The sequence below is a fragment of the Streptomyces sp. A2-16 genome (genome assembly GCF_018128905.1).
Lineage (GTDB): Bacteria > Actinomycetota > Actinomycetes > Streptomycetales > Streptomycetaceae > Streptomyces.
This window is the reverse complement of sequence record NZ_CP063808.1, coordinates 57672-282094: the sequence shown is the minus strand read 5'-3', so window position 1 is coordinate 282094 and position 224423 is coordinate 57672. Positions and strand designations below refer to the sequence as shown.

Sequence of the window (224423 nt, the reverse complement as noted above, 5' to 3'; positions counted from 1 at the left end):
TCCCGCGACGGAGGAGTCGAGCTGGGACAGTGCCGAGGCGGGAACGCCGCTGGGCACCAGGTGGGTGTTCTGCTTGGCGTCGACATACGCGATCAGGCCGGTGTACGGGTCGACGTCCCAGGGCTCCCCGCCTGAGAGGGTGGCCACCGAGTGCGTCACCGGCGTGGCACCGCGGACGTCGGTCACCTTCAGCTCGCCGTCGGCGCTGGTGACGACGAAACCGTCGCCGAGCTTGGCGGTCTCCCAAGCGCCCTGAGTGAGGGTGGTCTTGGTCTGGGTGACGGTGTCGTAGACGCCCTGGCTCTCGCCCGAGCCGACGCACGACCACAGCAGCCATCGTCCCACGGCCTGGAGGTCCTCCAGCAGGCACTTCGAGCCGAACCACACCGTGTCGCCGCGCTTGCCGGTGCGGACGTCGACCGGCGCGGCGCCGTCGTTGCCGTCCGCCACCCACAGGGTGGTGCCCCACAGCGCCTTGCCGTGCGTCGCCGAGGTGAGCACCGTGGAACCGGTGTCGAGGTCGACCACCCGCGTCTGCGAACCGGTCGCCTCCGTGTACTCGGTGGCCATCGCGACGTGTCGGCCCTTGGCGTCCCACACCCGTACATAGCTGTGCTGGGGGTCGATCGCCGTGCCGGGCAGCGTGCCCGTCGGCTGGACGACCCGGGGGACGCGGTCGTCGCCCGAGAGATACGAGTTCCAGACGACCGTACGGCCGTCCCCGGTGCCCACGAGGTAGGGCGCGGAGGCGGTGACGAGGCCCTGGGAGGCGCGGGGGCCGACCGTGACGGTGTCGCCGGTGCTGCCGATCGTCCGGCTGTACATGGAGGTACGGCCGGTCTCGCGGTCCCGTTCCGTCACTGTCAACCGGCCGTTGTCCAGGGTGAGTTGGGGTACCGGGTCGGTCACCGGGTTCAGCACGGAGGCGGCGACCTTCTCGGCGACGGGGGTGCCGTCGGTGCCCGCGCGAACCAGGTTCACCCCGAAGTCGGCGGTGTCGGCGCCGCCGCCGGGCACGAGGAGCCCGCCGTCGGGGGTGGGGACGGCGAGGGCGAGGCTCTCCGAGCGGGCCAGTACGGCCTTGGTCGTCGAGCCGTCGGGGGCGAGCGCGTCGACCCGCCAGACGGGCAGGCCGCCGTCCTTGGCGCCCAGCGAGGAGTCGTAGCGGGAGACCAGGAGCTGGTCGCCGACCATGCCCAGCAGGTGGGTCGCGCCGTCGTTCTCCAACGGCACGGTACGGACGGCCGTGGTCAGGTCGGCGCGGGAGTAGACGGAGACGGTGTCGACGCCGTCCCACGACAGCAGGTGGGTGGGGGTGAGGACCACACGCCCGGTCGTGGTGATGGTCGGGTTGTACGGCAGCTCGACGAACGTGCCCTTGTCGGCGTCGATCCAGCCGCTGCGGGTCGTGCTGCCCGTCCAGTACTGCACCACCGTGCCGTGGGCGTCGGCCACGGGTGAGTTGCCGCTGTTCACCATGGAGACGTCGGCCGGGACGCCCGACACCGCGCGGTCGCCCACGGTGCCGTCGTCCTGGAGGTCGAGCAGGTGCCAGGTCAGCCGGTCGACCGTCCAGGCGGTCGTGACGACGGTCCGCCCGAGCGTCCCCCGGTAGGTGTGGCCCTGAGGGAGCGCGATCGTCGTGACCGCGCCCCCGGCCCCCATGTCTCGCAGCGTCACGGTCCGCGCGCTGTCGTCGTAGCGGGCGACCACGTCCGAGCCGGCGCCGAACTCCGGCATGCCCCAGACCTCGTCGGCCGAGGCGTCCACCACCGTGTCCTCGCCTGTGTAGGTGGTCCACACATGGCCACGGCCTGGTTCATAGCGCAGGAACCCCGAGGGTCCGGCGCTGAACAGCGCGGTCTGCGGCAGCAGGGATGTCTGCGCCGGGATGACCACCTCGGAGGCGGCGGCCGCGTGGACGTCGGCTGTCAGCGGACCGAGGCTCATGGCCAGGGTCAGCGCGGTGGCGGCCAAACCACTACGAATGAGGGCATGTCTGCCCACTTGATTCCTCCACGGGAGTGGAAAGCGAGAACACTTGCGCGATCAAGACTCACCAACGGACGACAAGGTTGTGGTCGGGGAAGGTCGGGAGGACGTCAGCTCCACGTCGCCCTGGAGTTCGCCGCGTAGCCGCAGGGGCTCACTCTGCTGCACCGCGACCGGGACTTCGAGTGCATCGCCGCGGTCACCGGCCAGGCACTGCAGTGGTACGGCCCTGACGCCGGCAAGTGAGCCAGGTGCCGGCGGGACGCTTCGCCGAATGGCTCCGCACTCGCGAAACGCTCCCCGAGCCGAACATGCGAGCCGACCAAGCCGGGCACGGATCCCGTCCACTCCGGCGCTCGGGCCGCCGCGCTCCCGAACCGTGCCCACGGCGTGCCCGTAAGAGCGGGCAGCCACGGTCGACAGCGGTGCGAACCAGCTCTCGCGAGGCGGCCGCCAAGCCGCATCAGCGCAGGTCAACGATCACATGACCTTCCAAGCGCCGTCGCTTCCCGAGCTGAGAGTGCGAGTTCGATCCTCGTCACCCGCTCCATGACAAAGGCCCAGGTCAGCGACCCGGGCCTTTTTGCTGTCGTCGTCGATTACTCGCCTCGTGCCAGATTCGTGCCAGACCGTTGATCGTCGAGGCCGGCGGTCTCCGGTTCCGGCACGGCAGCAGCTTCCTGTACTTCCTGGCGGGCCTTGCGCACGGTCGCATCGAGCAGTGAATTCGAGTCACGCAGTCTCCACTGCCACCCTCCACGGAGCACCGAGGGACACACGGCCCCTTGCGGCGCGGCGCGGCCCGAGACACAGACTGGATGACGAGAGGCACAGCCGTTCTCACAGTCCGGAAGCGGGTTCAGCACATGGACGGGCAGATCGCGGGTTCGACCGAGGAAACGCGGGTGCTGGTCGTGGAGGACGACCGCAGCATCGCAGAGTCCCTGGTCCGTGGCCTGCGGCAGGCGGGATACACGGTCGAGGGGGTTCGTACCGGCCGGGCCGCCCTGAGCGCCGCGGTCCCCGATGTCGTGCTGCTCGATCTGGGCCTGCCCGACATCGACGGGGTCAAGGTGTGCCGGATGCTGCGCGCGCGGTCGGATGCCGCGATCATCGCGGTGACCGCGCGCGGTGAGGAAGCGGACCGGGTGGTGGCCCTGGACGAGGGCGCTGACGACTACCTCGTCAAACCGTTCGGGCTGGCCGAGTTGCTGGCGCGGGTCCGGGCCGTACTGCGCCGCAGACGCCCCGCCGGTCCGGAGATCCTGCGGCACGGGCCGCTGGGGCTCGACCTGCGCACCCGACAGGTCTCGGTGGACGGTCGGCCGATCGCGTTGACGCCGAAGGAGTTCGGGATCCTGGAGTGTCTGGCCGCCGACCCGGGCAGGGTGGTGAGCCGGCAGCAGATCCTGGAGCGGGCCTGGGACGCCCACTGGTACGGCCCCACCAAGGTCCTGGACGTGCACATCGCGGCACTGCGCCGCAAGCTCGGCGTGCCGGGACTGATCGAGACGGTCTACGGGCACGGCTTCCGGCTCGGTACGGTCGAAGGGCTCGATACGGCCGAAGGGGTGCGGGAGCAGCCGTGACCCGCCGGATCGCCTGGACGCTGCTCGCCCTGACCTCGGTGCTGCTGGTACTGGCAGTGGTACCTCTGGCCGTGGTGATGACGGCACGCGAGCGGGTCGCCTTCCGCGACGATCAGCGGGCGGCCACCCGCGTGATCGCCGCGACGGCCGAGGAGCACCTCTCCGACCACAAGCCGCCGACCGGCATGCGCCGGGAACTGGAGACCGCGGCGCGGGCCGGGGACTGCGCCGCCGTGTACGACGCCTCCGCGCGACTGGTGGCGAGTACGCCCTGTACCGCCGCCCGGGGCGAGGAGGCGGAGGAACTGGTGGAGGACGTGCTGGCCGGGCACGAGCCGGAGCCGCCGGAGGACGAGGGCCGACTACTGGCCGCGGAACCGGCCGGTGAGGTCCGCCAGCCCGCCGGCGCCGTCGTCCTGGCCCGCTCCGCGGACCCGCTCGACACCCGGATCGCCGCGACGTGGGGATGGTCCGCCGCGATCGGCACCGGGGGGCTCGCCGCGTCCGTGCTGCTGTCCGTCCGCCTGGCCCGCTGGGTGAGCAGGCCACTGTCGGCGCTGGACGTCAGCGCCCGGAGGCTGGGCGAAGGTGCCCTGGACGAGCGGGCCGACGTCGGCGGCGGTCCACCGGAAGTACGCCGTCTGGCCGCGACGTTCAACACCATGGCGGCCCGTACGGAGGCTCTGGTGCACGGTCACCGGGCCGTGATCGCCGACGTGTCCCATCAGCTGCGCACCCCGCTGGCCGCGCTGCGGCTACGGCTCGACGTCCTGCGTACCGATGCCGAGGGCGACACCGCGGCAGAACTGGATGCGGCTCAGGAAGAGATCGCACGGCTGTCACGGCTGGTCGACGGGCTGCTCGCGGTGGCCCGCGCCGAGCAGGCGACACCCCGGCCGGCCGCGGTCCGGATCCGTGAGGTGATCGGGGAACGGGTGGCCGCGTGGTCACCGGTGGCCGAGGAGCGCGGCGTGCGTCTGAGCGCTTCGGAGGGGCCCGCTCCGACCGCCGCGCTGGGCAGCGGCCACTTGGAGCAGATCCTCGACAATCTGATCGCCAACGCCCTGGACGCCGTTCCCGACGAAGGGAACGTGACAGTCGGCTGCCGGCCCGTGCGGGATTCGGCCCGGGTGTGGGTGAGGGACGACGGCCCCGGGATGCCCGCCGCGGCCAAGGCGGTCGCCTTCCGCCGGTTCGGCAATCCCGAAGCCAGAGGCACGGGTCTGGGGCTGGCCATCGTCCACCGGCTGGTCACCGTCAACGGGGGCAGAGCGCGGTTGGAGGACACGCCGGGCGGCGGGCTGACCGTCGTCATGGACCTGCCTCTGTGGGCGGGAGAACCCTGAGATCTTCCCTGGTTCTGAGATCTTTACCGGTTCTGAAGAAGACGTGAGCAGGTTCCCGGGTGCCGTGAGCACAGCCTGGAGGTGCACGCGGCCGATTCCGGGCCGCCGATCCATCAGGAGCCGCTGCCATGTCCCCCTCGCTCGACGATTTCGACCAGTCCCCGGCCGAGCCGGCACTCGCACGTGACCGCGGACTGCGGCGGAGTCGCCGTCTCACCCGCTGGATCTCCGTCGCCGCCGTGACCTGTGCGGCGGCCCTGGGCAGCCTCTACACCCATCTGCTCCCCGGGAGTTCGGTCTCGTCCGCACCGTCGAGCCCGCCCCTCCAGAGCCCTCCGGCGTCCTCCACCGCCGCCCCGAACACCGGCGCCGACGAGCAGCGTGGCTCCTCGGCCCGGCACGAGAACGACGACGGTGACGACCAGGACGAGCACGAGGACGAGCACGAGGACGAGCACGAGGACGAGGACGGCGACGCAGGGGCGGCCCGCACATCGCAGCAGGCACCGCGGCCCCCGGCGCAGCCACCCGCTCCCACCCGGCAGCAGCCCCACACCACGACGGGGGCGTCATGACCACTCACGTTCCCGCACCCTGCCCCGCCGAGGCCGTGTTCCCGGCGCTCGGCACCACGGCCGTGCTGCTCGTGACCGACCCGGACGCCCTGCCGGCCGCGGAGGCCGTCCTGCGCTCCGAGCTTGCCGACGTCGACCTCACGTGCAGCCGTTTCCGGCCGGACTCCGAACTCACCCGCGTCAACCTGAACGCGGGAAACCCGACAAAGGTCGGCGAACGCTTCGCCGAGGCCCTCCAGGCCGCTCTCCGTGCCGCCCGCCTCACCGCCGGAGCCGTCGACCCGACCGTAGGACGCGCCATGACCGCCCTCGGCTACGACCGCACCTTCGCCTCCCTTCGGCCCGAGGACTCCCGCCCCCTGCCACCTGCGCTCCCCGCCCCCGGATGGCGGCGGATCGACTTCGACCCGCACTCCCGGCGGCTGCGCCTGCCCCCGCACACCCGCCTCGACCTGGGCGCGACCGCGAAGGCCCTCACCGCCGACCGCGCCGCCCTCCGCGCCGCCACGGCCACCGGCTGCGGTGTCCTGGTCAGCCTCGGCGGCGACCTGGCGGTGGCCGGCCCCGCACCGGACGGGGGCTGGCGCATCGCCCTCGCCGACGACCACACCCGGCCCACCACCGGCGAGGGCCCCGCCGTCGCGGTGACCGGCGGGGCCCTCGCGACCTCCGGCATCCGGGTACGCACCTGGCACCGCGCCGGACGCATCCTGCATCACATCGTCGACCCGGCCACCGGCGAGCCCGCCGCCCCCGTCTGGCGCACCGTGACCGTCGCGGCCGCCACCTGCGTGGACGCCAACACCGCCAGTACGGCGGCGATCGTGCTGGGCGACCGGGCGGTCGACTGGCTGCGCGGCACCGCCCTGCCCGCCCGGCTGGTCGCCCCGGACGGCCGCGTCGTACGTCTCGGCGGCTGGCCACCCGACTCCTCCCCCGCCACCATCCCCGGAGCCGCCCCTGGAGATCCGCGATGACGACCCTGGCCCTGACCGGAAGCCCCCTGTGGTACGCCAGCCGCGCGGGCGGAACCATCGCCCTGCTGTTGCTCACCGCCACCGTGGTGCTCGGCATCAGCTCCGGCGGACGAGCCCGGCCGAGCCGGATCGCCCGCTTCGAGCTCGGCGTGCTGCACCGCAACCTGTCCCTGCTCACCCTGGTGTTCCTCGTCCTGCACGTGGTGACGGCGGTACTCGATCCGTTCGTCCACCTGGGGTGGGCGGTGTCCGTGGTGCCGTTCGGAGCCTCGTATCGACCACTGTGGCTCGGACTGGGCACGGCCGCGCTGGATCTGCTGCTGGCCGTCGCGGTCACCAGCGGGCTGCGCCGACGCCTGGGCGTGCGCCGCTGGAAGGCCGTGCACTGGCTGGCGTACGCGGCCTGGCCGCTCGCCCTCTTCCACGGGGTGGGCACCGGCACCGACACCCGGCTCCCCCTCCAGTTGTGGCTGTACGCGGGGTGCGTCGGCGCGGTGGTCGCGGCCGTGTGGTGGCGGCTGGTGAAGGCTGCCCCGGGGCGGGTCGCCGGGCGCCTGACGGCCGCCCTCGCCGCTGCCGCCGTACCTGTGGTGCTCACGGCGTTCCTCGCCACCGGGCCGCTGCGGCCCGGCTGGTCCCAACGCGCCGCCTCGACAGTGATCCTTCTCGGGGGTGGACGATGACGTCGTCGGCCGCGGCACGACTCGCGCCCCACCACCACGCCCCCGGACCAGAAGATCCGGCCGCCGCCCGGCTGCTGGCAGGGTGGTACGCCACAGGCCGGCCGGCCGCACTGACCGATCACCTGAGGCACTACGGGCCACCCCCCACCGGCGACCGCACCCCCCTGCAACTGGTGGAGGCCGTGGCAGCGGCCGGGCTCACCGGGCGCGGCGGCGCCGGGTTCCCCACCGCTCGCAAGCTGGACGCGATCGCCGCACGGCATGGCCGCCGCGTCGTCGTCGTCAACGCCATGGAGAGCGAACCGGCCAGCCGCAAGGACCAGTTCCTCATCGCCGTCGCGCCCCACCTCGTCCTCGACGGCGCCGAACTGGCCGCCGTGGCAGTCGGCGCGGACACCGTGCACGTGTGCCTGCCCCGCGACCGCGCTGCCCAGTACCGGCAGTTCGGCGCCGCCGTGGACGAGCGCCGACGCGCCCGCCCGAACCGGGTACGACTGCGTCTGCACGCCCTTCCGCACTCCTACGTCTCCAGCGAGTCGACCTCTCTGGTGCGCTGGCTCAACGGCGGCCCGGCCCGGCCCCAGGGTGGCACGCCACGCACGCACGAGCGGGGAGTCGGCCGACGCCCCACGCTGGTCCAGAACGCCGAGACCCTCGCTCATCTGGCCCTGGTCGCCCGCTACGGACCGGCCTGGTTCCGGCAGGCCGGCACGCCGGACGAGCCCGGCACCCTGCTCGTCACCGTCTCCGGAGCCGTCCGCGCCCCCGCCGTGCTGGAGGTGGCGCTGGGCACTCCGCTCGCCACGGTCCTCGACCAGGCCGACGGCGCCACGCAGCCGCTGCGGGCGGTCCTGCTCGGCGGGTTCGCCGGCACCTGGCTCCCCGCCGCGCATCTGCGCACTCCGCTCACCCGGCACGATCTGGCCCCGTTGGGCGCCACACCCGGCGCCGGCGTACTCGTCGCGCTGCCCGAGTCGTCCTGCGGCCTGGCCGAGACGGCCCGCGTCCTCACCTACCTGGCCGCGCACAGTGCCCGCCAGTGCGGCCCCTGCCGTCTCGGGCTGCCCGCCGTGGCCGAGGACTTCACCGCCCTGGCCACCGGACGGGCGGACTCTGCCCTGCTGTCCCGTCTGCGCCACCGTGTCGGCCTGCTGCCGGACCGGGGCGCCTGCCGCCATCCCGACGGCGCCGCCCGCCTCGCGGCCTCCGCACTGCACGCGTTCGCCGACGATGTCGACCACCACCTCGCCCACGGCACCTGCCCAGCCGCCCATCAGCCGCCCCGGCTCCCCGTGCCACCCGCCACCGCCACGGAGACCTGGCGATGAGCCGCACCCGCACCCTGCGCATCGACCGCATCGCCTGCACGGGACAGGGCCTGTGTGCCGAACTCCTCCCCGAGCTGATCGGCCTGGACGAATGGGGATACCCCGTCGTCAGCGACAAGACCGTCCCGGACCGACTGCGTGCCCACGCCCGCCGGGCCGTCGCCGCCTGCCCGCTCCTCGCCCTGCACACGGACGACGACCGGACCTGACCGGCGGGCGTCGGCACCGGCGCACGGCCCGGCCGACGGGGGGCCGTTCGTCCCCAGCCGCGAGTGCCGGCCGGGAACCGAAGCGAAGGTCGCCGCCGTCCTCGGCCTCGACGACGTGGCTGAGTTCCTCATACCTGCGGGCCGACACACCTTGCCGGTCTTCAACCGCCCTGCCGCTGCCATGCCCAGCACCTCCGGACGACTCACTCCGGAAGGGGGGCAGGAAGCGACGAGGCGGGTCGCGCACCACAACCGCACCACTGCACCTCGCCGCACCGGCCCGCCAGCTGACCGGCGGCAGCGTCGGAGGCTCACCGTCTGCCCGGGTGGACGCGGCAGTTGTCGGGTTCGTGCCTCGTCAGCGGCGCGCCAGTTGCCGCTCGCCGGCCGCACCGGCCTGGTAGGGCAGTCCGTAGTGCTTGAAGATCGCTTCCTCCTGATCGGCGGGAAGGACGTCGTCGGTGCCGATCGAAGGGGACTGCTTCACCAACGTTCCGACATAGCCGACCTTGACGTAGTCGGGCCCGGCGATCGCGTCCTGGAGAGGGACGAAAACGAGGCGGTGCCGGGTGGGCAGTCCGATCCGTACCGTGGCCATGGCCGGTTCGTCGGTGGTGGTGTCCACGTAGACCGCCTCCAGGACACCGATCTTGTGCGACTCGTTGTCGACGACGTCGCGGTTGCGCCATTCCCGGACGTCGGCTGCGTGAATCATGGCCTCTCCCTACCTGGACCGCTCGTCGGCCGGGGATGAGCCGCGCCGTCGGTCTTCCGCGTAGAACTTGCGCATCGCCCGCTGCAGCGCCCGCTGCGTCCGCTCCGGGAGCGGCTTGCCCTCCCAGGCGGCGACCATGGACGTGGCCACCTCGGCAAGTTTGGTGTGGCACTGCCGCGAGATGTCGACCAGGAGGTCCCTGGCCGTTCCGCGGCCTCAGGGGGTCAGGACCATCATCATGCCGCGGGCCTGGTCGATGACGGCACGTCCGGCCAGCGCCCGCCGCAGCTGAGCGTTCTCGTCGCGCAGTGCGCCGAGATCGTCTCCAGCGGCCGCGTTCCCCCACGTGGCCTCGGCCCGCAGCTTCCAGAAGTCCTCATGTAACAGGGTCGTGCGATGCATGACATGCACCTCTCAAGGAGTTCGACGTGTCCGGCCCGGCTGAAGCCGTCCGGAACACATGACTGCCAGGTCGCTCCACGAGTCACCGGTGTTCGTGGTCCCGGCGGTCCTGGCGCCTCCAGCGCGCCCGGTTCTGGCGGCTGTAGCGGCGGTCCCAGCGGTCCTGACGATTGCGACGATCCCGGTAGTCCCGGTAGTCCCCGAGATCGGAACCGCCGCTGTAGCTCTGGCCTCCGCCACGATCGCGGCCGTGGTGGGCCGCGCCGTAGACCAGCAGCGCTGCGGCCACCCACCAGATCGGGTGCAGGAAGCCGAGGCCGAACAGGGCGGCGATGAGGATGAGGAGCGGGACGAACACGGTAGGCCTCCCCGGGAGTTGGACAGTGCGTCGATACCGGGGACTGGGGCCTCACATCAGAGCGTAGTCCTGCACAACGGTTGTGGATACCGTGCGAGGTCAGCGCGTCCGCCCGGCGTGGATGGCTGCTTGACACCTGTCGGGGAACCGCTGTGAGGGGTAGCGTGCGGCATGCCGCCCCTGCCCCCGGCAGCGTCGATCACCTCTCGCGCTCCTTCCGAGGGCGCACCCTGCGCATCGGTGCCGGGACCCGCCGCGTCACGAGCGAGTCCGTTCCCGCACACGCTCGGCGTCACGCGATCCCGGCGCCCCCGATGCGCCTCAAGCGGGCAACGATCTGCTGCCCGCCGCGTCGCACGCATCCCAGACCTGGCGGCACGCATGTACGCCTTGATCGTTCCGGCTTCGACTCCCTTTGTCCTGCTCGCCGTTGTGATGGCACTGTCCTGGTGGGAGGACCGCATCCTGCCGACGTCGCCGACCGAGCCGGCCGAACCACCCGCCGAGGCTCCGTTCATCCCGGCGGCCCCTGCCCAGCTCCCACAACTCCTCGGTGTCGAGAGCACGTTGACGAATGCCACTCCGGATCATGACCGGCTTCCATGAGCCGTCGGCCAGGGTCGTCAGGCCATGAGTCCGGGGAGGGGTTCGGACTCGTCGATGAAGGCGCGGGCCACGTCGGACAGTCGCCGGTTGTGCGCGCGGGCGTAACCGCGCAGGGCGGTGAAGGCCCGTTCCATGTCGATGCCCTGGCGTTCGGCGAGTTTGCCCTTGGCCTGTTCGATCAGTACGCGACTGTTCAGCGCGGTCTGCAGCTGTTCGTTGAGCACGGTGCTGCGCTGGGCGGACCGTTGCTGCAGGAGGCTGATCGTGGCGACGTCGGCCAGGGCCTGCGCGATGAGTGTGGCGGGCGGGTCGAAGGGGCCGGGGGCGGCACGGAAGAGGTTCAGGGCGCCGACGGTCTCGTCCCGCAGACGCATGGGCAGGGCCTGGACGGCACCGAACCCGCTGCGGTGGGCCGCCGTGACGAAGCGCGGCCAGCGGTCGACCTCGCGGGTCAGGTCGGGGACGATCACCGGTGCGCCGGTACTGAAGCACTCCAGGCAGGGGCCCTGGTCGTTCTGGAGCTGGAAGAGCTCCAGCAGACGCACCTGTTCGTCGGAGGCGGCCATCACGCGCAGTTTGCCGTCCCGGTCGGCGAGCAGCACCCCGGCGGCGCTCGCGTCGAGCATGCTCACGCAGCGGTCGGTCAGCAGGCGCAGGAAATCGATGAGGTCGAAGTCGGCGACCAGGTTGTCCGCCAGCTCGACGAAGGTCTTGGCCAAGAGCTGCTGATTCATCGTGATGTCCTCGATGTGAGACTGGTCCCGCCGGGAAGGGCGGGAGGCGCAGCGCGTTCGTCGGCCTGAGCCGATGGGTCAGTTGCCGTTGTCGGTCCGTTCCGGTTCGCTGTCCGGGGAGAACCGGAGCCGGTGGGCCACCACGTCGGCGGCCACGTCGGCGAGCCGGCGCCCTTGCATGTAGGCGTGGGCGCGGAGCCGGACGAAGGCTTCGTCGATACCGACCCCGAGCTGGACGGTGAGGATGCCGGTGGCCTGGTCGATCTCCGCCCGGTACCCGCCCAGATCCTCGAAGCCGTGGTCCGGTGACGACGCACCGGCCCGCGCACCCGACGCGCCGGCCCGCGCGCCCGTCTCATCGATCCGCGCGTCGAGCAGGAGCAGCGTCGCGAGATCGGCGAAGGCCAGCGCGTCGGCCAGCTCCTCCGGGTCCAGCACGGTCGGCACGTCGGCGTACAGGTCCAGGACTCCCGGGCTGATCGCCCCGATCTGCAGGGGGAGCGCGAAGACCGCCCGTGCCCCGGCTTCCAGGGCCGCGTCGGCGAACACGGGCCAGCGGTCCTGCAGCGCGCCGGTCAGCAGATCGGGGGACAGGACGGCCGAGCCGTGGGTGAAGGCGTCCAGGCAGGGGCCCTCGCCCAGGGTGAGCTGGAGCTCCTCCAACTGCTCGCTGATGTCGTCGCTGCCGCACAGCGGATGGCTCGCGGTGTTCCCGGACATCGCCGACACCCCGGCTCCGCCGACCGGCAATGCGGCCACGGCGGCGGTGCACACGTCCACCACACCGACCGGGGCGCCGCGTCGGGCCGCCTGCTCGGCGACCAGCACCTGGATCCGGGACGACCGGCTGTCGTTCCTCATCCGGGCCACCGCGTCCAGGCATCGTGGGCCAGGCCGTCAAGCCGCGCCGTGGTTCGTTCCCCGAGGGGGAACACCAGCGCATGCAACGCTGTCGGGCCCGCGGGCCGCCACACCTCTCCCAGGTCCAGCCATCCCCAGGAGCGGAGCGACGCGAGGGTCTGGAGATCGCCCGGATCCACCAAGGTGGCTCCGAGGGACGCCTGATGGCCGCTCAGCAGCCGTTCCTGCAGACGGCGCGCCACCTCCCGGTCCCGCGGGCGCGGCCGGACCAGGATGCCGGTGATCGCGAAGACGCCACCGGACAGGGTGAGTTGCTCGATGCTCCGCGGCAGTGCTCCGTCGAACCCGCGCCACCAGAAGCCGTCACCGGCCACCGGGAACCCGAAGGCGCACCCCACCAGGTGGTCCGTCTCCGCGATCACCATGGCGAACCCCGGCCGTCGGATGTCGCCGGCGAGACGGTTCAGGAAGTCCTGGCGACTGCGGGTGCGGTACGCCTCGGCGGCGGACGTCTGTCGGGAGTCGACGTACAGATCCGCCAGCTCCCCGCTCAGGTCCTGCGCCAGCCAGCGGTTCACGCGGCGCAACCGCACCGCGTCCGAGGTGGACGGCTCGCCCGCATGCGGCTCGCGCGGCCGGCCCTGCCCGGCCTGGGCCGTCACCGCACACCGCCGGTGAGGACAGGCACCGGCGGAGCACTCCGGTGCGGCAGGGCGGGAGCGGCCGGGGCAGGGACGTACCCGAGAGCCGGTGGCAGATGCCCGAGCGGACGGCCCGGAAGCGGGAACCCCGAGCCGGTGAGGTCGAGGATCCGCCCCGGTGCGTGTGGCGGGTTGTGCGGTCGTACGATCCCGTCGGCTTCCTCGGCCTGCTGCGATGTGCAGAGGAAGGCGTTGAGGCCGCTGCGGTCGCGGAAGGCCACAGGGGTGGGGCCGCCGGCATCGACGACGCGGATGCCGTCGCTCGGGCATCGCGCCGGTGCTGCGCACACCTGCGGTGCCGATTCAAGGTCGATCGCACCGGCCAGGGTGATCAGTGCCCGTTTCCGTCGGTCATGACGGTGGACGGTGAGCCGTGGGAGGGGCATGACGCCTCGTTCCGAAGACCGTCCGGCAGCGAGACGGGGACGGCCGGAGTCCCGGCTCCTCCTGGCGCGCAGTCGGCAGGGACGTATGTGCGGTGGAGGCGGAACGACGGACGGCCGGAGGGCCTGCGCAACAGGACATGGGGTCCGCCCGGTTCTCTCCAGGGATGCGTCGGGTGACGGACGGAAGGTCCGCTCCACGCAGCCATCTGTGTCGTCGAACGACAAGCCGCCGGGGTCTGGGACGCTTGTACAACATGGTAGTCCGGCGCAGTGCGACAAAGGGCCCGAAGACTCCTCGTCTCAGGATGCGGACGATGTCGAGGTGGGCCGGCGCGTCCAAGTCCGTTGCTCTGCACGGCACTTGGCCCCAATGACACTCAGCGACACAGCCGTCCCCGCGCAGGCGGGGACGCCGCTCAGTGGGCCGGGCGCCGGGTGGAACGCCAGATGGAGCGGGTCGCCAGGTAGAGCAGATCGACGATCAGCAGCAGGACGCCGATGGACATCAGATAGAGCACGTCGTCGAGTGCCGCGCCTATGGCGACCAGGGCGATTCCGGCGATGAGCAGCGTCAGGAACAGGAACATGACGGGATGCCTCCTGTAAAGGAGCCGTACGGGATCCGCGAGGTCTCTCGGCCGGGAAGCGGTACGCGACGGCCCGGCGCGCAAGGCCGCGACAGGAATCACGGGCGCCTCGGGGCGCCTCACGCCGATACTCCCACGAGGCGTGGCCCTGGGGGTCCTAGGTGGCGCGTCTGGCGCGGTGGCGGGCTTCCCGGAGCCGGACCTTCGAGGGCAGGTGGTCCAGGCCGGTCGAGTCCCGCGCGTGCGCGAGGGTTTCCCGGCTCAGTCGTCCGACAGCCCGCGCCGGATCGGCGTGCGGCTCCAGCAGCAGCCGCACACGTGCGGTCGGAGCGGTGCGGCGGCCCGTCAGCCGGACATGCGCCCGCGAGACCCCGTCCAGGGCCTGTGCCTCTTCCTCGATGACCGTCTCCAGCGCGCGGCCGTCGAGGCGGGCCGGCACGCCGTCCTCGCTGTCGACGAGGACACGGTCCAGGCGGTGCCTGCGTTGCGCGAGGAGCCACCACAGCAGCAGGGCCAGCAGCACGACGAGCACCGCGATCACGGTCGGCCACCACCAGCCCTCGTCCCGCCACCGGGTGCGTCCCCAGGTGCCCAGCAGCACATCGTCCGGCCCCCGGAAGGGCCACCAGCCCGGCATGTCGAAATCCCAGTGGCGCTGCAGGTCCAGTGCGCCCAGCAGCACGCCGCCGCCCAGGGCGAACAGTCCGAGGCCGAGCAGCCCGAGCAGTATCCGGTTCACCGTCCTGAGCACGAGGATCACCTCAGCCCTTCTTGGGGCGCCGGACGCGCACGGCCAGTGCGGGTCGCCGGGCCAGGCCCAAGGACGTCACGGCTTCGCCCAGCTCGGTGTCCAGGTCCCCGCGGACCTCGTCGAGATCGCGGAAATGCGCCTGGGCCCGGGCTTTGACCTTGCGGCGGCCGACATCGATCCGTGCCGACCGGACACCGGGCACCTGCATGGCCCGGTCGCGCAGAACCAGGGCGGCCGCGCGGCGGTCGAGCCCGGTGCGGACGTCCTCCGCCCCGGGGTGACCGGTCGGCCGCCGCATGGGCAGCAGCCGACGCAGCCCCGGCGTCACCGCCAGCACGAAGAGCCACAGGCCGAGGGCCATCGCGACCGCGGCCCCGACGATCATCCAGACGTCGTCCAGCGGCCGGGTGGCCAGTTCCTCGGCGAGCCGCCGCCGCCAGCGCATCGCATCCCGGCCCGCCCGCACCGCGACCACGTCGTACAGGAGAAAGCCGACGGCCACGGCGGACAGCAGGGCTGCCACGGCCGCGGGAATCCGCCGCGACGACCAGAAGCGGCGTGTCGACCGGCCCGTTCCGTCGATCACCTCGGTAGCGCCCTCGGCCGCCCCTGGGGTGCCGTCGGCGGACGGAGCCGCCTGTCCCGGACCGGAGGAGAGGTCGCTGCCACCGGTCGGCTGTTGCGAGGTGTTCGCGCTCATCTCACCCGCTCCCGATCCGTGTGCCGCGAATGCGCCGAGTGCAGTTGCCCGACCGATACCGCGAGGTAGGACACCTCCACGCCGGCCCACGCCCTGACCCGCTCGGTGACCTCCCGGCGCACCGCGGCGCACTGCGCCCCGATGTCGGAGGGATAGCCGAGATCGACGGTGATGTGCATCCGTGCCTCGCCGAGTGCCGCCTGCCGTCCGGAGGCGGAATCGGCGTCCCGTCCCGCGCCGGTCCGTTCCCGCGCCCGCCGTACGGTTGTGCTCACGTGCGGCGTACGGCGGCCGGGCGGTACGTGGGCGACCGGCTCGGCGAACCTGCTCAGCGCCTCGCGCGCCACCCGGGCCGCAATCTTCGCGACGACCCGCTCGGTGACGGCGGTCGCCCCGCGCTCCCCGCGAGGGACGCCCGGACGCCGGTCGGCTTCCCCGCTCACCGCCGCCAGTCTCCTCGAGACTGTCGCCGGTCGTCGCTCATCCGATCCTCCTGGTCCCGGCGGCGGACGAAGTCGCCCGGTTCGAGATCACCGTCCAGGAACCGCCCGACGACGAGACCGACGAGGCCCAGCACCAACACCAGCAGGAAAGCCCAGAAGTCACCGAAATACGCGGCGAAACCCAGCGCCATTCCGGCCATCAAGCCCACCACGGCCCTGCTCATTTCGCGCTCCCTCACTCACGCCGGCTGCCACCCCGGCTACTGGATCCGCTGCCGCTCCTCCCCTTCGTCCTCCTCGTCGGGCAGCTTCACGTCGCTGACCGTGATGTTGACTTCCACGACTTCCCGGCCCGCCATCCGCTCCACCGCGGAGATCACGTCCTCCCGCACCGCAGCGGCCACGTCCGGGATCGCGACGCCGTATTCGACGACGAGCTCCAGATCGATGGCGGCCTGCAGCTCGCCGACCTCGACGCTGACCCCGCGCGCGGCGGACTTGCCGCTGCCGGCGCCGGGCATCCGCTCCCGCATGGATCCCATCGAGCGGGCGAATCCGCTGCCCAGGGCATGGACGCCGGGTACGTCCCGTGCCGCCATTCCGGCGATCTTCTCCACCACCACATCGGCGATGGTCGTGCGGCCGCGAGAACCGGGCGCCGTGCCGAGCCTGCCGCTGGTGTTCTCAGTCATCGGGATGTTCCTCCCTCGTGAGGCACAGAGCACTGACTACTAGGATCATAGTCTTTTTAGTACCTTTTGCCTGGCTGCACGGCGTGAGACGAGATGGTCCGACGAGTGGTCCGAGGCCCCAGCCCCGAGCTCTCGCGGACACTCGGGCAGAGCGCCGCGTGACAGGAACCGCGGCTGCGGAAGAGGGGTGAGAGGCCAGTGACCGAGGCGTGGACGCAGGCAGCGCGAAGCCGGCCCGGCCTGGGCCGACTGCTCCCGCTCGGCGGGCCCCGCGACGGGACGTGGATCACCGAGCAAGCGGCCGTCCAGGTTCTCGGGCGCACCGCCGCCGAGGTCCCCGGTGTCCGGCTGGAGTCCCTGCGCATCGGGTCGGCGCCGCTCCAACCCGTGTCCGAGCCGGCCGTCCGTCCGCCGGCCGGCGCGCTGCCGCCCGGCCCGCTCACCATCGAGGCCGCCTTCACCGCGTCCCTCGTGCGGCCGCTGCCGGAGACCGCCGACGAGTTGAGGACCACACTGCTGGGCGCTGCCGCTGAACGGCTCGGGCTGGACACGGTGACGGCTGACATGCGCGTGACGGATGTCGGTGAGGCCCCGGAGGCAGGCGCGACGTCCGGGACCGCGGCGACGGACATGCGGCCCACGCCGGAAGCCGAAGCCGCGCGGAACTCGCTTCCGGTGACCGGAACAGGGCCCGTGCGGGGCCTCGCCGGGGAGTTGGCGGCCGTCGCCGCGGGTGTGCCGGGCGTCGCCCGCCTCACGGCCGTACTGGGCAGCCGTCCGGTCAGGGTGGAGGACCACGATGATCCACCCGGCCGGCACATCGAGGTTCACCTCGCGATCGGCCCCGGACACCATCCGCTGAAAGTCGCCCGCGCCGTCCGGGAGGCGGTGGCCGAGGCGGCCGGCACCGACACCCCGGGCCCGGCCACCGTCGCCGTGCTCATCACGGAGACCGCGGCCTGACCCTCGCCCAGCGCCGTGCCTACTGCCCACGCCCAGCGCCGTGCCGACTGCCCTCGCCCAGCGCCGTGCTGACTGCCCATCACCGTGCCGAGTGCCCCCTCGGCGATCAGTGGTGCCCTCCTTCCCCAGCCGTCCCCGGTCCTTCCCCGACGTGCGCGGACCGCCGCACCGGCCCTGATCTGCCGCAGTGTGAGACCCGCCTGGCAGGGAACTCGCCTGTGGACAGAGAACCTGCGCTGCCGCCGACAGACGAGACAGACCTCGTTCTTGCTCCGCGGTCGCGCTTTGTGCATCCGCAACGGCGGAAGCACGTACCTGCCGTGGCCCGGTCTCAGCAACTCCCGAGGCGGCGCCTGCCCATCTGCCTCCTTCGGAGAGAGCTTGAGCGACATGACCACCAACACCACGGTCCGCCCCCCGCCCTCGGAGACGTCCGGCAGTGACTTCGCCCGACTGTCGAGAAAGATCGCCGATGCCGGCCTGATGGAGCGCCGTCCCGGCTATTACGCAGTGCGGATCACCGTAGTGGCCGCGCTCTACGTCGGTGGGTGGGCCGCCGTCGCGCTCGTCGGCGACAGCTGGTGGACCCTGGCCGCCGCCGGCTTCCTGGCCGTCGTCTTCGGCCAGGTCGCCCTGCTCGCCCATGACGCGGCCCACCGCCAGGTGTTCCGCCGGCGCCGGGCCAGCGAGGCATCCGGCCGGATCGCCGGCACCGGCGTCGGGATGAGCTACGGATGGTGGCAGGACAAGCACACCCGCCACCACGCCAACCCCAACCACGAGGAGCTCGACCCCGACCTCGACCCCGACCTGCTGGTCTGGTCCCAGGACCAGGCCCGGGCCGCCAAGGGGCTCCCCCGTCTGATCGGCCGCTGGCAGGCATTCCTGTTCTTCCCGCTCCTCACCCTGGAGGGCTTCAACCTGCACGTGTCGAGCGTGAAGGCGCTGGGCAATCGCTCGCTCAAGCACCGGGCGCTCGACGGCGCCCTGCTGTTCGGGCACTTCGCGCTCTATCTGACCTTCCTGCTCTGGCTGCTGCCGCCCGGCATGGCGATCGCCTTCGTCGCCGTCCACCAGAGCCTGTTCGGCGTCTACCTCGGCTCCCTCTTCGCGCCCAATCACAAGGGCATGCCGATCCTGACGGGCGAGGACCGACCGGACTTCCTCCGCCGCCAGGTACTCACCTCACGCAACGTGCGCGGCGGCCGGTTCACCGACCTCGCACTGGGTGGGCTGAACCACCAGATCGAGCACCACCTGTTCCCGAGCATGCCCAGCCCCAACCTGCGCAAGGCCCGGACCATCGTCCGCCGCTACTGCGAGGAACTGGGCGTGGACTACGTCGAGACCGGGCTGATCGCCTCCTACCGGCTGGCTCTCATCAGCCTCCACCAGGCGGGAGCACCGCTCAGGCACCCCGGTGTCCCCGCCTAGGGAGGCGCTGCCGCAGCCGTCCCCCGCACCGACCTCGTTTCACCCGCGTGCCCCGTCCGTCCGCTCGGCGAGCAGGTGCCATCACTTCCCCGGTTGGAGAGCGCGAGTTCGATTGTCATCAGCCGCGGTTCTTGAAGCCCCAGGCCAGCACTCGGGCATGTGCGGCACACACTCGGCCACAATGCCTTCAGTTGCTCGACGGTACGGACTGCGACGGCACGAGTGGCGGCCCTCCGACCGACGGAGCCCCAGTGCTCCAAGCGCCTGGCCGCCCGCTGGTGCGCCGCCACAGACGGCCCAGTGACCGGTAGAAGCGGTCCGGCAGGAACACGGCATCCGCGATGATCATCGCGCCGGAGAAGAGGGGCAGCCCCATGATGACGGCGATGCCCAGGTGCATGCCCAACAACATGGTCAGGACCGGGTACTTGAGCCGTCCGAACAGGACGAACGGGAACGCGACCTGCAGGAGCACCGTCAGGTAGCAGGCGATGCTGATCATTACGTCGTGCTCGTCCACCATGAGCGAGAGCTCGGGCCAGGGGCGGAACAGGTCAAGGTTCAGGACGTAGTGGAGGGCGGTGCCGTTGCCCCACGAGTTGCCCTGCACCTTGTAGAGACCGGCGGATCCGTAGAGGAAGCAGACCTGGGCCGCGATGACGAACATGCCGCAGTTGTGGAGTACCGCCGTCAACGTCTCGCGAAATCGCCAGAGTTCCTCTGCGCCCAGGGCCATCGGTGTGCGCGGCGTTGTGCCCGCGGAGGCCCGAAGGCAGGTTCTGCGCGCATCCAGCGACCAGCGCCTGCCGCATGCGGTGAAGACGAGGTACAGGGCCATGAGGAGGATCAGGTTGTCTCCCCCGTCGGTCATGAAGATCGCTCTGGCGTGGAACGAGGCCACCACGACAGCGAACAGCACGGACACCGCTCTGGTCCGCCAGCCCAGCATGAACAGCGCGGACGTGACGAGGGCCAACGCGTAGCAGACCTCGAAGTACGCCCGGCTGTCGGACAGGGTGAGGATGCTGGCCCACCCCGTCTGGTCGAACAGCTGCCTCGCCAGCTCGGGCGTCCACGGCGACCCGGGGCCCCAGATCTCGTCGCGGTGCGGAAACTCACGCAACAGGAAGACGAGGTAGAGAAGTCCGTAACCGATACGCAGGACGGCCGCGGCGTAGAGGGAGACCGGCCGCTCGGTCAGGCCGGTGAGAAACGCAACGATCCGGTGTGGTGCGCGTACCTGCTCAGTTTCCATGGGAGGTCACCTTCCACCAGGGCAGATACCGCGTTTCGGCAGACTTCGGTGCGGCGGCGGCCATATCTGGCCCGCCCGCGGCAGGCGCGGCGATGGGCACCGTGATCACCCGCAGCTGGACCGACTCGAAGTCACCGCCCCGACGGCCGGAGATGCGTTCTGCGGCGATGTTGGTCAGGTACTGCTGGATCATCAGCGCCCGCTCCGAGTGAGAGTGATCGTCACCACCGTGGGTTTCCAAGTACGAACTCCAAGCCCGCCGCAGCGTGTTCTGTGCCGTGTGGCTCGGGAACGCGTTGTGCTCCACCGCCGAGTTGTCGACGGCCGTCAGATCGACCCAGCCGCTCACCTGGACAGTGCCGTCCGGGCCGGTGTGCATGGTCCTCGCCGAGATCTCCCGGTTGACCGACTCGGGATCCGGCGCGAAGAGCCGCCAGTTCTGCTCGAACAGCGGGAAGACCCATGCATTGATCTGGCGGCTGTACTGCCGGGAGAGGGGATTCGGTGGGGCCACGTGCAGAAATACGAGGAGAACATGGGCCAGGGCCGTCGCCAGGCAAAGGATCACCACAGCGCTCGTCACCGCTCTCAGGAGAACGGGCGAAGGCTTGGCAGGCGGGTGGTGGTGCGCAGGGGTTCTCCCACCCCGATCTCTCTGTTCCGTCGGCTCAACTCTGGTCCTGGCTTCTCTCATCGCTTCTCCTGAGAATTCGCCAACGGCGCGCGACGGAATCGACAACGATCCGCCGCGCGCCGCTCGTTCTGCTCGCTCACATGGAGTCAGGCAGTCTTCTTGTCGTGGCCTTCGTAGTCGCTGTCATAGCCGCCGGGCTTCCCGCCGTGGCCGCCCGGCTTCCCACCGTGATCGTGGTCCTGGGGCTTCCCGCCGTGGCCGCCGGGCTTCCCACCGTGATCGTGGTCCTGGGGCTTCCCACCGTGGCCGCCGGGCTTCCCACCGTGGCCGCCCGGCTTCCCACCGTGATCGTGGTCTTGGGGCTTCCCGCCGTGGTCATGCTCGTTGCCACCGGTCGCACCGCCGGTGCCACCGCCCGTGACACTGCCCGTGGTGCCGGCGACGAGGCCGCCCAGGGCGCCACCGGTGGTTCCGCCCGTCGTCAGGACGCCGCCGAGAAGACCGCCCAGGCCGCCGCCGGTTCCGCCACCCGTCGGCACGCCGCCGATGATGCCGCCTGTAGTACCGCCCGTCGCGGTGCCGCCCGTCGCGGTGCCGCCCGTCGTGGTGCCGCCCGTCGTGGTGCCGGCGATCACTCCACCCGTGATCACGCCACCGGTGGTCCCACCCGTGCCCCCGGCCGCGCACGGCCCCAGGAAGATCCTGTTGGTGTCCAGCGTCACGGCGCCGTCACCGGTACCGCCCGCATCGGCCAGCAGTCGGCCGTTGATGGTCGCCCCCGTGGTGGCGCTGATCGAGGCGTTGGCCAGGATGGTGCCCACGAACGAGGTGTGGGTACCGAGCGTGGCCGAACTGCCCACCTGCCAGAACACATTGCACGGCGAGGCGCCGTTGACCAAGCTCACCGTGCTGTTCTCGGCCGCCGTCGTCAGAGTCGAACCGATCTGGAACACCCAGACGGCATTGGGGTTGCCCTGGGCGTCCAGGGTGAGTGTGCCGGTGATCTGTGCGCTGCTGTTCGCCCTGTAGAGGCCCGGCGTCAGCACCTGACCGCCGAACTCGTGGGGAGCGTCGTTGTACACCGCGTCCGTCAGCGCCTGTCCGGCAGCCTGGTTGTACGCCGTGGTCAGCTCGACCTTGGCCTGGCCCGCGTGGGCGTCGGCCGCGTGCAGAGTCCCGGGCGGGGTCACAACGCCGGGCGGGAACCCGGTGATGGCTGTACCGGGGCTCACACCGACGTTGAGGCCATCGACCACCGTGAGGCCGGTGTTGGTGACCGTCGCACCGCCCAGCACTCCGTAGGTGGCCAGCGTCGTACCGATGGGCACGGGGGTGGCAATGGCACTTGCGCGCGTCGGCGTCAGAGCGAGGACAACGGCGGCGATCACCACAGCCGCCACCGCCGTGATCCACACCGACATGGTGCGCCGTAGCGGCGCACCAGGAATGTTCAGTGAAATCGAGGAGCCAACTCCTTGGTAAGGATGAAATCTTGGCAGATCCCGGTTGCACAGAATCGCCTGCTTCTGGCGTTGGCATATTACTGAGGAGAATGCCCGCCGATGACTTCATGCGAGCGGGCTCTTCGGAATTGCCGAATCAACCTCGAAATACATAGGGATACTTAATGGACTGGATGGCTCTTAAATCTGAACTGCCGCAAGAGACGGCCCCATACGGCACGATCGGCGGAGCGGGGACCACCGCCACGAGATCACATGTGTCCCATGCGGGCCGTCGACCCTACCGACATCACCCGAGACGAGACGACTTAATGATCTTGGTATCGTGACGAGAATCTGGCCCATTGCCTGGGACTATCCGATGAGTGAGGGTCTGGTCGCCGCCGTCAGCCACGGGCGATTCACGCAGCACGCTCCACCGGCACACCGGGCATCCGGCGCCTGGCAGGCCGCGGGAAGAGCACGACCGAGGCACCGCTCGAGACATTTCCGAGCCGCACTGTCCGCAGTACTATTGACTGTGGGGTGGTTCACTCTCACGTGCAACCCCCTGAAAGGGCGGCTCCGGCGTGTTACGCCGGAGCCGTTGTCACTGCCGTCGGCAATAAAGCCCGGAGAAATCGACGTAGGACCGGTCAAGCACCGTCACTTCCCAAGCTGGGAGCGCGAGTTCGATTCTCGTCACCCGTTCTTATGGAAACCCCGGTCAGCGGTCTGGGGCTTGTTTCGTGCGCGCACCTTGAGGGGGGCGCCCCGATCGCTTCGAAGCGTGGCGCTGACCTGAACCTTCACCTGGATGAGCCGGAGGTGAGCCCTGAGCCCCCGTTCCCGGGCGACGGGCGGGGCACCCACCCTGCGTGTGCTTCGCGACCAGGAGACAGCTGTCAGCGAGGGTGCAGCGGGATCAACCGTTCCAGGGACGGAGAGCCCTGGCCCTGCCAGGCGTTCCGGCCGACTCCGAGCCGGGCCCGTGCCGCACGACCCCGATGTGCGGGCCGTCGTCCACGGGCCCATCGTGCCGACCGGGAGCTGCGGCAAGACCATGCACGGGAACCTGCCGCGCCTCGGACTCGGTTGCCGTACGGCAGGAGTCGGCGGCCCCCTCACGACCCACTCGGGCGCCGAGAATCTGCCCCGACGCCCTCGACCGGAGAGACCGGGGGTGCGACAGCCGACGGATCGCCGCGGCCCGCCGGGCGGTTCAGCCGGTGGGCCGAGCGGTCGTCTCCCCTGCGGCGGCCCGCGCGCGGGCGCACCCCGACCTCGGTACGCGCCCTGCGCCACCTGGCGACCGCGCCTGCCGTACGGCAGGAGTCGGCAGCCCCCTCCCGCCTCACGGCCCACGCGGACGCCGAGAATCTGCCCCGACGACCGCGGTTCAGCCGGTGGGCCCGAGCGGTCGTCCCCCTGCGGCGGCCCGCGGCGGAGCGGGGGCGTCACGGCGCCTCGCCCACCGCGGCGCGGACCCCACTGCGTGGTGACCTGACGACGTGCGGTTCGTGGAGCAGGAAGCCGGAGCCGGTGATCTCGATGACACGGACCATGACCGGCGGCGGATAGTGCAGCTGGAGGACCCTTCGGGCATGGGTGGAGTGCTGGAACGCCGCGAGGAAGACGTTGAGCCCGAAAGCGTCGCAGAAGGTGACCGCCGTGAGGTCGACGTCGACGGTGCGGATGCCGTCGCGCGCGCATGCGTCCAGCGCGGCGCGCACGAGCGGGGCGGTGGCCAGGTCGATCTCTCCCGCGAGGGTGATCAGGGTGCGGTCGGCATGGTCGTGCCGGTAGACATGCAGCTGAGGTAGGGGCATGACTCCTCGTTTCGGGGTGCCCGTCGCGGCGTACCGCCAACACGGGGGGTGTGCTGAGGGGGTGAACGGCGGTGGTGGGTCGGCCGTCCGGGGATGCGCCTCGGGATCGGACGGAGGGTCCGCACCCGGCGGGCATCGTGTCCTGAAGGGGGACCGCCGGGGCCCGGACGGCCGTGTCGGGAGCCCGGTCGGCTCGGAACGGGACAGGACACGCGAAGACCCCGGCCTGTCCTGATCAGTGCTGCGGCCGGGGTCACGGGCTGCGGTGGTACGCGTCAGTTGTTCGGATCAGTTCGTTCGGTCACGGATCGGTGACGGACAGGGAGTGCCTGCTACCCGTCGGCCGATACGGCATCGCGGGCGTCACGGCCGGAGTCCGGGACGGACCGGGCCGTGTGCCCTCCTTCGGAGTCCCAGACCGCTTCCACGGCCCGGTCGGCCACGGACACCGCCCGCAGGCGTGCCGCCTCCTCCACCAGCCGGCTCGCGGTCGACGTGCCCAGCGGGTCGCTCGCGGCGGTCATCAGCCAGGCGGCCGAGACGGGGTCCGTACGGGGCGGGATCACGAGGAGGTTCCAGCGGCCGACGTGGTACGAGAGCAACAGCAGTTCGTGCGCGTCCTGCTCGGCCAGGAAGGAGCCCACCTTCACCAGGTGCCCGGCGACGGGCACCTTGCGCGGGACGACCGGCCAGTGGGTGGGATTCACGGTGACCCGGGTGATCCGCCCCCACAGCCGGTCCAGCACGGCGGTCAGAGAGGGGAGTTCCGCCGTCAGATCGCGGGATCGGGGCCACCAGGCGCCGTCCAGCAGCGCCGGTGCGGGACCGGCGGGCGACAGCGACAGACGGAGTGGGGACGACGAGGAACGGTCTTCGGCTTCGGCTGCCGTCGGGAGGGAGATGGTCGCAGTCATGACGCGAACCCTGCCCCGGGCCGGCCGCGAACCGGCCCGGCGTATTCGATCGCCGAAAACGACACAGACATGGAAGCCGGTGCGCGAAATATCCTCGGTGACTCCAGGGTACTCCTCGAAGAGGCCGCAAGGGCCGTACGGGCGGCGGAGGAACCGCTTCGCACGCACCCGCGTTTCGACACGGCCGCATCGGGTCAGTCGTACAGCCCGGGGAAGCACCCCAGACGACAGGGAGCGCCCATGATCCGTGCAGCCGACATCCGTGAGTGGCGCAACCATGACGTGGTCGACCCCAGACAGCGCAGGATCGGCATGCTCGAAGCGGTCTATGTGGACACGGTCACCGACGAACCGGCCATGGCCACCGTCAGGACCGGGCTGCCCACCCGCCACCGCCTGGTCTTCGTACCCCTCGACGACGCGGTCCTCGGGCCCGGATACGTCAAGGTCTCCTACGACCGGGGGCAGGTGCGCAAGGCCCCGTCGATCGGGACGGACGACGTGCTGCCGGCCGAGCAGGAGGAGGAGATCTTCCGGCACTACGACCTGACGTACCGGCCGGGAGCAAGGGGCGAACGTCAACTCGCGCGCCGTTGACCGGTTGCTTCGCACGGAGGAGGTGTTCGCGTTGATGGCGCTGTTTCTTCTGCTCGTCCTCGTGGCCGTCGTGCTGGGAATCATCGGCACGGCGGCGAGCGGCCTGGGCTATCTTCTGGCCATCGGTGTCGCGATCTTCGTCGCCGACATGATCTTCTTCGCGGTACGGCTGTCCTTGCGCGCCAGACGGCGTCCTGTCCGCTGACGGCCGCCACGACTGGAGGGCGGCATGGCCGAGGACGCGGGCGGTGAACGGCGGTCGGGTCCGACGGCCGGTCCGGACCTCTGGTCGCGGGTCGTCGAGCAGCTGGGCACGGCGCTGATGGTGGTGGACCCGGCCGGGCGCATCCTCGCCGCCAACCCGGCCGCCGAACGGCTGCTGGGCCGGGCCGCCCGCGCGATGCGCGGGCTGGACGCCCACGACCTGCTGCACCGGGACACGGACGGAAGCACGCTCCCGCGGAGGCAGTGCCCGCTGCTCCAGGCGCTGGACGAGCGGGCCGCCGCGCACGGGGAGGGCGACGGCTTTCTGCGGGGTGACGGTCGCCTGGTCACGATCTCCTGGTCCGCCTCTCCCCTGGAGGCCGACGGCTCCCTCCAGGGCATGGCCGTGCTCTTCACCGACGTCACGGGCGACCACGGCGCCCGCCGTGAACGCGCGGCCTACACGAGCGCGCTGGAGGACCTCAACGAGCGGCTGACGCTGGTCGCGGAGATCACCGACGTGCTGGGCCAGACCCTGGAGACGGACGAGGCACTGGCCCGGCTGGGCCGCCTGCTGGTCCCGCGCCTCGCCGACTGGGCGGCGGTGGACCTCCGCTCCGGTTCCGGGCAGGTCCACCGGGTGAGCGTGACCGGTCCGGCGGGCCGGGAGGCCGAGCTGGAGGGCGGGCGCGAGCACCTGCCCGAGACCGCGGAGCAGGACCGGTCGCCTCTCGTCCAGGTACTGAACGGCGGTCCTCCCGTGCTGCGGCAACAGGAGGAGGAAGCAAGGGCGGCGGGCGCGGAGGGCTCCCCCCTGGCCGCCCTCCACAGCGACTTCCTGCGCGCGGCGCGAGCAATGTCGGTCATCACGGTGCCGCTGGGCTCCAAGCGGCAGATCACCGGTGCGCTGACGCTGGTGCGCACCGATCCCGCGCACCCGTTCGACACCGCGGACCTGGACGTGGTCAGCGACATCGGCCGCCGGGTCGGCCTGGTCGTCGACAACGCCCGCCGCTACGGCCGCCAGCGCGCCGTCGCCGAGGCCATGCAGCGCAACCTGCTCGCCCCGCTCCCCCAGCCGGGCCTCCTGCAACTGGCCGCCCGCTATCAGCCCGCCCCGGTCGGCTCCCAGGTCGGCGGCGACTGGTACGACGCGTTCGAGCTGAAGGACGGCGCGCTCGCGCTGGTCATCGGGGACGTCGTGGGCCACGACCTGACCGCGGCGGGCGGGATGGCCCAACTCCACGGCATCCTGCGGTCCCTGGCCTGGGACCACACCGAACCGCCCGGCGCCGTCGTCGACCGCCTCGACGACGCCATGCCCGCCATCACCACCGTCCCGATGGCCACCCTCGTCCTCGCCCGGATCGAGGGCGACCCGCACACCGGTCCCTGGACACTGCGGTGGACCAGCGCCGGACATCCGCCGCCGCTGCTCCTGACGCCCGACGGACAGGCGCGGTACCTCGAAGCCGGACAGGGACTCGTCCTCGGCGCCTCCTGGGCCACCGGAGCGAGCCGGCCCGACGCCACGCTGTCCCTGCCGCCGGGCTCCACCCTCCTCCTCTACACCGACGGCCTGATCGAGATCCCCGGCAGCGACCTCGACTCCGGCCTGGTCCGGCTGCGCCGCCACGCCCTCGCGCTCGCCCACGCACCGCTGGACACACTGTGCGACGAGCTGCTCGCGCGCATGCCGCCCGGCAGTACGGACGACGTGGCCCTCCTGGCCCTGCGGCTGCCGACACCGTGACGTCCCCGGTCCGCACCGCCCTGCGCCGCGCGTGTGCGCGGCAGTACGCTGGGTACACGGCCGCCCGTGACCCCGGCCCTCTCCGTGCAGCACCACTCCGCGCAACAGAGGCCCTGCGCACAGCTGAAGCCACTGCCCCGCCAAGGAGCTGAGCGCGGATGAGCCCGTATCCCGATCTGTTCGAGGAGTGCCGTGTGGTCCGGGCCGGCGGCGAGCTGGACGTGACGACCGCGTCGGCCTTCGCCGACGACCTGGAGGCCGCCCGGTGCGACGGCGGCCCGCCGTTCCTCATCGTCGACCTGCGCGACGTGACCTTCATGGACGGCAGCGTCCTGGATCCGCTGTGCGCGGCGTGGCACGCCAGCCGTCGGCGGGGTGGCTGGGTGCGTGTCGTCCACGTCCGGCCGGGCACGACCATGCTGTTCCGGTCCTGCGGCCTGCTGACCCGGTTCCCCCGGTACGCCAGCCCCCGGGAGGCCTGGCAGGGCAGGCCCGCCGGGCGCCCGGCACCGGACCGCACGGCCTGCGGCGATGCCCGTTCCGTGCCGCGCGGTGCGGAGTCCCGCCCGTGGCAGAATCGGGCACCGTGATCAGCGACGGCATGTCCGAGGTGCTGCGCCGACTGCACTTGGACGGGCCCGGTGATCCGGCGCCGGCCTGGGCGCGGGTCCTCGGCGCCGAGGGCGTCGCGCTGACCCTTCTCGTCGGCGCCGAGCGGACGCCGGAGCCCCTGTGGTGTCACCCCGGGCTGAGCGCGCGCTTCGAGGAGCTCCAGTTCACGCTGGGCGAGGGCCCGGGGCCGGAAGCGGTCCGTACCGGCTCGCCCGTCCTGGAGCCGGACCTGGAGCGGGTACGCTCCGAGCGCTGGCCCGCGCTGATTCCCGCCGCCGCGAAGCTGGGGGTGCACGGTGTCTGCTGCTTCCCGCTCGGCATCGGCGCCATCCGGGTCGGCGTACTGACCGTGCTGTGTGCCAGGGAACCGCGGATGGGCGCACAGCAGTACGCGGACGCCGCCGCCCTGGCGGCGGCGCTGACCGGCGCGCTCCTGGGCGGGGACCTGCGTCGCAACGGGGACGGTTCGCCGCCCGGCGTTCCGGAGCCGCCGTCGGGACTGCACCGCCCAGCCGTGCACCAGGCCACCGGAATGATCAGCGTCCAGCTCGGCGTGTCCATGCAGGAAGCGCTGCTGCGTCTGCGGGCCCACGCCTACGGCAGCGAGCGCCCCCTCGGTGAAGTGGCCCAGGACGTGGTCGCCCGCAGACTCCGTTTCCGCGACGACCACACCGGCGACTTCACCGACGACTTCGACGACGATGGAAGCGGGCCGAATTCGCCCGACGGAGGAAAGGGATGATCGGCATGGCCCGCGAACGACGTCTGGCCGAGATCTTCGTGGAGGTCGCGGATTCCCTCGTAGACGACTTCGACGTGATCGACCTGCTGCAACGGCTGTCCACGCGCTGCGTCGAGCTGCTCGACGTGTCGGCGGCCGGCATCCTGCTGGCGGACGCACACGGCGAACTGCAGATCATCGCCGCGTCGGACGAACACACCCGGCTGCTGGAGCTGTTCGCGCTCCAGCACGACCAGGGCCCGTGCGTGGAGTGCTACCGCACCGGCAATCCCCGCACCAACATCGACCTGACACGGCCGGAGACGACCGTGGCCTGGCCGCGCTTCGCCGTCCGCGCCCGCGAGACCGGGTACGTGGCCACGCACGCCATCCCCCTGCGCCTGCGCAGCCGGGTCGTCGGCGCGCTCAACCTCTTCCAGACCAACACGCACCACCTCGGCGACGACGACATCGCGCTCGCCCGCGCCCTCGCCGACGTGGCCACCATCGCGATCCTCCAGCAGCGCACGCTGGAGCAGTCGCACGTCGAGAACAGCCAGCTGGAGACCGCGCTGAGCAACCGCATCCTGATCGAACAGGTCAAGGGCGTGCTGGCGGAGCGCTGGGAGTCCTCCGTCGACGACGCCTTCGCCGCGTTCCGCTCGTACGCCCGCAGCCGTCACCTGCGTCTGTCGGAGTTCGCCACACAGATCATCTCGGGCGGCTTCGACACCGCGGACATCCCACCCCCGGTACCGGACCGGGCCGGCGACCGCCAGGGCTGACCGCCGCCCGGGGCTTCGGGTGCACGGCGTCCGGCGGGAGCGGGGTCGGCCGCGGGGAGTCCCGGCCGTTGCTCACGGTCCCGTGGGGGCGCCCACCGCCTCCGCCATGAGCGACTGCGCCGCCCGCTCGCCGGTGTCCGGGGGCACGACCACCAGGTCCCAGCGTCCCTTGCCGGGGGCCAGCAGGACGACGGTGTGCGGGGCGGCCGCCGTCAGGTTCCTGTGCAGCCGTACGACCTGGTCGGCCACGAGCATGCGGCGGGGCGACTCGGACCACGTCGTCCCGTCGACCGTGACACTGGTGACATGACCCCACTCCCGTGGCAACCCGGCCAGCAGGCGCGGTAGTTCGGCGAGGAGGTCGTAGGAGCGCGGCCACCACGCCCCGTCGATGGGCCGGGGCAGACCGGCGCGGGGTGCCAGGCGCAGGCGCAGAAGGGGGTGCGGGGGAGGCGGGGGCGGCGCGGTGGTCATGGGCGGGGCTCCTGTCGACTGCCGTGCGTGGGTGGGTCGTTGACGTCAGGCGCGACGGGCCGCGACCCGGTCCGGCGTCGGCCAGCGCACGTCGTGCACCCAGCCGAGACGTTCGAGGAGGCGGATGAAGGCGGCCGACGGGTCGATCTGACCGCGGTCGACGCCGTGCCGGGCGCTGGTGGGGTCGGCGTGGTGGAGGTTGTGCCAGCTCTCGCCGAACGAGAGCAGCGCGAGGGGCCACAGGTTGGTGGCCCGGTCGTGGCGACGGGTGCGGAAGGGGCGGTCACCGATGAGATGGCACAGGGAGTTGACGCTCCAGGTGACGTGGTGGAGCAGGGCGATGCGGACAAGTCCCGCCCACAGCAGGGCGGTCACGCCGTACAGCCAGCTGCCGCCGATGGCCCAGCCCAGCCCGAACGGCAGCGCGAGCGTGACGAGGCACAGCAGCGGGAAGGCGCGGGAGACCGCGCGGATGTCGGGGTCGGCGAGCAGGTCGGGGGCGTAACGCTCGGGCGGCGTACGGTCGTTGCGGAACAGCCAGCCGACGTGCGCGTGCAGCAGCCCGCGCAACTGGCCGCGCAGGTGCGTGCCGTAGCGGTACGGCGAGTGCGGGTCACCGGGGCGGTCGGTGAAGGCGTGGTGGCGGCGGTGGGTGGCGACCCACCCGATGACGTCGCCCTGGAAACTCATGGAACCGGCCACCACGAGCGCGATCCGCACGGGACGGATTGCCTGGTAGCTGCCGTGGGTGAGACCCCGGTGGAAACCGACCGTGACGCCCAGCCCCGTGATCGTGTAGAGGACGGCGGCGAGCACGACGTCGGTGGGGTGGATCAGGCGGCCCCACAGCAGCCAGCCGGCGAGGCCGAGGGCCACGAAGGGCAGGACGACGATCGCCGCCGTCACGGCCACGTAGAGCCGGTCCCCGCCCTCGCGCGCGGGCGCCGGGGCGTCCGGCGGGAAGGGGGAGGTGCCGTCATAGGTCTGCGGCGGCGGGGCGGTGTCCGGCGGGGGCGCCGTGACAGCCGTGACGGGCGTGACGGGACTGGGTGACATGGACGGGGCTCCTGCCCTCGATGCGGCCGCTCTGCTGACGGTGCGGCCGGGGTCACGGGCTGCCCCTGGGGCGGGTGGTGTGCTGTCGACGACCTGACCGGTGGGCACGACACACCCTCGTTCTCCCCACCGTACTCCTCGTGCCGGAAACGCCGGGACATCGCTGGTCGGCGCCCTTCGGCAGGTGCGTCCCGGCCGTCGGCGCGTTGACACCCACCGTCGCCGGACGTTGACTGGCACCACGGCGCAGGGCCGGGAAGGACGGACCAGGTCTCCGGAAGCCCGCGGCAGACCGTCGAGAAGACGAACGGCGTCTTCGGACGGTGCCCCCCATTCCCAGGGAAGCGGTACACACGACGATGTACGACCAGACACGCGCCCAGCAGCCGGCGGACCGGCCCTCGGCTCCGGACGGACGCCGCGCCACGGGCCCGGAGCCGCTGCTCCCCCCGGACGGGCGGGAGGAGATCACGCGCCGCCTCGGACATGCCGTCAACACCTTCGCGGACAGCCCGCGCGAGGCGCTGGAGGAGGCCGAGGGCGCGTTCGACGCGGCCACCGCCCAGTTGGTGGACGCCCTCGCCGAGCGGCGGCGGTTGCTGCGTGAGGGCTGGGCGGACCTCGACCCCGCGACGCAGTCCACCGAGCTGCGGTTCGCGCTGCGGGAGTACCGGGAACTCACCGGACGGCTGCTGCGCGCATAGGCGGCCGGGACGGCGGTGGGCGCTGCCGCGGCGGCCGCCGCCGGTCACCCGGACCTGGGCGGCGGCCGTCGGGTGCTCCCCACGCGGCCCTTCCCCCCTTCGGGGCGCGCGATTCGGGAGCGAGTGCCCCGCGTCGGACCGGGATAGGGCACCGCAGAAGGTGACCGCTCCGGTCTCGCGACGAAGGGAGGCGACGGGGTGAGCACGGGGACGGCCGGCCCGGTGGGAGAGCCGACTGCCCTGAGGGGGGCGGGAATCGGTGCTTGCCCGGGGTCATGGGGCACGGGCAGCCGTCAGGGCTGCCGAACGATGTGCGTTCTCGCCGCGGAGTCCGCGGGCGGCCGAATGCCGTAACCCTACGTGCACCCGCCCCGGGAGAGAACCCCCTCCCGCGCACCCCGTTCAACGGTTCGCGGGGCGGAGTAGCGTGGAGCGCACCGGGATTCGCCCATCCGTCGGCCCTCCGCCGGCGTCGCTCCCGGCGCACCACGACACCGGGCCGCCGCACGGCGCCCCGGGGACAGGGACCGCGACATGAACGCGCCCACCCCCCAACGTGCCTCGCCGGACCGGGAATCCTCCTCGTTCCGTCCCCCCGCCCGACTCGCCCTGCGTCCGCCGACTTTCCCGCCCGGCCCGGTGAACGGCGCGTGGTGGCCCCGCTCCGACGACCTGGCCGCCGAACTTCCCGCACTCATCGAGGCGTTCGACAGGTCGTGGGGCCGTGTGACGCGGATGACCGCACACCGCGACACCTGGCGCCACGCGTCGTGCGACCTGCCCGTGTCCGGTCACACCGTGCGGGCCGCCTGGCTCGCCTCAGGGTTCGACCCGCATGCCGTACGGCTCTTCGCCTACGGCCTCGGACGCCGGGACCTGCTGGTCGTACCGCCCGAGACCGCGCACGCCACGGCACACCGGCTGATGGACGCCGCGGCCGATCCCGCGCACCGCCTCACCGCGAGCGCGCTGCTCGCCCTGTGACACCCCGCCGTCCTGCTCCTCGCGCAGCACGACGGTGATCGAGCACGCCGTGCTACTGTCGCGTCACGTTGCGGTTGCGGTTTTCCATGCGGGTTCCTTTTCCGACGGGTTGATCATCGCGCAGGACGGCAGGACCCGCCGATCTCCTCGCGCGCCACTCGAACATCGAGGCACTGAGCTTCCGCAAGCTGTTGCACAGGGGAATTCGCCCTGTGGTCCCTGTTGTCTTCGGCTTTCCCGCGATTCGCCACGTCCGCCCGTCCGTACCGCAGGAGGCAGCAGTGACACCGCTTCAGACACGTCGAAACCCGAGTACGACCGATCTGCGCGTCGGTGACGACATGACCGTCGAGGTCGCGCTGTCCGTCATGGCCGGTGCCGGGGTGGAGTACCTGCTCCTGTGCGACGAGGACGACGAGCGCACCGGCTCGGTGACCAGGGCCGAACTCGTCGTGCACCGCGACAGCTTCGCCTACACGGACCGCGTCCGCCTGCGGGACGTCCTCCGCGTCCCGTGCCGGGCCGCGGCCTGAAACGGACACGGCTCTGCCGCCCGCGTTCCGAGCCGGACGGCAGAGCGGGCGGACGAATGGAATGCCGGCTCCCTTCCGAACCCACACACGAGACGACCTCCGCCCATCGAGTCCCACACCTCGATCGAACGGAAACATCCGTCGCCGGGACGACGGGAAGCGCCGTCCGCATGTGATCGACGAGGTTCAGGTCCGCAGGCACCTCTCCAGTGCCTTCAGGAGCGAGGCGAGTTCGACGAGTTGGTTCTTCCCCATGCTCTGGACGGTCTCCTGCAGGTGGCTGCTCAGATCGAGGCCGACGGCCTGGACGCAACGCCGGCCGGCGGGGGTGAGCCGGATGTGGAGTCTGCGGCGGTCGCGGGGCACGGAGAGCCGCTGGATCAGCCCCGCCGCCTCGAGCCGGTCGAGCCGGGGAGTGAGCGCGCCGGTGGTGATCGCCAGCCGCCGGGCCAGTTCGGTGGGCGCCAGGACCTGTGTGGGGCGGTGGCGGGCTAGGGCGTCGAGGACGGGGTAGTCGGCGCGGTGGATGCCGTGGCGGTGGTAGATGGGGTTCGTTCGGGCGTCCACCGCCGAGTTGATCAGCTGCAGGCTGCTGAACAGCCGTCCGGCGATCGGTCGCTCGCCCGTGAGTGCGTACGGTTCGTCGCCGTCCTGAGCCAGACCGTGCACGGTTGTCGTCCTTTCCGGGCGGTGTCGACGGGGTCGTTCGGCGCATGCCCCGGGTGTCAGTGCTCGCGGTACGGCGGACCGGGAACGCCGCCCCCTGCCGGTGCGGCCGAGCGCGCTCCCATGAACACCTGCAGGATGCGGGCCACGGGGTCCGTCGCCACGTCCTGCGAGGGCGGCGCCGTGCCGTCTGCTTCTCGTGGGTGGAACTCTGCGGCGGGTCGGAGTGCTCGGCCGTGGCCGTGTGTCACGCGCATGGCGGGATCCCCCTAGAGGTGCGGAACGGAGAGCCGGCTGTTTCCGCTCCGCAGTTCGACGACGGTGATGTCGGGTGGTGCGCCGACCCGGACCGGCGGTCCCCAGAAGCCCGTGCCGCGGCTGACGTAGAGCTGAGTGCCGTCGATCTCGTGCAGCCCGGCGATCGCGGGTTGCTGCAGGGAGGCGAGGAGGCCGAGAGGGGCCAACTGGCCCCCGTGGGTGTGCCCCGAGAGTTGCAGGTCGACCCCGCGGCGGGCTGCTTCGTGGACCATCACCGGCTGGTGCGCGAGGAGGACCACCGCACGCTCCGGGTCGCGGTCGGACAGCGCCGCCTCGTAGTCCGAGCCGTCGCCGTGCTCGGCACCGGTGAGGTCGTTGACGCCCGCGAGGTCGAAGGCCGGAAGTTCCACCCGCTCGTTGCGCAGGACGCGGACGCCGAGGTCGCTGATCTCCTCGATCCACGGTTCGGCGCCGGACTTGTACTCGTGGTTGCCCGTGACGAAGTAGCTGCCGTAACGGCTCTTCAGGTGCCGCAACGGGGCCGCGGCCCGCCCCAGGTGTCCGACGCTGCCGTCCACGAGGTCGCCCACGATCGCCACGGCATCCGGGGCGGCGCGGTTGACGATCTCGACGATCCGCTGCGTGTGCCGCTCGCCGAGGATCGGACCGAGATGGATGTCGCTGACGACGGCGACACGGAAACCGTCGGCCCGGCGGCCGAGCCGTGCGAGAGGAACGCGTACGTGTGCGAGGCGGGGCGGCCCGAGCGCGGTGCGCATGCCGTGGCCGACCAGTGAGGTGGCAGCGGCTCCCGCGGTGACGGCGGTGGCCCGGGCCAGCACCGCACGCCGTGTCGGCCGGGCCGGCCCGGCGGTCGGCGCGCGGCCTTCCGCCGGGTGTTCCCGCTCGTCGCCCGGCATGTCACCCGGCACGTCATCGTGCGGTGTCCCGCGCCCGGGCTCCGTCACACCCGCGAGGACCTTCTGCGTGCGTGCTTCGGTACGGGCACCGTCGGCGGTACGGCCGGACGTGCCGCCCCGCCCGATCAGGAGCCGAAGCGGTTCGGCGAGGAGCAGGGTGATCGTCACGTACATCAGCAGCGCGAGCCACACATAGCCCGGCCAGGCGATCCAGCGTCCGATGTGCTGCGGCAGATCCCTGGTGGTGGCCATGGCGAGCGGCGGCAGCACGGCCAGTACGGCCAGGGCGCGGGCGCAGCCCCGGGCGGTGCGCGCCCCGAGGGCGGTGTCGTGGACCAGCCGCCGCCACAGGTACCAGTGCACGAGGGCACTGGCACCTGTGTACAGCGCGAACGTCAGGAGCGCCGTGACCATGGTTCAGCCGCGCTTCGGCAGCCGGAACGCGCCGGTGAGCGTGAGCAGACCGATGACCGCCAGGGTGACGAACGCGGCCTGGTAGGAGCCGCCGCCCGTCTCCGTTCCCGTGCCCCGGTCCGCGGCGATCAGCTGCACGGTGGCGACGAGGTTGACGCCGAGGGCCGCGCCGATGTTGCGGCACAGGGTGATGCCGGCCGTGTAGGCGCCGATCCACTGGGCCGGGGACGTGTTCTGGATGTGCACCAGGCCCGTGGTGGCGACGAAACCGGTGCCGAGACCCGCCAGCGCCTCGCCGACGACGGCGAGGACGAGCGATTCGCTGCCGCCGAGCACGAGGACGCACGGACCGGCCGTCAGCAGCAGGCCGCCGATCAGGGCCGCGCCGCGGGCGCCGAAGCGCTTGAGCAGGCCGGCGCAGACCGCCGAACCCACCACCCAGCCCAGTGCGCCGGCCATGACGAAGAGACCGCTCGCCGTGTCGCCGGCCGTGCCGTGGGAGGCCAGGGCGAGCGGCAGAAGGGTGACGGAGGCGTACAGGACGGCGGCCGCTCCGACGGTGAGCAGGGCGGCGATGCGCTGTTCGCCGCCGGTCGCGAAGGCGACCGGCACCACGGCCGCCTGCGGCTTGCGCCGCACCTGGACGACATGGCCGACGATGCCGACAACGGTGACCACCGCCAGGGCGACGACGACGAGGGCGGGGAAGTCCAGGGCGGGGGCTTCGAGGAGCATCAGCGCTCCGCCCAGGGCGAGGGCGAACGACAGCAGGGCCCAGCCACTGATGGTGCGGGAGCTCTGGGACTGGGCCGCCGGCACGCGCCGTACCAGGAAGGCGGCCAGCGCGGCCAGGGGCAGATTGATCACGAACACCCACCGCCAGCCGACGGTGGCCTCGGCGGCCGTGCCGAGGGCGGGACCGGCCACGGCGGCCAGGCCCCACACGGCGGAGAGCATCGCCTGCATGCGGGCGCGCTCGTCGGGGCCGAACGCCTGGCCGATGACGACATAGGTCAGCCCGGCCACCGCGCCCGCCCCGATGCCCTGCGCCGCACGCGCGGCGATGAGCAGCGGCATCGTGCCGGCCGCGGCCACCGCCCCGGAGGTGGCCGCGAAGACGAGCAGCGCGGCGAGCATCGTGGTGCGGCCGCCCCAGCGGTCGGCGGCGAACCCCGCCAGCGGCGTGACCAGCACGCTGGTGAGCAGGAACGCGGAGATCAGCCAGGGGTACAGGTCGGGCTGGCCCAACTGGTTCGCCATGGTGGGCAGCAGCGAGCCCACCACGGTGGAGTCGGCGGCGGCCAGGAACAGCGCGAGCAGCACGCCGGCGAGGAGAGGAGTGCGGTTGCTTCGGGCATCGTCCGACCGGCTCCGGGCCGGTGTGCCGGTGGCGCCGATGCCGCTGGACAGCGAGGTCTCGGACATGAGCGGTTCGTCTTCCGATCGTGAGTTCCGGTGGTGGACGTCCGTGATGGGTGGAGGGGCCGGCGGGGCGAGGGGTGGTGCCTCCGCCGGCCTCCGGGCCCACCGGCGGCCCGGGGGGCGCCGCCGGTGGGAGACGAAGACCATCGGGCCGGCCGGGTGAGGGGCCCCACCGTCGTGCGGGAGTGGTCGGTCCGCACGGCGGTGTCGGTCTGCGCGGTCAGGACGGGGTACTGCGTGGCCGTGGTGATCGCCGGGCGGGCGCGGCTCGTGAGCGCGCCCGCCCGCCGGTCACCAGTCGGCGCGCATCGGGGAGTGGCTGAGCTTCAGCACGAGCCAGGACGGCAGCCGGTACTGGCGCCGGATCAGCCGCGTGATGCCGTCCGTGAGCCGCCGGGGCCTCCGGTCCAGCCAGGTCATGGTGGCCTCCAGCGCCGCGAGGACCCGGTCGATCTCCTCGGCGGTGATGGTCAGCGGTGGATAGAAGCGCAGGACCGGATGGTCTATCTGCTCGTTCAGCGAATGGCCGGTGTGAATGCCGTGCCGGGCCATCACCATGGAGATCAGCAGCTCCACCGAGGGATTGCGGGTCCGCAGCCCGGCCATGAAGCCGATCCCGGGGGCGCCCAGCAGGTGCTTCGGGTGCCGCCGTGCCACCTCGGCCAGCCCCTCGGTCAGGCGCGGGCCGAGCGTGGCGGCCCGCCGGGGCAGGTCCTTGGCGAGGACCTCCCGGACGGCGGCCGTCGCGGCGCTCACGGACAGGGCCGAGATGCTGCTGGAGCCGGCGAGGAGCGAGGGGTGCCACAGCGGGTGCCGCTCGGCCCGCGCGACCACGTCGGAACTGAGCGCGCACACACCGACCGGGACGAAGCCGCCGGTGAGCGCCTTGGAGAAGAGCAGGATGTCCGGTACGACGTCGTCGTGCTCGACGGCGAACATCCTGCCCGTGCGCCCGAGGCAGGACTGGATCTCGTCCGCGACGAACAGGGTGCCGGTGGCACGGCAGGCGGTCGCGACCTCCTCGATGTACCCCTCGGGCGGGACGGTGAGGTGGGCGCCGCCGAGGACGGGCTCCAGGAAGACCGCCGCCACGCTCCGGTCGGCGAGCGCCTCGCGTACGGCCGCCGCGTCGCCGTAGGGGACCGTGATCAGTTCGCTGCCGAGCGGCTCGAACGGCTCGCGGTGGTTGGGCTGGCCCAGCACCGTCAGGGCTCCGAGGGTCTTGCCGTGGTAGCCGCCCTCCGCGATCAGGATCTTGCGCCGCTCGGGCCGGGCGAGGTGGACGGCGCGCAGCGCGGTCTCACTGATCTCCGCGCCCGAGCAGCCGAGGACGAAGCGGTCCAGGCCGGCCGGGAGGATCGTGGTGAGCAGTTCGAACAGCTCGGCGGTCGCCGGGTGCACGGCACCGGGCGGCACGGTCGGCGCGGAGTGCAGGGTGTCGAGCACCGCGTCGCGCACCTGCGGGTTTCCGTGGCCGACCAGGAAGACGCCGTAGCTGCCGGCGAGGTCAAGGAAGCGGTCGCCCTGCTCGGAGACGACCTCGGTGCCGCGCGCGCTCTGCTCGACGGGCCGGGAGGCGGCGGCGAGCATCAGGGCCGCGGTCGGGTTCCAGTGCCGCCCGAGCGAGTCGAGTACGTCCTGCCGTTGCCGGAGGACGGCCTGGGGTACGGCGTTCATGCGGCGACCTCCCGCACGGTGAGGATCTCCTCGGCGACCGCGCGCACAGTGGCGTGGATCTGCTCCAGGTCTGCGGGGTCGGCGGTGAGCGGCGGCAGGACCGCGACCACGTCGCCGTCCGGGCCGAAGGGCGGGCGGACCAGGATCCTGGCCTCACCCAGTGCCGCGGTCAGGGCCTGGGCCTGCTCGGCGGAGGCGAGGCGCAGCCACACCAGGCCGCCGTCCGCACAGAACTCGGTCACCGCGCCGAACGAGGTGATGTCGCCCAGGACCCGCCGGGCGCTGTCCTCGGCCCGGCGCTGCCGGTCGGCCAGCCCGTCGGCCGCCACGACCGCGAGGACCGCGCGAACGGCGGCCGCCGAGAGCGGGTTGGCACCGAACGTGGAGCCGTGCAGGCTCGGGTTCTTCCCGGCGTACACCCGGTCGTACGCCGCCCTGCTGGTCACCATGACACCGACGGGCACGGCGTCCGCGCCCAGGGCCTCCCCGAGGATCAGCGCGTCGGGGACGATGCCGAGCGCCTGGGTGGCGAGGTCCCAGCCCAGGCGGGCCGGAGCGGTGAGCCGCTCGTCCAGGATCAGCAGGACGTCGTGCTGGGTGCAGCGGTCGCGCAGGGCCCGCCACCACTGCGGGGAGAGCCGCTCCAGCGGGCGGCCGGGGGCGGCGGGTGCGAGAACCACGGCCGCCAGGGTGGCGTCGACCTGTTCCAGCAGGGACTCGGGCCGGTCGCCCGAGACCGTCACGGGCATCAGGGGCAGGACGGGCACCGGTGTGGCGCCGGTGCTGAGGCCCTGGCCGTGGGTGAGGGTGCCGAAGTTCTCCCCGGCGATGCCGAGCACGCGGGAGCGGTCGGGGTGGGTGCCCTTGGCCAGCTTCAGCGCCGAGTCGAGGGCTTCACCCCCGCTGTTGCACAGGTAGGAGACGGTGAGCGGGTCCGGGCAGAAGGCGTCCAGTGCCTCGACGGCCTCGGCCAGCGGCCGGCTGAGCAGGATGCGGCTGGACAGGGCCACTCGGCCTGCCTGTTCGGCGACGGCGGCGGTGACTTCAGGGTGTCCGGCGCCGAAGCCGCCGGTCGACGCGTCGAACCAGTGGCCGCCGTCGGCCGTCTCCATCCGCGCCCCGGTCATGCCGGTGACGACGGGAGCGTGGGGATCGATGGTGCCTATGGAGTGCCGCCGGACGACGGCACCGGGGTCACGCGAACTCATCTGCTGCTCCAAGGGCTTGGGTGGGGCGTGCATCAGGGGTGGACGCGGTCGGTGCCGGCGAACTCGTCCAGCAGCTTGCGGGTCTCGTCGTCCATCCGCTCGTCCACGGGGGACGGCGGCCAGGTCGCGGTCATGGCCTGGCGGAAGACCGCCGTCAGCCGCTGCTGCACGTCCCAGGCGGGGTTGTCGACGGTGTGGTCGACGCCGAAGACGTCCACGACCAACTGCTTGAAGCGGCCCGCCAGTTCGGCGTTGAGCTCCTCGGTTCCGGAGAAGATCTCGAAGGCGCGCCGCCGTTCGGCCTCGCTGAAGGACGGCATGATGCACTCGAGCACCACATGGTCGACCTGCACGTGCCGGGCCTCGTCCATTCCGTGCGCCCACAGCAGCTTGGTGAGGAAGTGCTCGCGCGCCGGGTCGAGATGGGCGGTGCGCTTCTCGAACACCGTGATGACGGACTCACCGATGTACGCGGCCATGCACATCGCCGCGAGCTTCACGTACGGGGAGTCGTCGCCCTGGTAGAGGGCGAGGCGCTCGGTGAAGAGGGAGTCGGCGAGCTTGATGTCCGAGCCCGCCAGCTCCCGTACGTAGCGGTAGAAGAAGTCGGCGTGCAGATACTCCTCGGCGGCGAAGCAGCTGAGCGCGTGGTGCAGGTCGTACCCGGCGCTGATCGGCGAGGTGTCCGCACCGAGCTGGGCGGTGATGATCCCGAAGACGGCCGACAGGTGCCGCTCGATCTCGGCCAGCTGCGCCAGTTCCTTGACCAGGTAGGCGCAGCCCTCGCGGGCCATGCCGGGACGGCCGTGGACCACGTGGGAGATGAAGTCCAGCTCCCGTTCGTCCGGACGGCCGGGCCAGCCCAGGGCGTTGGGGTGCAGGGTCTGCTCGTGCGCCGCGGCGTAGATGTCGCGCAGCCGGGCGCGGGTTCCGGCGTGGTCGGCCGGCGGGTCAGTGTGCGTCGTCACCGTCACCGTGCACCTCCTCCTCGAACTGGCGGTAGCCGTCGGCCATGCCGACGTGGATCACGTTGATCTGCGCGTAGCCGTCCGCGAACAGCGGCGAGTCCCGCAGCTCCTCGACGAAGAAGTAGTAGGCGCGCAGGTCTTCGGTCGTGACGAAGGCGAAGTCCGTGGGCTGCGCGGAGAACGCCTCGGCGTCGTAGTGCTGGACGGTGACCCGGTCGGCGTACTTGGCGATGAGCGGCGCGATGTGCTCCTGCTGGAACTGCTCCCGCTCCTTGCCGGACTTCCGCAGCCAGGCCGGGGTGAAGGTGTAGCCGATGAAGATGCCGTACTTCATGATCAGTTCCTCGCGTAGCTCTGGGAGTTGAGGATGGTGCGGTGGGTGTCGGTGATGGCGCGGCGGCCGTGCATGACGCGGGAGTTGTCGATGAGGACGATGTCGCCGTCCTGCCAGGCGATCTCCTCGGTCACCCGCTCGGTGACCTCGACGTACTCGGCGGTGACCTCGTCGGGAATCCGGCTGCCGTCGGCGAACCGGATGTCCGGGGCCTCGTAGTTGTACGAGGGGCCCAGCAGGCTGTTGGCCCAGGCGGTGCGCGTGGACCACTTGGTGGGGTGCGCGGCGAACACCTGGTAGTGGTAGAAGAGGCTGCCGTCCGGGCGTTCGGTGAACTCGACCTTGGCGCCCGGGTTGGCCTGGTCGTACAGGTCGGCGACGGTGACCTCGTCCGGGCCGCGCCCGTCGCCCGCGAGGAACGCGGCCAGTTTGCGCCACAGCGCGGCCGGGACGGTGCGCTCGTAGCTGATGGGCTGGGCGGCGAAGAGGTCCCTGGCCCGCTCGGACAGGGCGTCCCAGACGCGGAAGCCGTCGCACACCGTGGTCTGCGAACCGGACGAGGCGGCCTTCACGCAGTGGAACCAGAGCAGCTCCGGAGCATACGGGGTCGCGCCGTTCTCCAGGTGCAGGCCGATCGCGTCCGTGCCGGAGTCGACCTTCTGGGCGGCGTCGCCGTGGAAGACCCGGGCCGGGTCCAGCGTGGTGCGCGAACTGTACTGACGGACCAGCGCGTTGAAGTCGTCGACCGAGGGCTCGAAGCCACGTATCAGCAAGTGCCCCGCGTCGGCGAGGAGTTCGTCCAGTCCGGCCTCGTACAGATCGGTGAACTCGGCGCTGCCGTCGCGCGGGGTGACCAGCAGGCCGTCACCGTCTCCGAGAGCGGTCAGTTGCAGCTTGTTCTGGGTGTTCTGGGCGTGCGTCATCGTTTCCCCCATGCCACGAGTGCGATGAATCTGATGAAGCGGTGCGTTGTGAGTGATGTCGTCCACGGGATCAGGCGGCCGGTGCGAGCGCGGGGCGCACGATCTCGTCGAAGATGAGCCCGCGGCGCGGGCGGCCGGTGACGGTGAAGTACCGTTCCCGCAGGTCCGCGCCGTCCGGCAGGACGATGTACCGCTCGGGGCGGTCGGTCTCGGCCAGCGCGCGCTCGGCGTACGTGCGTGCCTCGCGCTCCACCGCGGGGCCGGCGTCGCCGTCCCGCGACGAGGAGACGAGGACGGCGACGAGGTGCTCCATGCCTTCGCCGAAGAGGACCGCGTCGGCCACGTCACGGCACGAACGCAGCCGCCCTTCCACCCACTCGGGCGAGACGTTCCGTCCGTGGCCGGTGATGATGACGTTCTTCAGACGGCCCAGGATGCGGATGAAGCCGTCCTCGTCGATGAGCGCCCGGTCTCCCGTGTGGAGCCAGCCCTCGTCGTCCACCGGCCGGCTGGTCGGGTCCTCCACGGTGTATCCCGCGAACAGGGAGGTGGACCGCACCAACAGCTCGCCCTGATCGGAGAGTTTGACCGAGCAGTGCGGAAGCGGCCGTCCTACCGTGCCCGGGCGCCAGTGGCTCGCGGTGTTCCACGAGACCACGGAGCCGTTCTCCGACAGTCCGTACCCTTCGTGGACCCGCAGGCCGGCCGCGTCCAGGCGCTTCAGGGCCTCGGCGTCCACGGGGGCGCCTCCGGCCATGAGGAAGGGAGACCGCCCGGCGGGGAAGAGCTCGTCGCCGTCGCTGTCCCGCACCGCCTTGTCCAGGGCGCTGACCAGCGCGGGTGGCAGGACGGCCGCCGAGGGGGCCGCCTTCCGCAACCAGTCGAGCGCCTCCTCGGCCCGCGATCCTGCCGTGCCCAGCAGCGGCACGGCACCGGGCAGCAGAACCATGCGGCCACCGCGGAGGATCGGCAGGTACACCGCCGTGACCTGCTCGACGAGGAGGCTGAACGGAACCAGCGAGAGGTACCGGTCGTAGACCCCCGACGGGGAGACCTCGTCCAGCGAGGAGAGCAGGGCTCCGAGACCGGCCGCCCGGATCTTGACGCCCTTGGGAGCGCCGGTGGTCCCCGACGTATGAATGATCTTGATGATCCGGTCGGGGTCGACCGCGTCCGGGAGGACTTCCCGCGCCGGGGCGGGGACGCCGGGTTCACGGGACCGCTCGACCAGGACCGGCTCGGCCGAGCCCGACAGGCCCCATGCCTCCAGCTTGGCCGCGCCCGCGGCGTCCACCACGCAGACGTGCACGTCGCGCAGCAGTGATGCCGCCTGCTCGGCGGAGAAGGCCAGCGGAACCGGAACCTCGGTGTACCCGTCGATCAGCAGCGCCAGGTCGGCGGCCACCCACTCCGGGCTGTTGTCCGCCACGAGCCCGACCCGTGCGCCCGGCGCGAGACCGCGGGCCCGCAGCGCCGCCCGCACCTCGTCGGCCCAGGCCGTCATCTGCCCGTAGGTGTAGGTCCGTTCGGGGGTACCGGTGTCGCCCAGGCACTCCACGAGAACCAGCTCTTCATGGCCCGGGGCCCGCAGGGCGGCGACGACGTCCTTCATCGCGCACCCGCCAGCGCGCTCTCCGCGGCCGTCCGCCCCCACGTCACGGCGAGGTGCGGGCCGGAGTCGCCGCGCACGCTCAGCTGGGCCGCGAAGTGCCGGAGGTCCACGTAGCCGGCGAGCGGCTCCGTCGCGTAGTACGACCCCCAGCGGCCCTGCTGCTCGGCCGGCAGGGACTCCTCGCGCGCCGGGGCCAGGGCGGTGAACTCGATGCCCACGCGGGCCAGAGTGCGGGCCAGGGCGCGGGTCACGGTGCACATCAGGAACTCGGCTCCGTTGCACCAGGTCAGGGCCGGCACCATCCGGATGAGCGCCAGACCGGCTCCGGCCTCGCGTGAGGCCAGCGGCCCGATCTCGATCAGGCTGCTCGGCTCGCAGTGCGTCGCCGTACGCTCGGCGATCGCCTCGGCGGCCGGACGGCCCAGGTAGCTGTCGACGAGCAGACCGTGCGCGCTGCCGAACGTCATTCCCGCGCAGGCCGTCGGAACTTCCACGCCGTTCTCCACGGCGCACAGCGCGATGAAACTGTCCGGAGCCGCGGTGATGTCCGCCCCGTAGTCGCGCCGGTACCGCTCCTGCGCGAGATCCGAGCACGCGGACCACAGCGCGGTGTCTCTGCGCGCGATGTTGATCTGCATTTCTCCCCCATTTCCAATCGCCGTTCTCGACCGTCCCGGCCACCTGGGGTCTCCAGCCGGCCGGGCAAGCGGCAACCGGACCACGAGGGTCCGTGCTGCCGGGGATTGGTGCTGTGCCGCCGGGCCCGCCGGCGACGCGACAGACATTACGACCGTCCGTCGATTTTTGACAACTAGTTCAAACAGCGAGGGGGAAGCAGCCCGAGGAGGGCTCTCGGAGGGAGCGCAGTCGCGCCAGTTGGCTACATTGCGCAACAGGGCGCCGGTCCAGTGTGCGAACAGCAAAGAAGGCGGAAGCGCCCCCTCCGGGGCGTCCGCCTTCGTCGACGACCGGTCCGTCCGGTCAGCCGTGGACCAGCCGCTCTCCCCCGGCCTTCTCCTCCGCCGCGGGAATGAGGTCGTCCACGACCCGCTGCACCGCGGACGCGGCGCTCGCCTCGACCCGCGGCCAGCCCAGGCCGTGCATCATCGACGCGGCCACGACCAGGCGATTCCCGTCGGTCGCGGCGGCACCCCACTGGAAGCGGCGGGACAGCAGGTGGGTGACGGTGTATCCGAGGACCGCCGACCGCAGGGCATCGAGGGCCGCCGCCGGTGGCAGCACCGGATGCTCGAACGCCCCCTCGCGCTCGGTCCTCTCCACGACGGCGCCGATCACCTGGCCCATCTGGCGGTCGACCACGTCCCTGCGCTCCAGACGCTCCGGGGACGCCAGGGCTCCCACCGCGTTGGCGAGGGCCGCCATGCTCGACTCGAACAGCTCGGGAGCGGTCTCCGCGTGCCGCATGTAGGCGAGCATCAGTCCGTAGAGCGCCCGCACCCCGTCCCAGGGCAGATCGGCGATGGCCTGGTAGTACCTGATCTGGCGCTTCGCACTGTCCGTCGAGAGCGCGACCAGCAGATCTTCACGGCACGTGAAGTGGTTGTAGATGGTTCCCTTCGAGTAGCCGGCCTCGGTCGCCAGCCGTGCCAGGGTGAGGTTGTGCAAGCCGTCCCGCGCCACCACCTCCAGTGCTGTCCGAAGAAGCCTTTGCTCACGCTCTGCAACTTCCTGTGCTTTCCGCTGCGCAGTTCTCATGCCTCCAGGATGCCCGACCGTTGGTCAAAGTTCGACCCCCAGTCAAAAGACTGTGTCCGGAAGTTGAGCTTAAGTAAGGCTCAAGTAGCTTGACAGTCAGCGATCGACCTTCCCTCGGAGATCGTCCGGCCGCGGCGCGACCCTGAACCCTCCACCGCCACCGAGGCGTCACCGCAGGTCGATCCGGACCGGCGCGCCCCCTTGGCCGGCCGCAACCGACACCGACGCCCTCCAAGAGCCGGCGTCCCCAACGCAGTTGTGGCGGCCGCGGACCTCGCCCGCCTGCGGGAAGCAAAAGCTTTCAGCCGTTCTCCGTGAAGAAGCTTCTCGTCGAGACCGCTCGGCCGGGCAGCGGGGCGAGCCGAGCCCGGCGCTTCGGCATCCGCTCCATGAGGAAACCCCAGGTCGATGACCTGGGGTTTGTCAGTCGCTCAGTCCGATGCCCGCCGTCCGGCTCTTGGCGTGCGCTCAGGTCTGCTTCGAGCCGCTGCTGTAGAGGGACTTGGACCAGAGGTAGCCGAGTGCCGCGAGGCCGAGGCACCAGGCGACGGCGAGCCAGCCGTTGGCGCCGATCTCCGTGCCGAGGAGCAGGCCCCGCAGGGTTTCGATGGCCGGGGTGAAGGGCTGGTACTCGGCGATCGGCTGGAACCAGCCCGGCATCGCGTCGACCGGCACGAAGGCGCTGGAGAGCAGGGGCAGGATCATCAGTGGCATGGCGTTGTTGCTGGCCGCCTCGGGGTTCGGGCCGGACAGGCCCATGCCGACCGCGATCCAGGTCAGTGCCAGGGCGACCAGGGCCAGCAGTCCGAGCGCCAGGATCCACTCCCAGACGGTGGCGTTCGTGGAGCGGAACCCGATCGCCACGGCGACGGCCCCGACGAGGACCACGCTCGCCAGGCACTGCAGCACGCTGCCGACGACGTGCCCGATGAGCACGGAACCGCGGTGGATCGCCATGGTGCGGAAGCGGGCGATGATCCCCTCGGTCATGTCCATGGACACGGACACCGCGGTGCCGATCGTGGTGCCGCCGATGGTCAGCATCAGGATGCCCGGCACCAGATACGCGAGGTACTCGGACCTGCCGCCACCGCCGTCCCCGAGGCCCGCGCTCATGGTGCCGCCGAAGATGTAGACGAAGAGCAGCAACAGCATGACCGGCGTGAGCAGCAGGTTCAGCGTCATGGACGGATAGCGCCGGGCGTGCAGGAGGTTGCGGCGCAGCATCGTGGACGAGTCGCGCACGGCGGAGGAGAGGTGGCTCATCGGGCAGACTCCCTGGTCTGGTCGGTGCCGCCGGTCAGGGCGAAGAAGACGTCGTCGAGGTCGGGGGTGTGGACGGTCAGCTCGTCGGCCTCGACTCCGGCCGCGTCCAGCCAGTCGAGGATCGAGCGCAGTTCGCGTTGGCTGCCGTCGCTGGGGAGTTGGAGGGTGAGCGCCTCGTCGTCGCCGACGGCCTCGCCCAGGGCGGAGGCGGCGCTGCGGTAGGCGGCCGGGTCGGTGAAGCGGAGCCGGACATGACCGCCGGGGATGAGCCGCTTCAGTTCCTCGGCGCTGCCCTCGGCGACGATCCTGCCGTCGTTCAGCACCGCGATACGGTCCGCGAGTTCGTCCGCCTCCTCCAGGTACTGGGTGGTCAGGAAGACGGTCACCCCGTCGGAGACCAGCTCGCGGATGATCTGCCACATGTTGTGGCGGGCCCGCGGGTCCAGACCGGTGGTCGGCTCGTCGAGGAAGATGATCCGCGGACCGCCCACCAGCGTCATGGCGATGTCCAGACGGCGCTTCATCCCGCCCGAGTAGGTGGAGGCCGGCTTCTTCGCCGCGTCCGTCAGGTCGAAGCGCTCCAGCAGTTCGGCCGCCACCCGACGCCCCTCGCTCCTGGGCAGATGGTGCAGGTCCGCCATCAGGAGCATGTTCTCCTCACCGGTGATCAGCCCGTCCACCGCCGAGAACTGGCCGGTGACCCCGATCGCGGCCCGCACGGCCTGCGGATCGCCTGCCAGATCGTGTCCCGCGACCTGGGCCCGACCGCCGTCGGCACCGATCAGCGTGGACAGAATCTTCACGGCGGTCGTCTTGCCCGCCCCGTTCGGCCCGAGCAGGGCGAACACCGACCCGGCCGGGATGCGCAGATCGATGCCGTCGAGAACGGTCTTGTCGCCGTACGACTTGCGCAGACCGAGGGCGGAGACGGCCGTCGCGGAGTTGCTCGTGATGGATGTGGACATGACAGATGAAGGCATGGTGCCCTCCCGTTCGAAGGCTGAGGTGACTGAGGGGTCGGGCGCGGGGCCGAGGTGCCTGGGGGGCGAGGCCGCGGTGCCTGGGGGGCGGGGCCGAGGTGCCTGGGGGATGGGGCGCAGAGCGCTCAGGCCTTGGCGCGGAAGACGTCGATGTTGCCCCAGTTGGTCCGGGCTCGGACCTTGACCGTGTCCTCGGTCTGCTCCGGGGCCTCGGAGGCGGTGAGGGCGTTGCGCACCAGTCCGCGCTGGGAGCTGACGTCGAGCCAGGCCGCGGTGCCCTCGCGGACGCCGATCTCGATGGAGCCGTTGGAGGTCTCCAACTGGACCTCGCCGCGGACGACTTCGGCGACGCGGAGGACGCCGTTGGTGGCGGTGCCGGTGACCGAGCCCTCGGCGCACGCGATGTCGATGGCACCGTTGGCGCCGCTCACCCGCAGCTCGCCGGAGACCGCGCCGACGTTCGTGTTGCCGTTCGAGTTCTTCAGGACGGCGGGGCCGTCGACGGTGCCGACGCGCAGGTTGCCGGAGCTGGTGGTGATGACGGCCCTGCCCTCGATCCGGTCGACGACGACCGAGCCGTGGGAGGCGGTCAGCTCGACCGGTCCGGTGGTGTCGAGGCGGACGTCACCGACGGAGGTCTTCACCCGGACCTCGCCGAGCCGGCCCTCGCCGAGCACCTGGGCCCAGGCTCCGGTCACCTCGACCCGTGAGCCGGTGGGCAGTTCGACCGTCACGTCGGCGACGCCGGAGGGCCCGATCATGCGGCGCTCCTTCGTCCTGACGGTCAGGACGCCGCCGGCGAAGGTGACCTCGGTCTGCTCGGCGGCCCTTACGTCCTTGTCCCGCTCCGGGTCGCGGGGGCGCACCTCGACGACGGTGTCGCGGCGCTCGCCCGCGGCGAGCCGGAGGGAGCCGGCGGCCACGTGGGCGTTGACGGAGATCGGTTCGGGGGTGTCGAAAGAAGGCATGGCTGTCCCGTCCTCGTGAGTCGTGGGAGCGTCCCCGCTGGTGGGACGTGGTGAGGGTGAAGTGCCTTTTCGTGGGCCTGGTGGCTAGCGCACCCAGCCCGTGAAGCTCTGTCCGACGTTCTGGACCTTGCCCGGGGTGCGCGGCCTGGTTCCGCCGTCCACCGCGGCGGACACGGCACGCACCAGCCACGCGTTGACCGACAGGCCCTCGTGGCTCGCGGCCTCCTCGGCGCGCGTCTTGAGATGGGCCGGCAGTCGGAGGTTGACGCGTGCGGTGCCGCCCTCGTCCGCGTCGGCGACCGGGGTCCTGACCGGTTCGAGGGGTGCGGCCGGCTCCACCGGGGCGGCGTCCTCGGTGGACGGCAGGGTCACCACGAAGTCGGGGTCGAGTCCGCGCAGTCGTACGTCGACCGAGCCGGGGGCGAGTTCGCGGGTGATCTCGTCCATCGCCGCGGAGAGCACGTTGAGCATGACCAGCCGGGTCGCCGACTCCAGGGGAGCGGTCAGCCTGTCGGCCAGCTCACGGGCTTCGTCGCCTCCGGCCTCGGCAGCCACCGCGAGTTCGCGGCGGAGGTTGTCGACATACGGGGTGAGGTCCATGACGCCATCATGGCACCACATTGGCACTACGCGCAAGCTTCGAGGGTACTGGAGAGAGACGAGGGAGACCTACAGGCGCCTCACCTGCGAAAACATGCTCCGACGCAGGATGGCACCACATGGCGCCAATCGGCGCCACGTGGCGCCATGCGACGCCAGACGATGTGCCGTTCACATCTCGAACCGATACCCCATGCCCGGCTCGGTGACGAGGTGGCGGGGGCGGGAGGGGTCGGCCTCCAGCTTGCGGCGCAGCTGTGCCATGTAGACCCGCAGGTAGTTGGTCTTGCCGCTCCCGGTGACCCCCCAGACCTCCTCGAGGAGGTGGTTCTGGGTGATCAGCCGTCCCGGGCTGGTCACCAGGATCTCCAGCAGGTGCCATTCGGTGGGCGTGAGGCGTACGTCGCGGCCGTCCCGGTGCAGCTTCTTGGCCAGCAGGTCGATGGTGAAGTCCGCCGTCTCGACGAACGTCGTCCCCGTGGCGAGCGGTGTGTCCTCGGTGCGCCGGACGGCGGCCCGCAGCCGGGCGAGGAGTTCGTCCATGCTGAACGGCTTGGTCACGTAGTCGTCGGCGCCGGCGTCGAGCGCGGCGACCTTCTCGTCGGAGCCCTGGCGGGCGGACAGCACCAGGATGGGCACCCGGGTCCAGCCGCGCAGGCCCTTGATCACCTCGACGCCGTCCATGTCGGGCAGGCCGAGGTCGAGCATCACGACATCGGGTTGCCGGGCGGCCGCGAGCCGCAGCGCGGTGGCTCCGTCGGGGGCCGCGTCGACCCCGTACCGGCGTGCCTGGAGATTGATGACGAGGGCCCGTACGAGCTGCGGGTCGTCCTCCACCACCAGCACCCGTGTCATCGGCGTGCGCCTTCCTGTCGTACGTCGTGAGGACGTACCTGCTTCATGACGGCGGGAGCCGGCGCACCCGGGTCGCGTCCGGGCCGCCGACTCCCCCGCGGGTCGGGTAACGCCATCAGCCCTTGGCCACGAGGGACTTGAGCGCGATGTTGAGCTCGAGGACGTTCACCCGGGGCTCGCCGATGAAGCCGAGGGTGCGGCGCTCGGTGTGTGCGTCGACCAGCTTCTGCACCTGGGCGACGGTCAGGCCGTTGCGGGCGGCGACCCGGTGGACCTGGAGGTCCGCGTACTGCGGGGAGATGTCCGGGTCGAGGCCGGAGCCGGAGGAGGTGACCGCGTCGGCGGGGACCTCGGAGGGCCTGACGGTGTAGCCGGGCACCGAGTTGTCCTTGACGACCTTCGCCTTGGCGTCCTCGACCTGCTTGACCAGATCCTTGTTGTCCGCGGAGAGGTTGGTGGCACCGGACAGAATCAGCTTGTACCGGGTGTTGACCGAGTTCTCCCCCAGCCCGTTCGCCGGGCGGGGCTGGAAGTAGTCGAGCCCGTACCCCTGTTGGCCGATGAGCGAGGATCCGACGACCTTCCCGTCGTACGTGATCTCCGAGCCGTTCGCCTTGCCGTGGAACAGCGTCTGCGCGACACCGGTGACGGCCAGCGGGTAGACGACGCCGGTCACCAGGGTCAGCACCAGCAGGGCGCGCAGGCCCGCCCACAGCAATCGGGCGGTGGTCGATACGGAGTTGTTCATGGCGTTCAGCCGATCCCGGGGATGAGGGAGATGAGCAGGTCGATGAGCTTGATGCCGATGAAGGGGGCGATCAGTCCGCCGATGCCGTAGATCGTGAGGTTGCGGCGCAGCATCCTGTCGGCGCTGACCGGCCGGTACTGCACGCCCCGCAGGGACAGCGGGACCAGCGCGATGATGATCAGTGCGTTGAAGACGACCGCCGAGAGGATCGCGGAGTCCGGTGAGGACAGGCCCATGATGTTGAGCTTGTCGAGGCCCGGGTAGACGGCCGCGAACAGCGCCGGGATGATCGCGAAGTACTTCGCGACGTCGTTGGCGATGGAGAACGTGGTCAACGCACCCCGGGTGATCAGGAGTTGCTTGCCGATCTCGACGATCTCGATGAGCTTGGTCGGGTTGGAGTCGAGGTCGACCATGTTGCCGGCCTCCTTGGCGGCCGACGTACCCGTGTTCATGGCGACGCCGACGTCCGCCTGCGCGAGGGCCGGCGCGTCGTTGGTGCCGTCACCGGTCATCGCGACGAGCTTGCCGCCCGCCTGCTCCCGCTTGATGAGGGCCATCTTGTCCTCGGGGGTGGCCTCGGCGAGGAAGTCGTCGACGCCCGCCTCCTCGGCGATCGCCTTGGCGGTCAGCGGGTTGTCGCCCGTGATCATGACGGTCTTGATGCCCATGCGGCGCAGCTCGTCGAACCGCTCGCGCATGCCCTCCTTGACGACGTCCTTGAGGTGGATGACGCCCAGCACCCGGGCGCCCTCGGCGTCCTCGGCCGCGACCAGCAGCGGGGTGCCACCGGCCTCGGAGATACGGTCGGTCAACTTCCTCGCGTCAGAGGCGACTTCACCTCCCTGCTCCTCGACCCAGGCGATGACCGAACCGGCCGCGCCCTTGCGGATCCTGCGCCCGTCCACGTCCACGCCCGACATCCGGGTCTGCGCGGTGAAGGCGATCCACTCGGCACCGGCCAGCTCGCCCTGGTGGCGCTCGCGCAGCCCGTACTTCTCCTTCGCCAGGACGACGACGGAGCGGCCCTCCGGCGTCTCGTCGGCCAGCGACGACAGCTGGGCGGCGTCCGCGACCTCGGCCTCCGTCACCCCGCTCACCGGCACGAACACGGACGCCTGACGGTTGCCCAGGGTGATCGTGCCGGTCTTGTCGAGCAGCAGCGTCGAGACGTCACCGGCAGCCTCGACTGCCCGGCCGGACATGGCGAGCACGTTGCGCTGGACGAGGCGGTCCATGCCCGCGATGCCGATCGCGGAGAGCAGCGCGCCGATGGTGGTCGGGATCAGGCAGACCAGCAGGGCGACCAGCACCACCATCGTCAGGTGCGTGCCCGCGTAGTCCGCGAACGGCGGCAGGGTCGCCACCGCGAGCAGGAAGACGATGGTCAGCGAGGCGAGCAGGATGTTCAGCGCGATCTCGTTGGGCGTCTTCTGCCGGGCCGCGCCCTCGACCAGGTTGATCATCCGGTCGATGAAGGTCTCACCGGGCTTCGTCGTGATCTTGATGACGATCCGGTCGGAGAGCACCTTCGTCCCCCCGGTGACGGCCGAGCGGTCTCCGCCGGACTCCCGGATGACCGGGGCGGACTCGCCGGTGATGGCCGACTCGTCGACGCTCGCCACGCCCTCGACGACATCCCCGTCGCCGGGAATGACGTCGCCGGCCTCGCAGACGACCAGATCACCGATCCGCAGCTCGGTGCCGGGGACCTCGGTGCCGTCGACCCGGCGGGCCACCGTGTCGGTCTTGGCCTTGCGCAGGGTGTCGGCCTGGGCCTTGCCCCGTCCTTCGGCGACCGCTTCGGCCAGGTTGGCGAAGACGACCGTCAGCCACAGCCAGGCGCTGATGGTCCAGCCGAACCAGTCGCCGGGGTCCTTGAAGGAGAACACGGTGGTCAGCACGGACCCGATCCACACCACGAACATCACGGGGGACTTGACCATCACCCGCGGGTCGAGCTTGCGGAAGGCGTCCGGCAGCGACTTCACCAGCTGCTGGGGGTCGAAGAGGCCCGCTCCGACACGGCCCTCGGGAGGCTTGTGCCCGGTGGGGGCGTCCTGGTGCGGCGCGAGGGTGGGAGTGGACATCTCGTTGCTTTCCGTGCGGGTGGTCATGACGCCAGCCCCTCGGCCAGCGGTCCCAGTGCCAGGGCGGGGAAGTACGTCAGACCGGTGATGATGAGGATCGCGCCCACCAGCAGCCCGGTGAACAGCGGCTTTTCCGTGCGCAGGGTGCCCGCGGTGACCGGCACCGGCCTCTGTTCGCCGAGCGAACCGGCCAGCGCGAGGACGAACACCATCGGCAGGAAGCGGCCGAGGAGCATCGCCACGCCGAGCATGGTGTTGAACCAGTCGGTGTTCGCGTTCAGGCCGGCGAAGGCGGAGCCGTTGTTGTTGGCGGCCGAGGTGAACGCGTACAGCACCTCGGAGAAGCCGTGCGCACCGGAGTTGAGCATCGAGTGCGGCGGGGTCGGCAGCGCCATGGAGATCGCGGCGAGCACCAGCACCAGTGCGGGCGTGACGAGGATGTAGCAGGCGGCGAGCTTGATCTCGCGGGTGCCGATCTTCTTGCCCAGGTACTCGGGCGTACGGCCGACCATCAGCCCGGCGATGAACACCGCGATGACCGCCATGATCAGCATGCCGTAGAGGCCGGAGCCGGTGCCGCCGGGCGCGATCTCGCCCAGCATCATGCCGAGCATGGTGATCCCGCCGCCGAGCCCGGTGAACGAGGAGTGGAAGGAGTCCACCGCGCCGGTCGAGGTCAGGGTCGTGGACACCGCGAAGATGGACGAGGAGCCGACGCCGAAGCGCACCTCCTTGCCCTCCATCGCACCGCCGGCGATCTGCAGGGCGGGGCCGTGATGGGCGAACTCGCTCCACATCATCAGGACGGTGAAGCCGACCCAGATGGTGGCCATGGTCGCGAGGATCGCGTACCCCTGCTTGACCGAACCGACCATGACCCCGAAGGTCCGGGTCAGGGAGAACGGGATCACCAGCAGCAGGAAGATCTCGAAGAGGTTGGTGAACGGCGTCGGATTCTCGAAGGGATGGGCGGAGTTGGCGTTGAAGTAGCCGCCGCCGTTGGTGCCGAACTCCTTGATGGCCTCCTGCGAGGCCACGGCGCCGCCGTTCCACTGCTGCGAGCCGCCCATGAACTGCCCGACCTCGTGGATCCCGGAGAAGTTCTGGATCGCGCCGCAGGCCACGAGCACGATCGCGGCGATCGCGGCGCCGGGCACCAGGATCCGGAAGGTGCCGCGCACCAGGTCGGCCCAGAAGTTGCCGAGCTCACCGGTGCGCGAGCGGGCGAACCCTCGTACGAGGGCCACCGCGACGGCGATGCCGACGGCGGCGGAGACGAAGTTCTGCACCGCGAGCCCGGCCGTCTGCACGACGTGGCCCATGGTCTGCTCGCCGTAGTACGACTGCCAGTTGGTGTTGGTCACGAAGGACACGGCGGTGTTGAACGACTGCGCCGGGTTCACCGAGTCGAAGCCGAGCGAGCCGGGCAGCACGCCCTGCAGCCGCTGGAGCAGATAGAGGAAGAGGACACCGACCACGGAGAAGGCGAGGACCCCGCGCAGATACGCGGTCCAGGTCATCTCGGTGTCGGGGTCGGCTCCGACGGCCCGGTAGGTCCACCTCTCGACGCGCCAGTGCTTGTCGGAGGAGTAGACCCTGGCCATGTAGGTGCCGAGGGGGATGTAGGCGAGAGCCAGCGCTCCGATGAGGGCGAGCAGCTGGAGAACGCCCGCGAGTACGGGACCCATGTCTGTCTCAGAACCTCTCCGGGAAGATCAGGGCGAGGACGAGATAGCCCAGCAGGGCGACGGCCACGACGAGGCCGACGATGTTCTCGGCGGTCACAGCTTCGTCACCCCCTTGGCGACAAGGGCCACGAGCGCGAAGAGCGCGATCGTGGTGACGACGAAGGCCAGATCGGCCATCGCGAACTCCTGTAAGAGGTTCGGAAGAGACGGACAGCTAGAGGAAACCCCTGCTCGGGCCGGATACGGCCCTCCGTTGACGACTCCCTTACGGCGTCCCCCGCACCTTTGACGGACCTCTTACGGCCCCGCCCCCCGCCCGCATACGACGAGAAGGGCCCCGTACGTGACGTACGGGGCCCTTCTCGTCGTATGGCCCTACCGGGAACGGGCGGGACGCCCGATGCCTGCCCGACCGGCCTTCTCGATGCGCTCCGGTCCGGCGCCGCTGCGGTCCTCGTCCCGCGCGGCCCAGTCCCTGGGCTGCAGGAAGAGCAGTTCACCGCTGCCCGGCACGAGGATCGCGCCGCCGAAGGGCTCGTCGCCCGCGAACCAGACGCCGTCCGTGATGGCGGGCGGCCATCCGCCGCGGATGACGGTCCTGGCGCGCTGGGTGAAGGGGCTGCCGGCCTGGTCCCCGAGGCGCAGGTAGAGGGTGCTGCCCCCCTCCCGGCCGATCTTCTCCACCGGGGCGCGGAAGGCGAGCGGGTAGGTCCGGAACACCCGCGAGCACTTGCGGACCAGTTGCAGGCGGCCGGCGAACAGGAACAGCGTCCACAGGACACCGACCATGCCGATGACGGCCACCGGCAGCAGATACCCGATCTGCGTCACGAAGATCTGGCCCCACAGCACCAGGAACACCGGGAAGTACAGGAGGAATCTCTTCACCACGACGCCGTAGTGGTGTCTCACCGCGTCCCGGGTGTCCGGCGCCGCGTCTCCCTCGGGCTTCCTTGCCGTCGTCATCCGAACGGATTCCCTTCCTCTGTCCCGGAGCCGGATCCCGAGAACGGTCCGGTCGCACCGCGCGCCTCGGCCGCAGCCGGTGCTGCCGGGTCCGCGAACGTGAGCGTGCGGGCGACGCCGAGCAGCACGCCGCGGTAGTCGTCGGCCAGCTCCAGTGACGGGGTGACCAGCTGCACGGTGATGATCGACGAGGTGCGGGGAACCGGGATCCCCACGGTGCCCTGCCAGACGGTCCCCTCCGCGGGCTCGTCCTGGCCCTCGGGGGGAGCGGTGGGCGCCACCGTGGTCCGTACCGTCTCCCACACGTATCCGGTGCCGACGGGCAGCTCCACGGGCACGATGCCGTCGTCCGGCCCCGTCCCGCCGTCCCCCAGCATCTGCAGCAGCACGGCCTCGGGGTGCGCTCCCGAGGTCGGGACGGTGGAGACCGTGAGGACGGACAGCGTGGGTTCCCCGCTCTCGTCCGGGTGCATGCCGAGCGCGCACCCCATCACGTCCTGGCTCCGCAGCAGCGTCAGGACGACGGAGTAGAGACGGAACACCTGGTCGGCCCGGTCCCGGACGTCCTCGGGCAGTGCGGCCAGCTGACGGGCCACCTCCTGGATGCCCTCGGGGGTCGGCCGGAGGTCCAGCTGGAGGTACCCGTAGGGCAGCCCGTACCAGAACTCCGGCTTCGGCCCGGACTCCACCGTGTCAAGGAATCCACTCACAGCCGGATGCCGCCCATCAGTTCGCCGATGTCCTTCGCGATCGCCGTCACGCCGCCCTTGAGGCCGGTCGACGCGGCCGCGCCCTTCGTGATCTCGGACGCGTCATGTCCGGGGCCGTCCTTCGGGAACACACCCAGACTTTCCAGGGACGAGGCCATGTTCGCCGCCACGTTGACGCCGTTGATGCCGTACTGGAGCACTCCGGTCGCGGGGTCGGTCGCCACGTCGAGCGCCTTGAAGTTGAACGCGGGCACGATCTCCCTGCCGAACGTGCCCAGCTTCGAGCCCAACGACAGGGCCTCGCCGCCCTCTCGTGCGACCGCCGCCGCGAGACCCGCCTCGCTGCCGGCCCTGGCGAGAGCGCCGACGCCGGGCACCATGCCGAGGCTGTCACCGACCATGGACGCCCAGGCGAACGCGCCTTCCTTGAAGCCGTACTTGCCCATCAGCGAGTCCCTGAAGTCCTCGCTGGCAAGGTTCTTGGCCATGGAGACCGCGCTCGCCGCGACCGCGATACCGGCGAAGACCGGCGCCAGCGGGGTCGGCAGCAGGGCCAGCAGACCCGCGATGGCCCCGATGGTTCCGGCGTGCTCCACGAGGAACTCGCCGACCGCCTTGAGGCCCTCGCCGATCGCGGTGAGGGCCTTGTCGAACCACCCCGGCTCCTTGGGGGCCAGCTTGTCGTCGGCCTCGTCGAGGCTGCGGGCGACGGCCTCGGCCGCGTCGCTGTGGGTGCCCTCCAGCTCCTTCGCCTTGGTGATGACGTCGTTGTAGGCGGCGTTGGCGTTGTTGAGGTGGGTGGTGGCCTCGTTCAGTTCGCGCTCGGCCGTCCGCAGACGCTCCGTCGCGGCATCCGCCTCCGCCTGGCTGGGGTACTCCTTGCCGCCGAGCTTGAGGTCCGGGTTCCCCTTGGCCTGGTCGTAGCGGCTCTGGGCCTTGTCGGCGTCGGCCTTGTTCTCGCGCGCGGCGTCGTCGTACTTCTTGGCCAGGTCGCGGTGGGAGGTCAGGTCGCCCTGCCAGGTGCTCAGCGCCGCGGCGGCCTTGTCGAGCGAATGACCGGCGTTCATCATCGCGGTCTTGAGATCGCCGTCCAGGGTGTCCCGGAAAGCGCTCGCCGCGTCGCCGTGCCAGCTGGAGCTCGCCCCGAGCAGATACTCGATCTGACGGTGGCAGTTGTTGAGCGTGTCGGCCGCGGACTTCACCTTGCGATGCAGCGAGGTGACCTGCTCGGGAATTCCGGGTACCGGGTTCCAGCCGAGGCTCGGATACGGGTTGGCAGCCACGGGTTACTTCCCCCCGGCATTCGCGGTGTGCGTCTCTTCCATCTTTTTGAGGGCCTTCGAGAGGTTCTCCTCGAACTGCTGGTAGCTCTGCGCGGTCTTTTCCACGCCCTCGTCCACCGCTTTGATCATGTCCTTCAGCTGGCCGGTCCCGTACTTCCATTTGTTCTGGAAGGTTTCGCACGCCTCGTCCAGCCGAGGGGTCCCGATCTGGTCGGCGCTGACGGCGGAGAGCGCGCTGCGCGCCTCCTCCAGATCCGTGACGGACTGCTTCAGCACTCGCCCGAAGGAGTGCAACTGGCCCAGGTCGACCTTGAATTCATCCGCCATGAGGCGCCCCCTGTTTTTCGACTTCAGCACGATGGCGCCGGCCGCACGGAGAGCGGACGGACGCCGCCCCCGAGCCGTCGGCGCCACCAGACTAAAGGACGAGCAAAAGCGCACCCACAGGTCCGCCAACTCGTGGAGCGACCTGCGGGCCGGTGTTCACATCTCCCCCTTCGCATCTCCGCGAATCGCCGACGAACCGGCCCCGACCGTCTCGCGCCAGGCCGCTCCGGACGCGACGGCCTGCCGCCACTGCCGGAGCAGCTTGGGCGGCACCCCCACCGCGAGGGCACCGCTGACGCGGTCGCCGGTGCGGTACGCGGCGACGAACCGGCGACTGGCCAAGTCGCCCTCCACCACGGCGACCTGGTCGTGACCGCGCAGGTATCCGTACGCCTGGACCTTCATGTCGTACTGATCGGACCAGAAGTACGGCACCGGCTCGAACGGCTTGCGGGCCTGCGGGGCGGCGAGCAGGTTGCGGGCGGCCGCCATGCCACAGCGGACGCACATGCTCTTGCTCGGCTAAACAGTTGTCGATCTTCTGGCAAGCAAAAGGCGGCCAGGGTCGGCCGCCCGCCGGCCCCTCGAACCGTCCGTCAGGACGTCAGCTGGGCGATGCTCCGGCTCACCAGGAACAGACCGGCCACCAGGGCCACGGCCACGAGTGCCTGCTCCTGGTGGGACTCGATCCAGGTACGCAGTCTCCCGAGGCGCACCCGCGCCGAGGCCGGGGCGAACGTCGTGTAGATCTCCATGGCCAGGAGACTGCTCGTGGCCAGGAGGCAGTACCCGAACAGGGCCAGGTACGAGGAGGCGTGGGACAGGTCGGCGTCGACCACCGTCGCCGCGCCCGCCGCCACGAGCCCCCACGGCTGGAGCAGCGGGCCCAGCCCCGCCGCCTGCCACAGGGACAGCCGGTCGAGGCGCGCCATCAGTCCGCCGGAGGACTTGTGTATGCGGCCCGTGCGCCCGGCGTTCCGGTGCCGGGAACGGTACTTGTACCAGCCGTAGCCGAGCAGCCCCACGCCGATGGCCAGCTTGACCGCGGACGCGGCGGTGGACGGCGGGGACTTGGGTGCCGGGGGCTCGCCGCCGGTGGTGAGCAGCACGGCGGCCAGCACGGCCACGAAGCAGGCGAGCCAGGCCAGGATGAAGGCCAGGCCCTTCAGGGTTCCCCCACGAACCGACAGCACCAGGACGAACGCGGTCACCGACAGCGGGAACACGGCGATCGCGAGGCCGATGATCACCAGGTCAAGCACCATCGCAGCCCCCGCGCGGTTCCGCGCACCCGGTCACGGGGCGCATCTCGCTCATGGTCCCAGTGTCACCGCTGCACCCGCGCCTCACCACGCGTTCACCCTTTCGGTCCCGAGTCGGCTCCTGCCGGGGGCCGGACGGGCGCAGTGGCGGCAGGCTGGCACCATGCAGCCAGGGACCGGGGGCGGAGCGGGCCGCGAGCGCCGCCTCTCACGCCGGGCAACACGGCGGCGACGGTGGCGCGGGCGGGGCGCCTCGATGACGTCGCGCCTCAAGGAGCTGCGGTCCCGGGCCGAGACCCGGTTCCCGGTGATCACGCATCTGCTGTCGCATCTGATCTCGGTGAACGTGCTCGACTCGGCGACCCGGCTGGCCGCCCAGACGTTCCTGACGGCCGTGCCCCTGCTGTTCGTGGTGGCCTCCATCGCCCCGCAGGCGGTGCGCGACCAGCTCGTCAACTCCGTGCACGACGCCTTCGGGCTGTCCGGAAGCGCGGACGCCGAGCTGAACAAGGCCGTCCAGGGCAGCGGCAAGCCGTCCGACGAACTGCGGCAGACCACCGGTGTGGTGGGCGGGCTGATGGTGCTCATCTCGGCCACCGCGTGCAGCCGTGCCATGCAGCGGTTGTGCGAGCGCGCCTGGAGCCTGCCCAAGGCGGGCGCACGGGTGGCCGCCTGGCGCTGGATCGCCTGGCTCGCCGCCTGGCTGGTCATGTTCGCCATACAGGGGAGCCTGCGCAACGGCTTCGGCCTCGGCCTGTGGCTCGGCGTACCCCTGCTGCTCATCGCGGACACGTGCATCTGGTGGTGGACACAGCATCTGCTGCTGGCCGCTCGCCTGCCATGGCTGCCGCTGCTGCCGGGCGCGCTGCTGACCGGCACCGCCCTGAGCATCCTCACGTCCTCGGCGCCGCTGTACGTGCCCAGGGTCCTCAACCACAGCCTGGAGAAGTACGGCTCGCTGGGCGCGGTCTTCACCCTGTTGTCCTGGCTCATCACGCTCTGTGTGGTCGCGGCCCTGTGCATCACCGCCGGCGCGGTCGTCGCCCGTGAACCCTGGATGGCCCGCCGTCTGGGCACGCCCGGACCGTCGGTTCCGCCGCACGGGGACGCGCACGGGGACACGGCGGCCCTCGGCGGTACCGCGCCGAAATGACCTGCCTCCCGACGTCATGCCCGCCGTCGGTCACGGCCGTGGCGGAACCGGCCCGGCGGGCCGACCGCCGGCCCGATCGGTCGCCGCGTCGGCCGCACCCTCGCCGACCGCGGGGATCGGCGGCCCCTGCGGCAGCCGCTGGGTGAGGACGAAGGACCCGACCGCGGCCAGGACGACCAGGGCCACCGTGTCCACGTTGCCCAGCAGGAGGACGACCAGGATGACGCTGCTCACGGGCAGCCGCAGCGCCGCGGTCACCGAGGCCGCCATCCCGGCCGCCATCGCCGGCACGAGTCCCAGACCGGGCAGCGGTGCCAGCAGCACACCGGCTGCCCCGCCCAGGAACAGGGCGGGGAAGACGGGGCCACCGCGCAGGCTGCCCAGACACAGCGTGTACGCCACGGTCTTGAAGGCCAGGACCGCGATCAGCGCCCCGACCGACCAGGCGTGCGGGTCCCGTGCCAGGGCGGACAGGGTCGACTCCCCCGACAGAGCGGCCTCGGCCGGCGAACGGTCCGTGACGACCGCGTAGAGGCTGACGCAGACCGCCGCGCCCAGCGCGCACAGGATGGTGTTCCGCACCGTGCGCGTCGCCACGAAGCGGGCCGCGAACCGCCCGCCCACGAAGGCCCAGTGGACGACGAACGCGACGGCGGGTGCCAGCACCAGCACCCACAGCACGTCCGCCAGGTCGAGCGGCGGCGGCTTGGGCAGCCCGATGTCCAGGCTCCCCGTCTCCAAGCCGGTCCAGTTGACGAATCCGGTGAAGATCAGATCTCCCACTCCGCTGGCCAGGAGGGCAGGCAGCATCACCGCGAACAGCTGCGGCCCGCCCACCCCGGCCACCTCCATCAGCAGCACCGCGCCCACGATCGGGTTTCCGAACAGCGCTGATACGGCGGCCGCCGCCCCCGCGGCCCCGAGCAGCGCCGTGCTCGCCTCGGTCGCGGGCGCCCGCGCCAGTCGCGCGAACAGCAGGGCCAGTCCGCCGCCCAACGCGATCAGCGGTGCCTCGGGGCCCAGCACGGCGCCGAGCGGCAGACCCGCGAGCGCGGCGATCAGGACGCCCGGCAGTGCCTTGGCGGTGATGCCGCCCGAGTGCAGGCCCCCGGCCGGGACATGTCCGCCCCGGCCCGGCAGCCGCGCGGCCACCAGGCCCACGAGGAGACCGGCCAGCGTCAGCAGGGGGAGCGCCCACCACCAGGGGGCCTGCTTCCAGCCCAGGTCCTTCGGCCAGTCCGTCCAGATCAGCCGTTCCAGCTGATGGACCGCCACCAGGAACCAGAACGCGATCAGCGCCACCGGCACCCCGATCAGCCCGCTGAACACCAGGGCCTTGCGGTACTCCGGCCGGCCCAGCATGGTCCTCAGGAGGTCGGCTTCGGGAGGCTGGTTGGGTGCCGCCGCTCCGGAGCCGTTCTGCGACGTCGTTGCGGTGATGGGGTCCTCCCGAGTCCGGCGCCGCGCCGGCTGGGCGCGTCGGTTCGAACGCCTGGGCTGGATGCCTCCTCAGGCGGCCTCGGCGGGCAGCTTTCCGGCGCTGATGGCGTCGACGAGTGCCCGGTGGTCCCGCTCGTTCTGGTCGGCGTAGCGCTCGGCGAACGTCACCAGTGCGCGGTCGAAGGAGTCGCTGCCCCCCAGGTACGCGGCGATGGCGATGCGGTCGCCGGACCGGGCATGGGCGCGGGCCAGTGTCGTACCGCAGAGGGCTCCGAAGGTCCGCATGCCCCGCGGCACCATGTCCTCGGCCACGGCGACCCACTTCCAGTCCCGCAACTGCCGTACGTAGAAGTCCCGGCGGCGGCCGTCGATCCCCTCGACCCGCTCCCAGCCCAGGAAGATGTCACTGGTGGCCTGCATCAGCCGCTGCCCGCACACGACCCGCTCGCCCTGGGTCGCATACGTGCTGGCCCCGACGTGGGGCGCGAGCACCGACTCGTCGGCCTCCTTCGCCTGGAGGAACAGCGGGTCCTCGTCGTCCCGGCCCAGCAGGAGCACGATCCAGCAGCGGGTGCCGACGCTGCCGACCCCGACGACCTTGCGCGCCATGTCGGCCACCCGGTACTGCTCCAGCAGGTACCGCCGGTCCGCCTGGAGGGTCTTGCCGTAATGCTCGAGCAGCCGGCCGATCTGCCGCTGCAGCCGGTCGCGGTCGTCGGACAGCAGGTCCTCGAGGCGGGTGATGAGCGGCGGGTCGGAGGCGATGAGGCGCTTGCCGTCGACGACATGGGTGAGCTTGTCGAAGACCTGGAGGGTGTCGTGCGAACGGGCCTTCGCCACCGCCTGCCCCCAGCGTTCGCGGCCCCGCGCGGACAGGTCCTCCCCGAACCGGCCCTCCACCCACTTCACGTCGAACTGGGCATACCAGACGTCCAGGTTGCCGAGGCCGGCGAAGGTGCGCATGCTCTCGCGGTACGACTGCACGGCGGCGCTTACGATCTTGGCCCGCTCCTTGGTGCTGAAGCCGTTCGCCCGGCCGGCGATGACGAGGCTGGCGGCGAGCCGCTTGACGTCCCACTCCCACGGGCCCGGCAACGTCTCGTCGAAGTCGTTGATGTCGAACATCAGCCGGCGCTCCGGCGAGGCCAGCAGCCGGAAGTTCAGCATGTGTGCGTCACCGCAGAGTTGGGCCCTGAACCCCGTCCTCGGCGTCTCCGCGAGGTCCGACGCCATGATGGCGGCGGCCCCCCGGTAGAACCGGAACGGCGACTCGGACATCCGCCCGTAGCGGATCGGCACGAGCTCGGGCACGCGCGTCGCCGACTGCTTCCCGATGATCTCCAGCGGGTCGGGCCGCTTGGAGCCCGGCGCGAACTCGGCGTGGCTGGAACGGGGCACGGCGGCACGGGCCGCCTTCCCGAGCGCGGCCCTCTCCTGCGGGGTGCGGTGCCGCAACTGGCGGCCGTCCAGGTGGTTCTCGGTCATGACAGCGGCTCCCGGGGATGGTCGCCTCCGCTCGCACCGGTGGCGACGGGCCGTCGGCGGTGGATGACGCTCCGGATCGCCCACGGGCCGCGGGCCGGGTCGCGGTCGTCGCCGCTTCCGGCGCGATCGGGCGCCGGTACCGGAGCGTGTTCCGCCCTCACCGTGATCCGGGGCCCGGGAGTACGGGACGGCGGCTCACAGGCTTCCTCACCCAACGTAGACCCGGACAAGGCGCCCGGCGAGCCGAATCAGTGAGCCGCGGCGGTACCGGCGGCGGAACCGTCGTGCGGGGTGGCGCCGTCGTCGTCGAGGAACTCACGGATCGCGAAGGCCGCCAGGACGACCACCGCCGTCCACACCACGACCGCGGTGGTGGGGTACGTCCAGGTGAACAGGACGACCGCCGCGACCACCAGGATGGCCACCCCGATCCAGTGCTTGAAGCGGTGGACGAACCGCCCGACCGCGCCGAGACGCAGGCCCGCCGACGTCGTCACCTCGCGCAGCGCGCCGATGCCTCTGCGGCAGCCGGTGCGCGTGACGACGGCGATCCGGGACGGGCCCGCGAGGAAGGCGGCAAGGGCGGTGAAGAGGGCGACCGCGGCGAGGGCCCGCACTCCGGCCCGCAGGAACTTGACCAGGGCGTCGTACACGGCTCCCGCGGCGGATTGGGACGCGCCGGCGGGCAGGTGGTTCAGGTAGACGTCGCGGGCGACGGTGAGACCGATGCCGAGCACCAGCATGGCGAGGAACACGGCCAGCGCGGCTCCGATCAGCGCGTGCCGGCGGTTGAACGCCACGTACACCCCGGCGGCCGCGACCAGCAGCGTGATGAGGGGCAGCCAGCCGCCGAGGATCTCCAGCACCCTCACATAGGACCTGATCTCGCCGATGTCCTTCGACGCGAACACCACGAAGTCCGTGTGCACGGCCGGGATCTTCGCGGCTGGCGAGAAGCCCGCGTCGACCAGTTGGCTCTTGACCTCGGCGACGATCGGCCCCAGGTCGACGACGACCTGGTTGTCCTTCAGTTCGACGGTGCCACTGGCGTCGCCGGTCAGGGCCTTGTCCAGCGCCGAGTGCGCCCTGCGGTTGGCGTTCACCCAGACCGTCTCGAAGGCACTGCTGGTGACCACCCGCTCCACCGTGCTGCTGACCACCTGCTTGAGCCCGTTCTCGATCGGGCCGTCCAGGTTGCCCAGCAGCTTGGCCGCCTGCGGCGGCACCCCCTTCGCGGAGGCCGCGTCCGTGAGTTGCTGGACCAGGACGTCCACGTCGACCTGCGCCAGCACGGCGTCGGTGACCCGGTTGGTGACCGCCTTCTGCACATCGGGATCGCTCGCCAGCGGTCCGACAGTGCCGACATAACGGTCCGTGTCCTGCACGATGCTGTTCGCCCACACCGCGACGACGGACAGCAGCGCCAGCAGCGCGGCGAACAGGATCAGCAGGACCGAACCGAGCGTGCGGAGCGGATGGTGCCGCCCCTGCTGTGGCGGCCCGGCACTCTCCAGGGCGTGAACCCGCCGCCGTAGTTCGGCCAGTTCGCCGCGCTCGCCGGCCGAGAGCTGTTCGTCGCCACTGTCGCTCATGGTCACCAAGCAGAACTGTCCGGCGCAGGGTCCGCGACCTGGGCGAACCAGGTGGGTGAACGGTCCACCGAGGTGCGGGGGCCACGCTCCGGTGATGGAATTGGGGCAGGGGGCCGGGGCGGAACGACAGCCACGAGCACCAGAGGTGACGCCGTGAGCGACGAATTCGAAGAAGTGGGTCCGATCGACTACCTGGTCGTGGAGTTCCCCGGCAACCGGATGACCGGCGAGGGCTTCCCGATCCTCGTCGATCTCGTGGACCGCGGGCTCATCCGGATCCTGGACCTGGTGTTCGTCAGGAAGGACGCCGACGGATCCGTGACCGGCATGGAGATCGCCGACCTCACCGGCGACGGCGAGCTCGACCTGGCCGTCTTCGAGGGAGCGTCGTCCGGGCTCCTGGGCCAGGACGACATCGACGACGCGGCCGGCGCCCTGGAGCCCGGCAGCTCCGCCGGCATCCTCGTCTACGAGAACCGGTGGGCCGCGCCCTTCGCCGCCGCCCTGAGGCGCGGCGGGGCCCGGATGGTCGCCTCCGGGCGCATTCCGGTGAACGCGCTCGTCGCCGCCCTCGACGCGACCGAGACCGCTCACTGAGCAAGGTCCCGCAGTGCTGCGGGACCGCTGAGGGCAGAAGGGAAACAGCCATGCCAGGTCTCCTCCGCGGGGTGGCCCGCACCGCCGTCGTCGCAGGAACGGCGACCGCCGTGTCCAACCGGGTCTCCCGCAGGCAGCAGGGCCGGTGGGCGGCCCAGCAGGAACAGCAGGCGCCCCCGCCCGCATCCGCCCCACCGCAGGCCGCTCCGCCGGTCCCCGACATGACCAGCAAGATCGAACAGCTGAAGCAGCTCGGCGAGCTGAAGGCCCAGGGCGTGCTCACCGAGGCCGAGTTCGAGGAGCAGAAGCGCAGGCTCCTCGCCGCGTGACCGGCCGGACCGCCGGAGGCGGAACCTCCGAGGTCAGCCGTTCGGTCTGCTCACCGCCGACCGGCTGGACGTACTCCTGCGGCCCGAGAACCTCACCGGCCCCGGCGCCCGGCCCGCGCCGGCGCAGTGAGCCGGGGACCCACTGTCCTCGTGCTCACCTGCGCGTCCTGGCCGTGGGCGTGGGCTCCGGGCCCTCGGCCTGCAGGGGGGTGCCACCGGACTTCGGCGGGGTGCCGTCGGTCTTCGGGGGGTCGGCGACGACCGTCCCCTTCTTGTGGTGGCGGGGGACGACGTCCTGAGGAAACGTCAGCTGCTGGTTCATCCACTTCAGGGCCGGGGGCATCTCCTGCACCCAGGTCGGGAAGTTGTGGCTGCCGTGCTCGGGCAGGATCGACGCGACCCGCATCGGCGCCTTGACGGCCCTGATGAACGCCTGCGTCTGCGGATAGCCGCGCTCACCGTGCTTGCTCTCGGCCACCAGGACGGAGACCTGGGGGGCGGGCAGGTGCTTGAGCCGCCACATCAGGTCGTGCCCGTTGATCCGGTCGGCGCGGTCCGGGCCGTTGCCGAAGAGGTTGCCGGTCGTCGCGTCGTCCTTGACCTTGTAGTCGGGCGACAGGGCGGCGGCCGTCGTGTACACGTGCGGATCGCGCATCGTCAGTTGCAGGGCGCAGCTGCCACCGGAGGAGTAGCCCATGACCCCCCAGGCGCTGGCGTCATGGCCCACCCGGTAGGCGGACTTCAGGGCGTCGGGGAGATCCTTGGCCAGGAAGGTCTCGGTCTGCGGGCCGCCCGGCACGTCCACGCACTCGGTGTCGCGCGGCGGGGCGATCGTCGGCCGGATCATCACCATGATGGTCGGCTGCATCTGACCGCTGCGCTGCAGTGCTCCGGCGGTCTGCGACACCCGCAGATGCTGGGCGAGGTTGAAGATGGAGCCCGGGTAGCCGCTGAGCGCGACGATCACCGGGAAGCGCTGCCGCTGGTACGCCTTCTGGAAGTACTGCGGCGGCAGGTAGACGAACGCCGGGTCGACCACGCCGGTGCGGCGGCCGATGACCTTCACGGACTCCACGCGCCCGTTCACCGCGGCGGGGCCGGTGGGCAGTCCGCTGACCCGGCTCAGTTGCTCGTCGGTGGCGGGCTGCACCAGTGCCCCCTTCACGGCGACGCCGTTCACCGTGCCGGTGCCGCCCACGTCGCCCGCCTGGGTCACCCCGACGGGAGCGGTCTCCACACGGCCGAAGAGTTCACCCCACGATCCGAAGAACTGGTACGACGAGTTCACCCAGCACGCGAACGCCGCGATGATCACCACCTGGGTGGTGCCCAGGGCCACCAGTCTTCCGAGTACCTGCAGCACTCCCTGCCGGGCGAAGCGTGGCCACCACCAGACCAGCAGTGCCACACACACGGCGGCGAGCGCCACCATCAGATACACGGTCGTCTCGCTGGTCAGACCCATGCCGGTTGATCCCCGATTTCCCTACCTGTGCGGTTTCCTTCACCCAGGAGGAGGGCTGTGGAATCCTCCGCGTTCCCCAATCAGTGCAAAAGGGGTGTGCGAACGGCCACACGGGGGACGGCACGGGCCCGGGCACCAACCGGGGCGGGGTCGCTGCCGATCCTGTTCCTCAGCGGTCGAAGTAGCTGAGATCCCCCACGGTCCAGGCGCTGACGTCCTTGATCGCGACCCGGTACATGCCCCCCGTCTCGGGGATGCCGAGGTTGCCCTGGAGGATGCGGGCGAGGTGGAAGTGGAGATGGGTGGGCGCCTCGGTACCGCCGGGCCGGTCGCCTCGCGGGGCGCCGGCGAAGACGTCGGAGAACGGGCCCAGGCGGTCCGAGTCCTTCAGGACCTCCGCCACCCGTTCCCGCCACACGGCCTCGGGAGCCAGCCGGCCGGTGATGACGGCACCTCCGACGACCACGGTCAACGACATCTGATTGCTTCGCTCGGACTCCACCGCGGCGCAGAGTGCGACGAGCAGCTCGTCAGGGTTCGACATGAGAGCAGATCCTATGCAGTCCCGGCCGGATTCCCCTCGGGACCCTGGTGCCGTACGGCTTCGGGGCCGCCGCGGCGCCGGTCTCAGGCCACCCCGAGAAAGCGCAGCACGGCGAGCACCCGGCGATGGTCCGCGTCGGCCTTCGGCAGGTCGAGCTTGGCGAGGATGCTGTTGATGTGCTTGGCCACCGCGCTCTCGCTGACCACGAGCTGCCCGGCGATCCCGGCGTTGGACCGCCCGCCCGCCATCAGCTCCAGGACCTCGCGTTCGCGTGGGGTGAGCCGGTCCAGGGGGTCGCTGTGGCGGCGCACCAGCAGCTGCGCGACGACCTGCGGGTCCAGCGCGGTGCCGCCGGCGGCCACCCGCCGCAGTGCCTCGGCGAACTCCTCGACGTCCGCGACCCGTTGCTTGAGCAGGTAGCCGATCCCCGACGTGTGCGCGGACAGCAGATCGGCCGCGTACCGCTCCTCCACGTACTGGGAGAGCAGCAGTACGGCCGTCGCGGGCCACTGCCGTCTGATGACCAGGGCGGCCCGCACGCCCTCGTCCCGGAAGCCGGGCGGCATCCGGACGTCCACCACCGCGATGTCCGGCCGGTGTTCCGCCACCGCCGCCAACAACGCCTCGGCGTCGCCCGCTTCGGCGACCACCTCGAACCCGGCCATCTCCAGGACCTTGACCACGCCGACCCGGAGCAGCACGGAATCCTCGGCGATCACGGCACGCACGGCAGCTCCACGGTCATGACGGTCGGTCCCCCGACGGGACTGTCGACCGACAGCGTGCCATCGACCGACGCGACCCGTCCCGCCAACCCCGTGAGCCCGGTGCCGCCGGCTGGGTCGGCGCCGCCGACGCCGTCGTCGCTGACCACGACGAGCAGGGTGGCCCCGAAGCGTTCCACCGTGACCTCGGCCCGGGACGCCTCGGCGTGCTTGACCACGTTCGTCAGCGCCTCGGCGACGACGAAGTAGGCGACGGCCTCGATCGTGGCCGACGGCCGCGACGGCAGGTCGACCCTGACGCCCACAGGGAGGGGAGCCCGGGCCGCGATGCCGGAGATCGCGGCGTCGAGACCGCGGTCCTCCAGAACGGCCGGATGCAGCCCGCGCACCAGGCCGTTCAGCTCCTCTATCGCCTCCTTCGCCTCCCGGTGCGCCTCGTCGAGCACGCGCCGGACGTCCTCGGGCAGATCGCCGAGCGTCGCCCTGGCCAGTCCGAGGTTGACCGCGAGGGAGACCAGCCGCTGCTGGGCGCCGTCGTGCAGGTCCCGTTCGATGCGCCGCCGTTCGGCGTCGACCGCGTCCACCAGGCCCGCCCGGCTCTCGGCCAGGTCCTCGACCCGGCGCGTCAGCAGCTCCTCACGGCTGGGCCCGAGCCGGGCCGTGGCCGTGCGCAGGTCGAGCCGGGTGAGGGCCCCGGTCAGCCGGGACGCCGCGCAGAGCAGGGCGGCCCCGGCCACGGTGACGTACGCCCCGCCGGGGGTGTAGCCGAGGTCGCCGAGGGGCCGGTCCGGCGGGACCAGCCAGATCCACCCGTAGAGGGAGGCGGCCGCCGCGGCGGCGGCCCACGTCAGGAGGACGAGGACCGCCGCGACGGCCAGCAGCGGCCCGTACAGCAGGTGGTACGTGAGCTGCCGCCGCCCGGCCGGGGACCGCAGCCACCCGGCCGGCGAGGGACGCGGCCCCTCGTGGGGCGCGGGGATGTCCGCTCCGAGACGGGCACGGAAGCGGCCGCGCTGCGCCTCGGTCAGCCAAGGGCCGGCCAGCACGACCACCGCCGCCGCCACGAGGACCGCCGGGAGGATCGCCGCCATCGTCTCCGGGACGAAGAGAATCCACGGCACGGCCAGGACGAGCAGGACGCCGAGCTGGACCAGGATTCCCGCGGCGAGGAACGCGGCCGGTCGGCCGGCTCCCCGGAACGGCCACAGGATCACGTGCCGCAGGCGGGCGGTGATGTGCATGGGGGAACGGTAGGTGCCGAGGTCAGGGCCGGTCCATGGCACAGGGTTCCGTCCCGGGGGTGCAACTGGTGCCACCCCGGGACGGACCTCTGTGTTACTGACTGTGACCGCCGTGCGGATGAGGCTGGACACCATGAAGGAGAGCCCGGAACGCGAGGAGTCCGATCCGATGAGCATGCTGATCACCCGTCAGACCGCCGCTGCCGAGCCCGTGTCGGCGGTGCGGCGGGTGCGCCGCCGGTACCGGGTGGAACACGTCCTGGTCGGCTGCGGGCTGGTCCTGCTGCCCTGGCTCTTCCTGCTGGCGGGCACCCTGCCCGAGACGGCCGTCGCCGCGAACTGGCGCACCGTCTGGATCGGCCTGGACGCCTCGGAGGCACTGGGCCTGATCACCACGGGGCTGCTGGCCCTGCGCCGCCACCACCTGCACCCGCTCACCGCGACCGCCACCGCCACGCTGCTGGTGGTCGACGCCTGGTTCGACACGATGACGGCGGCCCCGGGCGCGGACCGGCTCGCGGCGGCGGCGATGGCCCTCGGCGCGGAACTGCCGCTGGCGGTGGTGTGCGTCGTCCTGGCGACGAGGGGGCACGTCCGCCGCCCCGTCTGACCGCCGACTCGGGGAACCGGGCGTGTTGAGCGGGTGAAGCCTGTGCCCGCGTTCGTGTCGCGGGGCATCCATGAGGCTTTCCGCCGTATTCGCACGAGTCGGCGGACCCGACACGCTGGAGGCGAATGATGAACCAAAGAGCGGGCCAAGCCGACCACCCGACGAACCGGGTCCCGGTCCTCATCGTCGGCGGTTCCCTCGTCGGCCTGTCGACCTCGGTGTTCCTGGGCCGGTTGGGCGTACGGCACACACTGGTGGAACGGCATGCCGGCACCTCGATCCACCCCCGCGGCCGCGGAAACAACGTCCGCACGATGGAGCTGTTCCGCACGGCCGGCGTCGAGCCGATGATCCGTCAGGCCGCCGCCACGCTGGCCGGAAACCACGGGATCCTGCAGACCCCGACCCTGGTCGGCGACGCGGGCGAGTGGCTCTTCCGGGAGATCGACCCGGGCGGCGGACTGGCCCGGTTCAGCCCCGCCTCCTGGTGCCTGTGCAGCCAGAACGACCTGGAGCCGGTACTGCTCGACCATGCCGAGCGGCTCGGCGCGGACCTGCGGTACGGCACCGAACTGCTGTCGTTCGACACCGGGCCCTCGGGTGTCACCGCGATCGTCAAGAGCCGGGAGACCGGCGAGCACACCACCTACCTCGCGGACTACCTGGTCGCCGCGGACGGCCCCCGCAGCCCCGTCCGCGAGCAGCTCGGCATCGGCCAGAGCGGTCCCGGCGACCTGTTCAGCAACGTCAGCATCACCTTCCGCTCCCGCCGCCTCGCCGAGGTCGTCGGCGAGCGCCGGTTCATCGTCTGCTACCTGACCGACCCGGAGGCCGACGGCGCCCTGCTGCCCGTGGACAACCGGGAGAACTGGGTCTTCCACGCCCCCTGGCACCCCGAACGCGGCGAGACGCTGGAGGAGTTCACCGACGAGCGGTGCATCGCACACATCCGCCGCGCGGTCGGCGTCGCCGATCTCGACGTGGAGATCACCGGGCGCGCCCCCTGGCACGCGGCCCAGCGGGTCGCCCGGCGCTACCGGTCCGGGCGGGTCTTCCTGGCCGGCGACTCGGCCCACGAGATGTCCCCCACCGGGGCGTTCGGCTCCAACACCGGCATCCAGGACGCGCACAACCTCGCCTGGAAGCTCGCCGCGGTCCTCGGCGGCTGGGCCGGGGAGCCGCTGCTGGACTCGTACGACGCGGAGCGCCGACCGGTGGCGGAGGCGACCAGTGCCCGCGCCGCCGTCCGGTCGGCCGAGCACAGCCACCCCGGCTACGCACCGCCGCCCGGCACCGGCGGCGGACCGCAGCGCGGCATCCTCAACGTGGCCCTCGGCTACCGCTATCCGCAGGGCGCCGTCGTCGGCGCCGACCCCGAGACGCCGGTCGTCCCGGACCGCCTCGACCTGTCCGGCGCGCCCGGCAGCAGGGCACCGCACCTGACGGTGCGACACCAGGGCGACCAGATCTCGACGCTGGACCTCTACGAGAGGTCGTTCGTCCTGCTCAGCGGTGTCGGGGCGGAGAGCGGCTGGCACGAGGCCGCCGTCCGTCTCGCCGAGCAGACGTCCGTCCCGCTGGTCTCGTACCGGCTGGGCGGCGGATCCGGTGCGGAGCTGACCATCGAGGGCGACACGGACTGGGCGGCCGCGCACGGCACGACGCCCGAAGGGGCCGTACTCGTGCGCCCCGACGGGTTCGTGGCCTGGCGGTCGGCGGGGCCGGTCCCCGATGCCGAACAGGCACTCCGTCAGGTCCTGAGCACCCTGCTCGGGACGGTCTGACAGCCGCCCGATCCGGGCGGGTTCACCCGGGTGACCGCCTTGAGTGGTGGTCAGCGCCCGGCTGGCTGACGGTGGATCACGTCGGGGGCGGGCCACCTCAGCTGACGAAGCACCAGCTGCCCGGCCGCCGACGGAAGGAACGACACATGCACTCCGCTCGCATGATCCTGGCCACCGCGGCGGCCTCGGCCGTCCTCGCTCTCGGCGCTCCCGGTGCCTACGCCGCGGCCGGCGACGACTGGGACCAGTCGGACTCCTCCTACAGCAAGGAGCAGAACCCCAAGCACGACCCGGAGACCTACAAGGACAAGGACAGCGAGCAGGGCGGCGGCCGGGAGTCCGGTGGCGGCAAGCACGAAGGCGGCTCCTGGAGCGGCGACCACGAGAAGCCCAGCGGTGGAATGCACACCGGTGGCGGCGGGCTCGCCTCCCCGGCGGTCACCGCGGGCGGGCTCGCGGTGCTGGCGGTCGCCGGAACCGGCCTGTACGCGGCACGCCGTAAGAAGCTCGCCGGAAGCATGGCCTGACCCATGCCGGACGCGATAGCCACCGTGGCCGCCACGCGTGCGCGCCGCGTGGCGGCCCGGCCGGCCCTTCCCGTGCCCCGTTCATCCGATTCGCTGCCGTCCCCTGGTGAGGTGGTCTCCGATGGCAGTCCGTCCCCCGACACCCGCAGCCGACCCGGGCCCTGACCGGCCCGCCCCGACCGGGCAGGGGTCCCACACCAAGCTGATGCTGGGCGCCGCGGCGGCCCTGGTGCTGACCGTGGTCCTGTTCGGCGGAAACGACGGGTCGTCCTCCGACGCTCCCCCGCCGTCCTCGGCCGTCCCGGCCTCGGTCCCCGCCTCCGTGTCCGCCGCACCGCCCCGGCAGGCGGCCGGGCAGCCGGCCGGCCGGACCCTGCCGCGGTCGAGACCCGTGCGCCTGCTCATCCCGAAGATCTCCGTCGACGCCCCCTTCACGGACCTCGCCATCGGTCCCACGGGCCGTCTCGAACCTCCCCCCGGCTACGACACCAACCTCGTCGGCTGGCACGCCAAGGGCGTCTCCCCCGGAGAGGCGGGCACCGCGATCATCGCCGGGCACGTCGACACGGCCACGTCGGCTGCCGTGTTCGTGGAACTCGGCGAGCTGCGCAAGGGGGACCTCTTCCACGTCGACCGGGCCGACGGGCGCCGGGCGTCCTTCAGGGTCGACAGCGTGGAGACCTTCGACAAGGACCGCTTCCCCAGCCGCCGTGTGTACGCCGACACGGACCGGGCCGAGGTGCGGCTCATCACCTGCGCGGGCGACTACGACCGTACGGCCAAGGACTACACGGACAACCTCGTGGTCTTCGCCCACCTCGTCTGATCCCGCCCCGACCGGCCGGTCACCCCCACGGTGCATACGAGTCGCGCGCTTCCCGGGGCGGCCTGACGATCGAGGAACGCCGACGTCATCCCCCGTGACCGGCGTTCGTCCGCCTCTGCCCCCGAAGGAGATGTGCGCAGGATGACCACCACGTCCGACCGTATTTCACAAGCGCCCACGCACCAGGTGTCACAGCGGGTCTCACAGTCCGTGTTCGACGGCTCCAGGCTCCGTGTCGTCCTGCTGGTGGACGTCTACGACGGGGCCCAGCAGCAGTTCCTCGAGGCGTACGAGAGTCTGTGCAGCCAGGTCGCCTCCGTCCCGGGACACGTCAGCGACCAGCTGTGCCAGTCCATCGAGAACCCCTCCCAATGGCTCATCACCAGTGAGTGGGAGAGCGCCCCGCCGTTCCTCACCTGGGTCAACAGCGAGGAGCACGTGCGGATGGTGGAGCCGCTGCACAGCTGTGTCCGGGACACCCGGTCGCTGCGCTTCCACATCGTCCGCGAGACCGGCGGCCCGGCGGTGCAGAGCGGTCCCGAGGAACGCCGGCTCCAGGCGGCACCGAGGATCGGCGACGGGCTGATCCGCCACGCCCTCACCTTCACGGTCAAGCCGGGCAGCGAGGCCACCGTCGCGAAGATCCTCGCCGGCTACACCTCTCCGGAGCCGCGGGTCGACGACACCACCCGGCTGTGCCGCACCTCCCTGTTCATGCACGGCAACCGGGTCGTGCGGGCCATCGAGGTGCGCGGCGACCTGCTGGCCGCGCTGCGCCACGTCGCCCGGCAGCCCGAGGTGCGGGCCGTCGAGGAGGCCATCAACCCCTATCTGGAGCAGGACCGGGACCTGGACGACCCCGAGTCCGCCCGGGTCTTCTTCACCCGCGCGGCGCTGCCCGCCGTCCACCATGTGACGGCCGGTCAGGAGAGCCCGGAGGCGGTGCGGCACGCGTTGTACTACCCGGCCCGCGAGGGGTTCGGCATGCAGCTGGCCGAACTGCTCGCCCGGCAGGACGAGGCGGCGGCGGACGATCCGCGCGGACCGGTGCTGCGCAGCACGATCTTCCAGCGCGACGACGTCGTGATGCGGCTGGTCGACGTGCGGGGCGCCCTCGACAGCGACCCCGCTCCCGTGCTCGGTCTCACCGATCACGGGCGTGCCGCCGAGCTGACGGCACTCCTGGACGGCGAGGCCCTCGGCGTGGACGGACCGGCGCTCAGGGACATCACCCCCGCCCAGCTCCTCGCCCTCTCCCGCATGGACCTCGTCACCGACCGCCGCGCGCCCGGCGCCTGACCCACCGGGTCCCCGGGCCGAGTCCGGCCACGCCCTCATGTCGATGCAGCACCTGTTCGGAGGAACGTCGTGATCAAACGTCATCCCGGAGTAGTGGATCTCAGCGAGGTCGCGCCCAACACCCGGCGCGGTGGCGATCTGCGCGCCATGCTCACCCCGGCCACGGTCGGCTCCACCAGCGGTTTCATGGGCGTGGCCATCGTGCAGCCCGGCGACCGCATCGCCGAGCACTACCACCCGTACTCCGAGGAGTTCATCTACGTGGTGTGCGGGCAGCTGGAGGTCGACCTGGACGGGGAGCCGCACGAACTGCAGCCCGAGCAGGGGCTGCTGATCCCGTCCCACATGCGGCACCGCTTCCGCAACGTCGGCAACGTGGAGGCCCGCATGGTCTTCCACCTCGGCCCGCTGGCCCCGAGTCCGCCGCTCGGGCACGTCGACACCGAGGACGCCGACGGCGTGCCGATCCCGGTGGAAGCCGTCCACGCGGGTGCGGGCGGGGCGGCCGAGCGATCACGGCCGCTCTCATGAACAGGCGTGTGGCGGTCACCGGCATAGGAATCGTCGCCCCGGGCGGCATCGGGGTCCCGGCGTTCTGGGACCTGCTGACCAGCGGCCGTACGGCGACCCGCGGCATCACGTTCTTCGACCCGTCCGGGCTGCGTTCGCAGATCGCCGCCGAGTGCGACTTCGACCCGGCGGCGCTCGGACTGGACGCGGAGCAGATCGCCCGGAGCGACCGGTACCTGCAGTTCGCCCTGGTCGCCGGGGAGGAGGCGGTACGGGACTCCGGTCTCGACCTCGCCGCGGAGAACCCCTGGCGGGTCGGGGTCTCCCTGGGCACCGCGGTCGGCGGCACCACCCGGCTGGAGCACGACTACGTCCTGGTCAGCCATGGCGGGCAGCGCTGGGACGTGGACCACAAGGAGGCCGGTGCGCATCTGCACCGGGCGTTCGCGCCCAGCACCCTCGCCTCAGCGGTCGCGGAGCGGTTCGAGGCACGCGGCCCGGTGCAGACCGTCTCCACCGGCTGCACCTCGGGACTCGACGCCGTCGGGTACGCCTTCCACGCCGTCGAGGAGGGCCGGGCCGACGTGTGCATCGCCGGCGCCTCGGACTCGCCGATCTCCCCGATCACCATGGCCTGCTTCGACGCCATCAAGGCCACCTCCCCGAGCAACGACGACCCCGCCCACGCATCGCGCCCCTTCGACGCCGACCGCAACGGGTTCGTCATGGGCGAGGGCGGCGCGGTGCTGGTCCTGGAGGAACTGGAACACGCCCGGGCCCGCGGCGCGCACGTGTACTGCGAGATCGGCGGCTACGCCACCTTCGGCAACGCCTACCACATGACCGGTCTGACCGGTGAGGGCCTGGAGATGGCCCGGGCCATCGAGGACTGCCTCGGCCAGGCCCGGATCGACCCCACGGCGATCGACTACGTCAACGCCCACGGGTCGGGCACCCTGCAGAACGACCGGCACGAGACGGCTGCGGTCAAACGGGCCCTGGGCGCACACGCCTACGACACGCCCATGAGCTCCATCAAGTCCATGGTGGGCCACTCCCTCGGCGCGATCGGAGCGATCGAGGTCGTCGCCTGCGCACTGGCCCTGGCCCACCAGGTGGTCCCGCCCACCGCGAACTACGAGACCCCGGACCCCGAGTGCGACCTGGACTACGTCCCGCGCGTCGCCCGTGAGCGCAGGCTGCGCAACGTGCTCTCGGTGGGCAGCGGGTTCGGCGGCTTCCAGTCCGCGGTGATCATGAACCTGCCGAGGGAGAAGACCGAATGAGCGCACCGCATCCCCGGCGCGCGGCCGTCACCGGAATCGGCGTGGTCGCGCCCAACGGAACCAGCACCGAGGCCTTCTGGAAGGCCACCCGGGAGGGCGTCGCCGTCCTGGACCGGATCACCCGTGACGGGTGCGAGCACCTGCCGCTGCGGGTGGCCGGCCAGGTCCGGGACTTCGATCCGCCGTCGGCGATCGAGGAGCGCTTCCTCGTCCAGACCGACCGGTTCACCCACTTCGCGATGGCCGCGGCGGACCTGGCGCTGGAGGACGCCGGGCTCGGCCGGCCCGACACCGACGCAGCGCCCTTCTCCGTGGGCGTGGTCACCGCGGCCGGTTCCGGCGGCGGCGAGTTCGGTCAGCGCGAGCTGCAGCAACTGTGGGGCAAGGGAAGCCGCTTCGTCGGGCCGTACCAGTCCATCGCCTGGTTCTACGCCGCGAGCACCGGCCAGATCTCCATCCGGCGCGGCTTCAAGGGCCCCTGCGGGGTCGTCGCCTCCGACGAGGCCGGCGGTCTGGACGCGCTGGCCCACGCGGCGCGGGCGGTGCGGCGCGGCACCGACGTGATGGTGGCCGGGGCGACCGAGGCTCCGCTGGCCCCCTACTCGATGGTCTGCCAGCTCGGTTACGAGGAGCTGAGCACCGTCGCCGAACCGGACCGCGCCTACCGCCCGTTCACCACCGCGGCCTGCGGGTTCGTGCCCGCGGAGGGCGGTGCCATGGTCGTCGTGGAGGCCGAGGAGTCGGCCCGGGAGCGGGGCGTGCCCGTGCGGGCGACCCTGGCGGGACACGCGGCGACCTTCACCGGTGCCTCCCGCTGGGAGGAGTCCCGCCAGGGGCTGGCCCAGGCGATCCGGGGTGCCCTGGACGAGGCCGGGTGCGCACCCGAGGAGATCGACGTGGTCTTCGCCGACGCCCTCGGGGTCCCGGAGGCCGACCGTGCCGAAGCGCTGGCGATCGCGGACGCCCTGGGCCCGCACGGCACGCGCGTGCCCGTCACGGCGCCGAAGACCGCCGTCGGCCGGGCCTACGGCGCGGCACCCGTGCTGGATGTCGCCGCGGCGGTGCTCGCGATGGAGCACGGGGTGATCCCACCCACCCCCAACGTCTTCGACATCTGCCACGACCTCGACCTCGTCACCGCCCGCGCGCGGGCCACCGAGGTGCGCACGGCGCTGGTCCTCAGCCGAGGGCTCATGGGGTCGAACGCGGCGCTGGTGCTCCGGCGCGGTGCCGCCCACGCCTCGTAGCGAGGCTTCGCACACCCCTCACGAAGCAAGGAGTGAAACCGTATGAGTGACCGCATCACCGTGGAAGAGCTGGCCGAGCTCATGAAGAAGGCCGCCGGAATCACCGTCGCCCCCGAGGAGCTCGAGCAGCGCCGGGACTCCGGCTTCGACACCTTCGGTCTCGACTCGCTCGGTCTGCTCGGCATCGTGGGCGAGCTGGAGAACCGGTACGGGACACCGATGCCGCCCGACGCGGAGAAGAGCAAGAGCCCCCGGCAGTTCCTCGAGCTCGTCAACAGCACGCTTCTGACGGGAGCCTGACATGACCGGACACACGCAGAACGAGATCACCATCGCGGCCCCGATGGACCTGGTCTGGGACATGACCAACGACGTCGAGAGCTGGCCCCGGCTGTTCAGCGAGTACGCCTCCGCCGAGATCCTGTCCCGGGAGGGCAACCGGACCACGTTCCGGCTGACCATGCACCCCGACAAGGACGGCAAGGTGTGGAGCTGGGTCTCGGAGCGGGAGCCGGACCGCGACACGCTCACCGTGCGGGCCCGCCGGGTCGAGACCGGGCCCTTCGCCTACATGAACATCGTCTGGCAGTACGAGAAGGTGCTCGAGGGCACCCGGATGGTGTGGACGCAGGACTTCGCGATGCGGCCGGACGCCCCCGTCGACGACGAGTGGATGACGGACAACATCAACCGGAACTCCAAGGTCCAGATGGCGCTGATCCGGGACCGCATCGAGAAGGCCGCCAAAGAGCGCCGGCCCGTGCCGATGCTCTCCGACTGAGCGGGCGGAGGACATGACGATGCACCAGTCCCTGATCGTCGCCCGCATGGCCCCGGAATCGGCCCTGGACATCGCCAAGGTGTTCGAGGAGTCGGACCGCGGAGAGCTGCCGCACCTCGTCGGGGTCGCCCGGCGCAGCCTCTTCCAGTTCGACGACGTGTACCTGCACCTCATCGAGTCCGAGCAGGACCCCGGGCCCGCCATCGCGAAGGCGGCCGGGCACCCCGAGTTCCGGGACATCAGCGAGCGCCTGTCGGCGTACGTCACCGCGTACGACCCGGCGACCTGGCGTTCGCCGAAGGACGCGATGGCGCGCTGCTTCTACCGCTGGGAGCGGGACGCCGTCTCCTGAACCGCCCCCGTTCGCCGGGCACGCTCTGGTGGCGTGCCCGGCGAACGGCGTGCACGGACCCGTGACCGTGCCGGTTCAGCGCGGGACGGTGCAGTCGAAGGCGTGCAGGTAGGGGTTGACGGGACGGATGTCGTCGATGACCAGGCCCGCCTCGGTCAGCCTGCCGGTCAGGGACTCGGTGGTGTGCTTGGCACCTCCGACGTTGAGGAGCAGCAGCAGGTCCATGGCGGTGCTGAAGCGCAGCGAGGGCGAGTCGTCGACGAGGTTCTCGATGACGACGACCCGTGCTCCCGGCCCGCCCGCCTCGATGACGTTGCGCAGGGTGCGGGTCGTGCTGTCGTCGTCCCACTCCAGGATGTTCTTGATGATGTAGACGTCCGCCCGGACGGGGACGGCCTCCCGGCAGTCACCGGGCACCAGCCGCATCCGGTCCGCGAGGGCGCCTCCCTCGCGCAGCCGCGGGTCGGCGTTGGCCACCACGCGCGGCAGGTCGAGCAGGGTGCCGTGCAGCGAGGGGTGCTTCTCCAGCAGGCTCGCCACCACATGCCCCTGGCCGCCGCCGATGTCGGCGACCGACGTGCTCCCCGACAGGTCGAGCAACTGCGCCACGTCCCGCGCGGACTGCACGCTGGAGGTCGTCATGGCGCGGTTGAAGACGTCGGCGGACTCCGGGGCGTCCTCGTTGAGGTAGGTGAAGAACTCCTTGCCGAACAGGTCCTTCACCACGCTGCGGCCCGAGCGCACGGCCTCGTCGAGCAGCGGCCACGCCTGCCAGGTCCACGGTTCGGTGCACCACAGCGCGATGGCGCGCAGGCTGTGCGGATCGTCCTCGCGCAGCAGCCGGGACATGTCGGTGTGCGCGAACCTGCCGTCCGGCTGCTCGGCGAAGATGCCGTAGCAGGACAGCGCGCGCAGCAGCCGTCGCAGCGTCTTCGGTTCGGTCTTCACCTCCGCCGCGAGGTCCTCGACGGCCAGGGGGCTGTCGTCGAGGGCATCGGCGACGCCCAGGCGGGCCGCGGCGCGCAGGGCGGCCGCGCAGGCGGCCCCGAACACGAGCTCCCGGAGCCGCATGGACGGGGGCGCGGCGGTCTGTACGGCCGTCATGGGCCGTCCTCCTTCTTCGAGTTCTCGGATGGCCACGGGCCGGTCAGCACAGTCCGGCGGGCCGGGAGGCCCGGCACGAGTTGTGCTCGAAGGTGTTGCTCCCGGCGGTGTCCGTGTTGACGAGGTCCGCCGGGGCGTTGCCCTCCAGCTGGTTGTCGGTGATCCGGTTCCGCTCGCTGGTGGTGCCCACGAAGCTCTTGAACAGGACGATGCCGCCCGACATCGAGGAGGTGCCCACGTTGCCGATGACGCGGTTGTGCGTCACCAGGGTGTCCTCGGCGCCGGTCAGCACGATTCCGGAACCCTGCAGCGCCTCCAGCCGCTCGGTCTTCGGGCAGGACTTGTTGTTCTTCGCGATGGTGTTGTCGCGCACGGTCAGCGCGCCCGCCCTCGGCTTGTTCTCGTCGCCCACCACGAAGACGCCCGCGCAGTTGCCGGTGAGGTGGTTGCCCGCGACGGTGAGGTTCCTGAGGCGCCGGACGGTGACGCCGATCCGGTTGCCCTCCAGTCGGTTGTGCTCGACGACGGTCCCCCCGGAGTCCGCGGCGCCCGCCTCTTCCTTGATCGTGTTCGCGAGGAACAGGCCGGCGTCGCCGTTGTCCTTGGCGGTGTTCTTCCGGAACACCCCGTGCACCGAACGCTCCTGGGCGATCCCCCAGACCCCGTTCTTCACCGCGGTCACGTTCCGCACGGTCAGGCCGTCGGTCGCCATGGCGAACACGCCGGTCCTGGTGAAGCCGGTGACGGTGAGGGAGGCGATGGTGACGCCCTCGACGTCCTGGGCCTTCGTCCCGACCACGCAGATGCCGTTGCCGCCCTCGGCACAGCTGTTGGCGGCCTTCTCGGTGCCCGGCTCGATGACGGTGCTGCGGCCCATGCCGCGCAGGGTGAGGCCGGGCGTGCTCACCTTGACGCTCTCGCGGTAGGTGCCGGGGGTCAGCAGCACGGTGTCGCCGGGCTCGGCGGTGTCCACCGCCCGCTGGATCGACTGTCCGGGAAAGACCACGTGGGTCATCTGGTCGGCGTGGGTCACCGGGTCGGCGGCGACGGGCGGGGCGGCCCCGAACACCGTCCCGACGATCGCCACGGTGCATGCCAGCAGGGAGATATGAAATCTCATCATATTCGGTACGATATGACCCGAAAGGTCGTGAATGGCCTGGATAGACCATCCGGCGGCGTGTCCCGGAAGCGACCCGAGGTGCGCTACGGCCGTGTCGCGGGCGCGCCCTCGGCGGTGGCCCTCAGATCGCGCAGCCAGGCTTCGAGTCCGGCGCCGAGGGCCGCGGTCGCGGTGGGGACGTCCGCCTCGACCTGGGCGCCGGTCCAGGTCTCCTCGGTGTGGACGCGCACACCGCCCGGCACCTTCCTGAAGGTCCACAGGTGCACGCCCTCGTCGATGCGCAGCCCCTCCCCGACCGCGGGTCCGCTCCACAGGACGCAGTGGTGACTGCGCAGTTCGCGGACCGTGGAGGTGATGGCGAGGGTGGTGGCCGGGGTCGTGGGGGTGGCGGGCGCGGGGGTCGTCCACCGGAACTGCGAACCCCTCCTCAGGGGGCCGGGGTCCAGCCGGACGGCCGAGGTGACCGGCGGCTGCCAGGACGGCCAGCGGTCGACGTCGGTCTGGAGCTTCCACACGGTGCTCAGCGATGCCTTGATCACGACGTCGGACTCGTAGCGGATCACGGCGGCGGGGTCGACGCCACGGCCCCCGCACCGGGACGGACCGATGTGCTGGGCCGCCTCCGCGGCCGGGGCGGCGGCCCCGAGAAGGCCCGCGAGGACGAAGGGGACGGCGAGCACGTGGGACCGGAGCCTGCTGGACATGGGGTTCCTCTCATGGTGACGGTCGGATCGGACACGCGAGGACTCGCTACGGGTTGAGGACGACCTTGCCGGCGACGGTGCCGGACTCGGCCAGCCGCAGGGCGTCGGCCGCCCTGGCGAGCGGCAGCCGGGCGGCGATCCGGGCGCTGACCTCGCCCCGCTGGACGGCGGCGAAGACCTGGGCGAGGTCGGCGCGGAGCCGGGACCGGAACCGGTTCCTGGCCAGGGCGCGCCCGGCCCAGACGTTGAAGAAGTACGCGCGGCGGCGGTTGGGCAGCGCGTTCCACACCCACACCCGGCCGAGGAGCTTCAGCACGGGCCACTGCTTGGAGCCCTCGGCGTCACGGGTGGCGGCGCTGCCGTACGAGACGAGCGTGCCGCCGGGGGCGAGGAGGCGCCAGGAGTCGACGATGCCGTGGCCGCCGACGTGGTCGAAGACGGCGTGCACCCCGTCGCGCGGGGCGAGTTCGCGGATCCGTGCGGCGAGGTCCTGGGCGCGGTAGTCGACCGGGACGACTCCCTGCTCCCGCAGGGCCTCGTGGTGGCGCGGGGACGCCGTACCGATCACGCGGGCGCCCGCGGCCAGGGCGAGCTGGACCAGGACCGAGCCGACGCCGCCGTTGGCGCCGTGCACGACGACGGTCTGCCCGGCGCGGACCCGGGCCCTGCGGTGCAGCATCTGCCAGGCGGTGATGCCGTTGACGACGAGGGTCTCCGCCTCCGCCGCGCCGATCCCCTCGGGCACCGGCACCGCGTCCGCGGCGTCGACGAGCACATGGCTGGCCCAGCCGCCGACCTTGACCAGTGCGGCGACGCGGGTGCCGGCCAGGTGCGGGTCGACGCCCTCGCCGGTCGCCAGGACGGTGCCGACGAGGTCGTAGCCGGGGACGAACGGGAACGGCGGCTGGTCGTAGTAGCGGCCGCGCCGCATCTGCTGCTCGGCGAAGGAGACGCCGGTCGCCTCCATGCGGATCACGACCTGTCCCGGGCCCGCGGCGGGGACGGCCCCACGCCTGATCTGCAGCCCTTCGGGCTCGACCTTGCCCGGCAGGACGACCTCGACAAGTTCTTCGGTGCTCATGACGACCTCCACGGAGACGGCGAGTTACTTGTCCTCGCGTTCGTTAGAAGTTATAACTCCATGAGAGTGAGAGTGTCAATAACTTCAGTGATAACCTCTAACCATGGTGAATCCGGAAGCGAAGACCCCCCGCGAGCGCTACCGCGCCCAGGTGCGCACGGAGATCAAGGAGCGCGCGTGGGAGCAGATCGCCACGGCGGGCGCCTCCGCGCTCTCCCTCAACGCGATCGCCAAGCAGCTGGGCATGAGCGGACCCGCGCTGTACCGGTACTACGCGGGCCGCGACGAGCTGATCACCGAGCTCGTCAAGGACGCCTACCGCAGCCTCGCCGACACCTTCCGCACGGCCTCGGCGGCCGGCGCCGACGTGACCGCGCTGGCACACGCCCTGCGCACCTGGGCCCTGGCGGACCCCCAGCGCTACTTCCTCATCTACGGCACACCCGTCCCCGGCTACCACGCGCCCGACGAGATCACCGCGATCGCGTCCGAGATCATGGCGGTGCTCCTGGACGCCTTCGCCGGGCTGCCGTCGAGCGGCCCGGCGTCGCCGTTCGACGCACACCTCGAGGAGCACCGGGACTGGGCGGACGGCCACCCCGCCCCGGCCGCGACCCTCCACCGGGCCCTGACCTTCTGGACCCGGCTGCACGGCACCCTGTCCCTGGAGCTCGCCGGCCACTTCACCGGGATGGGCTTCGATCCCGCCCGGTTCTACGCCGCCGAACTGGACGGACTGACCAGCGGCGGGCAGATGTGATGTTCGTCGTGCCGGGCACACCCGGCACCGACACCGGACGACAGCGGCCCGACCGCCGTATCAGGAGGTCACAGGGGTGCGGAGGATGCGCACGGCAGGAAGACTGCCCGCCCGCGGGGCAATATCTGTGCCCGCGAAAGGAGAAATAGCCCCGGGGTCCGGCGAGTATTCCCGGAACGTCGAGCGGATCAAGAATTTCCGGCCCCGCGGGGCCGATCGTGCCATGCTACTGTCGATCTCAGTTGCAGGTGTGGTTGCCAGAAGGTTCATTTCCGACGGGTTAATCAGCACGGCGACACGAAGATTCACACAGGGTGAATTTTCGAAACCGCCTCCGAAGGAGAAAAACATGGCTACCGGCACCGTAAAGTGGTTCAACTCGGAAAAGGGCTTCGGCTTCATCGAGCAGGACGGCGGCGGCCCCGACGTCTTCGCCCACTACTCGAACATCGCTTCCTCCGGCTTCCGTGAGCTGCTGGAAGGCCAGAAGGTCTCGTTCGACATCGCGCAGGGCCAGAAGGGCCCGACGGCGGAGAACATCGTTCCCGCCTGACATCGGCTCCGCCGCGCATACTTCGCAGCTGGGGCCCGCACCTTCGGGTGCGGGCCCCAGCTCGCGGCATTCTCAGGGCGCATCACACATCGCCTTCGGCTCGTTCTCGCTATTCTCTGCGCTGCTTTCGCTGCGGGAATTCCTTGATACGTGCCGCATCAAGGAAGGTTTCGCATGCATCGCACACGCACCAACTCCAACCCCACCCGCAGCCGCTCCGGCGGCGGTCCGCGCCGCGGTTCCAGGACGTCCGGGAACCGGCAGGCCGCGCAGGGTGAGTTCGCAGCGCCCAGGACGCTCACGCCCGCACTGCCCGCCGTCGAGTCGTTCGCCGACCTCGACATGCCGGCGCGGCTGCTGGCCACACTGGGCCAGGAGGGCGTGACCGTGCCGTTCCCGATCCAGGCGGCGACCCTGCCCAACTCCCTGGCCGGCCGTGACGTTCTCGGCCGCGGCCGCACCGGCTCCGGCAAGACCCTCGCCTTCGGCCTCGCCCTGCTGGCCCGTACGGCGGGACGCCGTGCCGAGCCGCGGCAGCCGCTCGCACTGGTCCTCGTCCCGACCCGCGAGCTCGCCCAGCAGGTCACCGACGCGCTCACCCCCTACGCCCGCGCCGTGCACCTGCGGCTCACCACCGTCGTCGGTGGCATGTCCATCGGCAGGCAGGCCGGCGCGCTGCGGGCCGGGGCCGAGGTGGTCGTCGCGACGCCCGGACGGCTCAAGGACCTCATCGACCGGGGGGACTGCCGGCTGAGCGAGGTGGCCGTCACCGTCCTGGACGAGGCCGACCAGATGACCGACATGGGCTTCATGCCCCAGGTCACCGCCCTGCTCGACCAGGTCCGCCCGGGCGGCCAGCGGATGCTCTTCTCGGCCACCCTGGACCGCAACGTCGACCGCCTGGTGCGCACCTACCTGCACGACCCCGTCGTCCACTCGGTCGACCCCTCGGCCGGCGCGGTCACCACGATGGAGCACCACGTCCTCCATGTGCACGACGCGGACAAGCGCCGGACGACCACCGAGATCGCGGCACGCGACGGCCGGGTGATCATGTTCCTCGACACCAAGCACGCGGTGGACCGGCTGACCAGGCATCTGCTGAGCAGCGGTGTCCGAGCCGCGGGCCTGCACGGCGGCAAGTCCCAGCCGCAGCGCACCCGGACCCTGGCGCAGTTCAAGAGCGGTCAGGTGTCGGTGCTGGTGGCGACCAACGTGGCGGCCCGCGGGATCCACGTGGACAACCTCGACCTGGTCGTCAACGTCGATCCGCCCACCGACCACAAGGACTACCTGCACCGCGGCGGCCGTACGGCCCGGGCCGGCGAGTCCGGCAGCGTCGTCACCCTGGTGACTCCCGACCAGCGCCGTGGGATGCACCGGCTGATGAGCTCGGCGGGCATCACCCCCCGGGTCGCCGAGGTGCGCTCGGGCGAGGCGGAGCTGAGCCGCATCACCGGGGCCCAGGCCCCGTCCGGTGTCCCGGTCGTCATCGCCGCGCCGCGGGTGGAGCGTCCCCGCGCGGCGTCCTCCCCGTCCTCGTCCCGGGGCCGTCGCGGACGCCGGGGCGCGCCGCGGCGCAGCGGGTTCGGCTCGGCCGCGTAGAGCCGGGCGGACCGCCACCCGGTCCCCCATCGCAGGCCCGTCGGGGCCCTGCCGACTTGCGTCGGCAGGGCCCCGACGTCGTTCCGCCGAAAGATGTCTGTGTCACTCGAACGCCAAAATCTGTTCTTGTCAGAGTAGACATTGGCTTCTGGCAGAGCTACGGTTTGTCTCGTAGATCTCATCGGTTCGAAGCAAGGACGGAGGAGCAGACGCCATCGGGATCGCCCGGCCCGACCCTGTCGGCCCGGGTACCGCAAGACCCCGGATTGGATGGTGGTCCCCGGTCACGCAGCCGCGATCCCCGCACCCCTCCCGTCACCGGGCCGGGTAGCGGAAACAGAAGGTCGGCACAGCATGAGGGCCGACAGATGGTGTTGAATTCCCTTCGGGGCCCTGGTGCCGTACGGCACCGGGGCCCCTCGACGCGTTGCACTACGAGGTGACATGGCAGCAGATACTCCACTCGGCGATCGCCTGGACGACGACGACTACCCCGCGTACACCATGGGCCGGGCCGCCGAGATGCTCGGCACGACCCCCGGCTTCCTGCGCGCCATCGGCGAGGCCCGGCTGATCACGCCCCTGCGCTCGGAGGGCGGACACCGCCGCTACTCGCGCTATCAACTACGGATCGCCGCCCGCGCCCGCGAACTCGTCGACCGCGGAACCCCGATCGAGGCCGCCTGCCGCATCGTCATCCTCGAGGACCAGCTCGAGGAAGCACAGCGCATCAACGCCGAGTACCGGCGAGCGGCCAACGCGGGGACCGACAGCTCCGGCTGACCCGGCCGACCCCGCGGACGCGGGCGGCCGGGCAGGCGGGTCGGTGCTCCTCACCGCGCCGTCACCAGTTGACGGCGTCGTCCATCGACTGCTGCCAGTAGGTGACCTTCAGCGAGTCGTCCACGTGGACGCCCTTGGCGGGCAGCGGCGGGTGGGCGCCCGTGCCGACGCTCCCGCTGCCGGAACGGCCCTGGAAGTAGACGGTCAGGGACTTCGCGGTGAAGCCGTTCCCGCCACTGCCGTCGGTGGCGGACAGGTTCACGGAGGCGTAGCCGGACTCGCCCGGCGCGAGCGTGACGACCGCCTGGGGCTGCGAGTCCTCGATGACCGGGGGCACGGACTGGGCCTCGCCGAAGCGGACGGCCGGGTAGCCGTACAGGAAGCAGGTCTTGCTGCCGGTGTTGGTCACCGTGAGCAGCATGTGGTTCACGGGGCGGGTCAGCGGAGCCGCGACCGTCTTCGTGGTGGAGCCCTCGCAGGTGACCGGCTTGCCGGCGGCGGCGGGCGCCTTGGACACGGGGGTGCGCGCGGTGGGCGCCGCGACGCCGTCCGCGGGCCCGGTGCCGGGGGAGCCCGTGGCGGCCGCGGAACCGGTGGCGGCCGACGGGTCCGCGGCGGTCGAGGGGGCCGGGGAGCCGGAGGCGGTGGTGGCGGAAGGGGCCGCGGAGGAGGAGCTCGAGCCGGTCGCGCGGCCCTCGTCCTGGGTGCCCGTCCCGTCGTTGCACGCGGTCAGCGAGAGCGCGGCGAGGACGGTGGTCGCGGCTGCGGCGGCGAGACGGACGCGGGAGATGCTGGACATGTGTCTGTGCCCCTTCGGAGTTCGGGTGGCGGTGGTGATTGGATGACCGAAGCTTGTGAGGCGATCCGTCCCAACCGCCACGCCCAGCGGGCAGTTGGGGACACCGGAACGCCGAAACGGGCTCTGACCAGGGGGAACACCATGGCCCTGGAATGCCTGAATGGGACACGGGGGGTTGAGGGGAACGGGTGTCGGAGGCAACGGGGACCGAGCGGACGGAGGCGTTCGCGCAGCAGTTGCGCGAACTCAAGGACCGGTCCGGGCTGAGTTACGGGACGCTCGCCAAGCGTCTGCACATGAGTACGTCGACGCTGCACCGCTACTGCAACGGCACCGCGGTGCCGGTCGAGTACGCCCCGGTGGAGCGGCTCGCCAGGGTCTGCCGGGCCACGCCGCAGGAGCTGGTGGAGCTGCACCGGCTCTGGATCCTGGCGGACGCGGCACGTGGACGCAGACCGGATCAGACGACGCCCGGGGGACCGGACCGTGCGGAGGCTTCGACCGGCGCGGCGGCTGCCACCGGGCCAGGACCGGACGAGGGCGAGGGTGAGCGCGAGTCAGCGGCCGGTGACGCCGAGCCCGTCGTCGTCGGCACGGCGGCCGGGACCGCCCCGCCCCGGCCTGTCTCCTGGGCCCGTCGTCGCCGTACCGTGCTGATCGCGGCCGTCGCGGTGGCCGCCGTGCTGGGTGCCGTGGCGTACGCCCTGCGTCCGACGGATGTCCGCGCCGGGGACACCCTGCCGACGGCCACCGGGCCCCTGGACGTCGGCACCGAGCAGCCCTCCGCCAGCCCGTCCGCCGGCGAAAGCGGACACAAGCCGTCCCCGACGGCCGACGGCTCTCCGACCGCGGCGGCCCGTACCGAGAACGCCGGGCCCGGCAGCTCGAAGGGCGAGGGCACGCACAGCGCGGGCGGTGCCACCGACACCGTCCCCGTCACCGTCGGCATCCGCCCCTACGTCTACGACGACCCGTGCAGCCAGCACTTCCTCGTCGACAGCGGTCCCGAGCAGGTCGGCCCGCCGGCGACCGAGCAGGACGCGCGGCGCTGGGCCGGCGCGTACGGGGCGGTCTCCTCCGGCGAGCAGCGGATCGCGCTCACCGTCCAGGGCACCGGCGAGGAGACCGTGGTCCTGAACGCCCTGCACGTCCGCTTCCTCAGCAAGGGCGCGCCGCTCGCCTGGAACGACTACTCGATGGGCGTCGGCTGCGGTGGCGGGGTGGGCACCAAGTCGTTCGACATCGACCTGGACAACGGCAGTCCCACGGTCACCGTCAAGAACGGCCAGCGCGACTTCCCGTACAAGGTCAGCGAGTCCGACCCGGAGGTCTTCTACGTCACCGCCCGCACCAAGGCGCACGACGTCCGCTGGGACCTCAGCCTGGACTGGTCCAGCGGCAGCCGCAGCGGCACCGTCCACATCGACGACGAGGGCAGGCCCTTCCGCACCAGCGCGGACGTGGGACGTCCGGGCTACGACTACCCACTGGGCGGCAGCGAGTGGATCGAGCGGGTGGGCGGCTGATCCGGGCGCCCGCCGCGGTTCACAGCAGTTCGGGCTCCGGCTGCGGCACTCGCGCCGGGGCCGGCGCCGGTTCCCACCGGGCGACGGTCCGCAGATAGCCGTAGATCACCGAGACCATCGCCAGCAGGAGAAGCGGTCCGGCCAGCCAGGGGTACTCGGCCATCTGCACCGGCAGCCAGCGGTACGACACCAGGAGCGCGACGAAGACCGCCGTGCCGTAGGCCGTCAGCCGGAGCCCGGACCGGTCCCAGCCGCGGTCGAACGTGCGCACTCCCGCCTCGATGGTGAGGGTGAACACCACGCCGGCGATGAGGTCCACGCCGTAGTGGTAGCCGAAGCCCAGCGTGGCGCAGAGAGTGGCGATCAGCCAGAAGGTGCCCGCGTACCGCAGCAGGCGGGGGCCCTTGCGGGAGTGGATGAAGATCGCGGTGGCCCACGCCGTGTGCAGGCTGGGCATGCAGTTGCGGGGGGTGACCTCGTCGAAGGGTATGGAGTGCGGGGCGGATATCGGCGGCGGGGTCTGCGGCCACAGGTTCGCCACCGCCCAGTGCCCGTCGCTCGGTATCTGCGGCGACCACAGGGCGATCGACGCCCAGTGGTCGGTGCCGGTGCCGTAGGCGAAGACCGGGCCGACCACCGGGAAGATCATGTAGATGCCCGGTCCGAGCAGGCCGATCAGCAGGAAGGTGCGCACCAGGTGGTGGCGCGGGAAGCGGCGGTCCGCCGCCACGTGGCGCAGCTGGTACAGCGCGACGACCACCGCGGCCACCGCGAGCTGGCCGTAGATGGTGTCGAGGAAGTTGAAGCCGACGGCTCCGGTGGCCGTGACGAGCCGTCCCATCAGCCACGAGGGGTTGCCCAGGGCGTGGTCGGCGTCGGCCAGGTACGGGTCGAGCACCTGCGGCCGGCTCTTCGCGGTGATGAGCAGCCAGGTGTCACCGGTCTTGCGGCCGGCCACCAGCAGCAGGCCCAGTCCGACGCCCTTCAGCAGCAGAACGCGTTCCGGCCCGGTGCGGCGGGTGAGGGCGACGACCCCGTAGCCCAGGATCACCCACAGCGCGCCGTTGCCGAAGGGGTGGCCGTGGGGCACATGGAGGCCGAAGACCCACCGGACCGCCAGGAAGAGAAGGTCGAGGCCGATCGCGGCGCCGAGCGCGATGAAGCGCTGCCGCCAGGTGAGCACCACCATCATCAGTGCGAGGCCGGCGTACAGCAGGGGTCCCGACTTGGGCGGGAGCACCAGTTCTCGGGCCTGGACGGTGAGCGGTCCCGGCAGGCCGTAGCTGCGCGCGGTGAACTCCAGCGCGATGAAGAACCCGAGGGCTATGACAGCCGCCACGGCCCAGAGTCTCGCCCGCGGATGAATCTGCGGTGGCATATGTATCAATTTCGGCCAGTTTCACTAGATGCTCGTCACAGAACCGCCTGCCGACTGTGGAAGAGGGAAGGAGCACGGTCCGGGTTCCTGTGTCCCCCCTGAGTAGCCCGGTTCACCGAAGATGCAGGGTATGGCACGACGGCGGCAGTCGAACACCGGGGCGGCACCCGTCCCGGCCCAGGACTGGCGCGCGTCGCCGGTCATGCGCGGCTTCGGCGACACAGAGAAACTGTCGCCGCTACGACAGATTCATGTGCGGGGCGCGGCGAATTTTTCGGCGCGGACACCACCAGAATTCCGGGCGACGTAGAGGCACCCACCTACCATGTGTTACCGTGATAAGAGTTGCAGTTTTGGTTTCCGGAGAATTTCTCGAAGTTCACCGGCGTCTTTCCGGATCTTCCGGAGGGGAGTCCATCGCGGCGACTCGGGGTCCGTACAGTGCGGGTCCCGGCACTGCCCCCTAGGGAGATTCAATATGGCATCTGGCACCGTGAAGTGGTTCAACGCGGAAAAGGGCTTCGGCTTCATCGAGCAGGACGGCGGCGGCGCTGACGTGTTCGCGCACTACTCGAACATCGCCACCTCCGGCTTCCGCGAGCTTCAGGAAGGCCAGAAGGTTACCTTCGACGTCACGCAGGGCCAGAAGGGCCCGCAGGCCGAGAACATCGTTCCCGCCTGACGCTGACGCGTATCTACACGGCTGGGGCCCGCACTCTTGGGGTGCGGGCCCTGTCCCATTGTCCCGAAGAATCTGATTTCTTCGTTTCTCCCCGGCTCTTTCTTGCGAATTCTCGTGCGGTTTCGCCGCGCCCCGGAGGAATTCCTCGACACGTGCCGCACGCATCGAGGAAGGTTCCCCTCCCATGAACCGCACCCGTCGTACCGGGAACAGCGGGAACAACACGTCCCGCTTCCGCTCCCGTGGAGCGAGCCACCAGCGCTCGCGTCCGGCCGCCGCTCCCGGCGGCGAGTTCACCCTTCCCACCACCGTCACCGAGGCCCTGCCCGCGGTGGAGGCCTTCAGCGAGCTCGACCTGCCCGAGCGTCTGCAGGCCGCGCTCCGCGCCGAGGGCGTGACCACGCCCTTCCCCATCCAGGCGGCGACCCTGCCGAACTCCCTGGCCGGCCGTGACGTCCTGGGCCGCGGCCGCACCGGCTCGGGCAAGACGCTCGCCTTCGGTCTGCCGTTGCTGGCCCGCCTGGACGGACAGCGCGCCGAGCCCCGGCACCCGCTCGCCCTGGTCCTCGTACCGACCCGCGAGCTGGCCCAGCAGGTCACCGACGCGCTCACCCCCTACGCGCGGGCGCTGCGTCTGCGCGCGGCCACCGTCGTCGGCGGCATGTCGATCGGCCGGCAGGCGTCCGCGCTGCGGGCCGGCGCCGAGGTCCTCGTGGCCACCCCCGGCCGGCTCAAGGACCTCATCGAGCGCGGCGACTGCAGCCTGAGCCAGGTGAGCATGACCGTGCTGGACGAGGCCGACCAGATGACCGACATGGGCTTCATGCCCCAGGTCACCGCCCTGCTCGACCAGGTCCGCCCGGGCGGCCAGCGGATGCTCTTCTCGGCCACGCTCGACCGCAACATCGACCTGCTGGTGCGCCGCTATCTGCACGACCCGGTGGTGCACTCGGTCGACCCCTCCGCGGGCACCGTCACCACCATGGAGCATCACCTCCTGCACGTGCGCGACGACGACAAGCACGCCACCGCCACCGAGATCGCCGCCCGCGACGGCCGCGTGATCATGTTCCTGGACACCAAGCACGCGGCGGAGCGCCTGGCCAAGCACCTGCTGTCGATGGGCGTGCTGGCCTCGGCGCTGCACGGCGGCAAGTCCCAGCCGCAGCGCACCCGGACCCTCGGCCAGTTCAAGGACGGCCAGGTGACCGTCCTGGTGGCCACCAACGTCGCGGCCCGCGGCATCCACGTCGACGACGTCGACCTCGTCGTCAACTTCGACCCGCCGGCCGACCACAAGGACTACCTGCACCGCGGCGGCCGTACCGCACGGGCCGGCGAGTCCGGCACCGTCGTCACCCTCGTGCTGCCGCACCAGCGGCGCGCGGTGGACCGGCTGATGTCCGACGCCGGCGTCACCGCGCGGATCACCCGGGTGCGCCCGGGCGAGGCCGAGCTCAACCGCATCACGGGCGCCCGCACCCCCTCCGGAGTGCCGGTGACCCTGCCCGTCCCGGCGCCCGCGGAGGCCCCGAAGCGCTCCGGGTCCGCCGGACGCAGCCGCAGCAGCCGCTCCGCGCGGGGCCGCCGCCGCTCCACCCCCACCAGCCGATAGCCGTACGACCACTGACGGGCCCGGCGGCCGCTCCGCCGGCGTCCCCGTCGAGAAGGAGACGAACAGGGCCGCACCCTGGCCGTTCTCACGTCACGTTCCGACTGCCCCCCGTGGAGGCACCATGCGCATCGTCATCGCACGTTTCCCCTTCGACCTGACCATGAGCGAGGTCGAGAGGTCGATGGACGGCGTCCAGCCCGAACCCGCCACCGGCCTGTGTGTGACCGTCGGTCCTCACGTCTACCCGGTCAAGCAGGTCGGCCAGGTGATCACCCGGCAGGACCGCCGTGACTTCACCGCCCACGAGGTGGGCAGGGCCCTGACCCGGCTCGGCTTCACCTGCCACGAGGTCCAGCCGCCCCGCCAGGAAGCGTTCAACGACCCGTCGGCGTCCCTCCCCTGGGCCGACAGCCCGCTGGGCTGACACACCTCCGCCGCACCAGCGCCCTGCCGGGCCGTCAGGCGTGGCCGCGGCGCGGACAGATCGTTCCGTTGCGTTCCCCGCTCCCGTCACCCCGTGCAAGACTGCGGCTCCTCACGGCAGTGCCACCGTGTTCCTCCTGTCATCGCTTGAGCGGGGGGCTGCGCGGCGGGACGCTGGGAGCATGGACAGCAGGGGCGGCACACCCGGAGGCACCGTGGAGGGACGCGTACCCGAGGACCTGGCGGTCGTCGTCGACGCGGGCGGAACGATCACGGTGTGGAGCGCCGGGGCACGCCAGCTGCTCGGGTACGAGGCCGAGGAGGTCGTCGGGCGTCCGGCGGCCGAGCTGCTCGCCGCCGACCTGCCCGAGTCCGCGCGCCGCCATGTGGCCCGGGGACTGCGCTGGGCCACCGAGGTCGCGCTGTGGCACCGCGCGGGCGGCCGTGTCGTCGTACGGCTGAAGGCGACACCGCTCTCGGACGGCGGGGGCGCGCGGCCCTGGCTGGTGACTCCCGCCGCCCCGGAGCACATGGCCGGGCCCGTCGAGGCGGACGCGGAGGCCCTGTGGGACCTCACGCTCGCGCAGCTGCCCGTACCGGTGGCGGTCTACGACACCGAGGCCCGGCTGGTGTCGGCCAACGAGGTCATGACCCGGGTGATGGGCCGCAGCGTGGCCGAGATGCGCGGTCTGACCCTGTGGGAGATCGAACCGAACCCGCCCTTCGACGAGTACGACCGCCTCCAGCGGCAGGTGCTGCGCACGGGTGAGCCGATCTTCCACGAGAACTACGGACAGGCCCCCGGCGAGGTCCGGGGCCACGCCTGGTCGATGTTCCTGTCCCCGCTGAAGGACGGGAACGGGGTGGTGCGGGGCATGTCCGCGGCCGTCTTCGACACCACCGAGCAGTACTGGGCCCGCCGCCGCCTCGCCGTCCTCAACGACGCGAGCCTGCGCATCGGCACCACCCTGGACGTGACCCGGACCGCCGACGAACTGGCCGAGGTGGCCGTGAGCGGCTTCGCGGACTTCGTCACCGTGGACCTGCTGGAGTCGGTGGCCCTCGGCGAGGAACCGGAACCGGTGCCGCCGGACCGGCCCGTCACGGTACGCAGGACCGCGCAGCGCTCGGTCCTCGCGGGCTGCCCGGAGTCGGTGGTGCCGACCGGCGAGCGGACGTTCTACCCGGTGGGCACGCCCCCGATGCGGGCCCTGATCGCCGGCCGCGGCACCCTGCCGACGATCGGTGACCCCGGGATGCAGGAGTGGGTCGAGTCCTCCCCGGCCCGAGCCGAGACCGTGGCCAAGTACATGATCCACTCGGTGATGATGGTGCCGCTGCGGGCCCGGGGGGTCACCCTGGGCCTGGTGCACTTCCTGCGGCACCGCACGACGGAACCCTTCAGCGAGGACGACCTGCTGCTCGCGGAGGAGATCGCCGCGAGGGCCGCGGTGAGCGTGGACAACGCCCGCCGCTACACCCACGAGCGGCGCACCGCGCTGACCCTTCAGCGCAGCCTCCTGCCCGACCGCCCGCCGGACCTCGCGGCCATGCAGGTGGCGTACCGGTATCTCCCGGCGGGCTCCGGGGCGGACGTCGGCGGCGACTGGTTCGACGTCATCCCGCTGTCCGGCGCCCGGGTCGCCCTGGTCGTCGGCGACGTGGTGGGCCACGGCATCCACGCCTCGGCGACGATGGGCCGTCTGCGCACCGCCGTACGGACCCTCGCGGACGTGGACCTCGCGCCGGACGAACTCCTCACCCAGCTGGACGACCTGGTCGTCAGGCTCGACCGGGAGGAGGGCCCGGAGACCCGCGGCGGGCGGCCGTCGGAGTCCGCGCCCGCGGGCGAGGTGGGGGCCACCTGTGTGTACGCCGTCTACGACCCGGTCTCCCGGCGCTGCACCATGGCCCGCGCCGGCCACCCGCCCCCGGCCGTGGTCACCCCCGACGGCGAGGTCCGCTTCCTGAACCTCCCCGCCGGCCCGCCCCTCGGCCTCGGCGGCCTGCCCTTCGAGTCCGTGGAGGTGGAGCTGGACGAGGGCAGTCTGCTCGCCCTCTACACCGACGGCCTCATCGAGGCGGCCGACCGTGACATCGAGGTCGGCCTGGACCTGCTGCGCGGGGCCCTCGCCGAGAACGCGGGCCCCCTGGAGGAGACCTGCGACGAGGTCCTGCGGGCGGTCCTGCCCTCCCGTCCGGCCGACGACATCGTCCTGATGCTGGCCCGCACCTCGGCCCTGGACACGGCGAAGGTGCGCACCTGGCACCTGCCGCGCGACCCCGCGGGGGTGGCACGGGCCAGGAAGTCGGCGAGCGAACAGGTGACGGCGTGGGGCCTGGGGGACGCCGCCTTCGCGACGGAGCTGATCGTCAGCGAACTCGTCACCAACGCCGTCCGCTACGGCGACGACCCGATCGTCCTGCGGCTGATCCGGGACTCCGCGCTGATCTGCGAGGTCTCCGACGGCAGCAGCACCGCTCCGCATCTGCGGCGGGCGAGGGTGTTCGACGAGGGCGGGCGGGGGCTGCTGCTGGTCGCGCAGATGGCGGAGCGCTGGGGGAGCCGGCAGACGGCCGGCGGCAAGACGATCTGGGCGGAGCTGGGGTTACCGGCCGATTAGTCCGGCGGGTGGCCCGGTGTTCACGGGACGGCAGAACGGAACGGTGAATTCACCCGCCTGTGCGACGATGCGCCGGTGAACGCACCCTCCACCTCCTCCACCGGCACTCCCCCCACCGAGCCGGCCCCCAAGTTCCCCGGTTTCGCGGCGGAGTTCAAGGACGCCGTGACGTTCAGGGCCTTCGGCCTGGTCCTCGGCGGCCTCCTGGTCCAACTCGCCTTCGTCGTCTCGTACGTGGGCGCCTTCCACTCCCCCACCCCGCACCGGATCCCCGTGGCGGTGGTGGCGCCCCAGCAGGCGTCCGCGAAGATCGTCGCCCAGCTGAACGCGCTGGACGGCGAACCGGTGAAGGCGACGGCGGCCTCCAGCACGGCCGTTGCCCGCGACTGGGTCATGACACGCCGCACGGACGCGGCCTTCCTCTTCAACGCGGGGGGCACCGAGGACACCCTGCTCGTCGCCTCGGCGGGCGGCCCGTCGGTCTCCCAGACGGCCACGCAGATCGCCCAGAAGATCGAGGCGTCCGAGAAGCGCCGGATCACGGTGACGGACATCCGCTCCCCCAACTCGGGTGACGGCCGCGGCATGACGTCCTTCTACCTGGTCCTCGGCTGGGTCATCGGCGGCTACCTCACCGCGACCATCATGGGCATGGCCTCCGGCTCCCGCCCGGCGAACCGCGCCCGCACCCTGATCCGCCTGGCGGTGCTGATCCCGTACGCGGTCGTGTCGGGAGTGGCCGGAGCGGTGATCGTGGGCCCGGTGTTCGACTCCCTGGGCGGCCACTTCTGGGCCCTGAGCGCGATCGGCACACTGGTCGTCCTGGCCTCGGCGGCGACGGCCCTCGCGCTGCAGACCCTGTGGGGCCTGCTCGGCACGGGCCTGGTCGTGCTCCTCTTCGTGGTCCTCGGCAACCCGAGCTCGGGCGGCGTGTACCCGGCCCCCCTCCTCCCGGCCTTCTGGAGCGCGATCGGCCAGGCGCTGCCCCCGGGCGCGGGCACGACACTGGTCCGCAACACCGTGTACTTCTCCGGCCACGCGACGGGTTCGGCCCTGTGGGTGCTGTCCGCGTACGCGGTGGGCGGGGCCGCGCTGGCCTGGGGCGCGTCGTGGTGGCGCGAGGAACGCAGGGCCGAGGCGGGGGCTTCGGCGACTGCCTGAGCGGAACACCGAACCGGCCCTCGGCGGGGCCCACGTCGCCCCCGCCGAGGGCCGGTACCGGGACTGCCTACGTCGCCCCCGCGAGCGCCGGCGCCGGTGCCGGTGTCCTCGCCCGGTGTGCCCTGCGGAGGAACGGCCTCTCGATCACGTAGTACGACAGCAGGGCCATCAGCAGGGTGAGCAGCACCGTCACCGCCAGGCGTCCCTCCTGCACGCCGAGGGACGCGAGGAGTCGTACGACCGGGTAGTGCCAGAGGTAGATCCCGTAGCTGAGATTGCGGCCCGCCCAGGCGAGGGGGGCCAGGGCAAGGAACCGGGACATTCCCGACTCGGGGCGCAGTTCGAGGGCCGTGACCAGGGTGGCGGACAGAGCCGCGACCGCGAGGAAGCCGGCCGTGTACCACGCGGCCGTCCAGCCGCCGAGGTCCTCCGTCACCGGTACCTGCCAGGCGACGAGACCCAGCAGGGCGAGGGCCGGCCAGGCGAGGCGGGCGGACCAGGTGCGCAGCAGGGCGAGGCGCGGGTCGTCGGACCGCAGGCGGGCCAGCGCCACGGCCACCAGGGCACCGGCGAGCAGCTGGTCGGCGCGGGTGTCGGTGCCGTTGTAGATGCGGTGGGCCGCTTCCGGGGTCCACAGGACGCAGCGCCACAGCAGCGGCAGCACGCACAGGGCCGCCGTGCCGAGAAGGACCGTACGGGCCCGGCACCGTCGCAGGAGGAACAGCAGCACCAGGGGCCACAGCAGGTAGAACTGCTCCTCCACGCCCAGTGACCAGGTGTGCGCGAGCGGGCCGGTGAGGTCGGAGTAGGGGCCGGACTCCATGGCCCGTACGACATTGGTGAGGAAGGCCGCCGACAGACCCGCGGCCTGGAGCGAACCGTCGAAGCCCCCCAGGGAGGTCGTCGACGCCAGCAGCACGCAGACCGCGCACAGGGCCAGCAGGGCGGGCACCAGCCGCAGCCAGCGGCGGCGGTAGAAGGACATGAGGGAGATCCCGCCGCGGCGGACGTACTCGGCGAGCAGCAGGCGGGTGATCACGAAGCCGCTGATGGTGAAGAAGACGTCCACGGCGACCGCGCCGCCCGGCAGCGCCTCGGGCTCCACGTGGTGGACGATGACGAGCGCCACGGCGAGGGTGCGCAGCCCGTCCAGACCGCCGACCCGGCCGGTGCGGGAGACCGCGGACGGAAAACCCCGGCTCGCACGGGGTGCGACCGGGGCTGGGGGTCTGCGGACGCCGGCCGCGGTGTCCGCTCCCTCCTGTCCTTGCTGGTCCGTTTCCGCCGCGGCTGTCGAGTCCGGTGCCTTCGCCATGGAAGAGATCTCTTCTCACCTGCCCGCTGAATCGAGTGATCCCAGTGCGCCTAACCGGAATTCACGCTCGCATGCGTGGCTGGGTGTCGGCTGTGCCACATCACGGCCGGGCCACAGCGCTCGCACAGGGGAGGCACGCCGACGTCCTGGACGGCAGTCGCGGCGAAGGTGTGGGGCGGGGTCGGCCGCCGGGGTCCGGGCCCCCTGGCCGGCGCGTACGGCGCGAGCCAGGGAGACGGTCCGACCCAGAAACACGCCGTTCGGTGATTCGTACACCGAACGGCGACGACTACGGAAAGGAGCTCATCGGGGCAGCACTGTCCGACCTCGCCGCACCATCGGTGAGGCGGGGGGGTCCCGTCAGGCGGAGGGTCGTACCCCGGGTGGGTGCGGCCCTTTCGTCCGTCACGGGAGCTGTGAGGGGAGCTAGGCGGCTTCCGGCCGCGGGAAGTTCTCGTCCTCTTCGTCCCCGAAGTCGGGGGCCTTGAAGGGGTCCGTGGTGGGCGGCGGCAGGGCCGCGGGGGTGCGCTGGGGCTGCCCTTCGGGAGCCGAGAACAGCGAGGTCAGATCGATGAGAGGGGGTCCTTTCTCCTACAGCTTGGTCATCTTGGAGTACGGACTCAGGATCCGCATCTGCGACGAGCCGAAATCGACGAGCACCGCGATTCCGTCCTCGACGCCGATCACCCGGCCGAGACCGTACATGTCGTGCGTGACCTGGTCGCCCACGGCGAAGTGCTTGGGTGCGGGGGCGACCGGTGCCTTGAAGGGGCTGGTGGGCAAATGACGCTTCGGTGCAGCAGGCTTTGTCATCCTCCTCAGTATGCGCCTATGCCCGCCGGGCCCGCGCCGTCCGTCCAGGACCGATACGAACACGCAACGGGAGACACGGCCCGATCATCCCCGGTGACGGCCCATCTCCGCCATGAAGGCGGTCGGTGCGCTGTCGAAGCCGCGGATCAGCTCTTTGAGGTGCCAGGCCCCGGACGGGTCCCGGTTGAACTCGGCGATCGTCGCGGCCGTGGCGTCCGCGACGCCCGCGAAATCGTCGGCCAGCAGTCGGCGATACCCCTCGACGACGAGCACCCCGGCATGGCTCAGGTCGCCGAAGGTGCGGGGGCCGCCGCTCTGGTGGATGGCGACGCCGACCACGACCCGTCCGTAGGCGGGCGACAGCCTCTCGAACTCCAGTTCCATCACCTCGACGAACCCGAGGCCGAGGCCGGTCTCGCTGTGCCGGGTCATGGTGATGGTGCCGTCGGGCGCGCGGTTGTCGTGGTAGACGACGTACTCGGGGGGGCCGTAGGGATCGCCCGCCGCGTAGGTCGCGGCGACGATGTCGAGGTGCCTGGCCGGTTCCCCGAAGGGGCTCGGGTCCCACTTGAGACGCACCTGGACCCTGCCAAGCCCCGCGCCGTCGGCATGCATCAAACAACTCCCCGTCAGAGTTCCCCCCGGGACCCTCCCGCTTGCTGAAGTATGTGCTCTGATCAGGCTCTTGATACCTCGCTGACGGTTATCTCCTGGTCACATCTCGCCCAGCAGGCCGTCAGCCGGCCTCCGCCCCCGACCGGCGCCAGATGTCGGCCGTCTCCTCGGCGGCGCCGGGTGCCACGAGCAGCAACGGCTGATTGTGGGATGGGAGTTCGGGCAGCGCCACCGCGCCTGCCTCCCGGGCGATCAGCAGGGCCGGGAGCCCGTCGACGGCGTGGAACCCGCCGATCGCCGCCGCGGTCGCCCGGCCGGCCGCGACCTGCGCGAGGGAGAGCGCCGTGGAGCCCATCACGCGAACCGTGCAGTGCCGGTCGGCGAGTTCGGCGAGCAGGGCGTCCAGGCCGGGCCAGTGGGCGTGCGCGGCCCACTCGGTGAGGAAGACATGGCCCGTGAGGGTGGTGTGGCCGGCCGCGTGCACCCGGGTGCCGTTCAGATACGCCCCGCGGCCCCGGACCGCGGTGAACGTCTCGCCGCGCCACGGGTCCGCCACCACGCCGAGCAGCGGGGTGCCGTCGGGGGCGGCGAGGCCCAGCGAGTAGGAGCACCAGCCCAGTGAGTGGGCGTAGTTGGTGGTGCCGTCGACCGGGTCGACCACCCAGTGCGGGGCGCCGGCGGCCCCCTCGGTCGTGCCGTACTCCTCGCCCACGATCCCGTGGTCGGGGAAGGCCCGCGCGAGCACCTCGCGGGTGTGGGCCTCCACCGCCTCGTCGGTGGCGGTCACGATGTCCGCGGGCCCGTCCTTCTCCCGCACCTCGGCACCCGGGTCGCGCGGGCGCCGGATCGCCCTGGACGCCCAGGCCGCGAGGTCCGTCGCGACCTCCAGGGCCCGGTCCAGATCCACGTCAGCCATGCCGGTCACCCTACGGGCACGGGCCCGGCGGCCGGCGACCTCCCGGTGAACCCCGGATGGACCCTGCCCCACCGCCGGGCCCGTCCCCTCACGCCGTTTCCCCGCCGGTCGCCGACGGCTGCAGCGGCAGCGCCGTGCTCACCTCGAAGCCGCCCTCGGGGCGTGGTCCGGCCCGGAGTTCACCACCGATGGACTCGGCGCGTTCCCGCATGCCCATGAGGCCGAAGCACTTCCAGGGCTCGGGGGCGGGCGCGGTGGGCCGGCCCTCGTCGGTGATGGTGATGAGGAGACGGCCGCCTGCGTAGACGAAGCGGACGTGCGCGCTGTGGGTGGCCGCGTGCTTGGTGACGTTGGTGAGCGCCTCCTGCACGATGCGGAAGGCGGTGAGGTCCACGCCCGGGGAGAGGGGCTGCGGTTCCCCCTCCGTGGTGACGGTGACCGTGATGCCCGCGGAGGCGCACGAGGAGACCAGTTCGGGCAGCCGGGCGAGGCCGGGGGCCGGTTCCGGCGGGACGGTGCCGTCGTCGTCGGTCTGCCGCAGCAGTCCCAGGGTGGCCTTGAGCTCCCGCAGTGCGGAGGAGGTCGTACCGGTGAGGTCGTGCAGGATCTGCTTCGCCTGCGGCGGGCTGGTCAGCGCGAGGTGCTCGGCGGTACCGGCCTGGGCGTTGGCAAGGGCCAGGTGGTGGGCGACGACGTCGTGCAACTCCCGGGCGATCCGCATGCGTTCCTCGGTGACCCGGAGCCGCGCCTCCTCCTCCCGGGTGCGCTCGGCGTGCTCGGCGCGGGCCCGCGTGGCCTCCAGATAGGCCCGCCGCAGCCGGGTCATGGTGCCGGCGGCGAGCGGGAGCAGCAGCCAGAAGACGGGGCCGATGGTCCGCAGGATCAGCGACACATGGTCCATGGAGTCGGAGATGGCCGCGGCGACCGTGAGCACCCCCATGGTCGTGAGGCCGTAGACGCGGATGGTGGACCGCTCGGCGAGGGTGGCCAGCCAGTACAGCGACGCCATGACGGGGCCCAGCAGCAGGGGGGTCAGAAGGTACCCCTCCGCGATCACGACGGTGGCGCAGACGGCGTTGACCACGACGGTGGCCCGCGGGTGGGTGCGGTGCTTGAGCAGGGCGAGGCAGGACACGCCCATGAGGACCACGGCCAGCCGGTCGTCGTCCGGTGGCGCGGCCCCGGGCAGCGTGAGCGAGGCCCCGAGCGTCGCGGAGCCCATCAGCGCGAGGACCAGGGCCAGGTCGACGAGGAAGGGGTGGCGGTCCGACAGGTCCTCCAGGCGGTCCGCGTAGCGCCGCTCCAGGCTCGTGGTCATCGTGTTCTCCGGTGGGTGGGTTCAGGGCCCATGGTGAGCGACGGGGGCCGCCCGTGCCGTAGGACACGGGCGGCCCCTGTGGGGGTGGCGTCAGACGCGTACGGCCTCCTGGCCGGCGGGGGCGGGCTCGGGGGTGTCGGCGGCCCTGGTGAGGGCCTCGCCCTCGACGTCCACCCGGGGCAGGGTCCGGTCCAGCCACTGCGGCAGCCACCAGGCCTTGTCGCCGAGCAGGGCGAGCACGGCCGGCACGAGGGCCATCCGGACCACGAAGGCGTCGAGCAGGACGGCGGCGGCGAGCCCGAACCCGATCATCTTGATCATGGAGTCGCTCTCGCCGATGAACCCGGCGAACACCGCGATCATGATCAGCGCGGCGGCCACGACCACCCGGGCGCTGTGCCGGAATCCCGAGGTCACCGCCTGGGCGGCCGTCTCGCCGTGGACGTACGCCTCGCGCATCCGGGAGACGAGGAAGACCTCGTAGTCCATGGCCAGGCCGAAGACGATGCCCACCAGGAAGATCGGCATCAGGCTCATGATCGGGCCGGTGGTCTCCACGCCCAGCAGGGAGGCGCCGTGTCCCTCCTGGAAGACCACGACGACCGCGCCGAGGGAGGCCAGGACGGAGAGCAGGAAGCCGAGGGCCGCCTTCAGCGGGACGAGCAGGGAGCGGAAGACGACGAGGAGCAGCACGATCGCGAGGCCCACCACGACGACCAGGTACGGCACCAGCGCGGACTGCACCTTCTCGGAGATGTCGATGTTCAGCGCGGTGGTGCCGGTGACCTCGTAGCTCGCGCCGGTCCTCGACTCGATGCCGGGACGCTCGTCGCGGATCGTCGTCACCAGGTCCTTGGTCTTCTCGTCGGTCGGCGCGGTGGACGGCACGACCGAGAAGACGGCGGTGTCGCCGGCCTCGTTGAAGCGGGCCGGGGACACGGACACGACGCCCTTCGTCGCGCCGATGTCCTTCGCGACGGTCGCCGCGGCCGCCTTCGCGTCGTCGTCCCCCTTGGCGTCCACGACGACGGTCAGGGGGCCGTTGAAGCCGGGTCCGAAGCCGTCGGCGAGCGCGTCGTAGGCCCGGCGCTCGGTGGTGGAGGTCGACTTGGCCTCGTCGCCGGGCATGCCCAGCTGCAGCGAGGTCATCGGCAGGGCGAGGGCGCCGAGGCCGACCACGCCGAGGATCAGCACGGGCAGCGGCCGGCGCAGCACGAACCTGGCCCAGCGGGTGCCGCCGTTGTCCTTCGCCTCCTCCTCGATACGGCCTTCCTTGCGGTCCTTGCGCCGCAGCACCGCGTTGGGCCAGAAGCCGAGGAACGCCGGGACCAGGGTCAGCGCGATGAGTACGGCGACGACGACCGCGCCCGCCGCGGCCAGGCCCATCTTGGTGAGCATCGGGATGCCGACCACCGCGAGCCCGGCGAGGGCGATGACGACGGTGAGGCCGGCGAAGACGACGGCGGAGCCCGCCGTACCGACCGCGAGGGCCGTCGCCTCCCCGGGTGCCCTGCCCTTGGCGCGCTCCTCGCGGTAGCGGGAGACCACGAACAGGGCGTAGTCGATGCCCACGGCCAGGCCCAGCATCATCGCGAGGGTGCCGGTCGTGGTGGACAGACCGAGGGCGTCGGACAGGGCGAGGATCGTGGCCATGCTGATGCCGACGCCGATGAGCGCGGTCAGCAGGGGGAGTCCGGCGGCGGCCAGCGAGCCGAAGGTGACGAGGAGGACGACCGCGGCGATGGCGACACCGATCACCTCGGCCATGCCGCCCGCGCCGCCGCCGTCGTCCATGGCGGTGCCGCCGGCGTCGACGGTCAGCCCGGTGTCCCGGGCCTCGTCGAGGGCCTTGTCCAGCTGGGTCCTGCTGGACTCGGTGAGGTCGTTGGCGCCGACCTTGTAGGTGACGGTGGCGTACGCCGTCGTGCCGTCCTTGCTCACCGCCTTCGCCTGGAAGGGGTTGACGGCGGACGCGACCTGGGAGCCGTCGGCCAGGTCGGAGACGGTGTCCTCGACGGCCTTCCTGTGGTCGGCCGCGGTGACCTTCTCGCCCTTGGGCGCGACGAAGACGACCCGTGCGGTCGCGCCGTCGGCCGTGACTCCCGGGAAGCGCTGTTCCATCAGGTCGAACGCCTTCTGGGACTCGATGCCCGGCATCGAGAACCCCTCGTCAGTGGCTCCGGGCGCCTTGAGGGCTCCCAGCCCGACGGCGGCCAGGACAGCCGCCCAGACCAGGGCGACGTACCAGCGTCGCCGGAAGGCCAGGCGGCCCACGCGGTAAAGGAAAGTAGCCACGGCTGGGGTCTCCACATCTGATGCCGGACGGTCCACCCAGGCTGTCGGGACGAGGGCCGCGAAGTCGTCGTGCGCCTGCCGACATTCCCCGCTACTGAGAACGCAGTACGCGACGGCTTCCGCGTAGGCCGCAAGGACTACGGCCGCAGGGACCACCCCGGGCGAGCGGGAACCGGGACGCGTGTTTTGCTGTGTTCCCTCTGTGAGACCACCTGTTCATTGAGGCTTGACCAGCCCAAGGGGGAACAAAAGCAGTGAAGTTCAGACGACTCAGACTGGCCGGAGCCGCCGTGAGCGCGCTCGCCGTGGCCTGGACCGCGTCCCCGGTGTCGGCGGCCGCGCAGACCGCACCCGCAACGCCGGCCGCACCGACCGTGCCGACCCTGACCTGGTCGGACTGTCAGAACGGCTTCCAGTGCGCGAACGCCCAAGTGCCCCTGGACTACCGCGATCCGCAGGGCAGGACCCTCACCCTGGCCGTCATACGCAAGGCGGCCGCCGACCCCGCCAAGCGCAAGGGCACGCTGTTCCTGCAGCCCGGCGGCCCCGGCAACTCCGGCGTGGACTTCGTGCGCAACAACTACGACGACCTGCCGGCCGCCCTGCGCGACGACTTCGACGTCTTCGGCTACGACGTGCGGGGCGTCGGCCGCAGCTCGCAGGTCGTCTGCTGGGACGACCCGACCTACACCAAGGCCGTCACCGCCGCCAAGGGCGTCCCCGGCCCCGACGCCTACGAGCCCGCCGTCCAGCAGGCCGCCGACTTCGACCAGGCCTGCCAGACCAACGCCGGCGACCTGCTGCCGTACGTCGGCACCCAGTACGTCGCCCGGGACATCGACCTGCTGCGCCAGGCCCTCGGCGAGAAGCAACTGACCTACTACGGCCGCTCGTTCGGCTCCTACATCGGTACGGTCTACGCCGCGATGTTCCCGAAGCGGGTCCGCGCGCTCGCGCTCGACGGGGCGTACGACCCGGAGAACTACACGAGCCGGCCCTACGCCTACGACCGGCCCCAGTACCTCGCCCTGGACGGCGCGATGAGCCGCTTCCTGGACTGGTGCAAGGCCGACCAGGCGACCTGCGGTTTCGGTGACGGCGACCCGCGCGGGGCGTTCGAGAAGCTGAAGGCCGACCTGGACGCCAACCCGGTGCCGACGGCCAACGGGGGCCAGGCCAACGGCTACACCCTGGTCTACCGGCTGATGTTCAACATCAACGAGGGCAAGGTCATCTGGCCGTCCTTCGGTGAGGCCCTGCGCAAGGCGCAGCTGCGCGACAACACGTCGTTCCTGCTGCGTCCGCCGTCCCCGGCCAGCTTCGACTTCCTCAACCCGAACGTCGTGGTCGAGTGCGTCGACAAGAAGTACCCGACCGACCCGGCCCTGCTGAAGCGCCAGGTCACCACCAACGCCGAGCTGGCCCCGCTGCTGGGCCCGGCCATGGCGTACGGCCCGCCGACCTACGACCACCAGCACGCCACGGCCTGCGTCCAGTGGAAGGGCGAGCACACCAGCCGCTACGCCGGAAACTTCCACGCGAAGGGCTCCGCGCCGATCCTCGTCATCGGCAACACCGGTGACCCGGACACCCCGTACCAGGACGCGGTGGCCCTCTCCCGTGAGCTCGACAACGGCCGGCTGCTCACCTTCAAGGCCGAGGGACACACCGCCTTCAACCGCAGCGCCTGCGCGACGGACGCCATCACGAACTACCTGGTGGACCTGAAGGTCCCGGCCCGCGGCGCGAGTTGCGCGGACGAGACCCAGCCGCCGTCGTCGGAGCCCACGGTTGCTCCGCCGGGCACGACGCTCAAGGAACTCCGTGACGGGGTGAACGAGCGGATCGACCGCATCGGCACACTGCGCTGACCGGCACTCCGCACTGACCGGCACTTCGCGCTGGTCGGTTCCCGCACAGAAGGCCCAGGCCGAGACGGCCTGGGCCTTCCGCGTCCTTCGGCTCAGCCGTACAGCGCGACCCGTGGCAGCACCGTGCCCTGGGCGTCGGGGGTGGTCGCGGTGATCCGGTAGGTCCGGGTCAGCGTCTCGCCCGGGTGGAGGGTGCGCTGAGCGGTCGTCAGGTCGGTGAAGAGCGTGCCGGTCTGGCTCGCGGTCTCCACCGGCCGCCAGCAGCCGTGTGCGGTGCGCTGCTCGACGACGACGTCCGACGGCGTGAGGAAGGGGCCCGCGTCCGGCGACTCCACCAGGAGCTGCGGGGCGACGGTCAGGTCCGCCGACGTGTCGTTGCGATAGGTGACGGTGATCTGGTGCGACTTGCCGTCGGCCACCAGGGCACTGGTGGGCAGGTCCACGAAGTCGACGGGTACGGCGGGCTGCTGGGCCTCGGCGACGGTCGCCGCCCCGGACGGAGCCGCCGCGGCCGCGGGGCCGGCGGCCGCGAGACCCGCGAGAGTCACGGCGACGGCAATGAAGGCAACCCGCAGGCGCCTGCTGTTCTTCGACACGTTCACTGGTCCTCGTGCTGTGTGGGGGTGTTGGTGGGGGGTGTTGAGGGTGCCGGCAGTAGATGAGACCTCAACAACCAGGAGTACGTTGACCGGATCTCGTGGACGTTTCGTGGATACCGCCCGGTAGCTCACCTCCGCCTTCCTTCGCCGTCATACCGGACTGATAGCTTCCGCGACACCGGTCTGGGGGAACGTCATGGCCGGTACCCGACCCTCACAAATGAATCCGGGCGGAATCCCTTGCGCACCACTCGTGAACATCCAGGAGGTAGGCACCGCTGGGTGCCGAAGAGCCGGCGCGGGAGAATACTCGCGGCCTCGGGCATGTCCGTACTGGCCCTGGCCCTCGTCGCTCCTCTCGCCTCCGCGGCCCTGACCGACCCCTCCGACCCGGCCGCCCCGACCCCGGCGGACCGTGTCACCGACACCTCGCAACTCCCCTCCGGCTGGCAGAAGTCCGGCGACCGGATCGTCACCTACGACGGTGACGGCACCGGCCTGCACGTCCTGGTCGCCGACGCGGCCGACGCCTACAAGTGGCACACCGCGGCCACCCTGTCCGAGCCGGGCGTAGACACCGACCAGTGGATCGGCCAGACCTGTGTGACGGGGTCCGGAGACCGGGCCGTCGTCGTCTACGCCCCCCGACAGGCCGTCAACGACCAACAGGGCTTCCAGCACGGCGCGTTCGCCGCCGTGGTCGACCTGGCGGACGGCACCGTGACCAAGCTCCCCGAGCTTGTCTCCCTCGCCTACTTCAACCCCGGCTGCGGCGACGGCGAACAGGCCGTCCTGACCCGGCCGCAGGGCGACGACACCCAGTTGCTCACCGTCGACGCCCGCAAGGGGCAACTGGTCCGGCAGCAGACCGTCGCCGGTCAGCTCACCTCCGCCGTGCCCTTCGGGAACGAGATCGCGGCCGCCCGGGGCGACGCCGTGGTCTCGGTCGACGCCAAGGGCGCGACCAGCACCCTGGCCAGGACCGGCGGCACGCCGTTCCGGCTGGTGCCGGACGCGCACAGCGGACTGGCCTACCAGGTCCCCGCCGGGACCCAGGTGCAGGTCCGCCGGGTCACCTCGGCGGGCTCCGACCGGCTCCTCGGCTCCGGCGCGCTCGGGGCCCTCGCGGTGCACGGCACCGGCGGCCGGGTCTTCGTGACCGGCAAGGACGCGGAGGCCGCCGTGAAGGACTCCGCGCTGCCGAAGAGCTGGCGGACGCTGGACGTGCCCGCCTCGGCCGAGGTCTCCACCACCGGCGGCCTCGCGCTGACCTCCGTGGGCAACGGCACCGAGGCGGCGGGCGGGAGGAAGGCCGCGGCGGACATCGCCCGCTCCGTCGGGATCGGCGCGGTGCTGCCCGGCAGCGACAGCACCGTCGACTTCACCGTGAAGCCGAGGATCTCGCAGAAGTCGCAGGGCGCCGAGCAGTCCCCGGCGCTGTCCGACGGCGTGCACACGGACAGCGTCAGCGCGACGAGCGCCGCCGCCGACGACGCCTCGACCTCCACCACCGACCCCGACCGCGCCTGCGCCGTCACCCGCAACGACCCGAAGCTCCAGTCGCTCCAGCCCTCGACCGCGCAGGCCGAGTGGGCGACGGACCTCGCCGTGCAGGGCAAGCTCGACGTGCGCCGGCGCAGCGGCTGGAACGGCAGCGAGCTTCCGTCGTACACCCCGCAGGGCCTGTTCCCGTCCACCCCGCTCAAGGGCGGCGGCCGGGTCCCCGCGCAGATCATGCTCGGGGTGCTGTCCCAGGAGTCCAACCTGCTCCAGGCCGGCTCCCGGGCGGCAGCGGGCGAGAGCAGCAACTTCATCCAGGGCGGCTACTACGGCAACGCCGGCAGCGTCCACACCGTCAACTGGGCCGCCGCCGACTGCGGTTACGGCATCTCCCAGGTGACCAGCGGCATGGCGAAGGCCGACACCACGTACACCGCCGAGCAGCAGCAGGCGCTCACCGTGGACTACGCGGCCAACATCGCCGCGGGGCTGCAGATCCTCCAGGACAAGTGGAACCAGCTCTACGACAAGGGCCTGCTCGTCAACGGCGGTGACCCGCAGTACCTGGAGAACTGGTGGCTCGCGCTGTGGGCCTACAACAGCGGCCTCAACCTGCCCAGTTCGACCGACGCGAGCGCTCCCTGGGGCCTCGGCTGGTTCAACAACCCGGCCAACGGCCTCTACCCGGCCGACCGGAAGATGTTCCTGTCGTCCGGCTACGACGACGCCCGCAACCCCAACCTGTGGACGTACCCGGAGCGGGTGCTCGGCTGGGCGGCCTACTCCCAGCAGAAGACCGACCCGGCGACCGGGGCGACCGTCAGGGCGTTCACCGTCGGCGACTGGCCCACCGGCAACGCGCCCGACGCCCAGCCGGCCCATGACACGTTCTGCAAGCCCACCGTCAACGACTGCGACATCACCAAGCCGCGCAAGGTCGAGGGGTCCAGCCAGCCCGAAGGGCCGTGCCAGCGGGACGACTTCAAGTGCTGGTGGAACCAGCCGGTGAGCTGGACCGACTGCAAGGCCACCTGCGGCACCGAGGTGCTGAAGTACGCGGTGACCGACCCCGAGCCGAAGGTCGCCGCGCCGCATCCGGCCGCCTGCACGTCCACGCTCCCGGCGAACGCCCTGATCGTGGACGACGTGCCGAACACGGTGAAGTTCCGGGTCGGGGCCGCGAACCCCTGCGCGGGCGAGCGGAACTGGGTCAGCCGGGGCTCGCTGACGTTCACCTTCGGGTCGGCGCAGCAGAACGGCGCGACCGTCTACCCCTCGAAGATCGACTTCCACCAGCTGGGCGCCGGATTCGGCGGGCACTTCTGGCTCACCCACACCCGGGTGCCGAGCTACACCGACTCGGTGGTCACCGGCACGTGGACGCCGGACCGGAAGGTGGTCGGCTCCGCGGAGGTGATGGTGCACCTGCCCGACCACGAGGCGAACACGCCGTCGGCCACGTACCGCATCGACCTCGGTGACGGGACGATCGTGGAGAAGACGATCTCCCAGAACACCGGGGGCAGGAACGCCTGGGTGTCGCTGGGGTCGTACGCGTTCAAGGGCACGCCGAGCGTGTCGCTGAGCTCGGCCACGGCGGACGGGACGGGGGATGCGTCGATCGCCTGGGACGCGTTGGCGTTCGTCCCGTCGAAGGGGTAGGCGAGTGGTGCGACCGGTCGGCTCCCGACCGGTCGCGCCCGCGCGGCGGCAGCCGCTGAGCGACACAGCCCCGCGCCCCTGAGGGGCGCGTCGCGCCCGTCGTCAGTCCACCGGACCGACGGCGGGCGCTCCCGTGCGTGCCGCCTCCACGAACGCCGTGATCAGGGCCGGGTCCTTGACGCCGCGGCTCGCCTCCACACCGCTGGAGACGTCGACGCCCCAGGGGTGGGTGACCTCCACGGCCTCCCGTACGTTCTCCGGCGTGAGGCCCCCGGCGAGCAGCCACTTCTCCCCCGCGCCCGCCACCTGCTTCCGCGACCAGTCCCAGGCGATGCCGGAGCCCGGCACCGGGGCGTCGAGGAGCAGCATGTCCTCCCCGAACTCCCCGCAGCGCGGCACGGAGTCGCCGAAGGCGGCCGCCCGGATCAGGGTCCAGCCGCCCGTCGCGAGGCCGGCGTAGTAACCGCGGTCCTCGGGGCCGTGCAGCTGGACGGCCCCGATGCCCGACTCGGTGGCCACGGAGCGTACGTACTCCAGGGGCTCCCGGCGGAACACGCCCACCGTCAGGACGCTCTCGGGGATCCTGGCGGCCAGCCGCGCGGCCGTCGCGGGGTCGATGCGGCGCGGGCTGTCGGAGAAGACGAAACCGATGGCGTCGGCGCCGGCCTCCACGGCCGTGTCGACGTCCTGCTCGGTCCTCAGGCCGCAGATCTTCACGAAGAGCGTCATGCCGCTCACCGTATCCAATTCGTATGTGTGAACGGCGATCACATACACAACCGTTGACGCGCCCATGGCAAGCGCTTACCGTCCGAAGAATACGTGCCCCCGTCACCACACACCATGGAGACGAACGATGCGCCTGAGACCCCTCATTTCCTCTGTCGGCCTTCTCGCCGGCACGCTCGTCGCACTGTCCGGCACCACCGCGCAGGCCGCCACCACCCGCTACGAGGCCGAGACATCCCCCGCCATCTGCACCGGAGCCGTCGAGACCGAGTACGCCGGCTACTCCGGCAGCGGATTCTGCAACGGCACCAACGCCACCGGCGCCTACGTCCAGTTCACCGTGACCGCACCCGCATCGGGCACGGCGACCCTGAGCGTCCGCTTCGCCAACGGCACCACCACCGCCCGCCCCGCGGACATCATCGTGAACGGCTCGACGGTCTCCTCGGCCTCCTTCGAGTCCACCGGCACCTGGACCGGCTGGACCACGAAGACACTCACCGTGCCGGTGGCCGCGGGCGGCAACACCATCCGGCTGAACCCCACGACCGCGAACGGCCTGCCCAACGTCGACCACCTGGACGCCGAGACGACCGGTACCACCACCCCGCCGTCCAGCAGCGCCCTGTACGTGGCGCCCGGCGGCACCGACGGCGCCGCCGGCACCGTCACCGCGCCCACCACGCTCACCTCGGCGATCAGCCGCATCGCGTCCGGCGGGACCATCTACATGCGGGGCGGGACGTACGCCTACTCCTCGACGGTGACCATCCCGGCCGGCAGCAACGGCACCTCCGCTGCCCGCACCACGCTCTCCGCCTACCCGGGCGAGACCCCGGTGCTCAACTTCTCGGCGCAGAGCGAGAGTTCCTCCAACCGCGGGATCCAGCTCAACGCCAACCACTGGAAGATCCACGGTCTCGTCGTCGAGCGTGCCGGTGACAACGGCATCTACGTCGGCGGCAGCAACAACGTCGTCGAGCGCACGGTGACCCGCTTCAACCGGGACACCGGCCTCCAGCTCGGCCGCATGGCCTCCACCACCCCGGCGAGCCAGTGGCCCGCGAACAACCTGATCCTCAGCTCCGAGTCGCACGACAACGCCGACTCCGACGGCGAGGACGCCGACGGCTTCGCCGCGAAGCTCACCACCGGTACCGGGAACGTGTTCCGGTACACCGTCTCGCACCACAACATCGACGACGGCTGGGACCTCTACACCAAGACCGACACCGGCGCGATCGGCCCGGTGACCGTCGAGTACTCCCTGTCCTACGACAACGGCACCCTCAGCGACGGCTCACAGGCCGGCAACGGCGACCGCAACGGCTACAAGCTCGGCGGCGACGACATCGCGGTCAACCACGTCGTGCGCAGCAGCATCGCCTACGGCAACGGCAAGCACGGGTTCACCTGGAACAGCAACCCGGGCACCATGGCCGTGTCGAACAACCTGAGCATCGACAACACCGAGCGCAACTTCAACTTCGACGGCGGCACGTCGGTGTTCCGGAACAACACCTCATGCCGCTTCGGCAGCGGCACCAACGACCGGATCATCGGCGACTCCGACGGCTCGAACCAGTTCTGGTCCGGCACCAACGGGTCCCGCTGCTCCTCGTACTCCGGCGCCCTGGGCTGGTCGTTCGCCTCGAACGGCAGCCTGGTGGTCACCCTCGGCGGCAAGCAGGTCGTGCTGTAGCGCACCGAAGGGGACCCCGGGCACACGGACCCGGGATCCCCTTCGCGCCGCTACTTGGGCGCGGCCTGCTGGACGACCTCGAAGCTCCACAGCGTCGACCCGGAGGCGGCCGGCCTGGGGCGCTCCCCCTCGCCCCCGCCCCCGTGCGAGGCCTGCGCCATCCCGGACATCCACTGCTGGAACGACTCCTCGTCCCGCCAGCGCGTGTACACGAGGTAGGTGTCGGTGCCCTCGACCGGACGCAGCAGCTCGAACCACTCGAACCCGTCCGAGTTCTCCACGGTCCCCGCCCGGGAGGCGAACCGCTTCTCCAGCGTCTCGCGCTGCTCCTCGGGGACCGTGAGTACGTTGATCTTGACGATGCTCATGGCTGCCATTGTGCTCCCCCGGGCGTCAGCGGGAGGTCAGCGGGAGACGGCCCGGGCGGGCACCTCGCCCTTTCCGTCGACGACGGCGGTCCTCATCACGGCGCTGGTGCCGGACAGGGTCTCGGTGGTGATGCCCCGGTCCGGGTCGGTGACGTAGAAGCGGGAGCCGAGCAGGGTGAGGGTCTCCTTGTCGAAGATCCACTCGTCGCGGGTGGCGAAGCCGGTGTCGTCGAGGGTGATGGCGATGCCGTGCCGGCCGGCCGCGTCGACGGCGTCCGGGATCTCCCGCACCCCGGGCAGTTTCGCGGCCGCCCGGTAGAAGGCGGCGGCGTTGGCGGGCGGCATCACGGCGCCGCCGATCAGGTCGCCGATCAGGGAGAAGACCGCCTGGTCCCGCGACTCGCCCTCGACCGGCCTGGCCTCCTTGTACAGCCTGGAGAGCAGGGCGTCGGGGTCGGTGGGCAGCGAGGCCAGCCACCGGTAGGTGGGGTGGGCGACGCCGGCCGGGACGGGTTCGGCGGACTCGATCGGGATCAGTTGGCCGGGCATGATCGCGTCCTTGCCGCTGGAGCGGAGCCATCCGGTGACCCGGAGGGGGCCTGGGTCCTGGGCGGTCCACCGCTCCTCGGTGTGCAGGGCACCGAGCCGCACGGGGCCGGTGAAGCTGCCCGTGTTGGAGCGCTCCAGCGTCCTGACGTACACGAACTGGTCGTCCCGCACCCGGATCGCGTCGCTCGCCATGGCGGCCGTGGCGATCCGGTCGAGGGTGCGGGAGGCGCCGGCGGCCCCGGCCGCGGGGGGTGCCTCGGGGGTGTGCCCGTCCGGGGTGAGCGTGACGAGCAGCGCTCCCGCCAGGGCTGCCGAGACGAGGGGCACCAGCACGGCCGGCCGGGCGAACCGGCGCCGTGCGGAAGGCTGTCGGGTACGGCTGTTGTCGTGGTCGATCCGCTGCATCAGTACGTCCTTGAAGTGACGGTGCCGTTCCGGCGGGAGGTCCCATTCCGCCGGGGTCGTGAGCAACCGCTCGGCCTCGTTCATCGGGTCTCCTCCTTCAGGAACAGGGCCGCGAGCGCGGCCTCGCTCTCCATCTCTCCGTGGGCGGCGGGCGGTTCCGCCTGGCCGCTCAGCCGGGCCAGCCGGGCCCGGGCCCGCGACAGCCGGGAGCGCACGGTGCCGACGGGGACGCCCAGGGCCTCGGCGGCCTGCCGGTAGTCGAGCCCGGCCGACACGCACAGCGCGAACACCTCACGGTCCTGCCGCCCCAGCCGCCCCAGGGCGCGGTGCACCACCGCCAGCCGCCGGGCGTCGTCGATCCTCCCGGCGGTCTCCTCGGCGAAGTCCTCGACCGGCCGCGGCTCGGGACTGCGGGCCAGGAAGGCCAGCCGTCTGCGCAGTCTCCGGTTGGCGTTGTACGCCTTGTGCGTGGCGATCCCGAGCAGCCAGGGCTTGAGCGAACCGCCCTCCGGCTCCACCGTCTCCCTGGTCCGCCAGGCGGCCAGAAAGGTCTCGGACATCGCCTCCTCGGCCTCCACCCAGTTCCCGGTCAGCCGCAGGGCGTGGTTGTAGACGGCCCGCGCGTACAGGTCGTACAACTCCCCGAAGGCCGCCCGGTCGCCCGCGCGTATCCGCGCCCGCTCAGGTTCAGCCGTCTCTGTTTCCCTCACATCGGTAACGCTCCGCTCCCCCGCTCCGAGTTCCTGTGCACTGCGTCACATGACGCGCCCCGCGGAGCGCATACGCTGCGGACCCATGGAACAGCGCGAGGTCATGCGGAACGTCGTCGGGATCCTCACCGAGGCACTGGAGATGCGGCGGCAGGTCCGCGAACATCCCGACCACCAGGCCTCGTTGACCGGGGCCGTCTCCGCGCTGCTGGTGGAGACACTGCCACGGATCCACCTGCCCGCGGACGCCAGCGGGCAGGCGGCGGCGGACGCCGTCGTCGAGGAACTGGGGCCCGCCATCGCGAGCATCGCCCACTGCTTCGCGTTCGCCTTCGTGCAGTTGGCCGAGGCGCACGACGAGGGCCGCGCCGACACCTCCGCGGAGGTACTGCGGCACCTCTCCCTCCAGTTCTCGGGCGGGGCGCAGTCGTAGCCGCGGGCCCGGCCGGAAATTTTCCGCGGCGGGACGACATCCGCTTCGCCGTGAGCGACGAACAGGAGACCGGGGACGCACCGGAACGGGCTCCCGGAGCGGCGAGGGAGGCGCCGGGAGCCCGTTCGTGTCGTGAACCCCGGTGGTGCGGCGGCCCGACTCCCTCGTTCGCAGGCCGTACTACGACCGTCGCCGCGCGTCCTCCAGATAGTGCAGTACGGCCGCCACGCGCCGGTCGACCTGGTCCGTGGGCGCCAGATCGAGCTTCGCGAAGATGCTGCGGATGTGCTTGTGCACGGCCCCGTCGGTCACGAACAGCTTCTGCGCGATGGCGCTGTTGCCGAGCCCCTCGGCCATCAGGGCGAGTACGTCCCGCTCGCGCGGGCTGAGCCGCTCCAGCCGCGCGTCCTGGTGGGACCGGGTGAACAGCTGGGCGACGACCTCGGGGTCGATGGCGGTACCGCCGGAGGCCACGCGGCGCAGTGCGTCGAGGAACTCCTCGACCCGGCCGACCCGTTCCTTGAGCAGATAGCCCAGCCCGCCCACCCCGCCGGTCAGCAGCTCGGTCGCGAAGCTCTGCTCCACGTAGGCGGACAACACGAGCACGGCGAGACCGGGCCTGCGCCGCCGAGCCTCGACGGCCGCGCGCACTCCCTCGTCGGTGTGCGTGGGCGGCATCCGTACGTCGAGGATGGCCACGTCGGGAGTGTGGGCGTCGATGGCCTCGAGCGCCCCCTCGGCGGTACCGGCCGTGCCGACCACGTCCAGCCCCTCGGCACGCAGCAGCAGCGCGAGCCCCTCCCGCAGCAGGGCATCGTCCTCGGCGATCACGATCCGCATGACAGGTCCGTCTCCAGGGTCACAGGGCCGCCCGGCGGGATCGCCGGGCGCGAAGTGCCGTCACGGACGTCCGGAGCAGCCCCCGTGACGTCCCCGCCCACCGCACGGCGGCTCCCCCAGGGCCGTCGCACCGGCGGGCAGGACCGCCCGGCACAGGACGTCGACCCGGGTACGACCGCACCGCGCCCCGTACCGCCGCTCCCCCAAGCACACGGTCCACCCCGGCCCTCGTGACCGGAGCCGTCGCACCACCCCCCACGGGGTACGGCCGCAAGACCAGCCCGCACGCCCGGGACGAACCCCGTCACACCCCGCACGGCAGATCCACCTCCACGGCCGTCGGGCCGCCCGGGGGGCTCGTCAGGCGGAGGGTGCCGTCGTGGGCGGCGACGCGGTGGCGGATGCCGGTGAGTCCGGAGCCACCCGTCTCGTCGGCGCCGCCGCGGCCGTCGTCGGTGACCCGCAGCAGGAGCCGGGGGCCGGAGGAGCGGACGGTGATCGTGGCCCGGGACGCCCCGCTGTGCTTGGCGATGTTGGTCAGCGCCTCGGCCGCGACGAAGTACGCGGTCGCCTCGACGGAGGCCGCGCAGCGCTCCGGCAGCCGGACGTCGACCGTGCACGGCACCGCGCTCTGCGCCGCCAGCCCGGTCAGCGCGCCCGCGAGCCCGCGGTCCGCGAGCACCGGCGGCAGGATGCCGCGGGAGACGGTCCGCAGCTCGGCCAGGGCCTGCTCGGCCGCGGACTGGGCCCGCTCCAGGAGCTCGTCGGCGCCGGCCGGATCACGGGCGACCATGCGGCGGGCGGCCCCGAGCAGCACGGTCACCGTGACGAGCCGGTTCTGGGTGCCGTCGTGCAACGAGCGCTCGATGCGCCGCAGTTCGGTCGCGTGGGCGTCCAGCGCCGCGGCCCGGGTCGCCGTCAGCTCGGCGATGCGCAGGGAGAGATCGGCGTCGGGACCGGCCGACAGGAGCCGGCGCCCCGGGCTCGCCTGGAGCCGCGCCATGCCGGGTGTGAGCCCCAGGATGATGGCGGTCCAGCCCACCCCGAGCAGACACACCGCGAGGGCGTCCGGCCAGGAGTCCGCGACGCCGATCCCGATGGAGGTGGCGGTCGCGTCCTTCGGGGCGAGCGGCCAGTACAGCGGAAAGGCGGTGTCCCGCAGGGCGAGCACCGGCAGCACGAAGCCCAGCAGGCCCAGCGGCAGCCCCACGGCCAGATGCCGGAGCAGCCACAGCAGTTCGCGCCGGGTCGTGGGATCGCCCAGGGCGTCCCGCAGGCGGGCGGACGGCGGCTCGGGGGCGATGACCTCGGGGCCCCAGCGGGAGAGCCGGACACGTTCCATACCGGCCAGGCCGTGCAGCACGCGCACCCCGCCGGGCGCCAGCACCAGCCACAGCAGCACGAACGGCGCGAGGACGGCCGTACCGAGTCCGGAGACCAGCTGGCCGAGCGCGGCGGCCGCGCTCGTCGCGGTCTCCGCGACAAGGCGTCTGACGTCGGCGGTGGCCATGCGAACCTCCTCGGGCCGGCGGACAACGACCCTATGCGGAGGGTGAGTTCACCGGCAGGTCCACGGGCGGAAAGTACAGCCTGCTGTACCCCGGACCGGGCGGAGCGCTGGATCGGCCGCAGGGGGTGCCGGCTCGTAGCGTCGGCGGCACCGGAAACGACCCACGCACCTGGAGTGAATCGTGAACCTTCTTCTGTGGCCCCTGCTCGTCCTCAGCGTGCTCGGCAACGCGGTGGCGTCCTTCACCCCGGCCGACACCGCCGTCCACCTGGCCTTCGGCACCGTCACCGCGCTGACGGCCACCGCTCTCGCCGTACGACGGGTGCGCACAGGACCCTGAGGAACTCCTACTTGAGGCCGATCGCCGCACAGTCCGCCGCGTACTCGGCGGTGCAGATCTGCTTCACGGTGTACACGTCGTCCTTGATCACCGTCTGCCGGATGTTGTCCCTGGTCAGCGCGATCACCGGCACCAGCAGCGACGGGATGTCCTTCTGGTCGGGGCTGTCGACCTTGTCGCGGATCAGCGCGTCGAACTGCAGGTCGCGGCCCTGGATCTTGTACACCGCGATCTGCGCCGCGTTGGTGGCCTCCAGCAGGAACGACTTGTACACGGTCATGTACTGCTCGCCCGACACGACCCGCTGCACCGCGGCGAGGCTCGCGTCCTGCCCGGTCACCGGCGGGATCTTGGTGGCTCCCGCCTCCTTGAGCTCCTCGATGACCGCGCCCGCCATGTCGTCGTTGGCCGAGTAGACGGCGGCTATGTTGTTCAGCCCCACGGAGGCGATCGCCGCCTTCATGTTGGCCTTGGCGACCGACGGCAGCCACTCCCGGGTGTCGTACTGCTTGGCGATGACGACCTTGCCGTCGAGCTCGCTGTGGGCGCCCTTCTCGAAGAGGGCCGTGTTGGGGTCGGCGGGCGAGCCGTTCATCATGACGATCTTGCTGGTCTCGGCCTTGTCGCCGAGCGCCTCGACGATGGCCCGGCCCTGCACCTCGCCGACGAGTTCGTTGTCGTGGGAGACGTAGGCGTCGATCGGCCCCTGGGCGAGCCGGTCGTAGGCGATGACGGGGATGCCCGCGTCCTTCGCCTTGCGCACGTCCGGTCCGATCGCCTTGGCGTCGACCGCGTCCACCAGGATCACGTCCACCTTGTCGGCGACCATCTTCCGGAACTGCCGGCTCTGCTGCTTCGCGCTCGCCTCGGCGTTGGCGTAACTGACCTTGCCCTTGCCGTGGGTGAGGGTCGCCACCTCCTTCTTGATCAGGGGGTAGTCGAACCGGTCGAAGCGGCTGGTGTCCCGGTCGGGCAGCAGCAGACCCAGGGTGATGTCATCGCCCTTCTTGGGGGTCACCGCGGTGTTGCCGCTGCCCACTCCGCAGGAGGTGAGCACGAGGGCCGACACGCAGACGGCCATGACGGAGGGGACGGTACGCATGGCGATCCTGTGGGTGGGGGGCTGTCACGTAGGCGCAACAGTAAGTGCCCTCAATCCCGATCAAACGCCCTGACGGTTTCCTTCAAGGGATCACCACTCGGCGTCCGCAACCGGCCCTCCATGTGCAGGATTTGTACGGCCGTCAGCGTCCGCACCATCACGATCCCGGCGACGGCCGCGCCGACCACGGCCACGTCGGCCACCAGCAGACCGGTCACGCCCTGGTAGGCGCGGGCGATGATCTCGTCGGTGCTGTCGTCGTAGGTCAGACCGAGGCCGGTGACGAGGCCGACCAGCCACAGCGCCCACCACACGTTCACGACGGCGGGCAGTTTGTGGCCCGGGGCGCTCCTGCGGTGGATGTCGGCGACGATCCCGCGCGGGAACCACAGGTTGACGACCGGCACGACCCAGGAGGCGTAGACCCAGATGCCGAGGTACCGCGGGCGCTCGCCGGACAGGGCGCGCGCGTTGTCGCGCATCCGCCACAGCCAGCCGATGAACAGGGCCGCGCACAGCAGCACCAGGAGGTCTCCGGCCGTGCTGACCAGGTGGTACGAGTCCTCCAGCGAGGTCAGCGGCCGGTGCCGGCCCTCGCCCTGGTCCGGGAGCCCGGAGGCGGGCATCCCCGCCGTGGAGAGCCGGATGTGCCACACGGCCCGCAGCGCCCAGGCGGCCCCGGCGAGCCCGAGGCCGGCGACGGCCAGATGGGCGGAGCCGCGCACGGACCGAACGGCGTTCTCACTCACGGTGTCCCCCTTCGAAACGATCGGTTCACCCCCTCATCGTCGCGAACCCCGCGATCGGTTCACGCGGCCGACCGCCCGACCAGGGGAACCGACGTCAACTCCCCCTGCGTCTGATGGAGTTCGAAAGCAGAAGAACTTCGAGAGCCACAGATTTCCACGGCATCCAGGGGGACTGCATGAGCACGAAGACCGGACCTCAGCGATACCCCGGCGCGAGCCGGGCCAACTGGTACCAGGACGACTTCGGGGGCGACGCGATGGAGGTCAACGTCGTCGTCCTGCACACCACCGAGGGGCGCACCCTGCCCACGTACTCGGGCGGCGCCCTGGCACCCAACCTGACGGCGGTGCCCGACCTCGCCGCGAAGAGACTGCGCTGGTACCAGCACTTCGACATCGAGACCTCGTCCCGGGCGCTGGCCAACCTGCGCGGCGGCGTCGAGACCAACACGCTCAACGTCTGTCAGGTCGAACTCGTCGGCACCTGCGACCCCGGGTCGCACACGAAGTGGAAGGCCGCGGGCAAGGCCCACGTCTACTGGCCCGACGCCCCCGACTGGGCCCTGCAGGGTGTCGCCCGGTTCCTGGCCTGGATGCACGAGGAGCACGGCGTCCCGCTGTCGGGGCCGGGGTCCTGGCCCGCGTACCCGTCGTCGTACGGCAGCAAGCAGGGCCAGCGGATGTCGGGGACGAAGTGGGAGGCCTTCAAGGGTGTGTGCGGGCACATGCACGTGCCGGAGAACAACCACGGGGACCCGGGCGCGATCGACTTCTCCCGGCTGGTCAAGTACGCCAAGGCCGATCTGGACGTCGACGACGACACCCCTCAGGGACCTCAGAAGCCCTCGAAACCGCGGGTACCGGCCTACCCGGGCCGCAAGCACTTCCGCGCGGGCGCCTCGAACGAGCATGTTCTGCGGCTGGGGAAGCAGCTGGTCAAGCGCGGTTTCGGCGACCACTACAAGGTCGGCCCGAGCCGCGAGTGGGGCGAGGCGGACCGGCTGAACGTCCGTGACTTCCAGAAGTCCCGGGCGGAGCTGCGCGGGGACGCGGACGGTTACCCCGGCCCGCTGACCTGGCGCCTGCTGTTCTCGTGACCACGTGACCACGTGACCGGTGAACCGGGGATCCCGTGAACCGGGGACCCGGGAATCCGGTCACTCACGGCCCGCGCGACACTTCACGCCCCGGTTACGTTTCGCTCAACCTCTGGTTGCGGGGCGGTGATCCGGCGACGATGGGCGCATGACTCCGGCCGAGCGCGCCCTGGAGCGCCTGGAGGCGTGGTCCGACCTCAGTACGGGCCTGCCCAGCTGCGGAGCGGGGCTGGCGCTGCGCTCCGCACACAGCGAGATAGTGCACTTCCATCCGGGGCGGGACGTGGACCTGCACCTCACCGAAGCGGCCATCCGCAGATTCCGCGACGACCTAGAGGAGTCGACCGCGGTCCGGCTGCTGCCCGGCTCCCGCTGGGTCACCGTCCACCTCGACTGCGAGACCGACGTCGACCTGCTGATGAGCCTGGTCAGCGTGGCGCTCAAGGCCCACCAGGCGAGTCCGCGTCCGGCCGGGCCGGCCGCGTGCAACTTCCACCGGGTCACGGTGGTCCCCCGAGACGTCGCTTTCGCGCCGATTCGGCGATAATCGAAGCATGAGTACGGCGACGTTTGTCCTGGCGGCCACGTCGAGCGAGGTACTCAACGTGATCGCCGCCTTTGCCGGTGGGCTGTTCATCGCCGGCGCGCTGGTGTGGGCCGTGCAGTTCGGCATGCGGGTCCAGGACCGGGAGCTTCCGCGGCCGCTCAGCGAGGAGCAGCCGCGGCTCCCGGAGACCGGGCCGGTCCAGGAGATCCGGGAGATGCGGGAGCCGGACGAGCTGCCGGCTCCGGTTCCGGGGCGGGAGCGGCTGATGCCGTACCAGCTCCATCACTCGGGAAGCAGACGAGGAAAGGACCAGCACCGCAAACGCTGGCTCCCCGGCTCCAGCGGCGGCTTCGGCAGCGGCGGCCTCGGCCACGTGTGACGGTCCCCTGGCTCGACGGACCACCGACGCGGAGGGTCGATTTCACGCTGCCCCCGCGCCCCGGCTGCCTGCGGTGAGCACGAGGCGCCATGGTCGCGCGCCCACGGCGCCGCGCGCCTGTGGCGCCCCCGCACCGGACCGCCCGCATCGAGGCGCCCCCTGTCCCGCCCAGTGCTGACCGCCCCCACGGAGACCACGAGGACGGAGGCGGCCCCGGCGTCAAGACCGAGCGACGCCCGCCCCACCGATCACCGCAGCCCCGCACGGACGCCTGGGCCCGTCCTGTGATGTGGCCCCTGATCGGCCGCGCGGAGGACGCAGGCACTACCGCTGCACGATCCGGCGTCCCTCTGACCGGTCACGGCAGCGGCAACCCCACGCCGGACCGCCCCCGCCCCGCGAGGAGCCCGCGGACACACCACGGCCTGCCACGGGACGGGGGGCGACTCGCCGAGGGGGCACCCGCACCGGAACCGCTGCGGTCAGGCCCGCTTCGTCGGCCGGTACACCGCGAGCGCCCAGATGACGAAGAAGTCGATGCCGATCATGATGACCGACCACACCGGCTGGTAGGGCAGGAACAGGAACTGGGCGATCATGCTCAGCGAGGCCAGGAAGATACCGGTCATCCGGGCCCAGGACGCGCCCCTGAGGATGAACGCGCCGGTGACGGCGGCGACGACGCCGAGGCAGAGCATGATCACTCCCCAGCCGGTGAGGCTGACCTTGTAGACGTAGTCGCCCAGGCGGGCCCAGACGTCGTCCTCGGCGAGGGCGGATATGCCCTGGAAGATCGCCATGATGCCGTTCACCAGCATCAGGACACCGGCGAAGACGACCCCGCCGTGCGCCCAGGAGTTCTCGGTGGGCGTGGGCCCGAGGCCCGGCGCCGGAGTCGGGGGCGTACCGGCGGCCCGCTGTGCGGACTGCTCACCGGCGGACGGCTGGGTGGCGTGCGGTTGCTGCGTCATGGCCGTGTCCCACCTTTCGTGGTCGATGTGCTTCGACCATCCGGCGGACCGGGTCCTGCCACCACGGGAGTGGTCCGTTCGGGTGACCTCCGGCATGCGGCCCCCTCGCGTCGGCCCTTCACTGGAGGGACCTGCACCCGGGAGGCGAGATGACCCGCTGGACGACGGCCGCGCTGGTGACGGCCCTGGCCCTGACCGGCCTCACCGGCCTCACCGCCTGCTCCGACGAGAACAGCCCCTCGTCGGTGGCGAGCAAGGTCGCCTCGGCCGCCTCCCGCGCCGGGGACGCGGTGTCGTCGGCGACCGCGGAGGCGGGCAGACGCTTCGACGACATCAAGAACGGCGTCGATGCCAAGGCCGACGTACGGCTCGGCACCCCCGCGACCGCCTCGGACGGCCGTACGACGGTGGCGGTCACCGCCACCAACTCCGCGGACTCGTCGAAGTCCTTCGCCGTCCAGGTCGACTTCACCGACAAGAACGGCAAGCTGCTGGACGTGGTGGTGGTGACGGTGCCGGACGTCCCGGCGGGCGGCTCCGGGAAGGGCACCGCCCGCAGTACGCACGGCCTGTCGGGGGACGTGCGGGCGAAGGTGTCGCGGGCGGTCCGCTACTGACCCGGGCCGAGGGTCACGCCATCCGGCCGCAGGTCACGCCATCCAGAAGAAGACGGCCGTCATCCGCTTCTCCTCCAGCGTGCTGCCGGTGTAACCGGTCGCGCTGTGCACGAGGTTGGCGTTGTAGAGGAGCAGCCGGTTGTACCGGTGCGGCACCCGTACGTCCTCCTCGAAGGCGTCCGGCGCGACGAACCGGGTGCCGAGGGCCTCGACGAGGTTGTTGTGCGGGGCCTGCACGACGTTGCCGCCGAGCCGCCCGCCGGGCATGGACTGCCGGTAGAAGCTGGTGCCGCAGTCCTTGGGGACGCCGGGGTTGAGATACAGCACGGCGGCGTACCGGCACAGCGCCCGGGAGTCGGTGTGCGGCCGGGGCTCGCTCTCGCCCTCCCCGACGACCTGTACGCAGTTGTGGTTGAGCGTGCCCCCGCCGGGCGCCCGCTGCACCCACAGCTCCTTGGCCCCGGTCGCCTGCCGCACCAGCCGCTCCACCCTCCCGAGCTCGGCGGGTTCGAGCCCCGGCATGGTCCGCAGTCCCGGCCAGGTCTCCGAGGTGTACGGATGTCCCCGCACCCAGTCGTCCTTGGCGAGACAGCGTGCCCGTACGGCGTCGACGTCGGGGAGCACGTCGTCGATGACCCAGTAGTCGCGGCCCTTGGTGGGCTTGCGGTAGGGGAGGACGGGCAGGGCCCGGGACGGCTGTGGCATGGACATGCAGCGAATCTAGGTGCGGGGCCCGTCAGGTCTCTCCCGCTGTTTCCCCAGGACTTCCCCGGGAACCGGTCAACGAACGGTCAACGCGCCGCCGGTCTGTGACTCCGGTCATCCCAAAAAGAGCTGATGAACACTCACGCCCCCGCGTCCGTACTCCTGTGCGTCCGACCCGCCTCGTGGCGGGGCACCCTACCGGGCAGGAGGCACGGTGCCACTCTCGCGCAACGCGATGGGAACGCTGTTCGTCGGCGGAGCCCTCACATTGACCCTGGGCGCACTCGCCTATCCGTCGATGCTCGGAGTGAGCACGGTCTCCTCCGCACAGGACAGAGTCATCGCGCAGACGCAGTGGGGTCCGCTGACCGAGCTGGACCGGGACTTCGTCGTCAAGGTGCGAGCCGCGGGCCTGTGGGAGTACCCGCTCGGCGAGGTCGCTCTCCAGAAGGGGACGACCCCGGAGGTGAAGGAGGCCGGACGGCACCTCATCGACGGACACGCGGCCCTGGACGCCGCCTGCCGCAAGATCGCCCCGATGCTCAACATCACCATCCCGAACGTGGCGAGCCCGCAGCAGGTCGGCTTCGTGAACACGATCGAGTCGAGCAACGGCCAGCAGTTCGACACGAACTTCGCCAACATCCTCCGGGTGACGCACGGTTCGATCTTCAACACGATCTCGAAGGTGCGCTCCACCACCAAGAACTCCCTGGTGCGCTCACTGGCCGACATGGCCAACGACACCGTGCTCGACCACATGACGGTCATGGAGAAGACCGGCTTCGTCAACTTCGACCAGGCCCTCTTCATGCAGACCACCCCGCCGAAGCTGCCCGACAGCGACCTGACGCCGCCGCCCCCGCAGCCCGGCGCCCCGATGGTCGTGCTCACCCCGCCGGCGAACCCGACGTCCACACCGCTGGCCGTCCCCGGCGAGAACGCGAACGGCGCCACCCCGGCGGCCGGGGCGGCCCCCACCCCGACCCCGACCGTCGGATAGCGGGCCCTAGCCGATCCAGGCCGTCGTGTCCGGACCCAGCAGCCCGTCCTGCAACGGGCTGCTGGTCAGCAGCACCTCCCCCGCCGGGAGCGGTACGGCGCTGTCCGACAGGTTGGTGACACACCGCCAGCCCTCGTGCCGAGCGAACTCCAGCACACCGGCCCGCCCCGCGTCGGCCCAGATGAGGTCCTCGCCCTCGAGGAGCTTGCGGCGCAGGCGCAGCGCGGTGCGGTACAGCTCCAGCGTGGATCCCTCGACACCGTCCTGGACCTCGACGGCGTGCTCGGCGAACCACTGCGGCTGCGGCAGCCAGGCACCGCCCGCCCCGAAGCCGTACGACGGCCCGCTCCGCGTCCACGGCAGCGGCACCCGGCATCCGTCGCGCCCCTTGCGGACGCGGCCCGTCTGCTCCCAGATCGGGTCCTGGAGCACCTCGACGGGCAGGTCGGCCACCTCGGGCAGTCCGAGTTCCTCGCCTTGGTAGACGTACGACGATCCCGGCAGCGCGAGCATGAGCAGCGTGGCCGCGCGAGCGCGTCGCAGCCCTCGCGCGAGGTCGATGGCGGGCGCGTGGCCGCCGGAGAGCAGCCAGGCGTTCTCGTCGGTTCCCGGCGGGAGCACCAGGCGTGAGGCGTGCCGTACGACGTCGTGGTTGGAGAGCACCCAGGTGGCCGAGGCGTGGGCCGCGCGGGCGGTGGCGAGGGAGTCGGTGATGACCTGGCGCAGTTCGCCGGCGTCCCAGGCCGTCTGGAGGTACTCGAAGTTGAAGGCCTGGCCGAGTTCGTCCGCGCGGGCGTACAGCGCGCGGCGGGCGTCCGGGACCCAGGCCTCGGCGACGGCCGTGCGGGGCGGGGTGTAGGAGTCGAGGATCGTGCGCCAGTCGCGGTAGATCTCGTGGACCTCGTCGCGGTCCCAGTAGGGGTGGCCGCCGGGGGGCAGCAGGTGCAGGGCATCCTCCGCGACGCCGGGCAGGTCTCCGAGGTCGCGCAGGGGCTCGGTCAGGTCCTTGGCCAGGGCGTGCGCCACGTCCACGCGGAAGCCGTCGACCCCGCGGTCGGACCAGAAGCGCAGGGTGGTGCGGAAGTCCTCGCGGACCTCGTCGTGGGACCAGTTGAGGTCGGGCTGCTCGGGGGCGAACAGATGCAGGTACCACTGTCCGTCGGCGACCCGTCGCCAGGCGCTGCCGCCGAAGACGGACTGCCAGTCGGTGGGCGGGAGTTCGCCGTGCGCGCCGCGGCCGTCCCGGAAGACGTACCGCTCACGGGCCGCGGACCCGGGCCCGGCCGCGAGGGCCTCCTGGAACCAGACGTGCTGGTGGGAGGTGTGGTTCGGGACGAGGTCGACGATCACTTTCAGGCCGAGCCGGTGGGCTTCGGCAACCATGGCGTCGAAGTCGTCGAGGGTGCCGAGGCGTGGGTCGACGTCCCGGTAGTCGGCCACGTCGTAGCCGCCGTCGGCGAGTTCGGACGGGTAGAAGGGGCTCAGCCACAGGGCGTCGGCGCCGAGGGCGGCCAGGTGCGTGAGGCGCTCGGTGACGCCCCTGAGGTCGCCGAGGCCGTCACCGTCGGCGTCGGCGAAGCTGCGGGGATAGACCTGGTAGACGACGGCCTGCCGCCACCAGTCGGGGTCGCTGCTGGACAGGTCGGGCGAGGGGTCGGGCGTGGGGGTGCGGGCGGTCACGCGGGCTCCTCTGTATTGCGGGTGCGATGCAATCCATGAAGACGACAAAGGGGATATCTGTCCACCTCACCGGAAAAGTGAACCCGGGTTTTGCGGAGTAGATCATTCCCGGTGTGTCGAAATTGTGATGGCCGTCGAACCGCCCTCGTATCACCGCAGGTTGACAGCATTCCGCAAGGAGATCCACGATGTGAGAACACCGAGGCTCATGTGACCAATGGGCCCAGTGTTTCTGATGCTTGCTGTTACCACTCACTCATCCTGACGGGATACGTATGTCCATAGCGAGACGTGTCACCATGCGGCGCCTGTTGGGGACGGGCGCCGCGACGCTCGCCTTCTCCGCTGCCCTCGCCTCCGTCGCCTCGGCCTCCGACTGCCCCGGCGGCAAGGGCTGGGACAACGGCGGGAGCTACAAGCCGGGCACCGGCGCCGGTTCGAAGACCGAGACCGACCGCTGCGAGTTCTCCCTCGACGGCAAGAACTTCTTCGCCTCGGTCAAGGTCGACGACCTGAACCTGAAGCCGACCGACGACGGCAAGGTGCACGTCAAGGTCCGCGCGGCGGGCGACGCGTCCACCTGCACCGCCTCCCTCGCGTCCTACCGCGCGCACGGCCCGACGTTCGCCACCTCCGGCGAGCAGGTCTTCCACGACTTCGACACCGTGACCGTCAAGGCCGGCTCCGTCGACTCCCTCGACATCTCGATCCCGGACCTCGGCTGCTACGCGCAGATCGACCTCTACCGGGGCAACACGAAGTTCGACGGCCGGCTCGACGCCAAGGACGGCCTTCCGCACGGCGACCTCCCCAAGGGCCCGGACCACCCGGTCATCAAGGACAAGCTGATCGCGGCCTGGAACGGCGGCACGAAGGACTGCACGACCACGCAGACCACGCCTCCGGCGACCCCGCCGGCCTCGGAGACCACTCCGCCGGCCTCGGAGTCGACCCCGCCGGCGTCCGAGTCCACCCCGCCGGCGTCCGAGAGCACGCCTCCGGCCTCCGAGACCCCGGGTACGGGCACGCCCACCCCGTCGGCCTCCGAGTCCACCGGGACCCCGGGCGCTCCCACCCCGAACGGCGGCGGCGACAACCTCGCCGAGACCGGCGCCAGCAGCAACACCCCGCTGATCGCGGGCGGCGCGGCTGTGCTGCTCGCCGGTGGCGCGGGCATCGTCCTGGCCACGCGTCGCCGCAAGGCCTCGCGCGCCTGACCTTCGCGCAACTGACAGGGCCGTCCCACCCTCCGGGGTGCGGGCGGCCCTTTCGGCTGTCCGCTGCGGCTGCCGGACCGGCTCAGTGCAGGGTGGGCCGGTAGACGAGTTCCTGGATGCGACCGTCGAGCGTGCGGCTCTCCAGCAGCTCCAGGTCGAAGTCGGCCGCGCCCTGGAAGACCGGGTCGACACCGGTGCGGCCGGTGATGACGGGGAAGACCGTCACCTGCACGCGGTCGACGAGGCCGGCGGCCATCAGCGCCCGGTTCATCGACAGACAGCCGTGCGAGCGCAACGGCACCTCGGACTCCTCCTTGAGCCGGGCCACGACGTCCACGGCGTCACCGCTCACGACGGTCGCGTCCGGCCAGCCGAGGGTGTCCTCAAGGGTCGTCGACACCACGGTCGTCGGCAGGTTCCTCATCCGGGTCACCCAGGGGTCCCGCACGTCGTCGCCCTCGCTGCTCTCGGCCAGCATCCGCGCGAACGCCCGGTAGGTGGTGGCCCCGAAGACCATCCGCTGCTTCTCGCCGTACAGCGCGTGGCGGTGCTCCAGCAGTTCGGGGCCCTGCTTGCCCCAGTAGCCGGTCCAGTCGCCGCCGGCGGCGCCGTAGCCGTCGAGCGAGGAGAAGACGTCGAAGGTGTAGGTGGCGGTCATGGCGGTCTCCGGCCTTCCGAAGGGATCCGAGTCGTCCTGGTAGACCCGGCAGACCCGCACAACTCATCGGCCGGCCCGTGACCGCCCCGTCTGCCGTCGCGCCAAAAATCGAACACATGATTGAATCCGGGCATGCGAACGTTCCCCGACGACCTCGCCCGGGCACAGCGTGAGTGGAGTGCCACCTACCGGCAGCTCGCCGAGCACCCCGGGCGCACGGAGCTGCGCCGGCGTCTGCACCGGCTGTCGGCCCAGGTGTTCTTCCACCCCCACTGGCAGCACGGACGCCCGCGCCCCGCCGAGTGGTGGGAGCTGCGTGACCTGGGCCGTTCGGCCGACGGGTACACGAGCGGACGGCTCGACCGATGACGGACCGAAGTGCGCAACCGTACGCCTCGGACGATCCTGAGGACATGTCCGGACCGATCCGCGTGATCGTGCACCCCCCGTCCCCCACCGGCGGCCGCCGCGTGCGCGTCGACGGCGAGATCCTCGGCCTGGCCCACAACCTGAACGACATCGCGGAGTTCCTGCGCCGCGCGGGGCTGGAGATCGACGCGGCGGAGGTGGCGCAGGTGGCGTGGATCGAGTGGAAGGGCGGGGGCCCGGAGCTGTGGGGTCCGGAGCCGAGCGGCTGACGTGAGGGCGGCGGAAACGCGCCCTCGCGACCGGGCCGGGCTCGCGAGAAACGGCCGGGCGGGGCTCAGAAGAAGCTGAGAGGTTGCTGTGCCAGGCTGGCGCGCCCGATCCACCCCCACCCTGGCCGATCCGCTGGAGGACTCCCATGGGCCTGGTCAACGGCCTTCCCGCGCATGTCTTGTTGGTGCACTTCGTCGTCGTACTCGTTCCCCTGACCGCGCTGGCGCTGGCCGTCGGCGCGATCTGGCCGAGGGCCGCACAGCGGATGGGAGTCGTGCTGCCGTTGCTCGCCCTGGTCACGCTCGCGAGCGTGCCGCTCGCCACCGGGGCCGGGGAGTGGCTGGAGGAACACGTCGACAGCAACGCACTGGTGCGCCGCCACGCGGAACTGGGCGACGGCCTGCTGCCCTGGGCGCTGGGCCTGTTCGTCCTCGCGGCCCTCGTCTGGTGGGCGGCCCGTCGCACGGCCGCGGCCGCGGCGCAGGACTCGGGCGGCACACGCTGGTCCGGCGTGCCGGTGCGCGCCGCGGCCGCGGTCCTGTCGCTCGTGGTGGCCGCGGGAGCCGTCGTGGACGTCTACCGCATAGGCGACTCGGGGGCGAAGGCCGCATGGCACGACGGTTTCTCCAAGACGGCGACGGGTGCGGACGGGGACGATCGCTGAGCGTCCCCGGTCCCGCGTGACCGCCGGGCGGAGTCCGTCCGCCCGGCGGTCACGCGGGTGCGGAACGCCGTACACCGTGTCGCCCCGCCCGTGACACCACCGTGGCGCCCTCCGTCCGGATCCGGACGGACCCCCGCCCGACAGCCTCCTGAGACCCGGCCAATCCACCGCCCGACCTGCTCCGGATTACGCGGAGACCGCAGATCGTCGAGGCGGGAGGAGAGGCGATGGAGAGGGCACCCGGGGCAGCATCCCACGGCCCGGAGGACAGGGCTCGGCACGGGCGGCGGACGGCCGTGGTGGGCTCGGGAGTGGCGGGACTGACCGCCGCGTACATCCTGGGCCGGACCCGTCAGGTCACCCTGTACGAGGCCGACGACCGGCTCGGCGGGCATGCCCACACCCACGAGCTGACCTCGCCGTACGACGGTCGGGTGCACCGGGTCGACTCCGGATTCATCGTGCACAACCGGCGCACCTATCCCCATCTGCTGCGGCTCTTCGACGAACTCGGCGTCGCCACGCAGGAGTCGGAGATGAGCATGTCGGTCCGGTGCGAGGGGTGCGGACTGGAGTACGCCGGGGCCCGCGGACCGGCCGGACTGTTCACCCGCCCGCGCGCGCTGCTGCGCGGCCCCTACCTGCGGCTGCTGGCCGAGGTGCCCGCCTTCCACCGGGCGGCCCGGCGGCTGCTGGCCCACGGCGGTGCGGACCCGCTCACCCTGGGGGAGTTCCTGGACCGGGAGGGCTTCTCCGCCTATTTCCGCGCCCACTTCATGACACCGGTGGTGTCGGCCGTGTGGTCCTGCGACGCCGCCACCGCCCAGCGCTACCCGGCCTCCTACCTGTTCCGCTTCCTGGAGCACCACGGGCTGCTGTCGGTGACCGGGTCCCCGGTGTGGCGCACGGTCACCGGTGGTTCGCACGCCTACGTCGAGCGGGTCGCCAAGCACATCGGCGACATCCGGACCGGCGCTGCGGTGCGCGCCGTACGGCGCCACGCGGACGGCGCCGAGGTGACGACCGAGGACGGTTCGACCGAGTCGTACGACGCGGTGGTGATCGCCGTCCACCCCGACCAGGCACTGCGGCTGCTGGCCGACGCGACCGGGCCGGAGCGGGAGGTCCTGGGCGCGTTCCGCTACTCCCGCAACACCACCCTCCTGCACACCGACACCCGGCTGCTGCCCCGGGCCCGCGGCGCCCGCGCCTCCTGGAACTACCTCATGCCGACGTGCGAGGCCGGTGCCGACCGGGTGCGGGTCAGCTACGACATGAACCGGCTGCAACGCCTGGAGGCCGCCGAGCGGTTCGTGGTCACCCTGGGCGGCGAGGACCGGGTCGACCCGGACCGGGTACTGGCCCGCATGGTCTACGAACACCCCGTCTACACGCCCGAGTCGGTGGCCGCGCAGCAGCGGCTGCACGAACTCGCTTCCCCCGTCTGCGTGTTCGCGGGCGCCTATCACGGCTGGGGGTTCCACGAGGACGGCTGCCGGTCCGGTGCCGAGGCCGCCGCGGTGCTGGGGGCGCGCTGGTGAACACCGTGCCCGCCCTCTACTCCTGCCGGATCGCCCACGTGCGCACCACTCCGCGGCGGTACGCGCTGACGCACCGCACGTACCTGTGGCTCGTCGACCCCGACCACCCGCCCCGACTGCCGCTTCCGCTGCGGCCGTTGGCACGGTTCGACCCACGCGACCACTTCACCGGGGACCAGCCCTCCATCCGGGCCGGTCTGGACGCCTTCCTCGCCGCGCGGGGCGTCCACCTGGAGGGCGGCCGGGTGGTGATGCTCACGCACGCGCGCGTGCTCGGGTACGTCTTCAATCCGCTCACCCTGTACTGGTGCCACGGCCCCGACGGGGAGCCGCGCTGCGTGGTCGCGGAGGTGCACAACACCTACGGCGGCCGCCACTGCTATCTGCTGAGCCCGCACGGGACGGGTACGACGGGTACCGAGGTCGGCACCGACAAGGAGTTCTACGTCTCGCCCTTCCTCCCCGTCGACGGGCGCTACCGGATGCGGCTGCCCGAGCCGGGGCCCCGGCTCGACCTGACCGTCCACCTGGACCGCGAGAGCACGCGGACCCTCACCGCGACGGTCCGGGGCACCCGCCGTGCGGCGACCGTCCCGGCGCTGCTGCGGCTCGCGCTGCGCCATCCCTGGTCCACCCTCGCCGTGTCGGCCGCGATCCGGGCCCACGGCGTACGCCTGTACCTGCGGGGGCTGCCCGTCCAGCCCCGCCCCGACCACCGCTCCCCGGAGAACGCACGATGAAGACCGCAGGACCCGACACCGCCCCCGACGGACTCCCCGGCGAGCCCCGCGGCACGGCACCTGGCGCGGACGCCACGACAGGCAGGAACGCCCCGTCCGCCGGACCCGCGGTCCCCGGCAGCCGCACCGCGTCCCTGCGCCCCGGCGACGAAGCGCCCCCGCTCCCCCACCCGCCCGCCGCCCCCGCCGACGAACCCTGCGCCGTCCTGGCCACGGCGGCGGAGAGGACCAGCCCGGCCGGACACCAGACCCCCGGCACTCTGCTCGCCCCAGCCGACTCCGCCGCCGACCCCGTCGCCGCCCTCGACACGGCACCGCACGGAACCAGCCCAGCCGGACCGCCGACCCCCGACACCCTCCTCGCCCCGGCCGACCCCGCGCGCTGGCCCGATGTCGTCGCCGTGCCCGCCGCCTCCCGGGCCCGGAGCGCCGTGACCGCGGCGCTCGTCCGTCGGGCCCTGCGGAAGCTGCCGCTGCGGGCCCGGTTCGAGGGGATCGGCACCTTCGGGCTGGGCGGACCGCTGCTGGAGGTGCGTGATCCGGCCGCCTTCCACGCGCGGATCGGCTGCGGCGGCCTGGTCGGATTCGGCGAGTCCTACATGGCCGGCGAGTGGGACGCCCCCGACCTGGTCGCCGCGCTCACCGTGCTCGCCGCCCACACGGCCGAACTGATCCCGGCCCCGTTGCAGCGGCTGCGCGGCCTGTGGGCACCACGGCATCCGGACGGCGAACGCAACACACCCGACGGCTCCCGGGCCAACATCAGCCGCCACTACGACCTGTCCAACGACCTGTTCGCGCTGTTCCTCGACCACACCCTCACCTACTCCGGAGCCGTCTTCCGGGGCTTCCCGGCGAGCTGGGACCGGCTTGCCCCGGCCCAGCACCGCAAGATCGACCGGCTGCTCGACCTGGCCGACATCGGCCACGGCACCCGGCTGCTGGAGATCGGCACCGGCTGGGGCGAACTCGCCCTGCGTGCCGCCGCCCGCGGCGCCCGCGTCACCTCGCTCACGCTCTCCCGGGAACAGCGGGAGCTGGCCCTGCGCCGGGTGCGCGCCGCCGGTCTCGCCGACCGCGTCTCGATCGAGCTGTGCGACTACCGCGAGGCCCGCGGGGAGTACGACGCCGTCGTCAGCGTGGAGATGGTCGAGGCGGTCGGCGCGGAGTTCTGGCCGGTGTACTTCCGCACCCTCGACGAGCGGCTGGCACCGGGCGGCCGGGTCGCGCTCCAGGCCATCACCATGCCGCACGAGCGGATGCTCGCCACCCGCTCCACCTTCACCTGGATCCACAAGTACGTGTTCCCCGGCGGGTTCATCCCGTCCACGCGGGCCGTCGAGGACACGGTCCGCGACCACACCGGTCTGCGCCTCGCCCGCCGCGACGGCTTCGGCGCCCACTACGCCGAGACGCTGCGGCTGTGGCGGGAGCGGTTCGCCGAGCGCGCGCACGAGGTCGACGCGCTCGGCTTCGACGAGACCTTCCGCCGCCTGTGGACCTTCTACCTCGCGTATTCGGAGGCCGGCTTCCGGGCCGGGTACCTCGACGTGCAGCAGTACCTGTTCACCAAGGAGAACCCCGGCCGATGACCACCGCACCCCTCACAGCCCGGCCCGGTGCCGCCCACCGGCTCGCCGCCCTGGCCGCGGATTTCCTGGGCGGCCCCCTGCCGGTGCGCCTGCGCGCCTGGGACGGCAGCGAGTCCGGCCCCGCGGGCGCCCCCGTCGTCGTCCTGCGCTCCCGGCGCGCACTGCGCCGCCTGCTGTGGCACCCCGGCGAACTGGGCCTGGCGCAGGCGTACGTCACCGGGGAGCTCGACGTCGAGGGCGACCTGGCGCGCGGACTGCGCGCGGTGTGGGCGGCCCGGCGGGAGCAGGGCCTGCGTCCGCCCCGGCTCACGTCCGCCGACCGGGCCCGAGCCGTCGCCACCGCCGTACGGCTCGGCGCGGTGGGTCCGCGGCCGGCCGCCCCCGCCTCCCAGGCCCGGCTGCGCGGCGGCCTGCACAGCCGGGCGCGCGACCGGGCCGCCATCAGCCACCACTACGACCTGTCCAACGACTTCTACCGGCTCCTCCTCGACGACACCATGGCCTACTCGTGCGGCTACTGGACGAAGGACGAGGACTCCGCCTTCGGACCGGCCGACGCCCAGCGGGCCAAGCTGGAGCTGATCTGCCGCAAGCTCGCGCTGGAGCCGGGGGCCCGGCTGCTGGACATCGGCTGCGGCTGGGGGTCCCTCACCCTGTACGCGGCGCAGCGGCACGGGGCGCGGGTCACGGCCGTGACCCTGGCCCGTGAGCAGGCGGCCCACGTCCGCGAGCAGGTCGCCGAACGCGGCCTGGAACACCGGGTGGAGGTGGTCTGCCAGGACTACCGCGACATCGAGGGCGGGCCGTACGACGCCGTCGCCACCGTCGAGATGGGCGAGCACGTCGGCGACGCCGAGTACCCGGCCTTCGCCGGCGCCCTGCACCGGCTCGTCCGCCCGGGCGGCCGGGTGCTGGTGCAGCAGATGTCGCGCGGGCCCGGCGCGCCCGGCGGCGGACCGTTCATCGAGGCGTACATCGCACCCGACATGCACATGCGCCCGTTGGGCGAGACCGTCACGCTGCTGGAGGCGGCCGGGCTGGAGCTGCGGCACACCGAGTCGCTGCGTGAGCACTACACCCGCACCGTGAACGCCTGGCACCGCACCCTGGAGGAGCGCTGGGACCGGTTCGGGGCGCTGGTGGGCGAGGAGACGGCCCGGGTGTGGCGGCTGTACCTGGCCGGCGGTGCCCTGGCGTTCGAGGAGGGCCGAATGGGTGTCGACCAGATCCTGGCCGTGCGGCCCGGTCCCGGCGGCGCGAGCGGCATGCCGACGGCCACGCCCGCCTGGTACGAGGGGCTGGACCGGCTGTGAGCGGCTTCCCCTGGGGCGCGTTCGCTCTCAACCTGGCCTGGGCAGCCGCTGCGGCGCTCGCCGTCATGCTGGTCACCTTCGCGGTCGCGGTGCGCACGGGGGTGCACCGGATCGTGGACATCGCCTGGGGGGCCGCCTTCACGGCGGTGGCCGCGGTGACCTTCGCCGCCTCCGCCGGGCAGGGTGATCTCGTACGACGTCTGCTCGTCACCTCGCTCACGGCGGTCTGGGGGCTGCGCCTGGCGGTGCACATCGCCCGGCGCGGGCGCGGTCACGGCGAGGACCCGCGGTACCGGGCGCTGCTCGCCAAGGCCCCCGGCAGCCGGAACCTGTACGCCCTGCGGACGGTGTACCTGCTGCAGGGCGCCCTGGTCTGGCTGGTGTCCCTGCCCGTGCAGGCGGCCCAGTACGTGCCGGGCCGACCCTCGGCCGTCGTCTGGGCCGGTGCCGTGCTGTGGGCGGTCGGCCTCGGTTTCGAGGCGGTCGGGGACGCCCAGCTGGCCCGGTTCAAGGCCGATCCCGCCAACCGCGGAAGGATCATGGACCGTGGCCTGTGGGCGTGGACCCGGCACCCCAACTACTTCGGGGACTTCTGCGTGTGGTGGGGCCTGTACCTGACGGCCTGCGACCTTCCGGCGTCGGCCGCCGTGTCCTTCGTCTCCCCGCTGGTGATGAGCCTGCTGCTGACCCGGGGCAGCGGAAAACGCCTGCTCGAACGGCACATGGCCGACCGGCCCGGCTATGCCGGGTACATGGCCCGCACCAGTGGCTTCCTCCCGCGTCCGCCCAGGAGGAGGGGGGCGGGCTCGTCATGACGGAGCGGCCCGGAGAGGATCGGCGGTGCGGCCCGCCCGACGCGGGTGGGCACGGCACCGGGGACCGTGACGGAAGGGGCGGCGGCATGCGGCAGGACGAGAGCGGCTCTTCCGTACCGCCCGCGGCCGCGTTGCTGCCCCGCAGGTGCCCGCCGCGGCCGAGCGCCGCCGTGGTGGTGCTGCACGGAGGGCAGGACATGAGCGACCGGCACACCCGGTCCTGGCAGCTCGCCGCCCTGCGGATGGGTCCGTTCGTGCGCGCGGTGACGGCGTCCCTGCCCCGCCAGGACATCCTGGTCGCGCAGGTCCGGTACCGTCTGCGCGGCTGGAACGGCCCCCGGGCCGATCCCGTGCGGGACACCCACCGGGCCCTGCGCGAACTCGCCGAGCTGGCCGGGCCCGTCCCCACCGTGCTGCTCGGCCACTCCATGGGCGGGCGGGCCGCCCTGCGGGCCGCCGGTCACGCCCAGGTACACGGCGTGGTCGCGCTGGCTCCGTGGTGGCCGCCCGGCGAGCCGGTGCAGCAGCTGGCGGGCCGGCACGTCATCGCCCTGCACGGCGACCGGGACCGCGTCACCTCGCCCGCCGACACGGCCGACTGCGTACGCAGGGCGCGGGACACGGCGGCGCGGGCGGGCATGGCCGTCGTCCGCGAGGGCGACCATCCGATGCTGCGCCGGCACCGCTTCTGGCACCGCACGGCCGCGGCCGTCGTCGCCCATCTGCTCGACCCGGAGAGCGCCCCGGACCCACTGCCCCAGGACTGCTACGGCACCGGGGACTTCCCCGTGCTCTGACCGCGGGCCCCTGCGAGCTCCGCCGCGAACTGCGCTCCCGTCAGCAGGGCCAGGTTCGACAGCCACAGCCAGACGAGGAAGACGACGACCCCGGCGAGCGAGCCGTACAGCCGGCTGTACGCGCCGAGCGTCGAGGCGTACGCGGAGAAGCCCGCGGAGACCACCGGCCACAGGCCCGCGGCCAGTGCCCCGCCGGGCAGGCTGGTGTCGGCGCCGCCGCGCCGGCGCCGGGCCGGTGCGGAAGACGACCACGACCAGAAGTGCCACCAGGCACAGCAGCACGGGCCAGCGCAACAGGCTCCACACCCAGGCGGCGGTGGCGTCCACGCCCACGGTCCGGCCCGCGGCCTGTGCGAGCGGGCCGGTCAGCAGCAGGGTGAGCGAGCCGACCAGCAGCAGCCCCAGCAGCGCGAACGCGGTGAGCGTGAGGCGGTGCGCCCTGCGCCAGGGCGAACGCCGGTCCTCCGTGCGGTGCATGCGGTGCAGGGAGCGGCGGAAGACGGCGAGGTAGCTGGACGCCGACCACAGGGCGCTGGCCGCACCGGTCACCAGCAGCGGCCAGGACGTACGGCCGGCGCCCAGCGCGCGGGCCAGGATCGACGGGTGCGGTCTGCGTGGTCATGTCGTGCTTCCCTTCTGCCGTGCTGCTCGGTCGTTCTCTCTGCTTTGGACCCGCCCCGGCCGTGTCTGTGACGCGGTGGACCGGAAAAGGCCCGAGGGCGCCACGGGATGCGGCGCCCTCGGGGACAGGTCGTTGACGGAGCGTCAGCTGGTGGGCATGAGCACGCTGTCGATGATGTAGACGGTGGCGTTGGCGGTCCTGACGTTGCCGCAGACCACCTTGGCGGAGTCGTTGACGGTGTACGACTCGCCGGAGCCGGAGGTGGTCACCTTCGACTTCTCCAGGGTGTCGAAGGAGCCGTTCTCCAGGTCCTTCGGGGTGAGCTTCTGGCCGACGACGTGGTAGGTGAGGATCTTCGTCAGCTGGGCCTTGTCGTTGAGGACCTTGTCCAGGGTGGCCTTCGGAATCTTCGCGAAGGCGTCGTTGGTGGGCGCGAACACGGTGATGTTCTGGGCGTTGTTGAGGGTGTCGACCAGCCCGGCCTTCTTCACCGCCGCCACCAGGGTGGACAGGGCGGGGTTGTTGGACGCGGCCGTGGCGACCGGGTCCTGGGCCATGCCGTCGAAGGAGCCGGCACCGTCGGCGGGCACCGCGGAACAGGCGGGCCCGAACGGCTTGTCCATGGCGGTGTCGCTGCCGGCGCCGGCCATGCTGTCGTCCGACGCGGAGGCGGACGCCGCCGCCTTCGGCGAGGAGTCCGACGTGGTGGAGTCGGAGCCGCTGTCGGAGCAGGCGCTCAGGGCCAGCGGCAGGACGGCCGCGGCAGCGAGGGTGACGGCGGTACGGCGGATTCGGGTGTTCACGATGTCTCTCCTGTGGGTGACGGCAGCGCGTGCTGCCTTCTCGGGGGAAGGGGAAAAGGGGTTCAGGGGTCAGGAAGTCAGGGGTCAGGGAGTCAGGGGTCAGTCGACGGTGACGACCACGGAGTGCCATCCGCTCGCGCCGTCGGGGATCGTGCGGGTACGTCTCTCGGTCTGCACCTGGCCGGTGCGGTCGGTGGCCCGGACCGTGAGGGTGTGGCCGCCCTTGGTCGCCTGCCAGGGAAAGGACCACTGCCGCCATGTGTCCGTGGTGTCCTCGGCGGCCAGCCGGGCCTCCTGCCAGGGACCGTCGTCCACCCGGACCTCGACCTTGTCGATGCCACGGTGCTGGGCCCAGGCGACCCCGGCCACCATGACGGTGCCGGTCCTCGGCCGGGCGAAGGGCTTGGGCGTGTCGATGCGCGACTGCGTCCTGACGGGCGCCTCACGGGCCCAGCCGCGCCTGACCCAGTAGGGGTCGTAGGAGTCGAAGGTGGTGAGCTCGATCTCCTTGATCCACTTGCAGGCCGAGACGAACCCGTACAGGCCGGGCACCACCATGCGGACCGGGAAGCCGTGGGCGATGGGCAGCGGTTCCCCGTTCATGCCGAGGGCGAGGAGCGCGTCGCGGCCGTCCATCAGGTCCTCGACCGGGCTGCCGATCGTCATGCCGTCCACCGAGCGGGCCACGAGCTGGTCGGCCGGACCGCCCTTCGAGGGCGGCCGCACCCCGCACTCGGCCAGCACGTCCGCCAGCCGTACGCCGATCCAGCGCGCGTTGCCGACGTAGGGGCCGCCGACCTCGTTGGAGACACAGGTGAGGGTGATGTCGCGTTCGACGAGGTCCCGTCGGAGCAGATCGTCGAAGGAGAAAGTCCGGGGCCGGGTGACGCCCTTGCCGTGGACGCGCAGCCGCCAGGTGGTGGCGTCCACCTTGGGCACCACGAGGGCGGTGTCGACGCGGTAGAAGGCGCCGGTGGGGGTGAGGAAGGGGCTGAGACCGGCGATCCGCGGTCCGGCGCCCTTCGGCACGGGCGGGGCCGGGGAACCGGGAGCGGGCAGGACGATCCGGTCGCGGGAGGCCAGCGCGTCCCGGCCGCTCGTCCCGCTCAGGAACCGGCCGAGGACACCCGCCCCCGCCGAGGCCGCCGCGGCGGCGCAGGCCGCGACGACGAAGCCCCGCCGGTCCCAGTCCGCACCGGACGGCACGCCCCCGACCACGGGGGCGCGCCATGCCAGACGGCCCGCGAGCAGGTACAGCACCACGGCTCCGGCGGCGGCACCGGCCAGTGAGGGGAGGGCGTCGCCGGGACCGGTCGAGTCGGGCCTGCCCGTGGCCGCCAGCGCACCGACGGCGCCGAACACCAGCACACCGGCCGCGCCCGCCCGCCGGAACCGGAGCGCGGCAATTCCCAGCGCCGTCGCGAAAAGCGCGAGTAACGCGAGAATTCCGAGCTGGAGAAAGAGTTTGTCGTCGGTGCCGAAATTCCGGACAGCCCAGTCCTTCACACCGGCCGGCGTGCGGTCGATCGCGGCGCCGCCGACCGCGACGACGGGACCGGCCTCGGGGCGGACCGCGCCCGCCACCGCCTCGGCGACCGCGAGCGCGGCGGCTCCGGCCAGCAGGCCGCTGAGCGCGCCCAGCAGCAGCCGTGCCGGGCGGCGTCGGCTCCTCGGTTCCTTCTCGTTCTCGGTCACGTGGGGAATCCGGGCCCGGAAGCCGGGCGGATTGGTGGTCCCCACGATCGGATGAAATTCCTGTTCCGGCCAATCCGCGCCACCTTCGGCTACGGATATATGACTGTTTCCGTCCGGCTCCACTCTTTTTCGTTCACTGCTTTTTCTCGCGCACCCGGCACCTCCCCCGTACCTCGCGTATCCCCGGCGACGCTGCGTCCGCACGACGTCCCTCGTCCGAAGTCCTCCGTGAACGGCACAGCCGTGTCGAACCCTCGGAAGACCGGACGAGAGGAGCCGCCCAGTGGCGGGGCCGGCACACAGAACGCACCGCCGGACGCCCCGGCAGGGACCGACGGCGACCGGCTGCGCTCCGCCGGGCGCCGGCCCGCAGTCGGCGGGGCGCCCGCCGGGGTGCGGATGACCCGGCCGGACGACGCGAGCCCGTGGCACGTGGAGATCCATGTCGTCGCGGTCCGTGAGGCCAGGACCGTGGACGTGGCCCGCGCCGTCCGTGGCTCCGTCGAGCGCCGGCTGGGCGCCCTGTCGTCCCCGCGGCCCGCCCCGCGGGTCACCGTGACGGTCACGGGCCTCGTCTGAGCGGGACCCGGCCCGGGACGACCTGCGGCGAAGGCAGCCGGCAGGCCGGCCGGGGACCGTCAGCCCGGGAAGCTCATCAGGGCGACCGGGGCGGACGTGGGGTGCTTCGAGCCGCCGTCGGGTTCGACGGTGACGCCCATGCCCGACGCGCCGTCGACGGCACCCCGCATCAGGACCGCCTGGTCGCTGCGACCGGGGTCCATCAGACCGGCCGACCGCATGGTGCCGTCGTCGTCGAACCACAGCTGGTAGACCTTGCCGCCGGGCGGCCGGGCCATCCCGGAGACGGCGAACACGGCCTTGTCCAGGCCGCGGGAGACGACGACGGTGCCGGTGGCGCCGTCCGCCAGCTCCGCGACCCGCGTCCTGGCGTCCGGCGCGGACAGCACGGCGGCGAGTTCGTCCGTCGTCCGTGTGGCCCGGCCCGCCTGGTCGCGGGCGTCCTCGGCGCGCTGGTACTGCCACACGGTCGTGCCGCCCAGCGCCGCGGCCGCCGCGAGACAGGCCGCCAGCGCCCACCGGGACAGTGCCCGGGTGCGCGGGCCGGAACGGAAGGGGAGCGCCTGGGACGGTGATCCGGGCGGCACCTGCCGGACGGTGGTGATCCGGCGCAGCACCTGCTCACGCAGGCCGGGCGGGGTCGCGGTGGTGGCGGCGAGGCCCAGCCGGACCGCGGTGGCGCGCAGTTCGGCGGTCTCCTGGGCGCACGGTTCGCAGCCCGGGAGGTGGCGCTCGAAAGCGGCGCTCTCGTCGTCGGACAGCGCGTGCAGTGCGTAGGCACCCGTCATCCGGTGCAGGTCGATGGTCGTCACGCGGTCACCCCCAGGCAGTCGCGCAGCCGGATGAGTCCGTCGCGCAGTCGGGTCTTCACGGTGCCGAGCGGAAGCGCCAGCGCCTCCGCCACCTGGCGGTAGGTCAGTCCGCGGTAGTAGGCGAGGGTGACGGCCTGGCGCTGGATCTCGGTCAGGGTGCGCAGACAGCGCCGTACCTGTTCCCGTTCCAGGCGGGCCTCGACGTGCTCGGCCACCTCGTCGTACTCGGGCAGCCGGTCCAGCAGGGCGGCCTTGTGGTCCCGGGCGGCCGCGGCGTCCACGGAACGGACCCGGTCCACCGCCCGCCGGTGCGCCAGCGTGAGGATCCAGTTGATGGCCGTCCCCCGGTCGGGGCGGTAGCGGGGAGCGGTCCGCCACACCTCCACGAGGACCTCCTGGACGACCTCCTCGGACTGCGCCTGATCACGCAGCACGGCGCGCACGACCCCCAGGACGGAACCCACCACGGTGTCGTAGACCCGGGCGAACGCCTCCTCGTCGCCCAGCGCCACCCGGCCCACCAGCTCCTGCAGGTCGGGTTCCGCGGAGGGTTTTCTTCCGATATGCACCGCTTCTTTCACCGAGGGCCTCCACGATCGGGACATGTCCGGGCGTAATCCGTTTCTGCGGAGGTCGCGGATTGGATGCGCAGGGGACGAACTCGTGGGCGGAAAATCCTTCGCCCCGCCCCCGGCCCGCCGCCTACCCTCACCTCATGCAGCGTGTCCGAGCCATCCCGTCGATCACGACGACGCCGGAGCAGGTCCCGGCGCGCTGACAGCTGACGCAGTCCGAAGCCCCGGGGCGAGTGCCCCGGGGCTTCGTCGTTCCCGCCGGTTCCTCGCCCCCTGTGAGCGAGGGAGAACCACCATGCACGACCACCGCCGACTCGGCCGTGAGCTCGATCTGTTCGACACCGACCCACTGATGGGCGCGGGGCTGCCGTACTGGCTGCCCGACGGGGCCGTCGTACGGCACGCCCTGGAGGAGTACGTCAGGGAGGTCGAGCGGGCCGCCGGGTACCGGCACGTGTACTCGCCCGTGCTCGGGAAGCGGGAGCTGTACGAGATCTCCGGGCACTGGTCGCACTACAGCGACGACATGTTCCCGCCGATGCGGCTGGGCGGCGGCGGTGAGGAGAGCCGGGGCGAGGAGCTCGTGCTGCGGCCCAGCCTCTGCCCCCATCACGCCCTCATCTACCGCTCCCGCTCCCACAGCTACCGCGAGCTGCCGTTGCGGATGGCGGAGTTGGGCGGGATGTACCGCTCCGAGCCGTCCGGTGTCCTCGGCGGTCTCACCCGCGTCCGGTCCATCCAGCTCAACGACGCGCACATCTTCTGCACCCTGGAACAGGCCGCGGCGGAAGCCCGCGCCGCCCTCGACCTCATCGGGAAGGCCTACGCCGACCTCGGCATTCGAGCGAGCAGGTACCGGCTCTCCCTCCCGGGCGACTCCGGCAAGTACGTCGCCGACCCCGGGCTCTGGCGCCGCGCCACCGCTCTCCTCGAAGAGGTCCTGGACGGCGTCGAGCACGAGTCCGTGGAGGGCGAGGCCGCCTTCTACGGCCCCAAGATCGACGTACAGATCACCGACCCCGCGGGCCGCGAGTCCACCCTCTCCACCGTCCAGATCGACTTCCACCAGCCCGAGCGGTTCGACCTCCACTACATCGGTCCGGACGGCGCCAGGCATCGCCCGGTGATGGTCCACCGCAGCATCATCGGGAGCGTGGAGCGACTGGTCGCCCATCTCGTCGAGGCGCACGGCGGCGCGTTCCCGGTGTGGCTCGCTCCCGTGCAGCTCGTGGTCCTGCCGGTGGGCGACGCCCAGGAGGAGCGGGCCCTGGAGGTCGTACGGCGGGCCGAGGCGCGCGGCATCCGGGCCGAACTGTCCGGCCCCGGCCACGGCACCCTCGGCGCCCGCGTCCGCGCCGCGCGCCTCGTGCCCTACCAGGCGGTGATCGGGGAGCGGGAGGCCGAGGCCGGCTGTGCGGCCGTACGGCTGCGGGACGGACGCAGGCCGGGAGCCGTGCCCGTCGACGACCTGCTGGAGCGGGTCGGTGCCCGGGCCGGTGATCGCGGGGCCGAACTCTGGGCGGCTGCGTAAGGTCGGATCCGTACGCCGGCGACGTACGCCGAGGCCGTACGCCAGTGACGAAAGGACCCGCCGTGACCGGACAGCCCATCCCGGTGATCATCGACTGCGACACCGGTGTCGATGACGCCCTGGCCCTGCTGTTCGCCGTACGTCATCCGGGCATCGACCTGCGCGCGGTCACCTGTGTCGCCGGGAACACCGACGTCGACGGGGTGGTCCGCAACACACTGACCGTGCTGGAGCAGGCCGGGGCCGGGGACATCCCGGTCGCCCGGGGCGCCGCCCGGCCGCTGCTCGAGCCGGTGCGCACCGCACAGCATGTGCACGGCGCCGACGGCATGGGCGATCTGGGGCTGCCCGCGCCGACCCGGGTGGCGGTGGACGTGGACGCGGTGACCCTGCTCAGGCGGGAGATCCTCGCCTCGCCCAGGCCGGTCACCCTCGTCCCCACCGCGCCGCTGACGAACATCGCCCTGTTGCTGCGCACCCACCCCGAGGTGGTGCGCAACATCGAGCGGATCGTGTTCATGGGCGGCGCGGTGGCGACCGGGAACGCCACACCGGTCGCCGAGTTCAACGTCTGGCACGACCCCGAGGCGGCCGCTGTACTGCTCACCGCGGGGGTGCCGATCACGATGTACGGCCTGGACGTCTTCGAGCGGGTCGTCGTCCCGGCCGCCGACGTCCAGCGCCTGAGGGCGAGTTCGGAACCCAGCCTCCGCATGGCCGGCGAACTCCTCGCCCACCGCGACCCGGCCACCTCCGGCGACCCCACCCCCACCGGCGGTCTCGGCGACGCGGGCGCGGTGTGCGCGGTCGTCGACCCGGGTGGCCTGACCACCGAACTCCTCCCGGTGGAGGTCTCGTTGACCCCCGGCCCGACCCGCGGCCAGACCGTCGTCGACCGCCGCCGCCGTCCCGGTGAGTCCGAGATCCACGAGGGCGGACGCGAAGTGACCCTCGTGGACGTGGGCCTGGACGTGGACGTGGAGCGGTACGTGAAGCTGTGGCTGACGGCGGTGGAGGGGGTCTAGTCACCCGCTCCCCGACGTCACGGCCCTCAGGAGCCGCTGACGCCCCACCGCTGCTCCACCTTCGCGAGCCGCCAGTAGGCGATCGCCGCCGCCCACACCACCACGAACAGGCCGACGATGACGTAGCCGACGTTGTCGAGGTCGATGTCGGCGATCCAGGTGGTGAGGGCGTCGGTGAGGTCGAACTTGTCGTGCAGCACTCCGACGAGCTCGATCGTGCCGATGAAGAAGGCGACCGCGATGGACAGCCCGGTGATGGCGAGGTTGTAGAAGACCTTGCGCACCGGGTTGGAGAAGGCCCACTGGTAGGCGAAGTTCATGAAGGTGCCGTCGAGGGTGTCGAACAGGCTCATGCCGGCGGCGAAGAGGAGGGGGAGGCAGAGGATCGCGTACCAGGGGAGTCCGGCCGCCGCGCCCGACCCGGCCATCACCATGAGCGTGACCTCGGTGGCCGTGTCGAAGCCGAGCCCGAACAGGAAGCCCAGCGGGTACATCTGCCCCGGCCGGGTGATGGACCTGGTGAGCCGCCCGAGGATCCGGTTCATGAAGCCCCGGGAATCCAGGTGCTGCTCCAGCTCCTTCTCGTCGTACGACCCCGCCCGCATGGCCCGGAAGACCTTCAGGATGCCCAGCAGGGCGACCAGGTTGAGGGCGGCGATGAGGTAGAGGAACGTGCCGGAGATCGTCGTACCGAGGAAACCCAGGACCTGGTGGGTGCTGGAGCCCTCGTTCATGACCTTGCCGGCGAGCTGGGTGCCGCCCGCGATGAGCGCGGCCAGCAGCACGACGACGCTGGAGTGGCCGAGCGCGAACCAGAACCCCACCGACACCGGCCGCTTGCCGTCGGCCATCAGCTTGCGGGTGGTGTTGTCGATCGCGGCGATGTGGTCGGCGTCGAAGGCGTGCCGCATGCCGAGGGTGTAGGCGGTGATGCCGAGACCGATGCCGAAGGCCTTGTCTCCGACCTCGTAGTGCCCCGGGACGACGAGAAGGAAGAGGATGCCGAACGCGAGGACGTGCAGGGCGGCTATCGCGGCCATCAGACCGACCGTCTTCACGGTGTCCTCGCGCCGCCAGCGGAAGGAGGAGTCGGCGGCGGTGTCGGCCAGGGCAGGTTCGGTCATACGGTCAGCTCCAGCACCTCGTGGATCAGTTCCTGACGTGCCGTGGCCGGTCTCCTGGCTTACGGGTCGTGCGTGTGCGCGCCTGCCTTCCCAGTCGTGCGACCAGTGGCTTCAAGGGCACGGACACTTCCCGATCACAGTGGCGAGGGCCGCACCGGACTGGACCCTTGAGGGGTCGTCACCGGCTTCCCGAGCACCACGGCCCGCCCACCGTAGGCGGGGGCCGGGTCTCCTGCATAGCTGCACACCTGCGCAGGTATGGAAGATCACACAGGGCGGCCGCGTCTCGCGCGTGCCTGCGAGGATGAGCCCATGCACCTCGTCCCGGCCGACCGAGCCGACCGCCGCACCATCGACGGGCACCGGGTGTGCGACGCGATCGCCGCGATCGGCGACCCGGGACACGTCCGCACCTGGTCCGACCGCTTCGCCCTCCTCGCCGACCCGAACCGCCTGTCCCTCCTCCTCGCCCTGCACCGGACCGGCCCACTGGCCGTCTCCGACCTCGCGATCGCGACCGGCATGAACGACCCGGCCGTGTCGCAGGCGCTACGGCTGCTGCGGGCCGCCGGGGTCGTGGCGGGCGAGAAGGAGGGCCGCGTGGTGCGGTACCGGGTGGTGGACGAGGAGGTACGGGGGCTGTTGGGGCAGGTGCCCTGAGGATCCGGTCAGGAGCGCGTGCGGTCCAGGGACCGTATGAAGGTGGTCCAGGTGTCGGGGACGACGTGGAGTATCGGGCCGTGGGGGGCCTTGGAGTCGCGGACGGCGACGGTGCCGGGACGATTGCGGGCGACTTCGACGCACTCGCCGTTGCCGCTGCTGTGGCTGGACTTGGCGAACTCGAAGTGCGGCACGGTTCACAGCTCCTTGCGGATGCGTTCGATCAGCTCGACGGAATCCTGAAGGGCGAGTCCGTTCCTTGCGATCCGCTCGAACTTGTTGTTGTGACGGGCGGCGTCCGCCTCGCTCTCCAGCCACAGCGTAGACGAGGTCGTGTCCATGTAGACCACGTCCATCGCGCCGGGTTCGGCGAAGGAGACGACGCTGAAGGCACTGGTCATGCCGGGGTGGGAGCCCGCGAGGAACGGAACCACCTGAAGTTTGACGTTGGGCAGCCGAGAGGCCTCGACCAGGTGCGCCAGCTGGCTCCGCATGACCTCACGCCCGCCGACCAGTTGGCGTAGCGCCCCCTCTCCGACAACGGCCCACAGGTCGAGCGGACTGCTGTCCGTCAACCGCCCCTGCCGGGCGACCTTCGCCTCCACGAACCGCTCGATCTCCCCCGGCTCGTCCCAGTCGGCGTTGCCGATCGCCAGCGCCCTGGCGTAGTCCGGCGTCTGCAACAGGCCCGGGACGAAGGCCCCCTGCCAGGTCCGGACGCCGGTCGCGATGTCCTCCAGGGCCACGTACTCCACCAGAGAACGCAACTCGGGGTACTGGTTCCACCACCCCTTGGCCTTGCGGCGCTCCCGGTCGGTCCTGGCGAGGCTCAACAGCCGCTCCAGGGGCTTCGGGTCGGTCACGCCGTACAGCTCGCACAGGGTCTTGATGTCGGGATCGCGGAACGGGACCCACCCGCGCTCCATCTTGGCCACCTTGGCGGCCGTCGCCGACAGCGCCTCCGCAGCCTGCGGCTGGGTCAGGCCGGCCCGGTCCCGGAGCCTCAGCAGTTCACCGCCCAACTTGCGCGCGAGGACGGTGGATACGCGCGTTCCGCGCGTGAACTGGCCTGTGGACACCTCGGGTCACCTCCTGGTCGCGGCCAGTGTGCGGTTCACCGGAGCGACAACACAAGCCACACAGGAGACATATTTCCCCGAGACTGCTTGCGCATACAGCGAGCGCGCCACTACCGTCAGTACTCGATCGGCCACTAAAGGCAACCATTTGACGGAAGAGCACCGTGCTGTCCGCACGGCGAAGCCACCGCGACTCCCCACACCCAGGAGGACTCCGTGACCGACTCCTGCCCTCCCCGCCCTCCCAAGTCCTACGACCGCCACGACGAGGTCAGTTACACCCCGTACCCGCGCAGCGTCACCCTCGCCCGCAGACACGTCGCCGGACTCGCCGTCGACTGGGGCCATCCCGCCCTCGCCGGCGACGCGGCTTTGCTGGCAAGCGAGTTGTGCACGAACGCGTTGCTCCACGGCTGTCTACGAGACCGCCTCTTCCGCGTCGAGACGTCCCTCACCGCCACCGCCCTCCGCGTCGCGGTGACCGACCCGAGAGGCGAACGCCTCCCCGGTACCCGACCACCCCACCCCGACGACCAGTTCGGCCGGGGCCTGCTCATCGTCCGCGTCCTGGCCGGTCGTTGGGCGGTGGAGAAGCTCACGGTCGGCAAGACGGTATGGGCGGAACTGGACATCCCGGAGAAGCGCGACGAGTTACCGCCATTCGCCCAGGTCAGCGCTTGAACTGGCGCCACATGAGCGCGGCTTACCCCGCTGATGGCGTCGACGTGCGCCCGCGCGCAACCGGCGACCCGGCACGCGCCTTCCCTGTCGGCGAAAGCCGAGCCACGGTTCCTGGAGCTCCACGTAGTGCGTGTCGCGACCGGAGGGGGAAGCAGCGTGGCCAAGTGTGGTGCTCCGACCAAGACAGGCGGTCGATGTCAGCGGAAGGTGGTAGGCGGCACCTCCCGGTGTCCAGTCCATCAGGGACCGTGGTCTGCCTACGGTGTGGCGCAACGCAAGGAGAAGGAAGCCAAAGAGAAGAAGCGCAGGATCCGCAAGAAGCGCTAGCCCGGACTCAACGCCTCTGGGCCGCGCCCGGATCAAACTCCTGCAGCGCTGCTCTCCCAGCTGTGCCGGAACCGCATCGAGCGCGCCGTCGGCTATCCGCACGAATCACATAGGCCCGTCGAAGGCAGTTGGACGAAGCAGCGCTCACAGATCTGGGCGGGCTTGTCGGTGCGCTCGCGGCGGCGTTCGACAGTGGCTTGCAGTCTGGGAGCCAAAGCCGCCACACCGCCATCGGGCGGCATGGTTGCCCCGAAGTGACGGTAGCAAGCAAGGCGGGCGTCGGCAGCGTGGTGCTCACGCTCCAGTTCGTCGTCCACCGGGGGCTCTCCGGCGACCGCCAGAACTTCCTTGTATCCGCTGCCCACTTTGCCGTCGCCCGTGTGGACCACCAGCGCTGTCAGCGGTGGATCGCCGCGGCGATCGGCTTCACGCACCACCCAGCCCAGGACCGGACCGATCCAGTTGTGCAGGAGGGTCCTGGTCCGGATTCCCGTCCGACTCTGGATCTCTTCCGCCAGCTCCTTGTAAGTGATCACCGCGTGGTACGTCTGCGCTACGCCTACGAGGATCGAGTACGCCTCTGCACCCCAGGCTTCACGTGCTTTCTGGCCCGTCGGCTTGGCAATGCCGACCACGGGCTCGGATTCCTCGGGCCCCATCCCCACCCCGCCGCGCTCTCGATCCATGGCACTCTCCTGCATCCTCCCCTACGCCGACGAGTCCACCGGCAGCGCCGGACGGCGCACGGTCTTCGTCAGCCCCGCAGCATCGCGATGCCGAACGCGGAAGCCACCACGGCGGCGGCCCACAGCGCTGCGGCGGCGGACGAACGGTTGGGACTCCAGCGGAACGCGCGCCGATCCTCCGGATGCCCGCGGGCGCCGTCGCGGACGTGGGCGCGCAGGGCGTCCTCGCACACCTTCGAGAAGTCGAAGAGGGCGTCCCACAGAGATCCGTCGAACCAGTACAGGGCCACCGTCTGGCCGCCGTACGTCTTCAGCTTCAGGGTGTTTCCCCGCCCTGTCGAGGATCGACGGATCCGTTCCACGGCCGCGCATGGCACGACCACGTGACGGAACACGCCGTAACGAACGATCTCGCCGGGCCGCAGCACCAGACGGAGCAGGGAGAAGTGCCAGAGCACGGCAGCCATGACGAAGCAGACGGCCGAGCCGAACCCCGAGTCCTGCGGGCGCCGCGGAGGAACGCCGACCGCGTGGAACGCGACGAGCACCCCCATGACGGCGAAGCCCGCGGCGACGGAACGCGCCGCCAGCACACGCAGCCAACGGCGCAGCACGATCTCACCGCGCCTGTTCGGACCGTACGCCCGAGTCCTCTGCATCAGGGGAGTGGCCGGCCCGTACCAGTCCCCGAGTGCGGTCTCCCACAACGACTCCGACACACCGGGACCGTATCGGCCCGGTACGTCGGCGTGGACCATCGGGAGACAAAAGTTGCCCCACCTCGTGGCTGCGGCCGACCCGGGGCGGTCAGAACCAGTGCAGGCAGTGCGGCGGGCGGTCGGTGCGGAAGAGGGCGTCGGCGAGGGGGGCCGCGGACGGGTGGTGGGCCCGGATGTGGCCGGCGCGCACGAGTGTGCTCGGGGCGGTGCCGCCGAGGTAGACCGAGCCCAGGTCGCGCACGTCCAGGGACAGGTCGGGCTCCCGGTCGGTGGGGACGCAGTCGGCCTTGCCGTCGCGGACGGTCAGCAGGTGGCGGCCGTGCTCGCCGAGGAACGGGTCCGTCACGTCGAGGACGAGTTCCCCGTCCGTGAACCAGGCGCGCGCGGTCAGCGCACGCGGCACGTCCAGCAGCCGCACCCAGAGCCAGTCCGACTCGTCGCTCACCTTGCCGCCGCGGAAGTCCGCCAGCTGCCAGCGCAGGGGGTGATCGGGCGGGACCTGCTTGAACACGACCTTGGTGACCAGGTCGTGCTCCAGGACGAACCGGGCCAGGGCCGTGAAGACGGTGTCGTCGCAGGCGATGGTCTCGTCGACCGTCAGGGTGCCGGAGTCGACCGAGTAGCTGGCGTAGCCGTCCGGGACGCCGTCCGCGTCGCGGTGGACCGCGATGTAGCGCGGCGCCGGCGAGATCGGGGGCTGCCCCGCGCGCAGGGCCCACCAGCGGTGCGGCCGGGACAGCGCGCCGGGACGGGTGCGGCGGTACCGGTCGTAGACCTCCTCCAGGATCTCGCCGCACTCGGCCCGCCGCAGCACCTCGACCGAGCCGTCGCGGGATCCGTCGTGCGATCCGTCGCGGGATCCGTCGTGCGATCCGTCCTCCGAGCTCGCGGCCGGGCCGGGCGACTCGGTGTCGGCCGCCGCGCGTGCCCGGGGCGCGGCGAAGTCGGCCTCGTGGCGCTGCACCGTCAGCTTCGTCGTGTACGTCGCCGGTCCGTAGCCGAACCTGCCGTAGATCGTGGCCTGGGAAGCCAGCAGCACGGAGAGGAACTCCCCGCGGTCCCGCGTCTCGGCCAGCTGATGCCGCATCATCGCCGTGAGCACGCCCCGGCGCCGGTGCGAGGGAAGGACGCCGACGGCGGTCACCCCGGGGACCGGGACGAGGGACTCACCGGGCAGGGTGAGTTCGAAGGGGTACGCGGCGGCGGTACCCACGGGCCGTCCGTCCGCCGCGCGGGCGAGCAGGCAGCGGTCCTTCTCGAGGGCCGACCACCACAGGCCGCCGCCGTCGGTCGGGGTCCCCGGAAAGAGCCCGAACGCGGCATGGACGGTGTCGACGAAGACGTCGAAGTCCTCATCGGTCGCGGAACGTATCTCCATCGCCGCCGCTTCCTCCTCGCAACACGGGCACCACGAAGCGTGGTGCCCGGCCACAGTGCAGCGCCGACCGGGTGGCCACGGCAAGTGAATTACGGCCGGCCCGCGGCAGCCCGGCCCGTCCACGGGCCGCGCACCCCGTAACCCATACGGCCCGGACCGCTGGTGACCTCCAGGAACCCGGTGATCACTTGAAGCATGACCCCGCCCCGCGCCGCCCGCGCCGTCGCCTCCGCCCTCGTCCTCGGCGGGCTCCTCGCCGCCACCGGCTGTTCCGCGCTCTCCACACCGCCCACCGCACCCAAGCGGCCGATCACCCGGCCCACCAGCGCCCCTCCGCCGTCCCCGAAGGCGTCCTCGTCCGCCGCCGCCACGACCCTCACCGCGGCCATGGCGCAGGCCGCGCTCGTCACCGACGCGGATCTGGGTGAGCCGTGGATGCCGACCCAGGGCACGGCCACCTGGCACGACGGGGTGCTGAAGGCGAAGGCCGACCGGCGGGCGTGTCAGCCACTGCTCGACTCGCTGTACGCGGACGAGCTGTTCGGGGCCGACGCCGAGCCCCGCGCGGTCGCCGGGATGGACGACGAGTGGAACCAGGCGCAGATGCGGTACCAGGTGCTCGCGCGTCCGCCGGCCGAGATCGACAAGACCTTGACCTGGCTCAGGGGCCTGCCGCGCAAGTGCGCCCAGTTCGCGGCCACCACGACCACGGGGGCCGTCCTGGGTGTGCAGGTCAGCGACCTGCCGTTGCCGGAGGCGGGGGACGCCCGCCAGGGGCTGCGGGTGCTGCTGACCGGGCAGTCACCGGACGGCGAGCCGACGACACTCACGCTGGACGTCGCCGCGCTCCGGGTGGGGGAGGACGCGATCAGCGTGACGAACGGCGGCTTCGGCGACGTCCAGGCGGAGGCCACGCAGACGGTCGTACAGCTGGGAGCCGAGCGGCTGACGGAAGTGCGGAGGCAGGGCCGGGTGCAGGTATGAGCCGTCGGAGGGCCAGGGTGACCCGGGCTGGTCGTGGGCGGCGGGGCGTCGGGCTGCCTCGCCGCGCGGCCCGCCAGGCACGGGGGTTCGGCCCTCCGGAACCCGCACGCGCCCTTCACAGACCACGCACCCATTCATTACGGTCGTCGATGACGGTCAGGGAGCGGCCGCACAGCATCGCGTGCTGAAGCCTCCTGCGCGCCCTTGTCCGTTCCCCTCCCCACCGACCGGGCCCCGCCCGAGCAGCACGGCGCCGTGCTCACGGTGCCGTGTCCCACATCCCCGTTCCACGTCCCCGTTCCGCGACGCCGACCGGGGCGACTCCCGCCGTCCCGAGCGGGCCGGGGACCTTCCGGGAGGACCGCGCGCGACGTGCCGCGCGTCCTCCCAAGGCGGCCGCCGCCGACCGAACGGCGGCGGCCGCCCCGGAACCCCGTTCAGCGCGTCCCCGGCACCCCGTTCAGCGCTTCTCGTACGGATCCGCCGGCTCGGTCACCCGCCGCACCGCGCTCGCGTCCACCACCGGTGGCCACGCGCCGTCGGTGCCGAGTGCGCCCTTGGGGTGCCAGGTGCCGGTGACGGTGACCCAGGTGTCGACCGGCGGGGCCCCGTCCGGGGCACCACGCACCTCGACCTTGCTGGTCGTGGCGTCGGCGGCGCAGCAGGTGACGGAGAGCCGGGTGAGGTACCAGGTCCCCTCGTCGCCGTGGGTCACGAACCCGGTCATCCGGACCGTACGGCCCTTCAGGGAGCGCCCGCTGTCGTAGATCGCCCGTGAAGCGAACTCCCCGAGCGTGAGCTCGACCGGGTCCCCGGCGGGCAGGGCGGGAAAGGTCCCGACGCCTTGGGCCGCCCTCTGCGCCGCTTCGCGCTCGGCGCTGTAGGAGCCGAGGGCGGGCGGCGGGAAGAGGAGCAGCGCGAGGGCGGGCAGGGTGAGCAGCCAGGCGATCCGGGGTCCGGCGCCGGCATGCGCGTGGCCGTGATCGGGGTCGTCGCCCTGGTCGTCGCCGTGGCCGTGGCCGTGGCTTCCGGACCTGACGTCACCGTGCCCCTCGGCCCCGGCGTCACCGTGCCCGTCCGCATCCCCCACGACGTCCCGCTCACCCCGCCGTACGACCGCCGTCGCGGCCCCCAGCAGCACCAACACCCCACCGGACGCCACCAGATACGGCCGCAACCCCGCCTGCACGTACCGGAGATACAGCTCGCTGAAGAGTGATATCCGCAGGACCGCCGCGCCGACGAGGGCGAGGAGGAGACAGGAGCCGTAGCGCCTCACAGCAGCCACCACCCCACGAGCACGCTGCTCAGCACGGCCACCGCCCACGTCACGGAGGAGAAGCGGACGGCGAAGGCCCGGCCGAAGGTGCCGGTCTGGAGGGCGATCAGCTTGAGGTCGACCATCGGGCCCACGACCATGAACGCCAGCCGTGCCGTGGGCGAGAAACCGCTCAGGGAGGCCGCCACGAACGCGTCCGCCTCGCTGCACACGCACAGCACGACCGCCAGGACGGCCAGCAGCAGCACCGAGAGCCAGGCCGAACCGGTGAAGAGGTCCAGGACCGAGCGCGGTACGACGATGCCGAAGGTCGCCGCGGCCGCGGCGCCGAGCACCAGGAAGCCGCCCGCGTGCAGGAAGTCGTGCTGGAGCCCGGCGCCGAAGGCCCGCAGTCCGCGGGCGGGCGTACCGCTTGATCGTTTCGGCAGTCGCAGCCACTCCTCGCGCCCGAACCGCGCCCACAGCCACCCCATCACCACGGCCGCGGCGAGCGAGGCGACCAGCCTGCCGAGCACCATCGCGGGCTGTCCGGGAAACGCGACGGAGGTCGCGACGAGCACCACGGGGTTGATCGCGGGCGCGGACAGCAGGAACGCCAGTGCCGCCGCCGGAGCCACCCCCCGCCGCATCAGGCTCCCGGCCACCGGCACGGACGCGCACTCGCACCCCGGCAGGACCACCCCGGCCGCGCCCGCCACCGGGACCGCGAGGGCCTGGTTGCGCGGGAGGAGCCGGGTGAAGACCCGTTCCGGCACGAAGGCGCCGATGGCCGCGGAGACGACCGTGCCGAGCAGCAGGAAGGGCACTCCCTGGACCACGATCGCGGTGAAGACGGTCCACCAGGCGGCGACGGGCGGGGTGTAGAGGTCGAGGGCGAGGGTGGGGCCGAGGACCGAGGCGACGGTCGCGATGGCGACCAGCGCGGCACCGCCGAGCACGACGTACACGAGCCGGCTCAGGCCCCACACGACGAGCCGCAACCCGTCGGCCACCGTCCTCTGGTTCTCCACGCGCCCTGCCCCGCCCGCCCTCTGCCGTCCCCGCGCAGGCTAACCGGACAGACCTGTGCACAGGCCCGGAATCGACACAGAGGGGGCTGTGCGGGCGGGGGGCAGGGGGCGGGGGGCGGGGGCCGAGCATCCGCCCGGCGCGCCCTCACCCGCGCCGCTGCTCGCAGGCCCGGAATCCACACAGCAGGGGCTGTGCGGGGCGGAGGGCCGGGGGCCGAGCATCCGCCCGGCGCACCCTCACCCGCGCCGCCGCTCGCAGGCCCGGAATCCACACAGCAGGGGCTGTGCGGGGCGGAGGGCCGGGGGCCGACCATCTGCCCGGCGCGCCCTCACCCGCGCCGCTACTCGCAGGCGGAATCCACACAGAAGGCCGGGGGCCGGAGCCGACCGTATGCGCCTCGTGCCCTCACCCGGCCCCCGCTCGCAGGCCCGCCCCCCTCACAGAGGCGGCTGTGCCGGGGCCGGGCCCAGGGTGGTGGTGCCGGGGGCCGTGCGGTGTCCGAGGCCCGTCCGGTACGCGTCGAGCGCCGCCTCGACCCGTCCCGTGCGGCGCAGCAGGTCGCCGAGCAGCCGGCACAGGTCGGCCAGGTCACCGGCGGCGCCCGCCCGCTCCAGGAGGCTCAGGGCGCGGACGTAGTGCTCCTCGGCGGCCTCGGTGTCGCGGGCGTCCTCGGCGATGATCCCGAGGAGGCGGTGGGCGGCGGCGGAGTGCAGGGCGCCGCGTTCGGAGCTGAGGTCGCTGAGCACGTCGTGCAGCAGGGCGGCGGCCTCGTCGGACTTGCCGCGCCGATGCAGCACGTCGGCGAGCTCGACGGCGGCCTGGCTGGAGTAGAGGGCGGCCCGCTTGGCGGAGAGCATGGCGAGGGCCTGCCTCAACTCGGCCTCGGCACGCTCCAGTTCGCCGTTCTGCGCGCAGACGTAGCCGCGCATCCAGTGACAGTTGGCGAGTTCGGTGCGGATCTGGAGCTGCCGGTACAGCTCGGCGGCCTTGGCCAGGGAGGCGTCGGCCTCGGCGAGGCGGCCCTCGGCGAGCAGGGTACGGGCGACGGAGCGGTGCATCCGGGCGACCAGGGCGGGGTCGCCGGACTGCGGGGCGAGGGCGAGGGCGAGTTCGGCGGCCTGGGCGGCGCGGGCGTGGGCGCCCATGTCCATGTAGGGGCCGATGACGCTCGCGTAGAGGAGGAGCAGGGCGTCGGGGTCGTGGAGGCCACCGCGGTTGAGCTCGTCGATGGTGGACTCCAACAGGTAGACGGAGTAGCGGAGTTCACCGGTGAGGTAGTGGGCGAGGGCTCGTCCGCGCAGCGCGGGGACCCGGGCGGGCAGCGGGACGTCGTCGCCGAGGGCCTTCTCGGCCCGCTCGAAGTACAGGCGTGCGGAACCGAGTTCGCCCGTCTCCACGGCGCACTCGCCGAGTCCGAGCAGGGCGGCGGCCCGCACCTCGGCGAGGTCGAGCGCGTCGGCCTCGGCGAGGAGCCGGGAGTACTGCGCGGCGGACTCCTCGGCCTCCCCGGTGGCAAGGGTGCGCTGGGCCTCGGTGAGGCGCAGGCGCAGATCGGTGACGAGATGGGCCGGACGTCCGGTCGCCAGTTCGTCGAAACCGACGCCGAGGCGGTCGGCGAGATGCCGCAGCGCGTCGTCGGAGGGCCGCACCCGCCCGGACTCCAGGGTGGAGATGTAGGCCGGTGTGTAGGCCGGTTCGGCCAGCTGTTTCTGTGTCAGCCCGCGTTCGACCCGCAGCTGCTGCACCCGTCGCCCGATGACGCCCGGGTCGTCCCGCTCCGACATGGCCAACTCCCCAAGCCCCTCTTGCCGTTCGGCTCCCGCAGCCCCTAGGTTAAACGGCGTATTAACCCTGCTTAATACGCCGTCACCGCCATGGGTACTCACCGCCACCGCTGCGAGGTCGCCGTGCTCGAACGCACCAGCACCACCGCGCGTTACGCCAGGGGTTTCGCCGCCGCGGTCGTGGCCGTGGCCACGCTGGTCCTGGCGGCCAACGCGGGGCCGACGAAGGCGTCGGGGGAGCGACCGGCCGGGCAGGCGGAGCAGGTGCGGCAGGCATCCGGACACACGGCGGAATGAGACCGGCCCGGGACCGTCACCTCCCGACGGTCTCCGGGCCGAGCGTCATGTCCCCGAGGCTGCGGGGCTCAGAGCTGGAACTCCGCCGGCGGGACGCCGAGGGCCGCGCACGCCTCCCTGAGGATCGCCTGCTCGGCCTGGGAGAAGTGGCCGTCGGCACCGGCGATGACGATGCCCGTCTGGATCACCGCACGCGCCTCGGTGGGCTTCTTGGCGGCCTTGGCGATCTCCTGGAGCGCCTCGGCCTTGCCCTGCGGGAAGTTGCGGGTCAGCTGGTCCACATGCTTGTGGAAACGCTGGCGCAGCTGCTCCGGCGGGAAGTTCTGCAACACCTCGTTGCCGAGGATCAGCGACTCCATCTGCTGCATCTCGGCCGCGTCCACCTGGCCGTCCGCGGCCGCGACCAGGGCGCACATCGCCATGCTGGCGTCCCGGTAGGCGCCGCTCTTCAGCTCCGTCTTCAGGGAGCCGAGCTGGGTCTTCAGCACGCCGACGAGCTGGGCGCGCGAACCGCCGCCTCGCGAACCGCCGTGTCCGGCACCGCCGTGCCCCGCGCCGCCGTGTCCGGCACCGCCGGTCGTCGTGCCGCGTGCGCCCTGCGCCTGCTGCTGCAGGTTCTTGGCCTGGTCCTTGAGCCGGTCGAACAGTGCCATTGACGTCACCTCGGTACTCGTCTGAGTGATCTCATCCGGTCAACGGACGCGCCCGGGTAAAGGTTCCACCAAGTTCCGTCGGCGGATCTCCCGGTACCCGGCGTCCATGGTCAGACCCCCACCCGGGTGACACCCTGATCGCCATGACCTCTGCCGCCGCCCGCACCGCACTGATGCTCACCGCGGACCTCCCGGTCCCCGACCTGGAGGACCTCTACCGGGACCTGCACCGCCATCCCGAGCCGGCGTTCGAGGAGCACCGGACGGCGGCCCTGTTCGCCGGGCGTCTGAAGGCGGCCGGTTTCGAGACGGCCGAGGGCGTCGGCGGCACCGGCGTCGTGGGCGTCCTGCGCAACGGCGACGGGCCGACCGTCCTGCTGCGCGCCGACATGGACGCGCTGCCGGTCGAGGAGCGGACCGGGCTGCCGTACGCCTCCGAGCGGCCCGGGGTGATGCACGCCTGCGGGCACGACCTGCACGTGACGTGGCTCGCGGGCGCGGCGAGGGCGCTCGCGGACGGCCGGGACACCTGGTCCGGAACGCTGCTCCTGGTGGGCCAGCCAGCCGAGGAGACCGGCGGCGGGGCGGCCGCGATGGTCGCCGACGGGCTCTACGACCGCTTCCCGCGCCCCGACGTGCTGCTCGGGCAGCACGCGGCCCCGGGACCGGCGGGCCTGTACCCGCACGTGCCCGGGCTGATCATGTCGGCGACGACGGACGTCGAGATCGTCGTGCACGGCCGGGGCGGGCACGGCTCGCGCCCCGAGACGACGGTCGACCCGGTCGTCACGGCCGCCTACATCGTCACGCGTCTGCAGACGGTCGTCAGCCGGGAGATCAAGCCGCGCGAGCCGGCCGTGCTGACCGTGGGCCGGATCGAGGCCGGCACGGCGGCGAACGTCATCCCCGCCACCGCCCGCATCTGTCTCAATCTGCGCACCCAGTCCGAGGCGGTCCGGGACCGGATGCTGGCCGCGATCCGCCGGATCGCCGAGGGCGAGTGCCATGCGGCGGGCTGCCCGCGCGAGCCCGAGGTGACCCTGGGCGGCTCGTTCCCGGTCACCGTCAACGACCCGGACACCGACCACCGGATCGCCGCCGTGCACCGCGAGGTCTTTGGCGAAGGCACCGTGTTCGACCCGGGCCCGGCGATGGGCAGCGAGGACTTCTCCCTGCTCGCGCCCGGCGCACTCCCGTACTCCTACTGGTTCGTGACCTGCACCCCGGCGGCGGTGTGGGACGCGGCGCCGGGTGCGGACCTGATGGAGAAGTTCGACGCCGTCCCCAGCAACCACAGCCCCCACTTCGCCCCGGACCTGTCGACGGTGGCGCCGGGAGTGCGGACGCTGGTGTCGGGGGCGCTGGCGATGCTCGGCTAGAACGGGGTCGCCTGCAGCTCCCGCAGCTGCTTGCGCACGTTCTCCAGCGCGCCGGGGCGGCGGCCCGGGACGCGGGTGCGCAACGGGGCGAGCAGGGCGCCGAGTTCCTGGGCCCGGGCCTTGTCGCGTACCTGGCCCCACTGGTGGTGGGCCCGGTCGACGGCCTTCTCCACAGCCGGTGAGTCCGGGGCCTGTCCGGCGGCGAGCCGGGTCTCGGCCACGGTCAGCCAGATCCGGCAGCTGCGCGCCGAGTCCTTGGCGAACATCGAGAGATCCGCCCGGACTTCGGACCAGTGCAGGGCCTGCTCGGAGGCGGGTCCGTGAGCCCGTGCGGCGGCCTCCTCGTGCGCGCCGGCGACGGCGTCGGCGTCCTGGTGCCGTCCGGCCTGGACAGCGGCGGCGATGTACGTGTGGGGATCCACCGGTTGCTGCTGAGGAGGCTGGGCCGGGACCACCGGGACCACCGGGACCACCGGCCGGTCCGGCTCCTGGGGGCGAGGCCGTTGGGGCGGATGAGGAGGCCTGGCGGCGAAGCCCGCGGGAGCGGCCACCGGCATCGGCGGCGCCGACAGCACCACGTCCCCGTAGGCGTCGGGGCCCAGCCGGGTGAACGCCTGCTGATGCAACTGTTCCACCGGCGGACGCCAACCGCTGCGCAGAATCGTCGCGATCGTCTTCATGTACGCCGGTGCGGCCACCGTACGGCGGGACGGCGGCGGTGCGATCCGGCCGAACACCGCGTTGTTGCGCCCGGAGTCGAGCGCGTGCGTCCGCAGCAGGCCCCAGGTCTCCGGGTCGGCGTGCAGATCGAGGAAGAGGGTCGTCGAACCCGGCGGACGCAGCCGGAACTCCTCGCGGATCCACTGCCAGGGCAGCGCGGTGTAGCGCACGGTGGCGGGCGTGGTGCGGGCCAGCGCGAGGTGCGGCAGGTGCTGGCGGCGGTCCAGGGCGAGCTGGCCCGCGATGAACACGGTGAGCGGGCCCGGTGCGGCCGCGACGGCGCGCAGCCGGGTCAGGACGGCCTGCGGTTCCAGGGGGTCGGCGAGCTCGACGACGTTGGCGGTGTCGGTGCCGGAGAGCACGGCCGGCGGCACGGCCGCGAGGACGGGAAGCACGGACGCCGCGTCCACCAGGCGGCTCCTGCCCACCGGTGAGGCGGCGAGCAACAGCACGGTTCCGGGCATCGGTCCCTCCCCATCCCCCGTCGATCACTTACGGCAGCACCGTAACCGCTGCGGCTGCGAAGAGGAGTTGTCAGGATGGCAAACGTCCCTTTCCTGCCCGCTCGTCGGCCCCGCGCACCGCGAGGACGGCATTCGACTTGCCAGGGCCCCTTCCCAGGTGTGCTCTGGTATTCGGGGGCGTATCGGGGTGGGGAGAGAGGAGTGCTCTCATGGCTCATGCGGCACCCGCGGGCGGGTTCGCCCGGACACCCGACGTCTTCGGCGCCAAGGTGCACACGGCCGCCAGGTACGGCGTCCCGGTCGTGCTCGGGCTGGTCTACGGCTACTGGGCCGCGGCGAACCGCCGTGACGGTGGGCCGATCACCGGCTGGAACGTGCTGTTCGGCTGTGTGACGGCGGTCGCGTTCATCGTGCTGTGCATCGCCGTGGCGACGTTCGCCCCGCTGCTGGAACGGGAACTCCACTCGGCCGTGAAGTCCGGCTTCGCCGGGGCGGCCGTCGGGTTCCTGTACAGCCAGACCGGGGAGAGCGTGCTGCGCTCCACGGTCCTGGGGCTGGCGGTCGCGGCGGGCGTCTTCGTCGTGTTCTTCTACCGCTACTACACACACGAGGACGCCGAGGGCAACCGGATCAGCTAGCGCAAGCGCGTGGGCCCCGGCCGGCCGGCCGGGGCCCACGCGCTTGCCTCATCCGGTCGCGGTCCAGGTCCAGGAGCCCGAGAAGCTGAAGGTCACGGAGCCCGAAGCCGCCCAGGAGTCGGAGCCGGAGTCCCAGTTCGGGTCGCTCCAGTCGGCGTTGTTCCAGGTGTCGTTCTTCCACTGCGGACACGGGTCCGCGCAGGTCGGCACGGAACGTCCGGCGGTGTCGACGAACTCGGCGCTGACCCAGCCCTCGGCACCGGTGAACCAGTACCAGTACGGGTTGCCGTTGACGCTCTGTCCGCGGACCATGCACTCGATGCGGTCCTGACTGCCCGGTGCGAGCTGGTCGACGATCGCCGAGTGGGTGGTGGGCGCGTCCCGCACGTTGAGCGTGGTGCGGGAGACGATGGTGCCCCAGATCGGACCGCCGCCACCGTGGCCTTCGGCTTGGGTGGGCGGGGCCGCCGCGAACGTGCCCGCCGCCGGGACGGCGAGCGTCGCGCCGGTGAGCATGGCCACGGCCAGGGTCCGCAGGGCCGTAGTGGTGCGCATGGATCGGCCTCCTTCTCCCCTGTTCCCCCTTGATCCATGAGACACCCGTTCGGGTGAACCCTCCACCGGAGGGCCTAATCCGCAGCTCCACGGCTCGCGCGGCCGCCTTCGGCGGTCTTGCCTGAAGGGGTGACCTCCCGTGTCCGTGGCGCCCTGTCGGCCGCCCTGATCGCCGTGGCCTGTCTCCTGGTGCCCTTCGGCGCGCCGGCGGCCTGGGCGGCGTACGGCATCGCCGATCCGGGCCGGTACGTCGGCGCGATGGCACCGCCGGCCGCCGACCCCGCCGTACGGGACGCGATGGAGGACGAGGTCGACGGGCCGCTGCAGCCCTTCGTGCACGACTTCGCCCGCACCCCGGCCTACCCCGCCGCGTGGGACGCAGGCAACCGGGCCGTGCACGACGCCGTGCTGAGCGCGCTGCACGACGACAGCCGTCGCGAGGTGACCGTCGACCTGGCCGAGGTGGAGCACCGACTGGCCTACGAACACGTGTCGTTGGACCTGCCCCGCACCCGGGTCGCCGTGCTCCCGGCCGCCGAACTGGACCGTCTCCGAAAGGGCTACGACGTGCTCGAAGTCGCCGGTTTCTGGCTGCCCGTCACGGCCGCGGCCCTCGCCGCCGCCGGTATCGCGGTCGCCGCCTGCCGCCGCCGCGCCCTGACCGCCACCGCCCTCGGCACGGCTCTCGGCGGCGCTCTGCTCGGCCTCGCCGTCGCCGTGGGCCGCCGTCTCACCCTGACCGATCTGCCCGACCCGGTGCGCCGCCCGGCCGCGGGCGCCGTCTACGACGCCCTGACGGCCACCTTGCGCACGGTCTCCTGGCTGCTGGTGGCGCTCGGCCTGACGGTGGCTCTGAGCTGCTGGCTCAGCGGTCGGTACGGCTCGCTGCGAGCCCGGCGAGCGTCCGCAGTGCCCGTTCCAGATCCGGCACCGCAGCCGACGCGAGCCCAAGTCTGACCGCGTCCGGGGTGCGGCTCGGGTCGACGGCGAAGGAGGGTCCCGGCGTCACGGCGATACCGAGTGCCGCGGCGGCGGCCGTGAAGGTGTCCGCCCGCCAGGGGAGGGGGAGTTGCCACCAGGCGTAGTACGCGCGCGGATCGGACCGTACGGCGAACCCGTCCAGGCATTCGGCCAGCACCCGCTGCCGGTGTGCCGCGTCGGCCCGCTTGGCCTCGACCAGCCGCGCCACGGTCCCGTCCGCCGTCCACCGCGCCCCCGCCTCCAGCGCGAACCGCCCCGCACTCCACCCACCCGACCGCACGGCGTCCGCCACCGTGTCCACCCGCTCCCGCGGTACGACGAGGAAGCCGACCGTGAGCCCGGGCGCGACCCGCTTGGAGAGGCCGTCGACGACGTGGGTGAGGTCGGGGGCGTGCGCGGCGAACGGGTCGTCGGCCTCCGCGAGGAAGGACCAGATGCGGTCCTCCACGACGGGGACGCCCAGGTCGGCCACCACCGAGGCGAGTTGGCGGCGGCGCCCGGGGCTCATGGTGACGGACGTCGGGTTGTGCAGGGTCGGCTGCACGTAGAGGGCCGACAGGGGGGCCGTGCGGTGGGCGGCGGCCACCGACTCCGGGCGCGGGCCGTCCTCGTCCGTGGCCAGCGGCACCAGCGTGATGCCGAGCCGGGCCGCGATCTCCTTGACGACCGGATACGTCAGCTCCTCGACCCCGACCCGGCCGCCCGGCCGCACCAGCGAGGCGAGGGCGGCGGCGACGGACTGGCGGGCGTTGCCGGTGAAGAGGATCCGGGACGGGTCGGGGCACCATCCGGGGGTGGTCAGGAGAGCGGCGGCGGCCTCGCGGGCGGCCGGGGTGCCGGTGGCGGCGGCCGGGCGGAGCGCCTCGGCCAGCACGTCGGGGCGCAGCAGGGGCGCGAGGGCGTCGCCGAGGAGTTCGGACTGGCCTTCCGCGGACGGGTAGTTGAGCTCCAGGTTGACGGGCGTCCCGGCGTCCTCGATGAGCCCCCTGCCGGGCCGCACGGGGGTGGTGGCCTTCACGAAGGTGCCGCGTCCGACCTCGCCGACGACCAGTCCCCGCCGTACGAGTTCGCCGTACGCGCGCTCCGCCGTCGAGGCGGCGATCCCGTGCCGGCGCGCGAACTTCCGCTGCGGGGGCAGGCGTTCGCCCGGGCGGAGCCGTCCGGTGGCGATGTCGGCGGCTATGCGGTCGGCGATACGGCGGTAGTCGTGCACGGGGGCCCCCTGTGATTGCACTGAGGGCAAAGATTTTATTGCACCGAGATGTTGCGCCGACCTAGGGTCGGCGGCATGACGGCGATCCCCCTGGTCCTGGTGCACGGCCATCCCTTCGACCACACGATGTGGCGCCCGCAGATCGAGGCGTTCTCCGCCTCCCGCCCGGTGCTCGCCCCCGACCTGCGCGGCTACGGCACCGCACCCGGCGGGGCCCCCGTCGAGCTCTTCGAGGACTTCGCCGAGGACATCGAGGCGCTGCTGGACGAACAGGGCGTGCCGGCCTGTGTGCTGGCGGGCCTGTCCATGGGCGGCCAGATCGTCATGGACTGCTACCGGCGCTTCCCCGGGCGGATCCGGGGCCTGGTCCTCGCCGACACCTTCGCGGCGGTGGAGACCCCCGAGGGCGTGCGGGCCCGGCACGCCATGGCGGACCGGCTGCTGCGCGAGGGCATGCACGGGTACGCCGACGAGGTGCTGGGGAAGATGGTCGCGCCGTACGCCTCCCCCGAGGTCAGGGCGCACGTCCACGGCATGATGACGGCCACCCGCCCCGAGTCCGCGGCGGCCGCCCTGCGCGCCCGCGCCGCCCGCCCCGACTACCGCGAACTGCTCACCCGCGTCACGGTCCCGGCGCTGGTGACGGTGGGCGCCGACGACACCTACACGCCGGTCGCCGACGCCGAGGCCATGCACACGCTGCTCCCGGACTCGGAACTGCATGTCATCAAGGGGGCGGCGCACCTGCCGAACCTGGAACGGGCGGCGGAGTTCAACACCGTGCTCGGCCGGTTCCTGGCGAAGGTCGACGCCCGCTCGTAGGCTCGGGACGGTGACCCGCCGAGGACTCGGTATCAGCACCGCCGCCCTGCTCTTCGCCGCCGTGAGTGTGGTCCTGGGATGCCGGCTCGCCGACACGGACGGCATCACCCCCGTCCCCCAGCTCCTCGCCTTCCTCCCGTGGCTGCTCGCCCCCGCGGGGGCGGGCCTGGCCCTCGCCCTGCTCACCCGCTGGTGGCCCGGGACGATCTGGGCGGCCGCGGTGCTGGCGCTGCTGGCATGGTTCATCGCGCCTTACGGCAAGGGCACGGAACCGGACGGACGGGCCATCGCCTCACTGACGGTCCTCACCTCGAACGTCGAGTTCGGGCAGGCCACCGACGCCCTCGTCGCCGCCGTGCGCGAGGAGAGACCGGACGTCGTGTTCGTGGAGGAGTGCGAGTACGGCTGCTCGGCGCGACTGCGGCAGGCCCTGTCCGAGAGCCATCCCTACCGGCGGTCCGTGGCGGGCGGCGGCTCCACGGGGTCCGTCCTCCTCAGCCGCTATCCCCTGAAGGCCGCGCCCGGGATCCGGGCCACGATGGGCATGCCGGGGGCCGTCGCCGACGTGAACGGTCACGCCGTACGCCTGCAACTCGCCCACCCGATGCCCCCGCTTCCCGGACAAGTGGATCTGTGGCGCCGGGAGTTGGGTGAGCTGCGGGACTTCGCCGCCTCGGCCGGGTCCGGCCCGACCGTCCTGGCCGGCGACTTCAACGCCTCCCAGGACCACGCGGCCTTCCGCGCGATCCTCGACACCGGTCTGCGCGACGCGGCCCGTCTCGCGGGATCCGGCCGCACACCGACCTGGCCCGCCCGCACCGCCCCGGCGATCGGCGCGCAGATCGACCACGTGCTGGTGTCGGCGGACTTCTCGGCGCGCGACGCCCGCTTCCTGGACCTCGCGGACACCGACCACCGCGCCCTGCTGGTGGACCTCACGCTGCACGAGGCGGGACGACCGGCGCGTTCATAATGACCCCATGTCCCGCATCGGCCTCACCCCTCCCGACTGGCTGGTGCGGAACCTCCGACCGCAGCAGGCACCCGTCAACCGGGCCGCCGTGGCCCGCGCGGCCGTCGCCATGACCCTCCCGCCGGCGATCGGCCTCGCGACCGGCGGTGACGCTGCAACTGCGGGAGTTGGCGGAGGGCCTGCGCGAGGCGGAGTCGCTCTACGAGGTCCGCACCGACCTCACCGGGCCCGCGGGCAGTGTGCTGGAGCCGGTGCGCCAGGAGCTGGCGGGCACGGGCGATCGCGTCACCGCGCTGACCGCGTGCCGGTGCGGGCCGCCCTCTCGTGGTGGGCGGCCCGCACCGGGGTGGGGGGTGGCGGTCAGCGGTCGGACTTGTGCAGGGCCTTGTCCATGGCCGCGGCCAGGCCGTTGGCCCACAGCTGGTTCACCCGGCTGCGCTCGGCGGAGTTCGGGACGGCGTTGGTGCAGGACGTGCCGGGGCCGCCGCCCGACATCAGCTCACTGCACGGCCCGGAGTAGTGGTCCGGCAGACCCAGCACATGGCCGGTCTCGTGCGCGGTGACACGGGTGGAGTCGTACTGCTGGTTCTGCCGGTAGTCCAGGAAGACGTAGCCCCTGCCGTGGCCGTCGGTCGAGGCGAACGAACCGCGCGAGTCGTTGCCCTCGCGGTAGGAGAAGTCGGCGCTCGCCGCCGACCCCGCCTGGAGTCTGACGTTGGACACCGAGCTGTTCCATATCTGGGTGCTGCGGGATATCTGGGCGCTGAACGTGGGGGCGCGGGAGGCGTCGTAGACGACGGTGACGGCCGCGGCGGCGGTCGGGTTCGCGGCCCGCTTCTCGGCCACGGACCTCAGGACGGCCTGGAAGAAGGCGGCGCTGGTGTCCGTCGTCGTGGTCGCGGTGTAGCCGGCCCGGGGTGCCTGGTCCGGCGCCGCCGTCGCGGGAACGGCCGCCGCGGGAACGGCCGTTGCCAGGCCAAGGGCCACCGCTGCGACGGTGAGGGCACAGGTGTGCTTGCGCATCGAGACTCCTTGGTGGGGGGTGAGTCGTCGATGCGAGTGTCGGTGCCTGTGCGTCGGCTGTGATGATGCCAACCGGCGATAGCCCGGCCCTATCACCGGAGTTCGGCACCTCTGGTGCAACCCCTGCCCCCGCCTTACGCTCCGATCGCATGGACCTTGAGGTGAGACACCTCCGCGCGGTGGTGGCCATAGCCGAGACCGGCAGCCTGCACCAGGCCGCCCGTCACCTGGGCGTCGCCCAGCCGTCGTTGAGCACCCAGCTGCGCCGGATCGAACAGGCCCTGGGCGGCGCGCTGTTCGTGCGCACGCGTTCCGGCTGCCGCCCCACCCCGCTGGGCCGGCTGGTCCTCAGCCGGGCCCGCCCCCTGCTGGCCGAGATGCGCTCCCTGGTCGCCGACGCCCGCGCGGCCGCGACGGGCGGCCCGCAACTGCGCGTCGGCTCCACCGCGAGCCGGGCCCTGTCGGGCTGGCTGCGCCGGCTGCGCGCCCGCGGCCAGGACCCCACCCTCCACATGAACGTCTCCCCCAACGCCCTGCTGCACATGGTCGCCGACGGCCAGCTCGACGTGGCCTTCGTGCACGAGGTGGAGGGCTGCCCGCTGCGCATCCCGCGAGAGCTGTGCCTGCGGGTCCTGGTCGAACGCGAGCCGCAGTTCGTGTCGTTGCCCGCCGACCATCCGGCGACCGCGAAACCCGTGGTCGACCTGGTCGACCTGGCCGGGGACCGCTGGATGATCGACCCGACGGTCGACGGCGAATGGGACGCCGTGCAGCGGATGTTCCGCGCGGCGGGCGTCAACCCCGTGGTCCTGCACGGCGATTACCACACGGCCGACGCCCTGGTCGCGACCGGTGAGGTCGTCACCGTCTGCCAGCCGACGCGCGTGCCCCGCCCCGACATGGCGGTACGGCGCCTCCAGGGCGACCCGCTCGGCGTGCGGCTCCTCCTCGCGGCCCGCACCGAGACCGACCTGGACGGGGTCCGTCCCGCACTGGAGGAGGCGTACTGGGAGAGCGCGCGACAGGCACCGGCGTACCGGGAATGGCTGGAAGAGGACGAGCGCCACGAGAGACGCCCGACGGTTCCGGCCATTCCCTGACGGGCGACGCCGTGCGGGGGCTCGCACGCCGACGCCCTGCCGGGCTCAGACGCCGAACTCGCCGGGCTTCAGACATCGACGCCCTGACGGACTCAGATGCCGACAACCTGCCGCGCGCAGACGCCGAACCCGCCGGGGTTCGGACGCCGACGCCCTGACGGACTCAGACGCCGAACCCGCCCGACCTCAGACGCCGACAACCTGCCGCGCCCAGACGCCGAACCCGCCGGGGCCCACACGCCGACGCCCTGCCCGGCTCAGACGCCGATGTCGCAGCCGTCCTTGCGCCACACCGCCACGACCGCGGGACGCACGATCTTTCCCGGTCCGTCCGGCCAGGTGCTCGCGGGCTGCTCCACCGTCGCTCCGCTGATCTCCCCCGGATGCTGCACGGCCACCAGCACGCGCCGGTCCTGGACCAGCGGACCGCAGGTCTCCGCTCCGGTCGGCACGGTCAGGAACTGCTTGAGCTCGCCCCGCCGCTCACCCTTGGTGGCGACACCGAACAGTCCGTCGTGCGAACCGAGCTGGTTGCCGTCCGTGGAGATCCACAGGTTGCCGTGCGGGTCGAAGGCCACGTTGTCGGGGCAGGAGATGGGGCTGACGTGGTCCTTCGGGAACCCGGCGAAATAGGTGGCCGGGTCCTCCGGGTCACCGGCGACGAGGAACAGCGTCCACGCGAACCTCGTGCTGTCGGCCCGGTTCCACCGCTCGGTGAGCTCCAGGATGTGCCCGTGCTTGTTGGCGCTGCGCGGGTTGGCCTCGTCGGCGGCGGCGTTCGCCCCGACACCGCGGTTGGTGTTGTTGGTGAGCGCGACGTACACCTTGCCCGAGTGCGGGTTGGGCTCGATGTCCTCGGGCCGGTCCATCTTGGTCGCGCCGACCTTGTCCCCGGCGAGCCGCGTGAAGACGCACACCTCCTCGGCGGTCATGCCCTCGACGTGCGACACGGCACCCTTCGCCGTGGCGGTGACCAGCGGGATCCACTCCCCGCTGCCGTCGAACTCCCCGTCGGCGGGCAGCTTCCCGGTCCCGTCGATCTCGAGGGCGGGGGAGTCACCGGTGAGCCGGGCGACGTACAGGGTGCCCTCGTCGAGCAGCGAGAGGTTGTGCTCCCGCACGGCCCGCGAGGTCCCGTGCTTCATCCGCTTGCTGCCGACGAACTTGTAGAAGTAGTCGAACCGCTCGTCGTCCCCCGAGTACACGACCGGCCGCCCGTCGTGCGTCAGCCGCACGGTGGCGCCCTCGTGCTTGAACCGGCCGAGCGCGGTGTGCTTGCGGGGCGCGGAGGACGGGTCGTACGGGTCGAGCTCGACGACGTACCCGAAGCGGTGCACCTCGTTGGGCTCCTGGGCGACGTCGAACCGCTTGTCGAACCTCTCCCACTTGCGCTCGCTCGCCCCCGTCCCGATCCCGTACCGCTTGTCGGTGGCCCGGCTCGCGCCCGCGAAGTACTGGTTGAAGTTCTCCTCGCCGTGGAGGGTGGTCCCCCACGGGGTCGTGCCGCCGGAGCAGTTGTTGAGCGTGCCCAGCACCTTGCGGCCGGTCGGGTCGGCGGAGGTCTTCAGCAGGTCGGAGCCGGCAGCGGGGCCGGTCAGCCGGAACGCGGTGGTGGCGGTGACACGCCGGTTGAGGTGGTGCCGGGGTACGACGGTGAGCGCGCCGTTCTTCTTGTTCTCCTCCACGACGACGGCGGACAGCCCGTGCGCCGCCCAGGCGATCTCGACCTGCTCACGGGTGGGGTTCGCGGCGTCGTAGCCGCGGAACATGAGCACCTCGTCGGTGTACTCGTGGTTGGCGACGAGCACCTGCCGACCGCGCTCGCCCGGGAGGGGCAGCAGCGCGAGGAAGTCGTTGTTGTACCCGAACTGGCCGGCCTGGGCGGCGGCGGTCTGCTTCTCCGGGTCGAAGGCGGGGGCGCCGCGCAGGATGGGCTCGCCCCAGCGGACGACGACGTTCTGCGCGTAGCCGGCGGGGATGGTCACGGTGTCGGCGGTGTTCGGCGCGACGGGGGTGAACCGGAGTCCGCGGGCAGCCCTGCCCCCGGGTTTCCGCCCGGCCGGGGCCTGCGGGGCGGCCTCGGCCGACGGGGCCGCGACGACGGTCCCCGCGGTACCGGCCGCGGCCGCGACGGTCACGACGGCGGCGGCGCGCATCATCGAGCGGCGGCTGAGCGCGGTGGCGATCACATCACCGACGTACGGGTTGGAGGAGGTGTTGGGCGCCGGGTGGAAACAGGCGTCACCGCAGCGGAAACGGCAGGTCAGGGCGGACCGCCCATGGGTGGTGTTGATCAACGGCAGCTGTACGCGCACTTTTGCTCTCCCCTTGCTTCCCCTTGAAGCTCGCTTGACGGACGGTAGGTGCGCGTATGTGCGAGAGCGGGGCGGGGCGGTGAACGGTGGATGAACCCGGGATGGACGTAGGAGAGTTGAGGGCGCCCGCGGGTGAAGTCCGGAAGTAGGTCTTGACTGCGGGCGATCCCGTCACCCGCCCCTGCCCAAGATCGCAATCCGGGGCCGCTAACCTTACGTGTCCGTCCTGGCCAGGGATTGACGGGCTACAACTCATGCGAAGGGGTGCGCACATGGGCATTCTCACTCTCCTGCGGAACGCGTTCGGCGGCCGATCACGCAAGGGTGCTGCCACCGAGGCAGAGGGTGCGGAGACGACTCCTTCGCAGGAGACGGCACCGAAACTGCCCTCGCCGGCGCCCGAGCCGGCCCCGGTGACGGCCACCGTTCCGGAGCCGCGCACGTCCTCCGGCCTCACCGATTCCGAGCACGAACTGGTCGCGGCCGCGTTCGACAACGTGGCGGTCCCCAAGCAGTCGCCTCCGGCGGAGGACACGGGGACGGCCGAGCAGGCGCCGGTTGCCGAGGAGGCACCGGATCAGGAAAAGGACGTAGCGGAGTCGGCGGTGGCGGAAGAGAAGCCGTCGGTGACGGAGGAGGCCGCCCCAGAGGGGGAGCCGACGCCGGTGGTGGAGCCCGAGCCCAAGGTGGAAGCGGCCGCGGAGACCGCCCCCGAGCCGGAGCCGACCGTCGAGCCCGAGCCCGAGCCGGTGTCCGTCGAGGAGCCCCAGCCGGTGGCGGCCGAGCCGGTCGCCGAGGTCACCCCGGAACCGGAGCCGACCGCCGAGGAACCCGAGCCCGCGGCCGCGCAGCCGGAACCGGAGCCGACGACTGCCCAGGCGGCGGAGCCGGTCACCGAGACCGCTCCCGAGCCCGAGCCGGCCGCCGAGGTCGCCCCCGAGCCCGAGCCGGTCGCCGAGATCGCCCCCGAGCCTCAGCCCGAGCCGACCGCCGAGGAGCCGGAGCCTCAGCCGGAGCCGCAGCCCGAGACCGCCGCGCAGCCGGAACCGGTCGCCGCGGCCGCCGGCGGTGAGGACGCCCCGCAGGTGGCACCCGCCGCCGACGAAACCGCAGGTGGGAACGACGAGCCGGCCGAAGGCCGGTCGGTGACGGTACCCGCCACCCTCCGCACCGCGTACGACGCCGCCGCCACCACCCTCTCCGCCCACGACCTCACCGGCACCACCGCGAAGACGTACCTCGTCCTGGACCGCTCCGCGAGCATGCGCCCGTACTACAAGGACGGCTCCGCCCAGGCCCTCGGTGAGCAGACCCTCGCGCTCGCCGCCCACCTGGACCCCGAGTCCACGGTGCACGTCGTCTTCTTCTCCACCGAACTCGACGGCACCGGCGAGCTCACCCTCACCGACCACGAGAACAAGATCGACGACCTCCACGCCGGCCTCGGCCGCATGGGCCGTACCAGCTACCACGCGGCCGTCGAGGAAGTCCTCGCACACCACACCAAGAACTCCCCCGACGTCCCCGCCCTGGTCGTCTTCCAGACCGACGGCGCCCCGGACGCGAAGACCCCCGCCACCCAGGCCCTCACGGAGGCGGCGAAGACCCACCCCGCCGTCTTCTTCTCCTTCGTGGCCTTCGGCGACCCGGAGAACAAGGCCTTCGACTACCTCCGCAAGCTCAAGCTCCCCAACACGTCCCACTTCCTCGCGGGCGAGACCCCGAAGGAACTCACGGACACGGAGATCTACCAGGGCATCCTGGCGAACTGGCGCCCGTGACGCCGTAGCACCACCCCTGAGGCCGCCCCTTCCCACCCTCAAAACGGGAAGCGGGCGGCCCACCCATGTCGGATACGATTTCAAGACTCGCAAAGCGACTCACCCGCACGACCAACCTGGGAGCAGCCCCCGATGGCTCGACACCTCATCACCAGCGCCCTTCCGTACATCAACGGGATCAAGCACCTGGGCAACATGGTGGGGTCCATGCTCCCGGCGGACGTGTACTCCCGCTACCTGCGCCAGCGTGGCCACGACGTGCTCTACATCTGCGCGACGGACGAGCACGGCACCCCGGCGGAGCTGGCCGCGAAGGAGCAGGGGCTGCCGGTCGACGAGTTCTGCGCGCAGGCGCACGACGCGCAGAAGGCGGTCTACGACGGCTTCGCGCTGGCCTTCGACTACTTCGGCCGCAGTTCCTCGCAGCAGAACGTCGAGATCACCCAGCACTTCGCCCGCCGCCTCAACGAGAACGGGTTCATCGAGGAGCGGGCGATCCGCCAGGTGTACTCCCCGACCGACGGCCGCTTCCTCCCGGACCGCTATGTCGAGGGCACCTGCCCCCACTGCGGCTACGACAAGGCCCGCGGCGACCAGTGCGAGAACTGCACCCGGGTCCTCGACCCCACCGACCTGATCAACCCGCGCTCGGCGATCTCCGGCTCCACCGACCTGGAGGTCCGCGAGACCAAGCACCTCTTCCTGCTGCAGTCCAAGCTCCAGCACGAGGTCGAGGAGTGGGTCTCCCGCCACGAGGACGACTGGCCGCAGCTGGCCTCCTCCATCGCCCGCAAGTGGCTGAACGAAGGCCTCCACGACCGCGCCATCACCCGTGACCTGGACTGGGGCGTGCCGGTCCCGTCCGACACCTGGCCGGAGCTCGCGGCGGAGGGCAAGGTCTTCTACGTCTGGTTCGACGCCCCGATCGAGTACATCGGCGCGACGAAGGAGTGGGCAGACCTGGACCCGGAGAACCGGGACTGGAAGTCCTGGTGGTACGACGTCGACACCGACGTCCGCTACACCGAGTTCATGGCGAAGGACAACGTCCCCTTCCACACGGTGATGTTCCCGGCCACCGAGCTGGGCGTGCGCGAGCCGTGGAAGAAGGTCGACTACGTCAAGGCCTTCAACTGGCTGACGTACTACGGCGGTAAGTTCTCCACGAGCCAGAAGCGGGGCGTGTTCACGGACCAGGCCCTCGATATCCTCCCCGCCGACTACTGGCGCTACTTCCTCATCGCGAACGCCCCCGAGTCGGACGACTCGTCCTTCACCTGGGAACACTTCACGGCGACCGTGAACAAGGACCTCGCCGACACCCTCGGCAACTTCGTCAACCGCGTCCTGTCGTTCTCGAAGAAGCGCTTCGGCGAGGAGGTCCCGGCGGGCGGTGAGCCGGGCCCGGCGGAGGCGAAGCTGGGCGAGGAGATCGCCCGGCTGCTCGCCGAGTACGAGCAGCAGATGGAGGCCCTCCAGTTCCGCAAGGCCGCGGCCGCCCTGCGCGCCCTGTGGTCGGCCGGCAACTCCTACCTGGAGGAGAAGGCCCCCTGGCTGGAGATCAAGACGGACAAGGACGGCGCGGCCCTCACCCTGCGCACGGCGATGAACCTGATCCACCTCTACGCGGTGGTCTCGGAGCCCTTCATCCCGGCGACCTCGGCCGCCATGCGCCAGGCCTTCGCCCTGCCCTCCGACACCGCCGGCTGGATCACCGCCGACGAGGCCCGCACCCTCACCGCCCTCACCCCCGGCATCCCCTTCACGGTCCCCCCGGTCCTCTTCGCCAAGCTGACGGACGAGGACCTGGAGACGTACAAGGAGCGCTTCGGCGGCTCCCCGGAGTAGCGCCGCAGCGGTTTCCGGTCAGTCCGGATACCGACCCGGGCATCGCCGTGTCCCCGCCAAGCCGTATGGTTTGCGCCATGGCAGTGCCCGGGGTCATTCCTGTCGCCTACGAGCCGAGGCACCGCACCGAGACGATCGGGCGGTACGCGGATGGTCAGTTCCTGGCGTCGATCACGTACGCCTTCCCCGAGGGGTTCCACCTCGAGGAGGGTTGGGAAGAGCAGAAGCGCCTGTACGCGGTCCTGCACACCTTCGACGCGGACGGCAATTACCGCGACTCGGACATCTGGTGCGCCGGCACATGGGCGGAGCAGAAGCGCGACCCCGAGGGCGACGCCTCGCCCCTGACCCGTGCCCAGGTCCACCGGGCGACCCTGCTCCGCAGCCTTCCGCGCCGCTCCTACACGGACATCGCGATCCGCCCCTTCAGCGTGACCCACGAGGGTGTCCGCTTCGGGCTGGTGATCCGCGAGGACGAGGGCGAGCAGTGGGCGGAGCTCTACCCGGACCGCCTCGCCTTCGCGGAACCGTGGGACGGGACCTACGACACGTGAGCCGGGCGGGCTAGGACAGCACTCCGGCGCCCGTCGTCCTCGCCAGCGTCGTCGGCAGGTTCTTCACCGCGGAGGCCGAGGTCTCCAGGCCCGCGGTCAGGGTCGGCGTCCAGTTCACCGTCGTCCTCAGGTCCTTCGAGGACGCGGCGTTGTAGGCGGCCACGAGGTCCGTCGCGGTGCCGTTGACCAGGTTGCCGCTGCCCTTGATCGCGCCCGTGCCGTCGCCGGACAGCAGCTTGGAGACCTTCACGGAGGACGGCACCTTCCAGTAGTTGTTCGCGGCGACGACCTGGGCCTTGGCGCGCGCGTTGATGCTGTACTGCACCGCGTAGCCGTTCAGCGGCGTGACGTCGTAGTAGTTGTTGTAGATGTCGATCTGGCCGACCCGGGACAGCGGGGCCCGCTGGACGATGCCCTTCCACACGTTGTGGTGGATCGAGACCCGCAGCTTGCCGCTCGGCTCGCTGTCGCTGCTGCCGATCAGCATCGTCTTGTCGTGGTCGGTGAACTGGTTGCGGGAGACGGTCACCAGGTCGGAGCTCTTGGTGATGTCCAGCGACCCGTCGTGGATCTGGTACTCACGGCCGTAGTACTTCGGGTTCGCGGAGTCCAGGTGCGGTGCGTCCGTGAACGTGTTGTGGTCGGCCCAGACGTGGGTCGCGCCGCGCAGGGTCACGGAGTCGTAGTTGGAGTTCCAGTTGCCGTCGGCGCCGTCGGTCGGGTCCCACTGCGGGAAGCAGTCCTCGGTGGCGGCGAAGGTGAGATTGCGGACGATGACGTTGTCCACGTTCTGGATCTGGAGCATGCCGCCGGAGATGCCGGCCTTCGTGCCGGGCACGCCCACGATCGTGGTGTTCGCCGGCACCTTGAGGACGATGTTCGCGGCCTGCTTCTTCTGCGCGGCGGCCCGTGCCTTCTCCTGCGTGCCCGACGGCAGCTTCGAGCGGCCGTAGGTCGCGGGGTCGTACGCCTTCAGGTACGACGTGAGCGCATAGCCGGTCCCCGACGCGTAGTGCGCGCAGGTCAGCTTCTTGCCGGAGTCATCCGTGTTGGCGTCGATCGTGCCCTTGACCTTGATGATCCGCGGGGTGGTGTCGGTCGCCGAGCCCAGCGCCTTCACGAGCTGCGCCCGGGTGGAGACGGTGAAGGTGTGCGCCGCGTCGGCCTTGGTGCCGCCGGTCGTGCCCGTACCGGAGGAGGCCCAGCCGTCCTTCGCGGCGAGCGTCTGGTGGTACAGGTCCACGGCCTGGGCGTTCGCGTTCATCACGACGGCGCCCGCACCGACGCCCGCGGCCACCACGGCGGCGGAGACGATCAGGGTGCGGCGCTTGCGGAGGGACCGGCGGTGGGAGGCAGAGGCCACGGGGATTCCTTACGAGCGGGGGTGGGACATGTGCGGTTCGTGAAGCGCCGGTGAAGGCACTTCCGTCCTCAAGTGGCCGCCCGGATCAAGGGGGTTGCCGCAGCGGGGAAGAAAATTCCCGGAGCCCCTCCATCACCCCTTCCGCCTCTCCTTACCCGCCCTTCACTCGTCTCTTACCTGCATATAAGGTTTGCTGACTCATTAGGGAAGGACCCTCAGTTGGGCAGACACGCCCCGAGACGAGCGGGCCGTGCCACGCTCGTCTCCGCCCTGGCCGTAGCGGTGGCGGCAGGCTCGATCACCCTGTTCTCCAGCACCGAGGACACCGGCGCGCAGGCGGCGACCACCGCCGCGGCCGGCACCACCGAGATCGTCCTGGACGATCCCCGCAGCGACACCCCCCGCACCGACCGCCTGCTCGCCGCGGGCGCGACCGGCTTTCTGCACCGCCGGTCGGGGGTCGCCGGCCTCCTGTGGACCGGCTACGAGGACGGCGTCACCCTCCCCGTCGAGGGCCCGACCGGGGTCTACCAGCCGACCACCACCAGCTGCTACGACATCAACACGCGCTGCGCCTCGGGCGTGTTCGGGCAGGCCGCCGACACCGTGGCGCTGCCCCACCGCACCTACGGCGACCCGGTGTCGCTGTGGCGCCCGGGCGGCGGCGCCCTCAGGACCGTGGACCTCAGCCAGTCCGCCACCCGCGTGGGCACGTACGGCGAGACGACCGTCACCATCGAGTGGAACGGCGTCGTCGACGGCCAGGAGCTGGACGGCTATGTGCTGCACCTCGTCGACCTCGTCGACGGCCGGCAGCGCGACCGCGTGGTCTCCGGGCTGCCCGCCGACGGCACCTGGGAGGGGAACCAGGGGCGCACCGGCGACGCGAAGGGCGCCCTGCTGACCTACCCGGTCCGCGACGAGAACGGCGACTTCACGTCGTACACCGTCGGCTACCTCGACTTCGCCACCGCCGAGCTGACCCCCGCCTTCACCGGTCTGTCCCGGGAGACGGTGCCGGAGGTCGTGCTCGACGAGGACCGCGTCGGCTGGTACACCGAGGCCTCCGGCCTGCACCTCAAGCCCCGCGCCGATCTCGGCGCCGCGGAGACGACCCCGGTGACCGGCGAGGACCTGCCCGGCACCCCGGTGCCCGTCCTGGCCGGCGACTGGCTGGTCCTCGCCACGAACGGCGGCTCGGTCCGCGCCCTCTCCCTGACCGACGGCACCTCGAAGACCCTGCTGAGCCGGTCCTACGGCACTCCCCTGGCCGCACCCGACGACACCGCGCTCGTCACCGGTGGCACCGGCGCCGCCGACTGGTGGGTCCAGCGGGTCGTCGCGGGTGCGGACGGCACCCCGCGGCTGGAGAAGGTCACCAAGGTTCCCCCGCTGGAGAACGCCAAGACGGGCGTCGCCCTGAGCCGGGGCAGTCTGCGGGTGGCGGAGGACAGCTCCACGAGCTCCATGGACACCACCTCGGTGCGCACCCTCACCACCGACGGCAGCACCACGCTGACCGCCTCCGCGGCCACGGACGGCGACTCGATCTCCGCGAAGTGCCCCTACCCGGGCACCACCTGCTCCGCCCTGTGGGGCAACAGCGTCACGGACCCCGAGGACGTCTTCCTCAACACGTTCGCCGACGTCAACGAGGGCGGCAGCGGCCTGGAGAACGCCGACCAGCTGGTCGCCGTCCACGACGGCTGGTCCAACTACACGCTGACGTACGGCACCCAGGGCGGCGCGATCGTCGACGTCTCCGACAACTACGCCGTCTACAACTCGGGCGGCACGACGCCGACGCAGTACATCGGCGAGTTCGGCTACGGCGATCCGCTCAAGCGCTCGGTCCGCGCCGCCGCGCTGAACGGGTCCGTCCTGTGGAGCGCGACGACCACCGCGGGCAGGCTCACCTCGTACAGCCTGACCACGAGGAAGACCCTCTCGACGGTCGACGTCCCGGGCCTCGGCTGTGTGCCGAGCGAGCTCCAGGCGGCCGGCCGCTGGGTGTACTGGTCCTGCGCCGACGCCTCGGCGGGCGTCTACGACAGCAAGGCCGCCACGTCGGTCGCGGTCACCCCCGGTGACGTCCTGCTCGGTGACGGCTTCACCGTCCGCCACGACCACGAGGCCGACCGGCTGGTCCTGACGGACACGACGACCGGTGCCGGCCGCGTGGTCGCCTCCGGGCTGCCCGACTCGGGGCTCGCCGTGGACCGCCGTTTCCGGTGGACGGTCGACGAGTACACGGGCCTGGTCGCCTGGTTCGACACGTTCGAGCAGACGCATGTGGCGACCACCGGTGTCGCTCCGTCCGCGGTGACGGCGTTCCGCACGGAGACCGAGGGCTATGTGGAGCCCGGCTCCGCGTCGGCGTGGACCGGCCGGTGGGAGCTGTCCCGTCCGGTCACCTCCTGGTCCCTGACCTTCACCTCGGAGCAGAGCGGCGCGACCGGAAGGGCCACCCGCACGCTCACCGGCGGCGCCGCGTCCGCCGAGGTGACGGCCACCTGGAACGGCAAGACGTCGAGCGGGATCCCCTTCCCCAACGGCGAGTTCACCTGGACGCTGAAGGCGACCGGCCTGGGCACGACCGCCCCGGTCACGGTGACGGGCGGCTCGGGCTACCTGCTGCACGGCTCGGCGGTCCGCCACGACTTCGTCAGCCCCGACGGCCCGGACGGCCGCGGCGACCTGCTCACCCTCAACTCCTCCGGCGGCCTGACCTTCCAGGGCGGCACCGGCACGGGCAGATTCAGCGAGAAGGTCAGCGCCGGCGGCTGGCCCACCACCATCAGGGCGATCCCCTTCGGCGACCTGAGCGGCGACCGCTGCAACGACGTCCTGGTCCGCCTCAGCAGCGGCGCCCTGCGCCTGTACAAGCCGGGCTGCGGGTCGGCGGTCAAGCCGTCGACGTCGTACACCTCTCTCGGCACCAGCGGCTGGAACCAGTACGACGTCCTGACCTCGCCGGGCGACATCAGCGGCGACGGCCGACCGGACCTGATCGCGCGAGCGGCGTCCACCGGCACGGTCTACCTGTACAAGGGCACCAGCACCGGCAAGCTCTCCGCGCGCGTGAAGCTCTACGACAACTGGAAGGGCTACAAGAAGATCGTCGGCGCCGGCGACCTCAACGGCGACGGCCACGGCGACCTGCTCGCCCAGGACACGTCCAACACCCTCTACCGCTACGACGGCACCGGCACCGGCGCCTTCAAGGCCCGCGTGAAGCTCTTCACCAACTGGGGCGGCTCCTACAACGCCGTCGTAGGCGTCGGCGACATCACCGACGACGGCAGGACGGACCTGATCTCCCGCGACACCGGCGGCACCCTGTGGCGCAACAACGGTGACGGCAAGGGGTCGTTCGGGGGCCGGGCGAAGATCTCGACCGGGTGGCAGGGTTACAAGTTCCTTTCCTAGCCATCCCTGTCCTCGACAGGGGACGGACGACACGGAGGCCCGGGACCGTTGCGGTCCCGGGCCTCCGTGTCGTCCGCGCTGGATCTAGATCGACGTACCGTCGTTCGTCGCGTCCGGGGCCACGCCCATCGTGATCGAGCCGATGACGCCCTTGGCGATGTTCTTCTTGTTGTACTTCAGCTTGAGCAGGCCGCCGGTGGTGCCGCTCTGGTCGTAGATCGTGTCCTCGGTGAGCGTGGTGCGCTCGGTGGTGCTGGTGGAGTACGGCTCGACCTCGGCGGAGGCCAGGACGGACTCCTCGTCGAAGAAGAACTGGCCGGTGTGGCAGGTGTGCCCGCCCTCGTAGCCGGCGTCGGTCCACTCACCGTCCACGTGCACCTTGGTGTGGATGTGGACGGTGCGGCCCCGGTACCAGCCCGGGAAGATCGTCCTGAAGGTGACCTGGCCGTGCTTGTCGGTCCTCCAGGTGCCGCGCAGATAGCGCTCGTCGTCGGTGGGGTCCTGGTGGACGCCGCCACCGGTGCCTCCGGAGGGTGCCCCGGACGGCGGCTCTCCGGTGGGCGTGCCGCTCGGGGTGCCCGAGGGGGCGTCGGTCGGCGCGTCGGTCGGGGCGCCGCCACCTCCCGTCGACAGGCTCTCGTAGCCCGAGTAGATCCCGAGCGCGTCGCAGTGCCAGATGTCGACGGCGGCGTTGGCGATCGGCTTGCAGGTCTCGGAGTCGATCACCTTGAGGCTGAGGGTGAGCGGGATGCCCTCCTTGTCCTCGGTGATGTCCCGGCGGATCTTGTCGGCGTCGATGTAGTACGGCCCCTCGGTGGTCTCCGAGGTGAGCTTGTAGCAGGCCTCGCCGGCGGTGGAGGTGCTGCTCGCCGAGGCGGCCGTGCTCTTCTCGCCGGCGAAGGCACCCGACGCGGCGAGGGTGCCCGCCGCCCCCACCGCCACGGCCGCACCTGCTCCGGCCACGACGACCTTGCGCCGCGTCAGGTCCTTCTTGTGTTTCGGCCCGTTGTCCGTCTGCTGCTGTTCCGGCTGGTTTCCCGTCATGGACAGCGAAGGTAGGTAAGAAGCCTGTCCTCAGCGTGGGAGAGGACTGTGGCTTGCTGTGGTCGCCTTCGGACAGGGAATCCCTACGAACCGTCGTTCGTGGCCTCCGGGTCCACACCGACCGTGATCGACGCGTGGACGCCCTTCCCGATGTCGTCGTCGCGGTACCTCAGCTGGAGCAGACCGCCCGTGACACCGCTGCCGTCGTAGATCGTGTCCTCGTCGAGCGTGGTGCGCTCGGCGGTGTTGGACACGTACGGCTCCAGCTCCGCCGAGGCCAGGACGGACTCCTCGTCGAAGAAGAACTGGCCGGTGTGGCAGGTGTGCCCGCCCTCGTAGCCTGCGTCCGTCCACTCACCGTCCACATGCACCTTCGTGTGGATGTGGACGGTACGGCCCCGGTACCAGCCCGGGAAGACGGTCCGGAAACCGACACGGCCGTGCCGGTCGGTGCGCCAGGTGCCGCGCAGATAGCGGGTGTCGTCGGTGGGCTCCTGGTGGCCGCCGCCCGGGGGAGGGCCGGTGGGGAGGTCGGTCGGTGCGGCGGTGGGGGTGCCCGTGGGTGCGTCCGTGGGCGCCGGTCCGCCACCTCCGCCACCTCCGCCACCGCTGCCCATGTCCTCGTACCCGGAGTAGACGCCCACGGCGTCGCAGTGCCAGATGTCCACGGCAGCGTTCCGGATCGGTCTGCACGTCTCGGAGTCGATCACCCTGATGTCGAGGAGGAGCGGGATCCCTTCCCTGTCCTCGGTGACTTCCCGGCGGATCTTGTCGGCGTCGATGTAGTACGGCCCCTCGGTGGTCTCCGAGGTGAGCCGGTAGCAAGCCTCGGCCTCGCTCTGCGTGCCCTTGTCCTTCGCGGAGGCGTTCACCGCACCGGCGGCGCCCAGGCCCACCACCGCGACCGTGCCGGCCCCCACCGCGACGACCTTGCGGCGCGTCAACTTCCCTGTGCTGTCGGTCTCTTGAGTGTCCGTCATGTCCAAGGACCGTAGGACCCGCATTCCTGGCAGGAACATCGGAAAGAGCTGTGAAAAGCGAAGTGGCTCGGAACCGACGTCGGTTCCGAGCCACCTGTTGCTGCAGAGCCCTACTTCGGCTGCGGCTTGCGCACCGACAGGTGCAGCTCCCTCAGCCGGGCCTCCTCCAGCTCGGTCGGCGCGCCCATCATCAGGTCCTGGGCGTTGCCGTTGAGCGGGAAGGAGATGGTCTCGCGAATGTTGGGCTCGTCCGCGAGAAGCATGACGATCCGGTCGACACCGGGGGCGATGCCGCCGTGCGGCGGGGCGCCGAAGCGGAACGCGCGCAGCATGCCCGCGAACTTCTCCTCGACGGTCTCGCGGTCGTAGCCCGCGATCTCGAACGCCTTGAGCATGATCTCCGGCTCGTGGTTCCGGATCGCGCCGGAGGACAGCTCGACGCCGTTGCAGACGATGTCGTACTGCCAGCCCAGGATGTCCAGCGGGTCCTGGGTCTGAAGGGCCTCGAGGCCGCCCTGCGGCATGGAGAACGGGTTGTGCGAGAAGTCGATCGCGCCGGTCTCCTCGTCCTTCTCGTACATCGGGAAGTCGACGATCCAGCAGAACCGGAAGACGCCCTCCTCGAAGTGCCCGGCACGCTTCGCGGCCTCGACTCGCACCGCGCCCATGATCTTCGAGACCTCGTCGAACTCGCCCGCGCCGAAGAAGACGGCGTGACCGGCGGCCAGCGACAGGCGCTTGGTCAGCTCGGCGACGTTCTCCTCGGTGAGGAACTTCGCGATCGGGCCGGACAGCGAACCGTCCTCGGCCACGCGGACCCAGGCCAGGCCCTTGGCGCCCTGGGAGACGGCGAAGTCGCCGAGCTGGTCGAAGAACTTACGCGGCTGTGCGGAGACGTCCGGGACCGCGAGCGCCCGCACGTGCTTGCCGGCGAAGGCCTTGAACTCCGAGCCCTCGAAGACGTCGGTGATGTCGACGAGCTCCAGCTGAGCGCGCAGGTCCGGCTTGTCGGAGCCGTACTTCAGCATCGCCTCGCGGAACGGGATCCGCGGGAACGGCGAGGTGACGTGACGGCCGTTGCCGAACTCCTCGAACAGCTCGGTCATGAGCTGCTCGATCGGCTGGAAGACGTCCTCCTGCTCGACGAAGCTCATCTCGACGTCGAGCTGGTAGAACTCGCCCGGCGAGCGGTCCGCGCGCGCGTCCTCGTCACGGAAGCAGGGCGCGATCTGGAAGTACCGGTCGAAGCCGGAGATCATCAGCAGCTGCTTGAACTGCTGCGGCGCCTGCGGGAGGGCGTAGAACTTGCCGGGGTTCAGCCGCGAGGGGACCACGAAGTCACGGGCGCCCTCGGGGGAGGTCGCCGACAGGATCGGCGTGGCCATCTCGTTGAAGCCGAGGGCGACCATCTTCGAGCGGATCGAGGCGATCACCGACGACCGCAGCATGATGTTCTTGTGCATGCGCTCGCGGCGCAGGTCGAGGAAGCGGTACTCCAGGCGCCGCTCCTCGTTGACCCCGTCCTCGGTGTTGATCGTGAACGGCAGCGGGGCGGCCGCGCCGAGCAGCTCGACCTCGCCGACCTCGACCTCGACCTCACCGGTCGGCAGATCCGGGTTGACGTTCTCGGTGCCGCGGGAGACGACCTTGCCGTCGACGCGGACCGTGGACTCCTTGGTCAGCTTGTCGAGGGCCTCGTAGGAGGGCGTGCCGGGACGGGCGACCAGCTGCGTGATGCCGTAGTGGTCGCGCAGATCGATGAAGAGGATGCCGCCCAGGTCGCGCCGATTGTGCAGCCAGCCACTCAGTCGGACGTCGGTACCGACGTCAGAGGAGCGGAGCTCGCCGCAGGTGTGGGACCTGTACCGATGCATCGTCGTTCATCCAGCCTTCGCGGATCGGGGTGTGTTTCACGTGAAACTGAGCCCCAGCCTACCGGGGCCCCCGAGATCGCCTCCCCACCATTACGACTCGGCCAACAGTGGCACTCTCGGATCTCCTGTTCTTAAAGTGGGGCAATGCGCACTGGTGAGCCCCTGCCCGCCGTGGGGGACGTCCTCACCGCCCTCGCGACCGGCCTGTGGCACTGGGACACCGCCACCGAGCTGGTCACGGTCGACGCGGAGGCCGCTCGGCTGCTCGGGCTGCCCGCCGGGGGGGCCACCCTCACGGAGGCCCAGGCCAGGGCCCGGCTGCACCCGGTCGACTGGAACGAGATCATCAGCGTGGTCGGGCTCGCGGTCGCCGAGGACACGCTCGCCGAGGTCCGGATCAGGGTCATGGACGAGCGGGGCCTGGTGATCCGTACCGTGCGCAGCCGCTCCAAGCCGTCGTACGACGCCCAGAAGAAGTCGTTCCGGCTGATCGGCACCCTTCAGGAGGTCACCGAGCCGACCCCCGGCACCCCCGCCGGACGCACCGCGGTCACCGGTGACTGGCGGCGCTCCCGCGAGGCCTTCCTGCTGGACGCGGGCCGCGCCCTGGCCGAGGCCCGCTCGACCGCCGAGGTCCTGCGGGTCGCCGCGGGCCTGTCGATGCCGGGCTTCAGCCCCGACGGCCTGGCCGTCTTCGGTGTCGAGGGCGACCGTCTGACGATCATCGGCCACCACGGCCAGCAGCCCGGTGACGAGAGTCCCTTCTCCCACATGTCCCTGGAGACCGACTATCCGGCCGCCGAGGTGGTGCGCACCGGCCGTGCCGTCTATCTCTCCAGCCCCGAGGCCTACCGTTCCCGCTATCCGGCCACCTGGCCGCTCGCCCAGCACTTCGAGCGCCAGTCCTGGGCGTTCCTGCCGCTCACCGTGGCCGGCCGGACCATGGGCGCGTGGATGGCGGGCTTCGCCTACCCGGTCGCCTTCACACCGGACGAGCGCTCCGTCCTCACCACGGTCGCCCGGATGCTGGCCCAGGCCCTGTCCCGCGCGGGCCTCGCCGAATCGGAACGCGAGCTCACCGACGGCCTCCAGCGCTCGATGCTGCCCACCCTCGGCCCCGAGATACCGGGCATGACCGTCGCCGCCCGCTACGTCCCCACCGGCGGCGGCCTCCAGGTCGGCGGCGACTGGTACGACATGATCCCGCTGCCCGGCGGCAGCTCCCGGACGCAGTCGGGGACAGGCCGCTTCGCCCTGGTCATCGGGGACGTCCAGGGCCACGACGTGCGGGCGGCGGGCCTGATGGGCCAGCTCCGCATCGCCCTGCGCGCCTACGCCGCCGAGGGCCACCGCCCCGACGCGGTCCTCTCCCGCGCCTCACGCTTCCTCAACGGCATGACGTACGGCTCCGTCGAGGACGGCGACCCCACCGACACCCGCTTCGCGACCTGCCTGTACATCGAGGTCGATCCGGCGACCGGCGTCCTGGACGTGGCCCGGGCCGGCCATCCCGAACCGGCGATCCGCCTGACCGACGGCACGGTGCTGGCCCGACGCACCAACGGCGGCCTCCCGCTGGGCATCGATCCGGACGCGGACTACCCCACGACCCGAATAGTCCTGCAGCCCGGCGAGACACTGATGCTGTGCACGGACGGGCTGATCGAGACCGGCGGCCATGACTTCGAGACCGGCTGGAAGCGCATCCGCACGATCCTGGAGACCCACGACGACGGCCTGGAGGAACTCGCCGACGCCCTGGTCCAGGCCGTCCACGGCCCCTCCTCCCACCACACCACCGGCCCGTTCGCCGATCGTCGCGAGGACGACATCGCGGTCCTGCTGCTGCACCGGCAGAGAGAGACCGGCACGGATCCCGCCGCCGACAGGCCGGCCGTCCGCCGCACGATGCTCTCGGTGGCCCAGGCGGAACCGGAACGCATCGGGGTGGCCCGCCAGCAGCTGCGCGAGCTGCTGCACGACTGGCCCTCCGCCGACCAGGTCGACTCGGCGGTCCTGCTGCTCTCCGAGATGCTGACCAACGTCCTGGTCCACACCGACGCGGACGCGCTGCTCCTCGCGGAGATCCGGGGCGAGGCGGGCGGGCGCCGGATGCGGATCGAGGTCACCGACACCAGCGACGACCTCCCGCACAAGCGCCGGCCCGGCGAACTGGCCTCCTCGGGCCGCGGCCTGATGCTGATCGAACTCCTGGCGGACGCGTGGGGCGTGGACCCTCGCGGCGAGGGCAAGAGCACCTGGTTCGAACTCCACGAGCCCTCCGGCGAGGTCTCCGCCTAGGACGGGACAGGGAGCAGGCGTCAACCAAGCGCCACGCCGTCACCCTTTCGAGTGCGCACTGGGTGACTGGCGGCGACGGCTGCCGCACCGCCTGCACGATGTGTGCCCTGGCCGTGATCCGACCGCACGCAAGGAAGTCGCATGGGCAAGCCCGCATCCCCGAAGGACCGCGGCAAGGGGTCCTCGTTCTCGCTGTCGTACGAAGGCGCCCAACGCGATCCCTCCAACCACATCACGCTGGGGACCGGCGGATTCTCGTTCAAGGGCTCCACCAAGGCCCTGATGGCCCTCGCTGCGCTGGCCGTGGCCGGCGGCGCGGCCTACCTGACGCTGACCGGTCAGGGCCAGGGCAACCCGAGCGGTGCGAGCGCGACACCGAACACGAGCGCGAGCACGAGCGCGACCTCGGGCGGGGCCGGCGCCGCCGGGCCGGCGAAGTCCGGTCCGCCCACGTCCCCGACGCCAGGTGTCACTCAGGCGGCCGGCGCGGAGCCGGCGGCGGTACGGGAGCACCGCAAGGTCGTCCTGCGCTCCGGATCCAACGTGGACCTGGACTTCGTGAACGGCTCGGCCGACATCATCTTCTCCCTGCCGGCGAACGCCCACGACGGCTACGCCATCGTGGGCGAGAACGGCGACCTCGCCACCGTCGACGGCCCCGCGACCGCCGAGAGCTGCGCCGCAGCCACCGAGTTCGGGTTCGCCATCGACCAGAAGAACATCCGCCGGGGACTCACGGCGTGCGTGCTCACCGACGAGAACCGGGTCGCGGCCATCACCGTCCTCGGCTGGCAGGCGGACGACGTGAACTACGCCGGCGGCCTGTCGTCCGTCACCATGGACGTCACCACCTGGGAGAAGCCCGAAGGCGCGGCCTGACGCCAGGGGGACAGGGCTTCTCCGTCAGGCTTCTCCGTCGGGCTTCTCCGTCGGGCTTCTCCGTTTCCGGTGGACCTACAGCCCGCCCTCGGTCATTCCGTGCACGGCCGGCACCGTCCCCAGCCGTCCCTTCTGGAAGTCGTCGAAGGCCTGCTGCAGTTCCTCACGGGTGTTCATGACGAACGGGCCGTAGTGGGCCATCGGTTCACGGATCGGCTGTCCGCCGAGCAGCACGACCTCCATGTCCGGCGTGTTCGAGTCCTGCTTCTCGTCCGCGCGGACGGTCAGCGAGCCGCCGGCTCCGAAGACGGCCGTCTGGCCCAGGTGGATCGGACGGCGCTCCGCGCCCACCGAACCGCGCCCCGCCAGTACGTACGCCAGACCGTTGAAGTCCTCACGCCAGGGCAGCGTGAGCTCGGCACCCGGCGCCAGCGTCGCGTGGATCATCGTGATCGGGGTGTGGGTGACACCGGGACCCTGGTGACCGTCCAGCTCACCGGCGATCACACGGAGCAGCGCGCCACCGTCGGGGGTCGTCAGCAACTGCACGTTGCCGCCCCTGATGTCCTGGTACCGCGGTGCCATCATCTTGTCCTTGGCCGGCAGGTTCACCCACAGCTGGAGGCCGTGGAAGAGACCACCGGACATGACGAGCGCCTCCGGCGGCGCCTCGATGTGGAGAAGACCCGAACCGGCCGTCATCCACTGGGTGTCGCCATTGGTGATGGTGCCACCACCGCCCTGGCTGTCCTGGTGATCGAAGATCCCGTCGATGATGTACGTGACGGTCTCGAAGCCCCGGTGGGGGTGCCACGGGGTCCCCTTCGGCTCTCCGGGCGCGTATTCGACCTCACCCATCTGGTCCATCATGATGAACGGATCCAGGTGTCGGTAGTGGATCCCGGCGAACGCCCTGCGCACCGGGAAGCCCTCCCCCTCGAAGCCACTCGGCGCGGTCGTCACGCCGAGGACGGGACGGGCCACCGCGTCCGCCGTCGCGGCCACGCGCGGCAGGGTCAGCGGGTTGTCGACAGTCACTGCAGGCATGTCGGTACCTCCTTGTGCTTCGAGTTTAGTTGAGCATTGAACTTTCTGCCACCTCTAACGGCGAAAGCCCGGAGGGCATTCCCTCCGGGCTGACCGTGTCGGAACGGAGAAAGACGGCCACCACGGACCCACCGGCCCTCGGCGACGCGCACGTTCGAGGCCGCCCCGGACCTCGTCCAGGACGGCCTGTCACCACGGCTCGGAACTCCGGGGTTCCGGATGGGGCGCGCCTACCCGTACATCCTGCGCATCGCGAACTCGACCATCTGCTCCACGGCCTTCGCGTCGAAGACGATCCGGTGCTCGCCCTCCATGTCGAGGACGAAGCCGTAGCCCGTCGGCAGCAGGTCGAGGACCTCGGCGCCGGTGATGACGAAGTACTTGGACTCCTTGCCCGCGTACCGCCGCAGCTCCTTGAGGGTGGTGAACATGGGGATCACCGGCTGCTGGGTGTTGTGCAGGGCGAGGAAACCGGGGTTGTCACCGCGCGGGCAGTAGACCTTGGACGTGGCGAAGACCTGCTGGAAGTCCTCCGCCGCCAGCTGCCCGGTGGTGAAGGCGCGCACCGCGTCCGCGAGGGAGGGCGGGGACGGCTCGGGGTACAGCGGCGGCTGCTGGCCGTACCCGCCCACACCGCCGGCCATGGGCTGCTGCGGCGGGACGCCGTACTGCTGCTGGGCACCAGCGTTCTGGTCGTAGCCGTACATGGGCGTAAGCGTACCGAGGGGGCGGGGGCGGCGGGCGGCTACCGGCCCTGGAAACCGACAGCGACCCGACAGCCGCCGGCCCTGGGTTTCGGGCGACCACCGCTCGTAGCGTCGGTGCATGCGCAGACATGCCGACGACGAGGTCCACGAGCACGACCGAGGGCTCTCCCACGACCTCCCCGTACTCGCCCGCCGACGGATGATCCGGCTGCTGGCGGGAGCGGGGGCGGGGGCGGGCCTGCTCGCCCTGACGGGCTGCACCGCAGAGGACACCTCCTCCTCCGCGGCCACCTGCACGACCGTTCCCGAGGAGACCGCGGGCCCCTACCCCGGCGACGGCTCGAACGGCGTGAACGTGCTGAAGGAGAGCGGGGTCGTCCGCGGTGACATCACCAGGAGCTTCGGCGACTCCGCGGGCGGCACCGCCGAGGGCGTGCCGCTGACCCTCACGCTCACGGTGGTGGACGCGGCCTCCGGCTGCGGAACCCCGAGGAAGGGCGCCGCCGTCTACGTCTGGCACTGCGACCGTGAGGGCGGCTACTCCCTGTACACCGAGGGCGTCACCGACGAGAACTACCTGCGCGGGGTCCAGGAGACCGACGAGCAGGGGCGCGTCACCTTCACCAGTGTCTTTCCCGGCTGCTACACGGGCCGCTGGCCGCACGTCCACTTCGAGGTCTACGGCAGTCTCCGGGACGCGACGAACGCCACCGCGATCACCAGCACCTCGCAGCTCGCGCTTCCGAAGGACGTCTGCGACGCGGTGTACGCGACCGAGGGCTACGAGCGCAGCGTGGACAACCTCGACCGGCTCTCCCTGGAGTCGGACAGCGTCTTTCGCGACGGGCACGACCAGCAGCTCGCGACGGTTCGGGGAAGCGTGACGGAGGGGTACACCGCCACGCTGACCGTCGCGGTGTGAACCGTCACAGATGGCCGGTTCGGGGTTGCGACTTATTACCGACGGGTAGCATCATCGTAGCTACTTGTTGGTACGTGAACTAGCGCGAGGAACCAAGTGCCTCGCCGAACTCTTAACGGAGCCGTCGCCATGGGGCACTACAAGTCGAATCTGCGCGACATCGAGTTCAACCTCTTCGAAGTACTCGGCCGCGACAAGCTGTACGGCACCGGGCCCTTCGCGGAGATGGACGTCGACACCGCGAAGAGCATCCTGGAGGAGCTGACCCGCCTCTCGGAGAACGAACTGGCGGAGTCCTTCGCGGACGCCGACCGCAACCCGCCGGTCTTCGACCCCGAGACGAACACCGCGCCGGTCCCGGCGTCCTTCAAGAAGAGCTACAAGGCCTTCATGGACTCCGAGTACTGGCGGCTGGGCCTGCCCGAGGAGATCGGCGGCACCACCTCGCCCCGCTCCCTGATCTGGGCCTTCGCCGAGCTGATCCTGGGCGCCAACCCGGCCGTCTGGATGTACTCCTCGGGCCCCGCGTTCGCCGGCATCCTCTTCGAGGAGGGCAACGAGGTCCAGAAGCACATCGCCAAGGTCGCCGTGGAGAAGCAGTGGGGCTCCACGATGGTCCTCACCGAGCCGGACGCGGGCTCCGACGTCGGCGCCGGCCGGACCAAGGCGGTCCAGCAGGAGGACGGCTCCTGGCACATCGAGGGCGTCAAGCGCTTCATCACGTCCGGTGAGCACGACATGGAGGAGAACATCCTCCACTACGTGCTCGCGCGTCCCGAAGGCGCCGGTCCCGGCACCAAGGGGCTGTCCCTCTTCCTCGTGCCCAAGTACCTCTTCGACTTCGAGACCGGCGAGCTGGGCGAGCGCAACGGCGTGTACGCCACCAACGTCGAGCACAAGATGGGCCTGAAGGCCTCCAACACCTGCGAGATGACCTTCGGCGACCGCCACCCCGCCAAGGGCTGGCTGATCGGCGACAAGCACGACGGCATCCGCCAGATGTTCCGCATCATCGAGTTCGCCCGCATGATGGTCGGCACGAAGGCGATCTCCACACTGTCGACGGGCTACCTGAACGCGCTGGAGTACGCCAAGGAGCGCGTACAGGGCCCCGACCTCGCGAACTTCATGGACAAGACCGCGCCCAAGGTCACCATCACGCACCACCCCGACGTGCGCCGCTCGCTGATCACGCAGAAGGCGTACGCGGAGGGCATGCGCGCCCTGGTGCTGTACACGGCCTCCATCCAGGACGAGATCCAGGTCAAGGAGGCGGCGGGCGAGGACATCAAGGCGCTGGAGGCGCTGAACGACCTGCTCCTGCCGATCGTGAAGGGCTACGGCTCGGAGAAGGGCTACGAGCAGCTCGCCCAGTCGCTCCAGACCTTCGGCGGCTCCGGCTTCCTGCAGGAGTACCCGATCGAGCAGTACATCCGCGACGCCAAGATCGACACCCTGTACGAGGGCACCACCGCGATCCAGGGCCAGGACTTCTTCTTCCGGAAGATCGTCCGCAACCAGGGCTCCGCGCTGAACTCGCTCGCCGAGGACATCAAGAAGTTCCTCGCCCTCGGCACCGGCGGCGAGGAGCTGGCCGGCGCCCGCGAGCACCTGGCCAAGGCGGCCGTCGAGCTGGAGGCCATCGTCGGTCTGATGCTGACCGACCTCGCGGCCACCGAGCAGGACGTCAAGAACATCTACAAGGTGGGCCTCAACACCACCCGCCTGCTGATGGCCTCCGGTGACGTCGTCGTCGGCTACCTGCTCCTCAAGGGCGCCGCGATCGCCGCCGAGAAGCTGGAGACGGCCTCCGCGAAGGACAAGGCGTTCTACACCGGCAAGATCGCGGCGGCGAAGTTCTTCGCGGCCAACGTCCTGCCCGGCGTGACGCTGGCCCGCAAGGTCGCCGAGGGTGTCGAGCTGGACCTCATGGAGCTGGACGAGGCCGCGTTCTAGGACACACCTGTACAGCTGCACACCGTCCGCGCGAGAGCCCGCTCCCATCGCCGGGAGCGGGCTCTCGTACGTCGTTAAGGTGAACCCCATGAGCGCACCCCACCGCCTCGACCGCGGCCACACCGACGACCTCATGACCTTCCTGGCGGCGAGCCCCACGCCGTACCACGCGGTGGCGAACGCCGCCGAGCGGCTGGAGAAGGCAGGCTTCCGCCAGGTCGCGGAGACGGACGCCTGGGACGGGACGAGCGGCGGCAAGTACGTCCTGCGCGGCGGCGCGATCATCGCCTGGTACGTCCCCGAGGGCGCGGCGCCCCACACGCCGTACCGCATCGTCGGCGCCCACACCGACTCCCCGAACCTCAGGGTCAAGCCGCTGCCGGACAGCGGGGCGCACGGGTGGCGCCAGGTCGCCGTGGAGATCTACGGCGGTCCGCTGATGAACTCCTGGCTGGACCGCGATCTGGGGCTGGCCGGCCGGTTGTCCCTGCGGGACGGATCGACGCGGCTGGTGAACGTGGACCGGCCGCTGCTCAGAGTGCCGCAGCTCGCCATCCACCTGGACCGGGCGGTGTCGTCGGAGGGTCTCAAGCTCGACAAGCAGCGCCACCTCCAGCCCATCTGGGGCCTCGGTGACGACGTGCGCGACGGCGACCTGATCGCCTTCCTGGAGGAGGAACTGGGGCTCGGCGCGGGCGAGGTGACCGGCTGGGACCTGATGACGCACTCCGTGGAGGCGCCCGCCTACCTGGGCCGGGACAAGGAGCTGCTGGCCGGGCCCCGGATGGACAATCTGCTGTCCGTGCACGCCGGGGTGGCCGCCCTGGCCGCGGTGTCCTCCGGTGAACTGCCGTACATCCCCGTCCTCGCCGCCTTCGACCACGAGGAGAACGGCTCTCAGTCGGACACCGGAGCGGACGGGCCGCTGCTCGGCGGGGTCCTCGAGCGCTCGGTGTTCGCGCGCGGCGGGTCGTACGAGGACCGGGCGCGGGCCTTCGCGGGGACGGTCTGCCTGTCCTCCGACACCGGGCACGCCGTGCACCCCAACTACGCGGAGCGGCACGACCCGACGCACCACCCGCGCGTCAACGGGGGCCCGATCCTCAAGGTCAACGTCAACAACCGGTACGCCACGGACGGTTCGGGGCGGGCCGTGTGGGCCGCCGCCTGCGAGAGGGCCGGGGTGCCCTTCCAGTCCTTCGTGTCCAACAACTCCATGCCCTGCGGCACGACGATCGGCCCGATCACCGCGGCCCGGCACGGCATCAAGACCGTCGACATCGGCGTGGCCATCCTGTCGATGCACAGCGTGCGGGAGTTGTGCGGCGCCGACGACCCGCATCTGCTGGCGAACGCTCTGGTGGCGTTCCTGGAGGGGTAGTTCGCGAGAAGTGGGGGTACCCGGGATTCCGGACCGGAACGACCGGACCGGACAGGGAGGCGACACTCATGGGCCTCGGCGGGTGCATCATCCTCATCGCCGCAGGAGCAATCCTCACGTTCGCCACCGACTGGCACATGCAGGGGGTCAACCTCGACCTGGTCGGTGTGATCCTGATGATCGTGGGACTGATCGGCGTGACAACGTTCAGCAGCATCGCCCGGCGGCGGCGCGTGGTGGTACCGCCCACCACGTCGACGGTCGTCGAGGAGCGGCGCCGGGACGGATACTCCGACGGATACGGCGTGTAGGACGCACGGCGCGCAAGACGCCGCCTAAGGCAGGTAAGTCGGATTCATGGACAACCGTGAGCAATCCGTGATCCGGGTTGACTTGTCTGGTTGTGTGGAAATCATGAAGACTCGGGATCCTTGAGAGCCCGGGGGGTCAGCAGTGCCGGGCGTGAACCACCAGCACACCCGGGGGCTCCCCGTGCTCCACTCCACGACGACGGTCGCGGCGCCCGCTCCGGGACCATCGCGCCCCCACCGGCACGCCGCTCGCCGCGCCCATGCCGCTCCCGACGACTTCGACGGCCCCACGCGCCTGGTGGCACTGATCCCGGCCCACAACGAGCAGGACCGCATCGCCGACGCGATCCAGGGCCTGTGGCGGCAGACCCGGCGCCCCGACCTGATCGTCGTGGTCACCGACAACTGCACCGACGCCACCGCCGAGATCGCCGCCGCGCACGGTGCCCAGGTCTTCGCCACCCAGGGCAACTCGCACAAGAAGGCGGGCGCGCTCAACCAGGCCATCGCCTGGGTGCTGCCCCATCTCGAGGACCGCGACCTGCTGTTGGTGCAGGACGCCGACACTGTGCTCAACCCCTGGTTCAGCGAGACGGCCATCGGCACCTTCAACCGCAAGGTCGGCGCCGTCGGCGGGGTCTTCTACGGCGAGGACGGCGGCGGACTCCTCGGGCTGCTCCAGCGCATGGAGTTCCACCGCTACGCCTGGGAACTGGAGCGCACCGGCGGCAAGGCCCAGGTGCTCACCGGCACCGGCACCATGTTCCGCGCCCGCGTCCTGCGCGAGGTGCGCGCCGCCCGCCGCGACGGACTGCTCGGCGGCGGACACGCCTACTACAGTCTCGCCTCGCTCACCGAGGACGACGAGATGACCAAGGCGGTCAAGACCCTCGGCTACCGGGCCATGTCCCCGGCCGGCTGCGCGGTCACCACCGAGGTCATGCCCACCCTGGGCAAGCTGTGGCACCAGCGGCTGCGCTGGCAGCGCGGCGCCCTCGAGAACCTGCGCGACTACGGCTGGACACGTGTCACCGCCCGCTACTTCATGCAGCAGCTGCTCATGGGGTTCGGCGCGCTGTCCTTCCTGGTCTACCTGACCTACATGGTCACCTACACCTCGCTGTACGGCTGGCCCGGCTTCTCGCCCTTCTGGACCGCCATCGGGCTGGTCTTCGTGGTCGAGAAGACGGTCTCCGTACGCCGGGCGGGGCCGCGTGCCGTGCTGGTGGCGGCACTGATGATCCCCGAGATGCTCTACGACCTTTTCCAGCACGCCGTCTACTTCACCTCGCTGTGGGGGCTGTTGCGCCGCAGCGAGGAGAAGTGGGTGGCCACGTAACCCTCATGAGAACCCACACAGGAGAAGCGCGATGTACGGAAGAGTGATCGGGGCCGGCACCACCGGTGCCGGAGGCGCCACGCTGGCGGCGACCGGGCTGTGGCTGAACAGCATGGCGATGGTCGTGGCCGCCACGACCCTGGTGGCGGCCGGGGTCGCGGTGTTCAAGCTGGTTCCGCGCAGGCGGTGACGGCTCGCCGCTCGTTCGCGAGTGGCAGCCGGACGGGTCACCGGTGCAGCGCGTGACCCGTCGTCGCCTCCACATGGGCCGGGATCTCGTCGTGCCGGTCGCCGACGGTGGCGGTGCCGGTGGGGTCGAGGACCAGGATGTCGGTCGGGACCGGGGCGTACGGCTTGTGCTCGATGCCTCGCGGCACCGTGAAGACCGACAGCCTCGGCAGGACGACCGTGCGCTCCCCGGCCGGCTCGCGCAGGGCGATGTGCAGTTCGCCCTCCAGGACCAGGAAGAACTCGTCAGTCTTGTCATGGACGTGCCATAGATACTCGCCCTCGACGTGGGTGACACGGACGTCGTAGTCGTTGACGGCGGTGACGATACGGGGGCTCCACCGCTCGGTGAAGGAGGCCAGGGCGGCGGGCAGGGACACGGGTTCGTCGGTCATGACGTCATCGTGCGGGGTGGCCCCGGTGGCGTACGAGTGCTAGGAATCGCACATGCCGCAAGAATCCTCTCACCGTGTCGTCCTGGTGGTGGACGAGAACTCGAATCCGTTCGAGATGAGCTGCGCCATCGAGATCTTCGGACTGCGACGGCCGGAACTGGGGCGGGAGCTCTACGACTTCACCCTGTGCGCCGCCGAGCCGAGCACCCGTATGCGGGACGGCTTCTTCACGCTCACCGGTGTCGCGGGGCTGGAGGCGGCCGACGAGGCGGACACCCTGATCGTGCCGAACCGGCCCGACACCGACACGCCGCGCTCGCCCCGCGTGCTGGACGCCGTACGACGGGCACACGCGCGTGGCGCCCGGCTCGTCGGCTTCTGCTCGGGCGCCTTCACCCTGGCGGAGGCCGGGCTGCTGGACGGGCGGCGCGCCTCCTGCCACTGGATGTGGGCCGACTCCTTCCGGGCCCGCTTCCCGCGCGTCCGCCTGGAACCCGACGTCCTCTTCGTCGACGACGGCGACATCCTCACCGCGTCCGGCAGCGCCTCGGCGCTCGACCTGGGGCTGCACCTGGTACGACGGGACCACGGCGCCGAGACCGCCAACCACGTCTCCCGGCGGCTCGTCTTCGCCGCGCACCGCGACGGCGGGCAGCGACAGTTCGTTGAGCGGCCCGTGCCCGACGTACGGGACGAGTCGCTGGGCCCGCTGCTCGCCTGGGCACAGGAACGGCTGGGGGAGCCGCTGACCGTCGCCGACCTGGCGGCCCGTGCGGCCGTCTCCCCCGCGACCCTGCACCGCCGCTTCCAGGCCCAGCTCGGGACGACTCCGCTGGCCTGGCTGACGGGGGAGCGGGTGGCCCTCGCGTGCCGGCTCATCGAGCGCGGGGAGGAGCGGCTGGACGTGGTGGCCGCCAGGAGCGGTCTGGGGACGGCCGCGAACCTCCGCGCGCGCGTGCGGCGCGAGACGGGACTCAGCCCGTCGGCCTACCGGCGGCGTTTCGGGACCGGCGCCGGGGAAGCGGTAACGGCATGAGATTCCTCGTACGCGACCGGCTCCTCGGCATCGGTGACGACTACTGGATCGAGGACGACCGGGGCAACAAGGTCTTCCTCGTCGACGGCAAGGCCATGCGGATCCGGGACACCTTCGAGCTGAAGGACACCCAGGGGCGGGTTCTGATCGACATCCGCCAGAAGATGTTCGCCCTGCGCGACACGATGGTCATCGAGCGGGACGGCGAGCCGCTGGCGACGATCAGGCGCAAGCGCCTGTCGCTGCTGCGCAACCACTACCGGGTGGCCCTCGCCGACGGCAGCACCGAACTCGACGTCAGCGGCAAGATCCTCGACCGGGAGTTCGCCGTCGAGTACGACGGCGAACTGCTCGCGGTGGTCTCGCGCCGGTGGCTGCACGTCCGCGAGACCTACGGCGTCGACATCGTCCGCGACGACGCGGATCCGGCGCTGCTCATCGCGGTGGCGGTGTGCGTGATCCACCTCGCGGAGAAGGAACGGGAGGACGACTGAGGCGGGAACCGGGGCGGGGTGATCCGGGGCTGCGGAGTGGCCCAGGGGCTGCGGAGCGACCCGTGGCGGCTGGACCCGGGGCGGCTGAGGGACCCGGGGTTGCGGTGCGACCCGGGGCTGCGGTGCGACCCGGTGGCTGCGGAGCAACGCGGGTGCTGCGGTGCGCCCGGTGTCAGAGCACCCGGTCCTTCAGGGCCGGGAACTGCTCCCTCGTCACGGCCACCTTCCCGGGGTCGAACTCCACCGTGAGGACCTCCTCGCCGGCGCCCGCCTCCGCGAGGACCTCGCCCCACGGATCCACCACGATCGAGTGACCTGCCTGCGGAACTCCCGCGTGCGTCCCGGCCGTTCCGCAGGCGAGCACGAACGCCTGGTTCTCGACCGCCCGCGCCCGGGCCAGCAGCGTCCAGTGCGCCCGGCGGCGCTCCGGCCAGCCCGCCGGGATCACCAGGGTCTCGGCGCCCGCGTCGACGAGACCGCGGAAGAGTTCGGGGAACCGGAGGTCGTAACAGGTGGCGACGCCCAGCGTCGTGTCGGGCAGACGGACCGTCACCAGCTCCTCGCCCCGGCCCATCAGCACGGCCTCGCCCTTGTCGAAGCCGAAGCGGTGGATCTTGCGGTAGGTGGCGACCGACTCACCCGTGGGGGAGAAGACGAGAGAGGTGTTGTACAGGGTGCCGTCGGGGGCCCGCTCGGGGATCGAGCCCGCGTGCAGCCACGCGCCCGCGTCGCTCGCGGCCTTCGCCATGACCTCGTGAGTCGGCCCTCGCAGCGGCTCGGCCGCGCTCCCGAACTCCTCGAAGGCGAACGCCCCGGTGGTCCACAGCTCCGGCAGCACGACGAGATCGGATCCGGCCTGATCCCGTACCAGTGAGGCCATGCGAAGCCGACGCGATTCGACCGATTCGCCCTCTTCCACGGCGATCTGGATCAAAGAGGCGCGCACACTACCACCGTCCTGGCATTCGAGCCGTCCATTACGGGCCTACGATCGTCACACGAAAGCACTGCCGGGGTGCCTCACAGCAGCGTAACTTAGCGTTCCAAGACACCCGCCGACAGCCACCACCTCCACTGGCAACGCCGCCATCACCAGCCCGTGCTCCGACCGCCGAGGGGTCCCGTTCCGTGAGTCTGCATCCCACCCTCCAGCCCTACGCCGACGCCTGGACCCACTCCATCGACGCGATATCCGAGCTGGTGACCCCCCTCGTGGAGGGAGAGTGGAATCGCCGCACCCCGTGCCCCGGCTGGTCCGTGCGGGACGTGGTGTCCCATGTCATCGGCCTGGACTGCGAGATGCTCGGCGACCCGCGCCCCATCCACACCCTCCCCCGCGACCTCTTCCACGTCACCAACGACCACCAGCGGTACACGGAGATGCAGGTCGACGTCCGCCGCCACCACACGGCGCCGGAGATGACCTCCGAGCTGGAGTACGTCATCATCCGCCGCAACCGCCAGCTGCGGAACGAGTCCCGCGACCCCGGCACGAAGGTGCGCGGCCCGCTGGGAACCGAACTGACGCTCGCGGATTCCATGCGCCAGCACGCCTTCGACGTATGGGTGCACGAACAGGACCTGCGCACCGCCCTCGGCCGGCCCGGCAACCTCGACTCCCCCGGCGCGCACATCGCCCGTGACGTGCTGCTCGCCGCGCTCCCCGACATAGTGGCCGTCAAGGCCGACGCGCCCCGCAGTTCGGCGATCGTCTTCGACGTGCACGGCCCCGTCGAGTTCCTGCGCACCATCCGCGTCGACATCCAGGGCCGCGGCACCCTGGAGACCGCCCCCGCCCTCGGCCCGGCGGCCACCCTCAGCCTCGACTGGGAGACCTACGTCCGCCTCGCCTGCGGGCGGGTGACCCTGGAGTCGGTGGCGGACCGCGTGAAGGCGGAGGGCGACCCGGAACTGACGTCCGCGATCCTGCGGAACTTCACGGTGACGAGGTAGCGGACAGGGCTCGCATCCACTCGCTGCCGTCCCGATATTCGATGTCGTGGGGCGACAGCGGTGGTTAGCGTGCGGCCATGAGCGACACAGCGCACGACACGACGAACGGCGGCCCGCCCCGGCTCACCCGGCTGACCTTCCACGGCCCGCTGTCCGAAGCCCGGGCGGACGCCCTCGTACGGCGACTCGCGCTCGCGGAGCCCGCGAGCGTGCTCGATCTCGGCTGCGGTTGGGGCGAGTTGATGCTGCGGATCCTGGCGGCCGTGCCCGCGGCGACGGGCACCGGGATCGATCTCGCCGCCGAGGATCTGGACCGCGGCCGACGCAACGCCGAGGCGCTGGGCCTCGCGGACCGGGCGAGGTTCGTGCAGGAGTCCGCCGTCGGCACCTCGCGGGGCCCCGCCGATCTGGTGCTGTGCGTCGGTTCGAGTCACGTCCTCACCGCGACCGAGCCGCCCGGCCACCTTCCGGACGCGCTCCGGGAACTGCGCCGACTCGTCCGGGACGGCGGGCGCGTACTGCTCGGGGAAGGCTTCTGGCAGCGCACTCCGACCCCGGCCGAACTGTCCGGCATGTGGCCCGGTGCCGCCGCGAGCGACCAAGTCGACCTGGCGTCCCTCGTCGACCTCGCCGTGGCCGCCGGATTCCGTCCCGAGTGGACGGAGACCGCGAGCCTCGACGAGTGGGAGGAGTTCGAGTCCGGCTACCAGGCGGACGCCGAGGTGTGGCTGGCGGATCATAGTGACCATCCGCTGGCGGCAGCGACCCGCGAGCGGCTCGACCGGCACCGCGCGCAATGGCTGAGCTACCGGGGCGTCCTGGGGCTGGCGTATCTCACGCTCGTCCCCGTGCGCTGACGCGCTCAGGCGGGGACGTGCACCGTCTCCACCCGGCTCGCCACCAGCCGCTCCCGCTCCCTGCGCGCCGCGCGCCTGCGCAGCCGCAGGATCTGGCTGACGCCGAGCGCCTGGAGCACGAAGACGGAGGAGAAGGCGACGGTGTAGTCGCCGTCGGTCGCGTCCAGGAGGACACCGACGGCGAACAGGGTGGTCATCGAGGCGACGAACCCGCCCATGTTGGTGATGCCGGACGCGGTCCCCTGCCGCTCCGGCGGGTTCGCCGGGCGCGCGAAGTCGAAGCCGAGCATCGACGCCGGACCGCACGAGCCGAGGACCACGCACAGCACGATCAGCAGCCACATCGGGGCCCGTTCGCCGGGGTAGGCGAGCGTGCCCGCCCACAGCAGCGCCGTCGCCCCCACGGTGCCGAGCGCGAGCGGCAGCCGCGCCTCGTGGTGCCGGGCCACGATCTGGCCGTAGACCAGACCGACGACCATGTTGGACAGCACGACGAGAGTGAGCAGTTCGCCCGCCACCGCCCGGGACAGTCCCTGTGCCTCGACGAGGAACGGCAGGCCCCACAGCAGCAGGAACACCATCGCCGGGAACTGCGTCGTGAAGTGCACCCACAGGCCCAGCCGGGTGCCGGGCTCCCGCCAGGACGCGGCGATCTGCCGCCGTACGTAGGCCGCCCCCCGGTGCGGGAACGGCTCCGGCTCGTGCCCCTCGGGGTGGTCCTTGAGGAAGAGCAGCAGCAGGACCAGCACCACCACACCGGCCAGCGAACTGCCCGCGAACGCGGGCGTCCAGCCGATGCCGTGCAGCAGCCGGGCCAGGACCAGCGTGGAGACCAGGTTGCCCGCCATGCCGGCGAGCCCGGCGAGCTGCGCGACCAGGGGGCCGCGCCGGGCCGGGAACCAGCGGGTGCCGAGCCGCAGCACGCTGATGAAGGTCATCGCGTCACCGCAGCCGAGCAGGGCGCGCGAGGCGAGGGCCGTTCCGTAGGAGGGGGAGAACGCGAAGCCGAGCTGTCCGGCCGTGAAGAGCACCACGCCGATCGTCAGCACCTTCTTGGTGCCGAGCCGGTCGACGAGCAGGCCGACGGGTATCTGCATGCCGGCGTAGACGAGGAGCTGGAGGATCGAGAAGGTCGACAGGGCCGAGGCGTTCACATGGAAGCGGTCGGCCGCATCGAGGCCCGCGACCCCGAGGGACGTACGGAAGATGACCGCGACGAAGTAGACGGAGACGCCGATGCCCCACACGGCCATCGCGCGGCGGCCGCCCGGAGGGTCTCCGGGAAGAAGCGTGGCGCGGCTCATCGCACCTCTCCCCGCGCGAGGTGGGAGAACCACTCGACATGCCCGTGAATGAGGCCTACGACCGCCTCCGCGTCGCCGGCGCGCAGGGCCCGGAGGATCTGCTCGTGCTCGGCGAGGGTCTTGGTGATGCGGTCCGGGTGGGCGTGCATCACGGCGACTCCCATCCTGAGCTGGCGGTCGCGGAGCTGGTCGTAGAGCCGGCTGAGGATCTCGTTGCCACCGCTGCGGACGATCTCGGCGTGGAAGCAGCGGTCGGTGACGGCGGCTCCGGCCAGATCCCCGGTGGCGGCCTGCTCCTTCTGCTGGGCGAGCAGTTCCTCGAGGCGGGCGAGGAGCTGCGGTGACGCCGGTACGGCCTTGCGGACGGCGTGCCCCTCGACGAGCTGCCGGGTCTCGACCACGTCGGCGATCTCCTGGGCGGAGACGGGCAGGACCAGTGCTCCCTTTTTCGGGTAAAGCTTGATCAGCCCTTCGACCTCCAGCCGCAGCAGCGCCTCTCGCACAGGTGTGCGGGAAACCCCGACGGCCTCGGCGAGCTCACCCTCGGTGAGCAGGCTCCCGCCCTCGTAACGGCGGTCCAGTACACCCTGCTTGACGTGGGCGTAGACGCGATCGGCGGCGGGGGGCTGTTTCACGGCCAAGCTCATGCCCACAGCTTAGATACAACACGTACGCATGATAAGTCCCGTCCAGTATTCGGACCTCGACAGGCACTCACGCCGACGAGAACCACGCCCGCCTCAGTCGGGGCACAACCTTGTGTGCTAGTTACGTGTCACACACGTGCGGCCCCACTTTCTTCCCCTTCCAACTCGGCCGCACCCAGGGGCATTCGACGTATTCGGGGTATTTCAGTTGATTACCGCCACCAAGGGCCTCCGTGTCCGCAGAGCCGCAGCCGTCGCGATCACGACCGGCGCAGTGCTCGCCACCGGAGCTCTCACCGCGGCACCCGCGCAGGCACTCACCACGCCGACCATCACCGCCAAGGGCGGATTCCTGATGAACAGCGCGACCGGCTCCACCCTCTACAGCAAGGCGCCGAACACGAAGCGGCTCACCGCTTCCACCACGAAGATCATGACCGCGAAGGTCGTGCTGTCGCAGTCGAACCTGAACCTGGACGCCAAGGTCACGATCAAGAAGGCGTACAGCGACTACATCGTCTCCAAGGGCGCCTCGTCCGCCCGCCTGATCGTCGGCGACAAGGTCACGGTCCGTCAGCTGCTCTACGGGATGATGCTGCCGTCCGGCTGTGACGCCGCGATGGCCCTCGCCGACAAGTTCGGCACCGGTTCGACGGTCTCCGCGCGCACCAAGTCGTTCATCGCGAAGATGAACACCACGGCCCGGAGCCTGGGCATGACGAACACGAAGTTCGACTCGTTCGACGGAATAAGCAATGGTGCGAACGCCTCGACGCCGAAGGACCTCACGCTGCTCGCCCGCAACGTGATGAAGAACTCCACCTTCAAGTCGGTCGTGAAGACCAAGTCGTACACGGCGAAGACGATCACGAAGACCGGCAGCACCCGCACCATGGGCGCCTGGACGAACACCAACACCCTGCTCGGCTGGAACGGCACGCTCGGCATCAAGACCGGCTCGGGCACCGACTCCAAGTACTGCCTGGTCTTCGCCGCGACGAAGAACGGCGAGTCCGTCATCGGCACGGTCATGACCTCCTCCTCGGCGGCCAACCGCACCACCGACGTGAAGAAGCTCATCAACTACGGCTACGCCAAGATCAGCTGACGCCCCGGAACATCACGAAGGGGCCTGCCACTCTGCGGTGGCAGGCCCCTTCGTCGTACCGGGTGCCGCGGACGCCAGCGGAATCCGGGACTTTCCCTCGCATTGGTGAACATCGTTACGTCAGTTGGCATACCCGATCTTCTTCACCCTAGGTTCCGCTGCGGAGGTGGTTCACATGAACGAACCCAGCAAGCGGCCCGAGGCGGGCAAGAAATACGAGGCGATCGACGTCAGTGACTTCGTCTACGCGGCGACCGGGCACCGAATCCGGAGGCTGACCATGCCGGACGGGAACCATTGGTTTCCGGCGGTGGATGTGTGCAGGCAACTGGGGCACACGAACTCTCGGCAGGCTCTCGCCGACCATGTACCTGACGACCATCGAGAGATCCTCGAGACCGTAACTGGGGCTTACGGTCTCAGCATTCCCGCAGGTAGAGAGTGGCGTCGAGACCTGAATGTCATCTCCCTCCAAGGCCTCATCCTTCTCGTCAACGCCTGCACCAAACCCTCCTGCGCCCCCTTCAAACAGTGGGCCGCCGAAGTGATCGAGACCGTCCAGCGAGAGGGCTCCTACACCCTCGAAGAGGCCGAGGTGCAGCCTTCCGAGCCAGGCGCGCCCATCGCCTACGCCATGCCGGACCAGGTCGCCGAGGCCATCGTCCGGCTCGAGGAGCGCAACCTCCAGGCCGACGAGCAGTTCGCCGCCGCTCAGCACAAGTCGATCGCCCTGCAGGAAGCGATCGTGGAATCGCAGCGGGAGATACTGGAGACGCAGCGTGCCACTCTCGCGGCCCAGCAGGCCATCGCCCTGGCCATGGAGCGCATCGCGGACCGGCTCGACGCCCTGGCGCTCGAACGTCCGACGCACACCGCCGACTCGCTGTCACAGCCGACGACGGAATCCGTCCTGGCCGACTGGCGGCGGCGGTTGTCCGTGACCGAGGACGTCTGGACCGTGGCCGTCGTCATCGCTCCGGTGCTGGTCGAGGAGGGTGAACTGCGGCAGCCGCTCGAATCGATCGCGGCCCGGACGGGACTGTCCGTGCATCGCGTCAACGAATGCCTGCGGCTGCTGCGCAAGCACGCCTGCATTCGTTCTCAGGGCGCTACGGAGGGCGGCGCGCCGGTGTACGTGCTCCATCGGTCCTGATCCACCCCGTGCACGACTGAAGGGACGGCCGCAACCCGAACGTGCGGCCGTCCCCTCAGTGTTGGACAACTTGTCCGCTACCCGCGGGTCACGCCCAGGTGATCAGTTTCTTGGGCTGTTCCAGGATCGCGGCCACGTCGGCGAGGAGCTTGGAGCCCAGTTCGCCGTCGACCAGGCGGTGGTCGAAGCTGAGTGCCAGGGTGGTGACCTGACGGGGCTTGACCTTGCCCTTGTGGACCCAGGGCTGGAGCTTGATCGCGCCGACGGCGAGGATCGCGGACTCGCCGGGCGGCAGGATCGGGGTGCCGGTGTCGACGCCGAAGACGCCGACGTTGGTGATGGTCACCGTGCCGCCCTGCATCGCGGCCGGGGAGGTGCGGCCCTCCTTCGCGGTCGCCACCAACTCGCCCAGCGCCTCGGCCAGTTGCGGAAGCGTCTTGGCGTCGGCGTCCTTGATGTTCGGGACGATCAGGCCGCGGGGGGTGGCCGCGGCGATGCCCAGGTTGACGTAGTGCTTGAGGACGATCTCCTGGTTCGCCTCGTCCCAGGACGCGTTGACGTCCGGGTTGCGCCTGATCGCCACCAGCAGGGCCTTGGCGATCAGCAGGAGCGGGTTCACCCGCAGACCCGTGAAGTCCTTGTCCTGCTTGAGCTCCTCGACCAGCTTCAGGGTGCGGGTCACGTCCACCGTCACGAACTCCGTGACATGCGGGGCCGTGAACGCGGAACCGACCATCGCGGCGGCCGTCGCCTTGCGGACGCCCTTGACCGGGACGCGGGTCTCGCGGGCCGTGTCGTAGGAGGCGACGGGCGCCGCCGGGACCGCGGGTACCTGGGTCACCGGGGCCGTGGTGACCGGCGCCGGCGTCTCGGTCGGGGTGACCGTCCCGGTCTGCGTGACCGCCGCGTGGACGTCCTCGCGGGTGATGATGCCGTCCGGGCCGGACGGGATCACCGTGGCGAGGTCTACGCCCAGGTCCTTGGCCAGCTTGCGGACCGGGGGCTTGGCCAGCGGGCGGGACTCCGGCACGGGAGCCGCACCGTGACCGTTCAGCTCGGTCTGGACGGCCGCCGACGCCTGCTGGACCGGTACCTCGGCACCCTTGCGGGGGCGGCGCTTGGTGGAGGAGGTCGCCACGCCGTAGCCGACCAGGACCGGCTGACGGCCCTCCGGCTTCTTCTCGTCGGCGTCGGCGACAGGGGCAGCGGCCACAGGGGCTTGCGCAGCCTCGGCCGGCGCCTGCGCGTCCGCCCCGCCGCTCACGTCGATCGCGATGATCGAGGTGCCGACGTCCACCGTGGTGCCCTCGGGGAAGTGCAGGTCGCGCACCACACCGTCGTAGGGGATGGGCAGTTCGACGGCCGCCTTGGCCGTCTCCACCTCGCACACCACCTGCCCGTCGGTGACCGTGTCCCCGACCTGGACGTACCACTTGAGGATCTCCGCCTCGGTGAGGCCCTCGCCCACGTCGGGCATCTTGAACTCGCGTACGGACGCATCCGTCATCGTCGTCACGGCCCTCTCCTCAGTACGCCAGGGCACGGTCGACGGTGTCGAGCACCCTGTCCAGACCCGGCAGGTACTCCTCCTCCAGGCGGGCCGGGGGATACGGGGCGTGGTAGCCGCCGACCCTGAGCACCGGGGCCTCCAGGTGGTAGAAGCACCGCTCGGTGATCCGGGCCGCGATCTCGGCGCCCGAACCGAAGAACACCGGCGCCTCGTGCACCACGACCAGTCGACGTGTCTTCTCCACCGAGGCCTGGATCGCGTCGAAGTCGAGGGGGGAGACCGACCGCAGGTCCACCACCTCCAGCGACTTGCCCTCCTCGGCGGCCGCGTCGGCGACCTCCTGGCACAGCTTGACCATCGGGCCGTAGGCGACGAGGGTCAGGTCGGTGCCCTCACGGACCACCTGCGCCTTGTGCAGCGGGCCCGGGATGGCCTCGGTGTTGACCTCGCTCTTGTCCCAGTAGCGCCGCTTGGGCTCGAAGAAGATCACCGGGTCGTCGGACTGGATGGCCTGCTGCATCATCCAGTACGCGTCGGAGGCGTTGGAGGGGCTGACCACCTTCAAGCCCGCCACGTGCGCGAACAGCGCCTCGGGGGACTCCGAGTGGTGCTCCACCGCGCCGATGCCGCCGCCGTAGGGGATCCGCACCACGACCGGCATCTTGACCTTGCCCAGCGAGCGGGCGTGCATCTTCGCCAGCTGGGTGACGATCTGGTCGTAGGCGGGGAACACGAATCCGTCGAACTGGATCTCCACCACCGGCCGGTAGCCGCGCAGCGCCAGGCCGATCGCCGTGCCGACGATGCCGGACTCCGCGAGCGGGGTGTCGATGACCCGGTCCTCGCCGAAGTCCTTCTGCAGTCCGTCGGTCACCCGGAAGACGCCGCCGAGCTTGCCGACGTCCTCGCCCATGACGAGGACCTTCGGGTCGGTGTCCAGGGCGCGCCGGAGCGATTCGTTGATCGCCTTGGCCAGAGCCATCTTTTCCACTGCCATGATCAGGCCCCTTCCCCATCCGCGAACGACGCCTGGTAGGCGGCGAACCCGGCCCGCTCCTCGTCGACGAGCGCGTGCCCGTCCGCATACGCGTGCTCGAAAAGCGCGAAACGATCCGGGTCCGGCATCGCACGCACCACCTCACGCACTCGCCTGCCCAACGCCTCGGACTCGGTCTCCAGTTCCGCGAAGAATCCCTCGTCCGCGTGGTTTGAGGCCTCCAGGTACCGGCGGAGGCGCAGGATCGGGTCCTTCGCCTCCCACGCCTCGCGCTCTTCGTCGGCCCGGTACTTGCTCGGGTCGTCGGAGGTGGTGTGGGCGCCCATCCGGTAGGTGTACGCCTCGACCAGGGTCGGCCCCTCGCCCGCGCGGGCCCGCTCCAGCGCCCACTTGGTGACGGCCAGCGACGCGAGCACGTCGTTGCCGTCGACCCGTACGCCGGGGAAGCCGAAGCCCTGCGCGCGCTGGTAGAGCGGGACGCGGGTCTGCTTCTCGGTCGGCTCGGAGATGGCCCACTGGTTGTTCTGGCAGAAGAACACGACCGGGGCGTTGTAGACCGCGGAGAAGGTGAACGATTCGGCCACGTCGCCCTGGCTGGAGGCGCCGTCGCCGAAGTAGGCGATGACGGCCGAGTCGGCGCCGTCCTTGGCCACGCCCATGGCATAGCCGGTGGCGTGCAGCGTCTGGGAGCCGATGACGATCGTGTACAGGTGGAAGTTGTTGCTGTTCGGGTCCCAGCCGCCGTTGTTCACCCCGCGGAACATGCCGAGCAGGTTGGTCGGGTCGACCCCGCGGCACCAGGCCACGCCGTGCTCGCGGTAGGTGGGGAAGACGTAGTCGTCGTCGCGCAGCGCCCGTCCCGAGCCGATCTGGGCGGCCTCCTGGCCGAGCAGCGAGGCCCACAGGCCCAGTTCGCCCTGGCGCTGCAGGGAGGTGGCCTCGGCGTCGAAGCGACGGGTGAGCACCATGTCGCGGTACAGGCCGCGAAGCTCTTCGGGGGTGATGTCGGCGACGTACTTGTCGTACTCGGCGTTCTTGACGCGCTTGCCCTCGGGCGTCAGCAGCTGAACCAGTTCGGGCTTGGTGCTCGGGGACTTCCTCGTCCCGGCGCTGCGTCGCGGCTTGCGCGCGGCAGTGCTCTCCACGGTCACGTGTGCTCCTCCGTCGGTCCGGCCCCCGGGGTTGCCGGGTGTACCAGTGCGGCTCACCTGTTTCCGACACCCGCGCACGGGGTGGGTGCCACTCGGCCGGAACAGGCGTGACAGGTGCCCCGGCGAGCGCCCTGCAAGAATCACGTTACCCAGTGCTCCACATTTCTGTGAAACCCCCTTTGACCTGCGATTTTGCTTGGATTTCCAAGTAAATCGGAAAAGGCCCGAAGGGATGCTGGTCACAGCCTTGCAGGAGGCCGGAGCAACGGCACGTTATCCCGTCCACCCCGGCCACCGGAAGAGTTTCTGTGTTTGACTTGCCGAGTGCGCGAAGACGGAAAAGTCAGGGTATTTCTCCTCGACGACCATGAGGTCGTGCGGCGCGGCGTCCATGAGCTCCTCTCCGTGGAGGGCGATATCGAGGTGGTCGGCGAGGCGGGTACGGCCGCCGACGCGCTGACGCGCATTCCGGCCACCCGGCCCGACGTGGCGGTCCTCGACGTACGGCTCCCCGACGGCAGCGGGGTCGAGGTCTGCCGGGAGATCCGCTCGCGGGACGAGTCCGTGAAGTGCCTGATGCTGACGTCGTACGCCGACGACGAGGCCCTCTTCGAGGCGATCATGGCCGGTGCCTCCGGATACGTCCTCAAGGCCATCCGCGGCTCCGAACTGCTGGACGCCGTCCGGGGCGTGGCCGCCGGCAGATCCCTGCTGGACCCGGTGGCCACCGCGCGCGTGCTGGAGCGACTGCGCAACGGCGGCACCGGGCGGAACGACGAACTCGCGCGCCTGACCGGACAGGAACGCAAGATCCTCGATCTCATCGGCGAAGGGCTCACCAACCGCCAGATCGGGGAACGGCTGCATCTCGCCGAGAAGACCATCAAGAACTACGTGTCCAGCCTGCTGTCCAAACTCGGAATGGAACGGCGGTCCCAGGCGGCCGCGTATGTGGCCCGCCGGCAGATGGAGCGGCGCTGAGGGCGAGTACTGAGGTCGAGTGCTGAGGTCGAGTGCTGAGGCAAGTAAGGACCTACGACCCTGGGGACGCCGCCCCGTCCTCCCGCACAGTGCCTTTATGCCCTCTGTCTCCATGCCCGTTGCCTCCGTGTCCTCTGTCTCCGTGTCCTCTGTCTCCGTGTCCTCTGTCGTAGGACTGCTCGCCCGCACCCACCACGGCCGGGTCGCGACCAGCGTGCGCGCCCTGCCCCTCCTCGCCTTCGCGCGGCACATCGTGGCCGACGGCCGGATCCTGCTCCGCATGCCGAGGAGCGTCGGCCACCACCGGGCGTGCGCGGGCAGCGTGGTGGCGTACGGCTCGGACAACCTGAGCTCCGCGCGCCCCGGGGAGAGCCTGTGGGCCGCGCAGGTCGTGGGCGAGTGCGTGCGGTACGAGCCGAGCGCCGCCGAGGTCGAGCGCTTCGGGCCCGCTCCCGGCCTGGTGGACGGGGAGCCGTACGAGCCCGTCTACCTGTCCGTGCGGCCGCAGTTCGGGACGGTGCACTCGACGGACGACGGCCCGGAAAGCCGCTTCGAGGACATCCCCTGACCGAAGCAGACCGAGCGCGACTTCCTGTGGCGCTCTGTGACTGACTGTGACAACGCCCAGCTCACAGCCCTGTCTCGTGCCCTAGCATCTGGCGCGTGCCGCGCTCTCCTGTACCACCCCTGATGCCTCACGCGCCCCCGCTGGGCGCCCTCCTCCGTCAGTACGCCGCCGGAGCCGCCCTCGCCTGCGATCCGGTCGACCAGGGCCTCCTCAACCGGGGCTACCGGCTCCGCACGACCCGCGGCCGCTACTTCCTCAAGCACCACTTCGACCCCGAGACGGCCGCTCCCGAGGCGATCGCCCGCCAGCACCGCGCGACCGAGCGCCTGGCCGCCCTCGGCGTCCCGGTCGCCCCGCCCCTTCCCGTCCACGACGGCCGCACGGTCGCGGTCGTCGGCGGCCACGCCTACGCCCTCCACCCCTGGATCGAGGGCCGCCACCGCCACGGCGCCCAGCTCACCGCCGAGCAGTGCGGCCGGCTCGGGGCGCTGCTGGGCGTGGTCCACGCGAGTCTGGAGCGGGTGATGCCGGTGCAGGAGGCGAAGGGGAGCGAGCGGACACAGACGGGTGTGCGGGCGGCCGGGGGCGCGCGAAACGCCGTAAGCGCGCCGGGCATCGAGCCGCGCACGCCGGGCGGGGCCCGCGCGCCGGCAGGGCGTCACGCCGCCGCGCGTGCCGGCAGCGCTCGCGTCGAGAAGCCGCACGCCGATGAACGCCATGCCGGAGCACCGCCCGTCGCGCCTGTCGGGAGCACGGGGACCGCGACCCCCGACACCGGTCCCGTCGATGCCCGTGCCGTCGACGCCGGTGCCGACCCCGCCACCACGTTCGCCCTCATCGACGACCTCCTCGCGCGCGTGCGCCGACACCGGCCCGCCGACTCCTTCGACGAGCTGGCCCGGCACCGGCTCCTGGAGCGGCGGGCCCTGCTCGAGCAGCACGCGGGACGACGGCCTCCGCGCGGCGGACCGGTGGGCTGGGTGCACGGGGACTTCCACCCCTTCAACCTGCTCTACCGCGGCGACGCCCCCGCCGCGATCGTCGACTGGGACCGGCTCGGCGTGAAGCCCCGCGCGGAGGAGGCCGTACGCGCCGCCGCGATCTTCTTCGTACGGCCCGCGGGGACGCTCGACCTGCCGAAGGTACGGGCGTACGCGCGCGCGTACCGGCGTACGGCCGCTGCCACGCCCTCGGAGCTCGCGGCGGCCGTGCACCGCGTGTGGTGGGAGCGTCTCAACGACTTCTGGATGCTGCGCTGGCACTACGAGCGCGGCGACACCCGCGCGGATCCCCAGTTCCCGGCGGCCTCGGCGCTGGTGGTGTGGTGGACGCGGGAGTACGACGCGGTGTGCGACGCGTTCGTCGACTGACGTCCTCAGCGCTGTGCGAACAGCACGCGCGCGTGAGGTCCGTCCTCGGACTCACGCGCGCGTGACGGGTCGCGATCGCTCAGGAGTCGCCTTCTCCGCCGCCGTCCCCGCCTCCGACGAGCCCCCCACCGGTCGGGGCCGCCGTGTCCGTGGGCTCCGGGGTGTTCGTGGGCTCCGCGGTGTCCGTCGGCTGCGTCGCCGTCGCGGACGGCTGCGTCGCCGAGGGCGAAGGCGTGTAGGAGGGCGTGTACGACGGCGTGTAGGACGGGGTGTAGCCGGAGCCGCCCGAGCTGCCGCTGTCGTCCGTGGAGGTGTCGGTCTCCTCGCTCGTCGGCTCGTCGGTCGGCGACTCGCTCGCCGTCTGATCGTCGGTGGTCTTCGAGGTCGTCGGCGACACGGAGCTGCCGGTGCCCCCACCGCCGCCGCCACCGCCACCGTTGTTGAGCGCCAGGGCGACGCCCGCGGCGACGGCGATCACCGCGAGGACGGCGAGGATCCACAGCTTGCCGCGGCCGCTGCCGCGGTTGCCGTGTCCCTCGAAGCCGCCGTCGTCGCCGCCACCGCCGTAACCGGAGGGCAGGATCTGCTGCGGGATCTGGGTGGTGCCGGAGGCGTCGCCGGGGTGCGGAAGCACGCTGGTGCTCGCGAAGCCCGCGGCAGCCACGCCGCGGCCGTCGTGCGCCGTCACCGGACCGGTGTTCCAGGTGCCGGTGTGGCCGCCCTGGTCGTACAGCATCTGCAGGCCGTACTGGACGAGCCCGCGCATCTCCTCGGCCGTCTGGAAGCGGTCGTCCGGCTCCTTGGCGAGCGAGCGCATGACCAGGCCGTCGAGCTCCGGCGGGACGGCGTCGGAGACCTGCGACGGAGGCGTCGGGATGTCCTGGACGTGCTGGTAGACGACGGAGAGCGGGGTCTCACCGGTGAACGGCGGACGCAGAGCGAGGAGCTCGTAGAGGAGACAGCCCGTCGCGTACAGGTCGGAGCGGTGGTCGACCGCCTTGCCGAGGGCCTGCTCGGGGGAGAGGTACTGCGGGGTGCCCATGACCATGCCGGTCTGCGTCATCGTGGTGGACGCGCCGTGCAGGGCGCGGGCGATGCCGAAGTCCATCACCTTGACCGCGCCGTTGTGCGTGATGATCACGTTGGCGGGCTTGATGTCGCGGTGCACGATCCCGTGCTGGTGCGAGTAGGCGAGCGCCTCAAGGACACCGGAGACGATGATCAGGGCCTGCTCGGGCCCCGGCGCCTCGGCGTTGATCAGCAGGTCGCGGATCGTCCGTCCCTCGACGATCTCCATGACGATGTACGGCACCGACTGGCCGCCCACGTAGTCCTCGCCGGAGTCGTACACGGCGACGATCGCGTGGTGGTTGAGGCCGGCCACGGACTGGGCCTCGCGCGTGAAGCGGGCCTTGGAGGTCGGGTCCTCGGCGAGATCGGCCCGGAGCAGCTTGACCGCCACGGTGCGTCCGAGCCGTACGTCCTCGGCCGCGAACACCTCGGCCATACCGCCCCGGCCGAGTCTGCGGGTCAGCCGATATCGGCCGTCCCCGACCAGCCCGCCGTTACCCCACAGCTCCGGCGCATCTGACATTCCGCCGCCAGTCGCCTCGGGGTCGGACGGGCCCTGGGCGCGCTGCTGCTGTGCCATCGGTCCTCGCCGTCGTTTCTGCCCGCGGTGCGCGCGGTGTTGTTACGGTCTCCGTCGGCCACGCTACAGCCTTCACGCAAGCCGCCGGTCCGGGATGAGCCCGGGGACCGGCCCGAGACGGACCGGCCATCAAACCTGTACTACGTCTCGGCGTGCAAATCCTGTGTACCGGCCGTAGGGCACCTGTAACGCCCGCGCGTCCTTTCTTTCGCGTACGGTCACGGAACGGGCACCGCGTCCGACGGTTCGGCGGGGCGGAGTTCCGTGGCCAAACTCACCAAGAAGAACCCGAACGAGCGTTTACCCCAGGTGACATGACAGAGGTGACGTGAAGGGCCCGGCAGCGTCGGCTGCCGGGCCCTTCACGGTCGAGATCTACAGGTACGGTCCGCCCGAGCGGCCGCCCGCGCGCGGGTCGATGCCGTCCTCCTGGCCGCCGACGCCCGGCGGAAGGGCGCGCCGCATCTGCTCCAGCTGGGCCCGCGCGGCCATCTGCTGCGCGAACAGGGTCGTCTGGATCCCGTGGAAGAGGCCCTCGAGCCAGCCCACCAACTGGGCCTGCGCAATGCGCAGTTCCGCGTCGCTCGGGGTCGCGTCCTCGTTGAAGGGCAGGGAGAGGCGCTCCAGTTCCTCCACGAGTTCGGGGGCGAGCCCGTCCTCCAGCTCCTTGACCGAGCTGTGGTGGATCTCCTTGAGCCGGGCCCGGCTGGCCTCGTCGAGGGGAGCCGCGCGCACCTCTTCGAGCAGCTGCTTGATCATGCTGCCGATCCGCATGACCTTCGCAGGCTGCTCGACCATCTCCGTCACCGGGACCTCGCGGGAGTCGTCGTCACCCCCGCCGCCCAGTGCCATCCCGTCCTGGCCCACGACCAGGATCTGGGGACTTTCCGGCGAACCTTCGTTCCTCGGCATCTCCATGCCGCCATTCTCTCGCACCCGTGCATCTCTTCAGTGGGGTGCCCCCGCTATGCGCTGATCCACCGTTCCCGGAGCGGATCGCTCCCCTGGCGTCACCTGGAATGCCGTTCTTGTCGCTGAATGCCAGTCTTGTCCCGTGATTCTCTGGCTGCGCGCGACGGTGGTGACGATCGTGATGGGCGCGATCGCGACCGTGGCGCCGCCCGACGCCCCAAACCACGGGACGAACCACTGGTACCTCGCCCAGCAGACGCCCGCCTCCGTCCGGACGCCCACGACCGTCTCCGTCCGGACGCCCACCACCGAGTCCCGCCGCGCCCCCTCCGTCCACCCGCCCGCCCGGCCGTTCTCCCCGCCGAGCACGTCGGCCGCGGACTCCGGGCGGCCGGCGGGGCCGATGTCGGCTCATGGGCCCCGCCCGGGCACCGCGAGCCCGTCGCCGTCGCCGTCCTCGTCCGGCCGCCGTCCCTGGGACCCCGCGGCGGTTCCCGGGCCGCACCGCGCCTCCCCCTCGGCGTCGCTCGCTCCCTCCCCCTCCGCCGCCCCGCCCTCCCGGGCCGGGAGCCGGGCCGGTGAGGGGCGGGCGCGGCCCGGGCGGCGGGAGGAACCGGTACCGGAGGAGGAGGACGTCGCCGCCTCCTCCAGGACCGAGGAGACCGGGGACGGGACCGGGGACGGTGACCTCGCCGCCGTGTCGGAGCCGCCGCCGCGGACCGCCGTGACTCGGGCGCGGCCCGCGGAGCGCCCCGTGGCCGCGCCCAAGGTGTTCATCCTGCCGCTCGGCACCGGGCTGGTGCTGGTCGGCCTGGGGCTCGGCCTCGGCCTGTTCGCGCTGCGGATACGGCGCGGGTAGGGCTGTGCCTGAACGCCGTACCGGAACGCCGTACCGAAACACCTAGGACGTGACCAGCAGAACCTTGCCGACGTGCCCGCTCTCCTCGACGACCCGGTGCGCGGCGGCCGCGTCGCTCATCGGCAGCTCGCGGTCGACGACCGGACGGATGTGCCCGGCCTCCAGCAGCGGCCACACATGCTCGCGTACGGCTGCCACGATCGCCTTCTTCTCGGCCGGCGGCCGTGCCCGCAGCGAGGTCGCGCTGATCGCGGCGCGCTTGTTCAGCAGCGTGGCGATGTTCAGCTCGCCCTTGACGCCGCCCTGCATGCCGATGATCGCGAGCCGTCCGTTGACGGCGAGGGCGTTGACGTTCCGGTCGAGGTACTTCGCGCCCATGTTGTCCAGGATGACGTCGGCCCCCGCACCGTCGGTGGCCGCGCGGACCTCCTCGACGAAGTCCTGTTCCCGGTAGTTGATCAGGATGTCCGCGCCGAGCTCGGCACAGCGCTCCAGCTTCTGCGCCGTGCCCGCGGTCACCGCGACCTTGGCGCCCACCGCCTTGGCGAGCTGGATCGCCATCGTGCCGATGCCGCTGGAACCGCCGTGCACCAGCAGCGTCTCGCCGGGGCGCAGGTGGGCGATCATGAAGACGTTCGACCAGACCGTGCAGACCACCTCGGGCAGCGCGGCCGCCTGCCGCACGTCGATGCCCTTGAGCACGGGCAGCAGCTGCCCGGCCGGCACGGCGACCTTCTCGGCGTATCCGCCACCCGCGAGCAGCGCGCACACCTCGTCGCCGACGGCCCAGCCGGACACCCCGGGGCCGATCTCCGCGATGCGTCCTGAGCACTCAAGGCCGGGGTAGGGGGAGGCGCCGGGCGGGGGGTTGTAGAAGCCCTGCCGTTGCAGGATGTCGGCTCGGTTGACGGCCCCGGCCACCACCTCGACCAGCACCTCGCCCTCACCGGCCACGGCATCGGGGACCTCGCTCCACACCAGCGCCTCGGGCCCACCGGGTTCGGGAATCGTGATCGCATACATGAGCCCGACGCTACTCCCAGGCCGCGACGCCCCACTCGGGGGCGCGGGCTCCCGCGCTGTGCGACCCGGCCGTCCCCGAAAATTCGCTGTGCACGACCGATGAGTTTGCGCGACGGTAAAGGTCTCCCCATGCGTAGCCCAAGTACGCGGAAGGAATCCCGCCCATGAGCCAGCACACGTCATCCCTGGCGATCGAGACCGCGGGCCTCGTGAAGACGTTCGGTGAGACCAGGGCCGTCGACGGAGTCGACCTCGCGGTGCCGGCCGGCACGGTCTACGGCGTCCTCGGCCCGAACGGCGCCGGCAAGACCACCACAGTGAAGATGCTCGCGACCCTCCTGCGGCCCGACGGCGGCGAAGCCCACGTCTTCGGCCACGACGTCGTCCGCGAGGCCGACGAGGTCCGCGGCCGGGTCAGCCTCACCGGCCAGTACGCCTCCGTCGACGAGGACCTCACAGGCACCGAGAACCTGGTCCTGCTGGGCCGTCTCCTCGGCCACCACAAGAAGGCCGCACGCGAGCGCGCCGGACAGCTCCTGGAGGCCTTCGGTCTCTCGGAGGCGGCCGCAAAGCAGGTCAAGCACTACTCCGGCGGCATGCGGCGCCGTATCGACATCGCCGCGTCCATCCTGAACACCCCCGAGCTGCTCTTCCTCGACGAACCCACCACCGGCCTCGACCCGCGCAGCCGCAACCAGGTCTGGGACATCGTGCGCGCGGTCGTCGCCCAGGGCACCACCGTGCTGCTGACCACGCAGTACCTGGACGAGGCCGACCAGCTGGCCTCCCGGATCGCCGTCATCGACCACGGCCGGGTGATCGCCGAGGGCACCAAGGGCGAGCTGAAGGCCTCCGTGGGCGCCGGCACCGTACATCTGCGACTGCGCGACGGCGGGCAGCGGCCCGAGGCGGCGGAGATCCTACGACGGGCCCTGGACGCGCAGGTACAGCTGGAACCGGACTCGGTCGCGCTGACCGCCCGGCTCGGTTCGGCGGCCAGTGACACGGCCGCCGAACAGGCCTCGCGCGCGCTCGCCGAGCTGGCCCGCACCGGCATCACCGTCGACAACTTCTCGCTGGGCCAGCCCAGCCTGGACGAGGTGTTCCTCGCCCTCACCGGCCACGACACGCACGACTCCCGCGACAACCCGGATTCCGGCGACTCCCGCGACTCCCGCGACGACAAGGACGAGGTGGCGGCATGAGCACCGCGACGCAGACCGAGGCCCAGGACCTCGCCCCCGTCAGCGCCGAGTCGCTGGCCGCGCTGCTGGTCGCCGGGGAGCGGCCGCCGCGCCCGAGCGCGCTGTCGGCCTCGCTGACCTTCGGCTGGCGGGCGATCCTCAAGATCAAGCACGTGCCGGAGCAGCTCTTCGACGTCACCGCGTTCCCGATCATGATGGTGCTGATGTACACGTACCTGTTCGGGGGCGCCCTGGCCGGGTCCCCGGAGGAGTACATCCAGTTCCTGCTGCCGGGCATCCTGGTGATGTCGGTCGTGATGATCACGATGTACACCGGTGTCTCGGTCAACACCGACATCGAGAAGGGCGTCTTCGACCGCTTCCGCTCGCTGCCCATCTGGCGGCCGTCGACGATGGTGGGTTATCTGCTCGGTGACGCCCTGCGCTACACGATCGCGTCCGTCGTGATGCTCACCGTCGGCGTCATCCTGGGCTACCGCCCGGACGGCGGGGCCGGCGGTGTGATCGCCGGCATCGCGCTGCTGCTCGTCTTCTCGTTCGCGTTCTCGTGGATCTGGACGATGTTCGGGCTGATGCTGCGGACCGAGAAGTCGGTGATGGGCGTCAGCATGATGGTGATCTTTCCGCTGACCTTCCTGTCCAACGTCTTCGTCGATCCGAGGACGATGCCGGGCTGGCTCCAGGCCTTCGTCAACAACAGCCCGATCAGTCATCTGTCCTCGGCCGTGCGCGGACTGATGGCGGGCGACTGGCCCGCCGACGAGATCGCCTGGTCGCTCGGGTGGGCGGGCCTGTTCATCGCGGTCTTCGGGCCGATCACGATGCGGCTCTACAACCGCAAGTGATCACTGAGAGGGCATGGGAGGCAGCGGGCGGGCGTCGGGTGCCACCTGGGTGCCCGGCGTCGCCCGCACGATGGTGATCAGCCGGTCCGTCAGCTCCAGCGTCCCGACGGCGGGATCGTCGTAGCCGAGCACCCGGTGTCCGCGCACGACACTCACCACCAGGTCGTCCGTCTCTCTCGGTTTCCGGCCCACCTCGGCCTTTATGACCGGGCGTTCGACGAGGTCGAGCCCGCTGCCCTGCTGGATGAGGTCCTCCATCACCATGCCGGCCGCGGGGCTGAGCACCGACAGTCCGAGGAGGCGGCCGGCCGCGCTGGCGCTGGTGATGACGGCGTCCGCACCGGACTGCTTGAGCAGGGGTGCGTTCTCCTCCTCGCGCACGGCCGCCACGATCTTGGCGCCCTTGTTGAGCTGCCGGGCGGTCAGCGTCACGAGGACCGCCGTGTCGTCGCGCTGGGTCGCGATGATGATCTTCCGGGCCCGGTGGACCTCGGCCTGTTTCAGCACCTCGCTGCGGGTGGCATCCCCGACGACCCCCGCATAACCCACGGCGGTCGCGGCGTCGATCGCCTTGCCGCTCGGGTCGACGACCACGACCTGCTCCTTCTTCAGCCCGGTCGCGCAGACGGTCTCGATCGCGGACCGGCCCTTGGTTCCGAAGCCGATCACGACGGTGTGGTCGCGCAAGGTGGACCTCCAGCGGTTGAGTCGCCACTCCTCGCGGGTGCGCTCGGTGAGGACTTCGAGCGTGGTGCCGACCAGGATGATCAGGAACAGCACGCGCAGGGGCGTGATCACGAAGATGTTGGTGAGCCGGGCGGCATCGCTGACGGGGGTGATGTCGCCGTATCCGGTGGTGGAGAGGGTGACGGTCGCGTAGTACCAGGCGTCCAGGAAGTCGACGGACTGGTCGGAGTTGTCGTTGTAGCCGTCATGATCGGCGTAGACGATCAAGGCAGTCGCCGCGAGCACCAGCAGCGCCATCAGGACCCGCCTGGCGACCTGGCGGAAGGGATGCTCCACGACCTTGCGCGGGAGCTTCACCTTGTGGGTCACGAGGTGCTCGTCCGCCTGCCGGGCGATCGCGTCATGGCCCGGAAGTTTCACGTGAAACACACCCCGATTCCCGCGGACGCCCAGGGCAGGTCGAGGAGTTCGGCCTCCTGCCCCGGCCGGGAGCCCCCGGGCGGTACGACGGCGAGGGCATCGGCGGCCGCGATGCCCCGCAGCATGGCCGGACCGTTGTAGTGCAGCGGGATCGCGCTGTCACCGCGCAGGACGACCGGGACGAGCCGGGTGTCGTACGGGTGACCGTGGGCCTCGTCCCGCAGCGGCAGGGTGTACGGCTCCGGGGCCGGGCGGGCGGCCAGGGTGCGCAGCAGCGGTTCGGCGAGCGTGAGCAGGCCGGAGACGGCGGCGAGGGGGTTGCCCGGCAGGCCGACGAGGTGCTGGTTCTCCTTGGTGCGAGCGAGCAGCATGGGATGGCCCGGGCGCACCTTCACGCCGTCGACCAGGAGTTCGGCGCCGATACGGCCGAGGACGGGGTGGACGTGGTCGACGGGTCCGGCCGCGGTCCCGCCGGTCGTGACGATCACATCGGCGTCGGAGCGGGTGACCGCCTTGTGCAGGGCCTCGGCGGAGTCACCGAGCCGTCGTACGGCGGTGACCTCGGCGCCGAGCGCGCGCAGCCAGGGCGGGAGCATCGGCCCGAGCGCGTCCCGGATCAGGCCGTCGCGCGGAGCGCCCTCGGTGAGCAACTCGTCGCCGAGGACGAGGACTTCGACGCGGGGGCGGGGGACGGCGGTGAGGGTGTCGTATCCGGCGGCCGCGGCAAGACCGAGGACGGCCGGGGTGACGAGGGTGCCGGGGGGCAGGAGCTGGTCGCCGCTGCGGCACTCCTGTCCGCGCGGGCGGATGTCCTGGCCGTGCACGACCTCCCGGGTGGCGTGCAGCCGGCCCTTCTCGTCGATCTGCCCGTGCTCGCTGCGCAGGACGGCTGTGGTGTCCGGGGGGATGCGCGCGCCGGTGGCGATCCGGGCCGCCTCGCCGTCGGTGAGGGGCGCGGGCTCGGCGTGCCCGGCCAGCACCCCCTCGTCGCGTACGGCCCAGGGGCCGGGGCCCGCGACCGCCCAGCCGTCCATGGCCGAGGTGTCGAAGGAGGGGAGGTCGGTGAGGGCGTCGAGAGGGGCGGCCAGGGTGAGGCCGAGGGCATCGTCGAGCCGTACGGAGACGGGGGCGCGGCGGCCGCGGCGGGTGACCGCACGGGCTGCGCGGGCGGCGGTGGCGCGGGCCTCGGTCCAGGGGGTCGCCTTGTGCTGGGCATCCGGTCGGGCTGCCGGGCCGGTGCTCTGCGGTGGCGGCCCGGGAGGGCGGTGATCGCCGGGATGCGCGGTGCCGTTGTCTTCTCTCACCAGGGCCAGCGCCTCCTCGACGTCGAGTTCGTCGGCGTCTTCGGCGTGGCCGGACCGGTCGCCGGTGCGCACGGACCGGGCCGTCATCCGGCGTCCGGGCCTGTGCCGGAGGCGCCGTCGGGCGTGGCGGGGTCCTCTTCGGCCTCGTCGGCCCAGCGCAGGGCCAGGGCCGCGGCCTTGCGGGAGGCCTCGGCGACGGCCTCGGGGCTGCCGCCCGCCTGTGCGGCGGCATAGCCGACGAGGAACGTGGTCAGCGGTGCCGCGGGCCTGGCCACGCCGTGCGCGGCGTCACGGGCCAGGTCGAGCAGCACGCCGGTGTCGACGTCGAGGTCGATGCCCAGCTCGTCCTTGACTGCGGAAATCCATTCATCCAACACGTGCCCATGCTCCCTGATGCGTGCCCTGGCGGTGGCGATGTCGTCCCAGGTGTCGCAGTCGAAGGACGCGACGGGGTCGGGGACGCGGGTGAGGTCGAGCGCGGCGGTCAGCCGGCGCAGCGGAAGGCCGGTGAGAGCGCCGTGTTCCTTCGTGAGTGCGGTGAGCTCGTGGCGCAGCGAGGGTACGCGGTACGCGGCCACCAGCGGCTGGTCGCGGCCGTCGGCGTCGGTGAGCAGCACGCCGTCGGCGCCGCCCGTGCGCAGGACGGTCAGCAGCAGCCGGACGGTGCCCTCCTGGAGGAAGGGCAGGTCGGCGGAGAGCACCAGGACGTACCGCGCCGTGGTGTGCCCGAGACCGGCGGCCAGCGCGGCCAGCGGGCCGCCGCCGGGAGGGTCCTCGCGGGCCCAGGTCACCGGCCGGGCGGTGGGGCGGGGGTCGGCGACGACGACGGTGGTGTCCGCGTCGGCGCAGGCCGCGAGGACGCGGTCGAGCAGGGCGCGTCCTCCCACCCGCACACCGGGCTTGTCCGCGCCGCCGAGCCTCCGGGCCGCGCCCCCGGCGAGCACGACCACGTCGTACACGGGCCCGGCGCCCGGGTCGTTCGAGGACTCGTACGAAGTCACCCCCCGAGTATGCGTGCCGTAGCGATCACAGGGAACGTGCGGCGGCGCCGGGATCACGGGGTGCGGGTGTCCTGTGCGCGGTCGCGGTGCCGGTCGCGAACCCGGTACCGGTCGCGGCACCGGTCCCGGGTGCCGCGGTCACAGGGTGCGCAGCAGCACCGCCGGTTGTTCCACGCAGTCCGCCACGTAGCGCAGGAAGCCGCCCGCGGTGCCGCCGTCGCACACCCGGTGGTCGAAGGTGAGCGAGAGCTGGACGACCTGACGCACCGCGAGCTCGCCCTCGTGCACCCACGGCCTGGGGACGATGCGGCCGACGCCGAGCATGGCCGCCTCGGGGTGGTTGATGATCGGCGTGGAGCCGTCGACGCCGAAGACGCCGTAGTTGTTCAACGTGAAGGTGCCGCCGGTGAGTTCGGCGGGGCTGAGGCTGCCGGTGCGGGCCGCCTCGGTGAGCCGGGCGAACTCGGCGGACAGCGACTCGGCGTCCCGCGTGTGCGCGTCCTTCACGACCGGCACGACCAGTCCCCGCTCGGTCTGCGCGGCGAACCCCAGGTGCACGGCGTCCAGCCGCACGATCTCCCTGGCCGCCATGTCCACGGTGGAGTTCAGCTCGGGGAAACGGCCGAGGGCGGCGGTGCAGATCCGGGCGAGGAGCGCGAGCAGGGAGATCTTCGGACCGCCGGTCGCGTTCATCGCGGCACGCGCCCGCATGAGTTCGGTCGCGTCGGCGTCCACCCAGCAGGTGGCGTCGGGAATCTCGCTCCGGCTGCGGGACAGCTTGTCGGCGACCGCTCCACGCACACCCTTGAGGGGGATGCGGGTCCCCACGGCTGTCGCGGCGGGGGCCGCCGCTCGCGCCTCCGGGGCGGCGGTCGGTGCAGATGCCGGGCGCTCCTGTGCGGCCGCGGCCCGCAGGGCGTACTCGACGTCGGCCCTCAGGATCAGTCCGTCGGGGCCGGAGCCGGTGAGTTCCCTGAGGTCGAGGCCGTTCTCGCGGGCGAGGCGGCGGACGAGCGGGGAGATCACGGGGACGGGGCCCTCGATCACCTCGGGAGCTTCGGCAGGTGCCGACCGGCCGTTCACCGGTACCAGGACCTGCTGCTCCCGCCGGACCCTGCGCCTGCGCGCGGGGGCCTCCGAGGTGCCGTACCCGACCAGGACGTTCCCCGAGCCCTCGGCCTGCGCGCCCGGGTCGGGGGCCGACGCCCCCACCGCGACCGTGATGAGCGGTGACCCCACCGGGAGTTCACTGCCCTCCTCGCCGAAGCGGGCCGTGACGACACCGGCATAGGGGCAGGGGACGTCGACCATGGCCTTGGCCGTCTCGACCTCGACGACCGGCTGGTCGACCGCGACGACGTCGCCGACCTCCACCAGCCAGCGGACGATCTCCGCCTCGGTCAGGCCCTCGCCGAGATCCGGCAGCCTGAACTCCAGCACCTGCGCCATCAGCTCTCCGCCTCCCATTGCAGACGCCCCACGGCGTCCAGGATCCGGTCCACGCCGGGCAGGTGGTGACGCTCCAGCATCGGCGGCGGATACGGGATGTCGAACCCGGCCACGCGCAGCACCGGCGCCTCCAGATGGTGGAAGCAGCGCTCCGTGACCCGGGCCGCGATCTCCCCGCCCGGTCCGCCGAACCCGCCCGACTCGTGCACGACGACCGCCCGTCCGGTCCGCCGTACCGAGGCCGCGACCGTGTCGTCGTCGAACGGCACCAGTGAGCGCAGGTCGACGACTTCGAGGTCCCAGCCCTCCTCCCGCGCGGCCTCGGCGGCTTCGAGGCACACGGGTACGGACGGCCCGTACGTGATGAGTGTGGCGCTGCGCCCGGAGCGCCGCACCACCGCGCGGCCTATCGGTTCAACGGTCTGCGGATCGTCCGGGTTCCAGGCGTCCTTCGACCAGTACAGCCGCTTGGGCTCCAGGACAACGACCGGGTCGTCGGAGGCGATGGCGGCGCGCAGCAGACCGTAGGCGTCGGCGACGGTCGCGGGCGTGACGACATGGAGTCCCGGGGTCGCCATGTAGTACGCCTCGGAGGCGTCGCTGTGGTGCTCGACGCCGCCGATGCCGCCGCCGTAGGGGACCCGGATGGTGATCGGGAGCGGCATCGCCCCGCGCGTGCGGTTGCGCATCTTCGCCACATGGCTGATCAGCTGCTCGAACGCCGGGTAGGCGAAGGCGTCGAACTGCATCTCCACGACCGGCCGCAGCCCGTACATCGCCATGCCGACGGCCGTGCCGAGGATGCCCGCCTCGGCGAGCGGGGTGTCCGTGCAGCGGTCCTCGCCGAACTCCTTGGCCAGTCCGTCGGTGACCCGGAAGACACCGCCGAGGGTGCCGACGTCCTCACCCATGACGTGCACGGTGGGGTCGGCCGCCATCGCGTCGCGCAGCGCGCGCGTGAGGGCCTGCGCCATGGTGGCCGGTTTGAGGGCGACGGTGGTCATCGCTGGGTACCCCCGTGGGAGTCGTGCTCGGCCTCGAGCTCGGCACGCAACTGGGCCTGCTGCTCGCGCAGTTGCGGGGTGGGCTCGGCGTAGACATGGGCGAACAGGTCCATGGGGTCGAGGACCGGGTCCTGGTTCATGCGCTCGCGCAGCCCGGCCGCGAACTCCTCGGCGTCCTCGCGTACGGCCTCGATGCCGGCCTCGTCGATCAGGCCGCGCTCGGTCAGTTCGCGCTCGATGAGGGCGATCGGGTCGTGTCCGCGCCAGGTCTCCACCTCGGCGTCGCCGCGGTAGCGGGTCGCGTCGTCGGCGTTGGTGTGGGCGTCCACGCGGTAGGTGATCGCCTCCACCAGGGTGGGACCGCCGCCCGCGCGCGCATGGCGTACGGCGGTGGTGAGGACCTCGTGCACGGCGGCCGCGTCGTTGCCGTCGACCAGGCGCCCGGGCATGCCGTAGCCGACGGCCTTGTGGGCCAGGGACGGGGCCGCGGTCTGCTTGGCGAGGGGGACGGAGATCGCGAAGCCGTTGTTCTGGACCAGGAAGACGACCGGGGCCTGCCAGACGGCGGCGAAGTTCAGCGCCTCGTGGAAGTCGCCCTCGCTGGTGCCGCCGTCGCCGACCATGGCGAGCGCGACCACGTCGTCGCCCTTGAGGCGGGCGGCGTGGGCGAGGCCGACGGCGTGCGGGAGCTGGGTGGCGAGAGGGGTGCACAGGGGGGCCACCCGGCGCTCGCGCGGGTCGTAGCCGGTGTGCCAGTCGCCGCGCAGCAGGGTCAGGGCCTGGACGGGGTCCAGGCCGCGGGCGACGGCGGCGAGGGTGTCGCGGTAGCTGGGGAAGAGCCAGTCGCGCTCCTGGAGGGCCAGCGCGGCGGCGACCTCGCAGGCCTCCTGACCGGTGCTGGAGGGGTAGACGGCGAGGCGGCCCTGCTTGGTGAGGGCAGTGGCCTGGGTGTTGTAGCGGCGGCCACGCACCAGTTCCGCGTGCAGGCGGCGCAGCAGGGCCGGGTCGGCCTTGCCGGCCGCCTCCGTGCCGAGCACGCGGTAGGGCTCGGCGTCGGGCAGCAGGGGCGCTGGGTCCATGCGGGGCTGCCATGCGGGCGGCGGCGATGGCCGGTACGCGCCCCGCTGCTCCATGACCGTCATGACGGCACCTCCTCGTGGGAGCGGCTTCGGGCGCACTACGGGTGTGAGGCGCCTCACCTACCGATTGTTCGGTCGTCGGCACATTTTGGCTACTGGCCCCCTCAGGCTGTGGACAAACGGTTCTCCACAGCCTCCAATGAACGCAGTACGTCCATGGCAGGGAGGCAGGGGGACATGGCACCTGAACAAATGGCCGAAGGACCGGCGGGCGGCGTCCCCCTTCCGCCCCCGCGTCCGCTCGACGCCATCGATCAGGACATCCTCCAGATGCTCCAGGCGGACGGCCGCGCGTCGATAAGGTCGGTCGCCGAGCGGGTGCACGTCTCGCGCGCCAACGCCTACGCGCGCATCAACCGCCTCGTCGAGGACGGCGTCATCCGTGGCTTCGGCGCCCGTGTGAACCACGAGCGCGCAGGCCAGGGCACCTCGGCCTACATCACCCTGAAGATCGTCCAGAACTCCTGGCGCACGGTCCGCGAGCAGCTCAGACAGCTGCCCGGGGCCTCTCACATCGCGCTGGTCGGCGGTGACTTCGACGTCCTGCTGCTCGTCCACACCTCGGACAACAGGTCCCTGCGCGAACTCGTCCTCACCCGCCTCCAGGCGATCCCGGAGGTGCTCAGCACCCGCACCCTGCTGGTCTTCGAGGAGGAGGACCTGGAACCGCAGGGCTGAGTTCAGGAGGCCCTGCGCAGGCCCCCGAAGATCAACTGAGCCACGGCGTCCGCCACTTCGCGTTCGTTCATGCCGCGGCCGTCCGGGCGGTACCACTCCACGATGGAGTTGATCATGCCGAAGACGAGGCGGGTCGCCAGGCGTACCTCCACGTCCCCGCGCACGTCGCCGTCCGCGGCCGCCGCCTTCAGGAGTTCGGCGACCCGGTGGTCGAAGTCGCGGCGGCGCTCCAGGGCCCACCGCTCGGTGTCCGTGTTGCCGCGCACCCGCAGCAGCAGGGTGACGTAAGGGAGTTCGGCGATCAGCACCTCGACCATGCGCCGCACGACCCACTCCAGGCGGTCGGAGGCGGGGCCCACGCGCGCGTGCTCCTCGTCGAGGATCCCGAAGAGGCCGTCCAGGGCCCGGCTGACGGCCCTGCGCAGGAGCTCCTCCTTGCCGGCCACATGGTGGTAGATCGACGACTTGGAGATGCCGGCGGCCTTGGAGAGGTGCTCCATGGAGGTGCCGTCGTAGCCGCGCTCGTTGAAGACCTGGACGGCGACGGACAGCAGCGTCTCGGGGGTGTACGTGTCGCGCTTGGCGGTCGTCATGAGGTGCTGCCCTCCCGCTTGTCGGAGGCGTACGCGTGCCGGTACAGCGCCAGCGAGGGCGCGTACCGTCCGGACGGGTCGCGCAGGTGCAGGTCGTCGAGGAGGGCGTAGGCCCAGTTGCGGCCGAGCCTGCGGCTCCACTCGAACGGTCCGAGAGGGTAGTTCACCCCGAGACGCATAGCGGTGTCGATGTCCTCCTGGGTGGCCACGCCCTTGGCGACGGCGTCGTGCGCGAGGTCGACGATGCGGGCGACCGTACGGGCGACGATCATGCCGGGCACGTCCCCGATGACGCTGACGTCCTTGCCGAGCGCCTGGAAGAGCCCTACGGCCTCGCCGAGCGTCTGCTGCGAGGTGTCCTGGGAGGCGGACAGCGCGATGCGGGTGGCCCTGCGGTAGTCCAGCGCGAGGTCGAAGTAGACGACGTCCCGGAACTCCACCGAGGTCTGCCCGTCGGCGAGCGCGAGCTGGCCGCCGCTCGGCAGGACCAGACGGGTGCCGTGGTCCTCCTCGTCCTCGCGGACCTGGATGCCCGCCTCGCGGATCAGCGCGAGCAGTTCGGACGCGGGACCCAGATCTCCCTCGACGACGACGTAAGCGGGCGCCTGGGCCGGCTCCGCGGTGTGCGGCTCGTCGCGCTCGGCCCCGTCGGTGTAGTCGTACCAGCCCTGTCCGCTCTTGCGGCCGAGCCGGCCCGACTCGACGAGGCGCTGCTGGGCCAGCGAGGGCGTGAAGCGCACGTCCTGGAAGAAGGCCCGCCACACGGAGTGGGTCACGGACTCGTTGACGTCCTGCCCGATCAGGTCGGTCAGTTCGAACGCGCCCATCTTGAAGCCGCCGCACTCGCGCAGCACCGCGTCGATGGTGGCGGGCTCGGCGCCCTGGGCCTCGTGGACCGCGAACGCCTCGGCGTAGAAGGGCCGCGCGATCCGGTTGACGATGAAGCCGGGGGTGTCGGCGCAGGCGACCGGTGTCTTGCCCCACGCGCGTGCCGTCTCGTACGCGCGCGTGGCCGACGAGACGTCGGTGGCGAACCCGGAGACGACCTCGACCAGCGGCAGCAGCGGCGCGGGGTTGAAGAAGTGCAGGCCCACGAAGCGGCCCGGATTGCGCAGAGCGCCGCCGATGGCCGTCACCGACAGGGAGGAGGTGTTGGTGGCGAGCAGACAGTCCTCGACGACGATGTCCTCGAGGGCGCGGAACAGTTCCTGCTTGACGTCCAGCCGCTCCAGGACGGCCTCGACGACCAGGGAGCAGTCCGCGAGGTCGGTGAGGTGC

The 224423-nt window shown here is 71.6% G+C and carries 223 protein-coding genes, 2 pseudogenes and 1 riboswitch (2 of these 226 cut by a window edge); of the genes and pseudogenes, 101 read left to right on the top strand and 124 right to left on the bottom strand.

The window, feature by feature from the left end:
* A protein-coding gene (locus tag IOD14_RS01380; RefSeq protein WP_212669460.1) for an FG-GAP-like repeat-containing protein crosses the window boundary here: on the bottom strand, positions 1-2007 show its 5' portion. It extends 1056 nt beyond the left edge of the window; only the first 2007 of its 3063 coding nucleotides appear in the window; it begins with the start codon at positions 2005-2007; the stop codon falls past the left edge of the window.
* Between the two features lie 132 nt (positions 2008-2139).
* Here IOD14_RS01380 and IOD14_RS44105 point away from each other — a divergent pair.
* From IOD14_RS44105 to IOD14_RS01345, 8 genes and pseudogenes are all read left to right on the top strand, one after another.
* Positions 2140-2238, top strand: a pseudogene (locus IOD14_RS44105) (VapC toxin family PIN domain ribonuclease); the annotation flags it as partial.
* 620 nt (positions 2239-2858) lie between these two features.
* Positions 2859-3581, top strand: a complete 723-nt coding sequence (locus tag IOD14_RS01375) for a response regulator transcription factor (RefSeq protein WP_123990611.1) — start codon at positions 2859-2861, stop codon at positions 3579-3581.
* On the top strand, positions 3578-4927 hold the full coding sequence (locus tag IOD14_RS01370) for a HAMP domain-containing sensor histidine kinase (protein WP_212669459.1): 1350 nt from the start codon (positions 3578-3580) through the stop codon (positions 4925-4927). The genes IOD14_RS01375 and IOD14_RS01370 overlap by 4 nt, the downstream gene beginning before the upstream one ends.
* A 128-nt stretch (positions 4928-5055) precedes the next feature.
* Positions 5056-5502, top strand: a complete 447-nt coding sequence (locus tag IOD14_RS01365; protein ID WP_212669458.1) for a hypothetical protein — start codon at positions 5056-5058, stop codon at positions 5500-5502.
* On the top strand, positions 5499-6479 hold the full coding sequence (locus IOD14_RS01360) for an FAD:protein FMN transferase (RefSeq protein WP_212669457.1): 981 nt from the start codon (positions 5499-5501) through the stop codon (positions 6477-6479). Before IOD14_RS01365 ends, IOD14_RS01360 begins: the two co-directional genes overlap by 4 nt.
* Positions 6476-7162 (top strand): ferric reductase-like transmembrane domain-containing protein, encoded by a 687-nt coding sequence (locus IOD14_RS01355; RefSeq protein ID WP_123990607.1) that lies wholly within the window; start codon positions 6476-6478, stop codon positions 7160-7162. Before IOD14_RS01360 ends, IOD14_RS01355 begins: the two co-directional genes overlap by 4 nt.
* A complete protein-coding gene (locus tag IOD14_RS01350) occupies positions 7159-8490 on the top strand; it encodes an NADH-ubiquinone oxidoreductase-F iron-sulfur binding region domain-containing protein (RefSeq protein WP_212669456.1) in 1332 nt (443 codons plus the stop codon). The genes IOD14_RS01355 and IOD14_RS01350 overlap by 4 nt, the downstream gene beginning before the upstream one ends.
* Entirely contained in the window at positions 8487-8699 is a 213-nt protein-coding gene (locus IOD14_RS01345; RefSeq protein WP_123990605.1) for a ferredoxin, read from the top strand. The genes IOD14_RS01350 and IOD14_RS01345 overlap by 4 nt, the downstream gene beginning before the upstream one ends.
* 358 nt (positions 8700-9057) lie before the next feature.
* On the opposite strand, the gene IOD14_RS01340 is transcribed toward IOD14_RS01345, so the two are convergent.
* The 14 genes from IOD14_RS01340 to IOD14_RS01280 all read right to left on the bottom strand — a co-directional run bounded on the left by IOD14_RS01340 (position 9058) and on the right by IOD14_RS01280 (position 16635).
* Positions 9058-9414, bottom strand: coding sequence for a PRC-barrel domain-containing protein (locus IOD14_RS01340; protein ID WP_212669455.1), 357 nt, complete (start codon positions 9412-9414; stop codon positions 9058-9060).
* 9 nt (positions 9415-9423) lie between these two features.
* The gene (locus IOD14_RS44100; RefSeq protein WP_249125797.1) at positions 9424-9564 is read right to left on the bottom strand and encodes a hypothetical protein; all 141 of its coding nucleotides are present in this window, start codon (positions 9562-9564) and stop codon (positions 9424-9426) included.
* 66 nt (positions 9565-9630) lie between these two features.
* Positions 9631-9816: a hypothetical protein gene (locus IOD14_RS44095; protein WP_249125796.1), complete on the bottom strand. Its 186-nt coding sequence runs from the start codon at positions 9814-9816 to the stop codon at positions 9631-9633.
* Positions 9817-9898: 82 nt separating this feature from the next.
* A complete protein-coding gene (locus IOD14_RS01330) occupies positions 9899-10174 on the bottom strand; it encodes a hypothetical protein (RefSeq protein ID WP_123990603.1) in 276 nt (91 codons plus the stop codon).
* Positions 10175-10797: 623 nt separating this feature from the next.
* Positions 10798-11514, bottom strand: coding sequence for a GAF and ANTAR domain-containing protein (locus IOD14_RS01325; RefSeq protein ID WP_212669454.1), 717 nt, complete (start codon positions 11512-11514; stop codon positions 10798-10800).
* A 78-nt stretch (positions 11515-11592) separates the two neighbouring features.
* Positions 11593-12375: a GAF and ANTAR domain-containing protein gene (locus IOD14_RS01320; protein ID WP_212669453.1), complete on the bottom strand. Its 783-nt coding sequence runs from the start codon at positions 12373-12375 to the stop codon at positions 11593-11595.
* Positions 12372-13037 (bottom strand): hypothetical protein, encoded by a 666-nt coding sequence (locus tag IOD14_RS44090; protein WP_249125795.1) that lies wholly within the window; start codon positions 13035-13037, stop codon positions 12372-12374. The genes IOD14_RS01320 and IOD14_RS44090 overlap by 4 nt, the downstream gene beginning before the upstream one ends.
* On the bottom strand, positions 13034-13462 hold the full coding sequence (locus tag IOD14_RS01310) for an anti-sigma factor antagonist (RefSeq protein ID WP_123990599.1): 429 nt from the start codon (positions 13460-13462) through the stop codon (positions 13034-13036). Before IOD14_RS01310 ends, IOD14_RS44090 begins: the two co-directional genes overlap by 4 nt.
* 416 nt (positions 13463-13878) lie before the next feature.
* A complete protein-coding gene (locus IOD14_RS01305; protein ID WP_212669452.1) occupies positions 13879-14049 on the bottom strand; it encodes a hypothetical protein in 171 nt (56 codons plus the stop codon).
* A gap of 157 nt (positions 14050-14206) precedes the next feature.
* Positions 14207-14800, bottom strand: coding sequence for an alkaline shock response membrane anchor protein AmaP (gene amaP, locus IOD14_RS01300; RefSeq protein WP_212673174.1), 594 nt, complete (start codon positions 14798-14800; stop codon positions 14207-14209).
* A 10-nt stretch (positions 14801-14810) separates the two neighbouring features.
* Positions 14811-15500 (bottom strand): DUF6286 domain-containing protein, encoded by a 690-nt coding sequence (locus tag IOD14_RS01295; protein ID WP_212669451.1) that lies wholly within the window; start codon positions 15498-15500, stop codon positions 14811-14813.
* Complete coding sequence (locus IOD14_RS01290; protein WP_212669450.1) at positions 15497-15943, bottom strand: Asp23/Gls24 family envelope stress response protein; 447 nt, start codon at positions 15941-15943, stop codon at positions 15497-15499. The genes IOD14_RS01295 and IOD14_RS01290 overlap by 4 nt, the downstream gene beginning before the upstream one ends.
* Positions 15940-16167, bottom strand: a complete 228-nt coding sequence (locus tag IOD14_RS01285; RefSeq protein WP_123990596.1) for a hypothetical protein — start codon at positions 16165-16167, stop codon at positions 15940-15942. Before IOD14_RS01285 ends, IOD14_RS01290 begins: the two co-directional genes overlap by 4 nt.
* Before the next feature lie 36 nt (positions 16168-16203).
* Positions 16204-16635: an Asp23/Gls24 family envelope stress response protein gene (locus IOD14_RS01280; protein WP_123990595.1), complete on the bottom strand. Its 432-nt coding sequence runs from the start codon at positions 16633-16635 to the stop codon at positions 16204-16206.
* A gap of 198 nt (positions 16636-16833) precedes the next feature.
* On the opposite strand from IOD14_RS01280, the gene IOD14_RS01275 reads away from it, so the two are divergent.
* Together IOD14_RS01275 and IOD14_RS01270 are read left to right on the top strand one after the other, a co-directional pair.
* Complete coding sequence (locus IOD14_RS01275; protein WP_123990594.1) at positions 16834-17598, top strand: hypothetical protein; 765 nt, start codon at positions 16834-16836, stop codon at positions 17596-17598.
* A 390-nt stretch (positions 17599-17988) separates the two neighbouring features.
* On the top strand, positions 17989-19032 hold the full coding sequence (locus IOD14_RS01270) for an acyl-CoA desaturase (protein ID WP_212669449.1): 1044 nt from the start codon (positions 17989-17991) through the stop codon (positions 19030-19032).
* A gap of 187 nt (positions 19033-19219) precedes the next feature.
* Here the strand turns inward: IOD14_RS01270 and IOD14_RS01265 are convergent, their stop codons facing one another.
* The 5 genes from IOD14_RS01265 to IOD14_RS01245 form a co-directional block, all read right to left on the bottom strand.
* Positions 19220-20287 (bottom strand): HTTM domain-containing protein, encoded by a 1068-nt coding sequence (locus IOD14_RS01265; protein WP_123990592.1) that lies wholly within the window; start codon positions 20285-20287, stop codon positions 19220-19222.
* Positions 20277-20870 (bottom strand): DUF5819 family protein, encoded by a 594-nt coding sequence (locus tag IOD14_RS01260; RefSeq protein WP_349252423.1) that lies wholly within the window; start codon positions 20868-20870, stop codon positions 20277-20279. Before IOD14_RS01260 ends, IOD14_RS01265 begins: the two co-directional genes overlap by 11 nt.
* A gap of 197 nt (positions 20871-21067) precedes the next feature.
* Complete coding sequence (locus tag IOD14_RS01255; RefSeq protein WP_249125793.1) at positions 21068-22249, bottom strand: ice-binding family protein; 1182 nt, start codon at positions 22247-22249, stop codon at positions 21068-21070.
* A gap of 1571 nt (positions 22250-23820) precedes the next feature.
* Positions 23821-24192, bottom strand: a complete 372-nt coding sequence (locus IOD14_RS01250; RefSeq protein ID WP_123990589.1) for an STAS domain-containing protein — start codon at positions 24190-24192, stop codon at positions 23821-23823.
* Positions 24193-24524: 332 nt separating this feature from the next.
* The gene (locus IOD14_RS01245; protein ID WP_123990588.1) at positions 24525-25106 is read right to left on the bottom strand and encodes a DUF5994 family protein; all 582 of its coding nucleotides are present in this window, start codon (positions 25104-25106) and stop codon (positions 24525-24527) included.
* 240 nt (positions 25107-25346) lie between these two features.
* Here IOD14_RS01245 and IOD14_RS01240 point away from each other — a divergent pair, with 240 nt between their 5' ends.
* The 6 genes from IOD14_RS01240 (at position 25347) to IOD14_RS01215 (ending at position 29778) form a co-directional block, all read left to right on the top strand.
* Positions 25347-25703: a PRC-barrel domain-containing protein gene (locus tag IOD14_RS01240; protein ID WP_123990587.1), complete on the top strand. Its 357-nt coding sequence runs from the start codon at positions 25347-25349 to the stop codon at positions 25701-25703.
* Positions 25704-25737: 34 nt separating this feature from the next.
* The gene (locus tag IOD14_RS01235; protein ID WP_174269190.1) at positions 25738-25908 is read left to right on the top strand and encodes a hypothetical protein; all 171 of its coding nucleotides are present in this window, start codon (positions 25738-25740) and stop codon (positions 25906-25908) included.
* A gap of 24 nt (positions 25909-25932) precedes the next feature.
* A complete protein-coding gene (locus tag IOD14_RS01230) occupies positions 25933-27660 on the top strand; it encodes a SpoIIE family protein phosphatase (protein WP_212669447.1) in 1728 nt (575 codons plus the stop codon).
* Between the two features lie 158 nt (positions 27661-27818).
* Complete coding sequence (locus IOD14_RS01225) at positions 27819-28250, top strand: STAS domain-containing protein (protein WP_212669446.1); 432 nt, start codon at positions 27819-27821, stop codon at positions 28248-28250.
* Complete coding sequence (locus IOD14_RS01220) at positions 28229-29014, top strand: ANTAR domain-containing protein (protein ID WP_249125792.1); 786 nt, start codon at positions 28229-28231, stop codon at positions 29012-29014. The genes IOD14_RS01225 and IOD14_RS01220 overlap by 22 nt, the downstream gene beginning before the upstream one ends.
* Entirely contained in the window at positions 29011-29778 is a 768-nt protein-coding gene (locus IOD14_RS01215; RefSeq protein WP_212669445.1) for a GAF and ANTAR domain-containing protein, read from the top strand. Before IOD14_RS01220 ends, IOD14_RS01215 begins: the two co-directional genes overlap by 4 nt.
* A 72-nt stretch (positions 29779-29850) precedes the next feature.
* On the opposite strand, the gene IOD14_RS01210 is transcribed toward IOD14_RS01215, so the two are convergent.
* Both IOD14_RS01210 and IOD14_RS01205 read right to left on the bottom strand, forming a co-directional pair.
* The gene (locus IOD14_RS01210; RefSeq protein ID WP_123990583.1) at positions 29851-30252 is read right to left on the bottom strand and encodes a DUF5994 family protein; all 402 of its coding nucleotides are present in this window, start codon (positions 30250-30252) and stop codon (positions 29851-29853) included.
* 45 nt (positions 30253-30297) lie between these two features.
* A complete protein-coding gene (locus tag IOD14_RS01205) occupies positions 30298-31308 on the bottom strand; it encodes an acyl-CoA desaturase (protein WP_212669444.1) in 1011 nt (336 codons plus the stop codon).
* 359 nt (positions 31309-31667) lie between these two features.
* On the opposite strand from IOD14_RS01205, the gene IOD14_RS01200 reads away from it, so the two are divergent.
* The 3 genes from IOD14_RS01200 (at position 31668) to IOD14_RS01190 (ending at position 33529) form a co-directional block, all read left to right on the top strand.
* Complete coding sequence (locus IOD14_RS01200) at positions 31668-32012, top strand: hypothetical protein (RefSeq protein WP_212669443.1); 345 nt, start codon at positions 31668-31670, stop codon at positions 32010-32012.
* Positions 32013-32546: 534 nt separating this feature from the next.
* Positions 32547-32996 (top strand): DUF5994 family protein, encoded by a 450-nt coding sequence (locus tag IOD14_RS01195; protein WP_212669442.1) that lies wholly within the window; start codon positions 32547-32549, stop codon positions 32994-32996.
* Positions 32997-33337: 341 nt separating this feature from the next.
* Entirely contained in the window at positions 33338-33529 is a 192-nt protein-coding gene (locus tag IOD14_RS01190; protein ID WP_249126235.1) for a hypothetical protein, read from the top strand.
* A 186-nt stretch (positions 33530-33715) separates the two neighbouring features.
* Here the strand turns inward: IOD14_RS01190 and IOD14_RS01185 are convergent, their stop codons facing one another.
* The 26 genes from IOD14_RS01185 to IOD14_RS01060 all read right to left on the bottom strand — a co-directional run bounded on the left by IOD14_RS01185 (position 33716) and on the right by IOD14_RS01060 (position 59393).
* Entirely contained in the window at positions 33716-34198 is a 483-nt protein-coding gene (locus IOD14_RS01185) for a MarR family transcriptional regulator (RefSeq protein ID WP_212669440.1), read from the bottom strand.
* Positions 34199-34464: 266 nt separating this feature from the next.
* Positions 34465-35787, bottom strand: a complete 1323-nt coding sequence (locus tag IOD14_RS01180) for a metallophosphoesterase (protein WP_212669439.1) — start codon at positions 35785-35787, stop codon at positions 34465-34467.
* Between the two features lie 3 nt (positions 35788-35790).
* The gene (locus IOD14_RS01175) at positions 35791-37212 is read right to left on the bottom strand and encodes an MFS transporter (RefSeq protein WP_160160159.1); all 1422 of its coding nucleotides are present in this window, start codon (positions 37210-37212) and stop codon (positions 35791-35793) included.
* 288 nt (positions 37213-37500) lie between these two features.
* Complete coding sequence (locus tag IOD14_RS01170) at positions 37501-38886, bottom strand: aminotransferase class III-fold pyridoxal phosphate-dependent enzyme (RefSeq protein ID WP_212669438.1); 1386 nt, start codon at positions 38884-38886, stop codon at positions 37501-37503.
* Positions 38883-40094, bottom strand: a complete 1212-nt coding sequence (locus tag IOD14_RS01165) for an aminotransferase class III-fold pyridoxal phosphate-dependent enzyme (RefSeq protein ID WP_212669437.1) — start codon at positions 40092-40094, stop codon at positions 38883-38885. The genes IOD14_RS01170 and IOD14_RS01165 overlap by 4 nt, the downstream gene beginning before the upstream one ends.
* 32 nt (positions 40095-40126) lie before the next feature.
* Positions 40127-41062 carry a hypothetical protein gene (locus tag IOD14_RS01160; RefSeq protein WP_212669436.1) on the bottom strand — a complete coding sequence of 312 codons (936 nt, stop codon included), beginning with the start codon at positions 41060-41062 and terminating at the stop codon, positions 40127-40129.
* Entirely contained in the window at positions 41046-41396 is a 351-nt protein-coding gene (locus IOD14_RS01155) for a darcynin family protein (protein WP_123990573.1), read from the bottom strand. Before IOD14_RS01155 ends, IOD14_RS01160 begins: the two co-directional genes overlap by 17 nt.
* A 2-nt stretch (positions 41397-41398) precedes the next feature.
* On the bottom strand, positions 41399-42319 hold the full coding sequence (locus IOD14_RS01150; RefSeq protein WP_212669435.1) for a TauD/TfdA family dioxygenase: 921 nt from the start codon (positions 42317-42319) through the stop codon (positions 41399-41401).
* A 70-nt stretch (positions 42320-42389) separates the two neighbouring features.
* Positions 42390-43931, bottom strand: a complete 1542-nt coding sequence (locus IOD14_RS01145) for an AMP-binding protein (RefSeq protein WP_160160157.1) — start codon at positions 43929-43931, stop codon at positions 42390-42392.
* Positions 43928-44569, bottom strand: a complete 642-nt coding sequence (locus tag IOD14_RS01140) for a thermostable hemolysin (protein ID WP_160160156.1) — start codon at positions 44567-44569, stop codon at positions 43928-43930. Before IOD14_RS01140 ends, IOD14_RS01145 begins: the two co-directional genes overlap by 4 nt.
* Positions 44570-44912: 343 nt before the next feature.
* Entirely contained in the window at positions 44913-45647 is a 735-nt protein-coding gene (locus IOD14_RS01135) for a TetR/AcrR family transcriptional regulator (RefSeq protein ID WP_123990569.1), read from the bottom strand.
* A gap of 468 nt (positions 45648-46115) precedes the next feature.
* A complete protein-coding gene (locus IOD14_RS01130) occupies positions 46116-46913 on the bottom strand; it encodes an ABC transporter permease (RefSeq protein WP_123990568.1) in 798 nt (265 codons plus the stop codon).
* Positions 46910-47893, bottom strand: coding sequence for an ATP-binding cassette domain-containing protein (locus IOD14_RS01125; RefSeq protein ID WP_212669434.1), 984 nt, complete (start codon positions 47891-47893; stop codon positions 46910-46912). The genes IOD14_RS01130 and IOD14_RS01125 overlap by 4 nt, the downstream gene beginning before the upstream one ends.
* A gap of 125 nt (positions 47894-48018) precedes the next feature.
* Positions 48019-48861, bottom strand: a complete 843-nt coding sequence (locus tag IOD14_RS01120) for a DUF4097 family beta strand repeat-containing protein (RefSeq protein WP_123990566.1) — start codon at positions 48859-48861, stop codon at positions 48019-48021.
* An 84-nt stretch (positions 48862-48945) separates the two neighbouring features.
* A complete protein-coding gene (locus IOD14_RS01115) occupies positions 48946-49461 on the bottom strand; it encodes a toxin-antitoxin system HicB family antitoxin (RefSeq protein ID WP_212669433.1) in 516 nt (171 codons plus the stop codon).
* A gap of 171 nt (positions 49462-49632) precedes the next feature.
* Positions 49633-50316 carry a response regulator gene (locus IOD14_RS01110; protein ID WP_212669432.1) on the bottom strand — a complete coding sequence of 228 codons (684 nt, stop codon included), beginning with the start codon at positions 50314-50316 and terminating at the stop codon, positions 49633-49635.
* Between the two features lie 115 nt (positions 50317-50431).
* The gene (locus IOD14_RS01105; protein ID WP_123990563.1) at positions 50432-51064 is read right to left on the bottom strand and encodes a potassium-transporting ATPase subunit C; all 633 of its coding nucleotides are present in this window, start codon (positions 51062-51064) and stop codon (positions 50432-50434) included.
* A 5-nt stretch (positions 51065-51069) separates the two neighbouring features.
* Entirely contained in the window at positions 51070-53181 is a 2112-nt protein-coding gene (kdpB, locus tag IOD14_RS01100) for a potassium-transporting ATPase subunit KdpB (protein WP_212669431.1), read from the bottom strand.
* Positions 53178-54842 (bottom strand): potassium-transporting ATPase subunit KdpA, encoded by a 1665-nt coding sequence (gene kdpA / locus IOD14_RS01095; protein WP_123990562.1) that lies wholly within the window; start codon positions 54840-54842, stop codon positions 53178-53180. Before kdpA ends, kdpB begins: the two co-directional genes overlap by 4 nt.
* Positions 54843-54849: 7 nt before the next feature.
* Positions 54850-54939, bottom strand: a complete 90-nt coding sequence (gene kdpF, locus IOD14_RS01090; RefSeq protein ID WP_016434100.1) for a K(+)-transporting ATPase subunit F — start codon at positions 54937-54939, stop codon at positions 54850-54852.
* 278 nt (positions 54940-55217) lie between these two features.
* Complete coding sequence (locus tag IOD14_RS01085; RefSeq protein ID WP_123990561.1) at positions 55218-55808, bottom strand: hypothetical protein; 591 nt, start codon at positions 55806-55808, stop codon at positions 55218-55220.
* Entirely contained in the window at positions 55805-56518 is a 714-nt protein-coding gene (locus IOD14_RS01080; RefSeq protein WP_123990560.1) for a hypothetical protein, read from the bottom strand. The genes IOD14_RS01085 and IOD14_RS01080 overlap by 4 nt, the downstream gene beginning before the upstream one ends.
* Positions 56515-57801, bottom strand: coding sequence for a WXG100 family type VII secretion target (locus tag IOD14_RS01075; RefSeq protein ID WP_123990559.1), 1287 nt, complete (start codon positions 57799-57801; stop codon positions 56515-56517). Before IOD14_RS01075 ends, IOD14_RS01080 begins: the two co-directional genes overlap by 4 nt.
* Positions 57802-57804: 3 nt before the next feature.
* A complete protein-coding gene (locus IOD14_RS01070) occupies positions 57805-58128 on the bottom strand; it encodes a hypothetical protein (protein WP_123990558.1) in 324 nt (107 codons plus the stop codon).
* A gap of 156 nt (positions 58129-58284) precedes the next feature.
* Positions 58285-58638 carry an oxidoreductase C-terminal domain-containing protein gene (locus tag IOD14_RS01065; protein WP_212669430.1) on the bottom strand — a complete coding sequence of 118 codons (354 nt, stop codon included), beginning with the start codon at positions 58636-58638 and terminating at the stop codon, positions 58285-58287.
* An 86-nt stretch (positions 58639-58724) separates the two neighbouring features.
* Entirely contained in the window at positions 58725-59393 is a 669-nt protein-coding gene (locus IOD14_RS01060) for a GAP family protein (protein WP_212669429.1), read from the bottom strand.
* A 253-nt stretch (positions 59394-59646) separates the two neighbouring features.
* On the opposite strand from IOD14_RS01060, the gene IOD14_RS01055 reads away from it, so the two are divergent.
* A complete protein-coding gene (locus IOD14_RS01055) occupies positions 59647-60543 on the top strand; it encodes a YhjD/YihY/BrkB family envelope integrity protein (protein ID WP_123990556.1) in 897 nt (298 codons plus the stop codon).
* A gap of 30 nt (positions 60544-60573) precedes the next feature.
* Here IOD14_RS01055 and IOD14_RS01050 read toward each other — a convergent pair whose 3' ends face one another.
* From IOD14_RS01050 to IOD14_RS01040, 3 genes are all read right to left on the bottom strand, one after another.
* Positions 60574-61905 carry a chloride channel protein gene (locus tag IOD14_RS01050; RefSeq protein ID WP_212669428.1) on the bottom strand — a complete coding sequence of 444 codons (1332 nt, stop codon included), beginning with the start codon at positions 61903-61905 and terminating at the stop codon, positions 60574-60576.
* Between the two features lie 147 nt (positions 61906-62052).
* Positions 62053-63468: a DUF2252 domain-containing protein gene (locus IOD14_RS01045; RefSeq protein WP_212669427.1), complete on the bottom strand. Its 1416-nt coding sequence runs from the start codon at positions 63466-63468 to the stop codon at positions 62053-62055.
* 248 nt (positions 63469-63716) lie between these two features.
* Positions 63717-65060, bottom strand: a complete 1344-nt coding sequence (locus IOD14_RS01040) for a hypothetical protein (protein WP_249125791.1) — start codon at positions 65058-65060, stop codon at positions 63717-63719.
* Positions 65061-65213: 153 nt separating this feature from the next.
* Here IOD14_RS01040 and IOD14_RS01035 point away from each other — a divergent pair, with 153 nt between their 5' ends.
* Positions 65214-65657, top strand: coding sequence for a DUF6325 family protein (locus tag IOD14_RS01035; protein ID WP_174269188.1), 444 nt, complete (start codon positions 65214-65216; stop codon positions 65655-65657).
* Between the two features lie 50 nt (positions 65658-65707).
* Complete coding sequence (locus tag IOD14_RS01030) at positions 65708-65986, top strand: SHOCT domain-containing protein (protein ID WP_123990553.1); 279 nt, start codon at positions 65708-65710, stop codon at positions 65984-65986.
* Between the two features lie 154 nt (positions 65987-66140).
* Here the strand turns inward: IOD14_RS01030 and IOD14_RS01025 are convergent, their stop codons facing one another.
* The 4 genes from IOD14_RS01025 to IOD14_RS01010 all read right to left on the bottom strand — a co-directional run bounded on the left by IOD14_RS01025 (position 66141) and on the right by IOD14_RS01010 (position 69961).
* Positions 66141-67451, bottom strand: coding sequence for an alpha/beta hydrolase-fold protein (locus IOD14_RS01025; protein WP_123990552.1), 1311 nt, complete (start codon positions 67449-67451; stop codon positions 66141-66143).
* Positions 67452-67620: 169 nt separating this feature from the next.
* On the bottom strand, positions 67621-67995 hold the full coding sequence (locus tag IOD14_RS01020; RefSeq protein ID WP_123990551.1) for a hypothetical protein: 375 nt from the start codon (positions 67993-67995) through the stop codon (positions 67621-67623).
* Between the two features lie 83 nt (positions 67996-68078).
* The gene (locus IOD14_RS01015; RefSeq protein WP_123990550.1) at positions 68079-68723 is read right to left on the bottom strand and encodes a response regulator transcription factor; all 645 of its coding nucleotides are present in this window, start codon (positions 68721-68723) and stop codon (positions 68079-68081) included.
* The gene (locus IOD14_RS01010; protein ID WP_212669426.1) at positions 68711-69961 is read right to left on the bottom strand and encodes a histidine kinase; all 1251 of its coding nucleotides are present in this window, start codon (positions 69959-69961) and stop codon (positions 68711-68713) included. Before IOD14_RS01010 ends, IOD14_RS01015 begins: the two co-directional genes overlap by 13 nt.
* 133 nt (positions 69962-70094) lie before the next feature.
* Between IOD14_RS01010 and IOD14_RS01005 the strand changes: the two genes are divergently transcribed.
* The 11 genes from IOD14_RS01005 (at position 70095) to IOD14_RS00955 (ending at position 79183) form a co-directional block, all read left to right on the top strand.
* Positions 70095-70571 carry a hypothetical protein gene (locus IOD14_RS01005; RefSeq protein WP_249125790.1) on the top strand — a complete coding sequence of 159 codons (477 nt, stop codon included), beginning with the start codon at positions 70095-70097 and terminating at the stop codon, positions 70569-70571.
* 128 nt (positions 70572-70699) lie between these two features.
* Positions 70700-72355 (top strand): FAD-dependent monooxygenase, encoded by a 1656-nt coding sequence (locus IOD14_RS01000; protein ID WP_123992764.1) that lies wholly within the window; start codon positions 70700-70702, stop codon positions 72353-72355.
* A 146-nt stretch (positions 72356-72501) separates the two neighbouring features.
* Positions 72502-72882, top strand: a complete 381-nt coding sequence (locus tag IOD14_RS00995; RefSeq protein WP_174269187.1) for a hypothetical protein — start codon at positions 72502-72504, stop codon at positions 72880-72882.
* Between the two features lie 205 nt (positions 72883-73087).
* Positions 73088-73708, top strand: coding sequence for a class F sortase (locus IOD14_RS00990; RefSeq protein ID WP_123992762.1), 621 nt, complete (start codon positions 73088-73090; stop codon positions 73706-73708).
* Positions 73709-73849: 141 nt separating this feature from the next.
* Positions 73850-75007, top strand: a complete 1158-nt coding sequence (locus tag IOD14_RS00985; protein WP_123990547.1) for a SchA/CurD-like domain-containing protein — start codon at positions 73850-73852, stop codon at positions 75005-75007.
* Positions 75008-75154: 147 nt separating this feature from the next.
* The gene (locus IOD14_RS00980; RefSeq protein WP_249126234.1) at positions 75155-75538 is read left to right on the top strand and encodes a cupin domain-containing protein; all 384 of its coding nucleotides are present in this window, start codon (positions 75155-75157) and stop codon (positions 75536-75538) included.
* The gene (locus IOD14_RS00975) at positions 75535-76803 is read left to right on the top strand and encodes a beta-ketoacyl-[acyl-carrier-protein] synthase family protein (RefSeq protein ID WP_123990545.1); all 1269 of its coding nucleotides are present in this window, start codon (positions 75535-75537) and stop codon (positions 76801-76803) included. Before IOD14_RS00980 ends, IOD14_RS00975 begins: the two co-directional genes overlap by 4 nt.
* Positions 76800-78050, top strand: a complete 1251-nt coding sequence (locus tag IOD14_RS00970) for a ketosynthase chain-length factor (protein ID WP_123990544.1) — start codon at positions 76800-76802, stop codon at positions 78048-78050. The genes IOD14_RS00975 and IOD14_RS00970 overlap by 4 nt, the downstream gene beginning before the upstream one ends.
* Before the next feature lie 42 nt (positions 78051-78092).
* Complete coding sequence (locus IOD14_RS00965) at positions 78093-78350, top strand: acyl carrier protein (RefSeq protein ID WP_123990543.1); 258 nt, start codon at positions 78093-78095, stop codon at positions 78348-78350.
* Position 78351: 1 nt separating this feature from the next.
* A complete protein-coding gene (locus IOD14_RS00960; RefSeq protein WP_212669425.1) occupies positions 78352-78831 on the top strand; it encodes an SRPBCC family protein in 480 nt (159 codons plus the stop codon).
* 19 nt (positions 78832-78850) lie between these two features.
* Positions 78851-79183 carry a TcmI family type II polyketide cyclase gene (locus IOD14_RS00955; RefSeq protein ID WP_123992761.1) on the top strand — a complete coding sequence of 111 codons (333 nt, stop codon included), beginning with the start codon at positions 78851-78853 and terminating at the stop codon, positions 79181-79183.
* A gap of 75 nt (positions 79184-79258) precedes the next feature.
* Here IOD14_RS00955 and IOD14_RS00950 read toward each other — a convergent pair whose 3' ends face one another.
* From IOD14_RS00950 to IOD14_RS00935, 4 genes are all read right to left on the bottom strand, one after another.
* The gene (locus IOD14_RS00950; RefSeq protein ID WP_123990541.1) at positions 79259-80287 is read right to left on the bottom strand and encodes a methyltransferase; all 1029 of its coding nucleotides are present in this window, start codon (positions 80285-80287) and stop codon (positions 79259-79261) included.
* A gap of 43 nt (positions 80288-80330) precedes the next feature.
* Positions 80331-81410 (bottom strand): right-handed parallel beta-helix repeat-containing protein, encoded by a 1080-nt coding sequence (locus IOD14_RS00945; protein WP_212669424.1) that lies wholly within the window; start codon positions 81408-81410, stop codon positions 80331-80333.
* A gap of 83 nt (positions 81411-81493) precedes the next feature.
* Positions 81494-82114 (bottom strand): SRPBCC family protein, encoded by a 621-nt coding sequence (locus IOD14_RS00940; protein ID WP_212669423.1) that lies wholly within the window; start codon positions 82112-82114, stop codon positions 81494-81496.
* A 46-nt stretch (positions 82115-82160) separates the two neighbouring features.
* Positions 82161-83195, bottom strand: coding sequence for a medium chain dehydrogenase/reductase family protein (locus IOD14_RS00935; RefSeq protein ID WP_212669422.1), 1035 nt, complete (start codon positions 83193-83195; stop codon positions 82161-82163).
* A gap of 103 nt (positions 83196-83298) precedes the next feature.
* Here IOD14_RS00935 and IOD14_RS00930 point away from each other — a divergent pair, with 103 nt between their 5' ends.
* The 4 genes from IOD14_RS00930 to IOD14_RS00915 all read left to right on the top strand — a co-directional run bounded on the left by IOD14_RS00930 (position 83299) and on the right by IOD14_RS00915 (position 86896).
* Entirely contained in the window at positions 83299-83955 is a 657-nt protein-coding gene (locus IOD14_RS00930; RefSeq protein ID WP_212669421.1) for a TetR/AcrR family transcriptional regulator, read from the top strand.
* Positions 83956-84304: 349 nt separating this feature from the next.
* Complete coding sequence (locus IOD14_RS00925; RefSeq protein WP_123990537.1) at positions 84305-84508, top strand: cold-shock protein; 204 nt, start codon at positions 84305-84307, stop codon at positions 84506-84508.
* A 174-nt stretch (positions 84509-84682) separates the two neighbouring features.
* The gene (locus tag IOD14_RS00920) at positions 84683-86113 is read left to right on the top strand and encodes a DEAD/DEAH box helicase (RefSeq protein ID WP_123990536.1); all 1431 of its coding nucleotides are present in this window, start codon (positions 84683-84685) and stop codon (positions 86111-86113) included.
* A 444-nt stretch (positions 86114-86557) separates the two neighbouring features.
* Positions 86558-86896 carry a MerR family transcriptional regulator gene (locus IOD14_RS00915; RefSeq protein WP_123990535.1) on the top strand — a complete coding sequence of 113 codons (339 nt, stop codon included), beginning with the start codon at positions 86558-86560 and terminating at the stop codon, positions 86894-86896.
* 61 nt (positions 86897-86957) lie between these two features.
* Here the strand turns inward: IOD14_RS00915 and IOD14_RS00910 are convergent, their stop codons facing one another.
* Positions 86958-87695 (bottom strand): DUF4232 domain-containing protein, encoded by a 738-nt coding sequence (locus IOD14_RS00910; protein WP_212669420.1) that lies wholly within the window; start codon positions 87693-87695, stop codon positions 86958-86960.
* A 188-nt stretch (positions 87696-87883) separates the two neighbouring features.
* On the opposite strand from IOD14_RS00910, the gene IOD14_RS00905 reads away from it, so the two are divergent.
* Entirely contained in the window at positions 87884-89221 is a 1338-nt protein-coding gene (locus IOD14_RS00905; RefSeq protein ID WP_123990533.1) for a helix-turn-helix transcriptional regulator, read from the top strand.
* A gap of 19 nt (positions 89222-89240) precedes the next feature.
* Here the strand turns inward: IOD14_RS00905 and IOD14_RS00900 are convergent, their stop codons facing one another.
* A complete protein-coding gene (locus IOD14_RS00900; protein ID WP_249125789.1) occupies positions 89241-90560 on the bottom strand; it encodes a phosphatase PAP2 family protein in 1320 nt (439 codons plus the stop codon).
* A 517-nt stretch (positions 90561-91077) separates the two neighbouring features.
* Here IOD14_RS00900 and IOD14_RS00895 point away from each other — a divergent pair.
* From IOD14_RS00895 to IOD14_RS00875, 5 genes are all read left to right on the top strand, one after another.
* Positions 91078-91281, top strand: a complete 204-nt coding sequence (locus tag IOD14_RS00895; protein ID WP_007383480.1) for a cold-shock protein — start codon at positions 91078-91080, stop codon at positions 91279-91281.
* Between the two features lie 184 nt (positions 91282-91465).
* On the top strand, positions 91466-92896 hold the full coding sequence (locus IOD14_RS00890) for a DEAD/DEAH box helicase (protein ID WP_123990531.1): 1431 nt from the start codon (positions 91466-91468) through the stop codon (positions 92894-92896).
* A gap of 121 nt (positions 92897-93017) precedes the next feature.
* Complete coding sequence (locus tag IOD14_RS00885; protein WP_123990530.1) at positions 93018-93320, top strand: SCO5918 family protein; 303 nt, start codon at positions 93018-93020, stop codon at positions 93318-93320.
* 181 nt (positions 93321-93501) lie between these two features.
* On the top strand, positions 93502-95943 hold the full coding sequence (locus tag IOD14_RS00880; protein WP_123990529.1) for a SpoIIE family protein phosphatase: 2442 nt from the start codon (positions 93502-93504) through the stop codon (positions 95941-95943).
* A gap of 75 nt (positions 95944-96018) precedes the next feature.
* Positions 96019-97104: an ABC transporter permease gene (locus tag IOD14_RS00875; protein ID WP_123990528.1), complete on the top strand. Its 1086-nt coding sequence runs from the start codon at positions 96019-96021 to the stop codon at positions 97102-97104.
* Between the two features lie 67 nt (positions 97105-97171).
* Here the strand turns inward: IOD14_RS00875 and IOD14_RS00870 are convergent, their stop codons facing one another.
* From IOD14_RS00870 to IOD14_RS00845, 6 genes are all read right to left on the bottom strand, one after another.
* Positions 97172-98419, bottom strand: a complete 1248-nt coding sequence (locus IOD14_RS00870) for an acyltransferase (RefSeq protein WP_212669418.1) — start codon at positions 98417-98419, stop codon at positions 97172-97174.
* Positions 98420-99010: 591 nt separating this feature from the next.
* Positions 99011-99232 (bottom strand): hypothetical protein, encoded by a 222-nt coding sequence (locus IOD14_RS00865; protein WP_037706913.1) that lies wholly within the window; start codon positions 99230-99232, stop codon positions 99011-99013.
* A gap of 84 nt (positions 99233-99316) precedes the next feature.
* On the bottom strand, positions 99317-99847 hold the full coding sequence (locus IOD14_RS00860; RefSeq protein ID WP_123990526.1) for a TerD family protein: 531 nt from the start codon (positions 99845-99847) through the stop codon (positions 99317-99319).
* Positions 99848-99968: 121 nt separating this feature from the next.
* Positions 99969-100763, bottom strand: a complete 795-nt coding sequence (locus IOD14_RS00855; RefSeq protein ID WP_212669417.1) for an inositol monophosphatase family protein — start codon at positions 100761-100763, stop codon at positions 99969-99971.
* An 88-nt stretch (positions 100764-100851) separates the two neighbouring features.
* Positions 100852-102081 carry a sensor histidine kinase gene (locus tag IOD14_RS00850; RefSeq protein ID WP_212669416.1) on the bottom strand — a complete coding sequence of 410 codons (1230 nt, stop codon included), beginning with the start codon at positions 102079-102081 and terminating at the stop codon, positions 100852-100854.
* Between the two features lie 90 nt (positions 102082-102171).
* Positions 102172-104376 (bottom strand): MMPL family transporter, encoded by a 2205-nt coding sequence (locus tag IOD14_RS00845; RefSeq protein ID WP_212669415.1) that lies wholly within the window; start codon positions 104374-104376, stop codon positions 102172-102174.
* A 254-nt stretch (positions 104377-104630) separates the two neighbouring features.
* Between IOD14_RS00845 and IOD14_RS00840 the strand changes: the two genes are divergently transcribed.
* Positions 104631-106247 carry an alpha/beta hydrolase gene (locus IOD14_RS00840; RefSeq protein WP_212669414.1) on the top strand — a complete coding sequence of 539 codons (1617 nt, stop codon included), beginning with the start codon at positions 104631-104633 and terminating at the stop codon, positions 106245-106247.
* Positions 106248-106339: 92 nt separating this feature from the next.
* On the opposite strand, the gene IOD14_RS00835 is transcribed toward IOD14_RS00840, so the two are convergent.
* A complete protein-coding gene (locus IOD14_RS00835) occupies positions 106340-106843 on the bottom strand; it encodes a hypothetical protein (protein WP_123990522.1) in 504 nt (167 codons plus the stop codon).
* Positions 106844-107170: 327 nt separating this feature from the next.
* On the opposite strand from IOD14_RS00835, the gene IOD14_RS00830 reads away from it, so the two are divergent.
* Positions 107171-110008 (top strand): hypothetical protein, encoded by a 2838-nt coding sequence (locus IOD14_RS00830; protein ID WP_212669413.1) that lies wholly within the window; start codon positions 107171-107173, stop codon positions 110006-110008.
* A 102-nt stretch (positions 110009-110110) separates the two neighbouring features.
* Here the strand turns inward: IOD14_RS00830 and IOD14_RS00825 are convergent, their stop codons facing one another.
* A complete protein-coding gene (locus tag IOD14_RS00825; protein WP_123990520.1) occupies positions 110111-110737 on the bottom strand; it encodes a phosphoribosylanthranilate isomerase in 627 nt (208 codons plus the stop codon).
* Positions 110738-110864: 127 nt separating this feature from the next.
* On the opposite strand from IOD14_RS00825, the gene IOD14_RS00820 reads away from it, so the two are divergent.
* Positions 110865-112439, top strand: coding sequence for a carbohydrate-binding protein (locus tag IOD14_RS00820; protein WP_212669412.1), 1575 nt, complete (start codon positions 110865-110867; stop codon positions 112437-112439).
* Positions 112440-112489: 50 nt separating this feature from the next.
* Here the strand turns inward: IOD14_RS00820 and IOD14_RS00815 are convergent, their stop codons facing one another.
* Genes IOD14_RS00815 through IOD14_RS00805 form a run of 3 tightly spaced genes read right to left on the bottom strand, consistent with a single transcriptional unit; the run spans position 112490 to position 114471 of the window.
* Positions 112490-112807 (bottom strand): antibiotic biosynthesis monooxygenase, encoded by a 318-nt coding sequence (locus IOD14_RS00815; RefSeq protein WP_123990519.1) that lies wholly within the window; start codon positions 112805-112807, stop codon positions 112490-112492.
* A gap of 36 nt (positions 112808-112843) precedes the next feature.
* Entirely contained in the window at positions 112844-113845 is a 1002-nt protein-coding gene (locus tag IOD14_RS00810) for a CU044_5270 family protein (protein WP_123990518.1), read from the bottom strand.
* Entirely contained in the window at positions 113842-114471 is a 630-nt protein-coding gene (locus IOD14_RS00805; RefSeq protein WP_123990517.1) for an RNA polymerase sigma factor, read from the bottom strand. The genes IOD14_RS00810 and IOD14_RS00805 overlap by 4 nt, the downstream gene beginning before the upstream one ends.
* An 85-nt stretch (positions 114472-114556) precedes the next feature.
* On the opposite strand from IOD14_RS00805, the gene IOD14_RS00800 reads away from it, so the two are divergent.
* Positions 114557-114904 (top strand): hypothetical protein, encoded by a 348-nt coding sequence (locus IOD14_RS00800; protein ID WP_123990516.1) that lies wholly within the window; start codon positions 114557-114559, stop codon positions 114902-114904.
* A gap of 180 nt (positions 114905-115084) precedes the next feature.
* Here the strand turns inward: IOD14_RS00800 and IOD14_RS00795 are convergent, their stop codons facing one another.
* Both IOD14_RS00795 and IOD14_RS00790 read right to left on the bottom strand, forming a co-directional pair.
* A complete protein-coding gene (locus IOD14_RS00795; protein ID WP_123990515.1) occupies positions 115085-115744 on the bottom strand; it encodes a response regulator transcription factor in 660 nt (219 codons plus the stop codon).
* A 304-nt stretch (positions 115745-116048) separates the two neighbouring features.
* Positions 116049-117254 carry a sensor histidine kinase gene (locus IOD14_RS00790; RefSeq protein ID WP_212669411.1) on the bottom strand — a complete coding sequence of 402 codons (1206 nt, stop codon included), beginning with the start codon at positions 117252-117254 and terminating at the stop codon, positions 116049-116051.
* Between the two features lie 181 nt (positions 117255-117435).
* Here IOD14_RS00790 and IOD14_RS00785 point away from each other — a divergent pair, with 181 nt between their 5' ends.
* Positions 117436-117594: a hypothetical protein gene (locus IOD14_RS00785; RefSeq protein WP_174269183.1), complete on the top strand. Its 159-nt coding sequence runs from the start codon at positions 117436-117438 to the stop codon at positions 117592-117594.
* A 7-nt stretch (positions 117595-117601) separates the two neighbouring features.
* On the opposite strand, the gene IOD14_RS00780 is transcribed toward IOD14_RS00785, so the two are convergent.
* Entirely contained in the window at positions 117602-118696 is a 1095-nt protein-coding gene (locus tag IOD14_RS00780; RefSeq protein ID WP_212669410.1) for a substrate-binding domain-containing protein, read from the bottom strand.
* A gap of 50 nt (positions 118697-118746) precedes the next feature.
* On the bottom strand, positions 118747-119445 hold the full coding sequence (locus tag IOD14_RS00775; RefSeq protein WP_212669409.1) for a DUF4328 domain-containing protein: 699 nt from the start codon (positions 119443-119445) through the stop codon (positions 118747-118749).
* Positions 119446-119621: 176 nt separating this feature from the next.
* Here IOD14_RS00775 and IOD14_RS00770 point away from each other — a divergent pair, with 176 nt between their 5' ends.
* The 3 genes from IOD14_RS00770 (at position 119622) to IOD14_RS00760 (ending at position 121468) form a co-directional block, all read left to right on the top strand.
* Positions 119622-120542: a peptidoglycan-binding protein gene (locus IOD14_RS00770; RefSeq protein WP_212669408.1), complete on the top strand. Its 921-nt coding sequence runs from the start codon at positions 119622-119624 to the stop codon at positions 120540-120542.
* Positions 120543-120690: 148 nt separating this feature from the next.
* A complete protein-coding gene (locus IOD14_RS00765; RefSeq protein WP_123990510.1) occupies positions 120691-121089 on the top strand; it encodes a luciferase family protein in 399 nt (132 codons plus the stop codon).
* A 7-nt stretch (positions 121090-121096) separates the two neighbouring features.
* Positions 121097-121468 carry a DUF6479 family protein gene (locus tag IOD14_RS00760; protein WP_123990509.1) on the top strand — a complete coding sequence of 124 codons (372 nt, stop codon included), beginning with the start codon at positions 121097-121099 and terminating at the stop codon, positions 121466-121468.
* A gap of 482 nt (positions 121469-121950) precedes the next feature.
* Here the strand turns inward: IOD14_RS00760 and IOD14_RS00755 are convergent, their stop codons facing one another.
* On the bottom strand, positions 121951-122439 hold the full coding sequence (locus IOD14_RS00755) for a hypothetical protein (RefSeq protein WP_212669407.1): 489 nt from the start codon (positions 122437-122439) through the stop codon (positions 121951-121953).
* A gap of 149 nt (positions 122440-122588) precedes the next feature.
* Here IOD14_RS00755 and IOD14_RS00750 point away from each other — a divergent pair, with 149 nt between their 5' ends.
* The gene (locus tag IOD14_RS00750; RefSeq protein ID WP_123990507.1) at positions 122589-123056 is read left to right on the top strand and encodes a hypothetical protein; all 468 of its coding nucleotides are present in this window, start codon (positions 122589-122591) and stop codon (positions 123054-123056) included.
* A gap of 33 nt (positions 123057-123089) precedes the next feature.
* Here the strand turns inward: IOD14_RS00750 and IOD14_RS00745 are convergent, their stop codons facing one another.
* The gene (locus IOD14_RS00745) at positions 123090-123767 is read right to left on the bottom strand and encodes a DUF6445 family protein (RefSeq protein WP_123990506.1); all 678 of its coding nucleotides are present in this window, start codon (positions 123765-123767) and stop codon (positions 123090-123092) included.
* A gap of 229 nt (positions 123768-123996) precedes the next feature.
* On the opposite strand from IOD14_RS00745, the gene IOD14_RS00740 reads away from it, so the two are divergent.
* Positions 123997-124764, top strand: coding sequence for a DUF4142 domain-containing protein (locus IOD14_RS00740; protein WP_123992757.1), 768 nt, complete (start codon positions 123997-123999; stop codon positions 124762-124764).
* A gap of 6 nt (positions 124765-124770) precedes the next feature.
* On the opposite strand, the gene IOD14_RS00735 is transcribed toward IOD14_RS00740, so the two are convergent.
* Entirely contained in the window at positions 124771-126444 is a 1674-nt protein-coding gene (locus IOD14_RS00735) for a glycoside hydrolase family 13 protein (RefSeq protein WP_123990505.1), read from the bottom strand.
* 275 nt (positions 126445-126719) lie between these two features.
* Here IOD14_RS00735 and IOD14_RS00730 point away from each other — a divergent pair, with 275 nt between their 5' ends.
* Positions 126720-127661, top strand: a complete 942-nt coding sequence (locus IOD14_RS00730; RefSeq protein ID WP_212669406.1) for an LAETG motif-containing sortase-dependent surface protein — start codon at positions 126720-126722, stop codon at positions 127659-127661.
* 82 nt (positions 127662-127743) lie between these two features.
* Here IOD14_RS00730 and IOD14_RS00725 read toward each other — a convergent pair whose 3' ends face one another.
* On the bottom strand, positions 127744-128319 hold the full coding sequence (locus IOD14_RS00725; RefSeq protein ID WP_212669405.1) for a dihydrofolate reductase family protein: 576 nt from the start codon (positions 128317-128319) through the stop codon (positions 127744-127746).
* A 132-nt stretch (positions 128320-128451) separates the two neighbouring features.
* Between IOD14_RS00725 and IOD14_RS00720 the strand changes: the two genes are divergently transcribed.
* The 9 genes from IOD14_RS00720 (at position 128452) to IOD14_RS00680 (ending at position 136420) form a co-directional block, all read left to right on the top strand.
* The gene (locus IOD14_RS00720; protein ID WP_212669404.1) at positions 128452-128688 is read left to right on the top strand and encodes a hypothetical protein; all 237 of its coding nucleotides are present in this window, start codon (positions 128452-128454) and stop codon (positions 128686-128688) included.
* Between the two features lie 44 nt (positions 128689-128732).
* Complete coding sequence (locus tag IOD14_RS00715) at positions 128733-128957, top strand: hypothetical protein (RefSeq protein ID WP_123990501.1); 225 nt, start codon at positions 128733-128735, stop codon at positions 128955-128957.
* A gap of 146 nt (positions 128958-129103) precedes the next feature.
* The gene (locus IOD14_RS00710) at positions 129104-129622 is read left to right on the top strand and encodes a DUF2231 domain-containing protein (RefSeq protein WP_212669403.1); all 519 of its coding nucleotides are present in this window, start codon (positions 129104-129106) and stop codon (positions 129620-129622) included.
* 227 nt (positions 129623-129849) lie between these two features.
* Entirely contained in the window at positions 129850-131163 is a 1314-nt protein-coding gene (locus tag IOD14_RS00705; protein ID WP_212669402.1) for an FAD-dependent oxidoreductase, read from the top strand.
* On the top strand, positions 131160-131903 hold the full coding sequence (locus IOD14_RS00700) for a DUF1365 domain-containing protein (RefSeq protein ID WP_174269182.1): 744 nt from the start codon (positions 131160-131162) through the stop codon (positions 131901-131903). The genes IOD14_RS00705 and IOD14_RS00700 overlap by 4 nt, the downstream gene beginning before the upstream one ends.
* Positions 131904-132304: 401 nt before the next feature.
* A complete protein-coding gene (locus tag IOD14_RS00695) occupies positions 132305-133495 on the top strand; it encodes a class I SAM-dependent methyltransferase (RefSeq protein ID WP_249126233.1) in 1191 nt (396 codons plus the stop codon).
* Positions 133492-134808 (top strand): cyclopropane-fatty-acyl-phospholipid synthase family protein, encoded by a 1317-nt coding sequence (locus IOD14_RS00690; RefSeq protein ID WP_212669401.1) that lies wholly within the window; start codon positions 133492-133494, stop codon positions 134806-134808. The genes IOD14_RS00695 and IOD14_RS00690 overlap by 4 nt, the downstream gene beginning before the upstream one ends.
* A complete protein-coding gene (locus IOD14_RS00685) occupies positions 134805-135623 on the top strand; it encodes a DUF1295 domain-containing protein (RefSeq protein WP_212669400.1) in 819 nt (272 codons plus the stop codon). Before IOD14_RS00690 ends, IOD14_RS00685 begins: the two co-directional genes overlap by 4 nt.
* An 86-nt stretch (positions 135624-135709) precedes the next feature.
* A complete protein-coding gene (locus tag IOD14_RS00680) occupies positions 135710-136420 on the top strand; it encodes an alpha/beta fold hydrolase (protein WP_123990496.1) in 711 nt (236 codons plus the stop codon).
* Here IOD14_RS00680 and IOD14_RS00675 read toward each other — a convergent pair.
* From IOD14_RS00675 to IOD14_RS00665, 3 genes and pseudogenes are all read right to left on the bottom strand, one after another.
* Positions 136390-136987 (bottom strand): annotated as a pseudogene (locus tag IOD14_RS00675) (YihY/virulence factor BrkB family protein); the annotation flags it as partial. The gene IOD14_RS00680 and the pseudogene IOD14_RS00675 overlap by 31 nt on opposite strands.
* A 198-nt stretch (positions 136988-137185) precedes the next feature.
* Positions 137186-137845 (bottom strand): fasciclin domain-containing protein, encoded by a 660-nt coding sequence (locus tag IOD14_RS00670; protein ID WP_212669399.1) that lies wholly within the window; start codon positions 137843-137845, stop codon positions 137186-137188.
* 99 nt (positions 137846-137944) lie between these two features.
* On the bottom strand, positions 137945-139540 hold the full coding sequence (locus IOD14_RS00665; RefSeq protein WP_212673171.1) for a sulfite oxidase: 1596 nt from the start codon (positions 139538-139540) through the stop codon (positions 137945-137947).
* Between the two features lie 228 nt (positions 139541-139768).
* On the opposite strand from IOD14_RS00665, the gene IOD14_RS00660 reads away from it, so the two are divergent.
* Positions 139769-140119, top strand: coding sequence for a hypothetical protein (locus IOD14_RS00660; protein WP_212669398.1), 351 nt, complete (start codon positions 139769-139771; stop codon positions 140117-140119).
* A 59-nt stretch (positions 140120-140178) separates the two neighbouring features.
* On the opposite strand, the gene IOD14_RS00655 is transcribed toward IOD14_RS00660, so the two are convergent.
* Positions 140179-140931: an anti-sigma factor gene (locus IOD14_RS00655; RefSeq protein WP_123990494.1), complete on the bottom strand. Its 753-nt coding sequence runs from the start codon at positions 140929-140931 to the stop codon at positions 140179-140181.
* Complete coding sequence (sigK, locus tag IOD14_RS00650; protein ID WP_212669397.1) at positions 140928-141512, bottom strand: ECF RNA polymerase sigma factor SigK; 585 nt, start codon at positions 141510-141512, stop codon at positions 140928-140930. Before sigK ends, IOD14_RS00655 begins: the two co-directional genes overlap by 4 nt.
* Before the next feature lie 289 nt (positions 141513-141801).
* Here sigK and thrS point away from each other — a divergent pair, with 289 nt between their 5' ends.
* Positions 141802-143037: a threonine--tRNA ligase gene (gene thrS, locus IOD14_RS00645; protein ID WP_212669396.1), complete on the top strand. Its 1236-nt coding sequence runs from the start codon at positions 141802-141804 to the stop codon at positions 143035-143037.
* A gap of 62 nt (positions 143038-143099) precedes the next feature.
* Positions 143100-144062, top strand: a complete 963-nt coding sequence (locus IOD14_RS00640) for a nucleoside hydrolase (RefSeq protein ID WP_212669395.1) — start codon at positions 143100-143102, stop codon at positions 144060-144062.
* 26 nt (positions 144063-144088) lie between these two features.
* Here the strand turns inward: IOD14_RS00640 and IOD14_RS00635 are convergent, their stop codons facing one another.
* Positions 144089-145186 (bottom strand): HoxN/HupN/NixA family nickel/cobalt transporter, encoded by a 1098-nt coding sequence (locus IOD14_RS00635; RefSeq protein ID WP_212669393.1) that lies wholly within the window; start codon positions 145184-145186, stop codon positions 144089-144091.
* A 26-nt stretch (positions 145187-145212) separates the two neighbouring features.
* Positions 145213-145402: riboswitch (cobalamin riboswitch) on the bottom strand.
* A 96-nt stretch (positions 145403-145498) separates the two neighbouring features.
* Between IOD14_RS00635 and IOD14_RS00630 the strand changes: the two genes are divergently transcribed.
* Positions 145499-145846 carry a metalloregulator ArsR/SmtB family transcription factor gene (locus IOD14_RS00630; RefSeq protein WP_123990489.1) on the top strand — a complete coding sequence of 116 codons (348 nt, stop codon included), beginning with the start codon at positions 145499-145501 and terminating at the stop codon, positions 145844-145846.
* 8 nt (positions 145847-145854) lie between these two features.
* On the opposite strand, the gene IOD14_RS00625 is transcribed toward IOD14_RS00630, so the two are convergent.
* Both IOD14_RS00625 and IOD14_RS00620 read right to left on the bottom strand, forming a co-directional pair.
* The gene (locus IOD14_RS00625; RefSeq protein WP_212669392.1) at positions 145855-146040 is read right to left on the bottom strand and encodes a DUF397 domain-containing protein; all 186 of its coding nucleotides are present in this window, start codon (positions 146038-146040) and stop codon (positions 145855-145857) included.
* 3 nt (positions 146041-146043) lie between these two features.
* Positions 146044-146925 carry a helix-turn-helix transcriptional regulator gene (locus IOD14_RS00620; RefSeq protein ID WP_212669390.1) on the bottom strand — a complete coding sequence of 294 codons (882 nt, stop codon included), beginning with the start codon at positions 146923-146925 and terminating at the stop codon, positions 146044-146046.
* A 216-nt stretch (positions 146926-147141) separates the two neighbouring features.
* On the opposite strand from IOD14_RS00620, the gene IOD14_RS00615 reads away from it, so the two are divergent.
* On the top strand, positions 147142-147606 hold the full coding sequence (locus IOD14_RS00615) for an ATP-binding protein (RefSeq protein ID WP_123990486.1): 465 nt from the start codon (positions 147142-147144) through the stop codon (positions 147604-147606).
* Positions 147607-148025: 419 nt separating this feature from the next.
* Here the strand turns inward: IOD14_RS00615 and IOD14_RS00610 are convergent, their stop codons facing one another.
* The 3 genes from IOD14_RS00610 to IOD14_RS00600 form a co-directional block, all read right to left on the bottom strand.
* A complete protein-coding gene (locus tag IOD14_RS00610) occupies positions 148026-148619 on the bottom strand; it encodes a hypothetical protein (protein WP_249125788.1) in 594 nt (197 codons plus the stop codon).
* 68 nt (positions 148620-148687) lie between these two features.
* Positions 148688-149338, bottom strand: a complete 651-nt coding sequence (locus tag IOD14_RS00605; RefSeq protein WP_123990484.1) for a hypothetical protein — start codon at positions 149336-149338, stop codon at positions 148688-148690.
* A gap of 88 nt (positions 149339-149426) precedes the next feature.
* Positions 149427-150716: a GNAT family N-acetyltransferase gene (locus IOD14_RS00600; protein ID WP_212669389.1), complete on the bottom strand. Its 1290-nt coding sequence runs from the start codon at positions 150714-150716 to the stop codon at positions 149427-149429.
* A gap of 195 nt (positions 150717-150911) precedes the next feature.
* Here IOD14_RS00600 and IOD14_RS00595 point away from each other — a divergent pair, with 195 nt between their 5' ends.
* On the top strand, positions 150912-151700 hold the full coding sequence (locus IOD14_RS00595; RefSeq protein WP_212669387.1) for a hypothetical protein: 789 nt from the start codon (positions 150912-150914) through the stop codon (positions 151698-151700).
* A gap of 460 nt (positions 151701-152160) precedes the next feature.
* On the opposite strand, the gene IOD14_RS00590 is transcribed toward IOD14_RS00595, so the two are convergent.
* From IOD14_RS00590 to IOD14_RS00580, 3 genes are all read right to left on the bottom strand, one after another.
* A complete protein-coding gene (locus tag IOD14_RS00590; RefSeq protein ID WP_212673170.1) occupies positions 152161-152979 on the bottom strand; it encodes a TIGR03943 family protein in 819 nt (272 codons plus the stop codon).
* Entirely contained in the window at positions 152976-153971 is a 996-nt protein-coding gene (locus IOD14_RS00585) for a permease (protein ID WP_249126232.1), read from the bottom strand. Before IOD14_RS00585 ends, IOD14_RS00590 begins: the two co-directional genes overlap by 4 nt.
* Positions 153972-154427: 456 nt before the next feature.
* On the bottom strand, positions 154428-155774 hold the full coding sequence (locus IOD14_RS00580) for a tetratricopeptide repeat protein (RefSeq protein ID WP_123990480.1): 1347 nt from the start codon (positions 155772-155774) through the stop codon (positions 154428-154430).
* A 90-nt stretch (positions 155775-155864) separates the two neighbouring features.
* On the opposite strand from IOD14_RS00580, the gene IOD14_RS00575 reads away from it, so the two are divergent.
* On the top strand, positions 155865-156071 hold the full coding sequence (locus tag IOD14_RS00575; RefSeq protein ID WP_123990479.1) for a hypothetical protein: 207 nt from the start codon (positions 155865-155867) through the stop codon (positions 156069-156071).
* A 68-nt stretch (positions 156072-156139) separates the two neighbouring features.
* On the opposite strand, the gene IOD14_RS00570 is transcribed toward IOD14_RS00575, so the two are convergent.
* Complete coding sequence (locus IOD14_RS00570) at positions 156140-156724, bottom strand: tellurite resistance TerB family protein (protein WP_123990478.1); 585 nt, start codon at positions 156722-156724, stop codon at positions 156140-156142.
* 143 nt (positions 156725-156867) lie between these two features.
* Here IOD14_RS00570 and IOD14_RS00565 point away from each other — a divergent pair, with 143 nt between their 5' ends.
* Entirely contained in the window at positions 156868-158103 is a 1236-nt protein-coding gene (locus IOD14_RS00565; protein ID WP_212669386.1) for an amidohydrolase, read from the top strand.
* On the opposite strand, the gene IOD14_RS00560 is transcribed toward IOD14_RS00565, so the two are convergent.
* Positions 158100-159287 carry a hypothetical protein gene (locus IOD14_RS00560; protein WP_212669385.1) on the bottom strand — a complete coding sequence of 396 codons (1188 nt, stop codon included), beginning with the start codon at positions 159285-159287 and terminating at the stop codon, positions 158100-158102. The genes IOD14_RS00565 and IOD14_RS00560 overlap by 4 nt on opposite strands.
* 209 nt (positions 159288-159496) lie before the next feature.
* Here IOD14_RS00560 and IOD14_RS00555 point away from each other — a divergent pair, with 209 nt between their 5' ends.
* On the top strand, positions 159497-159925 hold the full coding sequence (locus IOD14_RS00555; RefSeq protein ID WP_123990475.1) for a hypothetical protein: 429 nt from the start codon (positions 159497-159499) through the stop codon (positions 159923-159925).
* Positions 159926-159973: 48 nt separating this feature from the next.
* Here the strand turns inward: IOD14_RS00555 and IOD14_RS00550 are convergent, their stop codons facing one another.
* Positions 159974-160480 (bottom strand): SH3 domain-containing protein, encoded by a 507-nt coding sequence (locus IOD14_RS00550; RefSeq protein WP_212669383.1) that lies wholly within the window; start codon positions 160478-160480, stop codon positions 159974-159976.
* Positions 160481-160609: 129 nt separating this feature from the next.
* Between IOD14_RS00550 and IOD14_RS00545 the strand changes: the two genes are divergently transcribed.
* Positions 160610-161437, top strand: coding sequence for a hypothetical protein (locus tag IOD14_RS00545; RefSeq protein ID WP_123990473.1), 828 nt, complete (start codon positions 160610-160612; stop codon positions 161435-161437).
* Here the strand turns inward: IOD14_RS00545 and IOD14_RS00540 are convergent.
* Positions 161346-162674, bottom strand: coding sequence for a PLP-dependent aminotransferase family protein (locus tag IOD14_RS00540; protein WP_123990472.1), 1329 nt, complete (start codon positions 162672-162674; stop codon positions 161346-161348). The genes IOD14_RS00545 and IOD14_RS00540 overlap by 92 nt on opposite strands.
* Positions 162675-162749: 75 nt before the next feature.
* On the opposite strand from IOD14_RS00540, the gene IOD14_RS00535 reads away from it, so the two are divergent.
* Both IOD14_RS00535 and IOD14_RS00530 read left to right on the top strand, forming a co-directional pair.
* Entirely contained in the window at positions 162750-163496 is a 747-nt protein-coding gene (locus tag IOD14_RS00535) for an alpha/beta hydrolase (RefSeq protein WP_123990471.1), read from the top strand.
* 10 nt (positions 163497-163506) lie between these two features.
* The gene (locus IOD14_RS00530; protein ID WP_123990470.1) at positions 163507-164469 is read left to right on the top strand and encodes an endonuclease/exonuclease/phosphatase family protein; all 963 of its coding nucleotides are present in this window, start codon (positions 163507-163509) and stop codon (positions 164467-164469) included.
* A 360-nt stretch (positions 164470-164829) separates the two neighbouring features.
* Here IOD14_RS00530 and snpA read toward each other — a convergent pair whose 3' ends face one another.
* On the bottom strand, positions 164830-165492 hold the full coding sequence (snpA, locus tag IOD14_RS00525) for a snapalysin (protein WP_123990469.1): 663 nt from the start codon (positions 165490-165492) through the stop codon (positions 164830-164832).
* A gap of 149 nt (positions 165493-165641) precedes the next feature.
* Between snpA and IOD14_RS00520 the strand changes: the two genes are divergently transcribed.
* Positions 165642-166592 (top strand): LysR family transcriptional regulator, encoded by a 951-nt coding sequence (locus tag IOD14_RS00520; protein WP_123990468.1) that lies wholly within the window; start codon positions 165642-165644, stop codon positions 166590-166592.
* 257 nt (positions 166593-166849) lie between these two features.
* Here the strand turns inward: IOD14_RS00520 and IOD14_RS00515 are convergent, their stop codons facing one another.
* A complete protein-coding gene (locus IOD14_RS00515; protein ID WP_123990467.1) occupies positions 166850-168907 on the bottom strand; it encodes a PhoX family protein in 2058 nt (685 codons plus the stop codon).
* 272 nt (positions 168908-169179) lie between these two features.
* Between IOD14_RS00515 and IOD14_RS00510 the strand changes: the two genes are divergently transcribed.
* From IOD14_RS00510 to IOD14_RS00500, 3 genes are all read left to right on the top strand, one after another.
* Positions 169180-170688 (top strand): VWA domain-containing protein, encoded by a 1509-nt coding sequence (locus IOD14_RS00510; protein ID WP_212669382.1) that lies wholly within the window; start codon positions 169180-169182, stop codon positions 170686-170688.
* 132 nt (positions 170689-170820) lie between these two features.
* The gene (gene metG, locus IOD14_RS00505) at positions 170821-172536 is read left to right on the top strand and encodes a methionine--tRNA ligase (RefSeq protein WP_212669377.1); all 1716 of its coding nucleotides are present in this window, start codon (positions 170821-170823) and stop codon (positions 172534-172536) included.
* A gap of 77 nt (positions 172537-172613) precedes the next feature.
* Positions 172614-173090 (top strand): hypothetical protein, encoded by a 477-nt coding sequence (locus tag IOD14_RS00500; RefSeq protein WP_123990464.1) that lies wholly within the window; start codon positions 172614-172616, stop codon positions 173088-173090.
* Between the two features lie 10 nt (positions 173091-173100).
* Here the strand turns inward: IOD14_RS00500 and IOD14_RS00495 are convergent, their stop codons facing one another.
* Positions 173101-174453, bottom strand: a complete 1353-nt coding sequence (locus IOD14_RS00495) for a polysaccharide lyase family 1 protein (protein WP_123990463.1) — start codon at positions 174451-174453, stop codon at positions 173101-173103.
* Positions 174454-174672: 219 nt separating this feature from the next.
* On the opposite strand from IOD14_RS00495, the gene IOD14_RS00490 reads away from it, so the two are divergent.
* The gene (locus IOD14_RS00490; protein ID WP_212669375.1) at positions 174673-177882 is read left to right on the top strand and encodes a VCBS repeat-containing protein; all 3210 of its coding nucleotides are present in this window, start codon (positions 174673-174675) and stop codon (positions 177880-177882) included.
* Between the two features lie 84 nt (positions 177883-177966).
* On the opposite strand, the gene IOD14_RS00485 is transcribed toward IOD14_RS00490, so the two are convergent.
* From IOD14_RS00485 to aspS, 3 genes are all read right to left on the bottom strand, one after another.
* Positions 177967-178926, bottom strand: a complete 960-nt coding sequence (locus tag IOD14_RS00485; RefSeq protein ID WP_123990461.1) for a dioxygenase — start codon at positions 178924-178926, stop codon at positions 177967-177969.
* 83 nt (positions 178927-179009) lie between these two features.
* On the bottom strand, positions 179010-179906 hold the full coding sequence (locus IOD14_RS00480) for an intradiol ring-cleavage dioxygenase (RefSeq protein WP_212669374.1): 897 nt from the start codon (positions 179904-179906) through the stop codon (positions 179010-179012).
* Between the two features lie 110 nt (positions 179907-180016).
* A complete protein-coding gene (aspS, locus tag IOD14_RS00475) occupies positions 180017-181780 on the bottom strand; it encodes an aspartate--tRNA ligase (RefSeq protein WP_123990459.1) in 1764 nt (587 codons plus the stop codon).
* A 144-nt stretch (positions 181781-181924) separates the two neighbouring features.
* Here aspS and IOD14_RS00470 point away from each other — a divergent pair, with 144 nt between their 5' ends.
* Together IOD14_RS00470 and IOD14_RS00465 are read left to right on the top strand one after the other, a co-directional pair.
* Positions 181925-184081: a SpoIIE family protein phosphatase gene (locus IOD14_RS00470; protein WP_212669373.1), complete on the top strand. Its 2157-nt coding sequence runs from the start codon at positions 181925-181927 to the stop codon at positions 184079-184081.
* Positions 184082-184222: 141 nt separating this feature from the next.
* Entirely contained in the window at positions 184223-184960 is a 738-nt protein-coding gene (locus IOD14_RS00465; protein ID WP_123990457.1) for a hypothetical protein, read from the top strand.
* 75 nt (positions 184961-185035) lie between these two features.
* Here IOD14_RS00465 and IOD14_RS00460 read toward each other — a convergent pair whose 3' ends face one another.
* Positions 185036-186007 (bottom strand): pirin family protein, encoded by a 972-nt coding sequence (locus IOD14_RS00460; RefSeq protein WP_123990456.1) that lies wholly within the window; start codon positions 186005-186007, stop codon positions 185036-185038.
* A 230-nt stretch (positions 186008-186237) separates the two neighbouring features.
* The gene (locus tag IOD14_RS00455; protein ID WP_123990455.1) at positions 186238-186714 is read right to left on the bottom strand and encodes an SseB family protein; all 477 of its coding nucleotides are present in this window, start codon (positions 186712-186714) and stop codon (positions 186238-186240) included.
* Between the two features lie 118 nt (positions 186715-186832).
* On the opposite strand from IOD14_RS00455, the gene IOD14_RS00450 reads away from it, so the two are divergent.
* From IOD14_RS00450 to IOD14_RS00425, 6 genes are all read left to right on the top strand, one after another.
* Entirely contained in the window at positions 186833-187636 is an 804-nt protein-coding gene (locus IOD14_RS00450; RefSeq protein ID WP_123990454.1) for an intradiol ring-cleavage dioxygenase, read from the top strand.
* A gap of 129 nt (positions 187637-187765) precedes the next feature.
* The gene (locus IOD14_RS00445) at positions 187766-189592 is read left to right on the top strand and encodes an acyl-CoA dehydrogenase (RefSeq protein WP_123990453.1); all 1827 of its coding nucleotides are present in this window, start codon (positions 187766-187768) and stop codon (positions 189590-189592) included.
* An 88-nt stretch (positions 189593-189680) separates the two neighbouring features.
* Entirely contained in the window at positions 189681-190973 is a 1293-nt protein-coding gene (locus IOD14_RS00440; protein ID WP_123990452.1) for a M18 family aminopeptidase, read from the top strand.
* Between the two features lie 68 nt (positions 190974-191041).
* Positions 191042-191284: a DUF6458 family protein gene (locus tag IOD14_RS00435; RefSeq protein ID WP_123990451.1), complete on the top strand. Its 243-nt coding sequence runs from the start codon at positions 191042-191044 to the stop codon at positions 191282-191284.
* Between the two features lie 142 nt (positions 191285-191426).
* Positions 191427-192623: a glycosyltransferase family 2 protein gene (locus tag IOD14_RS00430; protein WP_249125787.1), complete on the top strand. Its 1197-nt coding sequence runs from the start codon at positions 191427-191429 to the stop codon at positions 192621-192623.
* A 31-nt stretch (positions 192624-192654) separates the two neighbouring features.
* On the top strand, positions 192655-192813 hold the full coding sequence (locus IOD14_RS00425; protein ID WP_174269180.1) for a hypothetical protein: 159 nt from the start codon (positions 192655-192657) through the stop codon (positions 192811-192813).
* Positions 192814-192850: 37 nt separating this feature from the next.
* Here IOD14_RS00425 and IOD14_RS00420 read toward each other — a convergent pair whose 3' ends face one another.
* On the bottom strand, positions 192851-193246 hold the full coding sequence (locus IOD14_RS00420) for a cupin domain-containing protein (protein ID WP_212669371.1): 396 nt from the start codon (positions 193244-193246) through the stop codon (positions 192851-192853).
* Between the two features lie 52 nt (positions 193247-193298).
* Here IOD14_RS00420 and IOD14_RS00415 point away from each other — a divergent pair, with 52 nt between their 5' ends.
* Both IOD14_RS00415 and IOD14_RS00410 read left to right on the top strand, forming a co-directional pair.
* Positions 193299-194282: a helix-turn-helix domain-containing protein gene (locus IOD14_RS00415; protein WP_123990449.1), complete on the top strand. Its 984-nt coding sequence runs from the start codon at positions 193299-193301 to the stop codon at positions 194280-194282.
* Entirely contained in the window at positions 194279-194776 is a 498-nt protein-coding gene (locus IOD14_RS00410; RefSeq protein ID WP_123990448.1) for an LURP-one-related family protein, read from the top strand. The genes IOD14_RS00415 and IOD14_RS00410 overlap by 4 nt, the downstream gene beginning before the upstream one ends.
* A 172-nt stretch (positions 194777-194948) precedes the next feature.
* On the opposite strand, the gene IOD14_RS00405 is transcribed toward IOD14_RS00410, so the two are convergent.
* Complete coding sequence (locus IOD14_RS00405; protein WP_212669369.1) at positions 194949-195722, bottom strand: carbon-nitrogen family hydrolase; 774 nt, start codon at positions 195720-195722, stop codon at positions 194949-194951.
* 182 nt (positions 195723-195904) lie between these two features.
* On the opposite strand from IOD14_RS00405, the gene IOD14_RS00400 reads away from it, so the two are divergent.
* Positions 195905-196729 carry a maleylpyruvate isomerase family mycothiol-dependent enzyme gene (locus IOD14_RS00400; protein ID WP_123990446.1) on the top strand — a complete coding sequence of 275 codons (825 nt, stop codon included), beginning with the start codon at positions 195905-195907 and terminating at the stop codon, positions 196727-196729.
* Between the two features lie 77 nt (positions 196730-196806).
* Positions 196807-197586: a class I SAM-dependent methyltransferase gene (locus IOD14_RS00395; protein WP_212669367.1), complete on the top strand. Its 780-nt coding sequence runs from the start codon at positions 196807-196809 to the stop codon at positions 197584-197586.
* Positions 197587-197591: 5 nt separating this feature from the next.
* Here IOD14_RS00395 and IOD14_RS00390 read toward each other — a convergent pair whose 3' ends face one another.
* The gene (locus IOD14_RS00390) at positions 197592-198890 is read right to left on the bottom strand and encodes an MFS transporter (protein WP_123990444.1); all 1299 of its coding nucleotides are present in this window, start codon (positions 198888-198890) and stop codon (positions 197592-197594) included.
* Complete coding sequence (locus IOD14_RS00385; protein WP_123990443.1) at positions 198887-199537, bottom strand: GntR family transcriptional regulator; 651 nt, start codon at positions 199535-199537, stop codon at positions 198887-198889. The genes IOD14_RS00390 and IOD14_RS00385 overlap by 4 nt, the downstream gene beginning before the upstream one ends.
* 208 nt (positions 199538-199745) lie before the next feature.
* On the opposite strand from IOD14_RS00385, the gene IOD14_RS00380 reads away from it, so the two are divergent.
* Both IOD14_RS00380 and IOD14_RS00375 read left to right on the top strand, forming a co-directional pair.
* On the top strand, positions 199746-200645 hold the full coding sequence (locus IOD14_RS00380) for a serine hydrolase (protein ID WP_249125786.1): 900 nt from the start codon (positions 199746-199748) through the stop codon (positions 200643-200645).
* A 175-nt stretch (positions 200646-200820) separates the two neighbouring features.
* Positions 200821-201798 carry a Bro-N domain-containing protein gene (locus tag IOD14_RS00375; protein ID WP_212669365.1) on the top strand — a complete coding sequence of 326 codons (978 nt, stop codon included), beginning with the start codon at positions 200821-200823 and terminating at the stop codon, positions 201796-201798.
* 88 nt (positions 201799-201886) lie between these two features.
* Here the strand turns inward: IOD14_RS00375 and IOD14_RS00370 are convergent, their stop codons facing one another.
* Genes IOD14_RS00370 through pdhA (IOD14_RS00360) form a run of 3 tightly spaced genes read right to left on the bottom strand, consistent with a single transcriptional unit; the run spans position 201887 to position 205456 of the window.
* Positions 201887-203314, bottom strand: coding sequence for a dihydrolipoamide acetyltransferase family protein (locus tag IOD14_RS00370; protein WP_212669363.1), 1428 nt, complete (start codon positions 203312-203314; stop codon positions 201887-201889).
* A gap of 10 nt (positions 203315-203324) precedes the next feature.
* Complete coding sequence (locus tag IOD14_RS00365; protein WP_212669361.1) at positions 203325-204305, bottom strand: alpha-ketoacid dehydrogenase subunit beta; 981 nt, start codon at positions 204303-204305, stop codon at positions 203325-203327.
* 2 nt (positions 204306-204307) lie between these two features.
* A complete protein-coding gene (pdhA, locus tag IOD14_RS00360) occupies positions 204308-205456 on the bottom strand; it encodes a pyruvate dehydrogenase (acetyl-transferring) E1 component subunit alpha (RefSeq protein WP_123990439.1) in 1149 nt (382 codons plus the stop codon).
* A gap of 324 nt (positions 205457-205780) precedes the next feature.
* On the opposite strand from pdhA (IOD14_RS00360), the gene IOD14_RS00355 reads away from it, so the two are divergent.
* The 3 genes from IOD14_RS00355 to IOD14_RS00345 all read left to right on the top strand — a co-directional run bounded on the left by IOD14_RS00355 (position 205781) and on the right by IOD14_RS00345 (position 208375).
* Positions 205781-206437: a response regulator transcription factor gene (locus IOD14_RS00355; protein ID WP_123990438.1), complete on the top strand. Its 657-nt coding sequence runs from the start codon at positions 205781-205783 to the stop codon at positions 206435-206437.
* 157 nt (positions 206438-206594) lie between these two features.
* Entirely contained in the window at positions 206595-207005 is a 411-nt protein-coding gene (locus IOD14_RS00350) for a pyridoxamine 5'-phosphate oxidase family protein (RefSeq protein WP_249125785.1), read from the top strand.
* A gap of 122 nt (positions 207006-207127) precedes the next feature.
* Positions 207128-208375, top strand: coding sequence for a phosphotransferase (locus tag IOD14_RS00345; protein WP_249125784.1), 1248 nt, complete (start codon positions 207128-207130; stop codon positions 208373-208375).
* 79 nt (positions 208376-208454) lie between these two features.
* Here IOD14_RS00345 and IOD14_RS00340 read toward each other — a convergent pair whose 3' ends face one another.
* Positions 208455-210026 (bottom strand): protein kinase, encoded by a 1572-nt coding sequence (locus IOD14_RS00340; protein WP_123990436.1) that lies wholly within the window; start codon positions 210024-210026, stop codon positions 208455-208457.
* A gap of 375 nt (positions 210027-210401) precedes the next feature.
* Positions 210402-210944 carry a bacterial proteasome activator family protein gene (locus IOD14_RS00335; protein WP_123990435.1) on the bottom strand — a complete coding sequence of 181 codons (543 nt, stop codon included), beginning with the start codon at positions 210942-210944 and terminating at the stop codon, positions 210402-210404.
* 136 nt (positions 210945-211080) lie between these two features.
* Here IOD14_RS00335 and IOD14_RS44085 point away from each other — a divergent pair, with 136 nt between their 5' ends.
* Positions 211081-211797 (top strand): hypothetical protein, encoded by a 717-nt coding sequence (locus IOD14_RS44085; RefSeq protein WP_249125783.1) that lies wholly within the window; start codon positions 211081-211083, stop codon positions 211795-211797.
* 42 nt (positions 211798-211839) lie between these two features.
* On the opposite strand, the gene IOD14_RS00325 is transcribed toward IOD14_RS44085, so the two are convergent.
* The gene (locus tag IOD14_RS00325) at positions 211840-212820 is read right to left on the bottom strand and encodes an NAD(P)H-quinone oxidoreductase (RefSeq protein WP_212669359.1); all 981 of its coding nucleotides are present in this window, start codon (positions 212818-212820) and stop codon (positions 211840-211842) included.
* 164 nt (positions 212821-212984) lie between these two features.
* Between IOD14_RS00325 and IOD14_RS00320 the strand changes: the two genes are divergently transcribed.
* Both IOD14_RS00320 and IOD14_RS00315 read left to right on the top strand, forming a co-directional pair.
* Complete coding sequence (locus tag IOD14_RS00320; protein ID WP_123990433.1) at positions 212985-214025, top strand: ATP-binding cassette domain-containing protein; 1041 nt, start codon at positions 212985-212987, stop codon at positions 214023-214025.
* Complete coding sequence (locus tag IOD14_RS00315; RefSeq protein WP_212669358.1) at positions 214022-214870, top strand: ABC transporter permease; 849 nt, start codon at positions 214022-214024, stop codon at positions 214868-214870. The genes IOD14_RS00320 and IOD14_RS00315 overlap by 4 nt, the downstream gene beginning before the upstream one ends.
* Here IOD14_RS00315 and IOD14_RS00310 read toward each other — a convergent pair whose 3' ends face one another.
* The 6 genes from IOD14_RS00310 to pdhA (IOD14_RS00285) all read right to left on the bottom strand — a co-directional run bounded on the left by IOD14_RS00310 (position 214871) and on the right by pdhA (IOD14_RS00285) (position 221877).
* Positions 214871-215977 carry a potassium channel family protein gene (locus IOD14_RS00310; RefSeq protein ID WP_123990431.1) on the bottom strand — a complete coding sequence of 369 codons (1107 nt, stop codon included), beginning with the start codon at positions 215975-215977 and terminating at the stop codon, positions 214871-214873. It lies immediately after the preceding gene.
* Positions 215974-217368, bottom strand: a complete 1395-nt coding sequence (locus IOD14_RS00305; RefSeq protein ID WP_123990430.1) for a molybdopterin molybdotransferase MoeA — start codon at positions 217366-217368, stop codon at positions 215974-215976. The genes IOD14_RS00310 and IOD14_RS00305 overlap by 4 nt, the downstream gene beginning before the upstream one ends.
* Entirely contained in the window at positions 217365-218282 is a 918-nt protein-coding gene (locus IOD14_RS00300; protein WP_212669357.1) for an NTP transferase domain-containing protein, read from the bottom strand. The genes IOD14_RS00305 and IOD14_RS00300 overlap by 4 nt, the downstream gene beginning before the upstream one ends.
* Positions 218283-218420: 138 nt before the next feature.
* Entirely contained in the window at positions 218421-219731 is a 1311-nt protein-coding gene (locus IOD14_RS00295) for a dihydrolipoamide acetyltransferase family protein (protein ID WP_212669351.1), read from the bottom strand.
* Positions 219731-220735, bottom strand: a complete 1005-nt coding sequence (locus tag IOD14_RS00290) for an alpha-ketoacid dehydrogenase subunit beta (RefSeq protein ID WP_123990427.1) — start codon at positions 220733-220735, stop codon at positions 219731-219733. Before IOD14_RS00290 ends, IOD14_RS00295 begins: the two co-directional genes overlap by 1 nt.
* Entirely contained in the window at positions 220732-221877 is a 1146-nt protein-coding gene (pdhA, locus tag IOD14_RS00285) for a pyruvate dehydrogenase (acetyl-transferring) E1 component subunit alpha (protein ID WP_123990426.1), read from the bottom strand. The genes IOD14_RS00290 and pdhA (IOD14_RS00285) overlap by 4 nt, the downstream gene beginning before the upstream one ends.
* A gap of 189 nt (positions 221878-222066) precedes the next feature.
* Here pdhA (IOD14_RS00285) and IOD14_RS00280 point away from each other — a divergent pair, with 189 nt between their 5' ends.
* Positions 222067-222552, top strand: a complete 486-nt coding sequence (locus tag IOD14_RS00280; RefSeq protein WP_123992748.1) for an Lrp/AsnC family transcriptional regulator — start codon at positions 222067-222069, stop codon at positions 222550-222552.
* Between the two features lie 2 nt (positions 222553-222554).
* Here IOD14_RS00280 and IOD14_RS00275 read toward each other — a convergent pair whose 3' ends face one another.
* Both IOD14_RS00275 and IOD14_RS00270 read right to left on the bottom strand, forming a co-directional pair.
* Positions 222555-223145, bottom strand: coding sequence for a TetR/AcrR family transcriptional regulator (locus IOD14_RS00275; protein WP_123990425.1), 591 nt, complete (start codon positions 223143-223145; stop codon positions 222555-222557).
* Positions 223142-224423 carry the 3' portion of a 3-hydroxyacyl-CoA dehydrogenase gene (locus IOD14_RS00270; RefSeq protein ID WP_212669350.1) on the bottom strand. The gene runs 236 nt beyond the window's last position, so only the last 1282 of its 1518 coding nucleotides appear in the window; its start codon lies off the right edge, out of view; the stop codon is at positions 223142-223144. The genes IOD14_RS00275 and IOD14_RS00270 overlap by 4 nt, the downstream gene beginning before the upstream one ends.

Coding starts and splice junctions, on each gene's coding strand:
- IOD14_RS00880 (WP_123990529.1), top strand. CDS start 93,502: ATGGACAGCAGGGGCGGCACACCCGGAGGCACCGTGGAGGGACGCGTA.
- IOD14_RS00740 (WP_123992757.1), top strand. CDS start 123,997: ATGGGAACGCTGTTCGTCGGCGGAGCCCTCACATTGACCCTGGGCGCA.
- IOD14_RS00290 (WP_123990427.1), bottom strand. CDS start 220,735: ATGACCACCGTCGCCCTCAAACCGGCCACCATGGCGCAGGCCCTCACG.
- IOD14_RS01140 (WP_160160156.1), bottom strand. CDS start 44,569: ATGCAGATCAACATCGCGCGCAGAGACACCGCGCTGTGGTCCGCGTGC.
- IOD14_RS00965 (WP_123990543.1), top strand. CDS start 78,093: ATGAGTGACCGCATCACCGTGGAAGAGCTGGCCGAGCTCATGAAGAAG.
- IOD14_RS01050 (WP_212669428.1), bottom strand. CDS start 61,905: ATGCTGGGCCGGCCGGAGTACCGCAAGGCCCTGGTGTTCAGCGGGCTG.
- IOD14_RS00580 (WP_123990480.1), bottom strand. CDS start 155,774: ATGTCGGAGCGGGACGACCCGGGCGTCATCGGGCGACGGGTGCAGCAG.
- IOD14_RS00860 (WP_123990526.1), bottom strand. CDS start 99,847: ATGCATGCCGACGGCGCGGGGCTTGGCAGGGTCCAGGTGCGTCTCAAG.
- snpA (WP_123990469.1), bottom strand. CDS start 165,492: ATGCGCAAGCACACCTGTGCCCTCACCGTCGCAGCGGTGGCCCTTGGC.
- IOD14_RS01060 (WP_212669429.1), bottom strand. CDS start 59,393: ATGGTGCTTGACCTGGTGATCATCGGCCTCGCGATCGCCGTGTTCCCG.
- IOD14_RS00565 (WP_212669386.1), top strand. CDS start 156,868: ATGACCTCTGCCGCCGCCCGCACCGCACTGATGCTCACCGCGGACCTC.
- IOD14_RS00390 (WP_123990444.1), bottom strand. CDS start 198,890: ATGAGCCGCGCCACGCTTCTTCCCGGAGACCCTCCGGGCGGCCGCCGC.
- IOD14_RS01270 (WP_212669449.1), top strand. CDS start 17,989: ATGACCACCAACACCACGGTCCGCCCCCCGCCCTCGGAGACGTCCGGC.
- IOD14_RS00945 (WP_212669424.1), bottom strand. CDS start 81,410: ATGATGAGATTTCATATCTCCCTGCTGGCATGCACCGTGGCGATCGTC.
- IOD14_RS01375 (WP_123990611.1), top strand. CDS start 2,859: ATGGACGGGCAGATCGCGGGTTCGACCGAGGAAACGCGGGTGCTGGTC.
- IOD14_RS00980 (WP_249126234.1), top strand. CDS start 75,155: ATGCTCACCCCGGCCACGGTCGGCTCCACCAGCGGTTTCATGGGCGTG.
- IOD14_RS01230 (WP_212669447.1), top strand. CDS start 25,933: ATGGCCGAGGACGCGGGCGGTGAACGGCGGTCGGGTCCGACGGCCGGT.
- IOD14_RS00850 (WP_212669416.1), bottom strand. CDS start 102,081: ATGACCACGAGCCTGGAGCGGCGCTACGCGGACCGCCTGGAGGACCTG.
- IOD14_RS01085 (WP_123990561.1), bottom strand. CDS start 55,808: ATGACGACGGCAAGGAAGCCCGAGGGAGACGCGGCGCCGGACACCCGG.
- IOD14_RS00690 (WP_212669401.1), top strand. CDS start 133,492: ATGACCACCGCACCCCTCACAGCCCGGCCCGGTGCCGCCCACCGGCTC.
- IOD14_RS01355 (WP_123990607.1), top strand. CDS start 6,476: ATGACGACCCTGGCCCTGACCGGAAGCCCCCTGTGGTACGCCAGCCGC.
- IOD14_RS00510 (WP_212669382.1), top strand. CDS start 169,180: ATGGGCATTCTCACTCTCCTGCGGAACGCGTTCGGCGGCCGATCACGC.
- IOD14_RS00570 (WP_123990478.1), bottom strand. CDS start 156,724: ATGGCACTGTTCGACCGGCTCAAGGACCAGGCCAAGAACCTGCAGCAG.
- IOD14_RS00305 (WP_123990430.1), bottom strand. CDS start 217,368: ATGACGGCCCGGTCCGTGCGCACCGGCGACCGGTCCGGCCACGCCGAA.
- IOD14_RS00855 (WP_212669417.1), bottom strand. CDS start 100,763: ATGGCTGACGTGGATCTGGACCGGGCCCTGGAGGTCGCGACGGACCTC.
- IOD14_RS00635 (WP_212669393.1), bottom strand. CDS start 145,186: ATGACCGAACCTGCCCTGGCCGACACCGCCGCCGACTCCTCCTTCCGC.
- IOD14_RS00795 (WP_123990515.1), bottom strand. CDS start 115,744: ATGCGGATCGTGATCGCCGAGGACGATGCCCTGCTGCGGGAGGGGCTC.
- IOD14_RS00925 (WP_123990537.1), top strand. CDS start 84,305: ATGGCTACCGGCACCGTAAAGTGGTTCAACTCGGAAAAGGGCTTCGGC.
- IOD14_RS00325 (WP_212669359.1), bottom strand. CDS start 212,820: ATGTATGCGATCACGATTCCCGAACCCGGTGGGCCCGAGGCGCTGGTG.
- IOD14_RS00810 (WP_123990518.1), bottom strand. CDS start 113,845: ATGAACGAGGCCGAGCGGTTGCTCACGACCCCGGCGGAATGGGACCTC.
- IOD14_RS01110 (WP_212669432.1), bottom strand. CDS start 50,316: ATGACACGGGTGCTGGTGGTGGAGGACGACCCGCAGCTCGTACGGGCC.
- IOD14_RS01280 (WP_123990595.1), bottom strand. CDS start 16,635: ATGACTGAGAACACCAGCGGCAGGCTCGGCACGGCGCCCGGTTCTCGC.
- IOD14_RS00320 (WP_123990433.1), top strand. CDS start 212,985: ATGAGCCAGCACACGTCATCCCTGGCGATCGAGACCGCGGGCCTCGTG.
- IOD14_RS00990 (WP_123992762.1), top strand. CDS start 73,088: ATGCTGGGCGCCGCGGCGGCCCTGGTGCTGACCGTGGTCCTGTTCGGC.
- IOD14_RS00995 (WP_174269187.1), top strand. CDS start 72,502: ATGCACTCCGCTCGCATGATCCTGGCCACCGCGGCGGCCTCGGCCGTC.
- IOD14_RS00780 (WP_212669410.1), bottom strand. CDS start 118,696: ATGCGTACCGTCCCCTCCGTCATGGCCGTCTGCGTGTCGGCCCTCGTG.
- IOD14_RS00825 (WP_123990520.1), bottom strand. CDS start 110,737: ATGACGCTCTTCGTGAAGATCTGCGGCCTGAGGACCGAGCAGGACGTC.
- IOD14_RS00500 (WP_123990464.1), top strand. CDS start 172,614: ATGGCAGTGCCCGGGGTCATTCCTGTCGCCTACGAGCCGAGGCACCGC.
- IOD14_RS00970 (WP_123990544.1), top strand. CDS start 76,800: ATGAGCGCACCGCATCCCCGGCGCGCGGCCGTCACCGGAATCGGCGTG.
- IOD14_RS00550 (WP_212669383.1), bottom strand. CDS start 160,480: ATGCGCACCACTACGGCCCTGCGGACCCTGGCCGTGGCCATGCTCACC.
- IOD14_RS00485 (WP_123990461.1), bottom strand. CDS start 178,926: ATGACGGGAAACCAGCCGGAACAGCAGCAGACGGACAACGGGCCGAAA.
- IOD14_RS00790 (WP_212669411.1), bottom strand. CDS start 117,254: ATGGCCACCGCCGACGTCAGACGCCTTGTCGCGGAGACCGCGACGAGC.
- IOD14_RS00710 (WP_212669403.1), top strand. CDS start 129,104: ATGGGCCTGGTCAACGGCCTTCCCGCGCATGTCTTGTTGGTGCACTTC.
- IOD14_RS01120 (WP_123990566.1), bottom strand. CDS start 48,861: ATGCCTTCTTTCGACACCCCCGAACCGATCTCCGTCAACGCCCACGTG.
- IOD14_RS00705 (WP_212669402.1), top strand. CDS start 129,850: ATGGAGAGGGCACCCGGGGCAGCATCCCACGGCCCGGAGGACAGGGCT.
- IOD14_RS01310 (WP_123990599.1), bottom strand. CDS start 13,462: ATGCCCCTCCCACGGCTCACCGTCCACCGTCATGACCGACGGAAACGG.
- IOD14_RS01250 (WP_123990589.1), bottom strand. CDS start 24,192: ATGCCCCTACCTCAGCTGCATGTCTACCGGCACGACCATGCCGACCGC.
- IOD14_RS01365 (WP_212669458.1), top strand. CDS start 5,056: ATGTCCCCCTCGCTCGACGATTTCGACCAGTCCCCGGCCGAGCCGGCA.
- IOD14_RS01180 (WP_212669439.1), bottom strand. CDS start 35,787: ATGGTCACGGCGCTCCTGACGTTCGCGCTGTACACAGGTGCCAGTGCC.
- IOD14_RS00280 (WP_123992748.1), top strand. CDS start 222,067: ATGGCCGAAGGACCGGCGGGCGGCGTCCCCCTTCCGCCCCCGCGTCCG.
- IOD14_RS00755 (WP_212669407.1), bottom strand. CDS start 122,439: ATGACGCAGCAACCGCACGCCACCCAGCCGTCCGCCGGTGAGCAGTCC.
- IOD14_RS01155 (WP_123990573.1), bottom strand. CDS start 41,396: ATGAAGTACGGCATCTTCATCGGCTACACCTTCACCCCGGCCTGGCTG.
- IOD14_RS00975 (WP_123990545.1), top strand. CDS start 75,535: ATGAACAGGCGTGTGGCGGTCACCGGCATAGGAATCGTCGCCCCGGGC.
- IOD14_RS01245 (WP_123990588.1), bottom strand. CDS start 25,106: ATGACTGCGACCATCTCCCTCCCGACGGCAGCCGAAGCCGAAGACCGT.
- IOD14_RS01025 (WP_123990552.1), bottom strand. CDS start 67,451: ATGGGTCTGACCAGCGAGACGACCGTGTATCTGATGGTGGCGCTCGCC.
- IOD14_RS00610 (WP_249125788.1), bottom strand. CDS start 148,619: ATGGATCGAGAGCGCGGCGGGGTGGGGATGGGGCCCGAGGAATCCGAG.
- IOD14_RS01150 (WP_212669435.1), bottom strand. CDS start 42,319: ATGACGCACGCCCAGAACACCCAGAACAAGCTGCAACTGACCGCTCTC.
- IOD14_RS01165 (WP_212669437.1), bottom strand. CDS start 40,094: ATGAGTTCGCGTGACCCCGGTGCCGTCGTCCGGCGGCACTCCATAGGC.
- IOD14_RS00720 (WP_212669404.1), top strand. CDS start 128,452: ATGCGAACGTTCCCCGACGACCTCGCCCGGGCACAGCGTGAGTGGAGT.
- IOD14_RS00465 (WP_123990457.1), top strand. CDS start 184,223: ATGGGCAAGCCCGCATCCCCGAAGGACCGCGGCAAGGGGTCCTCGTTC.
- IOD14_RS01205 (WP_212669444.1), bottom strand. CDS start 31,308: ATGTCACCCAGTCCCGTCACGCCCGTCACGGCTGTCACGGCGCCCCCG.
- IOD14_RS00600 (WP_212669389.1), bottom strand. CDS start 150,716: ATGGAGATACGTTCCGCGACCGATGAGGACTTCGACGTCTTCGTCGAC.
- metG (WP_212669377.1), top strand. CDS start 170,821: ATGGCTCGACACCTCATCACCAGCGCCCTTCCGTACATCAACGGGATC.
- IOD14_RS01170 (WP_212669438.1), bottom strand. CDS start 38,886: ATGAACGCCGTACCCCAGGCCGTCCTCCGGCAACGGCAGGACGTACTC.
- IOD14_RS00955 (WP_123992761.1), top strand. CDS start 78,851: ATGCACCAGTCCCTGATCGTCGCCCGCATGGCCCCGGAATCGGCCCTG.
- IOD14_RS00425 (WP_174269180.1), top strand. CDS start 192,655: ATGTACGGAAGAGTGATCGGGGCCGGCACCACCGGTGCCGGAGGCGCC.
- IOD14_RS01175 (WP_160160159.1), bottom strand. CDS start 37,212: ATGTCCGAGACCTCGCTGTCCAGCGGCATCGGCGCCACCGGCACACCG.
- IOD14_RS00910 (WP_212669420.1), bottom strand. CDS start 87,695: ATGTCCAGCATCTCCCGCGTCCGTCTCGCCGCCGCAGCCGCGACCACC.
- IOD14_RS00960 (WP_212669425.1), top strand. CDS start 78,352: ATGACCGGACACACGCAGAACGAGATCACCATCGCGGCCCCGATGGAC.
- IOD14_RS00315 (WP_212669358.1), top strand. CDS start 214,022: ATGAGCACCGCGACGCAGACCGAGGCCCAGGACCTCGCCCCCGTCAGC.
- IOD14_RS01320 (WP_212669453.1), bottom strand. CDS start 12,375: ATGAGGAACGACAGCCGGTCGTCCCGGATCCAGGTGCTGGTCGCCGAG.
- IOD14_RS00535 (WP_123990471.1), top strand. CDS start 162,750: ATGACGGCGATCCCCCTGGTCCTGGTGCACGGCCATCCCTTCGACCAC.
- IOD14_RS00890 (WP_123990531.1), top strand. CDS start 91,466: ATGAACCGCACCCGTCGTACCGGGAACAGCGGGAACAACACGTCCCGC.
- IOD14_RS00575 (WP_123990479.1), top strand. CDS start 155,865: ATGGGTACTCACCGCCACCGCTGCGAGGTCGCCGTGCTCGAACGCACC.
- IOD14_RS00445 (WP_123990453.1), top strand. CDS start 187,766: ATGGGGCACTACAAGTCGAATCTGCGCGACATCGAGTTCAACCTCTTC.
- IOD14_RS00470 (WP_212669373.1), top strand. CDS start 181,925: ATGCGCACTGGTGAGCCCCTGCCCGCCGTGGGGGACGTCCTCACCGCC.
- IOD14_RS00730 (WP_212669406.1), top strand. CDS start 126,720: ATGTCCATAGCGAGACGTGTCACCATGCGGCGCCTGTTGGGGACGGGC.
- IOD14_RS00480 (WP_212669374.1), bottom strand. CDS start 179,906: ATGACGGACACTCAAGAGACCGACAGCACAGGGAAGTTGACGCGCCGC.
- IOD14_RS00725 (WP_212669405.1), bottom strand. CDS start 128,319: ATGACCGCCACCTACACCTTCGACGTCTTCTCCTCGCTCGACGGCTAC.
- IOD14_RS00915 (WP_123990535.1), top strand. CDS start 86,558: ATGGCAGCAGATACTCCACTCGGCGATCGCCTGGACGACGACGACTAC.
- IOD14_RS00555 (WP_123990475.1), top strand. CDS start 159,497: ATGGCTCATGCGGCACCCGCGGGCGGGTTCGCCCGGACACCCGACGTC.
- IOD14_RS01190 (WP_249126235.1), top strand. CDS start 33,338: ATGACCGTCGAGGTCGCGCTGTCCGTCATGGCCGGTGCCGGGGTGGAG.
- IOD14_RS01240 (WP_123990587.1), top strand. CDS start 25,347: ATGATCCGTGCAGCCGACATCCGTGAGTGGCGCAACCATGACGTGGTC.
- IOD14_RS00385 (WP_123990443.1), bottom strand. CDS start 199,537: ATGAGCTTGGCCGTGAAACAGCCCCCCGCCGCCGATCGCGTCTACGCC.
- IOD14_RS00435 (WP_123990451.1), top strand. CDS start 191,042: ATGGGCCTCGGCGGGTGCATCATCCTCATCGCCGCAGGAGCAATCCTC.
- IOD14_RS01235 (WP_174269190.1), top strand. CDS start 25,738: ATGGCGCTGTTTCTTCTGCTCGTCCTCGTGGCCGTCGTGCTGGGAATC.
- IOD14_RS01030 (WP_123990553.1), top strand. CDS start 65,708: ATGCCAGGTCTCCTCCGCGGGGTGGCCCGCACCGCCGTCGTCGCAGGA.
- IOD14_RS00950 (WP_123990541.1), bottom strand. CDS start 80,287: ATGACGGCCGTACAGACCGCCGCGCCCCCGTCCATGCGGCTCCGGGAG.
- IOD14_RS00375 (WP_212669365.1), top strand. CDS start 200,821: ATGAACGAACCCAGCAAGCGGCCCGAGGCGGGCAAGAAATACGAGGCG.
- IOD14_RS00460 (WP_123990456.1), bottom strand. CDS start 186,007: ATGCCTGCAGTGACTGTCGACAACCCGCTGACCCTGCCGCGCGTGGCC.
- IOD14_RS00865 (WP_037706913.1), bottom strand. CDS start 99,232: ATGACAAAGCCTGCTGCACCGAAGCGTCATTTGCCCACCAGCCCCTTC.
- IOD14_RS01145 (WP_160160157.1), bottom strand. CDS start 43,931: ATGAAGGACGTCGTCGCCGCCCTGCGGGCCCCGGGCCATGAAGAGCTG.
- IOD14_RS00335 (WP_123990435.1), bottom strand. CDS start 210,944: ATGGAGATGCCGAGGAACGAAGGTTCGCCGGAAAGTCCCCAGATCCTG.
- IOD14_RS00395 (WP_212669367.1), top strand. CDS start 196,807: ATGAGCGACACAGCGCACGACACGACGAACGGCGGCCCGCCCCGGCTC.
- IOD14_RS01135 (WP_123990569.1), bottom strand. CDS start 45,647: ATGAGAACTGCGCAGCGGAAAGCACAGGAAGTTGCAGAGCGTGAGCAA.
- IOD14_RS00770 (WP_212669408.1), top strand. CDS start 119,622: ATGAGCACGAAGACCGGACCTCAGCGATACCCCGGCGCGAGCCGGGCC.
- IOD14_RS01340 (WP_212669455.1), bottom strand. CDS start 9,414: ATGATTCACGCAGCCGACGTCCGGGAATGGCGCAACCGCGACGTCGTC.
- IOD14_RS01045 (WP_212669427.1), bottom strand. CDS start 63,468: ATGACCGAGAACCACCTGGACGGCCGCCAGTTGCGGCACCGCACCCCG.
- IOD14_RS00450 (WP_123990454.1), top strand. CDS start 186,833: ATGCGCAGACATGCCGACGACGAGGTCCACGAGCACGACCGAGGGCTC.
- IOD14_RS01195 (WP_212669442.1), top strand. CDS start 32,547: ATGAACGCGCCCACCCCCCAACGTGCCTCGCCGGACCGGGAATCCTCC.
- IOD14_RS01005 (WP_249125790.1), top strand. CDS start 70,095: ATGAAGGAGAGCCCGGAACGCGAGGAGTCCGATCCGATGAGCATGCTG.
- IOD14_RS00560 (WP_212669385.1), bottom strand. CDS start 159,287: ATGCCCGGAACCGTGCTGTTGCTCGCCGCCTCACCGGTGGGCAGGAGC.
- IOD14_RS01305 (WP_212669452.1), bottom strand. CDS start 14,049: ATGTTCCTGTTCCTGACGCTGCTCATCGCCGGAATCGCCCTGGTCGCC.
- IOD14_RS00830 (WP_212669413.1), top strand. CDS start 107,171: ATGTCCGTACTGGCCCTGGCCCTCGTCGCTCCTCTCGCCTCCGCGGCC.
- IOD14_RS01130 (WP_123990568.1), bottom strand. CDS start 46,913: ATGAGCCACCTCTCCTCCGCCGTGCGCGACTCGTCCACGATGCTGCGC.
- IOD14_RS00415 (WP_123990449.1), top strand. CDS start 193,299: ATGCCGCAAGAATCCTCTCACCGTGTCGTCCTGGTGGTGGACGAGAAC.
- IOD14_RS00985 (WP_123990547.1), top strand. CDS start 73,850: ATGACCACCACGTCCGACCGTATTTCACAAGCGCCCACGCACCAGGTG.
- IOD14_RS00520 (WP_123990468.1), top strand. CDS start 165,642: ATGGACCTTGAGGTGAGACACCTCCGCGCGGTGGTGGCCATAGCCGAG.
- IOD14_RS00765 (WP_123990510.1), top strand. CDS start 120,691: ATGACTCCGGCCGAGCGCGCCCTGGAGCGCCTGGAGGCGTGGTCCGAC.
- IOD14_RS00750 (WP_123990507.1), top strand. CDS start 122,589: ATGACCCGCTGGACGACGGCCGCGCTGGTGACGGCCCTGGCCCTGACC.
- IOD14_RS01040 (WP_249125791.1), bottom strand. CDS start 65,060: ATGAGCGACAGTGGCGACGAACAGCTCTCGGCCGGCGAGCGCGGCGAA.
- IOD14_RS00295 (WP_212669351.1), bottom strand. CDS start 219,731: ATGGCGCAGGTGCTGGAGTTCAGGCTGCCGGATCTCGGCGAGGGCCTG.
- IOD14_RS01115 (WP_212669433.1), bottom strand. CDS start 49,461: ATGGACCTCACCCCGTATGTCGACAACCTCCGCCGCGAACTCGCGGTG.
- aspS (WP_123990459.1), bottom strand. CDS start 181,780: ATGCATCGGTACAGGTCCCACACCTGCGGCGAGCTCCGCTCCTCTGAC.
- IOD14_RS00760 (WP_123990509.1), top strand. CDS start 121,097: ATGAGTACGGCGACGTTTGTCCTGGCGGCCACGTCGAGCGAGGTACTC.
- IOD14_RS00870 (WP_212669418.1), bottom strand. CDS start 98,419: ATGGCGAAGGCACCGGACTCGACAGCCGCGGCGGAAACGGACCAGCAA.
- thrS (WP_212669396.1), top strand. CDS start 141,802: ATGCACGACCACCGCCGACTCGGCCGTGAGCTCGATCTGTTCGACACC.
- IOD14_RS01020 (WP_123990551.1), bottom strand. CDS start 67,995: ATGTCGAACCCTGACGAGCTGCTCGTCGCACTCTGCGCCGCGGTGGAG.
- IOD14_RS00455 (WP_123990455.1), bottom strand. CDS start 186,714: ATGTACGGCTACGACCAGAACGCTGGTGCCCAGCAGCAGTACGGCGTC.
- IOD14_RS00940 (WP_212669423.1), bottom strand. CDS start 82,114: ATGTCCAGCAGGCTCCGGTCCCACGTGCTCGCCGTCCCCTTCGTCCTC.
- IOD14_RS01295 (WP_212669451.1), bottom strand. CDS start 15,500: ATGAGCGCGAACACCTCGCAACAGCCGACCGGTGGCAGCGACCTCTCC.
- IOD14_RS00630 (WP_123990489.1), top strand. CDS start 145,499: ATGCACCTCGTCCCGGCCGACCGAGCCGACCGCCGCACCATCGACGGG.
- IOD14_RS01065 (WP_212669430.1), bottom strand. CDS start 58,638: ATGTGCGTCCGCTGTGGCATGGCGGCCGCCCGCAACCTGCTCGCCGCC.
- IOD14_RS00365 (WP_212669361.1), bottom strand. CDS start 204,305: ATGGCAGTGGAAAAGATGGCTCTGGCCAAGGCGATCAACGAATCGCTC.
- IOD14_RS01200 (WP_212669443.1), top strand. CDS start 31,668: ATGTACGACCAGACACGCGCCCAGCAGCCGGCGGACCGGCCCTCGGCT.
- IOD14_RS00800 (WP_123990516.1), top strand. CDS start 114,557: ATGGAACAGCGCGAGGTCATGCGGAACGTCGTCGGGATCCTCACCGAG.
- IOD14_RS01010 (WP_212669426.1), bottom strand. CDS start 69,961: ATGCACATCACCGCCCGCCTGCGGCACGTGATCCTGTGGCCGTTCCGG.
- IOD14_RS00745 (WP_123990506.1), bottom strand. CDS start 123,767: ATGTCCATGCCACAGCCGTCCCGGGCCCTGCCCGTCCTCCCCTACCGC.
- pdhA (WP_123990426.1), bottom strand. CDS start 221,877: ATGACGGTCATGGAGCAGCGGGGCGCGTACCGGCCATCGCCGCCGCCC.
- IOD14_RS01225 (WP_212669446.1), top strand. CDS start 27,819: ATGAGCCCGTATCCCGATCTGTTCGAGGAGTGCCGTGTGGTCCGGGCC.
- IOD14_RS01055 (WP_123990556.1), top strand. CDS start 59,647: ATGACGTCGCGCCTCAAGGAGCTGCGGTCCCGGGCCGAGACCCGGTTC.
- IOD14_RS01125 (WP_212669434.1), bottom strand. CDS start 47,893: ATGCCTTCATCTGTCATGTCCACATCCATCACGAGCAACTCCGCGACG.
- IOD14_RS01325 (WP_212669454.1), bottom strand. CDS start 11,514: ATGAATCAGCAGCTCTTGGCCAAGACCTTCGTCGAGCTGGCGGACAAC.
- IOD14_RS00715 (WP_123990501.1), top strand. CDS start 128,733: ATGTCCGGACCGATCCGCGTGATCGTGCACCCCCCGTCCCCCACCGGC.
- IOD14_RS00680 (WP_123990496.1), top strand. CDS start 135,710: ATGCGGCAGGACGAGAGCGGCTCTTCCGTACCGCCCGCGGCCGCGTTG.
- IOD14_RS01350 (WP_212669456.1), top strand. CDS start 7,159: ATGACGTCGTCGGCCGCGGCACGACTCGCGCCCCACCACCACGCCCCC.
- kdpB (WP_212669431.1), bottom strand. CDS start 53,181: ATGACCACCCGCACGGAAAGCAACGAGATGTCCACTCCCACCCTCGCG.
- IOD14_RS01265 (WP_123990592.1), bottom strand. CDS start 20,287: ATGGAAACTGAGCAGGTACGCGCACCACACCGGATCGTTGCGTTTCTC.
- IOD14_RS00595 (WP_212669387.1), top strand. CDS start 150,912: ATGACCCCGCCCCGCGCCGCCCGCGCCGTCGCCTCCGCCCTCGTCCTC.
- IOD14_RS01345 (WP_123990605.1), top strand. CDS start 8,487: ATGAGCCGCACCCGCACCCTGCGCATCGACCGCATCGCCTGCACGGGA.
- IOD14_RS00275 (WP_123990425.1), bottom strand. CDS start 223,145: ATGACGACCGCCAAGCGCGACACGTACACCCCCGAGACGCTGCTGTCC.
- IOD14_RS01070 (WP_123990558.1), bottom strand. CDS start 58,128: ATGGCGGATGAATTCAAGGTCGACCTGGGCCAGTTGCACTCCTTCGGG.
- IOD14_RS00410 (WP_123990448.1), top strand. CDS start 194,279: ATGAGATTCCTCGTACGCGACCGGCTCCTCGGCATCGGTGACGACTAC.
- IOD14_RS01000 (WP_123992764.1), top strand. CDS start 70,700: ATGAACCAAAGAGCGGGCCAAGCCGACCACCCGACGAACCGGGTCCCG.
- IOD14_RS00420 (WP_212669371.1), bottom strand. CDS start 193,246: ATGACCGACGAACCCGTGTCCCTGCCCGCCGCCCTGGCCTCCTTCACC.
- IOD14_RS00935 (WP_212669422.1), bottom strand. CDS start 83,195: ATGAGCACCGAAGAACTTGTCGAGGTCGTCCTGCCGGGCAAGGTCGAG.
- IOD14_RS00885 (WP_123990530.1), top strand. CDS start 93,018: ATGCGCATCGTCATCGCACGTTTCCCCTTCGACCTGACCATGAGCGAG.
- kdpA (WP_123990562.1), bottom strand. CDS start 54,842: ATGGGTCCCGTACTCGCGGGCGTTCTCCAGCTGCTCGCCCTCATCGGA.
- IOD14_RS00930 (WP_212669421.1), top strand. CDS start 83,299: ATGGTGAATCCGGAAGCGAAGACCCCCCGCGAGCGCTACCGCGCCCAG.
- IOD14_RS00345 (WP_249125784.1), top strand. CDS start 207,128: ATGCCTCACGCGCCCCCGCTGGGCGCCCTCCTCCGTCAGTACGCCGCC.
- IOD14_RS00440 (WP_123990452.1), top strand. CDS start 189,681: ATGAGCGCACCCCACCGCCTCGACCGCGGCCACACCGACGACCTCATG.
- IOD14_RS01285 (WP_123990596.1), bottom strand. CDS start 16,167: ATGAGCAGGGCCGTGGTGGGCTTGATGGCCGGAATGGCGCTGGGTTTC.
- IOD14_RS44095 (WP_249125796.1), bottom strand. CDS start 9,816: ATGCATCGCACGACCCTGTTACATGAGGACTTCTGGAAGCTGCGGGCC.
- IOD14_RS01215 (WP_212669445.1), top strand. CDS start 29,011: ATGATCGGCATGGCCCGCGAACGACGTCTGGCCGAGATCTTCGTGGAG.
- IOD14_RS00340 (WP_123990436.1), bottom strand. CDS start 210,026: ATGGCACAGCAGCAGCGCGCCCAGGGCCCGTCCGACCCCGAGGCGACT.
- IOD14_RS01210 (WP_123990583.1), bottom strand. CDS start 30,252: ATGACCACCGCGCCGCCCCCGCCTCCCCCGCACCCCCTTCTGCGCCTG.
- IOD14_RS01105 (WP_123990563.1), bottom strand. CDS start 51,064: ATGAACAACTCCGTATCGACCACCGCCCGATTGCTGTGGGCGGGCCTG.
- IOD14_RS01360 (WP_212669457.1), top strand. CDS start 5,499: ATGACCACTCACGTTCCCGCACCCTGCCCCGCCGAGGCCGTGTTCCCG.
- IOD14_RS00820 (WP_212669412.1), top strand. CDS start 110,865: ATGCGCCTGAGACCCCTCATTTCCTCTGTCGGCCTTCTCGCCGGCACG.
- IOD14_RS00815 (WP_123990519.1), bottom strand. CDS start 112,807: ATGAGCATCGTCAAGATCAACGTACTCACGGTCCCCGAGGAGCAGCGC.
- IOD14_RS00895 (WP_007383480.1), top strand. CDS start 91,078: ATGGCATCTGGCACCGTGAAGTGGTTCAACGCGGAAAAGGGCTTCGGC.
- IOD14_RS00920 (WP_123990536.1), top strand. CDS start 84,683: ATGCATCGCACACGCACCAACTCCAACCCCACCCGCAGCCGCTCCGGC.